Consider the following 224,321-nt stretch of genomic DNA (forward strand, 5'->3'; position numbering starts at 1 on the left):
GCCCGACGGCGGGACCGCCCGAGGCCTGGTAGGTGGTCAGGAAGCGGGTCCACTCGTCGGGCGGGAGCAGACCGCAGGCGTACCAGGCGGCCGGGCGGGCCAGGTCCCAGGCCGCGGGGCCCGTCCCGAGGTCGTCGACGTCTATCAGCAGCCAGGGCCCGTCCGGCGCGGGATGCCGGACGAGTTGGCCGAGGTGCAGGTCGCCGTGGCAGAGGGTGCCGGTGTCCGGAAGGGGGCTCTCGCCGCGCGCCCACGCGGGGAGGGTGGCCCAGGCCCGCAGCACGGCACGGGCGGCGGAGCCCTGCGCCGTCGCGCGGAGCCCGGCGATCGCCCGGGCCGCCTTCACGGGACCCCGCATCGCGGGCAGGGGGACGGGAGGCGGGGTGCGGTGGAGGCGGGCGAGCAGGGTGGCGGCGGCCTCCCAGGGGGCGGCGTCGGGGTCGTCGGGGTCGACCGGGCTGCCGTAGGGCCAGAAGGTCACCGGCCTGCCGTGCAGGGCGACCGGCGCCGGGACGAGGGGGGCGAGCAGTACGCCGGGGATCCGGGCGGCCGTGGTGAGGCGGGCGGCGAGTGCGGCGGGGTCGGTGCCCGGGGCGTGCGCCTTTGCCACGGTGCCGTCGTGCCGGACGACCGTGGCGTCGGCCCGGTCGGCGAGGGTGACCACCGTCCCGCAGGCGCAGGCCTCGGCGTGCGGGTGAGCCGCGGCCCTGGCCCGGGCGGCCAGGTCGGGCAGGAGGGAGGTGGTCACGGGCGGCTTTCCTCGGGATCGGGGCGGGTGCTGGGAGGGTACGTCGGCGGAGAGCGGGGGTGTGTCGGGGGGGGCAGGCCCCGGGAGTGCAGGGGATGCAGGGGGTGCTGGTGCCGGGTGCGGGCGCCGGGGGTGGTGCTGCCGGGGCAGCGCCGCCGGGGGACGGAACGGTGGCGCAAGGGCTGGAGCGATGGCGCAGGGCCCGGAGCTATGGCGCGTGGAGGTGGAGCGGTGGCGCATGTGCGTGGCGCTTGGAGGAGGAGACGTCGGCACCGCGCAGCGGACGGGTGGTGACGCGTCAGGGAGGCGGACGGTGACACGTCAGGCGGCGGGCAGGGGTGGGGAGTCGCCGGCCGGGTGAGGTGTGACGGGGTCGTCGGGGCCGGCGGCTCGCGGCGAAATGGCCGCCCGCGCAACGGTCCTGCGGTGGGCGGCATGGCCCGACCGCACCCCCTCGTACCGCCGGAGGGAAAAGCAATGCCGGCGCAGCTCCCCAGCTGCGCCGGCATTTGTGCCGTCCGCCGCACCCCCGTCCCCACGGGGTTATGGGTGGATGTCCCCGCCCGGACCGCTCTTCCGGGCCTGGGGTCGCCTCTCAGCGCCCCAGCATCACGCCCACGGACGACGCCTGTGTGGCCACTGTCTCCCAGCCGTCGAAGACGACGAGGAGCAGGACCGCCAGAGGAAGGGCCATGGCCGTTGCCACCAGGGGGTGGCGGCGGCCCGTGCGGCGCGGGCGGAACGCGGCGTGCGCCCTGCGTCCCTGCTCGCGGATCAGTGTCCGCGGTGCCGTGTAGGCCATGGTCCCTCTCCTGACCGTTCAGTTGTCGTTGACAGCGGCGAGTGCCTGACCTCGGGGGACGAGTGCTGCACCCGCCGCTTGACCTCCAATTTAGGTGCGCGGCGGTTGCCGGGCGTCATGCCTTCGTACCGATTGGCGGGCCTCCCGGAGGATGAGCCCTGGGACGGGGTGTACTCCCCTGGGTGGAGAAGAGGACCTAGGTCTCGGGGTCTTCCCGGAGGGGGCGCCCGGTGTGTCCGGTGTTTTCCGAGCTGTCCTCCCGGGGCACCGGCTGCTCGACCAGGGCCAGCACCCGGTTCGCCATGAACCGCGCCGTACGGACCACGACGCCGGTTCGCGTGACTTCGCTCACTTCGACGACACCTCGGCGTACCGCCGTCTCCACCCGGCGGCCCGCCCTGCTCGCCACCACCTCGTACGTTCGTGTCGTGTCCCCGGCGTCCACGACTATCTCCACACGGTCACCCTTCATGGACCCAATCCCCCTTCTGCGACAGGTGGTTGGAAGCATGGACGGCTCAAAGGCGCGTCGACGGCACGCTCCCTGACCACCCCTCAAGTCTCGCACCCGACACTGACAATCCGTCCGGCCGAGAGGGCGCGGCCTCTGCGCGCAGACGGCCACGGAAACGTAAGCTGTGCCACGTCACACGGACCGGGCAGCGGGGATGAACATGGCGATGATGCGCCTGAGGCGCGAGGACCCGCGCGTCGTCGGCTCGTTCAGGCTCCACCGACGCCTCGGCGCGGGCGGGATGGGCGTCGTCTACCTGGGCTCCGACAAGAAGGGCCAGCGGGTCGCCCTGAAGGTGATCCGGCCCGATCTGGCGGAGGATCAGGAGTTCCGTTCCCGCTTCGCCCGTGAGGTCTCCGCCGCGCGGCGGATCCGCGGCGGATGCACCGCGCGGCTGGTCGCGGCCGACCTGGAGGCGGAGCGTCCGTGGTTCGCCACGCAGTACGTACCGGGCCCCTCCCTGCACGACAAGGTCGCCGACGAGGGGGCGCTCGGCGCCGCCGACGTCGCCGCGGTCGGGGCGGCCCTGTCGGAGGGTCTGGTCGCGGTGCACGAGGCCGGGGTCGTCCACCGGGACCTGAAGCCGTCCAACATCCTCCTCTCCCCCAAGGGCCCCCGGATCATCGACTTCGGGATCGCCTGGGCCACCGGCGCCTCCACGCTCACCCACGTCGGCACGGCCGTCGGCTCGCCCGGCTTCCTCGCGCCCGAGCAGGTGCGCGGCGCCACCGTCACGCCCGCCACCGACGTGTTCTCGCTCGGCGCCACCCTGGCGTACGCCTCGACGGGAGACTCACCCTTCGGGCACGGCAGTTCCGAGGTGATGCTGTACCGCGTCGTCCACGAGGAGCCCCAGCTGCACGGCGTGCCGGACGCGCTCGCCCCCCTCGTGCGGGCCTGTCTGGCGAAGGACCCCGAGGAGCGGCCCAGCACCCTGGAGCTGTCGCTGCGGCTCAAGGAGATCGCCGCCCGCGAGGCGCAGGGCCTGATCGAGGGACGTCCGCCGGCGCCGCGCAGCGGCGAGGCGGACCGGCCCACCGGACGGCTCGCCGACACCTACCCGGACCGCGCGCCGCGCCGCCAGCAGCAGGGCGGGCCGGTGACTCCGGCACCCCGGGGCACGGGCGGTACGCGGGGCCCCGTGCCGGGGCGGGGCACGCCGCAGTCCCGCGGCGGCGCCCCCTCCCGCAACGGCGCTTCCCCGTCTCGCTCCGGAGCCCGGCCCACGCCCGCCTCGCGGAACACCCCGGCGCGCAACACCACCCGTTCCGGCAGCGGCAGTCGTACGGCACCGCGCGGCGGCGCCGGTCGTCCGGCGCGGCCCACCGGGACCGGGCGGCGGCCGGCCAATCCGCGGCTGCTGCGGCAGCGGCTGTTCGTGTTCGTGGTCGTCACGCTGCTCGTCGCGCTGGGCATCGGCATCGTGCAGGGGTGCCAGGCGTCGACGCGGGGGCTCGGCGACGAGCGGGGCGGCACGGGCCAGGAGCAGGTGCAGTCCGGTCACCTGTCGCCGGCGGGCGGGGCGGTGCTCGCCGGGCGTCACGAGCAGGCGTCCGAGGGGTCCCCGTAGGCGTGCCGCGCGTGCCGTGAGCCCGCCGCCGCCCCGCAGGGAGGGGGCCCGCTACTGCGGGGGGCGGCCCGTCGCGACCGCGTAGAACGCGACGGCGGCGGCCGCGCCCACGTTGAGGGAGTCGACCCCGTGGGACATCGGGATGCGCACCCACTCGTCGGCGGCCACCAGGGCCTGGGTGGACAGGCCGTCGCCCTCCGCGCCCAGCATCAGGGCGACGCGGTCCATCCGGTGCGGGGCGGCCTCGTCGAGCGCCCTGGCCTTCTCGTCGGGGGTCAGGGCGAGCAGCGAGAAGCCCGCCTCGCGGACCGACTCCAGGCTCTTGGGCCAGCTGTCCAGCCTGGCGTACGGCACGGAGAAGACGGCGCCCATGGAGACCTTGACGCTACGGCGGTACAGGGGGTCGGCGCAGTCCGGCGACAACAGGACCGCGTCCATCCCGAGCGCGGCGGCCGAGCGGAAGATGGCACCGATGTTGGTGTGGTCGTTGACCGACTCCATGACGACGACCCGGCGGGCGGACCGGAGCAGTTCGGCGGCCGTGGGCAAGGGCTTGCGCTGCATCGAGGCGAGGGCGCCGCGGTGCACGTGGTAGCCGGTGACGCGTTCGGCGAGTTCCGGGCTGACCGCGTAGACGGGGGCGGGGAGTTCGTCGATGACGTCGCGCATGACGTCGACCCACTTGGCGGACAGCAGCATCGAGCGCATCTCGTAGCCCGCGTCCTTCGCGCGGCGGATGACCTTCTCGCCCTCGGCGATGAAGAGGCCTTCGGCGGGTTCGCGCTTGCGGCGCAGTTCGACGTCGGTCAGGCCCGTGTAGTCGCGCAGGCGCGGGTCGTCGGGGTCCTCGACGGTGATGAGATCGGCCACAGAGTGATACTGCCTTGTCGTGCGTACGGTGCCAACGGCTCGGAACGGGTTGGGTTACCCGGGGTTACGCGGGGGTCCGCGGGCCGACGCCGACGACCTCGCCGACGACGATCACGGCCGGCGGCCTGACCTCCTGCTCACGCACGGCCTCGGCGACGGTCGCGAGCGTCGCGTCGACGCGGCGCTGGGCGGCCGTCGTGCCTTCCTGGACCAGGGCGACGGGGGTGCCGGCCGGCTTGCCGTGCGCCATGAGGGTCTCGGCGATGCTGCCGATCTTGTCGACGCCCATCAGGATCACCAGCGTGCCGGTGAGCTTGGCGAGGGACGCCCAGTCGACCAGGGAGCGCGCGTCGTCAGGGGCGACATGACCACTGACCACGGTGAACTCGTGTGCGACCCCCCGGTGGGTGACCGGGATGCCGGCCGCGCCGGGGACCGAGATGGAGCTGGAGATGCCGGGGACGACCGTGCACGGGATGCCGGCCTCGGCGAGCGCCTGGGCCTCTTCCATGCCCCGGCCGAAGACGAACGGGTCGCCGCCCTTGAGGCGTACGACGGACTTGCCCTGCTTGGCGTGCTCGATCAGGGCGTTGTTGATGGCCTCCTGGGCCATGTAGCGGCCGTAGGGGATCTTCGCCGCGTCGATCACCTCGACGTGCGGGGGCAGTTCGGCGAGGAGGTCGCGGGGGCCGAGGCGGTCGGCGATGACGACGTCGGCCTCGGCGAGCAGGCGGCGGCCGCGCACGGTGATCAGGTCCGGGTCTCCCGGGCCGCCGCCGACCAGGGCGACCCCGGCGGTGCGGGTGCGGTGGTGCGGGGCGACGAGAGTGCCGTCGCGCAGGCCCTCGACGACCGCGTCGCGGATGGCTGCGGTGTGCCGGGGGTCGCGTGACCTGGTGTCCGTGGTGAGGACGGCGACGGTGACGCCTTCGCTGTGGCCGGTGGCCGGGGTCCAGGCGGTGGCGGCGTCTGCGTCGTCGGAGCGAACGCACCAGACGCGGTGGCGTTCGGCCTCGGCCGAGGCGTGGGTGTTCGCCTCGTGGTCGCTGGTGGCGATCAGGGCGTACCAGGCGTCGGCCAGGTCCCCCTCGGCGTAGGGCCGCCGCTCCCAGGTGATCTCGCCCGTGTCCGCCATGGCCTCGACCGAGGGCGTCGCGGCCGGGGAGACGAGGAGGACGTCCGCGCCTGCCGCGATCAGGGCGGGCAGGCGGCGCTGGGCGACCTGGCCGCCACCGAGGACGACCACACGGCGGCCGGCGAGGCGGAGGCCTACGGGGTAGGCGGGGTGTTCGGCCATGAGGGTACGGCTCCTCGTGCGGGCGTGCGATGGGCGCTACGGCTCCGGAGCTGCCCTGACGTGCGGATTTTAGAGTGCGTTCAGCGTACGACGGGGGCCGGGTGGGGGCTACGGTGCGCCCACCCGGCTCTTCCTGCCCAGGGTGCCTACTTCTCGGTCACACCCGCCGAGTCGAACGTCGCCACCTCGTGCATCGCCCTGGCGGTGCTCTGGACCAGCGGCAGGGCCAGCAGCGCGCCCGTGCCCTCGCCGAGACGGAGGTCGAGGTCGACCAGGGGACGCAGGCCCAGCTTGTTCAGCGCGGCCACATGGCCGGGCTCGGCGCTGCGGTGGCCGGCGATGCAGGCCGCGAGGACCTCCGGGGCGATGGCGCGGGCGACCAGGGCCGCGGCGCCGGCGCTGACGCCGTCCAGGATCACCGGCGTCCGCAGGGACGCGCCGCCGAGGAGGAGGCCGACGATGGCGGCGTGTTCGAGGCCGCCGATCGCCGCGAGGACGCCGATGGGGTCGGCCGGGTCCGGCTGGTGCAGTTCGATGGCGCGGCGGACGACCTCGGTCTTGCGGGCCAGGGTCTCGTCGTTGATGCCGGTGCCCCGGCCGGTGACCTCCGCCGGGTCCGCGCCCGTGAAGACGGAGATCAGGGCGGCGGACGCGGTGGTGTTGGCGATGCCCATCTCACCGGTGAGCAGGGCCTTGTTGCCCGCCGCCACCAGGTCGCGGGCCGTCTCGATACCCACCTCGATGGCCTGCCTGGCCTCCTCGCGGGTCATCGCGGGGCCGGTGGTCAGGTCGCCGGTGCCCGGGCGGATCTTGCGCGGCAGCAGGCCCGGCGTGGACGGGAGCTCCGCGGCGACACCCACGTCCACGATGCAGACCTCGGCGCCCACCTGGCTCGCGAACGCGTTGCAGACCGCTCCCCCGCCGAGGAAGTTGGCCACCATCTGGGCGGTGACCTCCTGCGGCCAGGGGGTCACGCCCTGGGCGTGCACACCGTGGTCGCCCGCGAAGATCGCGACGGCCGCGGGCTCCGGGATGGGCGGCGGGCACTGCCGGGACAGGCCGGACAGCTGGGCGGAGATGATCTCCAGCATGCCGAGCGCCCCGGCCGGCTTGGTCATCCGCTTCTGCCGCTCCCACGCCTCGCCGAGGGCCTTGGCGTCCAGCGGCCGGATCTGGGCGACGGTCTCGGCGAGCAGGTCGTGCGGCTCCTCGCCCGGCAGGGCCCGGCGGCCGTACGTCTCCTCGTGGACGACCCAGGACAGCGGGCGGCGCTTGGACCAGCCCGCCTGCATCAGCTCGGGCTCCTCCGGGAACTCGTCGACGTACCCGACGCAGAGGTAGGCGACGACCTCCAGGTGCTCGGGCAGGCCCAGCGTCCGGACCATCTCGCGCTCGTCGAAGAAGCTGACCCAGCCGACACCGAGGCCCTCGGCGCGGGCGGCCAGCCAGAGGTTCTCGACCGCGAGCGCGGAGGAGTACGGGGCCATCTGCGGCTGGGTGTGGCGGCCGAGGGTGTGCCGGCCGCCGCGGGTCGGGTCGGCGGTGACGACGATGTTCACCGGGGTGTCGAGGATGGCCTCGATCTTCAGTTCCTTGAACTGCTTCGCCCTGCCCTTCGGGAGGGACTTGGCGTAGGCCTCGCGCTGGCGCATGGCCAGTTCGTGCATCGTGCGCCGGGTCTCGGCGGACCGGATGACGACGAAGTCCCAGGGCTGGGAGTGTCCGACCGAGGGCGCGGTGTGGGCGGCCTCCAGGACGCGCAGCAGCACCTCGTGCGGGATGGGATCGGAGCGGAACCCGTTGCGGATGTCGCGCCGTTCGCGCATGACCTTCAGGACGGCCTCGCGCTCGGCGTCGTCGTAGGCGGGCGCGGCGGGGCCGCTGGGCTGCTGTGCTTCTGCCACGAGGGCCGTGCTCATTTCGTGCGGGTCGTGCGGGTCGTTCGGGCCCTGCGGGCCCTGCGGGTGCAGGGGGGCGAGCAGTTCCCGCTGGTCCTCCTGGTCGGCCGCCCGGGTGTCCAGGTCGTCCGCGCTCTGCACCAGTTGTACGGGGTCGGGGCCCGGGGCTGGGTCGGCCTCGCGGGGCCCGGGGACCATGACCAGGCCCTCCGGCTGAGCGGCGGACTCCGGCTGTACGGCGGGCTCCGGCTGAGCGGCGGGCTCCGGCGCCTGCTCCTGGGCGGGGAGGACGATGGGGTGCGGCGGGGTGGGCGCGAGGTGCGGGGTCGTCGGCACGGTGCCCTCGACCGGGACGAACTGACCGAGCGAGTGATCGGGCCGCTGCTGCTCGGGGACGGCGCCGGGCGCGATGTCCTGCGGCGGCGCGAGCGGCGTGCCGGGGTCGGCCTCGGAGGCGGCGCCCTCCGGGTACGGGACAGGCTGGGCCTCCGCCGCCTCGTCCGCGGCGACGGGCTGCTCCACGGAGGCGAGGGCGGCGGCCGGTACGACCGGCTCGGCGACGGCCTGCGGCTCCGGGGCCTGGGCCAGGTCGGGCGCCAAGGGACCCGCCTCGGGCGCGGGCACGGTCCCGGTCGTCCCCGCGTCCTGGGCCTGCGCCACCACGTGCTCCGGCTGTCCCACGGACTCCGGGGCGGGCGCGGGCGGGGCGGCCGGGGCTTCCTCGGCGGCGTCGGCGAACGGCTGCTGCGGGGCTTCGGGAAGCTGCTCGGGCTCGGGAGCGGACAAGGGCTCGGCGAGCGGCGCAGCCTCCTCCGCGACCGGGGCGCTCGGCGGCTCGCCGGCGTCCGGGACGAACGGCTGCTCTTCGGGGCCGGCGCCCTGCTGCGCCGGAACGGCCGCCTCCGTGCCCGCGTCGGGGCCGAGGGCCGGTGCGACGACGTCCTCCGCCTCGGCGGTGGCGGGCTCGCCGTGAACCGGCGTGCCGGGCGCGCCCGTCTCCGCGGCGATGCGCGCCATCGCGGCCTGCGCCGCCCCGAGGGGCTCGGACGCGGCATGCACCGGCGCCTCGGCGGGCGCGGAAGCCTCCGCCTGGGCAGGCGCGGGTGTGTTGCCCGGCGCGTGCGCCTCGCCGTGCGGGTGGGCGCCGGCCGTCGACTGCGCGTGTGCCACGGCCTGCGCGTACACCTCGGCCTGCTGCAGCTCGCTCGGGGCCTGCGGTTCGCCCTGGTCCTGCGGCTCGGTCAGGACCGGCGTCTGTGCCAGCGGCTCACCCACGGCCTGGGCGTGCGCGTGCTCGTACACGTGCCCCGCCGGGACGGCGACCGGAACAACCGTTTCCGCAGGGGCGCCCTCCGCGCCCACCGGCGGCTGCGGCGCGGCGTGCCGGGCGGCGTCCTCCCAGGGCGTGGCGGTCTGCGACACCGCGCCCTGGCGCGGCGTCTCCCGCACGGGCGGGACGTCCAGGTACTCGGGTCCGATGGTGGGCGGCCCCATCTGCCGGACCGGCGCGCCGGCCGGGCCGCGGTCGGCGAGGGAGCGGACCGGGCTCGCGGAGGCGTCGGGGATGGGCGGGCCCAGGTGCAGCGGACGGCGCGGTGCGGGGGTGGGCGCCGGTGCCTGTGCGGCGGGCGCAGGGCCCGGCAGGCGTACACCGTTCAGGTCGACCGAGCCGCTGTCACGGCCGGACATCTCGTGCGCGCCGGGTTCGTGGACGGCCTCGACCACCGGCTCGGGCGCGGGCGGGGCCACCTCGTTCCCCCAGGCCCCCTGCGCGCCCGGCAGCAGCAGGTCCTCCTCCTCGGCGGATGCCTCGGAGACGTAGGCGTACGCGCCGGGAACGGAGACGCCCGGCTGCTGCGCCGGGCCTGCGTTCTCCGGCAGCCCCTCGCCCGGGACCTGGCCGGTGTCGGTCATGCGTAACCCCTCGCCCATCGGTTGATGCTCCTACGTCCAGCTCACCCGGAACGGCGCACCGACCGCCCCGCCGTGAAGAACGAGCGCGCGTGCCCAGCGGCACGAACGACCCGCCGGAAAAGGCGACAAAGCCATTCAGTGGCATTGTCGCGGCCGTTCCACCGCCGCGTCAGCCTCATTCGCGACGGCCCGCTGTGGACTGCGCCACGTTGCGCGTCCTCGGGTTCTGCCGTACCACACCCACCCCAAAACGAGCATGTTTTCCGGACATTGACCGACGAAGCGCCGGGCGTCCGAGTGCGGTACAACGATCGGCCAGCCTACCGCGCGCAGTACGACAAACGGATCACGGGGCGCGATCCGGCAGAACTCCGGTGAGCAGGAACGCGACGCTCCGCTCCTTCTCCGTCCAGGACCGGGTGTCGAGTTCCACCGACTGCAGGAGGGCGCACTCGACCTCGTAGCCGTGCTCGGCGAGGTCACGGCCGATGATCTCGGCCGCGTCACGCGTGGCGGCGTGGGTGACGATGCGCTGGGGGCGCCGGTCGGCGACCGCGGAGACCACGGCCGCTCCCCCGCCGCCGACCCGCACGACGTCGGGTTCGGGCAGGTTCTCCAGGACGTGCGGGGCGGTGCCGTGGACGATCTGGAGCTGGACCGCGAAACGGCGCGCGGCGGCGTCGGTGCGGCCGCAGGCCCCGCGGTCCCGGTCGACGGCGATGACCGCGGCGCCGGCGCGGGCGGCCTCGGTGGCGAAGGCGCCGCTGCCGCAGCCGATGTCCCACACGAGGTCGCCGACGCGAGGTCCGAGGCGGGCTAGTTGGGCCGCGCGCAGCGGTTCGCTCTCGCCCTCCCCGAGGGCACCGTCGTACGCCTCGGGCGGCAGCGTCCAGCCACGGGGGCCCGCGCCGGGCTCACGGCCGGCGATCCAGCCGCCGCCCTCCTGGGCCGCGGCGGGGCCGCCGATGACGATGACGACGTTGGGGTCGCGCCAGGTGTGGTCGGCGGCCTTGTCGGAGGTGACGACGGTGACCTGCTCGCGGGCGGTGCCCAGTTCCTCGCAGATGACGAACGTGCGGTGGATGCCGTCGAGGAGCAGACCGAGCTCGGCGGGACCGGCGCCTGGTGAGGTGAGGACCGCGACCTTGGGGTGGGCGCGGCACACGTTCACCGCGCGTCGCAGGGTGCGGGGGTGGGCGACGACCACCTGGGCATCGTCCCAGGGCATGCCCGCGCGGGCGAAGGCGGCGGCCACGGAGGAGACCGCGGGGACGACCTCGACCTCCAGGCCGAACTCGGGGGCCCGCAGCGTACGGACGACTCCGAAGAAGCCGGGGTCGCCGTCGGCGATGACCACGGCGGTGCCGCGATGGGCGGCGATCCGGCGGGCGGCGAGGGCGACGCTGCCGAGCCTGATGCGCTCGGCTCCTGGCGGCACCTCGGGCAACGCCAGGTGGTGTCCGGCACCTGCCACGAGGGTGGCGGCGCCCAGGGCTCCGCGTGCCGCGGCGGTCAGTGGAGAGCCGTCCCAGCCGATCACCGTGACCCGGTCGGCCATCGTCGTCAGTCTCCTGGAGTTTCGCGCAGGTCGTCGGGGGCAGCCCGCGGGCGGGCTCCGTGAGAGTACCTGGTGACGTCCGGGGGCGCTCGGGCGCCTTCCCCGCGCGCTCGGTTCCCGGCTCAGTTCCAGTCGGAGTAGGACGTGAATCCGCCGGTGTCCGCCAGCTGCTCGCCCGCCCCCTCAAGGTCCTCGGGCAGCAGGCTCCAGACGATGTAGTCGGTGCGTACTTCGGTCCAGCCGCCGTCGTCGGTGCGGGTGCGCGCTATGCAGGCGCCGCGCAGGACGCCCTCGCTGATGCAGCCGATCTTCTGGGCTACCTGCTGGGAGGCGGTGTTGTCGGCCGCCGTGCGCAGCTCGATGCGCTCGAACTTCTGGTCGTGGAAGAGCCACCCGGCGGTGGCGAGCGCCGCCTCGGAGGCGTAGCCCTCGCCGCGGGCCCAGGGCGCGACGACGTACGACAGCTCGGTGGAGCGCACGTGCCAGTTGGTGCGGGTCAGCTGGATCAGGCCGACCAGGCGCTGGGTGAGGAACTCGGTGACGGCGAGGGCGACGCCGCGTCCGCGGGCCCGCTCGGCGGGGGCCTGCTGGGTGATCCAGGCGCGCGCGCCGTCCTCGGTGAAGGGCAGCCGCACATCGGTCCAGGCGAGCACCTGCTCGTCGTTCATCATCTCGGCGAGGGCGGGTACGTCGTCCTCGTCGAGCGGACGCAGCACCAACCGCTCCGTGCTGATGGAGATGCTGGGGAAGGTGCTCGTCATGACGTCGCTCCATAACCTTCGAACCGTCAGGGACTGCTGAACTGCCCAGCATGCAGCATGAAAGCACTCAACCACACACCCGGGGTCCACTCCGTGTGAGGGAGTGAATCCCGGGTGCGCACGAGGGGAGGCGTGGCTCAGAAGGAGGCGATGACCGAGCCGGCGTACTCCTTCTCGATGAACTTCTTGACCTCGGGGGAGGTGAGGAGCTTCGCGAGCTTACGCACCCGCGGGTCGTCCTCGTTGCCCTCCTTGACGACGAGGAGGTTGACGTTCGGGTTGTTGTCCGGGGACTCCAGGACGAGGGCGTCCTGGGCCGGCTTGAGGTCCGCCTCCAGGGCGTAGTTGCCGTTGATCACGGCCGCGTCGACGTCCTTCAGGGCGCGGGGCGTCAGGGCCGCCTCCAGCTCCTTGAACTTGAGGTTCTTCGGGTTCTCGGTGATGTCGGCGGTGGTGGCCGAGGTGCCGACGCCGTCCTTGAGGGTGAGCAGTCCGTTGGCGGCGAGCAGCTGGAGGGCGCGCGCCTCGGTGACGGTGTCGTTGGGGACGGCGATGGTCGCGCCGTTCTTCAGGCCGCCGACCTTGTCGGTCTTCTCGGAGTACAGGCCGAGCGGTTCGAGGTGCACCGAGGCGACGGACACCAGGTGGGTGCCGTTCTTCTTGTTGAAGTCCTCGAGGTAGGGCGCGGTCTGGAAGTAGTTGGCGCCCACGGAGCCGTCCTCCGTCGCCGTGTTCGGCGTGACGTAGTCGGTGAACTCCTTGACCTCGAGGTCCAGCCCGGCCTTCTCGGCCAGGTTGTCCTTGACGTAGTTGAGGACCTGGGCGTGCGGGACGGGCGTCGCGGCGACGACCAGCGGTCCCGAGGTGTCGGACGCGGCGTCCTGGCCGGACCCGCAGGCGGTGAGCCCGAAGGTGAGGGCTCCGGCGGCGAGTGCGGCGGCGGTGATCTTGGCGGTGTTACGCACGAAAAGTGCCTTTCCTTAAGGGTGGTGCGACCCCGCGGTGGTGTGCGGGGGGTTCTTGGGGGGGTCAGGCGACCCTGTCCACGTCGGCCGTGGCCGGCTCCTTCGCCTTCAGCAGGCGCAGCCTCGGTGCGGGGCCGGAGCGGGCGCCGCGGTGGTGCAGGGAGCGGGCCGCGTGGTCGCCGGCGAACTGGATGAGCGAGATGACGACGGCGAGGACCGCCACCGTGATCCACATCAGTCCGGTCTCGAAGCGCTGGTAGCCGTAGCGGACGGCGAGGTCGCCGAGCCCGCCGCCGCCGACGGTGCCGGCCATGGCCGAGTAGCCGATGAGGGCGATGACCGTGGTCGTCGTGGAGGCGATCAGGGACGGCAGGGCCTCGGGGACGAGGACCTTGCGGACGATGGTCCAGTTGTTGCCGCCCATCGACTGGACGGCCTCGACCAGTCCGTGGTCCACCTCGCGGACGGCCGTCTCGACGAGGCGGGCGAAGAAGGGGATGCCGCCGATGGCGAGCGGCACGATGGCGGCCCCGCTGCCGATGGTGGTGCCGGTGACCCAGCGGGTGAAGCTCATCAGCGCCACCATCAGGATGATGAAGGGCAGGGAGCGGCCGACGTTCACGATCTGCCCGATGACCTTGTTCAGGACGGTGCTCTGCAGCAGGCCGCCCTTGTCGGTGAGGACGAGCAGGACGCCGATCGGCAGGCCGAGGACGACGGCGATCAGGGTGGACCAGCCGACCATGATCAGCGTCTCGGTACAGGCCTGCTCCAGCAGCGGCCGCATCTCGGACCAGGTCACTTGGCACCTTCCTTCACCAGCAGGGGCGCGTCGTCCGAGACACCCACCACGTCGATCTGCAGGCCCTGTTCCCGCAGGAACCCGATCGGTACGACGTTGTCCTCGTAGCGGCCGGGCAGTTCGATGCGCATCCGGCCGACCTGGAGGCCGCCGACGGTGTCGATCGCGGCGCCCAGGATGGAGATGTCGATGTTGTAGGTGCGGGCCAGCTGGGAGATGACCGGCTGCGTGGCCGACTCACCGTGGAAGGTGACGTCGAGCACGGTGCGGTCGTCGGCGGAGGCCTCGCCGCCCACCGGGAAGAGCGCGGAGGCCAGTTCCGAGCCCGGGGTGGCCAGCAGCTCGCTGACGGTGCCGGACTCGACGATGCGGCCCCTCTCCATCAGCGCGGCCGAGTCGCAGACGCTCTTGACGACGTCCATCTCGTGCGTGATGAGCAGGACGGTCAGGCCGAGCTGCTGGTTGAGGTCGCGCAGCAGCTTGAGGATCGAGCGGGTGGTCTCGGGGTCGAGGGCGCTGGTGGCCTCGTCGGAGAGCAGCACCTTCGGGTCGCCGGCCAGGGCGCGGGCGATGCCGACGCGCTGCTTCTGACCGCCGGAGAGCTGGGCCGGGTAGGCCTTCGCCTTGTCGGCGAGGCCGACCAGGTCGAGCAGTTCGAGCGCCTTGCGGGAACGTTCCTTCCCCGACTTTCCGAGGATCTCCAGCGGCAGCTCGACGTTGTCCTGGACGGTCCGGGAGGACAACAGGTTGAAGTGCTGGAAGACCATCCCGATGTGGCTGCGCGCCCGGCGCAGTTCCCGTCCCGCGCGCGGACCGCGCCCGGCGAGCGCCGTGAGGTCCTGGCCGGCGACGGTGACCGTGCCGGAGGTGGGGCGCTCCAGGAGGTTGACGCAGCGGATCAGTGAGGACTTGCCGGCGCCGGACTGACCGATGACGCCGTAGACCTCGCCCTCGCGGACGTGCAGGTCGACGCCGTCCAGGGCGGTGACCTCGCGGCCGCGTGAGCGGTAGACCTTGGTGAGGCCCGATGTGGTGATCACGTGGGATTCCGTCACTGTCGAGTACGCGGGCGTGGGTGTGCCCTGGTACGGGAGGGAAGAGGTGCGCGGGGCAAGGGGTCACGTACGGCCGAGGAGGTACGGACATGCCACGGCGGCTCGCTTCGGGGCGCGAGGCTCAGGGGGTGCGGGGGCCCTCTAGAAGGCGCACATTCGACGACACATACAGCCGGCGCCGGGCGTGCGGGTCGCCTCGGTCGCAGGGATGCGGCTGTTCGTCGTGGTCATGCGATCAGTAAAGCAGACGTACGGAGGCAATCAGGAACCGCTGTCCGCATTGCGGACAGCGGTGGACAGCGCTCAGTCCCGGGCCGAGATCTCCACGCCGTCGGCGGTGACCAGCACGGACAGGGCCGACAGGTCCTCGACCACCAGGTCCGCGGTCAGCTCGTGGGCGGGGTGGGTTGTGGCCAAGGCCACGGTGGCCATCCCGGCGGCGCGGCCGGCGCGCAGTCCGGCGGGGGCGTCCTCGAACACGACGCAGGCGGCCGGGTCGACACCCAGCGCGCGGGCGCCGAGCAGATAGGGCTGCGGGTCGGGCTTGCCGCGGGTGACGTCGTCGGCGGCGATCAGCGTCTTGGGCAGGATGCCGACGGCGTCGAGACGGGCCTCGGCCAGCCGGCGGGTGGCCGAGGTGACGACGGCCCAGCGGTCGGCGGGCAGGGCGGTGAGGAGGTCGTGGGTGCCGGGGAGCAGACGTACCCCGCCATGGGGCACGTCCTCCACCTCCAGCGCCTCGATCCGCGCGACGGCCTCCGGCACGGTCTCGGGCGGCAGCAGGTCGGCGGCTATCTCGGCCGCGGTGCGGCCATGCAGTTCGATCCGCGCGAAGCGCTCGGCGGTGATGCCGTACTCCCCCGCCCAGCGGGTCCAGCAGCGGCGGACGGATTCGAGGGAGGAGACGAGGGTGCCGTCGTTGTCGAACAGGAGGGCTTGTGCGCGGATCTTCATGCCCTCGACCCTACGGGGCAGCCCGGGGGCGGCCGCATCAGGCCTTTTGGCCCGTAATAGGGTCGCCCCATGCTTGATGCCCTGACGGTGGCGACCGCGGTCGCCGCGCTGCTGCTCGGCGCGTGGTGCGGCTGGGCCGCGTACCGCGACCAGCCGACGAAGGACTGGCACTTCATCGGGATGGCCGTGGTCTCGGTGCTGGCGCTGGCGCAGTTGGTGATCGGCATCGTGCAGCTGGCGCGCGGCGAGGAGCCGGCCCAGGGGACGACGATCTTCGTGGCGTATCTGCTGGGCGCCTTCGCCTGCATCCCGGCCGCCGGGTTCATGTCGCTGGCCGAGCGGTCGAAGTGGGGTTCGGTGACGGTCGCCGCGGGTGGCGTGGTGCTCGCCGTGCTGGAGGTGCGGCTCTATGACATCTGGGGAGGCTGAGGTGGCCACGAGGGCCAGGACGCGGCTGATCAGCGGACCCGGGGTGCTGCTGGTGTGGCTGTACGGCGTGATGGTCGTGGGCGCCGTGTCGCGCTCCGCGTACCAGATCGCCACGGAGTTCGACCGGGCGCCGCTCGCCTACTCGCTGTCGGCGCTGGCCGGCGTGGTGTACGGGTTCATCACCTACACGCTGGTGCGCGGCGGGGAGACGGCCCGCCGGGCGGCGCAGGTCTGCTGCGCCGCCGAGCTGGTGGGCGTGCTGGTCGTCGGCACCTGGACGCTGGTGGATCCCGGCGCCTTCCCGGACGCGACCGTGTGGTCCGACTTCGGCATGGGCTATCTGTTCATCCCGGTGCTGTTGCCGGTCTCGGCGCTGTGGTGGCTGCGGAAGGCACGGAGGGTTCAGGCCGTCGCCACGTAGGCGCCCGCCTGCTTCTCCAGGACGATCATGGGTACGCCGTCGGTGCCCTGCGACGTGCCCACCGTCTCGTAGCCGACCTTGCGGTACAGGCGGAGGTTGCCCTCGCTGCGGTGGCCGGTGTGCAGGCGGAACTTCTTGGCGCCACGCTGCTCCGCGAGGGCCGACTCGGCCGCGCCCAGCAGGCGGGCGCCGATGCCGTGCCCCTGGAGGCGGGGGTGGACGCAGAGGCGGCCGATGGCGGCGGCGCCGTCGTCGGTGACCGCGCCGCGCACCGAGCCGATCACCTCGTCGCCGAGCCGGGCCACGAAGACGCAGTCCTCGGCGACCTCCTGACGGACCGAATCAAGCGTCTGGACGAGCGGGTCGATGCGGTAGTTGCCGTAGAGCGCCGCTTCGCTCTGGAAGCACAGGTACTGCAGCTTGAAGATCTGCTCGACGTCCTGGTCGGTCGCCTCGGAGATGATCACGCTCATGCCCATGTGTGCACGCCTCCCGCTCACCTGTTGCCTATTGTCCCCCACTCCTATCCCCGTGCCCGGTGGGCCGCAACCTCCGCCGCAAGCAATCGCCGCAGACATCCCAGACATCTGGAACGTTCCGGCCCGAGACTCCCCTGTGAGATACCCAACTCCCCCGCGATCTCCCGGTATGTGAGGTCCTTGGGGGACATCAGCGCCTCCAGCAGGGCCGGGCACCTGCCGGGCAGTCTGCGCACCGCGGCGCGCAGGGCGCGGGCACGGCAGGCGTCGAGGGCGCGCCGCTCCGGGGTGGCCTCGGCCTCGTCGGCGGGCTCGGTCTCGTACGGACGTTCGCGTCGGTTCGTACGGCGGGAGCGGCGGGCCTCGGAGCGGACGGCGCGGCGCAGCCAGCGCTCGGGGTCGAGGGGCGGGCCGCCGGAGTCGAGGTGTTCCAGCAGGCGGAGCCAGACCGCCTGTTCCAGGTCGCCCGGCTCGGCGCCGGTGGCGTGCGCCTCGGCCGAGGCCTCGGCGGCGAGCAGGGGGCGCAGCGCGGTGAGCAGATCGTGCGTCATATGCGGCACGACGCGGCCGCCCGGGCGGTGGGTTGCCCGGGCGGCCGGCTGTCACCCCGAGCGGGGTGGGGCGGCTCAGCCGTTGACGAAGTCCTCGCGGGCCAGCACGCCGGTGTCGGGCTGGTCGGTGAAGATGCCGTCGATGCCGGTGGCGAAGTACGCCTTGTAGGCGCCGAAGACGTCGCCGTAGGCGTCCGCGTCGGTGCCCTCGCGGAAGTCCGCGGGCAGGAACGGGTTCTCGTTGCGCATCGTGTAGGGGTGCAGCTTGAGGCCCACCTTGTGGGCGTCGGCGACGAGGGTGGTCGGCCGGGTCAGGTTGCCCGCGGCGTCCCGCGGGATGACCAGGTCGAGGGTCGGGCCGATGCCCTGTGCGTAGGAGGCGATCTCCCGCAGGCCGGCCGGCTTGATCAGGTCGGCGACGGTGCGCGGGTCACCGGTCTCCACGAAGTCCCAGGGACGGGTGGTGGCGCCGGACAGCAGCACGACGAGCGGGTTGTCGACCAGCTTGTGCAGGCGCTGGACGCTGGTGGGCTCGAAGGACTGGAGGATGACCGGCGAGTTCCAGCGGTCCCTGCGGTACTTGCGCAGCACCTTGGCGACCCGGTCCTCCAGGGACAGGCCCAGCTTGCGGAAGTAGGTGGGGTGCTTGAGCTCGGGGTAGATCCAGACCTCCTTGCCCCGCTTGCGGGCCTGCTCGTCCTGCCAGCGGAGCACCTCCTCGAAGGTGGGGATCTCCCAGCGGCCGTCGTAGAGGGTGTTGTGCGGGCGGTTGGCCGGGATGCGCTCGGTGGCGCGCAGGGTCTTCAGCTCGGCGAGGGTGAAGTCCTCGGTGAACCAGCCGGTGGTGGAGACGCCGTCCAGCATCTTCGTGGTCCTGCGGTCGGCGAACTCACGGTGGTCGGCGACGTCCGTGGTGCCGCCGATCTCGGGCTCGTGACGGCAGACGAGGTGACCGTCCTTGGTGGGGACCAGGTCGCCGGCCTCGACGATGTCGGCGCCCATGTCCAGGGCCAGCTGGTACGAGCCGAGCGTGTGCTCGGGGCGGTAACCGCTGGCACCACGGTGGCCGACGATCGTCGGCACCGGCAGGCTCTTCATTCCTCGGCCTCCATGACGCGCATCGGCTCTCGCCGTGCCCGACAGACCGAGGACGGCTCCACCCGCGCCGAGCATTGCGGCACCGAGAAGCGCCCGCCGCCCCGTGGGTGCCTGCTCCCGCTCGTTCGACTCCTGCGTTGCCATCAGCGGCCTCCTTGCCGTGAACGTCGATGGTGCTGGCCGATCGTAGGGGTGTCGACGTGTCAGCCGGGAGGCTGTATTTCGAACGCGTGGATGACTACGGATGTCGTATGAGGACCGTATGTTCGGCCGAGGTGACGAGGCGTCGGCTTCGGCGGCGTGCGCGGGGGTAGCCGGTCGGTAGCGGCCTCCACGCGATGTCGGTCACATCGTCGCCGCCGGGTTACGCGTAGGCTGCGACACGCCACCGCAGGTGAACGCACGTCAACAGTGCGTAAGACCTCGGTGAACCCGATGTCCCCGATGTGCTTTTGCCCGGGGGCCGCGAGTATCGTCCTCACCTGCACAGACTCATACAGAAACCGTTGACCCCGGAGGGCCCGTTGTCCCGCTTCGCGCTCATCAAGGCAGTGCTCGGTCCGATCATGCGCCTGATGTTCCGCCCTCGGGTGGAGGGCGTGGAGCACATCCCGGGCGACGGCCCGGTGATCCTGGCCGGCAACCACCTCACGTTCATCGACTCGATGATCCTGCCGCTCGTCTGCGACCGTCAGGTCTTCTTCATCGGCAAGGACGAGTACGTCACCGGGAAGGGCCTCAAGGGCCGGCTGATGGCCTGGTTCTTCACCGGCGTCGGGATGATCCCGGTCGACCGCGACGGCGGCAAGGGCGGGGTCGCGGCGCTGATGACCGGGCGCCGGATCCTGGAGGAGGGCAGGGTCTTCGGCATCTACCCCGAGGGCACCCGCTCCCCCGACGGCCGTCTGTACCGGGGCCGGACCGGCATCGCGCGGCTCACGCTGATGACGGGGGCTCCGGTCGTCCCGTTCGCGATGATCGGGACGGACCGGATCCAGCCCGGCGGGTCCGGGTTCCCCCGTCCGGCGCGGGTGACGGTGCGCTTCGGTGAGGCGCTGGAGTTCTCGCGCTACGACGGGATGGACCGGGACCGGTATGTGCTGCGGGCGGTGACGGACTCCGTGATGACGGAGGTCATGCGGTTGTCGGGGCAGGAGTATGTGGACATGTACGCCACGAAGGCCAAGCAGGCGGCGTAGCTCCGCTGGTGGGGCCGGGGGGTCGTGGGGGTGCGGTTCGGTTGTTCGGGTGCGGGTGCGTGAGGGCTGGTCGCGCAGTTCCCCGCGCCCCCGGGGGTGAGGTTGTCGGCGGCGATTTGAGGCTCGGGGCGGGGCGTCCGGGGCGCCGCTGCGGGTGCGTGGGGGCTTGTCGCGCAGTTCCCCGCGCCCCTGGGGCGGGGGCGCGGGCGGCGTGCTGAGGCTCGGGTGTTTACGTGGGGTGGTGGGGGTCTTCCAGGGTTTGGTGGCGGAGGAGGAACCAGGCTGCTCCCGCTGCTGCGAGGAGGACCAGGGCGCCTATGCCCGAGGCCAGGGTCAGGCCCTCGACGAAGGACTGGCGGGCCGCTTCCAGCAGGGTGTCGGCCGTGGGGGCCGGGAGGCCCGCCGCCGCCTCGACTGCTCCGCCCAGTGACTCGTGGGCGGCCTCCGGGGTGCCCGGCGGCGCGGTGAAGCCCTTGTAGACGCCGGTCACGATCGAGCCGAGCAGGGCGATGCCGAGGGCGGCGCCGAGTTCGTACGCGGTCTCGGAGACGGCCGACGCGGCGCCCGCCTGCTCCTTGGGCACGGACGCGAGGATCACGTCGGCGGTCACCGTGAACGAGAACCCGGCGCCGACACCGACGACCAGCAGCGCCGTGCCGAGCAGCGGATAGCCGGTGTGCTGGCCGATCAGGGTCAGCGCGCCCAGCGCGAGGCCGACGGCGGCGAGTCCGCCCGCGACCACGGCCCGCACCGAGTACCGCCGTGCCGCCCGCCCGGCGACCAGACCGGCCGCCACCGCGCCGATCGCGGCGGGCAGTTCGGCGAGCCCGGCCTCGAACGGCCTCCTGCCCTGCACCAGTTGCAGGTACTGCGAGAGGAAGAAGACCAGGCCGGACATGCCGAGGATGGTCAGCAGGTCGGCGAGCACCGCGCCGCTGAAGCCGCGGTTGCGGAACAGGCGCATGTCCAGCAGCGGGGCCGGCAGGGTGAACTGGCGCCGGACGAAACCGCGGAGCGCGGCGGCGCCCAGCAGGCCCGCGGCGACGGTCTGCCAGCCGAACCCGTGCGTCGCGGCCTCCTTGACCGCGTACACCACGGCGATCATGCCGACCAGCGACAGCAGGACGCTGGGCAGGTCCCAGGGGCCCGGGCTGGAGTTCTTGGACTCGGGCAGCAGCTTGATGCCGACGAGGACGAGGACCGCCATCACGGGCAGGTTGATCAGGAAGACGGACCCCCACCAGAAGTGCTCCAGCAGGAAACCGCCGACGATCGGGCCGACCGCCGTACCCGCCGACGCGGTGGCGCCCCAGATGCCGATGGCGAGGCTGCGCTCGCGCGGGTCGTGGAAGAGGTTGCGGATGAGGGCGAGCGTGGCCGGCATCAGGGTCGCGCCCGCGACACCGAGCAGGGCCCGGGCCAGGATCAGCATCTCGGGCGTGGTCGCGTAGGCGTTGAGCACCGACACCGCGCCGAACGCCGTGGCGCCGATCAGCAGGATCCGCTTGCGGCCGATGCGGTCGCCGAGGCTGCCCATGGAGACGAGCAGACCGGCGATCACGAAGGAGTAGACGTCACCGATCCACAGCAGCTGGGTGCCGGACGGGGCGAGGTCCTCGGATATGTAGGGCGTCGCGAGGCCGAGCACGGTGGCGTCGACGGCCACCAGCAGCACGGCGAGCACGAGCACGGACAGCGCGAGCCAGCGGCCGGGGCGCCTCACCGCCCCGTCCGGGTTCGCCGGCCGCAGGGTGCTGGTCATGATTCCTCTCTCCGGGTGGCGCCGCCGAGCAGCAGCTCGACGATCATGTTCTGGAAGTCGTTCGCGGCCACCCTGCCGTCGTGGACGGACCAGGCGGCGGCGGCGATCAGGCCGTAGAGGGCCTCGGTGAGCCAGGTGGGGGTCAGGTCGATACGGAACTCGCCGGCGTCCTGGCCGCGCCGGAACAGTGCCGAGATCCGGGCGTCGAGCCGGTCCCAGCCCGCGTTCTGCTCGTCCCCTTCGAACAGCTGGTTCTCCGTGTAGAGGAAGGCGACGAGTCCGGCCGCGGGTTCGATCTCCCGCACCAGCCGGCGTACCGCCTCGCTCGCGCTGCCCTCGTCGAGCCGGGCCGCCTCCAGGGCGCTCTCGCACTCCGCGAGGCCGAGCGCCTCCAGCGCCCGGACGAGCGCGTCGCGCCCGGCGAACTGACGGTGCAGCGTGGCCCGGCTGATCCCGGCGGCCTTGGCGACCTCGTCCATGGTCGCGGTGGATTTGCGGGTCAGCAGGGCTGCGGCGGTCCGCAGGACGTGCTCTCGATCGACGGCCATGAGACAACGATAACCCATGTGAGACATTCTTGTCTCATTCTGGGCATGCGTGCCTCATAGGCAGGGTCGAGCGCAGGTGCGCCGTGCGGTCCTCAGTGCCAGGGCAGCTGCCCGCGCTGCTCCCAGTACACGCGCGGGTCCTCGGCCAGGACGGCGAGCCGGGCCAGCTGGTCCTCGTCGAGGTCCACGACGGAGGCGTGCAGGTTGGAGGCGAGCTGGCCGGTGGTCGCGGCGCCGGAGAGGACGACGCCCGCCCAGGGGCGGGCGAGGATCAGCGCGAGGGCGACGGCGTCGCAGCCGAGGCCCGTCTCCGCGGCCACGGCCTTCAACCCTCCCGGCGCGTAGGGCTCCGCGAGCCGCCCGTTGGCCATGCCCTCCTTGACGATCACCGTGAGGCCCGCCTCGTGCGCCTCGGCGAGGGCATGGGCGGCCGAGGTCTCCAGGACGTTGAACGTGGACTGGACCGTACGGAAGAGGGGCTCGCCGTCGACCGTCACCGCGAGCGCCGCCCGGATCGCCTCGGCCTGCGCGGGGCCGCTGGTGGAGAAGCCGATGGTCACGCCCTGGGCGGCGGCCTCGGCGAGCGCGGCGTGCAGTTGCTTGTCGGTGAGGGCGGGGCTGTCCGGGGTCACCGAGTGGATCTGGTAGAGGTCGAGCCGGTCGCCGAGCAGTTCGGCGCTCTCGGCGCGCTGGCGCTCGAAGGCGGCGAGGCTGTGGTCCTTGACCTCGTGCCGCTCGGCGTCGGTGGACCAGCCCGCGGTGTAGGTGTAGCCCCATTTGCTGCCGACCACGACGTCGTCGGCCTCGGGGTGGGCGTTCAGCCAGCCGGCGAGGAACTCCTCGGAGCGGCCGTAGGAGCGGGCGGCGTCGAAGTAGCGCACGCCCTGGGCGTAGGCGGCGTCGAGGAGCTCGTGGGTGCGGGCGCGCAGTGCCTCGACACCGCGGTCCTCGCCGAGGTCCCGCTCCCGGCCGAGGTTGATGTAGCCGGGGCGGCCGACGGCGGCGAGACCCAGTCCGATGTGGCAGGTGGGGGTCGTCGCTGCGGCCAGGCGGGCGAAGGGCATCGCGGGCTCCGTTCGGTCGGCTCCGGTACGGCCTGCGACCAACGTAACCCGCGACGACCTTCGCCCCCGAGAGGCCGGGGCGTCGCCCTACCGCTTGTTCCTGGCCGCCGCCCACGCGTGCTGGCCCGCCACGTCCGCCTTCACCTCGGCCAGCTGGATCGCGACCGCGCCGGGAGCCGTACCGCCGCGGCCGTCGCGGGAGGCGAGGGCGCCGGGGACGTCGAGGACCGTGCGGACCTCGGGCGTGAGGTGGGCGGAGATCTTCGCGAACTGCTCGTCGGTCAGCTCGTCCAGCTCCTTGCCCTCGGCCTCGGCCGCCTTCACGCACTCGCCGGCCACCTCGTGGGCGACCCGGAAGGGCACACCCTGCTTGACCAGCCACTCCGCGATGTCCGTGGCCAGCGAGAAGCCGGCCGGCGCCAGCTCCTCCATGCGCTCGCGGTGCACGGTGAGGGTGGCCATCATGCCGGTGAAGGCGGGCAGCAGGACCTCCAGCTGGTCGATGGAGTCGAAGACCGGCTCCTTGTCCTCCTGGAGGTCGCGGTTGTACGCGAGCGGCAGCGCCTTGAGGGTGGCCATCAGGCCGGTCAGGTTGCCGATCAGACGCCCGGACTTGCCGCGTGCCAGCTCCGCGATGTCCGGGTTCTTCTTCTGCGGCATGATCGACGAACCGGTGGAGAAGGCGTCGTGCAGCGTCACGAAGGAGAACTCCTTCGTGTTCCAGATGATGACCTCCTCGGCGATCCGGGAGAGGTTCACCCCGATCATCGCCGTGATGAACGCGAACTCGGCCGCGAAGTCGCGGGAGGCCGTGCCGTCGATGGAGTTGGCGGCGCTGCCGTGCTCGAAGCCGAGGTCCTTCGCGACCGCCTCGGGGTCCAGGCCGAGGCTGCTGCCCGCGAGGGCGCCCGAGCCGTACGGCGACACGGCCGTCCGCTCGTCCCACTGGCGCAGGCGCTCGGCGTCCCGGGACAGGGACTGCGCGTGCGCGAGGACGTGGTGGGCGAAGAGCACCGGCTGGGCGTGCTGGAGGTGGGTGCGGCCGGGCATGGCGACGTCCGGGTGGGCCTCGGCGAGGCCGGTCAGGGCGTCCTGGAGGTCGGCGATCAGGCCGCCGATCGTGCGTGCGTGGTCGCGCAGGTACATCCGGAAGAGCGTCGCCACCTGGTCGTTCCGTGACCGGCCGGCACGCAGCTTGCCACCGAGGTCGGGGCCGAGGCGCTCCAGCAGGCCCCGCTCCAGGGCGGTGTGGACGTCCTCGTCGGCGACGGTGCCGACGAAGTCGCCCGCGGCCACGTCCGCCTCGAGCCGGTCGAGTCCGTCGAGCATCCGGCCCAGCTCGTCGGCGGTGAGCAGGCCCGCCTTGTGGAGCACTCGCGCGTGCGCGCGCGATCCGGCGATGTCGTAGGGCGCGAGCCGCCAGTCGAAGTGGACGGACGCGGACAGCTTCGCCAGGGCCTCGGCGGGACCGTCGGCGAAACGGCCGCCCCAGAGCCGTACGTCACCGCTGTTGCTGCTCACTTGCGTTGCTCCTCGGAGGTTTCTGTGTGGCACGGGCGTCGCTGTGCCGCCGCCTCCCCACCCTTGCAGGTGGGGAGGCGGCTGTCAGGCTGATGCGTGCGAGGTGACCCGAAGGCCTGATGCGCTCAGGTGAGGTCGCGCTTGGCGGCGATCTTCGACGACAGGCTGTAGATGTCGATGAAGCCCTTGGCCGCGGACTGGTCGAAGGTGTCGCCCGTGTCGTAGGTGGCGAGGTTGAAGTCGTACAGCGAGGCCTCGGAGCGCCGGCCGGTGACGACCGCGCGGCCGCCGTGCAGGGTCATCCGGACGTCGCCGGTGACGTGCTGGTTGGCCTCGTCGATGAAGCCGTCCAGGGCGCGCTTGAGCGGCGAGAACCACAGGCCGTCGTAGACCAGCTCGCCCCAGCGCTGCTCGACCTGCCGCTTGTAGCGGGCCAGCTCGCGCTCGACGGTGACGTTCTCCAGCTCCTGGTGCGCGGTGATCAGCGCGATCGCGCCGGGGGCCTCGTACACCTCGCGCGACTTGATGCCGACCAGGCGGTCCTCGACCATGTCGATCCGGCCGATGCCCTGGGCGCCGGCGCGCTCGTTGAGCTGCTGGATGGCCTGGAGGACGGTGACCGGCTTGCCGTCGACGGCGACCGGGACGCCCTCCTTGAAGGTGACGACCACCTCGTCGGCGTCACGCGGGGTCGCCGGGTTCTGGGTGTACTCGTAGATGTCCTCGATCGGGGCGTTCCAGATGTCCTCCAGGAAGCCCGTCTCGACGGCGCGGCCGAAGACGTTCTGGTCGATCGAGTACGGCGACTTCTTGGTGGTCGCGATCGGGAGGTTCTTCTCCTCGCAGAACGCGATGGCCTTGTCGCGGGTCATCGCGTAGTCCCGGACCGGGGCGATGCACTTCAGGTCGGGGGCGAGGGCGACGATGCCGGCCTCGAAGCGGACCTGGTCGTTGCCCTTGCCGGTGCAGCCGTGGGCGACCGTGGTGGCGCCGTGCTTCTGGGCGGCGGCGACGAGGTGCTTGACGATCGTGGGCCGGGAGAGGGCGGATACCAGCGGGTAGCGGTCCATGTAGAGGGCGTTGGCCTTGATCGCCGGGAGGCAGTACTCCTCGGCGAACTCGTCCTTGGCGTCCGCGACCTCGGCCTCGACGGCACCGCACGCCAGGGCGCGCTTGCGGATGACGTCCAGGTCCTCGCCGCCCTGGCCGACGTCCACGGCAACGGCGATGACCTCGGCGCCGGTCTCCTCGGCGATCCAGCCGATGGCGACGGAGGTGTCCAGACCGCCTGAGTAGGCGAGTACGACGCGCTCGGTCACGGGTTTCTCCTCACACTGCATTCGCTGACATGCATGAGTATGCAGCAGTCTGCATGTTTCGTCAATCTCCGGCATCGGGGACGGGTGGGCCCGCCCCGGCTGAACGGGAGGCGTCGCCCCCTCGTACTCCTCACCGCGTCCGGACCGCCACCAGGTGGCGGGACGGCGTGGTGGCCGCCCCGTGGGAGCGCCGGCCGGGGCGGCCACGGAGCGAGTTCCGGAAACCGTTAGGCAGGCGAACGAACATTGCCGATAATCACCTCATGGGAAAGAGCTACGAGCGCATCGACGGCAGGCTCCGTACGTTCATCGAGGAGCAGCCCCTCTTCTTCACCGCGACCGCCCCGCTCTCCGGCGAGGGCACGGTCAACCTCTCCCCCAAGGGACTCAAGGGCTCCTTCGTGGTGCTCGACGAACTCACCGTCGCCTACCTCGACTTCGCGGGCTCCAACGCGGAGACGGTCGCGCATCTGCGGGAGAACGGGCGGATCACCCTCATGTGGTGCGCCTTCCAGGGCCCGCCGAACATCGTCCGGGTGCACGGGCGCGGCGAGCCCGTCTTCCGTGACGACGACCGCTTCGGGGAACTGCTCGCCCACTTCCCGGACATCGACCCGGGCGCGCACGGGCTGCGCGCGATCGTCGTCGTGACGGCGGAACTGGTCCGCGACAGCTGCGGCTTCGCGGTGCCGCTGATGACGTACGACGGCGATCGCGAGCTGCACGGCCGGCGCTTCGCGCGCGAGGACACCGCCTCGCTGAGCGCCTACTTTGCGGGCAAGGATTACATCGCCACGAGCATCGACGGCCTGCCGGGGGTGCCCCTGCCGCTGGCTCCCGTGACGCACGAGGACCGTCCCGTCTGAGGGTGCGCGGCCCGAACGGACCATCCGAACTGCCGGGTTCCAAGGCCGCCGTTAGCGTCGAGGGCATGCGTCCCGCCCTCGCCCCCACCGTCTCCGTCACCGTCTCCGTCCTCGTCTGCGCCTCCCTCCTCGGCGCCGCCCGCGCGCCGCAGGGCACGCTGCCCGACCGGATGGCCGACACCGGTCCCGGCACTCAGCTGATCACCGCGGTCGCGCCGGGCGCGTCCTCCACGACGGGCACGGTGACGTGGTGGGACCGGCGGGACGGGCACTGGGTGAGCGCCGGTTCGGCGCCGGCCCGCTTCGGGGCGAACGGGCTGGTCGAGGGGGCGGCGCGCAAGCAGGGGACGAACACCACGCCCACGGGGCTGTTCACCCTGCCGTACGCCTTCGGCATCGCGGCGGCGCCCGCCGGCACGACGTACACGTACCGGCCCGTGCGGCGGGACTCATGGTGGTGCCAGGACAACGACTCCACCTCCTACAACCGCTGGACCGAGCCCCGCCCCGCCGACTGCCGGGCGCAGGAGGCCGAGCACCTGGTGGCCTACGGACCGCTGTACGCACACGCGCTGGTCGTCGGCTTCAACTACCCCAAGCCGGTGCGCGGGCGCGGCGCCGGCATCTTTTTGCACGTCAGGGGCGCGGGGCCGACGGCGGGTTGTGTGGCGGTGCCCGAGGACGCCATGCGCCGGATCCTGCTGTGGGCGAAGGCCCGCGGCAGGCCGCACATCGCGGTGGGCACGGAGAGCGGACCCACCGCGATCACCCGGTACTGACTGAACACACGGCCGCCACCGCACGTATCTCTGGGCCAAGGGACCACGACGAACCGTTGCCCCCGTCCCCGGAGGAACCGTGACCACCACGCTGTCAGGCGGCCGTGCCGCCCGGCGTCAGACCATGCGCCGCATCCGCCCGCGCCGCTCCCCCGCCGTCCCGCTGCTGCTCGCCGTGGGGGTCGGTGCCGCCGCGGTGCTGTGGCTGTGGTGGCGGAACACCCCGGCCGTCGCCGACACCACGGGGCGGATCCTCAACGCCGGCCGGATCACCGGGCTGCTCGCCGGGTATCTGATGGCGCTGGTGGTGCTCCAGATGGCGCGGGTTCCCGCGCTGGAGCGGCGGGTGGGCTCCGACCGGGTGGCGCGCTGGCACGCGATGACCGGCCGGTACACCCTGAGCCTGGTCATCGCCCATGTGTTCCTCATCATGTGGGGGTACGCCCTCCAGGCCGGCAAGACCCTCGGTGACGTCGTCCAGCAGACCGTCGACTCCGTCAACCAGCTGCCGGACATGGGCAAGGCCGCCATCGGCACCGGACTGCTGCTGCTCATCGGCCTCGTCTCGATCGGCCCGGTCCGCCGCCTCATGCCGTACGACACCTGGTACCACGTCCATCTGATGACGTACGCCGCGGTGTACCTGACGTTCTGGCACCAGATCAGCACCGGCAACGACTTCGCCGTCGAACCCCTCGCGAAGACCTTCTGGTACGGGCTGTACGGCGCGGTCACCGCGTTGGTGGTGTGGTTCCGGGTCATCACCCCGGTCCGGCTGAACATGCGGCACCGGATGCGTGTCGAGGCGGTCGTCGAGGAGACGCCCGGCATCGTGTCGGTGCTGATCAGCGGGCGGAAACTGCACCGGATGGGGGCGGAGGCGGGGCAGTTCTTCCGGTGGCGGTTCCGGGCGCCGGGCATGCGGTTCAGCTCCCATCCGTACTCGCTGTCGGCGGCGCCCCGCCCCGACATGCTGCGGATCACCGTGAAGGCGATCGGGGACCACAGCGCGCGGCTGCGCGAACTGGAGCCCGGCACCCGGGTGTGGGCCGAGGGACCCTACGGCGCGCTGACCGCGCAGCGCCGCAGCCGCGGCAAGGTGCTGCTGGTCGCGGGCGGCGTCGGGATCACGCCGATGCGGGCGCTGTTCGAGACGCTGCCGGGCGCCGCCGGTGACATCACGCTGCTGTACCGGGCCAACAGCACCCAGGACCTGGCCCTGTGGGACGAGCTGGCGAAGATCGCCAACGAGCGGGGCGCCCGTCTCATGTACGCGGTCAACAGCCCGGACGGCGAGCGGCCGGACATCTCGGCGGAGTCGCTCGAGCGGAAGATCCCGGACATCGAGCGCCACGACGTCTTCCTGTGCGGGCCCCCCGGCTTCGCGCAGACCGTGTACGAGGCACTGCGCGGCGCGGGGGTCCCCGCCCGCCGTATCCATCACGAGTCGTTCGAGATGTGAGCGACGGGTCATCAGGAGACCGGCAACCATGAAGAAGAGCCACCCCGTCCGGCGTGCCGTGCTCGCCACCGCCGCCACCGTGTCCGGCATCGTGCTGCTGCTGTCGCTGAAGCCGGCGAGCGATCCCGGCTCCGCCGCGGCGGCGCTGCCCCAGCAGCCGCCGGGCGCGGCGGCCCCCCAGGGCGGAGCGCAGGCCGCGGGCACCGCCACGGTCACCGGGGCCGTGGCCCGGACGCAGTACGGGCCCGTGCAGGTGCGGCTGACCGTGAGCAACGGGAAGGTCACCCTGGCCGAGGCGGTGCAGGCGCCCAGCGGCGGGCAGAGCACCCAGGTCACCGCCGACGCCGTGCCCCGGCTCAACCAGGCCGCCGTGACCGCGCAGAGCGCGCAGATCGACGCGGTGTCCGGGGCCACGTACACGAGCGCGGGCTACAAGGAGTCCCTCCAGTCGGCGCTGGACAAGGTGCCGGCGAGCGGCGGCCCGGGCGGGCAGGGATCCGGCCAGGAGCAGGCCGCGCGGACGGTCACCGGGGCCGTGGCCCGGACGCAGTACGGGCCCGTACAGGTCCGGATCACCGTCAGCGGCGGGAAGATCACGCAGGCCGAGGCGGTCCAGGCGCCCAGCGGCGGGCAGAGCACCCAGGTCACCGCCGACGCCGTGCCCCGGCTCAACCAGGCCGCCGTCGCGGCGGGCGGCGCCGACATCGACGCCGTCTCCGGGGCCACGTACACCAGCGGCGGCTACCGGCAGTCGCTGCAGTCGGCGCTGGACCAGGCCGGTGGCTGAGCCGGTGACGGAGCGCGCCCCGGCTCCCGCCGCGCTGCGCCGGGCGGAGGAGGTGATGGGGACCGTCTTCTCCTTCGACGTCCGCGGCGGGGATCCGCGCACCGTGCGCTCGGCCCTCGACGTGGCCGTCGCGGGGCTGCACCGGGTCGACGCGGTGTTCAGCACCTACCGCGAGGACAGCCAGATATCCCGGCTCGGGCGTGCGGAGACGACCGTCGCGGAGTGCGACCCCGAGGTCGCCGAGGTGCTGGAACTGGCCGCCGAGGCGGAACGGGTCAGCGAGGGATGGTTCAGCGCGAGGTTCGAGGGCCGGCTGGACCCGACCGGGATCGTCAAGGGCTGGGCCGTGGAACGGGCGGCGCGGCTGCTGGCGGCGGCCGGGGCGAGCGGGGTCAGCGTCAACGGCGGAGGGGACGTGCAGTTGCTCGGCGTGCCCGGCGCGGAGCGGCCCTGGCGGGTGGGGGTCTCCGATCCGCTGCGTCCCGGCGGGCTGGCGGCCGTCGTCTCCGCGGCCGGCGCCCGCGAACTGGCCGTCGCGACGTCCGGCACCGCCGAACGCGGCGCGCACATCGTGGACCCGCGCACCGGCAGGTCGGCGGTGACCGACCTGCTCGCGGTGACGGTCGTCGCCCCCTGCCTGACCTGGGCGGACTGCTGGGCGACGGCCGCCTTCGCGAGGGGCGCACGCGACGGCCTGGCCTGGCTGGAGTCCCTGCCGGACGTGGAGGCGCTGCTGATCACGGCGGGCGACGAGGTGTGGTGCACGGGCGGCCTGGCCGGCTGGCTGGGGTGAGCACGGCAGTCGGACGGGAGGGCCCGGACCGGTGCTAGGCCCGGGCGCCGACCAGCCAGCAGGCCGCGGTGAAGCCGGCCTCTCCCGCGTCCACGTACGGGGCGAAGGCCGTGCGGAGCGTCTCGACCACCTGTGACCTGGTCGGCTCCTCCACCTGGTGGAGGACCCGGCCCACGGGGCCGAGCAGCGTGAAGTACCGCTCCAGGTCCTGCTCCGGCATCGCGCACCGGACGTCGAGCGGTGCGACGGTTACCTCCGTCCAGCCGCTCTCGTCGAGGATGCCGCGCACCCGCTCGGCCCGCGCGAAGGCGAACTGGCCCGGCCCTTCCGGGTCACGGGGCGGCAGGTCGGGCAGCAGCGGCGCGGCCGCCCGCTCGGCCGTCGTCATGAAGGGGTTGTCCTCGGGACCCCGCCAGACGACGAGCCGCAGCTCCGCCCCCGGCCGTGCGGCGCGCCGCAGATGGGTGAAGGCGCCGACGAAGTCCTCGAAGAACATCACGCCGAACCGGGAGAGGACCACGTCGAAGCCGTCCGGCGCGAAGGCGTGTGTCGCGGCGTCGGCGTGGAGGAAGCGGACCGGCACGCCCTCCCGCTCGGCGCGCGCCCGGGCCGCCTCGATCATCGGCTCGGCGACGTCGACGCCGACGCAGGCGCCCTCCGCGCCGGCCCGGCGCGCCGCCGCGACGGTCGTCGCGCCCGTGCCGCAGCCGACGTCGAGGACGCGCGCCCCGGGGCCGACCGGCTCGGCGAGCACCGCCTCGAACGGCTTGAACAGCACGTCCATCAGGTCCTGTGCCGCGACCCAGTTGCGCCCGGCGGTCCCGCTCCACAGTGCCTTCAGTGCCTGCGCGTCGCGGCCTTCGGCGGTCATGGCCTCTCCCCTCGCTCGCTGTCGACCTGCGCTTGCCGTCGACATGTCCTGCGCGTACGGTGCCAGTTCAAGTCGGCTTGAGGTCAAGGTCATGGCGGATCCGGACATCGCGGAAGTGGCGCGGCGCTCCGGCGTACCCGCCTCGACCCTGCGTTTCTACGAGGAGAAGGGCCTGATCTCCTCCACCGGGCGACGGGCCGGCCGGCGGGTCTTCGATCCCGGGGTGCTGCGGCGGCTGGCGCTGATCGCGATGGGCCGCGCCGCCGGTTTCTCGCTCGACGAGATCGCGCTGATGTTCGCGCCCGACGGACGGCCCCGACTCGACCGGCCGACGCTGCTGGCGAAGGCCGACGAGCTGGACGACACGATCCGGCGGCTCACGGCGATGCGGGACGGACTGCGGCACGCGGCGGCCTGCCCCGCGCCGAGCCACATGGAGTGCCCGACCTTCCGCCGCCTGCTGAGGGCGGCGGAGTCGGGGGCGGCGAGCGTGCCGCGGGCCCGGCTCAGTGGGCGTTCTGCGCCAGCCGCAGCAGATGGTCGGCGAGCGCCTGCCCCCCGTCCGGCTGACGGCTGATCAGCAGCAGCGTGTCGTCACCGGCGATCGTGCCCAGGATGTCGTGCAGTTCGGCCTGGTCGATCGCCGAGGCGAGGAACTGGGCCGCGCCCGGCGGGGTGCGCAGGACCACGAGGTTGGCGGACGCCTCGGCGGAGATGAGCAGTTCCTGGGAGAGCCGACGCATCCGCTCCTCCTTCGCCGACCCTCCCAGCGGGGCGCGCGGGGTGCGGAAGCCGCCCTCGCTGGGCACCGCGTAGATCAGGTCGCCGTCCGTGTTGCGGATCTTCACCGCGTTCAGCTCGTCCAGGTCGCGGGAGAGCGTCGCCTGAGTGACGGTCAGCCCGTCGTCGGCGAGCAGCTTCGCCAGCTGGCTCTGGGAGCGCACCGGTTGCCGGTTGAGGATGTCCACGATCCGGCGATGGCGTGCGGTGCGGGTCTGCGGCACCGCAGGCCCGTTGAGTCCCGCGTGCCCGTTGTCCTGCGCCTGGCTCATCGTCGTCTCATTCTCCGGCTCGTCCGTCCCCGTGACTTGCGTCGAGGACACCGGGCAGCGCCCGGAGCAGCGCCTCCACCTCGTCGTCGCCGAGGTTCAGCGGCGGCATCAGCCGTACGACGTCGGGGGCGGGCGCGTTCACCAGGAGACCGGCGTCCTGGGCCGCCTGCTGGACCTGCGGCGCGAGCGGCTTGGTGAGCACGATACCCAGGAGGAGCCCCGCACCCCGGACATGGTCGATCAATCCATGGTTCAGGGACTCGATTCCTTCCCGCAACCTCTCGCTCTGCCGCTTGACGTTCTCCAGCAGCCCCTCGCTCGCGATGGTGTCGAGCACGGCGAGTCCGGCGGCGCAGGCGACGGGGTTGCCGCCGAAGGTCGTGCCGTGGTGGCCGGGCCGGAGCAGCTCGGCGGTCCGGCCGAAGGCCACCGTGGCGCCCAGCGGCAGGCCGCCGCCTAGGCCCTTCGCGAGCGTGACGACGTCCGGCAGGACGCCCTCGTGCGCCTGGTACTCGAACCAGTGGCCGGTCCGTCCCACGCCGGTCTGCACCTCGTCGAGCACCAGCAGCGAGCCGGTGGCGGCGGTGATCGCGCGGGCCGCCTTCAGATAGCCGGCGGGCGGGACCACGACGCCGTTCTCGCCCTGGACGGGCTCGATGACGACGAGTGCCGTCCGGTCGGTGACCGCGGCGGCCAGCGCCTGCGCGTCGCCGTACGGGACGTGGGTGACGTCACCGGGCAGCGGCAGGAACGGGGTCTGCTTGGCGGGCTGGCCGGTCAGCGCGAGGGCGCCCATGGTGCGGCCGTGGAAGCCGCCCTCGGTGGCGACCATATGGGTCCGGCCGGTCAGTCGGCCGATCTTGAAGGCGCCTTCGTTGGCCTCGGCGCCGGAGTTGCAGAAGTAGACCTTGCCGTCCCGGCCGAACAGCTGGAGGAGGCGCTCGGCGAGCGCCACGGGCGGCTCGGCGACGAACAGGTTGGAGACGTGTCCGAGGGACGCGATCTGCCTGCTGACCGCCTCGACGACGGCGGGGTGCGCGTGCCCGAGCGCGTTGACCGCGATGCCGCCGACGAAGTCGAGGTACTCCTTGCCGTCGGCGTCCCACAGCCGCGCGCCCGCGCCGCGCACCAGCGGCAGCCGGGGGGTGCCGTAGTTGTCCATGAGCGCGTCCCGCCAGCGCTCGGTCAGTTCCTGGTTGGCACTCATTCGGCGTCCCCCTCTGGCGCGTCCGGCACGACCATCGTGCCGATGCCCTCGTCGGTGAAGATCTCCAGCAGGATCGAGTGCTGGACCCGGCCGTCGATGACACGGGCGGTGGTGACGCCGTGGCGCACCGCGTGCAGGCAGCCCTCCATCTTCGGCACCATGCCGGACGACAGCTCCGGCAGCAGTTTCTCCAGCTGGGAGGCGGTGAGGCGGCTGATCACCTCGTCGCTGTGCGGCCAGTCCTCGTAGAGGCCCTCGACGTCGGTGAGGACCATGAGGGTCTCGGCGCCCAGCGCAGCAGCGAGTGCCGCAGCCGCCGTATCAGCATTGACGTTGTAGACATGTCCGTCGTCCTCGGAACGGGCGATCGACGACACGACCGGGATCCGGCCGTCCGCGAGCAGTGCCTCGATCGCGCCCGTGTCGATCGCGGTGATCTCGCCGACCCGCCCGATGTCGACGAGCTCGCCGTCGATCCGGGGCCGGTGCTTGGTGGCCGTCATGGTGTGGGCGTCCTCGCCGGTGATGCCGACGGCCAGCGGCCCGTGCTGGTTGAGCAGCCCGACCAGCTCGCGCTGCACCTGCCCGGCCAGCACCATGCGGACGACGTCCATGGCGTCCTCGGTGGTGACGCGCAGGCCCGCCTTGAACTCGCTGACGATGCCGTGCCGGTCGAGGGCGGCGCTGATCTGCGGGCCGCCGCCGTGCACGACGACCGGCTTGAGGCCGGCGTGGTGCAGGAACACGACGTCCTGGGCGAACGCGGCCTTCAGCTCCTCGTCGACCATGGCGTTGCCGCCGAACTTGATGACGACGGTCCTGCCGTTGTGGCGGACCAGCCAGGGCAGCGCCTCGATGAGGATCTGGGCCTTGGGGAGCGCGGTGTGCTTGCGCGCGGGTGGGTTGCTCATGAGGAGTAGGCGCTGTTCTCGTGGACGTAGTCGGCGGTGAGGTCGTTGGTCCAGATCGTGGCGGTCTCGGAGCCGGCGGCGAGGTCGGCGACGATGTGCACCTCGCGGTAGCGCATGTCGACCTTCTCGCGGTCCTCGCCGACACCGCCGTTCTTGCAGACCCAGACGCCGTTGATGGCGACGTTCAGCCGGTCGGGCTCGAAGGCGGCGGACGTGGTGCCGATCGCGGACAGGACGCGCCCCCAGTTGGGGTCCTCGCCGTGGATCGCGCACTTGAGGAGGTTGTTGCGGGCGATCGAGCGGCCCACCTCGACGGCGTCGTCCTCCGTCGCGGCGCCCACCACCTCGACCTTGATGTCCTTGCTGGCGCCCTCGGCGTCGCGGATCAACTGCTGGCCGAGGTCGTCGCAGACCTGCCGTACCGCCTCGGCGAACTCCTCCTGGGCGGGGGTGACGCCGGAGGCGCCGGAGGACAGGAGCAGGACGGTGTCGTTGGTCGACATGCAGCCGTCGGAGTCGACCCGGTCGAAGGTGACCCGGGTGGCCGCGCGCAGCGCCTCGTCGAGGGCCGCGCCGTCCATCTCGGCGTCCGTGGTGAGGACGACGAGCATGGTGGCGAGGCCCGGGGCGAGCATGCCCGCGCCCTTGGCCATGCCGCCGACGGTCCAGCCGTCCTTGGTGACGACGGACGTCTTGTGGACGGTGTCGGTGGTCTTGATGGCGATGGCGGCCTTCTCGCCGCCGTGCTCGGAGAGCTGGGCGGCGGCCGCCTCGACGCCGGGAAGCAGCTTGTCCATCGGGAGCAGTACGCCGATGAGGCCGGTGGAGCAGACGGCGACCTCGATCGCGCCCCTGCCGAGCACCTCGGCAACCTTCTCGGCGGTGGTGTGCGTGTCCTGGAAGCCCTTCGGTCCGGTGCAGGCGTTGGCGCCCCCGGAGTTGAGGACGACGACGGACACCTGGCCGCTGTTCAGGACCTGCTCGGACCAGAGCACGGGCGCGGCCTTGACCCGGTTGGAGGTGAAGACGCCCGCGGCGGCGCGGCTGGGTCCGTCGTTGACCACGAGGGCCAGGTCCGGGTTGCCGTTCTCCTTGATCCCGGCGGCGATGCCGGCCGCGGTGAATCCCTTGGCTGCCGTGACACTCACTGCGTCTCCTCGTTCGCTTCGGCGGCGGCCGCCGCCGGCAGGTGCCGGCTCACGGTGCGACTCCGATCGTGGAAAGGCCCAGCGCCTCGGGGAGTCCGAGGGCGAGGTTCATGCTCTGGACGGCACCGCCCGCGGTGCCCTTGGTCAGGTTGTCGAGGGCGCTGATCGCGATGATCCGTCCGACGGCCTCGTCGTAGGCGACCTGCACCTGTACGGCGTTGGACGCGTGGACGGACGCCGTGGCGGGCCACTGCCCCTCGGGGAGCAGCCGGACGAAGGGCTCGTCGGCGAAGGCCTTCTCGTAGGCGGCCCGGACCGACTCCGCGGTGACGCCCGGCCTCGCGGCGGCGGTGCAGGTGGCGAGGATCCCGCGCGGCATCGGGGCGAGGGTCGGCGTGAAGGAGACGCGGACCCGTTCCCCGGCCGCCGCGCTGAGGTTCTGGATCATCTCGGGGGTGTGCCGGTGGCCGCCCCCGACGCCGTAGGGGGACATGGAGCCCATGACCTCGGAGCCGAGCAGATGGGGCTTGGGCGCCTTGCCCGCGCCGGAGGTGCCGGACGCGGCGACGATCACGGCCTCGGGCTCGGCGAGACCGGCGCCGTACGCCGGGAACAACGCGAGGGAGACGGCCGTGGGATAGCAACCGGGCACCGCGACACGCTTGGACCCCTCCAGCGCAGCGCGGGCACCCGGCAGTTCGGGAAGGCCGTATGGCCAGGTTCCGGCGTGCGGGGAGCCGTAGAACCGCTCCCAATCACCGGCGTCCTTCAGACGGAAGTCGGCACCCATGTCGACGACGAGGACCTCCGGGCCGAGCTGCTCGGCCACGGCGGCGGACTGCCCGTGCGGCAGCGCGAGGAACACCACGTCGTGGCCCGCGAGCGCCTCGGCCGACGTCTTGCTCAGCACCCGGTCGGCCAGCGGGGGCAGATGCGGCTGGAGTGCGCCGAGCCGCTGGCCGGCGTTCGCGTTGCCGGTCAGGGCACCGATCTCGATCTCGGGGTGGGTGAGGAGCAGACGCAGGAGTTCTCCGCCCGCGTATCCGCTCGCTCCGGCCACTGCCGCACGTACCGTCATGAACCCTCCTCCTGGATGGCATGACTATACGTTTCGTTGCACGTTTATGCAATCCCGGGTCGTGGCCCACACCATCGGACCGCAGGATCAAGCCACCCTCCCCCGCCGCCGGTGACCGCCAGGGGACGACCCGCCGAACCTTTGGAAAAGCCCCGGCCGCCGGGACGGCAGGATGGGAGGGTGCGCGGACGCGTGGGCGGGTCGCGGGAACGGACGGGAGCGGGCGGGATGGGCGAGTTCTGGCCGGTGCCGGAGGTACTGGCGTATCTGGCCGGGCGCTGGCAGGTCCGGCGGTCGGTGCGGGATCTCGCGAGCGGGGACGAGGGACGCTTCGAGGGCGCGACGGCGTTCGGCCCCCTGGAGGGCGGGGGCCTGCTGCACGAGGAGTCCGGCACCTTCGTCTGGCGGGGCGTGGCCCGGCCGGCCGAGCGCACCCTGCACTTCCTGCCCGGACCCGCGGCCGGGACGGCGGACGTCCGCTTCGCCGACGGCCGCCCCTTCCACCACCTCGACCTGACGACGGGCCGGTACGTCGCCGACCACCCGTGCTCGGCCGATCTGTACCGGGGCGAGTTCACGGCGCGGGACGAGGACGGCTGGCGCTCGGTGTGGCGGGTGCGGGGCCCGGCGAAGGACCTGGTGCTGACGACCCACTACACGCGCGTGGGCTGAGCCGGGCCGCTCTCCAGCCGCAGGTTCCAGCGCCCCGCGCGGCCCGTGACCGTGGTCGTGGACAGGGAGCAGACGTCGATGCTCCAGTACGTGGCGGGCGGCACCTTCAGCGCGTACACCAGCGCCGCGCGGATCACCGAGGGCTCCGCCACGGCGACGATCCGGCCGCCGTCGTCGACCGGCCGGGTGTCCAGCCAGTGGCCGACGCGCGCGATGAACGTCAGCAGCGCCTCACCGCCGTGCGGCGTGGAGCGCGGGTCGGCGAGCCAGGCGTCCACCGCCTCCGGCTCCCGGGCCATCGCCTCCCCGAGCGTGAGCCCCCGCCAGCGCCCCATGTCGCAGTCGCGCAGCGCGAGCTGCGCCAGCGGGGCGTAGCCGAGTGCCTCGCCGGTGGACCGGCTGCGGGGAGTGGGCGAGCAGTAGCGCAGCTCCGCCGCCGCGAGCGGCAGCAGGTCGCGCGCGACGCGCTGGACCTCGTCCCAGCCCGCCTGGTCCAGCGGCCGGTCGTCCTCGAAACGTTCCGCGAGCAGCGGGGCGCTGCGCGCGGCGGCGACGAACGTGACCCGAAGTGCCATGCGGGGATCGTGCGCCCGGAGAGTGGGCAGGTCAAGAGGCGTTACCTGGGGGTTATGGAGGCGTCGCGAAACAGCTCTTCCGCGGCGCCGGAAGCCCGGGACGAGACGGTACAACTCACGCGAAGTACAGCGCCATCCATTCCTCGGGCCGCTCCAATGGCGCGAATCCGGCCTTCTCGTACACGCCGTGCGCGTCCCGCGTCGCGAGCAGCACGCGGCGCACGCCGTACCCGCGCAGATGCTCGCGCAGGGCCTCGACGAGCGCCGTGCCGATGCCCTTGCCGCGCACCGACGGATCGACGTACACATCGCAGAGCCAGGCGAAGGTGGCCCGATCGGTGACGACCCGGGCGTAGGCCACCTGATCCCCCGAAACGATCTCGTACACACCGAAGTTCAACGATCCGGCGATGGCGCCGTCCTGCGCCTCCCGCGACCGCCCCCTCGCCCAGTAGGCGTCCCCCGACAGCCAGCGGTGCACCCGCTCGGCGTCGATCCGCCCGGTGTCGGCGGACAACTCGTATCCCTCGGCAAGATTCGGCACAGCGTCCATGCCGGGAGGCTCGCAGGTGACGGGAGCGCGGTCGAGGGATTTTCGGCGATCGCCGCTCACCCGCGGGAGGTGGCGGAACTCCCCTCGCGTGCGACGCTGCGCGCCCACAGCACCAGCGGGACCTGGAGGGGCAGGCGCGCCAGGGCCGCGTTGCGCAGCGGCGCGGGCCGGTGCCGCCAGTCCACCGCCATCTGGACGTTGGCGGGGAACACCCCGACGAAGAACGCCGCCGCGGCCCGTGCGGTGGCCTGCCGCGTCCTGGGCACCGCAAGCCCGGCGGCCAGGGCGAGCTCCACGGCGCCGCTCGCGTACGTCCACGCCCGCGGCGGGCCGGGGACCGCCCGGGGGACGATCGCGTCGAACCGGCGGGGGGCGACGAAATGCGCCACGCCGGCGGTCGCCAGCAGACCGGCGAGCATCAAGGGCGAACGCGTTGACCGGGCCACGGTGCCTCCTCGGGGTGACGTGGCCGCGATGTTACTGGACGGTAGGGGCGGGCTGTCCACTCCTGGCGGCACCGAGGGTCTCGTCACAGGCGGCCCGCAGCCGCCGTACCCCTTCGGTCACCTCCCCCGTCCCGGCCACCGCGGCGAAACTGAGGCGGACATGGCTCGCCGGGGGTTCGGCACTGAAGTAGGGGCGTCCGGGGGCGAGGGCCACCCCGGCGCGCAGGGCCGCCGCGGTGAAGGCGGACTCGTCCGTGCCGTCGGGAAGGCGGAGCCAGAGCTGGTAGCCCCCCGAGGGGATGTGCGGGAGCGCGAGCTCGGGCACGTGCAGGGCGAGCGCCGCCGTCATCGCGTCCCGGCGGGCCTTCAGCTCCGTCGAGACGGCGCGCAGATGGCGCGGCCAGGCGGGCGAGCCGACCAGTTCCAGCGCCGCCTCCTGCAGGGGTCTGGGCACGAAGAAGGTGTCGACCACCTGGATGGCCCGCAACCGCTCCAGCACGGGCCCGCGCGCCACCAGGGCGCCCACCCGGAAGCTCGGCGAGGTCACCTTCGTCAGCGAGTACACGTGCACGACCACACCGTCGGGGTCGTCGGCGGCCAGCGGGCGCGGCAGCGGCCCGGCGTCCGCGTGCACCAGCCGCCGCACGAAGTCGTCCTCGACCACGAACGCCCCGGCCTCGCGGGCGATGCGCAGCACCTCGGCGCGCCGCTGCGGGGCGAGCACCGCGCCGGTGGGGTTCTGGAAGAGCGGCTGGCAGATGAAGACCCGTGCCCCGGTGGCCCGGAACGCGTCGGCGAGCAGCGCCGGCCGTACGCCGTCCGCGTCCACCGGCACGGGCACCGGCCGCAGGCCCGCCGCTCGGGCGATCGCCAGCATGCCCGGGTAGGTCGGCGACTCCACGAGGACCGGGGCACCGGGCGGGGCCAGGGCGCGCAGGGCCGTCGTGAGCGCCGACTGGCCGCCCGAGGTGATCAGCACCTCGGCGGCGGTGACCGTGTCGCCGATGCTCCGCGCGAACCACTCGCGCAGCTCCGGCAGGCCCTCCAGCGGTGGCCGCCCCCAGGCGCCCGGCCGGCGGCCCGCGCGGGACAGCGCCGCCGCCATGGCCTTCTCGGGCTGGAGGGAGGGATGCAGATAGCCGCCGTTGAACTCGATCACTCCCGGCGGCGGCACCGCGAGCGAGACGGTGACCCCGGAGGCGTCGACGGTGCGCGGCACGAGCTCGGCGGCGGCGTCCGCGCTGAGCGCGACCTCCTGCCAGGAGGTGTCGGCCACGGGTGCGCTCCCGGCGCGCGGCCGCGCCCGGAAGGCGCCGGCGCCCGGCCGGGTGACGACCAGCCCTTCGGCGGCGAGCTGGGCGAGGGCCCGGGAGACGGTCACCGGACTCACCCGGAAGCGTTCGACGAGCGCCCGACTGGACGGGAGCTTTCCACCAGGTGAGTAGTGGTTGAGTTCCCGTCGCAGCCGATTCGCCAGGTCAGCGACGCTGCTACTCTGTTGCATGAAGACACAGGGTAGCGCTATCGCACCGAGCGGGATAGCAGTCAGCGGCCGGCCGAAGGCCTCTCTCGGCACCCTGCAGGCCGCGCTCGGCGTCACCGCCTTCTCCCTCACCTTCCCGGCCACCGCGTGGGGCCTCGAAGGCTTCGGGCCCTGGTCGCTGGTCGCCGTGCGGAGCGTGCTCGCGGCACTGATCGCGGGTGTGTGTCTGCTGGCCCTGCGTGTTCCGCTGCCCGCGCGGCAGCACTGGGCGGGCCTCGCGGTCGTCGCCGGCGGGGTCGTCGTCGGCTTCCCGCTGCTCACCACGCTCGCCCTGCGGACGTCGACCACCGCGCACGCCGCGGTCGTCGTGGGCCTGTTGCCGCTGACGACCGCGCTGATGTCCGCCCTGCGCATGGGCACACGCCCGTCCCGGACCTTCTGGGCGGCCGCGCTCGCGGGCGCGGCCGCGGTGCTCGCGTTCACGGTCCAGCAGAGCGGCGGCGCCCTGTCGACCGCCGACCTCTACCTCTTCGGGGCCCTGCTGGTGTGCGCCGCCGGCTACACCGAGGGCGGGCGGCTGGCACGCGTGATGCCGGGCTGGCAGGTGATCGGCTGGGCGCTGGCCCTGTGCCTGCCGCTGACCGTGCCGGCCGCGGTGCTGGCCCTGTCGCACGAGCCCGTGCAGCTCACCTTCCACAGCGTGGCCGGCGTGCTGTGGGTCGCGGCGGGCTCGCAGTTCCTGGGCCTGGTCGTCTGGTACCGGGGCATGGCGGCGATCGGCGTCCCGAGGGCCAGCCAGTTGCAGTTGGCCCAGCCGCTGCTCACACTGGTGTGGTCGGTGCTGCTGCTGGGCGAGCACCTGACTGTGGCGGCCCCGTTGACGGCCGCGGCCGTGCTCGTCTGCATCGCCGTCACGCAACGGGCGTGAGGCCGAGCGGCGTTCGCACCGGTACCGGCCGGGGCCGTCCGCCGTAGACTCGACGTCGAGGACCGCTGCTCCCGCATATCGTGAGGAGGCCCCAGATGCGCGCAATCGTGGGCGACCAGCTTGTCCAGCACGGCAGGGTGGTCGGACAGCACGACAAGGTCGGCGAGATCGTCGAAGTGCTCGGCCAGAAGGGCGAACCCCCGTACCGCGTCCGCTTCCAGGACGGGCACGAGGGCCTGTGCTCACCGGGACCCGACACCGAGATCCGGCACCGCGAGACCACCACCGGGCGGTGATTCAGCGCGGGGGCGCCGCCCGCTGCTGGTAGTGGTCGGCGACCACCCGCGCCATGGCCCCGTGCGCGTCCTGGGACACCTCCCGGGCGGCGAAGTAGACGTGCCCGCGCACCTCCGGACGGGCGCGGGCGAGCGTCAGGTGCCGGGACAGCTCCGCCGGGTCCCGCCAGCTCGCCGCCTGCGCCGGATCACCGGCCTTGTACAGCGCCTCCCCCACGTACAGCTGCGTCTTGGTGCCCCGCGCCACCTCCGCCCACCAGGGGACGAGCTTGGCGTAGTCGGCCGCGGCGTTGCCGATGTGCCAGTACAGCTGCGGGCAGATGTAGTCGATCCAGTTCTCCCGGACCCACTTGCGGGTGTCCGCGTAGATGTCGTCGTACGACTGCAGCGCCCTCGTGTCCGAACCGCGCGGGTCGGTGGAGGCGTTGCGCCACACCCCGAACGGGCTGATCCCGAACCGGGTGCCGGGGCGGATCTGCTGGATGCGGGTGGCGGTGTCGCGCACCAGCCGGTCGACGTTGTCGCGCCGCCAGGCCGCGCGGCTCGGGAAGGCGCCTCCGTGGGCGTCGTAGGCGTCGTCGTCGTCGAAGGTCTGGCCGGCGATCGGGTACGGATAGAAGTAGTCGTCGAAGTGGACGGCGTCGACCGGATAGCGCGCCACCGCGTCCAGCATCGCGTCCCGCACGAACGTCCGGACCTCGGGCAGCCCGGGGTTGTAGTAGAGCTTCCCGCCGTGGCGCACCACCCAGTCGGGGTGCCGCCGGGCCGGGTGGGAGGCGACGAGACGGCTCGGATCGGAGTGCGTCGCGATCCGCAGCGGGTTGAACCAGGCGTGCAGTTCCAGCCCCCGGGCGTGCGCCTCGGCGACCGCGGTGCCGAGCGGGTCCCAGCCGGGGTCGCGGCCCTGGGTGCCGGTCAGGTACTGCGACCACGGTTCGTGCGGCGAGGGCCACAGCGCGTCGGCCGTCGGCCGCACCTGGAGGATGACGGTGTTCAGCCGGCGCCGGGCCGCCGCGTCGAGGTGGGCGAGCAGCTCGGCCCGCTGCACGGCGGCGGACAGGCCGGTGCGCGACGGCCAGTCGCGGTTGCCCACGGTGGCCACCCACACGCCCCGCATCTCCGATGTGGCGCGGGGCCGCCGCGCGGGGGCAGCGCCCGCGTCGCCCGCCGTTGCCAGCGTCGACAGCGCGGCCAGTGCGAAGGCCCGGCGTGACAGCCGTCCCATGGACAACACCCCTGTACTCTGCGGATCAACTCGGTCACGGATCGTCTCCGCGGCACAGCATGCCCCCACCCGTGCGATCGATCATCGATACTTACGGGTAACGTGCACGAACGGAGCAGGCACCGAACCGGGAGGACCTGCCGAGTCAGCGAAGGGGACGATGTGACGGGCATCCCAGCGGGCGACATCACGCGCGTCGGAGTCGTGGGCTGCGGCCAGATGGGCGCGGGTATCGCCGAGGTGTGCGCCCGCGCCGGACTGGACGTGAAGGTCGCCGAGACCACCGGCGAGGCCCTGGAGATCGGCCGTACCCGGCTGTTCAACTCCCTGTCCAAGGCGGCCGAGCGCGGCAAGATCAGCGAGGAGGAGCGGGACGCCACGCAGGCGCGCCTGAGCTTCACCACCGACCTCGGCGAGTTCGCCGACCGTGACCTCGTCATCGAGGCAGTGGTCGAGAACGAGCAGGTCAAGACGGAGATCTTCCAGGTGCTCGACCAGGTGGTGACCCGTCCGGACGCCATCCTCGCCTCGAACACCTCGTCCATCCCGCTGGTCAAGCTGGCGGTCGCCACCTCACGCCCGGACCAGGTCGTCGGCATCCACTTCTTCAACCCGGCGCCGGTGCAGCAGCTGGTCGAGCTGATCCCGGCGCTCACCACCGCCGAGGGCACGCTCTCTCGCGCCCAGCTGTTCACCGAGAAGACGCTGGGCAAGCACAGCATCCGCGCCCAGGACCGCTCCGGCTTCGTGGTCAACGCGCTGCTGATCCCCTACCTGCTCTCCGCGATCCGGATGTTCGAGTCGGGCATCGCCAGCCGCGAGGACATCGACAACGGCATGGAGATGGGCTGCGCCCACCCGATGGGCCCGCTGAAGCTGTCCGACCTCATCGGGCTGGACACGGTGGCCTCCGTGGCGCAGAGCATGTACGAGGAGTACAAGGAGCCGCTGTACGCCGCTCCGCCGCTGCTGCAGCGGATGGTCGACGCGGGCCGGCTGGGCCGCAAGAGCGGCTCCGGCTTCTACACCTACGGCTGATTACGGTCGGTAGGTTTTCGGCCAGGCGCGGGCCCGGCACCGGTTCTCCGGTGCCGGGCCCGCGGCATTCACACACCGTGTGCACGCCGGGCACGCATATGCCCCGCGCACACGCTCCCCACGTGCCCACCAGGCGAGTTGACTCATGTTGCGCATGCAAGGGATGTGATTCGACTACGGAAAGGAGCGGTCCGTGACCGCCGATCCGGAGCATTCCGTCGTCCACGGTGAACTCGCAGAGTTACGGCGCCGACTAGACGTGGCGTACGCACGGGTCGAGGGCGGGCTGGCGTTGCTCAGCCACCGCACCGAGGAGACGACCAAGGAACTGGACGAGCTGAACACCCGCCTCGTCACCCTGGAACACGCCCGCTGGCCCCTGCCGTCGGTCGCGGCCGTCACGGCCGTGGGCGCCCTGGTCGTGTCCCTCTGGCAGGCACTGGGGCGGTAGTCAGGTCAGGGCAGGGCGTCCTGACCCAGCCGGAGATGGTGCAGCATCAGCAGCGCGGCCGCCATGTTGGCGGCCGGGACCTCGCCGCGGGCCACCAGGTCGGGGACGACCTTGAGGGGGACCCACTCCCTGCGGTCCGACTCGAAGTCGTCCACCGGGTGCCCGACGTACTCGCCCTCGTCGGCCCAGTAGATGTGGTGCCGGGCGTCGGTGAGGCCGTTGGACGGCTCCACACTCATCAGGTGCCGCAGGGGTCCCGGCCGCCAGCCGGTCTCCTCCTCCAGTTCCCGGGCGGCCGCCCGCGCGACGTCCTCGCCGTCCTCCACGACGCCGGCGGCCAGTTCGAACCCCCAGCTGTCGGTGATGAAGCGGTGACGCCACAGGAGCAGGACCTCGTTCGCCTCGTTCACCACCGTGGCCACGGCGACCGGCCGCATCCGTATCAGGAAGTGGTCGAGGTGCCGGCCGTCCGGCAGCTCCACATCGGCGAGGTTGACGCTGAACCAGCGGTTTTCATAGACAGTTTGTTCGTTCTGTTTCGTCCACTGCACGGTTCTGCCACCTTCCATCGAGTAAGTGGCAATATCGCAGCAGGGACCGCGGAGCAGGGATCAGTAGGGCCTACAGCGGTACACGCAGGGCGCCGTCGATGAGTTCGGCGGCCTCGGCCGCGCCCGTGCCGCCGCTGCGCGCCAGATGCTCGCGCACCGCACGGAGTCTGTCGCGCAGCCGCTGGGACTCCATGCCGCGGGCCTGCTCCGCCATCTGCACCGCGGTGGCCACCGCCTTCTCGGCGTTGCCCTGGCGCAGTTCGACGGTGCTGAGCATGGCGAGCCGGTGCACCCGGCCCCGGTCGTGGGCCGGGGTGTCCACGGCGGCCGCGGCGTGCTCGCCCGCGGCGGCCAGTTCGCCGAGGCTGAGCAGCGCCTCCGCCACCTGGACGTTGACCAGGCCCGGCTGGACATAGCCGGTCTCGTCGGGTTCGTGGCCGCGCCGGATGCGTTCGGCGGCCTGCTCGGCCCGCCGGATGCAGGACAGGGCGTTCGTACCGTCGCCGAGGTGGGCGTACGCCTTCGCCTGCATCGCGTGCAGGTCGGAGGCGAGGGCCGGGGTGATCTGCTTGCCGGCGGCGCGCAGCGCGGCCTCGGCGAAGGCGACGGCCTGGCGGTGCTCCCGCATGAACAGCGACTGGTTGACCAGCAGCGCGATCACATAGGCGCCGAGCCCCCGGTCGCCACTGGCCTTGGCGAGCCGCAGTGCCTGATGGAAGTAGCGCTGGGCGAGCCCGTGCGCGTCGGAGTCGTACGCGCAGATCCCGGCGATCGCCACCAAGCCACCCGTGGCGCGGTGGAGTTGGCGGCCGGTGGCGTCGGTGTAGCCGCCGCGCAGCAGCGGGGCCGCCTCGGCGTTCAGGAAGCCGACGATCCTGGCGCGGGTCGCTATGCCACCGGCCTTGCGGTACATCTGCTCGTAGTGGGCGCGGGCGGCGCGCAGCATGTCGAGGTCGGCGGGGGTGACCCGGTGCCGCCCGCCGCGCGAGACGTCCACGTCCTCCGGAGGGTTCTCCCACTCCCACACCGGCATCACCGCGGGCGTCCCGGTCACGGCCGGTGCGCCGAGGACGTGCGGCCGCTGCTGCTCGTCGGAGCGCCACAGGGCGGTGGCCCGCTCGACGAACCCGGACAGCGAGGTGGCGTGCGGGGTCGCCTCCTGACCGGGGACACCGAGGCCGATGTCGTCGAGGGTGACCGGGCGGTGCAGCCGGGCGGCGAGCACCTCGCAGATCAGGTCGGGCACCTGGCCGCGTGGCCGCTGCCCCTTCAACCAGCGGGCCACGGCGGTGTGTTCGTAGCGCAGCGCCAGCCCACGGGCGCGGCCGGCCTGGTTCACATGGGCCGCGAGACCGGCGTGCGAGATCCCCGCCTCGTCCAGGATCGCGTCGAGCAGAGTGTTGGGCTGCATGGGAGGCCCCCGGGTGATTCGGTGCCGACAGCGTAGTGAATCCGCCTTCACACGGGGTGTGAACGGAGTACGCGCATCCGCGGGGTGCGCGCGCTGTTGCGGAGGGTTTCCGACCGGTTGACTGAAATGCCTCGAAAGAGGCCGGCCGGGCCGCCGGCTCCCCCTCGTACAGTGCGGCGGCCCTGCCGGGGGCCTAGGGGCCCTAGGGGTGCGGGGTGGTCGCGTGCGCGGTTTCCCGTGCACCTGAAGGGCGTTCGACGTCGCGTTCGTTGAGGAGTGTCAGGAGGGCCACGTCGTCGGGAGGGTTGCCGCTGGTGTGGCGTAGCAGGCGTCGGAACACGGTGCCGAGGACGGCCTGCGGTGCGAGCGTGCCGTCGCGGGCGGCCTCGGTCAGGACGTCCGCCAGCGGGAAGAACCGGCCGTGCCCGTCCCGGGCGTCCTCGGCCCCGTCGGTGAAGAGGAACAGCGCCTCGCCCGGGCGGAGTTCGCCGTGCCGTACGGCGGGCAGGTCGGCCGGCAGCGGGAACGGACCGAGCGGCGGCAGGGGTTCGGCCCGCGCCAGCGGTTCGGCGCCCGTCTCGCGCAGCCGGTACGGCCATGGATGCCCGCAGTTGAGCGCCCGCACCGCGCCGTCCGTGCCGATCTCCAGCAGCAGGACGGTCACGAACTCCTCGGCCTGCTCGATGCGGGGACGCCCGCGCAGATGCCGGGCCAGCGCACGGTCCAGCCGGTGCAGGACCCGGCCGAGTTCGGGCTCGTCGTGCACGGCCTCCCGGAAGCTGCCGAGCACGGCGGCGGCCGTCCCGAGCGCCTCCAGCCCGTGTCCGCGTACGTCGCCCATCACGACCCGCACCCCGTGCTCGGTGGCGATCACCTCGTACAGATCGCCGCCGACGGACGAACCGCGCTCGGCGGACAGCTGGGCGGCGGCGACGCCCAGCCCGTCGACGCGCGGGGGCAGTGGCCGTAACAGCGCGCTCTGGGCGGCGCGCGCGACCCGGCGCGCCTGCTTCAGCTCCCGCAGCAGCAGCCGGCAGACATGGAGGACGAGGCCCGTACCGACGGCGAAGAACACGGCGCTGGTGACGATCCGCGCGCCGAGGGAGCTCTGCCGGGCGAGCGGACAGGTCAGGTTGTACGTGATCGCCATGGCACCCCACACCGTGGGCAGCCCCAGGGCCCTGATACGGATCATGCGGGTGGCCTCCCATGCAGGCCGTGACAGCGCAGACCGACCCCGAAAGGCCGGTCCGATTCTGTCGCCGCACGACCCGGTAGGACCAGATCACCGGGACTTCCCACTCGAACGAGTGAGGTGGCCGTGCGGCCTCGAGGCGATGCCGGAAACCACGCGGCCGGCCACGGGAGCACCCGTGGCCGGCCGGTGGAACACCGTCCCGCTAGCTCATCCGCGCAGCACGGCCCCGGTGCGCTCCGCGGCCAGCGCCACCGCCGCGTCCCGCGCCGCCGACGCCTCGTCGACGGTCAGCGTCCGGTCCCCGGCCCGGAAGCGCAGCGCGTAGGCCAGCGACTTCCGGTCCGCGCCGAGCTGCTCGGCGTTCTCGTACACGTCGAACAGCCGGATGGACTCCAGCAGTTCACCGGCGCCCTCGCGCAGCGCGGCCTCGACGTCCGCGTGCGCGACCGTCTGCTCGACGACCAGCGCGACGTCCTGCGTGGCCACCGGGAAGGAGGAGATGCCCGGCGCCTGCGGGGTGTCGTCCCCGGCCCGCTCCAGGGCGTCCAGGTCCAGCTCCATCGCGCAGGTGCGCGCGGGCAGGCCCAGCGCCTTCAGGACCCGGGGGTGCAGCTCTCCGGCGTGCCCGACGACCCGCTCGGCGCCGTCGACGGTGATCACGAGCTCGGCGCAGCGGCCCGGGTGCCACGGCCCGTACCGGCCGCCGCGCACGACGAGTTCGGCGCCGGCCTCACGGGCGACCGTGCGCGCCGCCTCGACCGCGTCGGCCCAGTCGCCCGGACGGCCCTTGCCCCACCAGCCGGCCTGCTCGCGGGCGCCCGCGAGGACGACGGCGACATGGCGCGGCTGCTCGGGCAGCACGGCGTCGAGCGCCGCGATCTCCTCGTCGGTGGGACGACGGTCGACCGGCAGATGGGCGGCGGAACCGCTGCGCTCCGCGCGCGGCAGGAAGACCAGGCCGGTCTCGAACAGCGCGAGGTCGTGCGAGCCCCGGCCGTCGTTGCGGCGCAGCGCGCCGAGCAGGCCCGGCAGCAGCGACGTACGAAGCGCGGGCTCCTCGTCGTTGAGCGGGTTGACCAGCTTGACCACGCGGCGGGCGGGGTCGTCGGCGTCGAGTCCGAGCTGGTCGAAGACCTGGTCGCCGACGAACGGGTAGTTCGGCGCCTCGACGTAGCCGGCCCCGGCCAGCGCCCGGCCGACCCGGCGGTGCAGCCGCTGCCGGTGCGTCAGACCGCGGCCCGAGGTGGGCCTCGGCAGCGTGGAGGGCAGGTTCTCGTAGCCCTCCAGGCGGATGACCTCCTCGGCGAGGTCGTTCTGCTCCAGGAGGTCGGGCCGCCAGGACGGCACGGTGACGATCAGCTCGTCCTGCCCGTACACGTCGCAGCCGACCTGCTGCAGGCGCCGCACGACCGTCTCGCGGCCGTAGGCGACGCCCGCGACCTTGTCCGGGTGGTCGGCGGCGACGGTGATGGTGTGCGGCGCGGACGGGGCCATGATCTCGGTGACCCCGGCCTCGGCGGTGCCGCCCGCGAGCAGCACCAGCAGATCGACCGTGCGCTGCGCGGCCGCGGACGCCGCCTGCGGGTCGACGCCGCGCTCGAAGCGGCGGGACGCCTCGGAGGACAGCTTGTGGCGGCGGGCGGTGCGGGCGACGGAGACCTCGTCGAAGTGCGCGGCCTCGATCACGACGTCGGTCGTGCCGCCTTCGGCGTCCTCGTGGTCCGCGTGGTCGGCGATCTCCGTGTCGGCGCCGCCCATGACGCCCGCGAGCCCGATGGGGCCACGGTCGTCGGTGATCACCAGGTCCTCGGCGTGCAGCTTCCGCTCCACCCCGTCGAGGGTGACGATCTTCTCGCCCTCGGCCGCCCGGCGGACGCCGATGGTGCCCTGGACCAGCGCGCGGTCGTAGGCGTGCAGCGGCTGGCCGAGCTCCATCATCACGTAGTTGGTGACGTCGACGGCGAGCGAGATCGGCCGCATGCCGACCTTCTGCAGCCGGCGCCGGAGCCAGATCGGGGAGCGGGCCTCGGGGCGCAGCCCGGACACCGTGCGGGCGGTGAAGCGGTCGCAGCCCATCGGCTCCGAGACCTTCACCGGGTAGCCGTAGGCGTTGGGCGCGGGCACGTCGAGCAGGGCCGGGTCGCGCAGCGGCAGGCCGTAGGCGATGGCGGCCTCGCGGGCGACACCGCGCAGGGACAGGCAGTCGCCGCGGTTGGCGGTGACGGCGATGTCCAGCACCTCGTCGACCAGCTCCAGCAGCTCGATCGCGTCCTTGCCGACCTCGGTCTCGGGCGGCAGCACGATGATGCCCTTGGTGCCGTCGTCGCCCATGCCCAGCTCGTCGCTGGAGCAGATCATGCCGTGCGAGGTCTTGCCGTAGGTCTGGCGCGCGGAGATCGAGAAGCCCCCGGGCAGGGTGGCGCCGGGCAGCACCACGACGACCTTGTCGCCGACGGCGAAGTTGCGGGCGCCGCAGACGATCTCCTGGGGCTCACCGCTGCCGTTGGCCGAGCCGACGTCGACGGTGCAGAAGCGGATCGGCTTCTTGAAGCCCTCCAGCTCCTCGACGGTCAGCACCTGGCCGACGACCAGGGGGCCCTTGAGGCCTTCGCCGAGCTGCTCGACGGTCTCGACCTCCAGTCCGGCCGAAATGAGCTTGGCCTGCACGTCACGACCGGTCTCCGTCTCCGGCAGGTCGACGTACTCCCGCAGCCAAGAAAGCGGGACCCGCATCAGATCTCCATCCCGAACGGCCGGGTGAACCGGACGTCACCCTCGACCATGTCTCGCATGTCCTCGACGTTGTGGCGGAACATCAGCATCCGCTCGATGCCGAACCCGAAGGCGAAGCCGCTGTACTTCTCCGGGTCGACGCCGCAGGCCTTGAGCACCCGCGGATTGACCATGCCGCAGCCGCCCAGCTCGATCCAGCCCTCGCTGGAGCAGGTGCGGCAGGGCCGGTCCGGGTTGCCGACGGACTCGCCGCGGCAGACGTAGCACACCATGTCCATCTCGGCGGACGGCTCGGTGAACGGGAAGAAGTTCGGCCGCAGCCGGGTCTTCATGCCCTCGCCGAACAGCGACTGCACCATGTGGTCGAGGGTGCCCTTGAGGTCGGCCATGGTCAGGCCCTCGTCGACGGCGAGCAGCTCGACCTGGTGGAAGACCGGGGTGTGCGTGGCGTCCAGCTCGTCGGTGCGGTAGACGCGACCGGGGCAGATCACGTACACCGGCAGGTCGCGCTCCAGCAGGGAGCGGATCTGCACCGGCGAGGTGTGGGTGCGCAGCACGACACCGGACTCGGAGCCGCCGTCCTCGCCCTGCACGAAGAAGGTGTCGGCCTCACCGCGCGCCGGGTGGTCCGGGCCGATGTTGAGGGCGTCGAAGTTGAACCACTCGGCCTCGGCCTGCGGGCCCTCGGCGACCTCGTAGCCCATGGCGACGAAGACGTCCTCGATGCGCTCGGAGAGCGTGGTCAGGGGGTGCCGGGCGCCGGCCGGCACGCGGTCGTGGGGGAGCGTGACGTCCACGGCCTCCTCGACCAGCACCCGGGCGTCCCGCTCGGCCTCCAGTTCGCTCTGGCGCGTGGCCAGGGCCTTGTTGACCGCGCCCCGTGCCTGGCCCACCAGCTTGCCGGCGGCGGCCTTGGCGTGCGGGGGCAGGGCGCCGATCTCGCGGTTGGCCAGCGCCAGCGGGGAGGTGCCGCCGGTGTGGGCGACCTTGGCCTCCTGGAGCGCGTCGAGGGAGTCCGCGGCGGCGAAGGCGGCGAGCGCCTCGTCCCGCATGCGCTCGATCTCTTCCGGTTTCAACGCCTCGACCTCGACAGGGTCGTACGACTTATTCGGTGCCGACATCTCTTCCCGTGCTTCCGATTGGCTGGCTGAAGTCCCCGTCACCGACCGGACGGGCCGTCCGTGGGACACAAAGGTGCCAAAGGCCGAGTCTAACGGGGTGGGGGTGTACGCATGCGCCCGTGGCCGTCAGGCGAGATACGCCGGCGCCGCCACGGGCAACGTAAATCGGAACTCGGCGCCGCCGTCGGTGGCGCGTCCGACCGTGATGGTGCCGCCGTGGGCCTCGACGATGCCCTTGACGATGTACAGCCCAAGGCCCGTGCCGCCGCGCTTGCTGCCCCGCCAGAAGCGGGTGAAGACGCGGTTCATGGACTCCTCCGGGATGCCGGTGCCCTCGTCGCTCACGGTGACCGACGTGCCGGCGTCCTCTCCTTCGCGCGGGGACGCGGTGGGCGTGATGTCGATGGTGACGGTTCCCTCGCCGTGCCGCACCGCATTTTCGATGAGGTTGCTGAGCACCTGGTCGATCTTGTCGGGGTCGGCCCACAGCGCGGGCAGCGGTTGCTCCAGGCGCAGCAGGAACCGGTCGGCGCTCAGGCCCGCCGCGACGTACGCCTGGATGTGCCGGCCGACGGCGGCGCCGATGTCGACGGGCTGGCGGCGCACCTCCAGGCGGCCCGAGTCGATCCGGGAGATGTCGAGCAGTTCGGCGATGAGCCGGGTGACGCGGTCGGCGTCGGCGTCGACGGTCTCCAGCATCAGCCGCTTCTGGTCGTCGGTGAACCTCTCCCACTTGGCCAGCAGCGTGGCCGTGAACCCCTTGACGGAGGTGAGCGGCGAGCGCAGTTCGTGGGCGACGGTGGCGATCAGCTCGGCATGGCTGCGCTCGGTGCGGCGGCGGGCCTCGGTGTCCCGCAGGGAGACGACGACCCGGCGTACGGGTCCGGTGGGTACGTCGCGGACGTAGCGCGCCGAGACGAGCACCTCCCGGCCGCCCGGCAGCAGCAGGTTCCGCTCGGGCTGCCGGACCCGGGTGGCGAGGCCGCCGTAGGGGTCGGTCAGCTGCCACCAGCGCCGGCCCTCCAGGTCCTCCAGGGGCAGCGCCTTGTCGAGCGGCTGTCCGAGGGCGTCGGCGCCGCGGACGGCGGTGACGCGTTCGGCGGCGGCGTTGAAGCAGATCACGTGCCCGTTCTCGTCGGCGACGACGAGTCCTTCGGGCAGGTCGTCGGGGTGGATGCCGGGCTCGGCGAAATCACGGTCCCGGGACGCGGGCGGACGTCGCGCGTCCCGTCCCCCCGGAGCGCTGCTCGTGCCGACGCTCATCCGCGTACCCCACCTCTCAGACGGTGCAGGAGGCCCCCGAGCTGGTCACCCTACTAGCTCTTGGTGACGCTGCGGCAGCCTCCGGGGGCACGCTGTGCACGGGCCGACGCATACAGGCATACGGCCGCCGCGGTCGCGAGGTTCAGGCTCTCGGCCTTCCCGTGGATCGGGACGCGCACGACGGCGTCCGCGAGGGCGCGGGTCTCCTCCGGCAGGCCCCAGGCCTCGTTGCCGAAGACCCAGGCGGTGGGGCCGCCCATCGTGCCCTTGTCGAGCTCGTCGTCGAGGTCGTCCTGCCCGGCCCCGTCGGCGGCGAGGATGCGCACCCCGGCGTCCTTCAGCCCGGCGACGGCCCGCTCGACGGGCACCCCCACGGCGACCGGCAGATGGAACAGCGACCCGACGGAGGCACGCACCGCCTTGGGGTTGTACAGGTCCACGGAGGCGTCGGTCAGCACGACGGCCTCGGCGCCGGCGGCGTCCGCGCAGCGCAGCACGGTCCCGGCGTTGCCCGGGTCCCGCACGTGGGCGAGGACCGCCACGAGCCGGGGCCGGGCGGCGAGGATCTCCTCGAAAGGCGTGTCCAGGAACCGGCAGACACCGACCAGCCCTTGCGGCGTCACGGTCGTGGAGATGTCGGCGATGACCTCCTCGGAGGCCAGATGGACCCGGGCGCCGGTGTCGCGGGCACCGCCGATGATGTCGGCGTAGCGCTCGGCGGCCTCGACGGTCGCGAACAGCTCCACGAGGGTTTCCGGTTGCGCTCCCGCCTCCCGCACGGCCTGCGGCCCCTCCGCGAGGAACAGCTGCTCCTTGCCCCGGAAGTTCCGCTTGGCCAGCCGCCGCGCGGCCAGGACCCGGGGGGAACGGGGGGAGATCAGCTCGGGGCTGACGGGCGACATCTCGGCTCACCTTCACAACGGCTACTCGGCCGCGGCGGTGCCCCACCACGACGGCCCGGTCCGGGGGTGCCGGACCGGGCGCTGGTCACAAGAGAACGGACCCGCAGGGAGAACCCACGGGTCCGTCACGTCACGTCGGCTCGGGCCGGCGCAGCCTCACGCGGCCTTCGGCGCGTTGACGTCCGCCGGCAGCGCCTTCTGCGCGACCTCGACGAGCGCGGCGAACGCGGTGGCGTCGTTCACGGCGAGCTCGGCCAGGATCTTGCGGTCGACCTCGACGTTCGCGGCCTTCAGACCCTGGATGAAGCGGTTGTACGTGATGCCGTTGGCGCGGGCAGCGGCGTTGATGCGCTGGATCCACAGCTGGCGGAAGTCACCCTTGCGCTTCTTGCGGTCGTTGTAGTTGTAGACCAGCGAGTGGGTGACCTGCTCCTTGGCCTTGCGGTACAGGCGCGAGCGCTGACCGCGGTAGCCGGAGGCCTGCTCGAGGATCGCCCGGCGCTTCTTGTGGGCGTTGACTGCCCGCTTGACGCGTGCCACTTTTTAACTCCTTGTAGCGGGGCCGTGGTGGTCCTCACACGGCCCGGAATCGATGGGGTCCCGGTCCAGACGTACGGCGCTCAGTGGCGCCCGTACGTCACTTGCCGAGAAGCTTCTTGATCTTCGCGGCGTCGCCCGGGGCCATCTCGGCGTTGCCGGTGAGGCGACGCGTCACGCGGGACGACTTGTGCTCGAGCAGGTGGCGCTTGCCGGCGCGCTCACGGAGCACCTTGCCGGAGCCGGTGATCTTGAAGCGCTTGCTGGCACCGCTGTGCGTCTTGTTCTTCGGCATAGCGCCGTTCTCTCCTCGTCGGTGGCGCTCCGGTGCCCGGTCGCGAAAACCGGGCACGGTGGAGCGTCGCTCTTGTTTCGGTTGCATCCTGGGGACGTGGGTCCCCGGGGGTCACGCCTCGGCGGGAGCCTCGGCCGGGGCCTCGGCCGAAGCCTCGGCGTCCGCAGCGTTCTGCGACTTGCCGGGGTTGGCCTTCGCTTCGGCCTTGCGGGCCTCCTGCGCCTGGCGAGCCTCGGCCATCGCCTCGGTCTTCTTCTTGTGCGGACCGAGAACCATGATCATGTTTCGGCCGTCCTGCTTCGGGTTCGACTCGACGAAACCGAGGTCCTGGACGTCCTCCGCGAGCCGCTGCAGCAGCCGGTAGCCGAGCTCCGGCCGGGACTGCTCACGGCCACGGAACATGATCGTGATCTTGACCTTGTCGCCCTGCTTGAGGAACCGGACGACGTGACCCTTCTTGGTGTCATAGTCGTGCGGGTCGATCTTCGGCCGGAGCTTCATCTCCTTGATGACCGTGTGCGCCTGGTTCTTGCGCGCCTCACGTGCCTTCATGGCCGACTCGTACTTGAACTTCCCGTAGTCCATGAGCTTGCACACGGGCGGACGGGCGTTCGCCGCGACCTCGACCAGGTCCAGGTCGTACTCCTGCGCAAGCTCCAGTGCCTTAGCGAGCGGGACGATGCCCACCTGCTCGCCACTGGGACCGACAAGTCGCACCTCGGGAACGCGAATCCGGTCGTTGATGCGGGGCTCGGCGCTGATGGATCCTCCTCGGTAGCACCACGCGACGGTCTGGCGGACAGCCGCGTAACGTCTTTGATCGTTAGACCTAACCGCGCCGAAGCACAAAAAATGCCCCGGACGATCACAGGCGGGGGCTCCTCGAACAACCGGAGCGACCGCCGCGGTGACCGCGGGGCGCACTTTCGGGCGGGTGCCGTCACAAAGGACGGGACCGCCTGACCGGTGACCCGCCGCCCGGGCAGGGCGGTCAGGTGGGAGTTCGAAGCCTCCACTTGTGGGTCGGGCTCGTGGTGCGGTGAGGCATACGTGTCCGACCGGTCGTTCCACCAGGCTAGCAGTCCTGGCCGGAATCGGCTAACCGAGGCCGACTGGGGCTGTTTCTCCCCGTGCACCTATGGTGAACGGCATGAGTGAAGAGACGCCCGACTTCAACGCCATGACCCGCGACATCGCCGAGGTCCCCGCGGTCGAGGTGATCGTGACGGTCGCCGTCAACCTGATGAGCGCGGCCGCGGTGAAGCTCGGCCTGACGGAGGACGGCGAGAAGCACAAGGACCTCGACGAGGCCCGCAAGCTCATCCACGCCCTCGCCGGGCTGCTGGACGGGAGCGCGACGGAGATCAGCTCGTTCCACGCGGCCCCGCTGCGGGACGGTCTGAAGTCGCTCCAGCTGGCGTTCCGCGAGGCGTCCGTCGTGCCCGACGAGCCCGGTCAGGGCCCGGGCGAGAAGTACACGGGCCCGGTCTACAGCTGAACCCGGCGCTCGGCGAAGTCACCCGCGCGCGTACCGCCGCTCACCCGCGCACGTACAGGGGCTCGCCCGGTGGTGTGGTCCCGGCCGGCAGCAGTGCCAGGTCGAGGCCGCGCACCAGGCGGGCCCTCAGCGTCTCGTCGGCGGCCATCCGCCGCGCCACCGAGCGGGCGGCCTCGGCCGGAGCGGCGGCCGGATCGAGGACGAGGGCCAGGGTGCCGTCCGCCTGACCGGGGCCCAGGTGGGCGCGGAGCACGGCGGGCTCGGCGGCGACGGCGTCCCGCACCGCCGCGACGACCGCGGGGTCGGTGAGGGGGTCCGTGCTCGTGCGTCCCTCGGCCAGCGCGAGCAGCGCGGGGCCGGTCAGTTCGAACGGCACGGGCCCGGCCAGGTCCAGCACCACCGTGTCCGCCCTCTCGTGCGCGGCGGCCTGGAGGGCCTGGTGCAGCGGTACGGCCACGGGGCGGGCCTGCGCGTCCCAGCGGGCCAGCGCCTCGGTGGACGTGAAGGCGGGCAGGGCGGTGCGGCCGCCGGCCTTCAGCGTCGGTACGGCCATGTCGCTGGTCTTCTCGCGGCGCAGTCCGTTCTCGTCCTCCTCGACCTCTCCGAGCACGGCGACCACGGGGACGAGCAGCCGGGCGCCCTTCAGCGCGGCCAGCACGGGTCCCACGGCGGTGCGGTCCTCGGCCCAGGCGGCGAGCGCGGCGCTCAGCGCGGGGTCGGCGGAGCCGTCGTCGTCGGAGAAGCCGGGGTCGGGAATGTTCTTGTTCGCCACGGTCACCGACCCTATCGGGGTGAGCCGGACGGCGGCGCGGCGCCCACCATGGAGGTATGGACCCTCCCCCGGGCCGTCGCGTCCTGGTCGGCGCCCTCGCCGCCGCGGTCGTCGCGCTGGGCGCCACGGCCGCGGACCCGGTGCGGGGGACGGCGTGGGCGCTCCCCGGGGCGCGGACATTGTCGTCGGCCGTGGCGCCGTCGGCGTCACCGAGGGCGAGCGGGGAGACAGCGGTGGACGGTGGGGCGTGGCCGACGGCGGATCGTGACGCCGCGCTGGCCCGGGCGATGGAGTCCGTACGGGTCGAGGCAGGGGCCGGGGTGTCGGTGGCGGTGGCGGATGAGGGCTCCGGCCGCAGTGCGGCGTACGGGAGCGGGTCCTTCGGCACCGCCAGCATCGTCAAGGTGAACATCCTGGCGGCGCTGCTGCTCCAGGCGCAGGACGCCGGGCGGGAGCTGTCGGCGAGGGAGAAGTCCTGTGCCGGCGCGATGATCGAGCGCAGCGACAACGACTCCGCGTCGGACCTGTGGCGCGCCATCGGCGCGGCACGGGGACTGGACGCCGCGAACGAGCGCTTCGGACTGACCGGGACCCGGGGCGACCGCAAGTTCGAGTGGGGGCTGACCAGTACCACGGCGACCGACCAACTCATCCTGTTGCGGCGGGTGTTCACGGCTGACTCGGAGCTGGGCGAGGCCTCGCGGGCGTATGTACGGGAGCTGATGGGCCGGGTGACGCGCGATCAGCGGTGGGGGGTGTCGGCGGCCGGGAGCGGATCCGGCTGGGCCCTCAAGAACGGCTGGCTGCCGCACAAGGAGACCGGGCGCTGGGACGTCAACAGCATCGGCCGGGTGACGGTCGCCGGGCGTCCCTTCCTGGTGGCCGTGCTCTCGGACGGCAACACGACCAAGGAGCGGGGCGTCGCGCTGGTGGAGGCGGTGGCGCGGGCGGCCGTATCGGTGTTCACCGGGCCCGCACCGGCGTCGCTCCGCTGAGCGCTCGCCAGGACCGCGAAGACCTACAGGTCAGAAGGCGTCGTACTCACGGCGGGCACGCCAGAGCACCACGGCCGAGACCAGGAGGAGGGGGCGTCTCACGGTGGAGGCGGTGGCGCGGGCGGGCGTGTAGGTGTTCACCGGGACCCCGCCGGCGTCGCTCCGCTGAGCGCGCGCCAGGGCCGCGAAGACCCACGGGTCAGAAGGCGTCGTACTCACGGCGGGCGCGCCAGAGGACCACGGCCGAGACCAGGAGGACGCCTCCCACGCTGCCGGCGAGGGGTCCGGCCCAGCCCGCGGTGTCGTCCTCGGGGCCGGCGGTGTCCGGGCCGGGGCCGAAGTACTTCTCCCCGTGCGACGCCGAGCGCAGGCCTTCCGGGTCCAGACGGCCGGCCTCCTCGATGGCGGCGGCCGGGTCGACGAAGCCGAAGCCCCGGGAGTCGTCACGGCCGTCCGCGGGGGCGTCCCGGGCGGTGTCCTCCAGGAGCCGCTTGATCTGAGCCGGGGTCAGGCCGGGGTGCGCCGCCCTGACCAGGGCTGCGGCGCCGGAGACGAAGGCGGCGGCGGCACTGGTGCCCCAGCCCTCGTAGTACTTGCGGTCCGGATCGGCGATGACGACGTCCACGCCGGGGGCGCTGACGGTGGCGTACCAGCGGCGGGTGGAGAAGGAGGCGCGGGTGCCCAGGCGGTCGACGGCGGTCGCGGCGATCACACCGGGGTAGGCGGCCGGATAGGAGATGTGGTCGCCCTTCTCGCCGCCGTTGCCGGCCGAGGCGACGACGACGGAGCCCTTCCTCAGGGCGTACTGGACCGCCTCGTCCTCGGCGGGTTCGGGGTGCGCGGAGGCCGAGTCGTCGCCGAGGGAGAGGTTGATGACGTCGGCTCCCTGGTCGGCGGCCCAGCGGATGCCGTCGGCGAGGGCGTTGCCGCGGGTCTTGCGGGCCTTGGCGCGGGCCGGGTCGTCGTCCTCCAGGATCACGCGGACGGGCAGGATCCTGGCCTCCGGTGCGATGCCCATGACGCCGTCGCCGTTGCCGTCGCCATGGCCGTGACCGGCGATGATGCCCGCCATGGCGGTGCCGTGCCGGGCCCAGGCCTCGTCCCCGCGGCCGGCGCCGAAGCCGACCATGTCCTTGGTGGCCAGCACGTTGCCCGCGAGGTCGGGATGGTCGCCGTCGACGCCGGTGTCCAGGACCGCGACGGTGATGCCGGCGCCCTTGGTGGTCCGCCAGGCGTCCTCGGTGTGCATGGCCTCCAGCGCCCACTGCTGACCGCGGATGCCGTCCGCGTGCGCGGCGGTGGGCGGGACCAGGGCGACGGAGGTGGCGAGGAGCACGCCGAGCAGTCCCGCCCCGCGGGTCCTGGGGTTCATGACGACCGCTCCGGTGACGACGTGACGGATTTGCGCAGGCCGCGCTCGACCCGGTCGGCGAGGCCCTTCGCCTCGTGGCCGAGGCCCGCCTGGGCGACGGCGCTGGTGGCACCGGAGCGCGTCGCGTCGGCGGCGGCCTCGGGCTCGTCGACGGTCCGGGCGTCGGCCCAGCCGGAGACGGCGTACACGACGACCGGGGCGTCGGTGAGCACCGACACCGTCCAGGAGGCCCGCTGCTCGTCGCCGAAGCCCGCGGCGACCGTGTCCCGCGCGGCGTACGGGCGGGGCATCAGGTCGCTGCGGCGGTCCAGGCGGTCCTTGTCGAAGCGGGTCTCCAGCGCGCGCATGGTGGCGGCGTCGGCCTTGGTGAAGAGCAGGCCGACGGTGGTGACGTAGCTCTGGGTGGCGTCGGTGTAGGTGGCGCGCAGCAGGCGCTCGCAGCCGGCCGGGGCGAGGGCCTTGCCCAGCAGCGGGTCGAGGGCGCCGGCGCAGTCGTCGTCCGGGGCGACAGCGATCCGTGTCCAGAGCCGGTCGGCTCCGCCGGGTCCCGCGCCGCGGCCCTGCACGGTGGGCGGGAACAGCTGGTCGACGGGCACGCTGTGCCAGAGGCTTCCGGCGGCCGCGTAGGTGCCCCGCTCGCCGCTGTCCCCGGAGTCGTCGGCCAGCCAACTCCCGGCCACGGCACCCCCGATGAGCCCGGCGCCGAGGACGAAGCAGACGGCTGCCGCGACGGTGCGCCGCCGGACGAGCGAGCCGGGCCGGGCGCCCCGCGCGCGGTCGTCGAACGCCTCCGGCTCACCGAGGCCGACGACGGGCCGCCGATGCCCGGTGGCGTGCCCGGCGCTCCAGGAGTGGACGGGGTTCGGGGTCACGGGCGCGGGGCCGCTCTCCGGCAGGACGGGGCGCAGCCGCCGGGTGGTCTCCACGGGGCCGGCTTCGGGCGCCGCGGCGGGGCGGTGCCCTGGACGGGGCGGGGCCTCGGGAAACCGGGCGTCGGACGCCCGGACGGGGCGCTGGCCTGGACGGGGCGGGGCGTCCGGGAGGCGGGCGTCGGACGCCGCGGCCGGACGGGGCGGGGCCTCAGGGAACCGTGCGTCGGACGCCGCGGCCGGGCGGTGCCCCGGACGGGGCGGGGCCTCGGGAAACCGTGCATCGGACGCCCCGACGGGGCGCTGGCCTGGACGGGGCGGGGCGTCCGGGAGGCGGGCGTCGGACGCCGCGGCCGGACGGGGCGGGGCCTCAGGGAACCGGGCGTCGGACGCCGCGGCCGGGCGGTGACCTGGACGGGGCGGGGCCTCGGGGAGCCGAGAATCGGACGCCGCGGCCGGGCGTTGGCCTGGACGGGGCGGGGCCTCGGGAAACCGGGCTTCCGACGCCGCGGCCGGACGGGGCGGGGCGTCGGGGAAGCGGGCGGAGGCCGGCGGTGGGGGCGGCGTCAGGGGACCGTCGCCCCGGCTCCCCGGAACCCGGGGACCGGCGCCCCTGCCGTCCGGCGACGACGGCGAGCCGTCGCCCGGGAAGGCGGAGCCGGGCCGGGACCCGGGGTGCGGCGCGGAGGGGGCCTTCGCGGGGCGTTCCGCGGCGGCGCCGGACGGTCTCGGGGGGTGGGGCGGGCGGGGCGGGACCGGAGCGTGCTGCGCTTCCGTGCTCATGCGGCCCCCGTTTCGTCGTGCCCGTGCCCGTCTCCCCGTACGCGGGCCGCCCCGTCAAGTCGCAGGCATACCCGCGCGGACGGTCCGGCATCCCGGCGTGGCGGCGGGCGGAGTCGTTCCTCCCTGCGTCCGCGTCACTCTACGGGTTGGCCCGGCCGATGCGGGAACCAGTCCGCGAGGCCGGGGCATCTGCCCGGAACATCCCCCTACCCTGCGGTAATCCTGTCTGGCAGGCTTCGTTCATGACTGTGCGTGCCGCCGACCGGGCCCGTTACGACCGGGCCACCGCCGCTCTCGACGCCCCTGTCGCGATCGTGGACCTGGACGCCTTCGACGCCAACGCGGACGACATGGTCCGCCGCGCGGGCGGGAAGCCGATCCGGATCGCCAGCAAGTCCGTGCGCTGCCGTGCCCTGCTCGAACGTGTGCTGGCCAGGGACGGTTTCGCCGGGGTCATGTCGTTCACGCTCGCCGAGTCCCTGTGGCTGGCCCGCTCCGGGTACGAGGACGTCCTGCTCGCCTACCCGTCCGCCGACCGCGCCGGTTTCGCCGAACTCGCCGCCGACCCCAAGCTCGCCGCCGCCGTCACCGTGATGGTCGACGACCCCGCCCAGCTGGCCTTCATCGACGAAGCACGCGACGGGGGCGGTGAAGTCGTGCGGGTCTGCCTGGAGTTGGACACCTCGTTGAGACTGCTCGGCGGGCGGGTGCGCGTCGGCGCCCGCCGCTCTCCGCTGCACTCCCCCGCCGACGTGGCCGACCTGGCCCGGCTGGTGGCCCGGCGGCCGGGATTCGAGGTCGTGGGGATCATGGCGTACGAGGGGCACATCGCAGGCGTGGGGGACGCCGTGGCAGGGCGTCCGGTGCGCTCGCGGGCGGTGCGGCTGATGCAGGCCGCCGCCCGGCGGGAGCTGGCCGAGCGGCGCGCGGCCGTGGTGCGCGCGGTGCGGGCCGTGGTGCCGGGTCTTGAGTTCGTCAACGGCGGTGGCACGGGCAGTGTGCAGCACACCGCCGCCGAGGACGCGGTGACCGAGATCGGCGCCGGTTCGGGGCTGTACGTACCGCGCCTGTTCGACAACTACACGTCGTTCAGCGGCCGTCCGGCGGCGCTGTTCGCCCTGCCCGTGGTGCGCAGGCCCGGCGTGGGCGTGGTGACGGTCCTCGGTGGCGGCTATCCGGCGTCCGGGGCGGCCGGCGTGGACCGGCTGCCGGTCCCGTATCTGCCGGAGGGCCTTCGCTACGACCCCCAGGAGGGCGCCGGGGAGGTGCAGACGCCGCTGCTCGGTTCACCGGCCGACGACCTGCTGATCGGCGACAAGGTGTGGTTCCGGCACGCGAAGGCCGGCGAGATGTGCGAGCGGTTCGACACGCTGCACCTGGTGGAGGGTGACCGGGTCACGGCGACCGTGCCGACGTACCGGGGCGAGGGCCGAACGTTCCTGTGACGGTCAGCCCGGCGGGCTGATCCCGGCGCCCACCCCGCCGCCGGTCTCCGCGTCGCCGACGGGCCTGATCCCGTCGGTGATCCGGTCCATGTCGGCGGGTGGCGGCCCGTCCGGGCCCGCGTCGAACACGTAGCGCACCACGACCGAGGCCTCCGTGCCCACACTGGACTGGAAGGCGAGGGACTGGACGTAGCCGCCGGGCCCGTCGGCGGTGACGACCCGCCAGCGGACGAGGTGTCCGGCGCGGCCCGCGACCGCCACCGGCTCCGACTTGACCACCCGGTGCGACTCGATGCCGCCGAAGGGGCGCCGGCCGAGGACGTCACGGTCGTACGCCTCGTCGGCCGCGTCCGCGATGTCCGCCTCGGCGAGCGCCTTGGGGGACGTGCCCTCGCTGCCGGCGGCCGTGCGGGAGAAGACCAGGCCGCGCCGGCACAGTCCCTCGTCGCCCGGGCAGTCGTACGTCCCGTCGGTGGTCATCATGACGTGGTCGAGGCTGATGTTCTCCGGGCGGACCCAGCCGTCGAGCAACGGCAGGCTGATGCCGTTGAGTTCGTCGACCACGACGTCCGGGTCCTCCGCCGGGGACTCCGGGGCCGGCGACTCCGGGGCCGGGGTGGCCGGCGCCGTGGCGGTGGTGCCGGGGGGCGCGGTGACCGCCCGCGGGCCGCCGCCCTTGGCCTCGCCGTCCCCGCCCGTGCCGTAGACCACGGCGGCGGTGACCGCGGCGGCGGCCAGGAGCAGCCCGGCAGCGGCCAGGGCCACGCCCCTGCGCCGGGGGGAGGTGGCGCCGCCGACCGGGGACGGCGGGCCGGGGGGCTCGTGCGGGCGCAGGTGCCCGGTCCAGGCCGTGCCGTCCCACCAGCGCTCGGCGTGCGGGGCCGACGGGTCGGGGTACCAGCCGGGCGGGGGTGACATGCTCACCCCGGCACTGTAGGCGGACGGCTACAGCGGTGTGACGTACGCCCCCGAGATCCCGCCGTCCACCAGGAAGTCCGTGGCGTTGACGAAGGAGGAGTCGTCGCTGGCCAGGAACGCGACGGCGGCGGCGATCTCGTCGGCCTCGGCGAACCGGCCGAGCGGGATGTGCACGAGGCGCCGTGCGGCGCGCTCCGGGTCCTTGGCGAACAGTTCCTGGAGCAGCGGGGTGTTGACCGGGCCGGGGCAGAGCGCGTTGACGCGGATGCCCTCGCGGGCGAACTGCACGCCGAGTTCACGGGACATCGCGAGGACGCCGCCCTTGGACGCGGTGTACGAGATCTGCGAGGTGGCGGCGCCCATCCGGGCCACGAAGGACGCGGTGTTGATGATGGAGCCCTTGCCCTGGCGGCGCATGTAGGGGATGGCGGCCTTGCAGCACAGGTAGACGGAGGTGAGGTTGACCTCCTGGACGCGCTTCCAGGCCTCCAGGCCGGTCTCCAGGATGGAGTCGTCGTCGGGCGGCGAGATCCCGGCGTTGTTGAAGGCGACATCGACGCTGCCGTAGGTGTCGTACGCCGTCTTGAACAGCGCCTCGACCTGCTCGGGGTCGGTGACGTCGACGTTCACGTAGATCCCGCCGACCTCCTCGGCGGCCGCCTTGCCGCGGGCCTCGTCGACGTCGCCGCAGACGACGTGCGCGCCCTCGGAGGCGAGCCGTCGGGTGGCGGCCAGACCGATGCCGCTGCCGGCTCCGGTGACGACGGCGGTGCGGCCGACCAGCCGGCGGCAGATGCTTTCCTCGGGCGATGCGCTCACTGTGCGGGGCCTTCCGTGCGGGAGTGCGTGCTGATGAAGACGTTCTTGGTCTCGGTGAAGGCGGCGAGCGCGTCCGGTCCGAGTTCGCGGCCGATGCCGGACTGCTTGAAGCCGCCGAACGGGGTCCAGTAGCGCACGCTGGAATGCGAGTTGACCGACAGGTTGCCCGCCCGTACGGCCGCCGAGACACGCAGGGCGCGGCCGACGTCCCGGGTCCAGATGGAGCCGGCGAGGCCGTAGTCGGTGGCGTTGGCGAGGCGGACGGCGTCGGCCTCGTCGTCGAAGGGCAGGACCACGGCGACGGGGCCGAAGACCTCCTCGACGGCCACGCGCGCCTCGGGGTCGACGCCGGTCAGGACGGTGGGCGGGAACCAGAAGCCGGGGCCCTCGGGCGCCTTGCCGCGGATGCCTGGCGCGTCCGGGTCGACGTAGGAGCGGACGCGGTCCAGCTGGGTCCGGGAGATGAGCGGGCCCATGTCCGTGGCCGCGTCGGACGGGTCGCCGACCCTGACCGCCTCGACGGCGGGGGCGAGCAGCTCCAGGAACCGGTCGTAGGCGGTGCGCTGGACGAGGATGCGGGTGCGGGCGCAGCAGTCCTGGCCGGAGTTGTCGAGGAAGGACATGGGGGCGGCGGCCGCGGCGGCCTCCAGGTCGGCGTCGGCGAAGACGATGTTGGGGCTCTTGCCGCCGAGTTCGAGGGTGACGCGCTTGAGCCGGGCCGCCCCCTTGGCCAGCACCTGCTTGCCCACCGCCGTCGACCCGGTGAAAACGATCTTGGCGACGCCGGGGTGCTCGACGAGGGCGTCGCCCGCGACCGGTCCGTGGCCGGGGAGCACCTGGAACAGGCCCTCGGGCAGGCCCGACGCCAGGGCGAGTTCGGCCAGCCGCAGGGCGGTCAGCGGGGTCGTCTCCGCGGGCTTGAGGATCACCGCGTTGCCCGCCGCGAGGGCCGGCGCGGTGCCCCAGGCCGCGATCGGCATCGGGAAGTTCCAGGGCGCGATGACGCCGACCACGCCGAGCGGTTCGAGGATCGTGACGTCGAGGCCGCCCGCGACCGGGATCTGACGCCCGGTCAGTCGTTCCACTCCTCCGGCGGCGTAGTCGAGCAGGTCGCGGACGTTGCCGGCCTCCCAGCGGGCGTTGCCGATCACATGACCGGCCTCGCGTACCTCCAACTGGGCCAGTTCCTCCCGGTGTTCGTCCACCGCGACGGCGAACCTGCGCAGCAGGCGGGCGCGGTCGCCCGGGGCCAGCGCGGCCCATCGGGTCTGGGCCCGGCCGGCCCGTACGACCGCGGCGTCCACGTCCTGCGGGGTGGCGGCGGGGACGGAGGCGAGGACCTCCTCGGTCGCGGGGTCGAGTACGTCGAGCAGTCGGGACACCTGATGCCTCACAGACGTTCGAAGGAGCGGCGCAGCTCCCAGTCGGTCACCGCGGCGTCGAAGGCCTCCAGTTCGACGCGCGCCATGTTGCGGTAGTGGGAGACCACCTCGTCGCCGAAGGCGGCCTGGGCGATCGGGCTGTTCTCCCACAGCTCGGCCGCCTCGCGCAGGGTGGTCGGCACCTGCGCGAAACCGGCGGTGTAGGCGTTGCCGGGGCAGGCCTCGGGCAGCTCCAGTTTCCGCTCGACGCCGTACAGCCCCGCCGCCACCATTCCCGCCACCGCGAGGTAGGGGTTGACGTCGCCGCCGGGCAGCCGGTTCTCGAAGCGCAGTGCGGCCCCGTGGCCGACGACCCGCAGCGCGCAGGTGCGGTTGTCGTGGCCCCAGGCGACGGCGGTCGGGGCGAAGGACCCCGGCTGGAACCGCTTGTAGGAGTTGATGTGCGGCGCGTAGAGCAGCGAGAAGTCCCGCAGCGCGGCCAGCTGCCCGGCGAGGAAGTGCCGCATGAGCTCGGACATCCCGTCGTCGCCGGGCATGACGGTGCGGCCCTGCTCGTCGGCGAGCGAGAGATGGATGTGGCAGGAGTTGCCCTCGCGCTCGTTGTACTTGGCCATGAAGGTGAGGGACACGCCCTCCTGGGCGGCGATCTCCTTGGCGCCGGTCTTGTAGATCGCGTGCTGGTCGCAGGTGACCAGGGCCTCGTCGTAGCGGAAGACGATCTCGTGCTGACCGGGGTTGCACTCGCCCTTGGCGGACTCGACGGTCATGCCGGCGCCGGTCATCTCGTTGCGGATGCGGCGCAGCAGGGGCTCGATGCGGCCGGTGCCGAGGACCGAGTAGTCGATGTTGTACTGGTTGGCCGGGGTGAGCCCGCGGTAGCCGGCGTCCCAGGCCTGCTCGTAGGTGTCCTGGAAGACGATGAACTCCAGCTCGGTGCCGGCCCGCGCGCTCAGGCCGAGCTCGGCGAGGCGGTCCAGCTGGCGGCGCAGGATCTGCCGGGGCGCGGCCACCACCGGGGAGCCGTCGGCCCAGGCGAGGTCGGCCATCAGCATGACGGTGGCCTCGTTCCACGGGACGCGGCGCAGGGTGCCGAGGTCGGGGTGGAGGGCGAAGTCGCCGTAGCCGCGGTCCCATGAGGACATCGCGTAGCCGTCGACGGTGTTCATCTCGATGTCGACGGCGAGGAGGTAGTTGCAGCCCTCCGTGCCGTGCTCCAGCACCTCGTCGAGGAAGAAGCGGGCGGCGAACCGCTTGCCCTGCAGGCGCCCCTGCATGTCCGGGAAGGCCAGGACGACGGTGTCGATCTCACCGCCCGCGACGAGGGCGTGCAGCTCCTCGACGCCGAGCGGGGGTGTGCGGTCTGCCACGGGAGGTCCTCCTCGGTGCGTCTTCCGTCGTCCGCCGGCTGCTGTGCGCTTCTGCCGACCGGGTCGGGAGCCATAAGGTATTGCCGAGAACCTTTGCTTGGGAAGGGGGCACGGCGAGATGGCGCTGGATCCGGTGAATCCCGGCGGCGGCGCCGGGGACCGGTTGGCACCGGTGCTCCGGCCCGTGCGGGCGGGCAACGGCTTCGAGGAGGCGCTGGAGCAGATCCTGCAGGTCCTGCGGCTCGGACTGGTGCCCGGCGGTGAGCGGCTGCCCGCCGAGCGGGAGCTGGCCGAGCGGCTCGGGATCAGCCGGGTGACGCTGCGCGAGGTGCTGAAGGTGCTCCAGGACCAGGGCCTGGTGGAGGCGCGGCGGGGGCGGTACGGCGGAACGTTCGTGCTGCCGCGCGCGGACGCCGGCGGCGAGGACGAGCTGCGGCGGCGGGTGGCCGGGGTCGACATCGAGGACGTGCTGCGCTTCCGCGAGGTGCTGGAGGTGGGTGCGGCCGGGCTGTGCGCCGCGCACGGGCTCGCGGACCGGCAGGCGCGGCGGCTGCGCCAGGCGCTGACGGCGACGCGGGAGGCTCCGCTCGCCGACTACCGGCGGCTGGACACCCTGCTGCACCTCACGCTCGCCGAGTTGTCGGGGTCCTTGACGCTGACCGCGCAGTACGCGGCGGTCCGGGCCACGGTCAACGACCTCCTGGACTGCATCCCGCTGCTGGTGCGCAACCTGGAGCACTCGCAGCGCCAGCACGCCGCCGTGGTGGAGGCGGTGCTCGACGGGGACGCCGACGCGGCGCGGGAGATCATGCGGGAGCACTGCGGGGGGACGGCGGCGCTGTTGCGCGGGTTCCTGACCTGATCCGGCAGCGGTGCGCTCCCGGCCGCGTTCACCACGGATTGACGCAGGGGTCTTGCTTTCCCCGGCCCGCCGCACAAAGGTATGCAACCACTCCATTGAGCCGGCGGCCGGTGAGCGGTCGCGGCGCCGCCACCGACCCGTCCTCCGTGTCCGCCGCCCCCTGGGGAGTCGTCCCATGCCCGTGGATCCCGCAACACCGCCCGCCGCCCCCGAGACGGACGACTACCTGGAACGCCGGGCGCTGCGCCGCGGCAGCGCCGGCTGGCTGCTGCTGACCGGCCTCGGCGTCGCCTACGTCGTCTCCGGCGACTACTCCGGATGGAACTTCGGCCTGGCCGAGGGCGGCTTCGGCGGACTGGCCGTCGCCATGCTGCTCATGGGCGCGATGTACACCTGCATGGTCTTCGCGCTGGCCGAGCTCTCCTCGATCCTCCCCACGGCGGGCGGCGGCTACGGCTTCGCCCGCCGCGCCCTCGGCCCCTGGGGCGGCTTCCTGACCGGTACGGCGATCCTCATCGAGTACATCCTGGCGCCCGCCGCCATCGTCATCTTCATCGGCGACTACGTCGAGTCGCTCGGCCTGTTCGGCCTGGAGTCCGGCTGGCCCCTGTACCTGGTCTGCTTCGCGATCTTCCTCGGCATCCACCTGTGGGGCGTGGGCGAGGCCCTGCGCTTCAGCTTCGTCGTCACGGGCATCGCGGTGGCCGCGCTGGTCGTGTTCGCGGTGGCGGCCCTGCCCTCCTTCGACTTCTCCTCGCTGGACGACATCCCGGTGGACTCCGCGGCGCTCGGCGCGAGCTCGTGGCTGCCGATGGGGCTGCTGGGCATCTGGGCGGCGTTCCCGTTCGGCATGTGGTTCTTCCTGGGCGTCGAGGGCGTGCCGCTGGCCGCCGAGGAGACCAGGGACCCCGCCCGTACGCTGCCGAAGGCGATCCGCTGGTCCATGGGCATCCTGGTGGTCCTCGCCGTGGTCACCTTCTTCGCGGCGGCCGGCGCACGCGGTTCGGCGGCGGTCCAGGACGCCGGCAACCCGCTGGTCGAGGCGCTCCAGCCGGACGGCGAGGCGACGGCGCTCAGCCGGGTCGTCAACTACGCCGGTCTGGCGGGCCTGGTGGCCTCGTTCTTCTCGCTGATCTACGCCGGCTCGCGCCAGCTGTTCGCGCTCTCCCGCGCCGGCTACCTGCCACGGTTCCTGTCCCTGACCAGCGGCCGCAAGGCCCCCTACCTGGGACTGCTGGTGCCGGGGGCGATCGGCTTCGGCCTGGCCGCCGGCACGGGCGACGGCGCCCGGCTGCTGAACGTCGCGGTCTTCGGCGCCACGATCAGCTACGCGCTGATGTCCCTGTCGCACATCGTGCTGCGCCGCCGGGAGCCGGGCCTGCCACGGCCGTACCGCACGCCGGGCGGTGTGCTGACGTCCTCCGTGGCCCTGGTCCTGGCCTGCGCGGCGCTGGTGGCCACGTTCCTGGTCGACGTCACCGCGGCGTTCATCGCGCTCGGCGTGTACGTCGTGGCCGTGGCGTACTTCGGCCTCTACAGCCGAAAGCGGCTGGTCGCGAAGGCGCCGGAGGAGGAGTTCGCGGCGCTGGCGGCGGCCGAGGCAGAGTTGGTCCGGGACTGAACATCACCGGTTCCACGCGACACCGGTTGCGCGAAGCGAGGGAGCACAGGGTGGCCAGACCGCTGATCGGCGTCAGCACCTATCTGGAGACGGGAGCGCGCTGGGGCGTGTGGGAGCTGGACGCGGCACTGCTGCCGGCCGGGTATCCGCGGCTGGTGCAGCGGGCGGGCGGCCTCGCGGCGATGCTGTCGCCGGACGCCCCGGAGCACGCGGCGGCGGCGATCGCGCGGGTCGACGGCCTGGTGATCGCGGGCGGCCCGGACGTCGATCCGGACCGCTACGGCGCCGTACGCGACCCGCGCACCGGACCGCCCGCGCGCGAGCGTGACACCTGGGAACTCGCCCTGATCGGCGCCGCGCTGGCGGCCCGGGTGCCGCTGCTGGGCGTCTGCCGGGGCATGCAACTGCTCAACGTCGCCCTGGGCGGGACCCTGGTCCAGCATCTCGACGGGCACGCGGAGCTGGTGGGCGTCTTCGGCGGGCACCCCGTCAAGCCGGTCCCCGGCACGCGGTACGCCGCTCTCGTCGCGGAGGAGACGACCGTGCCGACGTACCACCACCAGTCCGTGGACCGGCTGGGGAAGGGCCTGGTGCCCTGCGCGCACGCGGCGGACGGGACGGTGGAGGCCGTCGAGATGCCCGGCGACCACTGGGTGCTGGGGGTGCAGTGGCATCCGGAGATGGGGGAGGATCCGCGGGTGATGCGGGGCCTGGTGGAGGCGGCCGCCCGGCCCGCCTGACCCGGGGCCGGGCGCACGGGAGCCCCGGTCACCTGGCCTTGGGTGACTTGCGCGTCAGCCCCAGCAGTTCGCGCGCCGGTCCCGCCGGGCGGTGGCCCGTGCGCCATACCGCCCGCAGCTCGCGCCGCAGGGGGACGTCCACGGGGACGTTCACCAGGCGCCGGGTCGCCAGTTCCTCGCCGACCGCCAGTTCGCTCAGCACCGCCGGTCCCGCACCGCCGACCGCCGACGCCTTGACGGCCGTGGTGGAGGACAGCTCGATCAGGGGGCGGGCCAGGCCGCCCAGGGCCACGTCCAGGACCTGGCGGGTGCCCGAGCCCTTCTCCCGCAGGACCAGCGGCGTCGCCGCCAGTTCGTGCGCCGGCAGCGGGCGGCGGCGCCGGGCCCACGGGTGACCGGGCGCCGTCACGACGACGAGGTGGTCGTGGGCGACGACCACGGAGTCCAGCCCCGCCGGGACCGTCAGGCCCTCCACGAAGCCCAGGTCGGCCTCGTCGGCCAGGAGCCGCTGCGCGACGGCCGCCGAGTTCCCCGCGAGGAGCGAGACCGCCGTGTCGGGGCGCCCGGCGCGCAACGCCAGCAGCCAGCCCGGCAGCAGGTACTCGGCGATCGTCATGCTGGCCGCGACCCGCAGCCGCGAGTCCCGCCGGTCCCGCAGCGCCTGCGCCCCCGCGTCGAAGGCCTCCGCCGCCTCGACGACCCGCCGCGCCCAGTCCGTCACCAGCACACCGGCGTCGGTGAGGCGGGAACCACGCGGCGAGCGGTCCACCAGGGCCACGCCCAACTGCCGCTCCATGGACCGGATCCGGCTGCTCGCGGCCGGCTGCGTGATGCCGACCTCGCGGGCCGCGGCGCCCAGACTCCCGAGCCGCGCCACGGCGAGCAGCAGTTCCAGTGCCCCGAGATCCGGCACCCGGTGCGCCAGCGAACCCGCCCCCGGCGGCGTCCGTCCGTTTCCCTGCCCCTCAGCCCTGCTCATAACCCCACCTTATGTCCCCATAGAGACGTGGTCCCTGGTGCCGGTCGCCGACCGGCGCGACGGTGGAGGCATGATCACCGCCGCCCGTCCCGTGCCGCGCCCCACCGGGCGTGCCCTCGCCGTCCGTCACCTCGGACCGAACTGGTACGCCGCCGTCATGGGCACCGCCGTCGTCGCCACCGCCGGCGCCGCGCTCCCCGTACGGCTGCCGGGCCTGCGCACCCTCTGCGCGGGCTTCTGGGCGCTGTCCGTGGTGCTGCTGGCGGCCCTGCTCGTCGGGCGCGCCCTGCACTGGACGCACCACCGCGACCAGGCGCGCGCCCACCTGCGGGACCCGGCGACGGCGCCCTTCTACGGCTGCCTGGCGATGGCCCTGCTGGCCGTCGGCGGCGCCACGGTCGTCGTGGGCCGGGACTGGATCGGCACCGGGGCCGCGGTGGCACTGGACGCCGTGCTGTTCACGGCCGGGACGGTGTGCGCGGCGGCGGTCGCCGTCACGGTGCCGTACCTGATGGCCGTGCACGGCCGGCTCGACCGGCGGCAGGCGACGCCCGTGTGGCTGCTGCCGCTGGTGGCGCCCATGGTGTCGGCGGCCATGGGGCCGCTGCTCGTGCCGCACCTGCCGGCCGGGCAGATACGCGAGGCGCTGCTGTGGACCTGCGTGGCGATGTTCGGGCTGAGTCTGCTCGCCACGCTGCTGACGCTGCCGGTGGTCTTCGCCCGCCTGGTCACCACCGGGCCGCTGCCGCTCGCCCTCACCCCGACGTTCTTCCTGGTGCTGGGCCCGCTGGGGCAGTCCACGACCGCCGTCGGCAACCTCGCGGACGCCGCGCCGTTCGGCGCCCACGTCCCCGTCGTGGCCTACGGCGTGCCGGTGACGGGCCTCGCGCTGCTGTGGGCCGTGGCGGCGGCCGCGCTGGTGCTGCGGGCCCGCCGGCGCGGCATGCGCTTCGCCATGACGTGGTGGGCGTTCACGTTCCCGGTCGGCACCTGCGTCACCGGCGCCGAGGCCCTCGGCCGGCACACCGGCGCACCCGCCTTCGACCAGCTCGCCATCGGTCTGTACGTCGTCCTGGTCGCCGCCTGGACCGCCGTCGCCGTGCGCACGGCACGGGGGCTGCTCAGCCGCGAGCTGCTCGCAGGACCTCGCCCAGCACCCGTGGCGCCTCGGCCAGCGACGGTCCGTACCACGTCAGGTGCCGTCCGCTGACAAGGGCGCAGGGCAGCCCCTCGAAGGCCTCCGGGCCGTCGTCGGCGGTGAAGCGGTAGGGCTCGTCCGGCAGGACGACCACGTCGGGAGCGGTGGCGCGCAGGGCGTCCAGGGGGACCTTCGGGTAGCGGTCCGCGTGGTCCGCGTACCGGTGGTCGACGCCCAGGCGGGCCAGGACGTCGCCGGCGAAGGTGGCGCGGCCCAGGACCATCCAGGGCCGGCGCCAGATCGGTACCACGGCCGTCCGCCGCGCCTTCGGGACCGGGTGCCGCGCCCAGGCCGCCTCCGCGTCCCGCAGCCAGCCCGGGCGCGCCGGGGCACCGCAGGCGTCCAGCACCCGGGACAGCTCACGGAAGGCCTGCGGCACGTCGCGCACCTCGGTCACCAGCACGTCGACGCCGGCCGCGCGCAGGGCGTCGAGGTCGGGGGCGCGGTTCTCCTCCTCGTTGGCGATCACCAGGTCGGGGGCGAGCGTCAGGATCCGGTCGACCTCGGGGTTCTTGGTGCCACCGACACGGGTGACGGCCAGGTCCGCCGGGTGGGTGCACCAGTCGGTGGCGCCGACCAGGACGCCGGGGGCCGACACCGCCACGGCCTCCGTCAGGGAAGGCACCAGCGAGACGGCGCGCACGGCTAGCGGTGCCGGTCCTGGACGGCCTCGACGTGCTCGGCGACGGCGACCACCAGCACCCGGGTGTCCGGCACGGTCGCCCGCCAGCGGTGCCGCACTCCCCCGGTGAGGTACAGGGTGTCGCCTCGGCCGAGGCGGTACGCGCGGCCCTCCGCCTCGATCTCGACGGCGCCGTCGGCGACGTACATCAACTGGTCGTTGCGGTACTGGATTTCCCGGCCGGCCTCGTGGTCGCCGGTGAACTCCGAGGCGTGCATCTGGTGGTGGCCGCGCACCAGGGAGCGCACCTGCGGGTAGAGCCCCTGGTCGGAGGTGTCGGCGCGCACCACGTCGACACTGCACGCGGGGTCCGCGGCGGCGAGGAGTTCGACGGCGGTGGTGCGCAGGGCGTCGGCGACCTTCTCCAGCGAGCTCTGGCTGGGCCGCGCCCGGTCGTTCTCGACCTGGCTCAGAAAGGGGACCGACAGGCCGCTGCGCTCGGCCACGACGGCGAGAGTGAGCTCCAGGGCACGACGACGGCGCCGTACGGCCGCGCCCACCCGAAGGGGCTGCTCTTTGTGGTCGCCCATCGCTCCGGCTCCCTCCTTCGCTCGTCGGCCGGTCGTACGCCGCTGTCCGGGCGCACTCCTTTGTGATGAGTTCTCTGCACCCTACGCATGGTCGGCAAACCGTTTCATGCGGCCGTCACATCGCCGTCACGCAGCGTGGCCCGGGACCCTGCAATTCGCGCCACCGGACCGGCCTCGCGGCGTCGCCCGCCACGGCCTCGTGCCGCACGGCGAACGCCCTGTCCAGCGGGCCGGCCGCCGCCGTGCGCCGCGGGACCGCGTCGTCATGACCGCGACCCCGACGGTCGATCAGTACGAGCCTCCCGCTGTTCGGTTCAATGCGCGACCGGTCACCGATGTTCCCGCCGCCCGCCTGAGCCGACAAGGGGGCCGGCGGCCTCGCAAGTCGCGCCGGGTGCGGCGAAGTTGACGCGCGGGCTCTGGTGGTGGCGTAGCGCTGCGTGGTTGTCCGGATCCTTTTCGTGCGCCCCGGTGCACCCCGAGTGCCCGCGACACCACGAGGGGTGGGCGCGAGCGTCCACACACCCGCGCGTGCGTGTACGTCGCTGCCCACCCCTCGCCCCGGCGGCCGGAACGGTCAGGTCACCCGGCCGCCTGGCTCTTGCCCTCGCCCACGGGCGCCCACTTGTCCACCAGGCCGGGGTTCTGCTTCAGCCAGGTGCGCACGGCCTCCTGCTCCTGCCCCTTGCCCGACTTCTGGATCTGCGCCTCCAGACCGGTGAGCTGCTGCTCCGTCATGGAGAAGTTCCGCAGCCAGGCGCCGACCTCGGGGTTGTCGCCGGCGAAGCCCTTGCGGGAGAGGGTGTGCACGCCGTCGCCCTTGCCCCAGGCGCCCTTGGGGTCCTTGAGCTTCTTCAGGTCGTAGTCGCTGTAGGCCCAGTGCGGCGACCAGAGCGTGACGACGATCGGCTGCTTCTTGGCGTACGCCCGCTCGAGCTCGGCGAGCATCGCCGGGGTGGAGCCGTCGACGACCTCGTACGAGTCCTGCAGTCCGTAGGCGCCCAGCACCTTGTCCTTGAGCATGCCCATCATCCCGGCGCTCGGCTCGATGCCGACGATCCTGCCGTCGACGTCGGAGGCGTGGTCCTTCAGGTCCTCCAGGGAGTTCACGTCCTTCATGTAGGACGGGACGGTCAGCTCCAGCGAGGTGGGGCCGAACCAGGAGCCGAGGTCGTCGAGCTGCTTGCCGTACTTCTTCCAGTACTCGGCGTGCGTGGTGGGCAGCCACGAGTCGGTCTGGAAGTCGACCTGGCCGGTGGCGAGGCCGGTGTAGAGGGGGCCCGCCGTGTACTGCGTGGTGGTGACGTCGAAGCCGCGCCGCTCCAGGAGCTCCTTCCACAGGAACGTCGAGGCGATGCCCTCGTCCCACGGGATGTAGCCCAGCTTGAGCTCCCTGCCCTTGCCGACGTCCGTGGCGGAGGCCTGGGCGGTGCCCGCGGGGGTGGCGAAGACGCCCATGCCGCCGGCGACCAGGGCGAGGACGACCACGCCGACGACCGCGACGACCGGGCGGGGGCGGTGGTCCCACACCCGGCGGTCGCCCGCGAGGCGGGCCCGGGCGGCGGCACGGCGGCCGAGCGGGGAGATCTGCTCGCCGAGCGCGCCCGTGATCCGGTCCAGGTAGATGGCGAGGACGACGATGCCGAGGCCCGCCTCGAAGCCGAGGCCGATGTCGAGCTGGCCGATCGCCTCGTTGACCGCGCCGCCGAGACCGCCGGTGCCGACCATGCCGGCGATGACGACCATGGACAGGCCGAGCATGATGACCTGGTTGACGCCCGCCATGAGGGTCGGCAGGGCGAGCGGCAGCTGTACCCGCAGCAGGGTCTCGCGCGGCGTGGTGCCGAAGGCCTCGGCGGCCTCGACGAGTTCGGCGTCGACCTGGCGGATGCCCAGCTCGGTCATCCGGACACCGGGCGCGAGGGCGAAGATCAGCGTGGCCACCACGCCGGCCGGCACGCCCATGCCGAAGAACAGGATCGCCGGGATCAGCAGCACCATCGACGGCATCGTCTGGAGCAGGTCCAGGACGGGCCGTACGAAGGCGCTCACGGTCCTGGAGCGGGCGGCCCAGATGCCGAGGGGTATCGAGATCACCAGCGCGATCACGGTCGCCACGATCACCAGCGACAGGGTCGACATGGCCTGTTCCCACAGGTCCAGCGAGTCGATCAGGGCGAAGCCCGCGAAGGCCAGGAGGCCGCCGAGCAGGCCGCGCAGCCACCAGGCGAGCACCGCGAGGATGCCGGCCAGGAGCAGCGGCTGCGGGGCGGTGAGGACGTCGCTGATGACGTCGTACATGCCCTCGACGAGGGCCTTGACGGCGTCGAAGAGCCAGGAGAGGTGGTTGACGAGCCAGGCGACCCCGGAGTCGACCCAGTCGCCGAGACGCAGCCTAGGCATCGGCGGTCACCGCCTTGGCGCGCGGGCTGCCGCAGGACACGGGGGGTGTGCCCCGTTCGTCGCCGAGGAAGCCGACCAGGCGCTGCTTCGGCACCACTCCGACGAGCTCGTGCTCGGGCCCGAGCACGGCGACGGGGTGCGTCAGCCGGGCGCTGATCGCGCAGAGCTCGCTGAAGGGGGTGTCGGGCGTCGCGGTCTCGCAGCCGCAGTCGGCCTCGTCACCGCGGACCTCGGCGTCCATGACGGCCCCCGCGGTCAGCACCCGGGAGCGGTCGACGTCCTGGATGAAGGAGGCGACGTAGTCGTTCGCGGGGCGCAGCAGGATGTCCTCGGCGGTGCCGGTCTGCACGATCCGGCCGTCGCGCATGACGGCGATCCGGTCGCCGAGGCGCATGGCCTCGTTCAGGTCGTGGGTGATGAAGACGATGGTCTTCCTCAGCGTGCGCTGAAGCTCCAGCAGCTGGTCCTGCATGTCGCGGCGGATCAGCGGGTCCAGCGCGCTGAAGGACTCGTCCATCAGCAGCACGTCGGCGTCGGTGGCGAGCGCGCGGGCGAGGCCCACGCGCTGCTGCATGCCGCCGGACAGCTCGTCGGGCCAGGACCCGGCCCAGCCGTCCAGGCCGCACAGGGCCAGCGCCTCGCCGGCGCGGCGCTCGCGCTCGGCGCGGGGCACGCCCTGCACCGCCAGGCCGTAGGCGGCGTTCTCCAGGACGCTGCGGTGCGGGAACAGCGCGAAGTGCTGGAAGACCATGCTGATCTTCTTCGCCCGGACCTCGCGCAGCTCGCGGTCGCCGAGCGCCGTCAGGTCCTGGCCGTCGAAGGCGACCGTCCCCGCGGTCGGCTCCAGCAGCCCGTTGAGCATGCGCAGCAGCGTGGACTTGCCGGACCCGGACAGGCCCATCACGACGAAGATCTCGCCCGGTTCCACGGTGAAGGACGCGTCGATCACGGCGGCCGTGGCGCCGTCGGCCCGCAACTCCTCCCGGTCGGCTCCCGCGCGGAGCCTTTCCACCGCCTCGTCCGGTCGTCTGCCGAACACCTTGTGGAGATGCTGGGCCTCAAGCCTGGCTGACACGCGTACCTCTCGTCTCGACGGCAAGGATCGGAGACGAAGGGCCGTAGGGCCGCAAACGGTTGAACATGCAACCGGGCTCGCTCCGAGGCGGCGCCTGCCCAGAGGCACCCGAGGCAAACACGACCGTGATCCGGCTCACAGAACGATCACGGCTGCCACGCCCCGGCCATGACCGGGTGGCTGTCGGTGGGGTACGGCATGATGCGGGACGTGACCGGACGACTGATGCTCCTCGACACCGCCTCGCTCTACTTCCGCGCCTACTTCGGCGTCCCGGACTCCGTGAAGGCACCGGACGGCACCCCGGTGAACGCCGTGCGCGGACTGCTCGACTTCATCGAGCGCCTGGTCAGGGACCACCGGCCCACGCACCTGGTGGCGTGCATGGACGCCGACTGGCGCCCGCAGTGGCGGGTCGACCTCATCCCCTCGTACAAGGCGCACCGGGTCGCCGAGGAGCACGAGGGCGGCCCGGACGAGGAGCAGGTGCCGGACACGCTGTCACCGCAGGTGCCGGTCATCGAGGCGGTCCTGGACGCCCTCGGGATCGCGCGGGTGGGCGTCGCAGGCTACGAGGCGGACGACGTCATCGGCACGTACACCGCGCGGGCCGCCGGCCCGGTCGACATCGTGACCGGCGACCGCGACCTGTACCAGCTGGTGGACGACGCGCGCGGCGTGCGCGTGCTGTACCCGCTGAAGGGGGTGGGCACCCTCCAGCTCACGGACGAGGCGTGGCTGCGCGAGAAGTACGGCGTCGCGGGCAGTGGGTACGCCGACCTCGCCCTGCTGCGCGGCGACCCCAGCGACGGCCTGCCGGGCGTGCCGGGCATCGGCGAGAAGACGGCGGCCAAGCTGCTCGCCGAGTTCGGCGACCTGGCCGGCATCCTGGCCGCGGTCGACGACCGGAAGGCCAGGCTCACTCCCACCCAGCGCAAGCGGCTGGACGAGTCGCGGCCCTACCTCTCGGTGGCGCCGACGGTCGTGCGGGTCGCCGCCGACGTGCCGCTGCCGGACGTCGACACGGCCGTGCCGCGCGCCCCGCGCGATCCGGCGGCGCTGGAGACGCTGTCGGAGCGCTGGGGACTGGGCGGCGCGCTGCGCCGCCTCCTGACCACGCTCGAATCGTGACAATCCCGGCGAGTCGGACTCCTACACTGGAACACCTGAGGACGCACTTGAACAGCTGAGAGGCGTCCGCGGGGCGGGGATGCTAGCTTAGGTAAGCCTAAGTTATCGGATCAGGGAGGCCGTCATGGCAGATCGTCCGGCCCGCCAGCCGCGCAAGGCCCACTCCGCGCAGGTCGTCCGCACCGAACGGCTGACCCCGCACATGCAGCGAGTGGTGCTCGGCGGCGACGGTCTCGCCGAGTTCGAGGCTGCCACCTGTACCGATCACTATGTGAAGCTGCTCTTCCCGACCGGGGGCGCCGTCTATCCGGAGCCCTTCGACCTGCAGCGGATCCGTGAGGAGTTCCCCCGCGACCAGTGGCCGGTCACCCGGACGTACACCGTGCGGTGCTGGGACCCCGAACTGCGCGAACTGACCCTGGACTTCGTGCTCCACGGCGACGAGGGCCTGGCCGGACCGTGGGCGATGCGCGCCCGGCCCGGCGATACCCTGCGCTTCCTCGGCCCCGGCGGCGCCTACGCCCCGGACCTGAGCGCCGACTGGCATCTGCTGGCCGGTGACGAGAGCGCGCTGCCCGCGATCGCCGCCGCCCTGGAGTCGCTCCCCGACGGCGCCGACGTACGGGCCTTCGTGGAGATCTCCGGGCCCGAGGAGGAGCAGAAGATCGACTCGGACGTGGAGGTCGTCTGGCTGCACCGCGGCGAACGGCCCGTGGGCGAACTCCTGGTCGACGCGGTACGGACGCTGGACTGCCCCGAGGGCCGGATGCACGCCTTCGTGCACGGCGAGGCGGCCTTCGTGAAGGAGCTGCGCGCCCTGCTGCGGCTGGAGCGCCAGGTGCCGCGCGAGGACCTGTCCATCTCCGGCTACTGGCGCCTCGGGCACAACGAGGACGGCTGGCAGGCCTCGAAGCGCGAGTGGAACGCCCGGATCGAGGCGGAGCAGGAGACCGGAGCGACGGTCTCGGCCGCGTAGGCACGCGTTCGGGCGACGGCACACGTCGACGTCCGCGGAGCCTCCCGCCCAGACCTCGTCCTCGCCCCGGCGCCTAGGCTGAGCGGCTATGACACGCAGGACCCGCATTCCCCCCTCCCCGCTGCCGCAGCGCGACGGGGTGGACCCGGTACGGGTGCGGCTGCCCTTCGAGGGGACGTGGGCGACCGTCCGGGAGCATCTGGTGGAGCGGCTCACGGGCGCCGGGGCCGGAGCCGTGGACGCGATGTTCGCGGCCGGGCTGATCGTCGGGGCGGACGGCACGGCGGTGGCGCCGGACGCCGGGTACGAGCCCGGGATGTTCGTGTGGTTCCACCGCGAACTGCCCGCCGAGGTGCGGGTGCCGTTCCCCCTGGAGGTCGCCTACCGCGACGAGCACGTCGTCGTCGCCGACAAGCCGCACTTCCTCGCCACCACCCCGCGCGGCAGCCATGTCACCGAGACCGCGCTCGCCCGGCTCCGCCGCGAGCTGGACATCCCTACGCTCAGCGCCGCGCACCGGCTGGACCGCCTCACGGCCGGGCTCGTGCTCTTCACCGTGCGGCCCGCGGAACGGGGCGCCTACCAGGGCCTGTTCCAGCACCGGCAGGTACGCAAGGTGTACGAGGCGGTGGCGCCGTACGATCCGGCCCTCGCACTGCCGCGAACCGTACGCAGCCGGATCGTGAAGGAGCGCGGGACGCTGACCGCCCGCGAGGTCGAGGGCGAGCCGAACGCGGTGAGCCGGGTCGAGCTGATCGGGCACCGCGCGGGCCTCGGCCGGTACCGGCTGGTGCCCGGCACCGGGCAGACGCATCAACTGCGGGTGCACATGAACGCGTTGGGCGTCCCGATCCTCGGTGATCCGCTGTATCCGGTGGTGAGGGACCCCGTGCCGGCCGGTGACTTCCGGCGCCCGCTGCAACTGCTGGCGCGGGAGCTGGAGTTCACCGACCCGGTCACGGGGCTGACGCACGCCTTCCGGAGCGGGCGGACCCTGACGGCCTGGACCGGAGATCCGGAGTGGGCCGGTCAGTAGCCGCGCCACCAGCGCAGGAACCGCTGCCAGGCGCCCATCCTGCGGGGGCCCGCCGGTTCCGCGACGGGCGCGGCAGGCGACGGCCGGCCCGGCATCCCGGACGCGGCGGCCGCCGGGTACGGGGGTACCGCCGGCTGCGCGGCGGCTGCCGCCGGGACGACGCCGGGGGCCGGGTCGGGGGCGGCGGTGCCGAGCTGCCACTCGGCGCGCGGGCGGTGCACGGGTTCCATCCCCGGCTTCTCCATCACGTCCTGGCGCGGCGAGGGTTCGAACCGCACCGGAAGCTCCACCAGATGGCGTGAGGAGATCGACTCGGCCCAGTGCAGGTCCTCCTCGTCGCAGTCGAGTTCGACGTCCGGCATCCGCATCAGCAGCGCGTCGACACCGATGTCGGCGATGGCACGGCCGATGTCCTGGCCGGGGCACTCGTGCGGGCCGCCGCCGAAGGCGAGGTGGGAGCGGTTGCCCTGCATGTTGGCGGTCAGGTCGGGCCGCACCCGCGGATCGACGTTGCCCGGGGCCGGGGCGAACAGCAGCCCGTCGCCCTTGCGGATCCGCTGCCCGCCCAGCTCGGTCTCCTGCTTGGCGAAGTAGGCGAAGACCGCGCTGAACGGCGGCTCGTCCCACAGCGACTGCTCGACCGCCTCGGGCACGGTCATCTGCCCGCCGTTGAGCTGGGCGCGGAAGCGCGGGTCGGTGAGCACCGTGCGCAGCACGTTGGCCAGGAGGTTGGCGGTGGCCTCGTAGGCGGCGATCAGGACGACCCGCAGGTGTTCGCGCACCTCGTCGTCGGTGAGGCCGGCCGGGTGGGTGACGAGGTGGCTGGTGAAGTCGTCCTCGGGCTGGGCGCGCCGCTGGGCGGCGAGCCGGCCGAGGGCGTCGACGATGTACTGGTTGCTGGCGATCGCGGTCTCGGTGCCCTTGAGCATGTCGCGCGCGGCGTGCACGATCCGGTCGCCGTACTCGTCGGGCATGCCGAGGATCTCGCACATCACGGCCATCGGCAGGTGGTCGGCGTACTGGCCCACCAGGTCGGCCTCCCCCACCTCGCAGAACCGGTTGACGAGGATCTGCGTGTAGCGGGTGATGTGCCGGCGCAGGCTGCGGAAGTCGATGGTGGAGACGGCGCCGGTGACCGCGCCGCGCAGCCTGAGGTGCTCGTCGCCCTCGGCGTGCGAGCAGATGGGCTGCCAGGCGATGTGCGGCATGAGCGGGTGGTCGGGCTTGACCATGCCCTCCAGCAGCGGGCTCCAGATGCGGCTGTCGCGGGTGAACTGGGTGGGCGAGCGCACCATGTGCAGGTTCTCGGCGTGGCCGAGGACCACCCACATCGGTACGTCGTCGTGGAGGAGGACCGGCGCCACCGCACCGTGCTCGGCGCGGAGCCGCTCGTACAGGGCACCCAGGTCACGCGCGTCGGGGCCGTAGAGCCGGTGCAGCCCGCCGGGGCCGAGGTTGTGCGCGGGGCAGCCCGGGGGCGGGCTGATGCCGAGGTCGTCCGTGTCTGTCGTGGAGTGGGATTCAGGCGTCACAGCGAGTCGCTTTCGGGAACTGTGGGGGGGCCGTTGTCTGGGGGGTGGGGCTGCGGCGGCGCGGGCGGGTCAGGTGAGCTGGCCCGTCATGGCGAGGGAGTGCAGGAACCGCATCAGCGTCATGAGGACCTCCTTGCTGGAGGCACGGCGGCGGGCGTCGCAGTCCAGGATCGGGATCTCCTCCGACAGGTCGAGGGCCGCGCGCAGCTCGGGGAGCGGGTAACGGGGGCCGTCCGGGAAGGTGTTGACGGCGACCACGAAGGGCACGCCGCACTCCTCCAGCCGGCCCATGACGTCGAAACTGACCTCCAGCCGACGGGTGTCCACCAGGACCACCGCCCCCAGCGCGCCCTCGAACAGCCCGTTCCACAGGAACCAGAAGCGTTCCTGACCGGGTGTGCCGAAGAGGTACAGCACCAGTTGGTCCGTGATGCTGATGCGGCCGAAGTCCATCGCCACGGTGGTGGCGGTCTTGGAGTCGGAGCCGTAGTTGTCGTCGACGCCGACGCCGGCCTGCGTCATGGTCTCCTCGGTGGTCAGCGGTTTGATCTCGCTGACCGAGCCGACCATGGTGGTCTTGCCGACCCCGAAGCCGCCCACGATGACGATCTTCACCGCGGCCTGCGCCGTGTGCGGCAGATGGTCCTCGGCGCGCGGGCCGGGGATGGTCTCAGAGTTTTTGAAGTCCATGCATCACCGCTTCGAGGATGGAACGGTCGGGCAGCGCCTGGCGGACGACCGGGGCGCGTGCCTGTACGAGTTCGGCCGTCAGCATCTGGGTGAGCAGCACGGTGATCACGCTGAACGGCAGACTGAGGTAGGCCGACAACTCGGCCACGGAGAGCGGGGCGGAGCACAGCCGCAGGACGGCCGCCTGCTCCGGGCTGGTGGACGGCTTCGGCTCGGCGCGCGCCACGATCAACGTGACCAGGTCGAGCTCCGCGCGGTCGCCGTCCACCTCGCCGATCACGAACAGGCGCTCGGGGTTGGAGGGCTTGCCGTCCTTGCCCTCCGGGCCGTCCGTGCCGTCGTCGCCCGCGGCGCCGTCCCGGAGGGCCGGCTGCGGTCGCGGTGGGGGTTCCTGACTCGGGGAGCGCCGCTTGCGTTTCGGGGGAGTCATACGGCCTTCCCGTTGCGCCTCGGCGGACTGGTCAGGTGGGGACCGATCCGGTCGACCAGGTCACGCATCTGGGCGCTCATCAGACCCGGCTCGGCGACGATGTTGGACAGCACCGCGAGATAGGCGTTGGGCCCCGCGGCCATCAGGTAGAAGTAGCCGCCGTTGACCTCGATGAGGACCATGCGCATCTGGCCGTCGCTCGTCGGGATCTCGTCGGCCACGGCGCTCGCGAGGCTCTGCAGTCCGGCACAGGCCGCGGCGACCCGGTCGGCGGTGTCGGGATCGCCGCCGTGCCGGGCGATGCGCAGTCCGTCGGCGGAGAGCACCACGATCATCTGGATGCCCGGTACGCCTTTGGCGAGGTCCTGGAGCATCCAGTCGAAGTTCGCTCGGTACGCCATCAGTTGGAGTCCCTCTCGTCGTCGGCCTGGGCACGGGCCGGCTCGTCGGTCGGCTGGGTGGACGAGGCCGGCGTGGGTCGCTTGAGCCCCTCCATGAACGCCTCGACCCACATTCCGGGCGGGGGCTGGTCCTTGTTCTCGGGCTTGGGCTCGGGGGTGCCCCAGACCGGCCGGGGTTCCCGTCCCTCCCGCTCGGCGGCCTCGCGTTCCTCGCGCTCGGCGGCGTACTGCTCGGCGATGCGCTGGCTGAGCGGGGTCTTCATCCGGCTGCGGCGCTGCGGCAGGCCGCCCGCGGTCCACTCGGTGACGACCGGGACGTCGTCCTCCATGGAGACCGAGGCGGGGATCTTCGGGCTGGTCGGGCGGCGCCGCTTGGGGGGCCGCTTGGGACCCTCCAGCGCGTCGGGCGAGACGTTGGGCACGGAGGTGGCGCCGATGCCGTGGGCGAGTCCGACACCGGGCTCGTCGGTCAGCATGTTGCTCGGCACGATGACCACGGCCCGCACCCCGCCGTAGGCCGAGGAGCGCAGCGCGACCTGCATGTTGTACGTCCGGCACAGCCGGCCCACGACGGCGAGGCCGAGGCGCGGGGCGTCACCGAGGTCCTGGAGGTCGACGCCGGCCTTGGCGCGCTCCAGCATGCCCTCGATGCGCTCGCGGGCCTCCTCGCTGAAGCTGACGCCGGCGTCCTCGATCTCGATGGCGATACCGGTCTGCACCTGGACCGCGGTGACGTGCACGTCGGTGTGCGGCGGCGAGTAGCGGGTGGCGTTGTCGAAGAGCTCGGCGCAGGCGTGGATGACCGGCTCGACGTGGATGCCCTTGACGCTGATGCGGCAGATGTTGTCGAGCTTGATGCGCCGGTACTCCAGGATGCGCGACATCGCGCCGCGCAGCGTGCTGTACAGCGACACCGGCAGGGGCCACTGCCGGCCGGGGCGGCCGCCGCCGAGCACGGAGATGGAGTCGGCGAGGCGGCCGATCAGCGCGTTGCCGTGGTCGATGCGCAGCAGGTCGTCGAAGACCTCGGGGTTGCGGCCGTGGTCCTCCTCCATCTCCCGGAGTTCGTTGGCCTGCTGGTGGACGATCGCCTGGACGCGCCGGGCGACGCTCACGAACGAGGCGGCCGCGGAGTCGCGCAGGGCCTCCTCGTGGTCGACGATGCGCATCAGCTTCTTCAAGAGCCGGCGCTGCGGGTCGGGCATCTCCCGGAAGACCGGGTCGACGAGGCTCAGCTGGCGGATCACCTCGACGGCGGTGACACCGCCGGCCATCCGCCGCAGGGCGGTCGGCACGGCCTCCTCGCCGAAGCGGACCCAGTCGTCGTGATGGTCGGCGATCTGCCGCTCCAGCGACGCGCGGTGACGGGCGTGCTCGGCCTGCGCGTCCCGCAGCGCGCGTCCGCGGCGCACCGCCTCGGCCGCCGCGGCGATCACGAGGAGCGTGGCGACGGTGCCGCACAGGGCGACCGCGGTCCGGGCCGAGTCGGTCACGAGCGCGACGGCGGCTCCGGTCGCCGCGGCCATCAGTATCGCCGGGAGCAACAGCACGCGCGCGTAGGGAAGTTCACGCCGTGCGGGTGGGGATTGAACACTCACCATGTGGGCCCTCTGAAAGCAGTCGGCGGGGAGTCGGGGGAGCTTGTGGGGGTATGCGTCATGGGACTGTTGGGATCATCAGGATTTTTGGGAACAGGCGCACGAATACACCGCAACTCGGTGCGCTGCGGGCGAGCCTAGTCCGACCGGATCATCGCCGTGTCATATTCAGCAAGCACCTGAAACGGGGCATGCAACAGGAGTACGCTCGGCCCCATTTGGACGCTGAGATCACATTCGAACACGTTGCGTAACGGTGTTCGGGCATACGAAACCCACTCACCGTGATGAGTGAAGTGAGCTGGACCGGCCCCGTCCGACCGCCTCAAGCGGACGGCGCGGGGAGCCGGGCGACCCGCCCCGCCACGCCCCGCGCCCGCCCGGTACTACGTCATCCCGCCCGGTGCTCCGTCATCCCACCGACGAGTAGGCGACCACACCCCGGAGCAACCCCTCGACGGCCTTGCGCGCGTTCTTCACCACGGTCGAGCCCTGCGGCGCCGCCGCACTGATCTGCCCCAGCACGTCGATGACCTGCTTGCACCAGCGCACGAAGTCGCCCGCCGGCATCTCCGCCTCGCGCAGCACCTCGTCGAGCCCCTTGCCCGAGGCCCACATGTACGCGGCCCAGGCGAAGCCGAGGTCGGGCTCACGCTGCCCGACCCCCTCGGTCTGCGTGATCCGGAAGTCCTCCTCCAGCGCGTCCAGCCGTCCCCAGATGCGCACCATCTCACCGAGCGCGGCCTTGGCCTTGCCCGAGGGCAGCTTGGGCGCCATCGCGTCGTCCCCGGCCCGCGCCTCGAACACCAACGCCGAGACGCACCCGGCGAGTTCCGCCGGTGAAAGCCCTTCCCAGACCCCCTCGCGCAGACATTCGCTGGCAAGCAGGTCCAGCTCGCCGTAGAGCCGGGCCAGCCGCTTGCCGTGCTCGGTGACCTCGTCACCGCGCAGGTAGTCCAGCTCGGTCAGCAGCGCGACGATCCGGTCGAACGTCCGGGCGATGGTGTTCGTACGCCCCTCGATGCGCCGCTCCAGCTGCGAGGTGTCCCGCATCAGCCGGTGGTAGCGCTCGGCCCAACGGGCGTGGTCCTCACGGTCGTTGCACCCGTGGCACGGGTGGGCCCGCAGCGCCGTCCGCAGCCGTGCGATCTCCCGGTCGTCCGCCGCCTGCGAACGCCGCTTGCGCTGCCGCTCCGGCGCGATGTGCCCAGCCTTGCTGCGCAGCGCCGACGCCAGATCCCGCCGGGACTGCGGCGAGCGCGGGTTGAAGGACTTCGGGATCCGCATCCGCTCCAGCGCCTCGACCGGAACCGGGAAGTCGATCGACGCCAGCCTCTTGACCTGCCGCTCCGCCGTCAGCACGAGGGGCCGCGGCCCGTCGTGGGACTCGAAGCCCCGGTGGCCGTTGGACCGGCCGGCCGGCAGCCCCGGATCCAGCACCAGCGCGAGCCCGGCGTACTTCCCGGTCGGCACGTGGATGACATCGCCCGGCCGCAGCTTCTCCAGCGCGACGGCCGCCTCGGCCCGCCGCTCCGTCACGCCCTGACGCGCCAGCTCGGTCTCGCGGTCCTTCAGTTCGCGCCGCAGCCGCGCGTACTCCTCGAAGTCGCCGAGGTGGCAGGTCATCGACTCCTTGTAGCCTTCGAGACCTTCCTCGTTGCGCTGCACCTGACGCGAGATGCCGACGACCGACTTGTCGGCCTGGAACTGCGCGAACGAGGTCTCCAGCAGCTCCCGCGAGCGATGCCGCCCGAACTGCTCGACCAGGTTGACCGCCATGTTGTACGACGGCTTGAAACTGGACTTCAGCGGATACGTGCGCGTCCCGGCCAGCCCCGCGAGGTGGTCGGGGTTCATCCCGCGCTGCCACAGCACCACGGCGTGACCCTCGACGTCGATGCCGCGCCGCCCCGCACGCCCCGTCAACTGCGTGTACTCGCCCGGGGTGATGTCGGCGTGCTGCTCGCCGTTCCACTTGACGAGCTTCTCCAGGACCACGGACCGCGCGGGCATGTTGATGCCGAGGGCCAGCGTCTCGGTGGCGAAGACCGCCTTCACCAGCCCGCGCACGAACAGCTCCTCGACGACCTCCTTGAACGTCGGCAGCATGCCCGCGTGGTGGGCGGCGATGCCGCGCTCCAGGCCCTCCAGCCACTCGTAGTACCCGAGCACGTGCAGGTCCTCGGCCGGGATCGAGGAGGTGCGCTCCTCCACCAGCGCCCGGACCTGCTCCCGGGCCTCCTCGTCGTTCAGCCGCAACCCTGCGTGCAGGCACTGCTGGACGGCGGCCTCGCACGCGGCGCGGCTGAAGATGAACGTGATGGCGGGCAGCAGCCCTTCGCTGTCGAGCCGTTCTATGACCTCCGGGCGGCTCGGCGTCCAGATCCGCGACCGCTGCCGGCGCTCCCGCTCCCGGTCGGCATCGCGCATCGCGCGGCCCCGCCTGCGGTCCTGGTACGACGGCCTGCTCGCCTCCATGCGCGCCATGCGCGTGAGGTCGGGATTGACGGCCCTGCGGTGGCCCTCGCCCTCCTCGAACAGGTCGTACATCCGGCGCCCGGCCAGCACGTGCTGGAACAGCGGCACCGGCCGGTGCTCGGAGACGATCACCTCGGTGTCGCCGCGGACGGTGTCGAGCCAGTCGCCGAACTCCTCGGCGTTGGAGACGGTCGCGGACAGTGACACCAGCGTCACGGACTCGGGAAGGTGGATGATCACCTCTTCCCATACGGCGCCCCGGAACCTGTCGGAGAGGTAGTGCACCTCGTCCATCACCACATGGCCGAGGCCGAGCAGTGTCTGCGAGCCGGCGTAGAGCATGTTCCGCAGCACCTCGGTGGTCATCACGACCACCGGGGCGTCGGAGTTGACGCTGTTGTCGCCGGTGAGCAGGCCGACCTTGTCGGCGCCGTAGCGCCGGGACAGGTCGTTGTACTTCTGGTTCGACAGCGCCTTGATGGGCGTCGTGTAGAAGCATTTCTTGCCCTGCTGGAGAGCGAGGTGCACGGCGAACTCGCCGACGATCGTCTTGCCCGAGCCGGTGGGCGCCGCCACCAGCACGCCCTTCCCCGCTTCGAGTGCCTCGCAGGCCTCGATCTGGAAGGGGTCGAGGCCGAAGTCGTACATCTCGCGGAAGGACGCGAGCGCTGTGGCCTGCTCGGCGGCGCGCCGACGCGCCGCCACGTACCGCTCGGCCGGGGAGAGGTCCTCAGTCATCGTGCTTTCGAGCGTACCGGCCCGCACTGACAACAGGACGATCATTATCCGGATCCGCTGCGGTGAGTACGGTGATCCGCCCAGCTCAGCGCCCCACGACGCGCACCGCTCCCGGCACGCACCGCACGCTCAGCGGCAGCGGTCCGAGCGGCTCCCCGTCGGCGTAGCCGGTGATCCGGTCCGCCGCGAGCTCGACCCGCGCCGCCCGGTGGACGGTGACCTTGGGATGGTCGACGTGCCGCCCCCGGTACACCGTCGGGAACACCCGCAGCAGGGTGCGGCGGGTGCAGTCGCCTACCACCGTGATGTCGAAGAGCCCGTCGGTGGGATCCGCGTCGGGGCAGATCCGCATGCCACCCCCGTACGACGGCCCGTTCCCGACCGCCACGAGCGTCGCCTCGATCTCCCGGACCTCGCCGCCGTCCAGCGTCAGCCGGTACGGGAACGGGCGGAACGCGGCCAGTTCGGCGATCATCGCGAGGTCGTAGGTGAACCGCCCGGCCCGCAGCCGCATCCGGTTGCCGCGGTCGTTGACCCGCGAGTCGAAGCCGGAGGCGAGGACGGTGCCGAACCAGCGCTCGCCGACCCGTCCGAGGTCGATGTCCCGCACCCCGCCGTCCTTCAGGCCCTCGGCGATCACCCGGCCGGCGCCGGCCGGGTCGCGCAGCGGCAGGCCGAGGGCGCGGGCGAAGTCGTTGCCCGTTCCGACGGGGACCAGACCGAGCGGGGTGTCCGTGCCGGCGACGGCCTGGAGGGCGAGATGGGCCATGCCGTCTCCCCCGACGGCCACCAGCGCGCCCGTGCCGTCCGCGACGGCGGCACGGGCGCGTGCCAGGGCGTCGTCGGCGTCCCGTCCGGTGACCGCGCGCACCGTGAACCCGGCCGCGCGCAGAGCGGAAGCGGCCGGGTGCGCCGCGTGGGCGCCCCGGCCGCGGCCCGCGGTGGGGTTGACGAGGAGGGTGATGTCGTCGCTGGTCACCCCGTGACCCTACGAGTCAGGCGGCGATCCGCGGATCACGCCGTCATAACCGTTGGCTCAGGTCACGTCGTCGTATCCGTTGATCCGGTCCTTGCCCGGCTGCTCGGGCAGGGCGCGGCTCGCGCCGACGGTCTCGACCTCGCCGATCTCCTCGGGGGTGAGGTCCAGTTCGGAGGCCTCGTCGTCGTCGGGCCCCAGCGCCTCGCGGCGGCGCCTGCGCCGGTCGTTGATCAGGGAGACGGCCACCGCGCCGAAGTACAGGATCCAGATCGGCCCGGCCAGCGCCAGCATGGTGAGCGGGTCGGTGCTGGGCGTGGCGATCGCGGCGAACACCGTGATGCCCATGATCATCGCCCGCCACCAGCCCAGCATCCGCTTGCCGGAGATGGCGCCGCTGAAGTTGAGCATGACCAGCAGCAGCGGCAGCTCGAAGGAGAGACCGAAGACGATCACCATGCGGGTGACGAGGTCCAGCAGGTCGTCGAGCGGCAGCAGGTTGTCGACGCCGAACGGGGTGAACTCGATCAGCACGTTGGCGGTGGTGGGCAGCACCTTGTAGGCGAAGAACGCGCCACAGAGGAACAGCGGTGCACCCGTGCCGACGAACGCGTACGCGTACTTCTTCTCGTGCCGGTGCAGTCCCGGGGCGATGAAGGCCCACAGCTGGTAGAGCCAGACCGGCGAGGCCAGTACGACGCCTGCCATCAGGGAGACCTTCAGGGCCAGGGTGAACGGCGCGAGCAGACCGTTGATCGTGATCTGCGCGCAGGGCTCCGTGTTCTTGGCGTTGTCGGCGGACGCCCTGGCCAGCTCCTCGAACGACTGGGAGCAACCCACCGAGTCGAGGATCGGCTCGGTGAAGAAGTTGATGATGTCGTTGTAGAAGAAGGCGGCGACGACCGTGACACCGACGATCGCCAGCAGGGCCTTCGCGAGCCGGTTGCGGAGCTCACGCAGGTGCTCCGCGAGGGGCATCCGCCCCTCGGGATCCTTCTCCTTGTCGCGGGCAGGCTTCAGCAACCCACATTCCCATCTCGTGCGGCAGGCCGGGGGGTCACCGGCCCTGCGTCAGCGCTTGGTCGTGTCCGTCGGCTCGTTGACCGGGCGGGAGCTGGACACGTCGCCGGGCGAGGCCTGGATGATGCGCTGAGACGGGGCGGCCTGCTGCTCGTCGGTGTGCGGCGGGTCGGCGGGGGCGGAGGACTTGCTGTCGTCCTTCATCGCCTTGGCCTCGCTCTTCAGGATCCGCGCCGACTTGCCGAGCGAGCGAGCCATGTCCGGAAGCTTCTTCGCGCCGAACAGCAGGATGATGACGACGAGGATGAGAATGATCTCGGGGGCTCCGAGCCTTCCGAACATAAGTCTTTACCTTCTCACCGAGGCGGGCGGGTGGGTGCTGTCCGACCGGTCGGACAGGAGAATCCGAACGACCGTGCTGGCAGCGATCGTAACGCTCAGGGGTGAACGTGAAGCAATCCCTGTGCGTACTCCCGGTCCACGGCCCGGGCCTCGTTTTCCGGGCCGCGATCAGCAGCGTACCTTCCGCGTGGGGGAAGTTGACAGGGCGAAGCGGCCCAAACGGACACCAAGCACCGGATTCACGGGCCGGGTCCGGCCAGGTCAGCGGCCGCTCACAGGGTGTCGACGGACCGTGCCGTGTGGGCCGCGGCCTGCTCCAGCTCCTCCGCGGCGCGGTTGATACGGCGCGCGGAGTCCGCGACCTGCCTGCCCAGGCGCTGGGCCTCCAGGAAGACCCGGACGGCGAGCACGCCGAGAACGGCGATTCCCAGGAAACCCACGGCTACCGCGAACATCGGCCAGAACATGCCCCTGAGCCTAGGGCCTCGTCCACGGTCGGACGCGCACGGGGTGCGCCGACACCGCTACAGCGCGGAGTGCAGCCGCAGGGTCCGGACCCCGCCGCCGGTGAGCAGCTCCACCACCCGCTCCCCCGCCGGCTTGCGCACCGAGGCGCCGCAGTCGGGGCAGGTGAACGAGTAGAACGTCGTACGGCTGGTGGCGCCGATGGCCAGCCGCAGGGCACCCGCGGCCAGCTCGAAGCGGCCCCGGCAGTCCGGGCAGCCGGCTCTGAACACCACGGGAGCCACGCCTCTCATCCCCGCGAACGCGGACGCCACCGTCATCTCCCGCACCCCGGCCGCCGGCTCGCTCAAAGTCCCTGCTCCTGACTGTCGTGTGCCGCGTCGTCCGGATCTCCGCCCGCCGGAAGGGCCGGCTCGATCCCGTCGTCGTACGCCGCCAGCGCCTCGCGGGCCGCCTGCCGGGCGCTGTCGGCCAGCTCCGGCGGCGCCACGATCCGGCCGTCCCGACCGAGCCGCAGGGCGAGGCGGCGCAGCGACGCCGGGTCGGGCGTGCGCAGGGTGATACGCAGTCCGCCGTCCGCCAGCTCGTCCGCGGTGTCGTGCGGGTAGTACTCGGCCACCCAGCGGCCGCCGGGGCCGACCTCGACGACGACCTCCGGGTCCTCGGCGGCGGGCTGCACGAGCCCCTCCGACAGGTCCCGCAGCTCGATCTCGGGCGGTGCGGAGGGCTCGTCGAGGACCTTGATCTCGGCGACCCGGTCGAGCCGGAAGGTGCGACGCGCCTCCGAGCGGTAGCACCAGCCCTCGACATAGGTGTGGCCGACACTGACCAGGCGGATCGGGTCGACCTCACGCTCGGTGACCTCGTCGCGGGCCGGTGAGTAGTAGCGGATCCACAACCTGCGGCGCTCCGAGATCGCCCGGTCGACGTCGGCGAAGACCCCGCCCTCGGACTCGAAGGTCACCGACAGCCGGGAGCTGGCTCCGGCCGCCTCGCCGGCCGAGGCCTCCACCTTGGCGGTGGCGCGCAGCAGCGCCTGCCGGTCGCTCTCGCGCAGGCCGGGCAGGGTGGACACGGCCCGGGCGGCGACCAGCAGGGCGGTCGCCTCGTCGGCGGCGAGACGCAGCGGCTCGGCCGCGTCGGCGCCGAGGGCGGCCGGGTTGTGCCACCAGATGCGCTCGCCGTCGGTGTCGATGTCGAGCAGGTCCCCGCCGCGGAAGCTGGTGCCGCACATGGGCAGCAGGTCGAGGTCGGAGACCAGCTCGTCCTCGGTGATCCCGAAGGCGCGGGCGACGTCCTCGACCCGGGCTCCGGGACGCTCTCTGAGGTAGGTCACCAGGGAGAGCATCCGCCGGGTCTGGTCGATGGCGTTCGTGGGCCTCGTCGGTTTGCCGGCCACAGTCCTCTTCCGCTCCCCCTCAGCCCTTGGCCACGGCACGCAGCCGGTCCACCACGTCGGCCCGCAGCTCCGCGGGCTCGATGACCACCACGTCCGGTCCGAACTCGACCAGCCAGGCGTCCAGTCCGTGCCCGTACGGAATCTCCAACTCGTCCCAGCCGTCGCCGAGTTCCCGCACGGCGGTCGCCTTCGCCCGCAGCGGGTACCCGGCGCCGGAGCGCAGCCGGATCCGGGCGCTGCGGTCGGCCGTCTCACCGGCCCATCCGGCGACGGTCTCGCGCACGGTGACGACGTCCGGGACCGGCGCGGTGTAGCGGCCCGCACGGGCGCGCACCCTGCCGGTGATCCGGGAGAGCCGGAAGACCCGCTCGGCGCCGCGCTCCCGGTCCCAGCCGGCGAGGTACCAGTGGCCGCGCCAGCACTCCAGTGCCCACGGTTCGACCTGCCGGGCCTCGGGGTGGGCGGCGTTCGCCTTGCGGTACTCGAAGACGACGGGGCGGCGGTCACGGCAGGCCAGCATCAGCGGCTCGAAGGCGGCCTCGTGCACGGGGATGCGCGGCTCCAGGGCGCCGTGCGCCTCGTAGGGGTCGACGTCCTCGGGCAGACCGGCGGCGCGCAGCTTCTGCAGGGCGCCGCTGGCCGCGCCGGCCAGCCGGGCCTGCTGCCAGACCTTGGCGGCCAGGCCCAGGGCGGCGGCCTCCTCGGCGTCCAGGGTGATGGGCGGGAGGCGGTTGCTGTCGCGGCGGGCCAGGTAGCCGACCTCGCCGTCGAGGTTCTCCACGGTCTCGATGACCAGGCCGAGCTCGCGCAGGTCGTCCTTGTCCCGCTCGAACATCCGGTTGAAGGAGTCGTCGCTGCCCGCTTCGAGATAGGCCTCGATGGATTCTCGAAGCTCACGCTTGCTGAGCGGCCGGCGCGTCCCCAGCAGACACAGCGCCAGGTTCATCAGCCGCTCGGCCTTGGCAATGGCCATCGACGCCCTTCCCTAAGGTGCTTCCGATCGTTGACCGTACCGCTCCGCGGGGCCGTGGCAAAAGCCGAGGCCCATGCCCGGACAGGCATGGGCCCCAGGTGATCGACTCCGGTCGGTCCTGCTCAGACGCCGAGCAGGTCGACCACGAAGATCAGGGTCTCACCGGGCTTGATGGCCGGGGTCGGGCTCTGGTCGCCGTAGGCGAGGTGGGCCGGGATGGTCAGCTGGCGGCGGCCGCCGACCTTCATGCCCTGCACGCCCTGGTCCCAGCCGGCGATGACGCGGCCGCCGCCCAGCGGGAAGCGGAACGGCGTACCGCGGTTCCAGCTGGCGTCGAACTCCTCGCCCGTGCTGAAGGCGACACCGACGTAGTGCACGCTGACCGTCTGGCCGGCCTGCGCAACGGGGCCGTCGCCTTCCCAGATGTCCTTGATCTCGAGGTCCGCCGGGGGCTCGCCGCCCGGGAAGTCGATCTCGGGCTTGTCGATGCTCACGTCTTCAGCTCCTGCTCGTGTGTGGAAAGGCGAACACGCACAGTCTTGCATTCCCGGCGATCACATGGCCGCGAGGATGTCCACCGAGAAGACCAGCGTCGAGTCCTTCTCGATGCCGCTGCCCTGCGGCGGGTTGTCGCCGTACCCGAGCTCCGGCGGGACGACGACGAGGACCCGGCTGCCGACCTTCTTGCCGGTCAGGCCCTGCGACCAGCCCTTGACGACCTGCTGGAGCGAGAAGGAGGTCAGCGCCTTGCGGCTGTACGACGAGTCGAACTCCTTGCCGGTGTCCCAGAGCACGCCCTTGTACTGGACGAGGACGGTGCTGTCGGCGCTCAGCTCCTCGCCGTCGCCCTCGATGACGTAGGTCGCCACCAGCTCGGTCGGCGCGTCGGTCTTGGGGATCTCGATGGAGGGGGCCTTGCCGTCGGTGTTGGTACCGACCTTGGGCAGGTCCGCGTCGTCCTGCGCGACGTCGGTGCCCTTGGCGGAGCTGCTCGCGTTGTACGTGTCCTCGATGTCGATGACGAACACGAGCGTGTCGGTGCCCTTGATGCCCGCCTGCGGGTTGCCCTGCTCGCCGTACCCCCAGGCGGGGGGCACGGCCATCTGGACGCGGCTGCCGGTCTTCTTGCCCGCCAGCCCGTAGCGCCAGCCGTCGATGATGCTGCCCTGGGAGAGCTGGATGAGCAGCGGCGTCTTGCGGTCGTAGGAGTTGTCGAAGACCTTCGCGGTGGACCAGACCTGGCCCAGGTAGTTGGCCACGAGGTAGTCGTTCTCCGCGACGGTGCGGCCACCGCCCGCGATCACGGTCTTCACGGCGAGGTCCTTCGACGGCTCGCCGCTGCCCTTGGCCACCGTGGGCTTCTCGCCGAACTTCGCGCCCGCGGTGATCGCCGGCAGCGGGCCGTCGACGATCTTCGGTGACGGCGCGGCGGAGGGCGAGGCCGGGTCCGAGGGCGACGCGGTGTCGCTGGCCTTGCCGGAGTCGGACCCTTCGTCGCCGCAGGCGGCGAGTGTGGCGAGTCCAGCGGGAACGGCGATGAGCAATGAGCGTCGGCGCACGGTGGGGGCCTCGTAATCGGTCGATCTTGTTGATGGCGTGCGCGCAACTCTACGGTGTGAGAAGGGCGCCGTACGGGAAACGTACGGCGCCCGTGTGGCGTTCCGGCTTCACTCGGAACACATGGCTCACATACCGGCGATCAGCTTCTCCACCCGGTCGTCCACCGAACGGAACGGGTCCTTGCACAACACGGTCCGCTGGGCCTGGTCGTTGAGCTTGAGGTGCACCCAGTCGACGGTGAAGTCCCGGCGCTGTTCCTGGGCCCGCCGGATGAAGTCGCCGCGCAGCCGGGCCCGAGTGGTCTGCGGCGGGACCGACTTGCCTTCGAAGATCTTCAAATCGTTGCAGATCCGGGCGGCTTGGCCCTTTTTCTCCAGCAGGTAGTAGAGGCCACGACGGCGGTGGATGTCGTGATAGGCGAGGTCTATCTGGGCGACCCGCGGATTCGACATGGTCATGTTGTGCTTTGCCCGGTACCGCTCGATGAGCTTGTACTTCATGACCCAGTCGATCTCGGTGCCGATCCGGTCCAGGTCCTCGGCCTCGATCGCGTCGAGCGTACGGCCCCAGAGCTCAAGCACCTGTTCGACGACGCCGGTGCGGATGCCGCGGCGCTCGCAGAAGTCGACGGCCTTCTCGAAGTACTCGCGCTGCACCTCCAGCGCCGAGGCCTCCCGGCCGCTGGCCAGCCGCACCTTGCGCCGGCCCGTTATGTCGTGGCTGACCTCGCGGATCGCCCGGATGGGGTTCTCCAGGGTGAGGTCGCGCATCACCGTGCCCGCCTCGATCATGCGCAGTACCAGGTCGGTGGCGCCGACCTTGAGCAGCATGGTCGTCTCGGACATGTTCGAGTCGCCGACGATGACGTGCAGCCGGCGGTAGCGCTCGGCGTCCGCGTGCGGTTCGTCGCGGGTGTTGATGATGGGCCGGGAGCGGGTCGTCGCCGACGAGACGCCCTCCCAGATGTGCTCGGCGCGCTGGCTGACGCAGTACACGGCCCCGCGCGGCGTCTGCAGCACCTTGCCGGCGCCGCACAGCAGCTGCCGGGTGACGAGGAACGGGATGAGGATGTCCGCCAGCCGGGAGAACTCCCCGTGGCGGGCCACCAGATAGTTCTCGTGGCAGCCGTAGGAGTTGCCGGCGGAGTCGGTGTTGTTCTTGAAGAGGTAGACGTCGCCCGCGATTCCTTCCTCGTGCAGGCGTCGTTCGGCGTCCACCAGCAGTCCTTCGAGAATGCGCTCGCCGGCCTTGTCGTGGGTGACCAGCTCGATCACGTTGTCACATTCGGGTGTCGCGTATTCCGGATGTGATCCCACGTCGAGATAGAGGCGGGCGCCGTTCCGCAGAAAGACATTGCTGCTGCGGCCCCATGACACGACACGGCGGAAGAGGTACCGCGCCACCTCGTCAGGCGACAGACGGCGCTGTCCCCTGAACGTGCACGTGACGCCGTACTCGTTCTCCAGCCCGAAAATGCGGCGGTCCATGACTGAACATTACGCCCGATCCCCTGAACTGAAACGGGGTTCGGCAGCACGATTTGGATCATTTTCCGATGAAGCCGCAACGACCGCCGTCCGGGCGGGAGCTGCGAGGACCCGCCCCGTGGCCAGCAGAACCAGCAACGACACGGCTCCCGCCGCGCCCGGCACGGCGAAGCCCCACAGCGCCCCGCCCCGCTCGACGACGGGCCCGGCCAGCCCCGTTCCGACCGAGGCGCCCACGGTGAACGTCGTCACAAGCCAGGAGAAAGCCTCGGTGACGGTCCCGCGCGGGGCGTGCCGGTCGACGATGACGAAGGCGCACGCGATGGCCGGTGCCAGGAAGACGCCGGCCAGCCCGGACAGGGCCGCCATCGCGACCGGGCCCGGCATCAGCGTCAGGGGCAGGTAACAGACCGCCAGAAGACCCACCAGGACCCGCAGTCGCCGTTCGGGGGAACCGGGCCACTCCCGCGCCCCGTAGCCGATCCCGCCGACCAGCGCGCCGAGCCCCAGGGCCGCCATCAGCGCGCCGTACACCGCGTCCCCGCCCCGGCCGTCCGCGTAGGACACCGCGGCGACCGTGATGGAGCCCAGTGCCACGCCGACGAACAGGAACGCGGCCAGCAGGACCAGCAGCCCCGGCGAGCGCAGCGCGCCCAGCCAGTGCGCCTCGCGCGGCGCCGACCGCCAGGCGCGTGAGGGCGGCGACAGCACCACGGAGAGCGCGCCGAGGACGCCCAGGACGTTCAGCACCAGCAGCGCGGCCTGTGCCGACCACAGGGACACGCAGAGCGTCACCAGCAGCGGTCCGACCGTGAACATGACTTCCTGGGCCACCGCGTCCATGGCGTACGCCTTGTGGACCTGGTCCTCGCGGTGCAGCACGGAGGGCCACAGCGCGCGCAGACCGCCCTCCAGGGGCGGTGTGAAGAGCCCGGAGGCGGCGACGGCCGCGTAGGAGAGCGCGGGCGCCCCGGTGCCGCTGAAGGCGAAGGCGGCCATGGCGAGCGCCGAGAGCAGTGCGGCGGGCAGCTGGATCCGGGGCTGGCCGTGCAGGTCGACCAGCCGCCCCAGCAGGGGCTGGCCCACCGCGTTGGCGACGCCGTACACGGCCGCGAGGGCGCCGGCCAGGCTGTAGGACCCGCCCTCGGCACGGATGAACAGCACGATCGCGATCGCGGCGGTGGCGTTCGGCAGTCGGCCCACGAGCGTGCCGGTCAGCAGTCTCGCGGCGTGTTTCGCCTTGAGGATCTCCCCGTATCCCGCGGCCATGACCCCGCCCTCCGCCGAAGTGTTACGTATAACGTCCACTTCCATACGTACCATGTGCGCTGTTCACCCGTCCAGGCGAGGCCCGGACCCCACGCGTTCGAAGGAGCAGGCCGAGTGGCACGAGCCGGCACCCGCCCCACGAGCCGGGACGTCGCCGAGGCCGCCGGTGTCTCGCAGGCCGCGGTCTCGCTGGTGCTGGGCGAGAAGTGGCGCGGCCGCGTCTCCGAGGCGACGGCGCAGCGGGTCCGGGAGGCCGCCCGCGACCTGGGCTACCGCCCCAACCTCGCCGCCCGCAACCTGCGCCTCGGCCACACCCGCACGGTCCTGCTGGTCGTCCCCGCCCTCACCACCGAGTTCTTCGCCGGCGTCTACACCGGGGCCGCCCGCGTCGCCGCCGAGCACGGCTTCGGCCTGGTGCTCTACCCCTCCCCCGAGGGCGTCGGGCCCGCCCGCGACCCCTTCGCGTCCGCCCAGGCCGCCCTGGACGGCGTCATCGCCTCCTCCATGGCGGCCGACGCCCTCACCGCCCTCCGCGGCGACCAGTTGCCCCTGGTGATGCTCGACAGCGACCCGGCGGGCAGCCTCGGCGCGGCCACGGTCAACCTCGACATCGCCGACGGTGTCCGCCAGGTCACCGAGCACCTGCTGGGCCTCGGCCACCGGCACTTCCTGCACCTGGCGGCCGACGTGCCGTCCTGGACCTTCGAGGTCCGCGCCCGGGAGCTCGCCGAGCGGGTCGCGGCCGTCCCCGGGACCACCCTGGGCACGGCCCGCGCGCCCATCTCCATCGACGACGCCCTGGGCGCCGCCGAGGCCGCGCTCAGGAGCCGCCGGGCCACCGCGGTCGTCTGCGACGACGACAAGCTGGCCGCGGGCGCCTACAAGGCCGTACGGCGGCTCGGTCTGCGCGTCCCCGACGACGTCTCCGTCACCGGCCTGGACGACCTCGCCCTGGCCACCGCGATCGACCCGGAGCTGACGACCGTGCGCCTGGACGCCGAGCTGTTCGGGGAACGGGGCATGCGGGCCATGCTGGCGGTCCTGGAGGGCCGGGAGCCCGAGGGCGGGGACATCCCCGTCGAACTGGTCGTACGGGGCTCCACGGCGCCGCCACCGGCGCGCTGAACGCCGGATGCCCCGGTCGCTTGCGACCGGGGCATCCGTCACGGGAGTCGGGCGGGCGACGGGGCCGCCGGCGCACTACTCGTCCTCGCCCGCCTCGTCCTCGGCCTCCGCGGCCGACGAGGCGCCGCCGGCCTCCAGCAGCCGGCCGAGCTGCCGGCCGGTGATCCGGCGGAACTTGCGCTGCTGCGGGCGCGTACGGTCCAGCACCGCCACCTCCAGGCGCTCGGCGGGGATCTCCCGCTGGCTGCCGTTGGTGTCACGGGACAGGGCCTGCACGGCCAGCTCGAGCGCCTCGGCGAGGGTCATGCCGTCCTGGTGGCGCTGGTCCAGGTAACCGCTGATCTGCTCGGCGTTGCCGCCCACCGCGACCGAGCCGTGCTCGTCCACGATGGAGCCGTCGTGCGGCAGCCGGTAGATCTGGTCGCCCTCGGGCGTCTCGCCGACCTCGGCGACGACCAGCTCCACCTCGTACGGCTTCTCGGCCGCGCTGGAGAAGATCGTGCCCAGCGTCTGCGCGTAGACGTTGGCCAGGCCGCGGGCGGTCACGTCGTCGCGGTCGTAGGTGTAGCCGCGCAGGTCGGCGTAGCGGACGCCGCCGATGCGCAGGTTCTCGTACTCGTTGTACTTGCCGGCGGCGGCGAAGCCGATCCGGTCGTAGATCTCGCTGAACTTGTGCAGCGCGCGGGACGGGTTCTCGCCGACGAAGACGATGCCGTCGGCGTACTGCAGCACGACCAGGCTGCGGCCCCGGGCGATGCCCTTGCGGGCGTACTCCGCCCGGTCGGCCATGGCCTGCTGAGGTGAGACATAGAACGGCGTCGACACCGGTTATCCGTCCCTTTCTGTCGAAGTCACTGGACCACCCTCGGACACCACGGGCCGCCGGCTACAGCAGCGCGGCCCGCGGGCCGTCGGGCTGCTCCATCCGGCGCTCCAGGATCGAGCGGGCGATCGCGGAGCCCTCGTCCTCGGTGAGCCGGCGGAAGCCGTCCTCGGTGATCACGGTGACGATCGGGTAGATCCGGCGGGCGACATCGGGACCACCGGTCGCCGAGTCGTCGTCTGCCGCGTCGTAGAGGGCCTGGACCACGAGGGTCGTGGCCTGCTCCTCGGTCAGGTCCTCGCGGTAGAGCTTCTTCATGGCGCCGCGCGCGAAGATCGAGCCGGAGCCCGTGGCCGCGAAGCCCTGCTCCTCGGAGCGGCCGCCCGTGACGTCGTAGGAGAAGATGCGGCCCTTGTCGCGGTCGACGTCGTAGCCGGCGAAGAGCGGCACCACGGCCAGGCCCTGCATGGCCATGCCGAGGTTGGAACGGATCATGGTCGACAGCCGGTTCGCCTTGCCCTCCAGGGACAGCTGGGCGCCCTCGACCTTCTCGAAGTGCTCCAGCTCCAGCTGGAAGAGCTTGACCATCTCGACGGCGAGACCGGCCGTGCCCGCGATGCCGACGGCCGAGTACTCGTCCGCCGGGAAGACCTTCTCGATGTCGCGCTGCGCGATGACGTTGCCCATGGTGGCGCGGCGGTCACCGGCCAGGACGACACCGCCCGGGAACGTCACCGCCACGATCGTGGTGCCGTGCGGCGCCTCGATCACACCCTGGGTGGGTGGCAGTTGCCGCTTGCCGGGCAGCAGCTCCGGCTGGTGCTCGGCCAGGAAGTCCATGAAGGAGGAGGATCCAGGCGTCAGGAAGGCAGCTGGTAGACGCCCGGTGCTACGAGTGTTGGCTTCCACGCGTTTCCTTCCAAGTAGTCAGCAGGTATCGCAGTTGATGCAAGGTACGCCACGGACCCTACCCGGCTCACGGCAGTGATCCACATGAACGGCGGAAGCCTTCCGGCAGATCCCGGGGAGGCCACGCGCGGCTCGGACTCACCGGGCCGCGCGCAGCGCCACGTCTGCCGGGTGCCGAACAACCACACCCCCGCCGACCTTCGATCCGAAGGACGAGTGGGCTACTGCCCACCCTTTTGCACGAAGGACCGCACGAAGTCCTCTGCGTTCTCCTCCAGGACGTCGTCGATCTCGTCGAGTACCGAGTCCACGTCGTCCGAGAGCTTCTCGTGTCGCTCCTTGAGGTCCTCCGAAGCCTGCGCCTCGGTCGCCTGCTCCTCGACCTCCTCGGTGGAGCGCGTCGCCTTCTGCTGTCCGCCGCCGGTGTCCTTGGTCGCCATAACCCTCACCCCGCTCGGTTCGCCCGAATGTTCGGCATCGCTGCCGATCGGTCATGATCAGACCCTACAAGCCGGGTCCGACAATGGCCCCGCAGTTTCTGCAACGTACGGGGGCCACCTCGATGATTCCCGGGCGCCGGGATTTCCACCCTTGCGCCCGGACCCGCCCGAGTACCCGCTCAGCCGCCGCTGAGGACCTTGACCAGGTCTTCCGCGGTGCGGCAGCGGTCCAGGAGCTCCTTGACGTGATTACGCGTTCCGCGAAGCGGTTCCAGGGTTGGAACCCGCTGCAGAGAGTCCCTGCCGGGCAGGTCGAAGATCACCGAGTCCCAGGAGGCCGCGGCCACGTCGTCGGCGTACTGCTCCAGGCAGCGCCCGCGGAAGTAGGCCCGGGTGTCCTCCGGCGGCTTGGACTTCGCCCGCTCGACGTCCTCCTCGGTCAGCAGCCGCTTGATCCGGCCGCGCGAGACCAGACGGTTGTACAGGCCCTTGTCTGGGCGTACGTCCGCGTACTGGAGGTCGACCAGGTGCAGCCGGGCGGCGTCCCAGTCGAGGCTGTCACGGCGCCGGTAGCCCTCCATCAGCTCCCGCTTGGCGACCCAGTCCAGCTCGCCGGACAGGCTCATCGGATCGTGCTCCAGCCGGTTGAGGGTGTCCTCCCAGCGCTGCAGGACGTCCTTGGTCTGCTCGTCGGCGTCGGCCCCGAAGCGCTCCTCGACGTACTTGCGGGACAGCTCGTAGTACTCCATCTGCAACTGGACCGCGGTCAGCGTCCGGCCGCTGCGGAGCGTGACGAGGCGCTGGAGCGAGGGGTCGTGGGAGACCTGGTGCAGGGTGCGTACCGGCTGGTCGACGGCCAGGTCGACGGCGATGAAGCCGTCCTCGATCATGGACAGCACGAGGGCCGTGGTGCCCAGCTTGAGGTAGGTCGAGATCTCCGACAGGTTCGCGTCACCGATGATCACGTGCAGCCGGCGGTACTTCTCCGCGTCGGCGTGCGGCTCGTCGCGCGTGTTGATGATCGGGCGCTTGAGCGTGGTCTCCAGGCCGACCTCGACCTCGAAGTAGTCCGCGCGCTGGCTCAGCTGGAAGCCGTGCTCGTGCCCGTCCTGGCCGATGCCGACGCGGCCCGCTCCGGCGAAGACCTGGCGGGAGACGAAGAAGGGCGTCAGGTGGCGCACGATGTCCGAGAAGGGGGTCTCCCGCTTCATCAGGTAGTTCTCGTGCGTGCCGTAGGAGGCGCCCTTGTTGTCGGTGTTGTTCTTGTAGAGGTGGATCTGCTGGGCGCCGGGCAGCTGGGCGGCCCGCTCGGCGGCCTCCGCCATGATCCGCTCACCGGCCTTGTCCCAGAGCACGGCGTCGCGGGGGTTGGTCACCTCGGGAGCGCTGTACTCGGGGTGTGCGTGGTCCACGTAGAGACGCGCCCCGTTGGTCAGGATGACGTTGGCGAGGCCGATGTCCTCGTCGGTGAGCTGGCTGGAGTCGGCGGCCTCACGGGCGAGGTCGAAGCCCCGTGCGTCGCGCAGCGGATTCTCCTCCTCGAAGTCCCAGCGGGCCCGGCGGGCCCGGTGCATCGCCGCCGCGTAGGCGTTGACGATCTGGGACGAGGTGAGCATGGCATTGGCGTTGGGGTGGCCGGGGACGGAGATTCCGTACTCCGTCTCGATGCCCATTACTCGCCGTACGGTCATGCGGCCCTCCTTGCCCGGCGGTGCCCTCGGTCGTGGACGCCGCTCAGATACCGCTGGCGCTCGGCTGCGTGTGCGGTGCCCGTCCCCGCACTGCGCGATCCGGCGGTACGGAAGAGCCTAGAACGCCTTTGCGCTGGTGGGGAGATCATTTGCGTCATTGCTGTGCTCCAGCCGTGGCCCGAAAAACAGTCGGCTGCGGGTACCCGCTGAGGGCACCCGCAGCCGCCCTGCCTTTTACAGGTACTGACCGGTGTTCGCCACCGTGTCGATGGAGCGTCCGGTGTCCGCGCCCTGCTTTCCGGTGATGAGCGTACGGATGTACACGATCCGTTCGCCCTTCTTGCCGGAGATGCGGGCCCAGTCGTCCGGGTTCGTGGTGTTGGGCAGGTCCTCGTTCTCCTTGAACTCGTCCACGCAGGCCTGGAGGAGATGGGAGACGCGCAGGCCCTTCTGGTTGTGCTCCAGGAAGTCCTTGATCGCCATCTTCTTGGCCCGGCCGACGATGTTCTCGATCATGGCGCCGGAATTGAAGTCCTTGAAATACAGGACTTCCTTGTCGCCATTGGCGTACGTCACCTCGAGGAAGCGGTTCTCCTCGGATTCGGCGTACATGTGTTCCACCGCGGTCTGGATCATGCTCTGGACCGTCATGGACTTGTCGTTGCCGTGCTCGGTCACGTCGTCGGAGTGCAGCGGGAGGCGCTCGGTGAGGTACTTGCCGAAGATGTCCTTGGCCGCCTCGGCGTCCGGACGCTCGATCTTGATCTTCACGTCGAGCCGGCCGGGGCGCAGGATCGCGGGGTCGATCATGTCCTCACGGTTGGAGGCACCGATCACGACCACGTTCTGCAGGCCCTCCACACCGTCGATCTCGGCGAGCAGCTGCGGGACGATGGTGTTCTCCACGTCCGAGCTGACACCGGAGCCGCGGGTACGGAAGAGGGACTCCATCTCGTCGAAGAAGACGATGACGGGGGTGCCCTCGCTGGCCTTCTCCCGGGCCCGCTGGAAGACGAGGCGGATCTGCCGCTCCGTCTCACCGACGTACTTGTTCAGCAGCTCGGGGCCCTTGATGTTCAGGAAGAAGCTCTTGCCGGCGGCCTGGCCGGTGACCTCGGCGACCTTCTTGGCCAGCGAGTTGGCGACGGCCTTGGCGATGAGCGTCTTGCCGCATCCGGGCGGCCCGTAGAGCAGCACGCCCTTGGGCGGGCGCAGTTCGTGCTCCTTGAACAGGTCCGGGTAGAGGTACGGCAGCTCGACCGCGTCGCGGATGGCCTCGATCTGGCCGCCGAGACCGCCGATCTGCTCGTAGCCGATGTCGGGGACCTCTTCGAGGACGAGCTCCTCGACCTCGCTCTTGGGAACGATCTCGTAGACGTAGCCGGATCGGGGTTCGAGCAGCAGGGCGTCGCCGGGGCGGATGGTGACGTCCAGCAGCGGCTCGGCGAGCCGTACCACCCGTTCCTCGTCGGTGTGCCCGAGCACCAGGGCGCGCTCGCCGTCCTCCAGGATCTCCTTGAGGGTGACGATGTCCCCGACACGCTCGTACTCCATGGCCTCGACCACGTTGAGCGCCTCGTTGAGCATTACTTCCTGGCCGCGCCGCAGGTCCTCGAGGTCGACGCTGGGGCTGACGTTCACGCGGAGCTTGCGGCCCCCCGTGAAGATGTCGGCCGTGCCGTCCTCGATCGCCTGCAGGAAGACTCCGAAGCCGGCCGGCGGCTGGGCCAGCCGGTCGACCTCTTCCTTGAGGGCCACGATCTGGTCACGGGCCTCACGGAGCGTGTTGGCGAGTCGCTCGTTCTGCGCGGACACGCCGGCCAGGTTGGTCTGCAGCTCGACGATCCGCTCTTCGAGAATCCTCGTGTGCCGCGGAGAGTCGGCGAGCTTGCGTCGCAGGACGGCGATCTCCTGCTCAAGGTAGGCAATCTGCCCGGCCGGGTCGTCGGACCCGCGTCCCGGGCGGATGCCGCGGTTCATGTCGTCGTCGTGGGCTGCCACGGTCCTCACCTCCTCCAAGGGGAGCTGGACGCTTCCAGACCCTACCTGGGTGGGTGTCGATTGAAACCCCTAGATCACAAAGACTGTCGGGGTGTGTCCGATCTTCACCCTTGCGCTCTCCCTCACGCCAGGGGAATACCCAGCGAACGGGATACGAAAGCGAGCGAAGGTAGGGTCGAAGCGTTCAACACCCGTCAGAGCTGGCCGGATTCCCGTACGGCCGGGTGGGCAATCGGCAGGAGAGGTGACCGTGCAGCAGGAGGCCGGAGTCGACGGCGAGGCACTCGAGGTCTGGATCGACCAGGATCTCTGTACCGGCGACGGCATCTGCGCCCAGTACGCGCCGGAGGTGTTCGAGCTGGACATCGACGGCCTGGCCTATGTGAAGGGCGAGGGCGACGAGCTGTTGCAGGCCCGGGGGGCCACAACGCCCGTACCGCTGCCGCTCCTCACGGATGTGATCGACTCGGCGAAGGAGTGTCCGGGCGACTGCATCCATGTGCGACGGGTTTCGGACAGGGTCGAGGTCTACGGCCCGGACGCACAGTGACTGGATCCTTACGCCCCGTGATGACTGTCTGATTTCTCACACGGCTCGGTTGCGTGCGTCAGACGCTGCGGGCGTCGGCCGGTGACGAGCGGACGAACGCCCCGTTGCGCCACTGCCACTTCGCCGCCTCCGTCACGTCCGGACAGCAGGTCGGGACGTCCGTGGAGGAGTAGCCGAGCAGCGTCGCGAGGACGGCTCCGTCCCGGACGGCGAAGTCGCGGACGGTGGTGCGGTCCTTGGGGTCGACGAGCGTGGCAACCACCCGGGGGCCGGTCGCGCCGTCGCCGTGGGTGAGGACGTACACGCCGTCGGGGGGTGTGCTGATGCCCGCGTCGCAGTGCACCACGGCGACCGTTTCCGGCCGCCCGTCGCCGTCGAGGTCCCCGGACGCCTTCCTCTCCACCACGGCCTTCACGGGCCCGCATTCGAGGGGGAAGCCGACGCCCTCGGTGGCGGGCGGCGCGGCGGCCGGCCGCGCGGGGCGGCCCGGCGCCTGTGCGGCGGTCGCCGAGTCCGGCGGCAGCAGCGACGACAGGGCGACGACACCGGCGACGGCGGTCGCGGTGGCGACCCAGTGGATGGGCCGGGTGTGCGTGTGTGCCAGTTCCGGAACGGCGGGTTGCTGCACGAGGAGTGTCTCCTGTGAGGGCTGTGCCGGTGGGGGTGGCCAGCATGGTGCCACACGTCACAGTGCGGGGGAACGGCGGGGGTCGGCCCTTGTGAGGTGGGCGTCTTCCGGTGCGTCAACGTGTCGGCGCCGTGGCCGCGTTCCCTGCGGTGTGCGGGAACTCGGCCACGGCGCCGACACGTTGTACGCGGAACAGCCGCCTCAGCGGCCCATGCCTCCATCGGCGTTGGGGCCGGAGTAGTCCTCGCCGTAGGCGCCCTTGGCGGGGCGGCGGCGGCGCATGGGCGGCTCGACGCCGTCTGCCAGGCGACGGGCGGTGAGGAGGAAGCCGGTGTGGCCGATCATCCGGTGGTCCGGGCGGACGGCGAGACCCTCGACGTGCCAGTTGCGGATCATCGTCTCCCAGGAGGTCGGCTCGTTGAAGGAGCCGACCTCACGGATGGACTCGACGGTCCGGGCGAGCTGCGTGGTGGTCGCGACGTAGCAGCACAGGATGCCGCCGGGGACGAGCGCCTTGGAGACGGCCTCCAGGCACTCCCACGGGGCGAGCATGTCGAGGATGACGCGGTCGACGTCGGTGTCCGACAGGTTGTCCTGGAGGTCGCCGACGGTGAGCTGCCAGGCCGGGTGCGGGCCGCCGAAGTAGCGCTCCACGTTGGCCTGGGCGATCTCGGCGAAGTCCGCGCGGCGCTCGTAGCTGTGCAGCATGCCCTGGTCGCCGATGGCCCGCAGCAGGAAGCTGCTGAGCGACCCCGAGCCGACGCCGGCCTCCACGACGCGCGCGCCGGGGAAGATGTCGGCGAAGGAGAGGATCTGCCCCGCGTCCTTGGGATAGACGACGGCTGCCCCACGGGGCATGGACAGGACGTAGTCGGGGAGCAGGGGGCGCAGCGCGAGGTAGGCGACGTTTCCGGTGGTGCGGACAACGCTGCCCTCGGGAGCGCCGATCAGTTCGTCGTGCGGGAAGGAACCCTTGTGGGTGTGGAAGTTCTTCCCGGCCTCGAGCGTGAACGTGTAGTGGCGGCCCTTGGGGTCGGTCAGCTGAACCTGGTCCCCGACCTTGAAGGGCCCGCGCCTGCGGGCGGCACCGGTCGGTTCGGACATGTGAACAGCCTACCGGCGATTGCGGGGGCCGCCGACCACTAGGAGGGCCTGGCCATGGCCTTGACGAAGGCCCGCTCGACGTCCGCCGCGGACAGCACGCCGTAGATCTCTCCGGTGTCCTCGACCACCAGGTACTCGGTGGCGGGGGTGGCCCGGAGCACCTCCAGGAGGTCCTCGCCGGCCAGTTCGGCGGAGACCCGCATGCCGTCGGTGATGTCCTGGGCGAGGCCGCTCACCGCGACCCAGGGGCGGCGGTGTTCGGGGACGCCGACGATGGCGGCCTCGCGGACCAGCGAGACGGGGTCGCCGTCGGCGTCGACGACGACCAGGGCGCGGGCGCCCGCGGCGTTGGCACGCCGCAGCGCCTCCGAGAGGGGGGTGTCGCTCTCGACCGGCACCGCGCGGCGGGTGAGCGCGCGGGCGCGCAGCTCCGGGAGGTGCTCGCGCAGCCGGGCGACGCGCAGGCTGTTGCCCGCGCCGGTCCAGATGATCGCGGCGAGGATGGCGGCCAGCAGGGCGTCCATCACGGTGTCCATGCCGACGTTGTCCACGGCGTCGCGGCCGAGCGCGCCGGACTGGGTGAGCAGCGGGAGCCCGATCAGCACGGAGACGGCGAGGGCGCGGCCGACCCAGGCGGCGGCGACGGTGCCGCTCATCGGCCTGCCGGTGATCTTCCAGACGACGGCGCGGAGCATCCGGCCGCCGTCGAGCGGGAGGCCGGGCAGGAGGTTGAAGGCGGCCACGATGAGGTTGGAGATCATCAGACCGGCCAGCAGGACGCCGGGCACCGTGCCGGGCTCGACCGGCTGCAGGGCCAGGTAGAAGAGGCCGGCCAGCACGAGGGACAGGAGCGGTCCCACGAAGGCGAGGACGAACTCCCGGCCCGGTGTCTCGGCCTCCTTCTCGATCTCGGAGACCCCGCCGAAGAACTGGAGCTGGATGCGGCGCACCGGCAGTTTGTAGCGCAGGGCCGCCACCGTGTGGGCCAGCTCGTGCACGAGCACGGAGGCGTAGAAGGCGACGGCGAAGAAGAGGGAGACCAGATAGCGGGCGGCGCCCAGCTCGGGCAGCACACGCTCCAGCTGCCCGCCGAACACCCAGGTGATCAGGGCGGCCACCAGGAACCAGCTGGGCGCGACGTACACCGGCACCCCGAACGGGCGTCCCATCAGCAGGCCGCCCCGGGGTTCGGGGGCGCGCTGGGGTGCGGGGCCCTTGCCGGGGGCGGAGTGGGCGAGGGTGCGGTGGGCCTCGTGGGGGTGGGAGGCGCCGTGCTGCTCGTGACGCCCGCCGGTGGTGCGGTCGTCGCCTCCGTGGGCGTCGGGGCCGTGGGTGTCGTCCGGCCGGTCCGGCCGGTCGTCGCCGGTGCCGGCCTGCGGGGCTCGGCCCGCGGGGTCCGGCTCGGCGCCGGCGGGCCCGGGCCCGGGATCGTCAGGGCGTGGGGAGTCCGTGGCCGGGGTCGCACGGTCCGGCTGGTGCCGGTGCGCCTCGTCGGTGCCCGGCCGCGGCTGCCCGCTCCCGCCGCTCTCGTCCACGGTGTCCCCTCGTTCGCAGCGTCTCCCGCACCTGCCGGGCGGAAGGGTCTCGGGTCGATGGTATGCGTCCGTCGGGGCACGTTCCGCCCCGGCACCCCCTCTGTTTTCCCCGTCGTCGCCCCGTCATGACCGGAGGCCGGGTCACTGTCGGTGGCGGGCCGTATCGTCTGTGGACATGGACACCAGCACCGAGGGCGCGCAGCAGCGGCCCCCATCCGGCGGGAGCGCCGAGGCGGCCACGGATCCGGATCCGTCCGTCGTGGTCGAGCCTACGGCCGACGGCCCGACGGCGGCGGTCGAGGCGACGGCGACCGAGGCGACGGCGGCCGAGACGGCCACCGCGGTCACCGGGACCGTCGCCATGGCGCCTACCTCCCTGTCCCCCTCACGTGCCGGCGACTTCATGCAGTGCCCGCTGCTGTACCGGTTCCGGGTGATCGACCGGCTGCCCGAGAAGCCCAGCGCGGCGGCGACCCGGGGCACCCTCGTCCACTCGGTCCTGGAGCGCCTCTTCGACGCCCCCGCGGCGGAGCGCACCCCGCCGCGCGCCAAGGCGCTCGTCCCCGGCCAGTGGCAGCGGCTGCGCGAGAGCAGGCCGGAGGTCGAGGAGCTGTTCGCCGACGATCCGCAGGGCGAGCGGCTGGCCGGCTGGCTGACGGAGGCGGAGCAGCTCGTCGAGCGCTGGTTCACGCTGGAGGACCCGACGCGGCTGGAGCCCGCGGAGCGGGAGCTGTTCGTCGAGACGGAGCTGGACTCGGGACTGCGGCTGCGCGGGATCATCGACCGGGTCGACGTGGCGCCGACCGGCGAGGTCCGGATCGTGGACTACAAGACGGGCAAGGCGCCCCGGGCCGAGTACGCCGAGGGCGCCCTGTTCCAGATGAAGTTCTACGCGCTGGTCGTCTGGCGGCTGAAGCAGGTGATCCCGCGCCGGCTCCAGCTCGTCTACCTCGGCAGCGGTGACGTGCTGACCTACGACCCGGTCCGTGCCGACCTGGAGCGGGTGGAGCGCAAGCTGCTCGCGCTGTGGGAGGCGATCCGTGCGGCCACCGAGACCGGCGACTGGCGGCCCCGCCCGACCAAGCTGTGCGGCTGGTGCGACCACCAGGCCCACTGTCCGGAGTTCGGCGGCACTCCCCCGCCCTATCCCCTGCCGGTGCGCCCCGCCGTCGGCGACGTCCTGCCCGGCCCGGCGAGGGCGCCGGAATCCCCCGCGGTGGAGCAGGGCAGAATGGGGCCGGACTAGCGAAGGAGACTTACGTGGCCATCCGCGTCCTACTGGTCGACGACCAGCCGCTGCTGCGTACGGGCTTCCGGATGATCCTGGAGGCCGAACAGGACATCGCGGTCGTCGGCGAGGCCGGAGACGGCCTGCAGGCACTCGACCAGGTGCGGGCGCTGCAGCCCGACGTGGTCCTGATGGACATCCGCATGCCGCGCATGGACGGCGTGGAGGCGACCCGGCAGATCACCGGCCCCGGCCGGGACGGCCCGGCGAAGGTGCTGGTGCTGACCACCTTCGACCTCGACGAGTACGTGGTGGAGGCCCTGCGGGCCGGCGCCAGCGGCTTCCTGCTCAAGGACGCCCCCGCGAACGAACTGGTGCAGGCGATCCGGGTGGTCGCGGCCGGTGAGGCGATGCTCGCCCCGAGCATCACGCGCCGTCTGCTCGACAAGTACGCCACGCATCTGCCGTCCGGCGAGGAGCCGGTGCCCGACACCCTGGGCACGCTCACCGATCGCGAGGTGGAGGTGCTGAAGCTGGTCGCGCGCGGTCTGTCGAACGCCGAGATCGCGGCCGACCTGTTCGTCAGCGAGACCACGGTCAAGACGCACGTGGGCCATGTCCTGACCAAGCTGGGGCTGCGCGACCGGGTGCAGGCCGCGGTGTACGCCTACGAGAGCGGTCTGGTGCGTCCCGGCGCCCAGTGACCCGAGCGCGCACACGGCACTACGCCGAGGGCGCCCGCCTCCCTGGGGAGACGGGCGCCCTCGGCGTTCGGCGTGCGGGGGGCCTCAGCCCTTGCTGATCTCCCAGAAGCGGAAGACGGTCGAGGCGTCGAGGCAGTACTCCAGGCCGTAGACCTCCTCGCGGACGACCGCGTACTGCTTGGCCTGCCAGACCGGCAGCAGCGGGACGTCCTCGGCGACCAGGTCCTGGAGCTCGCCGTACTCGTCGTCGGTGGCGGCGCGGTCGCTCTGCGCGGCCGTGCGCGGGATGAGCGAGCCGGTGATCGTGTCGTTGCTGTAGTTGTTCGCCAGCACGTTGCCCTCGCCGAAGAACGGGGCGGTGAAGTTGTCGGCGTCCGGGTAGTCGGGCACCCAGCCCTTGACGTACACGCCGTACTTGCCGTCGGCGATGTCCTTCTCGTACTGGTCGAACGCGACCGACTTCACGTCGGCGGCGAACAGCCCGCTGCCGTTGAGCTGGGCCGCGATGGCCTCCAGCTCCTCGTCGGTGGCGGGGCCGTAGCGGGACGGGGTGGACCACAGGGTGATCTTCACCTTGTCGGTGATCCCGTCGGCGCGCAGCGCGGCCTCGGCCTTGGCCTTGGAGGGCCGGGCACCGTAGGTGTCGAAGAAGGCGGTGTTGTGGCCCGCGATCCCGGCCGGGATGATCGAGTACAGCGGGGTCGCGGTGCCCTGGTAGACGTCCTCCATGAGGGCCTCGCGGTCGATCAGGTGGGCGATGGCCTGGCGGACGCCGAGCCTTCCGGCGACCGGGTCGTCCATGTTGAAGACCAGGTGCTGGACCTCGGCGCTGCTGCCCTCGATGACCTTGACGCCGGAGTCGGAGTCGGCCTGCTCGACGTCGGCGATGTCGTTCGCGCTCAGACCTCGGTAGGCGATGTCGACGTCCTCGGACTGCAGCGCCTTCTTCAGCGCGCCGCGGTCGCCGTGGAAGAACTTCAGGGTGACGCCGGCGTTCTGCACCTCGGCGGTGCCCTGGTAGTTCTCGTTGACCGAGAAGACGGCCTCGTTCTCGCTGAAGGAGTCGAGCTTGTACGGGCCGGAGCCGACGGCCTGGCCGTCCGTGCGCAGCGTGCCGGCGTCGTACTCCCGGTGGTCCACGATCGAGCCGGCGCCGGAGGCGATCTTGCTCGGGAAGGTGGCGTCGGCGACCTTCAGGCGGAAGACGACGGTGTTCTTGTCCGGCGTCTCGACCGTGTCGAGCATCGGGAACATGATGGCCGGGCCGGCCTCGTCGTTGACCTTCAGCATGCGGTCGAAGGAGAACTTGACGTCCTTCGAGGTGAGCGGGTCACCGTTGCTGAACTTCAGGCCGTCCTTCAGCGTGCACTGGTAGACCTTCGCCGAGCTGTCGGTGAAGTTGCACGACTCGGCCAGCTCCGGCTCGGGCTCGGTGCCGCCCTTGGGGAAGCTGAGCAGGGACTGGAAGACGTTGTTGAACAACAGCCAGGAGCCTGGGTCGTAACCGGACGCCGGGTCGGTGGCGAGGACGTCGTCCGACATCCCGACGACCACGTTGGAGCCGTTCTCCCCGGAGTCGCCGGACTCGGCACCGCATCCGGTCAGCAGTCCGGTGGCCAGACCGGCGACGATCGGCAGGACCGGCCACTGGTTGCGTATGTTCACGTGCTTGCCTTACGTCGTTCTTGAAGTACCCCGGGCCGCCTGCCGGCACCCGGTCGTGCTCGGAGGTGTCAGCCGCTCACACCGCGGCCGAGCTCCCACAGCTGGAGAGTGGCCGAGGAGTTGAGCGCGTAGGAGACGCCGGTGACGTCGTCGCGTGCCGCCACGTACTGCTTGCCCTGCCACAGGGGCAGCAGGGGCACGTCCTCGGCAACGATGTCCTGGATCCGGTTCAGGCTGTCGGCGGCGGCCAGACGGTCGGCCTCGCCCCGGGACTCGGGGATCAGGCTCTCGCGGATCTCGTTGTTGGCGTACGGCGACTTGAGGAAGTTGTCCTTGTCGAGGAACGGCGCGATGTAGCTGTCGGGGTCCGGGAAGTCCGGGAACCAGCCCATCCCGAAGACGTCGTACTCGCCGTTGCGCTCGGCCGGCACGAAGGTGTCCCAGGGGGCGCCCTCGATCGCGACCTGGAACAGGCCGCTGCCGTTGAGCTGCCTGCGCAGCTCCTCGAACTCCTTCTTGGTGGCCGAGCCGTAGTGGTCGGTCGTGTAGTGCAGGGTCAGCTTCACCGGCGTGTCGACGTCGGCCTCCTCCAGCAGCCCCTTGGCCTTGGCGACGCTGGGGTCGCCGTACTTGTTGAAGAAGGCGTTGGAGTGGCCGGTGATGGAGGCCGGGACCAGCGAGTACAGCGGGTCGGCCTGGGAGCCGTAGACCGCGGAGACGAGCTCGTCGCGGTTGAGGAGCTGTGCCATGGCCTGCCGGACGGCCTTGGTCTTGACCGTCGGGGCCTCGGTGTTGAAGGCCAGGTAGCGGATCTCCAGGCCGGGCATCTCGACGAGGTCGACGTCGCCGTCGGCGACCGCCAGCTTCTCGATCTGCTCCGGCGTCATGGAGCGGGTCATGACGTCGATGTCACCGCCCTCCAGGGCGGCTCCCATGGCCTCGGCGTCCTCGTACGAGACCATGTCGACCTCGTTGTTCTGGACCTTCAGCGCGCCCTTGTAGTTCGGGTTCCTGGTGAACACCGCCCGGACCAGCTCGCCGTCCTTCTCCTCGCCCTCGAGCACGTAGGGGCCGGAGCCGTCCACCTCGAAGCCGTCGCGCAGCTTGTTCTTCTCGTAGTTGTCGGGGTTCACGATGCCCGCGACCGGGGTCGACAACTTGTACGGGAAGGTGGCGTCGGCGGTCTTCAGGTGGAAGATGACCTCCTTGTCGCCCTTGACCTCGACGGTGTCCACGGTGGACAGCAGGGCGAAGACACCACTGTCGGCCTTGATGGCGAGGGCCCGGTCGATGGAGAACTTCACATCGGCGGCCGTGATGGCGTCGCCGTTGGAGAACTTGAGGTCCGAGCGCAGCTTGCAGGCGTAGCGCTCGTTGCCGTTGTCGGTGAACCCACAGCTCTCGGCGGCCTCCGGAACGGGAGCGCCCTCGCCGCGCGGCTGGACCATCAGGGTCTGCACGGTCTGACGGAGCACGTTCCAGGTGCCCACGTCGTACGCGTACGCCGGGTCGAGCGGTGCGGGGGCGTCCTTGGAGGCGATGAACCGGTCGGTGGTGCCCACGACGATCGAGCCACCACCGTCACTGCCCCCGTCGGACCCACCGCACGCGGCAAGCGCGGGAGCAAGCAGTCCGACCACGGCCGGCAGCACCAAGGTCTTGCGGTTCATGCTCGGGATTCTCCACAGCTGTCAGGTCCGTGTACGCGGCATGCAGGGGTGTGGCAGCCGGTCACGGGGACGGGGGTGAGGTTCTCGCGATGAGATTAGTGCGCCCTCATGACGGGGCCGTCGGCCACCGGAGTTGAGCGTCCATCACGCTGCGAAACCGGGCGCGGACGCACCGAAAACCCGACTGGGGAAGGATTCGTGCAGCATCCCATGAATCAGGACACAAAGGCGGGGCAACCGCCCCGTTATGGGCTCCGGCTGCACATACGTGCCACCCTGTCGACCCCTGTTGACGTGGGGAACGTCACACTGGCAACTGGGAGCGTGCCCACGGAATTCAGCCATCCGCACCGCGCGAATTCCCCGCCCGTGCCGTGCTGTTCGCCCGGTGTGCGGGCCCCGGACGCCGCCTCGGGCGCCCGGCCGCGTGCGCGTCGTCAGTTGAGCAGGCTGCGCAGGAAGGTGAGGTCGACCTCTTCGAGCGAGCGCACCACGGTGCGCCGCGCGGCCGGGGCGATCGGCGCCACCGAGGGGACGGCGACCACATGGCAGCCCGCCGCCTCGGCCGCGGCCACACCGGTCGCGGTGTCCTCGACGACCGCGCATCTGGCCGGATCGGCACCGAGCCCGGCCGCGGCGAACAGATACGGGTCCGGGTGCGGCTTGGTGCGCGCGACCTCGTCGCCCGCCACCGTGAGGGCGAAGTACTCCGTTCCGAGGATGCCGAGGACGCGGTCGATGATGCGGCGGTGGGAGGCCGAGACCAGGGCCGTCGGGATCTCGTGCAGGGCCAGCTCGCCCAGCAGGCGCGCGGCTCCCGGCATCAGCGGCAGCGCCCGGTCGATGCGGTCCTCGAAGCCCTCGTTGAGCAGCACGGTGAGCTCGGCGAGGGTGATGTCGGCGCCGGTCGCCTCGATCAGGAACCCCGCGCTGCGGGTCATCGGACCGCCGACCACCACCTGGCGCCAGGCGTCGTCGAGGGTGTGCCCGAGGCCGGCGAAGACCTCGCGCTCCACGTCCCACCAGAAGCCCTCGGTGTCCACCAGGGTGCCGTCCATGTCGAGGAGCACGGCCTGCAGCGCGGAGCCTTCGGCCGTACGGGTGCCGATAGCGGGGACGGTCGTCGTCATCCGGCGTACCTCCTGGAGGGACGAGCAGGCCGGTTCCCGGGTAGGGAACCGGCCTACTGTGGACCGACCAGTGTACGACTAATCCGATCAGCGCGCGGTGTGGCAGGTCACGGCGTCGTGCCCGGTCACCGTGCGTTGAAGTACTTCGCCTCCGGGTGGTGGATCACGATGGCGTCCGTGGACTGCTCGGGGTGCAGCTGGAACTCCTCCGAGAGCTGCACACCGATCCGCTCCGGCTCCAGCAGGGCCGCGATCTTCGCCCGGTCCTCCAGGTCGGGGCAGGCACCGTAGCCCAGCGAGAAGCGGGCGCCGCGGTACTTCAGCGCGAACATGTCCTCGATATCGGCCGGGTCCTCGCCGGCGTAGCCGAGTTCGGCACGCACGCGCGCGTGCCAGTACTCGGCGAGCGCCTCGGCCAACTGCACGGACAGTCCGTGGAGTTCCAGGTAGTCACGGTAGGAGTCGGACGCGAAGAGACGGGCGGTCTCCTCGCCGATCCGCGAGCCGACGGTGACGACCTGGAGCCCGACGACGTCGGTCTCACCGGACTCCTCCGGGCGGAAGAAGTCCGCCAGGCAGAGCCGGCGGCCGCGGCGCTGGCGCGGGAAGGTGAAGCGGGTGCGCTCGTTGCCGGCGTCGTCGAGGATGATCAGGTCGTCGTCCTTGGAGACGCAGGGGAAGTAGCCGTAGACGACGGCCGCCTCCAGCAGGTTCTCCGTCTGGAGCCGGTCCAGCAGCCCGCGCAGCCGGGGCCGGCCCTCGGTCTCGACCAGTTCCTCGTACGAGGGTCCCTCGCCGGTGCGGGCCTGCTTCAGGCCCCACTGGCCCTTGAAGAGCGCGCCCTCGTCGAGCCAGGACGCGTACTCCTTGAGCTGGATGCCCTTGATCACCCGGGTGCCCCGGAACGGCGGCTCGGGGATCGGGTTGTCGGTGGCGACGTCGGAGCGGACGTGGCCCTCCTCCGGGCGCTCCTCCACCTCGACGGCGGCCGCCGCCCGTACCCGCCGCTGGCGCAGCTCCGGCAGCTTCGCGCCCGGCAGGCCGCGCTTGACGCCGATCAGCGCGTCCATCAGGCGCAGGCCCTCGAAGGCGTCCCGGGCGTAGCGGACCTCGCCCTCGTAGACCTCGTGCAGGTCCTGCTCGACGTACGCCCGGGTGAGCGCGGCGCCGCCGAGGATGACCGGGTAGCTGGCGGCCAGGCCCCGGGCGTTGAGCTCCTCCAGGTTCTCCTTCATGATCACGGTGGACTTCACCAGGAGGCCCGACATGCCGATGACGTCGGCGCGGTGCTCCTCGGCGGCTTCCAGGATCGCGGAGACCGGCTGCTTGATGCCCAGGTTGACGACGTTGTAGCCGTTGTTGGACAGGATGATGTCGACCAGGTTCTTGCCGATGTCGTGCACGTCCCCGCGCACGGTGGCCAGCACGATCGTGCCCTTGCCGTCGTCGTCGGTCTTCTCCATGTGCGGCTCCAGATAGGCCACCGCGGTCTTCATCACCTCGGCGGACTGGAGCACGAACGGCAGCTGCATCTGGCCGGAGCCGAACAGCTCGCCGACGACCTTCATGCCCTCCAGGAGGGTGTCGTTGACGATGTCCAGGGCGGGCCGGTCCTGGAGGGCCGCGTCGAGGTCCTGCTCCAGGCCGTTGCGCTCGCCGTCGATGATGCGCCGCTGGAGGCGCTCCTCCAGGGGCAGGGCGGCCAGTTCCTCGGCCTTGCCCGCCTTCAGCGACTTCGCCGTGGCGCCCTCGAACAGCTCCATCAGCTTCTGCAGCGGGTCGTAGCCCTCGCTGCGGCGGTCGTGGATCAGGTCGAGGGCGGTGTTGACCTGCTCGTCGTCGAAGCGGGCGATCGGCAGGATCTTCGAGGCGTGCACGATCGCCGAGTCCAGGCCCGCCTTGACGCACTCGTCGAGGAAGACGGAGTTGAGCAGGATGCGGGCGGCCGGGTTGAGGCCGAAGGAGATGTTCGACAGGCCCAGCGTGGTCTGCACGGCGGGGTGGCGGCGCTTGAGCTCGCGGATCGCCTCGATGGTGGCGACACCGTCCCCCCGCGACTCCTCCTGGCCGGTGCAGATCGTGAAGGTGAGGCAGTCGATGAGGATGTCCTCCTCGCGGATGCCCCAGTTGCCGGTCAGATCGTCGATGATCCGTTCGGCGATGCCGACCTTCTTCTCGACCGTGCGGGCCTGGCCCTCCTCGTCGATGGTCAGCGCGATCAGCGCGGCGCCGTGCTCCTGGGCCAGCCGGGTGACCTTGGCGAAGCGGGACTCGGGGCCGTCGCCGTCCTCGTAGTTGACGGAGTTGATCACCGCGCGGCCGCCGAGCTTCTCCAGGCCCGCCCGGATGACGTCGACCTCGGTGGAGTCGAGGACGATCGGCAGGGTGGAGGCGGTGGCGAAGCGGCCGGCCAGCTCCTCCATGTCGGCGACGCCGTCCCGGCCGACGTAGTCCACGCACAGGTCGAGCAGGTGCGCGCCCTCGCGGATCTGCTCGCGGGCCATCTCCACGCAGTCGTCCCAGCGGGCGTCCAGCATGGCCTCGCGGAACTTCTTCGAGCCGTTGGCGTTGGTGCGCTCGCCGATCGCCAGGTACGAGGTGTCCTGGCGGAACGGGACCGACTGGTAGAGGGAGGCGGCGCCCGGCTCCGGGCGGGGGGCGCGCTCGCCGGGGGCGAGGTCGCGGACCCGCTCGACGACCTGGCGCAGGTGCTCCGGCGTCGTGCCGCAGCAGCCGCCGACCAGGGAGAGGCCGTAGTCGCGGACGAAGTTCTCCTGGGCGTCGGCCAGCTCCGGCGCGGTCAGCGGGTAGTGGGCCCCGGCCGAGGTCAGCACGGGCAGGCCGGCGTTGGGCATGCAGGACAGGCGGACGCGCGAGTGCCGGGCGAGGAAGCGCAGGTGCTCGCTCATCTCGGCCGGGCCGGTCGCGCAGTTCAGGCCGATCATGTCGATGCCGAGCGGCTCCAGCGCGGTCAGCGCCGCGCCGATCTCGGAGCCGAGCAGCATGGTGCCGGTGGTCTCGACGGTCACCGAGACGATCAGGGGCACGTCGTACCCGGCCGTCTCCATGGCCCGGCGGGCGGCGACGACCGACGCCTTGGTCTGGAGCAGGTCCTGGGTGGTCTCGACGAGGAGGGCGTCGGCGCCGCCCGCGAGCAGGCCCTCGGCGTTGCGCTGATAGGCGTCGCGGATCGCGGCGAAGGTGGTGTGGCCGAGGGTGGGCAGCTTGGTGCCGGGGCCCATCGAGCCGAGCACCCAGCGCTGCTGTCCGGTGCGCAGCGTGTAGTCGTCGGCCGTCTCGCGGGCGATGCGCGCGCCCGCCTCGGACAGCTCGACGATCCGGTCGGCGATCTCGTACTCGCCGAGGGCGGAGAGGTTGGCGCCGAAGGTGTTGGTCTCGACGCAGTCGACACCCACGTCGAAGTACTCGGCGTGCACCGAGCGGACGATGTCCGGGCGGGTGACGTTCAGCACCTCGTTGCAGCCTTCGAGGTTCTGAAAGTCCTCCAGTGTGGGGTCCTGCGCCTGGAGCATGGTGCCCATCGCTCCGTCGGCCACCACCACACGGGTGGCGAGTGCCTCACGGAGGGCGGACGCACGGGTCCGGCTGTCGGTGACGGGGGTCTGCGGCGACGAGGCCATGTAAGGGGCTCCCTGGAATGCGACGGCTGTCGGCTTTGCGCCTTCCCGGGATGCTCCGGTGGAACGTCCCGTGGGAGGGCGCACGCGGCCAGCGTAGCCGGGACCGGGCGCCTAGGGTCAGGGGCGTCCACGGGACGGACCGGCGTGGCGTCCCCGCCGGCTCCGGTGTACCGGCGACAGGACAACTGTCGACCGCCCATTGGCGGGAGGTCGGCATGGACCGGTAGTGTTCGGCATTGCCGAACAGTGGACATTGCCGTACGGCGGCAGCGACGTCGCAGCTCGACGGTCGAAGGGGACGGAGGCAGGACGGCGATGGCACGGAACATCCAGTCGCTCGAACGGGCGGCCGCGATGCTGCGCCTGCTCGCGGGCGGTGAACGGCGGCTGGGCCTGTCGGACATCGCCTCGGCGCTGGGTCTCGCCAAGGGCACGGCCCACGGCATCCTGCGCACCCTCCAGCAGGAGGGCTTCGTCGAGCAGGACGACGCCTCCGGCCGCTACCAGCTGGGCGCCGAGCTGCTGCGGCTGGGCACCACCTACCTCGACGTGCACGAACTGCGCGCGCGTGCGCTGGTGTGGACGGACGACCTGGCCCGCTCCAGCGGCGAGAGCGTCTACCTGGGGGTGCTGCACCAGCAGGGCGTGCTGATCGTGCACCACGTCTTCCGGCCCGACGACAGCCGGCAGGTGCTGGAGATCGGCGCCATGCAGCCGCTGCACTCCACCGCCCTGGGCAAGGTCCTGTCGGCCTACGACCCGGTCGCGCACAGCGAGGCGCTGGAATCCGACCGCAAGGCCTTCACGGATCGCACGGTGTGCGACCTCAGCGCCTTCGAGCACGTCCTGGACCTCACCCGCGCGCGGGGGTACGCCGCGGACGTCGAGGAGACCTGGGAGGGCGTCGCGTCCGTCGCCGCGCCCATCCACGACCGGCGGCGCATGCCCGTCGGCGCGGTCGGCATCACCGGCGCCGTGGAGCGGCTGGGCCGGGACGGGGAGCTGCGGCCCGAGCTGATCGCCGCCGTGCGGGACTGCGCCCGCGCGGTCTCGCGCGATCTGGGCGCCGGCCGGTTCTGACCGCCATGGGGCACTGACCAGCACATACGCGATATCGCGCAGGACAGACCGGGACGCCGGGAGGCGTTCCGGCTGCCGGTCTGCCCAAAACAGAACATATTGGTCATAGATCGACCTACCGTGTCGATGGGTTCATAACTCAACACAACCCACCACCATCGCGCTTTCGTCAGGAGACCTCTTGACGGCGCGTAACGCCGAGGCAAGACTCCCGTCCATCGGTCGGCATTGTCGAACACCTACCGGCAATACGCGTTAGAGTGTGATGACGCCAAGGGCCGACGGACCCCGGAAGGGACGCGGGGTTCAACTCCCCTGGACAGGACAAAGGAGTCGCGGGTGTCCAGCTCCGACATCTTCATCGGCGAGACCATAGGTACCGCCATACTCATCCTCCTCGGCGGAGGCGTCGTCGCCGCCGTGGTGCTCAAGGCCTCCAAGGCCCGAAACGCCGGCTGGCTCGCGATCGCCTTCGGGTGGGGTTTCGCGGTCATGACGGCCGTCTACATCTCCGCGCCGCTGTCGGGCGCCCACCTCAATCCGGCCGTCACCCTCGGCCTCGCCATCGCCAACGACGACTGGGCGAACGTCTGGGTCTACTGGGGCGGTCAGCTGCTCGGCGCCATGATCGGCGCGGCCCTCGTCTGGATCGCCTACTACGGCCAGTTCCACGCGCACCTCACCGACAGCGAGATCGTCGGCTCGACGGACGCGGGCGACGCCAAGGCGGTGGAGGCCCGGGAGAAGGGCGCCGGCCCGGTCCTCGGCATCTTCTCCACCGGACCGGAGATCCGGAACGTGGCGATGAACCTCGCCACCGAGATCATCGGCACGTTCGTGCTGGTCATCGCCATCCTCACGCAGGGTCTCAACGACGCGGGCAACGGTCTTGGCACCCTCGGCGGTCTGCTCGTCGCCCTCGTCGTGGTCGGCATCGGCCTCTCGCTCGGCGGCCCGACCGGTTACGCCATCAACCCGGCACGTGACCTCGGTCCGCGCATCGTGCACGCCCTGCTGCCCCTGCCCAACAAGGGCGGTTCCGACTGGAGCTACGCCTGGATCCCGGTGGTCGGCCCGCTGATCGGCGGTGCGGCGGCCGCGGGCCTCTACAACCTCGCCTTCGTCTAGAGCGGGTCGCCCTCGCAGCGGCCACTCCCCCGGCCGCAGGAACCACGCCGTACACAGCCCCAGACACACGGACCTCCAGGAGCACACAGTGACCGACGCCCACACGGCCGGCCCCTTCATCGCAGCCATCGACCAGGGCACGACCTCCAGCCGCTGCATCGTCTTCGACCGGGACGGACGGATCGTCTCCGTCGACCAGAAGGAGCACGAGCAGATCTTCCCCAAGCCGGGCTGGGTCGAGCACGACGCCACCGAGATCTGGACCAACGTCCAGGAGGTCGTCGCCGGAGCCGTCGAGAAGGCCGGCATCACCCGCGACGACATCAAGGCCATCGGCATCACCAACCAGCGCGAGACCACCGTGCTGTGGGACAAGAACACCGGTGAGCCCGTCCACAACGCCATCGTCTGGCAGGACACCCGCACCGACGCCCTGTGCCGGGAGCTCGGCCGCAACGTCGGCCAGGACCGTTTCCGCCGCGAGACGGGCCTCCCCCTCGCCTCCTACTTCGCCGGCCCCAAGGCCCGCTGGCTGCTCGACAACGTCGAGGGCCTCAAGGAGCGCGCCGAGGCCGGCGACATCCTCTTCGGCACCATGGACACCTGGGTCATCTGGAACCTGACCGGCGGCGTCAACGGCGGCCACCACGTCACGGACGTCACCAACGCCTCGCGCACCCTGCTCATGAACCTGCACACCATGCAGTGGGACGAGAAGATCGCCGAGTCCATCGGCGTCCCGGTGGCGATGCTGCCGGAGATCCGCTCCTCCGCCGAGGTCTACGGCGAGATCACCGGCGGCAAGCTGGGCGACCTGCTCGGCGGCATCCCGGTCGCCTCGGCGCTGGGCGACCAGCAGGCGGCCCTGTTCGGGCAGACCTGTTTCTCCGAGGGCGAGACCAAGTCGACGTACGGCACCGGCACCTTCATGGTGATGAACACCGGTGACAAGATCATCAACTCCTACAGCGGCCTGCTGACCACCGTCGGGTACCAGATCGGCGACCAGAAGCCGGTCTACGCCCTCGAGGGCTCCATCGCGGTCACCGGTGCGCTGGTGCAGTGGATGCGCGACCAGATGGGCCTGATCTCCACGGCCGCCGAGATCGAGACGCTCGCGCTGACCGTCGAGGACAACGGCGGCGCCTACTTCGTCCCGGCCTTCTCCGGCCTGTTCGCCCCGTACTGGCGCTCCGACGCCCGCGGTGTGATCGCCGGCCTGACCCGGTACGTCACCAAGGCACACCTCGCGCGTGCCGTGCTGGAGGCCACCGCCTGGCAGACGCGGGAGATCGCCGACGCCATGACGAAGGACTCCGGCGTGGAGCTGACGGCCCTCAAGGTCGACGGCGGCATGACCTCCAACAACCTGCTGATGCAGACGCTCTCGGACTTCGTGGACGCCCCCGTGGTGCGCCCGATGGTCGCGGAGACGACCTGCCTCGGCGCCGCCTACGCCGCCGGTCTCGCCGTCGGCTTCTGGAACAGCACCGACGACCTGCGCGCCAACTGGCGCCGGGCCGCCGAGTGGACCCCCCGCATGGACGCGGCCGACCGCGACCGTGAGTACAAGAACTGGCTCAAGGCCGTCGAGCGGACCATGGGCTGGCTCGACGAAGACGAGAGCTGATCCGACGAGCGCCGACGCACCGTCGGCCGACGAGGAGTAAGAACCCCACATGACCAGCCAGTCCACCCTGCAGTCCGTGCCTGCCCTGGGTACGCACCCGGCCTCCGGCTCGAACCCGAGCCGCGCCGAGACCCGGGAGCAGCTCTCCAAGGCGTCGTACGACCTTCTCGTGATCGGCGGCGGCATCCTGGGCATCTCCACCGCCTGGCACGCCGCGCAGTCCGGCCTCAGGGTGGCCCTGGTCGACGCCGGCGACTTCGCCGGAGCCACCTCCTCCGCCTCCTCCAAGCTGCTCCACGGCGGTCTGCGCTACCTGCAGACCGGCGCGGTGAAGCTGGTGGCGGAGAACCATTTCGAGCGCCGTGCGGTCTCCCGCCAGGTGGCCCCCCACCTGGCGAACCCGCTCACCTTCTACCTCCCCGTGTACAAGGGCGGCCCGCACGGCGCCGCGAAGCTCGGCGCGGGTGTGTTCGCGTACTCGATGCTGTCCGCCTTCGGCGACGGTGTCGGCCACCTGCTCTCCCCCGCCAAGGCGCAGGCGGACGTGCCCGAGCTGCGCACCGAGAACCTCAAGGCCGTGGCCGTGTACGGCGACGACCAGATGAACGACGCCCGCATGGCGCTGATGACGGTCCGCGCGGCCGTCGAGTCGGGCGCCGTCGTCCTCAACCACGCCGAGGTCACCGGCCTGCGCTTCACCCAGGGCCGGGTGACCGGCGCCGAGCTGCGCGACCGCCTCTCCGGCGACGAGTTCGGCGTCGACGCCCGCCTGGTACTGAACGCGACCGGTCCCTGGGTGGACCACCTGCGCCGGATGGAGAACCCGAATGCCGCCCCGTCGATCCGTCTGTCGAAGGGCGCGCATCTGGTCCTGAAGCGCACCGCCCCCTGGAAGGCCGCGCTCGCCACCCCGATCGACAAGTACCGCATCACCTTCGCCCTCCCCTGGGAGGACATGCTGCTGCTGGGCACCACCGACGAGATGTACGACGGCGACCCGGCGGACGTCTCGGTCACCGAGCGGGACATATCCCAGATCCTGGACGAGGCGGCCTTCTCCATCCGCGACCAGCAGCTCGACCGGGACCTCATCACCTACGCCTTCGCGGGTCTGCGGGTGCTGCCGGGCGGCCCCGGCGACACCGCCAAGGCCAAGCGCGAGACGGTGGTCACCGAGGGGCGCGGCGGGATGCTGTCGGTGGCGGGCGGCAAGTGGACGACCTTCCGCCACATCGGCCGCACGATCATGAAGAAGCTGGAGTCACTGCCCGGACACCCGCTCGGCGAGGACTTCGAGCCGATCTCCTCGCTGCCGAAGAAGCTGCCGCTGCCGGGCGTCGCCAACCCGCGCGCGGTCGCCCACCGGCTCCTGGTCGACGGCCCGGCCCCCGGCCCGCGGATGGCGGCCGACACCGCCAGGCACCTGGCCACGCACTACGGTTCGCTGGCCTTCGACATCGCCCGTATCGCCAACGACGACCCGGAGCTCGCCCGGCGGGTGCACCCGGACGCGCCGGAGATCTGGGCGCAGGTCGTCTGGGCCCGCGACCACGAGTGGGCGCAGACCGCCGACGACGTGCTGCGCCGCCGTACGACCCTGACGATCCGCGGCCTCGCCACCGACGACGTCCGCGCGAAGGTCCAGGGCCTGCTCGACAAGAAGTAGCCGCTGCGACGCAGGGGGCGGCTCCCCGCCGAGGGAGCCGCCCCCTGCGCGTGCCCGTCGCGGGAAGCCGCGGAGCGGGCCGTCGCCGCTGGTGAGGCCGCATAATGTGGCGAAGACCTCGGAGGTCTGGGCGACAGGGAGGCCGGCCATGGCAGTGACGGACGAGGCGATCGAGAAGATCAAGGGCATGATCGTCTCGGGCGCGCTGCGGCCCGGCGACCGGCTGCCCAAGGAGAGCGAGCTCGCCGCCGACCTGGGCCTGTCGCGCAACTCGCTGCGGGAGGCCGTACGCGCGCTGTCGCTGATCCGGATCCTGGACGTGCGCCAGGGCGACGGCACCTACGTGACCAGCCTGGACCCCCAACTGCTGCTGGAGGCGCTGAGCTTCGTCGTCGACTTCCACCGCGACGACACGGTGCTGGAGTTCCTCGCCGTGCGGCGCATCCTGGAGCCGGCCGCGACGGCGATGGCGGCCGCGCGCATCGGCGAGCGGGAACTGGACGTGCTCACCGCCCAGTTGGACGCGCTCGGCGGTGCGCCCTCGGTCGAGGAACTCGTCGCCTGCGATCTGGAGTTCCACCGCAGCATCGTGCAGGCGTCGGGCAACTCGGTGCTGTGCTCCCTGCTCGACGGCCTGTCCGGGCCCACCACCCGGGCCCGGATCTGGCGTGGCCTGACCCAGCGCGACGCGGTCAGCCGCACCCTGCACGAGCACCGGGCGATCCTCGCCGCGCTGCGCGACCGGGACGCGGAGGCGGCCCGCTCCTGGGCCACGGTGCACATCGCGAGCGTGGAGCAGTGGCTGCGCGATTCGCTGTGAGCACAGGTGTACGAAAGGGGAACAGCTCGGATGAATCGTGGGGTGTCCGGGGCAGGTGAACGGGGCAGTGATCCGTTCACTCCCCCGTGCAAGGGGGCTGCGGGCGCCCCCGCCGCACGCCGTAAGGTTGGGACGTCAGGCGAGGGCACGTCGGAAGGAGGCGCTGGGTGATCGAGCTCGAGGGGGTTCCCGAGCTGATCGACCCGGTCATGGTGGCCGCGTTCGAGGGCTGGAACGATGCCGGCGACGCCGCCTCCACCGCGGTCGCGCATCTGGAGAGGGAGTGGAAGGGCGAGGTGTTCGCGGCGCTCGACGCCGAGGACTACTACGACTTCCAGGTGAACCGGCCCACGGTGTGGATGGACGCCGGTGTGCGCAAGATCACCTGGCCGACGACCAGACTGTCGGTGGTCCGGGTCGGCGGCGAGAAGCCCCGCGACCTGGTCCTGGTCCGCGGCATCGAACCGTCCATGCGGTGGCGCTCGTTCTGCAACGAGCTGCTCGGCTTCGCGCACGAGCTGGGCGTGGAGCTGGTGGTGATCCTGGGCGCCCTGCTCGGTGACACCCCGCACACGCGTCCGGTCCCGATCAGCGGGACCACGTCCGACGCGGACCTGGCGCAGCGCATGAACCTGGAGGAGACCAAGTACGAGGGCCCCACGGGCATCGTCGGCGTCCTCCAGGAGGCGTGCACGCACGCGGGCGTGCCGGCGGTCTCGCTCTGGGCGGCCGTACCGCACTACGTCTCGCAACCGCCCAACCCGAAGGCCACGCTCGCCCTGCTCAACCGCCTGGAGGACCTGATCGACGTGCGCATCCCACTGGGCGAGCTGCCCGAGGACGCGCGGGCCTGGCAGGTGGGGGTGGACCAGCTCGCCGCCGAGGACAGCGAGGTCGCGGAGTACGTGCAGACGCTGGAGGAGGCCCGCGACACCGCGGAGCTGCCGGAGGCGTCGGGCGAGGCGATCGCCCGGGAGTTCGAGCGGTATCTGCGGCGCCGGGACGGCGGCGGCACCCCGCCCGGCGGACACGCCACGGACGGCGGGGACGGCCCTCCGTACCTGCGGGACAAGCGCCCGCCGCGGCCGAGCAACGAGGACGACGACTCGTCCGACGAGTGAGCACGACGGACTGAGTACGACGGACTAGTACGCCGCACCGAGCACGACCGGGTGCGCACGACGGTGGGCCGCCGCCTCCGCGGGGAGGCGGCGGCCCACCGTCGTCGCTACAGCGCCACGCCGAGCAGCGCGTCCACCGCACGGGAGACGACGCCGGGGGCGCCCGGGTCCGTGCCGCCCCGTTCCTGCTGCTCGGCCGCCCAGCGGTCGACGGCGGCCAGCGCGGCCGGGGAGTCCAGGTCGTCGGCGAGGGCCTCGCGCAGCTCCTCCACGAGCCGGTCCCCGTCCGGCCCGTCGGGCCGGGAGACGGCGGCACGCCAGCGGCCGAGCCGCTCCACGGCGTCCTGGAGCACCTGGTCGGTCCACTCCCAGTCGGTCCGGTAGTGGTGGGCGAGCAGCGAGAGCCGGATGGCGGCGGGGTCGACGCCGTCCCGGCGCAGCTGGGAGACGAAGACGAGGTTGCCCTTGGACTTGGACATCTTCTCGCCGTCCAGGGCGACCATCCCGGCGTGCACGTACGCCTTGGCCATGGGGAACTCGCCGGTCAGCACCTGGGCGTGCGAGGCGCCCATCTCGTGGTGCGGGAAGGCGAGGTCGGAGCCGCCGCCCTGGACGTCGAAGCCCATCCCGAGGTGGTCGAGGGCGATGGCGACGCACTCGATGTGCCAGCCGGGCCGGCCACGGCCCAGCGAGCCGCCGTCCCAGCTCGGCTCGCCCTCGCGGGCCGCCATCCAGAGCATCGGGTCGACGGGGTCCTTCTTGCCCGGGCGCTCCGGGTCGCCGCCCCGCTCGGCGCAGAGCAGCCGCATCGCCGCGGCGTCCAGGTGGGACACCTCACCGAAGTGCGGGTCGGCGTCGACGGAGAAGTAGATGTCGCCGTCGAGTTCGTAGGCGGCGCCCATGTCGCGCAGCCGTTCCACCAGCGGCACGATGCCGGGTATCGCCTCGACGGCACCGATGTAGTGGCGCGGGGGCAGCATCCGCAGGGCGGTCATGTCCTCGCGGAACAGCGTGGTCTCGCGCTCGGCCAGGGCGGCCCAGTCGAGGCCGTCACGGTCGGCGCGCTGCAGGAGTGGGTCGTCGACGTCCGTCACGTTCTGGACGTAGTGGACCTGCCGCTTCGTGTCGAGCCACACGCGCTGCACGAGGTCGAACGCGTTGTAGGTCGCCGCGTGACCCATGTGGGTCGCGTCGTACGGCGTGATGCCGCAGACGTAGATACGGGCGACGGGGCCGGGAGCGAGGGTCACGAGGCCCCCGGTCGCGGTGTCGTGGATCCTCAGGTCGCGGCCCTTGCCAGGCAGGGCGGGGACCTCGGAAGCGGGCCAGGCATGCATGTCCTGAGCCTAACCGGACTGAAGTTCCGTATACGAACCGGACCAGGCCGGATGGCCGGTAAGGCCCTCTTGCGCGATCTCCCGGGTTGTGCGGTGGGCGCCGCGGCCGGGCCTTCACACGGGCGGCCACGGGATCGCCGGCCACTGCCCGTTCGGCTCCGGGTGCACCCCGGTGGCCAGCAGTGCGGCGACCCGCGCGCGGGTGGCCTCGATCTCGGCGCCGGTGATCAGCGCGCCCAGCCGCTCGGCGAGCGCCCCGCCCTCCTTCAGCTCTCCCTCGAGCCTCCGCAGCACCTCCACGGCCTCGGCGGTGAGCGGCTCGCCCGCCCAGCCCCACAGGAGCGTGCGCAGCTTGTTCTCGACGTTGAAGGTGACCCCGTGGTCGATGCCGTACAACTGCCCGCCGGAGGTCGGGAGCAGGTGGCCGCCCTTGCGGTCGGCGTTGTTGATCACGGCGTCGAGCACGGCGAGCCGTCGCAGCCGCTCGTCGTCGGCGTGCACGAGCAGCGCCGTCTTCCCGTCGCCGACCTCGGCGAACCCGATCGCCTTCCAGCCCGGTGCGGGCTCCTCGGCGTCGACCAGGGCGAGCAGTTCGGCGTCCGGCAGTGCCTCGACCCACAACTGGCACATGCCCTCGCCGTACGGCCCGTCGCGCAGCACCGTCGGCGGGACCAGGCCCCAGCCGGTGGCCTCGGACAGGACGTACGCGGCGACCTCGCGCCCGGCGAGGGTCCCGTCGGGGAAGTCCCACAGGGGACGCTCCCCCGCCACCGGCTTGTAGACGCAGGTCGCCTCCTGCCCGTCGAGCGTGAGGGTGCAGTACAGCGCCGCGTTGGAGGCTTCACGGATGCGTCCGCGCACCGTCAGCTCACCGGTGGTGAGCAGTTCCTCGGAGGTCAGGCTCCGCGGCGGTATCCGTTCTGGCGCGGGCATACGTGTCCTTCCGGGTCGAGCGGCAGACTGCACAGCGGGCACGGCGGCCGGCCGGCGTTGACGACGTCGAGGGCGCGCTTGGCGAAGGCGCGGGCCTGCGCGCCGGTGAGGCGGACCCGCAGCATCGGGGGCCCGTTCTCCTCGTCCTGAAGGAGCCGCTCCTCGGCCTCGGCGAGGTCCTCGTCGGTGTCGGCGTCGAGCTCCACCAGCGCCTGCGCCTCGACGATCATGCGCTGCTCGTCGCCGTCCCAGGCGAGAGCCATCGTGCCGACGCGGAACTCCTCCTCGATGGGGGTCTCCAGCGGGGCGCTGTCGGCGACCTCGCTGGGTGCCATGGCCGGTACCGCGGCGCTTCCGCCGCTGCGCCGCACCACCTCGTCGAGCAGTTCGTCCATGCGCTCGGCGAGCGCTGCGACCTGTGTCTTCTCCAGGGCCACGCTGGTCACCCGGGGGCCGGCGGTGGCTTGGAGGAAGAAGGTACGGCGCCCGGGCAGTCCGACCGTGCCGGCCACGAAGCGCTCCGGGGGGTCGTAGAGGAACACCTGACGGGACACGTCCTGTCTCCATTGATCGTGGGTCGACATCGACTTCGTTGACCGACCGGCCGCCGTGCGGACGCTCGGCTGCGGACAAGTGCGGCGTTACTGCGACCGCTTCACCCTACTGCGGCCGACGATCACGGTGCGCCCGCACCGCCTCCCACCGGTGCGTCCCCGCCCGCGGGCTCCTCGCGGGGCGCCAGCGACGCGAAGTCGCCGGTGTCTCCGAGGCGTACGAGAAACGGCCTGAGACGGGTGTAACGGATCGCGGTGATGGAACACGGTTCTACGGAGATCCGCTGGAAGAGGTCGAGATGAAGTCCGAGTGCGTCGGCGACGAGAGACTTGATGACGTCCCCGTGCGAACACATGAGGTACACGGCGTCGGCGCCGTGATCGCGCTCCACGCGCGCGTTCCACTCCCGCACCGCCTCGGCGGCGCGGTGCTGCATCTGCCGCATCGACTCGCCGCCCGGGAACGCGGCCGCCGTCGGGTGGGCCTGGACCACCTCCATCAACGGCTCGTCCTTGAGTTCGGCGAGCTTGCGTCCGGACCAGTCGCCGTAGTCGCACTCCCCGATCCGCTCGTCGGTGTGGACGCGCAGCCCGGGGCGGGCGTCGAGCAGCGGCCGGACGGTCTCCTCGCACCGCTGCAGCGGGCTGGTGACGATCTCGCAGAGGGGCAGTTCGGCGAGCCGGCCGGGCAGTGCGGCGGCCTGCGCGGTGCCGCGCTCGTCGAGGGCGATGCCGGGGGTCCGGCCGGCGAGCAGTCCCTCGGTGTTGGCGGTGGAACGTCCGTGCCGGACGAGGATCAGCGTGGGCATGCGGCCCAGGGTAGGCGCAGGTCCGGGTGCGACGTCCCGGCGGCGACGGGAGAATACGCTCCGTGATCGTCGACTGTGCCATCTACCGTGACGGACACCGGACGGAGGGACCCGAGGACCTGTCGGACGCCCTCGCCGAGGCGCGATCGGTCGGCGGATTCGTCTGGATCGGTCTGCACGAGCCGAGCGAGCGGGAGTTCTCGCTGGTCACCGAGGAGTTCGCGCTGCATCCGCTGTCCGTGGAGGACGCCCTGAAGGCGCACCAGCGGCCCAAGCTGGAGGTGTACGACGACTCCCTGTTCATGGTCCTCAAGCCGGTGGTCTACGAGCCCGAGAGCGACGCGGTCTCCACCGGCGAGGTCATGATCTTCATCGGGGACGGCTTCGTGGTGACCGTCCGTCACGGCGTGGGCTCTCCGCTGGCCGCCGTGCGCCGTCGGCTGGAACAGGAGCCGGAACTGCTCGCCAAGGGCCCCACCTCGGTGCTGTACGCCATCGCCGACGCGACCGTGGACCACTATCTGGAGGTGTCGGCCGAACTGCAGACCGACCTGGAGGAGCTGGAGTCGGAGGTCTTCTCGCCGGACAGCGGCGGCTCGCGGTACTCGGCGTCGCGGATCTACGGCTTCAAGCGGCAGATCATGGAGTTCCGCCGGGCCACCGGGCCGTTGACCGTGCCGCTGAACCGGCTGGCGGCGGTGGGCACCCTGGGGAGTGCCGTGCCGTTCGTCGACGCGAAGGCGCGGCCGTTCTTCCGTGACGTGAACGACCACCTCACGCGCGTGAACGAGTCGGTGGAGGGCCTGGACCGGCTGGTGTCGGACGTCCTGTCGGCGCATCTGGCGCAGATGAGCGTCCGGCAGAACGACGACATGCGGAAGATCTCCGCCTGGGCGGCCATGGCCGCGATCCCGACGATGATCGCCGGGATCTACGGGATGAACTTCGAGCACATGCCGGAGCTGCACTGGGTGTGGGCCTATCCGGCGGTGATCGCGGTCATGGCCGTCCTGGAGGTCCTCCTCTACCGGACGTTCAAGCAGCGGGGCTGGATGTGAGGGCCGGGACGTCAGGCGAACTCGGGGGTGCTCGTGGCCGGGCCGCCGAGGGCGTCGCGGCGTTCCGGCATCCTCAGGCTCACCATCCGCCGCCAGCCGCCGAGCCGCTCGTACCCGTACACGGCGTGGATGCCGAACGCGAGCAAGGCGGCCTTGGGGCGGGACCAGCCGAGGATGCGGCCCATGTGGGCCATGACCGCGAGGCTGACGTCCCGGTAGACGCGGATCTCCGCGAGCGCGCTCACGCGCAGGACGTGCTGGATCTCCCGGCCGTGCCCGGCGGCCGCGAGGCGCAGCAGTTCCTCGTGGGTGTAGGCGAGGTGGTTGTCCTCGTCCTGGGAGATCATCCGGACCGCCCTGCCGAGCACCGGGTGGTCCGTGAAGTGCTTCCCGAGCATCATCATCTGTTCCGCGGCGCGCTGTTCGGTGACCCGGCTGTGGGCGAGGTAGGTGATGATGTCCCGCACGGTGAGCGGCCGGTCCGCCTTGAGCTTCTCGTGGGCGAGGCCGATGCCCTGCTTCTCCAGCAGCATCGTGTAGTCGGTCTCGGGCGGGACCTCGACGGGTTCGAGGCCGCGCTTCCTCAGCAGCGCGTTGAAGATCCGCCCGTGCTTGTCCTCGTCCGCGCCGTGGCGGGTGATCTTGGGAGCGAGGGCGCGCTCGCTCGCGGGCACGAGCGCGGCGATACGGGCGTTCTCCCAGCCGCCCTGCGCCTCACCGCTGGCCGCGATGGAGCAGAACAGCCGGAACGACTGGTCGTGGTCGAGGATCTCCTGGAACAGACTCTTGGCCGACAGCATCTGAGAGCACCTCTCTGCAGAATTCCGCAAAGAACGAGTCAAATGCCCACGAGGGCCCACGGCAACAGCTGTGCGGGACAACTCCGCCGAAAGACGGACCGACGACCGCGCGTCGGGAGCGTAACCGGGCGCGGGCGAACGCGTTGTTCTCCGTGACGGCCGTGGCGGGGAAGACCCCCGAGCCCCCACCACGGCCGTAGGGAATTCCTCGGCGGCGTACGGCCGCCCTACGCGAGTCCGGCCCGCTCCAGCGCCTCGGAACCCGCCCGCAGCGAGGTGAGCCGCTCCTCCAGCGTGAAGCCCGCGGGCGCCAGCGACAGCGTCGTGACGCCGGCCGCCGCGTACGCCTTCATCCGGTCGGCGATGCGCTCCACGGAGCCGAGCAGCGTGGTCCGGTCGATCAGCTCGTGCGGTACGGCGGCCGCGGCGCCCTGCTTGTCGCCGGAGAGGTACTTCTCCTGGATCTCGGCGGCCGCCTGCTCGTAGCCCATGCGACGGGCGAGCTGGTTGTAGAAGTTCTGCTTGGGGCTGCCCATGCCGCCGACGTACAGGGCGGTGTAGGGACGGAACGTGTCGGCGAGGGCGCTCACGTCCTTGTCGTCGCCGACGGCGAGGGGCAGCGTCGGGCAGACGTCGAAGCCGTCCATCGTCTTCCCGGCCTTCTCACGCCCCGCGCGCAGGTGCCTGATCGCGGTGTCCTCCAGATGGTCGGCGGACGGGAAGATCAGCAGGGCGCCGTCGGCGATCTCACCGGTCTGCTCGAGGTTCTTGGGGCCGATCGCGGCGATGTACAGCGGGATGTGCTCGCGCTGCGGGTGGACGGTGAGCTTGATCGGCTTGCCGGGGCCACCGGGCAGGGGCAGGGTCCAGTGCTCGCCGTCGTAGCTGAGACGTTCGCGGGTCATGGCCTTGCGGACGATCTCGACGTACTCGCGCGTGCGGGCCAGCGGCTTGTCGAACTTGACGCCGTACCAGCCCTCGGAGACCTGCGGGCCGGAGACGCCGAGGCCGAGGCGGAAGCGGCCGCCGGACAGCGAGTCGAGGGTCGCGGCGGTCATCGCGGTCATCGCGGGCTGGCGCGCCGGGATCTGGAAGATGGCCGAGCCGACGTCGATGCGCTCCGTCTGGGCCGCGACCCAGCTGAGCACGGTGGCGGCGTCGGAGCCGTACGCCTCCGCGGCCCAGCAGACGGCGTATCCGAGGCGGTCGGCCTCCTGGGCCACGGCGAGGTTGTCCGCGTCCATTCCGGCGCCCCAGTAGCCGAGGTTGATCCCGAGCTGCATGGCCTTCCCCTTACTCATCAGTAACGTCCCTTGTGGCCTCGACACTAGCGTGGGGCACGGTGATCGCCCAGGGCACGGGTGGCCGCGCGGGCGCGCCGGTCGGGAACTCGGGCCCGGATCATGTGAATCGGTTGTCCACAGGCAACCCACGGCACCAGTTCTGGCCAGTAATCTCGGCGGACATGGAGCAGAGGCATCTCGGCCGTACCGGCCTGCGTGTGTCCCGGATCGGACTCGGCACCCTGACCTGGGGGCGGGACACCGACGAACATGATGCCGCGGACCTGCTGAAGACGTTCTGGGAGGCCGGCGGGACCCTCGTCGACACCGCGGACGTATACGGGAACGGTGAGTCGGAGTACCTGCTCGGCCGGCTCATGGAAGGACTCGTGCCGCGCCGGGACCTGGTGCTGTCGACCAAGGCGGGGAGCGTGCCGGACCCGGACCGGCGGTTCGACGGGTCGCGGGGCCATCTGCTGGCCGCGCTGGACGCCTCGCTCGCCCGGCTCGGCACGGACTACGTCGACGTGTGGCACATCCACGCCTTCGACCCGCAGACCCCGCTGGAGGAGACGCTCCAGGCGCTGGACCTGGCGGTGAGCAGCGGCCGGGTCCGCTACGCGGGCGTCTCCAACTTCTGCGGCTGGCAGCTGGCCAAGGCGGGAACCTGGCAGCTGGCCGCGCCCGGGACCCGGACCCGGCTGGCGAGCACGCAGATGGAGTACTCGCTGCTCCAGCGCGGCGTCGAGCGGGAGGTGCTGCCGGCCGCCCTCGACCTCGGCATCGGGATGCTGCCGTCGTCACCGCTGGGGCGCGGGGTGCTGACCGGCAAGTACCGGGGCAACGCGCTGCCGCCGGACTCCCGGGGCGCCTCGGACCATCTGTCGCCGTTCGTCGAGCCGTATCTCGACGACACCGCGAGCCGCATCGTGGACGCCGTGTCGACGGCGGCGGACGGGCTGGCGGTCACGCCGCTCCAGGTGGCCCTCGCCTGGGTGCGGGACAGACCGGGGGTGGCGGCGCCGGTCGTCGGCGCGCGCACCGCGCAGCAGCTCACGGCGGCGTTGTCAGTGGAGGCCCTTAGTCTTCCTGACGAGATCTGCCGGGCGCTCGACGACGTGTCGGCGCCCGTGCACCGCTATCCCGATCACGACTGGAGCACGCTGTGAGCACGGAGCCGGAGACCGCCGGGGACGCCGAGGGCACCGAGCCGAGGAAGCCCGACGCCACGGAGACCGGAGCCACCGAGGGCGCGGGAGCGGAGGCCGGCGCCGCGGACGCGGGGACCGGTGAGGCGGCGGCCGGCGACGCCGAGGCCGGGCGGACCGGCGGCGGGCACTCGGAGGCCGAGGCGGAGCTGGCGGCCCAGCGGGTGGAGCGGGAGCGGATCGCGCGGCGCAAGGCCGAGAAGCAGGCACCCGTGGACGCCGGTGCGAAGCTCAGCGGTCAGGCGGCCGAACTGCTCGCGGCGGTACGCGCGGTGGAGAGCGGGGCGAAGCCGCCCGCGACGGTGTTCGAGGAGCCGCAGGCCCGGCGGCAGGCCCCCGAGCCGGTACGGCGGACGCAGCCCGTGGCGCCCGTGGCCGTGGGCGTGCCCGCGCCCGAGGCCGTCGAGGGGGTGCGGCGCGTACTGGGCGAGGGGGGTGCTCCCGAAGCGCTCGCCGCGCAGGTCGCGTCGGTCCTCGGTGAGGGGGCGGACGAGCGGTTGCGCGCCGATCCCTGGCAGTTGCTGCGCGTCGGCGGGGTGCGTCCCGAGCAGGCCGACGGTTTCGCGCGGGCCCTGCTGGGGCCGGAGTGCGGGCCCGGCGACGAGCGGCGCGGGCGCGCGGTCACCGTGTGGCTCCTGGAGCAGGCGGCGCTCGCCGGGCACACCGCGCTGGAGATGCCCGCGCTGACCGCCGCGCTCACCCAGCGCGGGGTGCCGGACCCCGCGCAGGCCGTGCAGGGCGCGCTCGCCGAGGGGGACGCCCTGGCCTTCCAGGACGGGCTGGACGAGGACGAGACCGACGACGCGGCCGAGGACGAGGGCGCGGCCGGGAACGAGACCGCCGCGGACGGGGACGCGGAGCGTCCCGTCCGGGTCCTGGTCGGGCTGGAGCGGTACGCGCTCGCCGAGGAGAGCCTGGCCGACGGTCTGGCCCGGTTGATCAACTCCGTGCCCAAGGAGGACGGTTCGCGCGAGGCGTGGGAGCGGGCGGCCGGCGGTGCGCGGGGCGCCGCGGCCGAGCTGATCCGGGCCGTGGCCGGGCACGGGCTGGTGCTGCACACCGGCGGGGAGGCGTCCCGGAGCGAGGTCGCGGACCTCGTGCGGGCGGCGCGGGGGCTCGGCCTGCGCGTCTGGACCGCCGCGCACGGCCCCGTCGGCCGCGATCGGTTCGCGGCGCTGCTGGAGGGGGCCGAGGCCGGTGTGACGACCGTCGCGGGGCTGTCGGCCGGGACGGAGGGGCCGGGACGGGACGCCGACGGCGCGCTCGACCTCGATCTGCTCGTCGTCCTCGACGCGCCGCAGCTCGACGTGGAGGCGGCGGCGCTGCTGGTCGAGTCGCTGCCGGACGGGGCCCGCCTGGTGCTCGCCGGGGATCCCGGGGTGCTGTGGTCGACCGGCCCCGGACGGGTCTTCGCGGATCTGCTGGCGGTGCGCGGCTGTCCCTCCGTCGCCTCACGGCAGCCGGATCCCGGGCCGCTCGGGGAACTGGTCTCGGGCATCGGCGTGGGTGAGCTGCTCGCCGTCGAGGCGCCCGGCAAGGAGGTCGTGATCGTTCCGGTGCGGGACGCGGGCGAGGCGGTGCACCGGACGGTGCAGCTCGTCGCCGACTCGGTGCCGCGGGCGATCGGCGTGCCCCCGGAGCAGACGGTGGTCCTCACGCCCGGGCACGGGGGCGCCGCGGGGACGCGGGCGCTGAACGTCGCGCTGAAGGAACGCCTCAACCCCGGCCCCGGGCGCTTCGGCGGCTTCGACCCCGGGGACCGTGTCGCCTACTCCCCCGCGCCGGGCCGTACGCTCCCGGGCCAAGTCGTCGGGGCCGACGCCGAGGGACTGCACCTGTCGTGCGCCGGGGACGCCGTGGTCGTACCGCAGGAGCGGGTGGAGCAGTCCGTACGGCACGGCTGGGCCCTGACCGCGCACCAGGCGGTGGGGACGCGCTGGCCGGCGGTGGTCGCGGTGCTGCCCGGCGACGCCGCCCAGGCCCTGAGCCGCCCGTGGGTGTACACGGCGTTCGGCCGCGCGGAACGCCATCTGTCCGTGGTCCACGGAGTCGACCAGGCCCTGCCGAGGGCGGTCGCGGAGGTCCTGCCCAGACCCCGGACGACCCGCCTGGCCGAACTGCTTCAGGCACAGGTCCCGGCGGAGGGCTGACGAGCCGCGGCGGCCCTCCGCACGCGGCCGTGGGCGGCATGACATGAAGCGGCGGCCACGGGGAGGCACCCCGCGGCCGCCGCTCGCCGTCTGCCGCGCGGCCCCTCAGCGGCGGTCCGCGTCCAGGGGTTCCAGGTCCTCGTCCTCGTCCAGGTCCAGCTCGTCCTCGAGAACCTCGAGATCCTCGGGATCGTCCGGGTCGTCGGGCTCGTCGTCGTCGAAGACCGCGCTGACGTCGAAGCGGCACACCACGCTCTGCGGGTCGACGCCCTCGAACGGGGCCTCCAGCCACTCGCCGGGTTCCGCGGGCTCGTCCGCCGCCGTCACCCAGAGCGTGGAGTCACCCTCCTCCAGGCCGAACTCCTTGTGCCGGGAGGCGATCTCGTCCGGCTCGAACTCCCCGAAGAGGATGCCCAGCGCCCCGTGGATCGTGCTCGCGGCCTCCGCGTCCGTGCTGTCCTCGTCCGCCGCCTCGATCCGCTCGGCCTGCGCCAGCAGTCGCTGCGGCTCCGCCACCGCGTAGTCGCGGCGGATCAGCACACTCAAGGCGTTGGGTTCCTCGGGCCCCGTGTACGGCGGCAGCGTGTCCTCCGCGCCGGGGATCTCGAAGGGCGTGACCTCGTCGTAGCGGTCGTAGAGCAGCTCGTCGTACGCCTCCGCGGCAGCGGCCAGCTCGTTGAACGCCTCGTAGACGGCAGGGTCGTCCTCCCCCGACCTGCGTTCGACCGCCGCGAGATGACGGTCGAGCGCGGTCTTGACCGCCTCGGCGGCGGCGCGTACCTCGGCAGCGGTGGGCTGCGCAGCATCAGACATAGGGCAGACGCTATCCGTACCGGGCCGTTGCCCGCACAATAGATGCGATGCCGGAATACGAATTTGTCGACGTGTACGTGCCGCGCGGGGTCTCCCGCAAGGACGCCACACGCCTGCTGACGGACCATGCCGAGTACGGGAACTGGGAGTTGCACCGCCTGAGCCTGATGCGCGACGGCAGCCGCAGGGTGCGGCTGCGCCGCCGGATCATCCGCCAGGTACGGGCCACGTGGTGAGCTGAGGCGGCCGCCCGGACGTGACGGAGCGGGCCCCGCCTGCCGCGGGGCCCGCTCCGTCCGCTACGCCGCGGCGCGCGCCCTGCGGTAGAGCACGGCGCCCGCCAGCAGCGCCCCCGCGCTCAGCGAGGCGGCCGCGCCCATCGGCAGGCCGCTTCCGGTCTGCGCGAGCTGGGAGTCGCGGCCGAGCTGGGTGACGGCCGCGCCCTCGGCACGGTCGCCGTCCCGGGAACCGGTGTGGTCCCCGGTGCCCAAGCCGTCGTCCCTGGTGCCCGAGTCGGCGTCGACGCCGCGGTCGGGTCCGGTGCCGCCGTCGCCCGGCGAACCGGGGCCGCCGGGGTTACCGGGGTTGCCGGGGTTCCCAGGGTTACCGGGATCGTCCGGCGTCCCCGGCGGCGTGGTGTGGCCGGCGCCGTCCTGGGCGCAGTCGCCGCCCACGGCCGCGTTGCCGACGCCGACGACGCTGACGCTGTTGCCGCAGACGTTGACCGGCACGTGCACCGGCACTTGGACGTGGTTGCCGGAGCCGACGCCCGGGGAGCCCTCGCTGTGCCCGTCCGCCTGCGCCCCGCCGCCGGAGGAGCCGTGGTGGCCGGAGCCGCCGTGGTCGTCGCCGTAGCCGCCCGGCGTCCCGTGGCCCCCGCCCTCGGCGCACGAGTTGCCGACCGCCGGATTGAGGATGCCGACCACGCTGATGGTGTTGCCGCAGACGTTGACCGGTACGTGCACCGGCACCTGCACCGTGTTGCCGGACAGCACGCCCGGCGAGTTCGCGCTGGATCCGCTCGCGCCCGAGTCGGCGTGGGCGTGGCCGCTCGCGGCGGCGATCACGCCGGTGGCCGCCGCCACGGTCATCAGTCCCTTGCGGGTGCCCTGTCGCATTGCTGAATTCCTGCCTTCCCCCTGTGGACCTACGTGAAAAGACCGGTCGGTCCCGGAGCGCATGGCGCGCGCTCCGGGACCGACGGCGTGGACGAACCTAGAAAGGCAGCGTCACTTGTTGATGCAGGTGTTGCCGAAGGCGGGGTTCAGCACGCCGATCACCGAGATCGTGTTGCCGCAGACGTTCACGGGGACGTGCACGGGAACCTGAATCACGTTGCCGGACAGAACGCCCGGGGAACCCACGGCGGCACCCTGGGCACCCGAGTCGGCGACGGCGAGGCCCGCGCCCGCGAGAACCAGGCCACCGGTGGCAGCCGCAGCGGCGACGACCTTCTTGATCATTATTCCTCCTTGTTGGCAATGCGATCCCAAGTAGCTGATCGCATCACCAGTAACGAGGAGGAACTAATAGGGCTACGACCTGATGAGCGCATTCACCCTGGAAGGTCACGGCGGGCACACACGGGCGAATACTGAAGTGTCGTTTCAGTGGGCCATTTCAGGACGCGTCGATGAACCTGTCGAGCACCCGCACCCCGAACTTCAGCCCGTCCACCGGCACCCGCTCGTCGACGCCGTGGAACATCCCGGCGAAGTCCAGCTCCGGCGGCAGCTTCAGCGGCGCGAAGCCGAAGCAGCGGATGCCGAGGTCGTCGAAGGACTTGGCGTCGGTGCCGCCGGAGAGCATGTAGGGCACGGCCCGCGCGATCGGGTCCTCGGCGCTGAGCGCGCTCTGCATGGCGTCGACGAGGCTGCCGTCGAAGTCCGTCTCCAGCGCCTTGTCGGCGTGCACGTCCTCGCGCCGCACCCGGGGTCCGAGCAGCCGGTCGAGGTCGGCGAGGAACTCCTCCTCGTGCCCGGGCAGGAACCGCCCGTCGATGTGCGCGGTGGCCTGTCCCGGGATGACGTTGACCTTGTAGCCGGCGCCGAGCATGGTGGGCGCGGCCGAGTTGCGCAGGGTGGCGCCGATCATCTTGGCGATGCCGCCGAGCGTGGCGAGGGTCTCGTCCATGTTCTCGGGGTCGAGCTCGACCCCGAGGGCGTCGGAGAGCTCGTCGAGGAAGGACCGCACGGTCTTGGTGACCCGCACCGGCCAGGTGTGCCGGCCGAGCCGCCCGACGGCCTCGCACAGCTCGGTGATCGCGTTGTCGGTGTTGGTCATGGAGCCGTGCCCGGCCGTGCCGTCCACGGTGAGCCGCATCCAGTGCATGCCCTTCTGGGCGGTCTCGACGAGGTAGAGCCGCAGCTGCTCGTTGACGGTGAAGGAGAACCCGCCGACCTCGCCGATCCCCTCGCTCACGCCCTCGAACAGCTCGGGGTGCTTGTCGACCAGGTGGCGGGCGCCCCAGGTGCCGCCGGCCTCCTCGTCGGCGAGGAAGGCCAGCACGATGTCGCGCGGGGGCTTGCGCCCGCTGCGCAGCCGGTCGCGGACGACCGCGAGGGTCATCGCGTCCATGTCCTTCATGTCGACGGCCCCGCGGCCCCACACGCAGCCGTCCGCGATCTCGCCCGAGAAGGGGTGGTGGGTCCAGTCCGCCGCGTTGGCCGGAACCACGTCGAGGTGGCCGTGGATGAGGAGCGCGGGCCGGGACGGGTCCTCGCCCTCGATCCGGGCCACCGTGGAGGCCCGGCCCTTGTGGGACTCGATGATCCGTGGTGCGAGGCCCACCTCGGCGAGCTTGCCGGCGACGTACTCGGCCGCCTCGCGCTCACCCGGCCCCGAGTGGTCGCCGTAGTTGCTGGTGTCGATCTGGATCAGCTCGCGGCAGAGGTCGACGACCTCGTCCTCGCCGGTGACGCCTTCGGCCGTGCCCGTGTCGCTCACGCCGCTTCCTTCCGCAGTCGCCGCTGGTGGTCCCTCTCATCCTCCCCCGAGCCCGCTTCCTCCCCAAGACCGCTCCCGGCCCGTCACAGGCCGTTCACGGCGCTCGGGGCCCGCTCGGGGGTGTGATCAGCCACCCCCGAAAGCCTGGTAATGTTTACGTCGTCGCCGCGGGGGCAACCCAGCGCGACAGACACCTTGTCCGGGTGGCGGAATGGCAGACGCGCTAGCTTGAGGTGCTAGTGCCCTTTATCGGGCGTGGGGGTTCAAGTCCCCCCTCGGACACCAGCTCAGACCCCTGTTCACCAGGGGTCTTCTGCTTTTCCGGGACGGCCCGCCCGGCGCTGTGTGGGCCATCTCTCCCCGGCCTTGAGGATCCCGAGGTCAAGGCCCCCGGCACCCCGTGCCGAGCGGCCCCAACGGCCCCTCCAGGTGGCCGCGGGAAAACGACGAACTTACCGTCGTACTAAAATTTCCGGCTTGTTACGGAGCTGGAGCCGGACAACCCCAGGCAGACCTGCGGGCCCGCCAGCGCCCCGGAGGCTTCCGGGATGGAGACGCGAGGACCCGATGGCAGCCATACACGAGAGCAGTGCTCTCGGCCTGCTCGACGAAGAGATCCGCGAACGGTTCGGTGACAGGGCACGTTTCTCCGGGGGGCCGGCCGCCTCTTCGCGCACGCTCGTGGACGTCTTCGAGGCGTCCGTCCGCGCGTATCCCGACGAACTCGCCCTGGACGACGGGGCGGTCCGGCTCACCTATCGGGCGCTCGCCGTCGAGGTGGAGCGGCTGCGGGTGCGGCTCGCCGCGGCGGGGGTGGGGCTCGGGGACCGGGTGGGGGTGCGCGTCCCGTCGGGGACCAACGACCTGTACGTCGCGATTCTCGCCGTGCTCGCGGCCGGCGCCGCCTATGTGCCGGTGGATGCCGAGGACCCGGACGAGCGGGCCGAGCTGGTGTTCGGGGAGGCGGGGGTACGGGCCGTCGTCGGGGCCGGGCACCAGCTGAGCGCCGAGGCGGCGGTGGCCGGCGTGCCCGCCGGACGGCCCGGGGCCGAGCACGACGCCTGGATCATCTTCACCTCCGGGTCCACCGGCAGGCCCAAGGGTGTCGCCGTCAGCCACCGCAGCGCCGCCGCGTTCGTGGACGCCGAGGCCGCGCTCTTCCTTACCGAGGAGCCGATCGGACCCGGGGACCGGGTCATGGCGGGGCTGTCGGTCGCGTTCGACGCCTCCTGCGAGGAGATGTGGCTGGCCTGGCGGTACGGCGCCTGTCTGGTGCCGGTGCCGCGGGCGCAGGTGCGCAGCGGGGCCGATCTGGGGCCCTGGCTGGTCGAGCAGGAGATCACGGTCGTGTCGACCGTGCCCACGCTTGCCGCGCTGTGGGAGCCGGAGACGCTCAACGACGTGCGGCTGCTCATCTTCGGCGGTGAGGCGTGTCCGCCCGAGCTGGCCCAGCGGCTGGTGACCGAGGGCCGCGAGGTCTGGAACACGTACGGGCCGACCGAGGCGACCGTCGTGGCCTGTGCGTCGCTGATGGGCGGCGAGGGTCCGGTGCGGATCGGGCTGCCGCTGCGGGGCTGGGAGCTGGCCGTCGTGGACGAGGCCGGGGAGCCGGTCGCGATGGGGGCGAGCGGTCAGCTGGTGATCGGGGGTGTCGGCCTCGCCCGGTACCTGGACGCCGAGAAGGACGCGGAGAAGTACGCGCCGCTGCGCTCGCTGGGCTGGGAGCGGGCCTACCGCAGCGGTGACCTGGTGCGGGCCGAGCCCGAGGGGCTGGTCTTCCTCGGGCGGGCCGACGAGCAGATCAAGCTCGGCGGGCGGCGGATCGAACTGGGCGAGGTGGACGCCGCGTTGCAGGCGCTGCCCGGCGTCGCCGGTGCCGCCGCCGCCGTACGGACCGCGCGCAGCGGCAACCAGCTGCTGGTCGGCTATGTCGTCACCCAGGAGGGCTGGGACGCGGGGGCGGCGGTGGAGCGGCTGCGGGCCGAGCTGCCGGCCGCGCTGGTGCCGCTGCTCGCGCCGGTCGCCGAGCTGCCGACCCGCACGTCCGGGAAGGTGGACCGGAACGCCCTGCCCTGGCCCCTCGAGGGGGTCGGGACGGGTGCCGAGGCCGAACGGCTCCACGGCACCGAGGCCTGGCTCGCCGAGCAGTGGACCGCGGTGCTGGGGATTCCTGTCACCGCCGCCACCGACGACTTCTTCGCGATCGGCGGGGGCAGTCTGGCCGCCGCCCAGCTGACCACCCGGTTGCGCACCCGCTACCCGGACGCCGCCGTCCTCGACATCTACCAGCGGCCCACGCTGCGCAAGCTCGCCCGGCGGCTCACGGAGTCGGCGCGGGACGAGGGTGCGCGGCGCACGGTCGCCCCGGTGCCCCGGCGTGCCCAGGTGGTGCAGCTGCTCGCCCTGGTGCCGCTGTTCGCGCTGACCGGACTGCGGTGGACGGTCGTGCTGGCGGCCCTCGGGAACGTGCTGGGCGGGTACGCCTGGTTGCCGACCGCACCCTGGTGGGCCGTCGGCCTCCTGGCGGCGCTGCTGTTCACGCCGCCGGGACGGCTCGCCCTCGCCGCCGGTGGAGCCCGGCTCCTGCTGCGCGGCCTGCGGCCGGGCACGTATCCGCGCGGCGGCGGCGTGCACGTGCGGCTGTGGGCGGCGGAGCGGCTCGCCGAGGCCGCCGGGGCGACCTCGCTGACCGGCGCGTGGCTGGAGCGGTACGCGCGGGCGCTGGGTGCCAGGGTCGGGCAGGACGTCGATCTGCACTCGCTGCCGCCGGTCACCGGCATGCTCAAGCTGGGCCGGGGCGCGGCCGTCGAGTCCGAGGTCGATCTGTCGGGGTACTGGCTGGACGGGGACCGGCTGGAGATCGGGCCGGTGAAGGTGGGCGCGCACGCCGTGGTCGGTACGCGCAGCACGCTCCTGCCGGGGGCGCGGGTCGGCAAGCGGGCCGAGGTGGCCCCGGGGTCGGCCGTCGCGGGGCAGGTTCCCACCGGGCAGCGGTGGGCCGGGTCCCCCGCGGTCAAGCTCGGCAAGGCCAAGCGCAACTGGCCGAAGGAGCGGCCGGCGCGCGGGCTGTTCTGGCGGGTGATGTACGGGGCCTCCGGTCTGGCGCTGTCGGCCCTGCCGGTGCTGGCCGCGGGGGCCGCGTTCCTGGTGGCGAGCCGGTTCGTCGCGCCGGGTGAGGGGCTCGCGGGGGCCCTCGGGGGTGGCGCGCTCGCGCTGGTGCCGGCGACGCTCGCCTACGGGGCGGCGTACGCGCTGGCGATCCTCGTCGGGGTGCGGCTGCTGAGCCTGGGGCTGCGGGAGGGGACGTATCCGACGCACAGCCGGGCCGGTTGGCAGGCGTGGACCGTCACGCAGCTCATGGACCGGGCCCGGGACACGCTCTTCCCGCTGTACGCCGGGCTGGTGACGCCGGTGTGGCTGCGGCTGCTGGGGATGCGGATCGGACGCGGGGCCGAGGTCTCCACCGTGCTCGCGCTGCCCGGCCTGACGACGGTGGGCGAGGGGGCGTTCCTCGCCGACGACACACTCACCGCGCCCTACGAGCTCGGCGGCGGCTGGATGCGGATCGGGCGCGCGGAGATCGGGCGGCGGGCGTTCCTCGGCAACTCCGGGATGACCGCGCCGGGTCGCAGCGTGCCGGACGGCGGGCTGGTCGGGGTGCTCTCGGCCACGCCGAAGAAGGCGAAGAAGGGCAGCTCCTATCTGGGGCTGCCCCCGGTGAAGCTGCCGCGCAGCGCCGCCGACGGCGACCAGAGCCGGACGTACGATCCGCCGGCCCGGTTGCTGTGGGCGCGGGCGCTGGTGGAGCTGTGCCGGCTCGTGCCGGTGTTCTGCTCGGCGGGGTTCGCCCTGCTGACGGTGGCCGCGCTGTGCGCGCTGGGCGGCTGGGCGTGGCCGCTGGGCGGGGTCGTGCTGCTCGCGGTGGGGGTGCTCGCGGGTGCCGGGTCCGTGGTGGCCAAGTGGGTGCTCGTGGGGCGGCACCGCGCCGCGGAGCATCCGCTGTGGAGCGGGTTCGTGTGGCGCAACGAGCTGGCGGACACCTTCGTCGAGGTGCTGGCCGTGCCGTGGCTGGCCGGCGCGGTACCGGGTACTCCGGTGATGACCGCCTGGCTGCGCGCCCTGGGTGCGCGGATCGGGCGGGGCACATGGGTGGAGAGCTACTGGCTGCCGGAGGCGGACTTGGTGACCCTGGAGGACGCGAGCACCGTGAATCGGGGCTGTGTACTGCAGACACACCTCTTCCACGACCGGATCTTGCGGACGGATACTGTGGTTCTCCGTGAGGGCGCGACGCTCGGCCCTGGCGGGATCGTCCTGCCCGGCAGCACCGTGGGGGCCCGCACGACACTGGGTCCCGCGTCGCTCGTGATGGCGGCGGAGTCCGTCCCCGACGACACCCGGTGGCTGGGCAACCCGATCGAGGCATGGCGCCGCTAGCGCCCCCCGCCGCGGCGGGGGACGAGGGCGGTCGTACGAGCACGGCGCAGGGAGCAGACGCGGCAGTGGCGGTTCAGCAGGCGGCGGGTCCGGACCCGTACTTTCCGGCCAACGGCGATCACCGGTACCGGGTGCACCGCTACGAACTGGCGCTGGACTACCGGCCGGGGCCCAACCGGCTGTCGGGCACGGCGCGGATCAACGCCATCGCGGGGCGGGCCGCGCTCGCCGAGTTCCAGCTCAACCTGGCCGACTTCAAGATCGGGCGGGTGCGGGTGGACGGCCGGCAGGCGCACTACACGCATCGGGGCGGCCGGCTGCGGGTGCGGCCGGGCAAGGCGGTGCGGGCCGGGGCGGCCTTCACCGTCGAGGTGCACTGGTCGGGCAATCCCCGTCCGGTGAACAGCCCCTGGGGCGGGATCGGCTGGGAGGAACTGGTCGACGGGGCGCTGGTGGCGAGTCAGCCGGTCGGGGCGCCGTCGTGGTACCCGTGCAACGACCGGCCGGCCGACAAGGCGTCGTACCAGATCTCGGTCACCACGCCGTCCTCGTACACGGTGGTCGCCGGTGGGCGGCTGCTGACCCGGACGACGAAGGCCTCCACGACGACCTGGGTCTACGAGCAGCCCGCGCCGACGCCGAGCTATCTGGTGGGGCTGGCCATCGGGAAGTACCGGACGGTGCTGCTGGGCGACCCCGGCCCGGGCGGCGTGCCGCAGCACGGGCACATCCCCGCGCAGCTGCTGCCGGAGTTCTCGCGGGACTTCGCCCGGCAGCCGGCCATGATGGAGCTCTTCCAGGAGCTCTTCGGGCCCTACCCGTTCGAGGAGTACGCCGTCGTCGTGACGGAGGAGGAGCTCGACGTGCCGGTGGAGGCGCAGGGGCTGTCGCTCTTCGGCGCCAACCACGTGGACGGCGCGCGGGGCTGGGAGCGGCTGATAGCGCACGAACTGGCGCACCAGTGGTTCGGCAACAGCGTGTCCCTCGCCGACTGGCGGCACATCTGGCTGAACGAGGGGTTCGCCAAGTACGCCGAGTGGCTGTGGTCGGAGCGCTCGGGCGGACCCACCGCGCAGCAGCTCGCCGCCACCGCCCACCGGCTGCTCTCGGGGCAGGCGCAGGATCTGAGGCTCGCCGACCCGGGACGCAAGTCGATGTTCGACGACCGGCTGTACCAGCGGGGTGGGCTCGTGGTGCACGCCGTACGGTGCGCGCTCGGCGACGAGGCCTTCTTCCGGATGCTGCGGGGCTGGACCGGACAGCATCGGGGCGGCGCGGTCAGCACGGCGGCGTTCACCGCCCACGCGGCCCGGTTCGCGTCCGGGCCGCTGGACGAATTGTTCCGGGTGTGGCTGCACGAGCGGGCGCTGCCGCCGTTGCCGGAGCAGGACGTACGGATTCCGGTCCGGCCGTCCTTCCCGCCGAGCGGGGCCTGAGCCCGGCCGGCGGGCGTGCGGCTCCGCGCCCGGGAGCGCGGAGCCGGGGCCCGCTCAGGTGTTCGGCACCTTCAGCCTGTCCCAGCTGGACTTGCCCGGGATGCCGTCCGCGTCCTTGCCCTTGAAGCCCAGCTTCTGCTGCCAGGCCTGGTAGGAACGGCGGTCGGCCTCCGTCCATTCGGGGCTCGGCCCCTCCTGGTAGCGGTCGCAGCCCTCGGCGACCAGCCGGCGGCCCATCGCGGTGATGACCGGGGACTTCTGGCCGACGTGGAAGAAGCCGCTGCCGGGGAAGGGTTCGTACCTGGGCTTCGGCTGGGGCCGCGGCCCGGGGTCCGGCGGCTGGGGACGGCCGCCGAGCCGGTCGGCGATCCGTTCGCGCATGCCGTCCATCGTGAATCCGCGCGGGTCCACCTTGCCGGGCTGCCACTCCTTGTGGCCGATGACCGAGCGTTCCGACCAGCCGTGGTGGCGGCAGATCGCTGCCGACACCTTCTCGATGGCCTCCTTCTGCGCTTGTGGCCACGGGTCCTTGCCGTTGCCGAGGTTGACGCACTCGAAGCCGTAGAAGTGCCGGTTGCCGTCGGTGTCGGCCTCGTTGTCGGCCGGCAGCCTCGACTCGTCGATCACCGCGCGCAGGACGTCGCCGTCGCCGAGGCCCGCGTGGTTGGCGCGGCCGTTGCCGACGAGGTGGACATGGCCCTGCTTGTCGATGACGCCGTGGCAGAGCGGGCCGGGAAGGCCGGAGTAGCCGTCGTAGCAGATGTCGACGGAGGCGGCCGTCCCGGAGGTGACGGTGTGGTGGATCATCACGCCGTTGACCGGACCCCAGGGTCCCTTGCTGTTGCGGTTGTGGTTGCGCCAGTTGCGTACCTCATGGACCGTCAGGCCCTCGGCGCGGAGAATCTCCACCATCTTGGACGCGCTCAGTGGCTTGGCCATCAGTTGTCTCCTTCCGCGGCTGCGTCCGCCTCCGCTGTGGTCTGCGACCGGCTCTCGGCCGCCTGCTCCTCATGGCGGGCCCGCTCCTCGGCCGCGAGTGCCGCCTCGTCGGCGGCGGGCATGTCGGCGGCCAGCGGCCCGAAGGCGAGCCGCAGGTCGACGGCGCCGTGCTCGCCCTTGACCAGGGCCAGGGGCGCGAAGTGGCGGGCGATGCCGGCGGGCGCCTCGAGCAGCGGGCGGCGGGCCGGGTCGGTGGGCCACTCGACGCCGCCGGTGGCGGTGCGGGCGGGGACGATCCAGTGGTCGCCGGTGCGGTAGGTGCCGCCCGCGGCGAAGTAGACCTCCACGCCGTCCTCCAGGGGCAGCCATTCCCCCTCGACGACGGGCACGCCGCCCCCGCGCAGGTCGGTGGTGCGGCCCTTGCGCCGCGGGCCCGTCCGATGGTCCCAGCGGCGCAGGAACGGGTTCAGGTGCGGGAGCCGGCCGACGCCCGGCGCGGGTTCGGCAAAGAGGCGGACGCGGCGGCCGGGCAGGTCCAGTTCCTCCACCCGCAGCAGGGGCGAGGCCTCCAGGCGGGAGGCCTGGGCGGTGTCGACCAGCTCCACGTGGTCGCCGACGTCGAGGTCCAGCTTCTCGTCGTGTCCGAGGGTGGCCAACCGCACCCAGGTGCCGTCCAGTTCGTCGACCGGGAAGACCACCGAGCCGTTCTCGCGGGACCACTTGAAGGTGGCGTCCGGCGCCTCGCCGCCGGTGTGCACCTCGATACGGTAGAGCTGGTTCTCCGTCCCCCGGTACCGGGCGTCGGGCCGGACCAGGCAGGGGTCCTCGTCGGCGTGGTCGGGCCGCTCGGCGCGGGCGGCGAGCCGGGCCGAGGGCGCGGACTCACGCCGCGCCCAGCGGGCGAACGCGGCTTGGACGGCCTCCTTGGACGGATCGGGCTCCTCGATCTCCAGCGCGGCCAGCGACAGCGGCAGCACCTGCCAGACCACCTTGAGGCGGGCCGCGGTGTCGGGCATGGCCGCGCCCAGCGCGACCTCGCGCAGCGCCGGGTCCTCGGCGGCGGTGACCGAGCGCTCCCAGACGTGCAGGTAGACCACGAACGGCGACTGCGCGGGCGAGGGCAGGCGGTCGCCGGGCCTCTCCGGGTCGCGGTGTCCGTCGGGCTGGTCCCAGTACGTCCAGTGGCCGGGCGGCTCCGGGGCCTCCCGGTCGTGCTCGTCCGGGACCGGGACGCCGGGCGCCGGGCGGTCGGCCTCGCACAGGATGCCGTCGACGTAGTAGCGGCCGCCGTGGATGTGCAGGGTGTCCAGGTCGTGCCGGCCGCCGACGTACTCGACACGGAAGCCGGCTGCGTCGCGCGGGCCGCCGTGCGGGCCGATCAGGTCGGCGGCGAGGGTGCGCGCGCGGTGGAGCTGGATCGCCGTCTGCTCGTTGGTGTCGGCGTCGAGCTGCACCCGGCCCTGCTGGGCGAGGACCGCGGAGTAGCGCCGTTCCGGTCGGAACGTGTGGCGGGAGAGGTCAGCGTGCATGAAGGGGGTCCCCCTGGTTCAGGTTGGTGCGGTTCACGTCACGAAGATGAGCCCGGCGTCCGTGCCCGCCGGGGTGTACTCGGCGAGGCGGGCGCGCAGGCCGTCCTCGCGCTGCGGCCGGTAGAGGTCGTGGAAGGCGCCCGGCTCCGCGCCGTCGTCCGCGCCGCGCCGGATCTCCTCGGCGCAGGCGTCGGCGAGCAGCGCGTACCAGGGCGTCCCGTAGCGCTGGGAGACGAACAGCGGCCGTGCCCCGCCGGGCGAGTCGGGCAGGCAGCGGTACCTGCGGGGGGTGCGCGACCCGGCCGGGACGTACGAGTGGCGCAGGCAGCCGACGCCGCGTCGGGCCACGTGCAGTCGCCCCGTGAAGAGCGAGTTCTCGGCGACGCGGACGGCGTGGGTGTGGATCTCGCCGATGACGGTGGTGCGGTGCAGATGGAGCACCGCGTGGGCGTGGCGGCAGTCCGGGGCGGACAGGGCCTCGCGGTCGTCGGCGGTGGCGTCCAGGACGCTGTCGCGCAGATGGATGTCGAGGGGCTCCTCTCCGGCCTCGTCGCCGATGACCTCGATGGTGCCGAGGACGCTGTGCTCGACCTGGAGGCAGGCCGTCGTGCGCTCCAGGACGATGCTGGGCTCCTCGGGCGAGTGCGGATCGCACTCGGGTTCCAGCGACCATCCGGGGACGAGGGTGGAGTGCCGCAGGACGACGGCGCCGACGGGGCCGGTGACGTGGATGCCACGGCCGGCGACGAGCAGGCCGTCGAGCACGACGCGGGGGCGCTCGTGCGGGGCGCAGTCGTCGGACACGGCGCGGATGTTGAGGGCGTCGGGGCGGTTGCTGTACCAGTCGAGCAGGCGCACGACCGGGCGGGTGCCCTCGGCGGCGCGCAGTTCGAGGCGGTCGCCGGGGTCGAGGTCGAGGTCGAGCTGTTCCTGGTAGGCGCCGCTGTGCGTGATCTCGATGATGCCCTCGGGGCCGGTGCGGTCCGCCCGCCGGTCGTCCCGCCAGGCCCGGTAGGCGTCCATGATCCGCCGGTGGGGCTGTCCGGGCCCGACCCGGTAGAACGTCGCGTCGGGACGCGGGCCCCGGTCGTCCCGGGCGTACTCGCCGCCGCCCATGTCCGCGCCGGCGGCGTGGTGGTAGTCCACCCAGACGCCCTGGCGCGGAGCGGTGCGGGAGCCGAAGGCGATACGGCCCAGCTCCGGGTCGACCGCCACCTGGCCGCGCCGGGGGCGGTAACGCCAGTCGGACAGGTCGGCGACGACGACGTCGGACGGCGGCACGGGCCGGTCCTCGCCGTCGCGCCGGATGACGAAGCTCTTGCCGGGGCCGTAGTGGTCCAGCAGCCGGTCGTGGAGCTGACGGCGCCGGATGAACGCCGGGACGTTGTCGGCGGTGGCGATGTGGGTGGGCGACGGCTCCGGGAACGGCTTGGTGACCAGCGGGGTGTCGTTGCCGAGGATCGAGAAGGTGTAGAGGTTGCGGGCGCGGTCGACGCAGTACGCCGGGGACGACGTCAGCGAGTGCGCCTTCAGCCGCCAGACGAACAGCGCCACGCCGGCCGGGGTCAGCCCGCCCTGGCGCCGGCCGGAGTTCGCCCGGCGGACGTCGGCGGTGCGGGCCGTGCCGTCGAACGGGCCACCCGCCAGGTCCAGGGCCGCGCCGTCGCGCAGGTCGGCGAGGCGGCCGCGGCCGGCGCGGTGGGTGCCGGTGTCCCCGTACAGCTTCACGGGCTGTGTGTGGGCCACCAGCCGGGACAGTTCCACCGCGCGCGCCGGCCACCCGGCGACCCGCCCGGAGACCTCCTCCAGCAGGTGCAGGGTGCCCTTGCGGCGGCGGCCCGCGACCGTCGCGGCCACGTCGGCCCGCGGCGCGATGGCCTCGGCGAGCGCGGCGCGTCCGCCGTCGTGCAGGCCGGTGGTGAGGACGCGTTCGTAGCCGGGCAGGGTGCGGTAGCCGACCAGGTCGCCCAGATAGGGCAGCGCCCAGGGCGCCGCCGTCTCCACGAACAGGTCCTCGTAGCCCTGTGCCACGGAGTCGCGGACGCGGTCGAGTTGCTCGGTGACGACGGCGAGCAGCGCGCGCAGCGGCTCGCCCTCCTCGGCGTCGCGCAGCCGGTGCCGGCGGGGCAGCAGCGCGGCGAGCGCGTCCGGATCGCGGGAGCTGTCGAACGGGACGTCCCGGGACATCACTTGACCTCCGTCAGAATCAGGGTGTCGGCGGCGCGCGGCGACAGCAGGGCGAGCTGGGCCGGGCGGATGCCGCGGAAGACGTACACCGAACGGCCCTTGGGCAGGCGCCGGGTGTCGGTGATGTCGGGGTTGAGACGCAGCAGTTCGGCGAGCGGCACGCCGTGGCGGGCGCAGATCGAGGTGAGGGTCTCGCCCTCGTCGGCGCGGACGGTGTGGAGCTTCTCGTCGTACCTGGCCGGGTGCGCCCGTACCCGCGGCTCGGGCGTGCCGGGGCGGGCGGCCAGTTGCTCGGGGGTGGCCGAGGCGGACAGGCCGGTGAAGACGTCGACGTCCACGAAGTCGACGCCGGGCACGCCGTGGGCGGTCGCGAGCACCTCGGAGAGGCGGGCGGGCCGTCCCAGTTCCCTGCCCTCGAAGCCGAGCCGTCCCAGCAGTGCCCGGCGCAGGCGGGGCTCGACGACCTCCCAGGCGTGGTCCGGGGCGAGTCCGACCTTGGCGCCGATCAGCAGCAGGACCGGTTCGCGGACGTCCACACGGACGGGGAGATGCGGGTCGCCGTACTCGGTCAGGGCGGCGCGCAGGGCGCGCAGCGTGTCGGAGTCGTCGGCGATCGGCACGTCGTCCGTGCCGGCGACCGTGACGTGCAGCACGCGCCGCCTGCCGTCGAAGAGTTCGACGGCCGCCGCCCGGCCGATGCCGGCGCGGGAGCGGGCGAAGTCCTCGTAGTCGCCGGCCGAGACCAGCCGGTCCAGGGCGGAGACGGCGAGCGGGACGGTACGGCGGGTCAGGCCCGGCCCGTCGGCGTCCGAACCGCCCGTCGCGGGCAGCGGGTTGGTGACCGCGGAGACGCCGAGGGGACGCGTGAGCGCCTGGGTGACACGCCCGGCGGGCAGGTTGGCGGCCCTGCCGGTGCCGAAGCGGTAGCGGACGCGGACGTTCTCGTGGCCGGTGGGCAGCCGGGCGCCGCTCGCGCCGTCGCCGAAGGTCACCGTGGTGCGGCCGTCGGCGGTGCTGCCGGTGATGTGGACGCGCTCGCGCGGGCCGCGCCCGGCGAGGCTGTCGACCTGGTGCCAGAGCACGCCGTCCACCCGGACCTCCAGGACGGGCCTGGCACCCAGCGGGCTGGTGTCGGCGAGCCAGGTGAGCGGGGACTGCCAGAGCGCGAACGTCTGGTTCACCCGGTCGGAGTCGCCGCTGCCGATGGCCTCCTCGCGGCTCTCGCCGTGGGTGGCCTCCACGACGTTGCCGAGGATCCGGACGGTGTCGCGCCGGTAGCGGTGGGCGAGCCGGGCGGTCAGGGTGAGCCGGGTGTGCACGTGGTCGCCGGGGAGCCGGGGGTCGACGGCCGGTTCCGCGGTCGCGATCACGGCCACCTCGGTGGCGGGGACGCCGGGCACGTCGGAGCGCTCGCCGGTGACCATCAGGGTGCGGCCGGGACGCAGTCCGTCGTGCAGCCCGGCCAGTTCGATCTCGTCGCCGTGCACGTCCTCGCCGAGCGGTTCGTCGGCCAGGAGCAGCGGCTCGCCCGCCGCGTGCACGGTGGTGTCGCGGATGTGCGAGAGCAGCACGTCGAACTCGTCCAGCCACGGGTCGGCCAGGGTGAGTTCGGTGCCGCGGCCGGTGATGCCGTAGTTGGTGTACGCCGCCGTGCGCGCGGCCACGACCTGCGTGGTGACGAAGGCGAGCGCGGCGTCGCCGGGCACGCCGTCCGGGGCGCCCTTGGCGGGGCGCCGGATCGCCACCCAGCTGCCGGGCGTGATGCCGGTGTGCACGGTGTCGAGCTGGAGCACCTTGCGGTTGAGGGGCTCGGGCTTGCCCGCGACGACCACCTCGATGCCGGGCTCGGTGCTGCCCACGGTGTAGCGGACGCCGATCTCGTACTCGCCGTGCGTGAACTGCTCCGCCGTGCCCGGGCGCAGGGCGATCTGCTCGGAGGTGCCGTTGTTCACGCCGACGTGGACCAGGCCGTCCGCGTCCGGCCGGGACACGAACAGCGTGCGCTCGGGCAGGCCGGAGTGCAGCCGGACGGTGACGCCGGGGTCCTGGGAGTCGGTGGGGCGCCGGTTGAGCCAGCTGAGGTCGCGGTCCTGGCCGCTGCGGGTGGACAGCTCGACCTGGCCGGGGCCCAGCGGGAAGGTGAGCGGCTGGGACACCGGGAGGTTCTCGGCGCGCTGGTCCGAGCCGGGGCCCTCGACGTACTGGAACTCCGCCCGGACCGGCACCCTGCCCGCCGGGTCGTGGACGACGCGGACGGTGACCAGCACGGCCCCGGTCAGCGGCCAGTCGGCGGTGCGGATGACCCGGCCGCGGTCGTCCTGGACGGGCTTGAGCGGGGCGGTGGCGCCGAAGGGGGCCGCGGTGACGCGCAGGGCGAGCAGTTCGCGCAGGAGTTGCGGGGCGCCGGGTGCGGCGGCCGTGCGCCAGGCCGGGTAGAGGGCTCCGAGGCGAGGGTCGAGGACGGTCAGCAGGCGGGCCGGGTCGGTGGCGGGGCGCGGGACGCGGGCCGTGGTCCGCCCGGGCGCGGGGCGCAGGGCGGGGAGTACGGAGGCCAGCGTCTGCAGGGCGGTGCGCCGGGGGTCGGGCGCCGCGGAGGGGGACTCGGGGTGGTCCTCGGCGCGGCGGGGGCCGGTTTCCGTCGCCCGGGGCCCGGCGTGGCGGGAGGCGGGCGGCGTCGGGGCCTCGGTGGGGCCGGTCGACCGCGCCGGGGCCAGTTCCCGGGCCCGCTCGGCGAGTTCCGCGAGCACCGCCTCCAACTGCTCGCACCACGCGGCCACGTCCTCGTACGGCGTCGCCAGCACCTGGGCCTCGCCCAGCCGTTCGACCGGCTCGGCCAGGCGTGCCGCGAGCCGTTCGGGGGTGCTCACGGTGTCCAGGTCGGCCCGCAGCGGGGCGAGGACCTGGTCCTCGACGTCCTCGATCAGCCTGCTGACCGGGCGCGGGTTGGGCACCTCGGGGGTCGGCGGCTCGTCCCCGCGCTCGCCCGGGGCGGCCGGCACGGCGGTCCAGCGGCGCACCTCGTCGACGAGTTCCCGCAGCGTCGGCGGGGCCGACCGGGGCAGGGAGATCGCGGTGACGTCGTCCTCGCGGTCGACTCGGGCCCTGGCCACCGGCAGCAGCTTCCGCTCCCCGCCCGCCCGTTCACCGAAGACGAACAGCAACTGGTCGCCGGCCCGCAGCGAGTGGGCGGTGCCCTGGACGAACAGCTCCGAGCGGCGTTCCAGGTCCGCGGGGGTGACGAGGGTGGGGCGCCGACGGCGCACCTGGAGCTCGTTCCAGTCCCAGCGGGCCGTCAGGTCGCGCCCGGTCTCGAACGTCAGCGACTCCTCGGTGGCCGAGGCCGGCACGCTGTGGCTGCGGGCGCCGCGCGGGACGAGGACGGGCACCGTCTCGGCACGCGGGTCGCGTTCGAGGGTGTACGCCAGATGCGTGGAGGCGGCGACACCGGGGCGCGGCCGGTGACCGACCAGGCGGCCCAGCAGCACGAGGGAGCGGTGCTCGTTCGCGGTGCGGACGTAGGCCTCGTCGGCGATCCGCTCGGAGTGGAAGGTGAGCAGGTCGCCGAGGACCGCGGCGGCGTCGAGCAGACCGATCGCCGGGTCGTCCGGGGTGCGTACCGTCAGGCCGCGCAGCGCCGGGTACGCGGGGGAGGCGAGGCGGTCGCGCAGCGCGGCGAGGAAGGAGCCGTACTCGCCGACGCGGTGGTCGAGCGCGGTGCGGCCCGGCGGGTTGTGCGGCGCGGCCGGCGCGAGACGTTCGTCGTGGCCGCCGCGGGCGCGGCCGCAGGAGCAGTGGTCGTCACCGGTCGCGGGGACCGGGGTCCCCGCGGCCGTCGGGTTCTCGTGGCCCGCGTACGTCATCGGTCGCCTCCCAGGGAGATCGCCAGGCGGCCGTTCTCCGGCCGGTCGGGGTCGTTGTCGCAGGTGGCGATCTCCAGCCGGCCGAGCCGCAGCACGCCGTCCTCCCTCTCTCCCCGGTCCTGCTCGAACAGCCGCCGCAGCCGCGTCACGTGCGCGCTCTCGACGCCGGGGACGGCCGCGGCGACGGCGACCAGCCGGCTCAGCCGGACCGGTCCGCCGAAGGTCAGGGCGTCCGGGTGGAAGAAGCCGCCGCGGCCGGCGCCGAGCACGCGGTACAGCTCGGCGAGGATCTGCCCGTGCTGGTGGCCGGGCGCGGCGCACACGGTCAGGGCGATGTCGAGCGGCACCCGGCGCGCGGGTCCGACGACGAGGTCGTGGCCGATGCGCCGGTACGGCTCCAGGTCCTGCTCCACGGTCCTCAGCAGTCGCTGCGACGGGGCGGCGTCGCCGTACGCGTCGATCGCGAGGTGCGCCTCCTGGACGCTGCCGGTCCAGCGCAGCTCGGCGGCGGCGCGCTGCACGCCGGGCAGGGCGCAGGCGAGTGCGGCGTAGTCGTCGGCGGTGACCGCGCGCAGCCGGGTGCGGCGCAGGTCGAGCGGGGCCAGCTGGCGCACCTGCTCGACGGGTTCGGGTGCGGTGCCGCCGGTGGCGGGCAGCGGGTTGCGGACCGCGGCGGCGGGCGGGGCCTCGCAGTCGTCGGTGACGACCAGGTGGTTGATGGCCTCCGCGCCGACGTTGCCCTCCGTGCCCCCGCCGAGGCGGTAGTGGACGTGCAGGCGGGCGCCGGGGGTGGGGCGGGCGCCGTGCCGGCCGTCCCCGAAGCGCAGGGCCAGGCGGCCGTCGTCCTCCAGCTCGCCCACGAAGTGGCGCTCGCGCGGGCCGGAGGCGAGCAGGTCGCGCCGGGGCCGCCAGTCGCCCTCGGGGCCTTCGAGGCGTACGGCGGGCAGGGCGCGGCGCGGGTCCTGGGCGAGGGACGCGGCGGCCGGTCCCCGCAGCACGGGCTCGTCGGGGTGCAGGCCCTCGGCGTACGCCGGGCCCCAGCTGTGCGCGATCTCCCAGGCGACGGGACCGCCGAGGACGGTGCCCGCGTGGGCGCGGGCGGCGAGGACCTCGACGCGCCGGAGCTTGGCGTCGAGCAACTGGTCGCTGCGGTGCAGCAGTTCCCGCAGGGCGCGGACCGGGTGCAGGCGGAGTTCGAGGCGCTCCAGCACCTTGAGGCCGTAGAGGACGGCCAGTTCGGAGATCTCCCGGTCGCCGAGTCCGTCACGGTCGCGGGCGCTGCGCCACAGCTCCACGAGCCGCTGCCGGACCCGTCCCGGGATCGCCGCGATCCGCTCCGCCTGCCCGGCGGCCACGGTCGCGGGCTCGGGGAACGGCACGGTCTGGGCGACGGGCGCGTGCCCGAGGACCGGCCGGAAGCGGGGCCGGATGCCGGGGTACGCGGTCTGCGCGAGCAGGGTCCGCAGCGCCGCGGCCTGGGCGTACGCCGTCCCGGGCACGACCCTCTCGTGCCGCTGGCCGGCGCTTTCCAGCCCGAGGCCGGCGCGGGTGGTGGCGGCGAGTCCGACGACGTCGAACAGTGCGCGTACGTCTTCGGCGCCGAGGGCGTCGCCCGCCTCCGTGCGGTCCGTCAGGGCCTCGATGAGCCGTGCGGGCGCGTTGCCCTCGGAGCGGTCGGCGCAGCCGCAGGCCAGCGAAGAGCAAGGCCCGGGAGGGTCGCAGGGGGCGGTGACGGCCGGCTCGGGCGGCACGGTGACCGTCTCCGGGGCGGGCAGGGTGCGGCCGTGGTCGACGAGGACGACGTTGCCGCGGGCGAGGGTGACGTCCTCGACCGGCAGGCAGTCCCGGCCGGCGCGGACGGTGAGGCGGAACGGGCGGCGCAGGGCGTCCTCGACGGCCCAGGTGACCTCCAGGACCGGCTGGTCCTCGATGCGGTCGACGGCCGGGGTGACGGAGGTCAGGCGGACCGCCTGGCGGTGGCCCGGGTCGGCGTCGCCGGGGGTGCCGGTGCGCGCGCCCCGCACCTCCTCCAGCAGGAGCAGATCGCCCGGCCGCAGGTCGAGCCGGCGGTCCCGGCAGGTCTCCGGGTCGGTCCAGGCGTCGCGCAGGGTCGCCGAGGTGGCGCCCTCGGGCAGGGCGCAGACCTCGCCGCCCCACGTCCACAGCCGGATCGCGTTGTGCGCGACCCTCAGCTGGAGCGGGTCGGCGCCGACGACGGGCTCGAACACCTCGACGGAGCCTCGCTCGTCGAGGTCGGCCAGGTCCCCTTCCTCAATGACGGTGCCCGGCTCGGGGCGGTCGTGCGGGTCGAGGGTGCGGACGTCGACGGAGGCGAAACGGAACGTGCCGGGGGCGAGCGTGCGGTCACCGGTGGTCTCGACGGTGACGTACGCCCGGGCGGTGCAGCCGTCGTGCATGGCGTAGTCGATGAGGCGGACGTGGCGCCGTACGGAGACCCGGCGGCGGGCGGTGTCCAGGTACGCCTCGGTGGCGACCGCGTCCTGCTGGTGGCTGATCTGGTCGCCGGTGTGGGCGAGCAGTTCGACCAGGGTCGTGCCGAGGTCGGCGGGGCTGCGTTCACGCCAGTCGGGCGTGGTGAGCGCGAGCCGGTCGAGCAGGAGCTTGCGGATGGTGTCGTAGTCGCGGGCGGTGTAGTCGACGACCGGCGCCTCGGGGAAGTCCGGCCGCTCGTCGTGCCCGTCGGCGCAGTCGAACGGGGTCGGGCCGTCGGGCCGGAACACGAACGTCGCGCCGTGGTAGCGCTGGTCGAAACCGCGGAAGGGTTCCGTGCCGGGGCGGCCGTAGGGGTCGGTCTCGACCAGGGACAGGCGGTAGCGGGAGGTGTCGCCGGTGCGGTCGAGGGTGACGTGGAGCCGGTCGTCGAGCTCCGGGTCGTCCTCGCGTTCGACGGCGACGTCGAGCGCGGTGATGCCGGTGACGCGGCGGCCGCCGTCGATACGGACGTTCTCGGGTGTCAGGCCGTGCGGGGCCTTGCCGAGGAAGGTGACGGTGAGCAGCAGCCCGTCGTCGTCGGCCTCCACGGCGTCGATGCCGTTGAGCTGCGCGGCGCGCACCTTGGCCCGGCGGGGTGAGGTCGTCCCGGTCATGCGGTGGCCCTCCCCTCGAACACGTCCTCGCGCCGGGCGCCGGTGGCGCGCACGACGTAGGCGAGGTGGACGCGGACCACGTGGTCCTCGCTGATCACGTCGAGGGCCTCGACGTCGATGAGGTCACCGAGCCAGCGCTGGAGGGAGGCGTGCACGGAGAGTTCCAGGGTGTGGATCAGCTCGGGGCTGTTGGGGGCGAAGACCAGGTCGAGCAGGCCGCAGCCGAAGTCGGGGCGCATGACGCGTTCGCCGGGGCTGGTGAAGAGGAGTTGCTCGATCAGGTCGTGGACGTGCTCGGCCGGGGTGGCGTGGGCGGTGCGGCCGCGGCGGTCGGGGCGGAAGGGGAAGGCGATGTCGGTGCGGGGGCGGACGCTCATCGGGCGGCTCGTCAGGGATCGGGGGGCGGGCGGGGGGCTCTGCGGCCGCACGGGGCCGGACGTCGAACCGACGTGACGGGTCATCGGACGCCTCCCCTGGGCCGGGTCGGGGTGGGGGCCGGGCGACGGCTCGGGATGAGGGTCGGCCGACGGCTCGGGGTGCCTGCCGACGGCCGGATCGAGGCATCGACTGCCGGGCGGATCGGGGCGTCGCCTGTGGGGACGCTCCTCGGGGCGGCCGGGTGGCGGCTCGGAGCGTCGGCCGTGGCGACGTTCGTCGCGAGGACCGGGCGGCGGCTCGGGGCGCCCGGTGCCGGGCGGATCGGGGCGGCTGCCGGCGCGGCTGCCGGGAGGTGGGATGGGGTGGGGCTCATCGGAGCGTGACCTTTCGCTGCACGGCCTGGACGACGGGTGGTCCCTGGGGGACGAACGCCGCCGTGAAGCACTCGGCCGTGGAGGTGTCGAGCAGTACCGGCGTGCCGTCGACGGTGACGCCGGTGTCGGAGCCGGTCCAGCGGACCGCGACACAGGGCATGGGCACCTGGTCGACGGTGTGCGGGCAGCCGGTGACGACGTAGCTGTGCGCGGCGGTCGCCGCCGGCACCCCGTCGATGAACACGGTTGTCCCGGATGTGGTCGCGGCGGTGGCTCGGCCGCCGTGCGGACAGCTGATCACGGCGGCCGCGCCGAGCAGCCCCCCGGATGTCCCGGTCACTTCGCATCTCCCCCGTCTTCTGCTAACGCTTCGAGAGCACGGTCAACTGGCCCTCGTTGATGGTCACTTCACGTCCCCGCAGCACCACCTGCGCACCCGCGCCGGTCGCGATGACCACGGCCTCCTCGGTGATGCGGATGTACGCGCCGCCCTTGGCCTGCAGGAGGATCCCCTCCTCGGCACCGGGCGTGTCACTCATGACGAGCTTGTGCGCCAGCGGCGTCTGGACGACGACCGGCTTGTTCGGCACGTCGGCCCGCAGCTCGCGGCGGGCGTCGGGCGGCAGTTCCTCGGCCGCGCCCCACCAGCACCCGGTCCACACCGGGAAGCTCGGGTCCCCCTGCTCGAACTCCACCCACACACCCGTGCCGGGCGGCGGTACGACGAACTGCCCCGACTCGGGCCCGGTGAACGGCAGGCAGGGCAGCGCCCACGTCGACGGCTCGTCGCCGAGGACGTCCGGGACCTCGACGGTGATGCGGCCGATGCGCAGCGGGTCGTTGTTGTCCACGACCCGGCCGCGGTACTTGCCGAGGTAGCGATTGCTGGGTGCCGCCATGCTGAGGTGCTCCTGAGGGGTGTTAGGGCCTGACGTGGTCGCTGCGCGCTTCGAGGCCCTCGCGGGAGAGCGTGAAGTTCTGCTGGAAGGAGCCCGGCCGCAGGTTGTGCGTCACGGACTTGACGAAGTAGTCGCCGTCGTACGCCCGCCCCGCGCCGCGTACGCCGACGAGCTGACGGGGCTGGAGGATGTAGCCGTGCCGGTTGACGTCGAGCGAGCCGGAGCCGGAGACGACGTCGGCCGAGATCGCGGCCCGCGCGAGCAACTCCGCCTCGGCCTGCCCGCGTTGCTGCTTGGCGGTGCCGGCCAGGGTCCGCCGCTTCAGGGCCGGCGTGGGCCGCCTGCCCAGGGGCGGGCGGAGCGGGCTGATCGGCGGCTGCGGGAGCAGGGTGGACAGCCGGGTCCCCGGGTCCTGCCAGCGGGCCTGGGGCTCCTCGCGGGCCGTGCCGTCGTAGGCGAACGTCAGCTGGTCGACGGTGGAGTCGGCGTCCAGGTTCACGCTGAGGGCGTGCTGGCGGATGCCGAGGCGCACCTCGGGTCCCCAGCGTGCCGAGGAGCGGCCGGGGGTGGGGCCGGGTTCGAGGTAGAAGGTGTACCCGTTGGCGCGGGCCAGCTCGGTGACGTACTGCAGGTCGGTGCCGGTCTGGTAGTGCACCCGCAGGTCCTGGTGCGGGGGCTGGGCCACCTTCTCCGTGTAGACGTCGGGCCGGATGCCGTAGTCGGAGTACCGGCGCAGGATGGCCAGCACCCGCTCGGAGGGCGGCAGGTTGGGGTACCGGGCGGTGCGCTCCTCCAGGTCCATCAGAAGCGTGAGGTCCTCGCCGGTGACGGTGAGGGTGGAGTGGCCGGGCTGGTTGCTGGCGCCGACCTCCTGCCGTACGACCAGTCCGTCGAAGAGGACCTCGGTGGTGCCCCTGACGGTGACGGTGACGACCAGCCGGGTCTTGGGGTCGAAGAAGCCCTCGGGGAGCAGACGCCGGCTGATGACGCCGTTCTTGGTCATGTCGAAGGCCAGCTGGAAGCCGCTGCGCTCCCCCGCCGTCGCGGTGATCTGCGCGGACAGCAGGGCCTGGGTGACCTCGGCCGGGACGGGCCGGACGAGTTGCGGCCCCATCTGGAGCGTGACGTGGACGGGGCCCTGCCCCACGGGCAGGTCAAACACGTCGCTCCCCCCGCGGGGTCCCGTCGTCGAGCGGGATGTCGACGACCCGGCCGGCCTCGGCGGTCAGCTCCCTCGGGTCGAGCACGGGATTGGCGTCGGCGATCTGCCACCACTGGCCGGGGTCGCCGAAGTAGCGCTGCGCGAGCAGGTCGGGGCGGTCGCCGGCGGCGACGGTGTGCTCCCGGGTCGGCCGGTCGCCGTCCAGCGGGGGCAGCAACCGCCGCTTGGTGTAGCGCACTTCCGTGCCGTCGGGCCCCCGGTGGACCCCGATCTCCGCGTCGTGGTAGCGGCTGGTCCGGGGGTAGGGGTGGGCGCCCGGTATGGAGTCGAAGGCGTTCTCGTAGGGCTCGATGCCGGTCATGGTGGGTTCAGCTCCTTCCGCTCAGTACGCCGGTGCCGCTGAGGCCGAGGGCGCCGGGGCCGCCGCTGCGGGCGGCGGCGGCCAGCCGCTCCTTCTGCGCGAGGTGCGCCATGTACAGGTCCGCGCCGCGGTGCCCGGCGGGCAGGTCGCTGACGGTGAGGATCTTCATGCCGACGGCGAGCGAGGCCCGGATGGGGTTGAGGTTCACGTCGAAGGCGGACTCGTTGATGGACAGCTCCGTCAGGCGCACGGGCATGACCCGCTTGCTGCCCCAGGTGAACAGGGTCAGCGGCATCTCGATCGGGCTGATCTCGATGGTGCCCTGCTCCGCCAGCCGGCTCGCCGCGCGCAGTTGCCCGGTGGTCGGCTGCACGAGCATCTCCAGCGCCGCCAGCTGCGGATGGATGCCGTCGGGCGCGGCGATCTCCAACTGGTCGGTGGCGTCGATCTCGGCGGTGAACTTCCAGGTCTCCTGGGCGGGGCCCTTCAGCCGGAGCGCCTCGTTCCGGTCCCCGTTCCCGGTCCCCCCGCCCCCGGCGTCCCCACCGTCCCCGGCGGACTGCGGAGCGACGCTCCGCTCCAGGGTGTCCGGATTGAACTGCAGCACGATGACGCGCTGGGGCGCACCGGTGTCGGGGTTCACCACCACCAGGCCCGAGCGGATGGGTTTGGGGATGTCTGCGTAGCGGGTCACCGGCGGGCCTCCAGACGGTCACGCAGGTCGCTGTAATCGTGTTCCGGAAAGAGCTCGGGAAAGATCTCCAGCATCCGCTCCAGATACCGGACGGTGTTCCGGAAACCACTGCCGCCCAAGGAGATGTCGGTGAAGAGGTACTGCCATCCGTAGGTGCCCTTCGTGAGCAACAGGGCATCGAGGTACTGGCAGTAGGTGACGTCCATCTTCAGAAGACCCGGCGGATACGGATCGACGCCGATGTCGGCGATGTCCTGGTACCAGATCTCCAGCGGGGTGGTCCGCGGCTGCATCCGGATGTAGGACATCATTCCCGCCCCGGAACGGGGTGTGCGGTCGAAGCTGCGCAGTTCCGACAGGAAGCCCCGCTGGAAGTCGGTGGCGTCCGGCAGCGGCGACGGCCCTTCGGGCTGCTCGAACACATCATAGAAATGCAGGATGCGGAATTCACCGTAGAGCTCCGGAAGACCGTCCGTCGTCTCCCACTGCGCACCGAGATCGGTGAAGCGCAACGCGCAGGTCATGAGGTCGTCGTCGAGCCGGACCTCGTCCCAGTCCTCGTTGTGCTCGTACAGCGGAAGCAATTCCTCGACGGGCTCCGCGAGCTGAGCGAGGTCGCCGCACCGGGCGTTCAGTCGTGGGCTGTCACGGATCGCCGTGAGCGATGCGGCGTGCCGCTCTTCGTCGGCGGTCAGATGCGTCATGGACGTAGGCCTTTCCTGGGCGGTGCCTCTTGGTCAGAAGGTGAAGAACCCTTGGTTGAAGCGATCCTCTATGTCCTTCATGTTCTTCTCCAACGAGTAAAGGCCCTTCCCGCTGTCCGATCGGAACTTCGACAGCTTGTCGCGCATGTCGTTGATGTCGTGGAAAGCCTTGGTGCCGGGCGCGGCCCTTTCCCGCACCTTCATGACGGCTTGAATGAAAAGATTCGTCGGCCTGCCGAGCGCGCGCTTCACATCCTCTCGGGAATCCCTGTTGATGTTCACCGGGTTGAGGTCCTTGGCGGCCGATGACGGCGGCGGATTGAAAGTCTTCGTGGCCGTCCGCGTGGCAGGCAGCTTCATCCAGTCGGACCGGTTCCTGCCGCTGCCGGCGCCCCGCTTGCGGTACAGGCCCCACTCGACCTCGATCTTCTGCGGGAAGCCCTTCGGGTACTGCCCGTACGGATACTGCGGATTCACGGAGACGGGGCCGTCGTAGCGCGTCAGAAGAGTGCGATACCACCCCGGGATCGGCGGCTCGTCCTCGTTCTTCTCGCCGAACGCCTGGGCCGCGAACTTCTCGATCGTGTGGTAGAAGCCCGCGTTGTCGTCGTTCCTGGCCGGTACGAAGTTGGACGTCTTGGCCGGTCCGCCCACCTCACGCGGTATGAGGTGCATCCGGTCCCACTGCGGAGGGTTGCTGGTGTGCTTGTAGAGGTTCTCCAGATAGGGGAACCCGTAGGTGAACTGCTGGCTCGGCGGCCTTCCGAACGCCCGCGCGTACTCGGGGTTGATGTACCGCGCGTTGGTGTCCGGTCCGGGCGCCACGCCGTTCTCCGGTGTCGGGACGACCTCGGGGCGCGGGAGGTCCCATTTGTTGAGGTAGTCGTTGAGCTCCTGCGGGAAGCCCTCGATCACCCTCTCCTCGGGGTTCAGCTTCGCCCTGACCTCGAACGCGGTACGGCTGGGCTGCTGACGCTCCAGCGACTGCAGCCGGTACCACCTGCGCAGCGCCACGAGCGTGGCCTGGTGCGCGGGGCGTGGCAGGCCGGGACGGAGCAGCCGGGTGAGGATGGCCCTGATCCTGGCAACGGCCTTGGTCAGACGCTGCTGCTTCGGGCCGCTCCGCTTCTCCTCCTCGGTTCTCCTGTTCTCCTTGTCCTGCCGGGACTTCGGTCGCCTGCCGTCCCTCCTGTCGCGCTTGTCGCGTGTCGAGCCGGGCTTCCTGCCGTCGTCACGTGACTTCGGCCTGCGTCCGTCGTCGTCCCTCCTCGGTGCACGCCTCTCACGGTCCCGGCCGGATCCTCGCCGTGCGGGGGTGTCGCCGCTCCTGTCCCGCCCGGGCGAGTCCCGGTCCGGCTCGGCGGCGCCCTTCGGTTCGGTCGAGTTCCTGGGTTTGACCGGGTCCTTGGGCGCGTTCGGGTCCTTCGGCCTGGTCGTGTCCCGGGAGGTGGCGTCCGCAGCGTCCCTGTCGTCGTTCCTGGGCCTGGCGGGTTCCTTCCCGTCGCCCTTCGGCCGCTGACCCGTGTCCTTCGGCCTGTCCGGGGCGCTGCCGTCGGCTCCTTCGGGCCGCGCCGCGGGCTCGGGCTTCGGCCGGGGACGGGGTTCCGGCTTCGGTGCGGGCTTCGCGGCCGGAGTGGGTGCGCTGTCCGGCTTCCGCTCCTCCTGCCCCGACGCGCCGTCCCTGCCCTTCGGCGCCTTGGTGTCGGCGGGCGGCTTGGGCCTGCCCTGCGTGGCCTCGCCCGACTTCGGCTTCGTCGAGGTCGCGGGCGCGGTCCGGGACGGGGTTTCCGTGCCGGGCCTGTTCCTGACGGGTACCTGCTTCGGCGGGACCTCCCCGTCCGAGCCGGCCGCGCCAGGCCTGCCGCCGCCCGGCCTGCCCCTGCCGAGTCGTTCCGCCACGCTCTTGAGGCGGCGGCCCACCTTGGCGACGTACTTGCCTATGCCGGACAGGAGGGCCTCGTAGGCCAGTTCGAGGAGGGCCACGATGCCGGCCGCGACCGCCTTCGCGAAGAGGATGCCCGCGCCGCCGGAGCGGACGGCCTTGAGCCAGTCGAGGACCGCGCCGAACGCGCGCAGGATCTCGCCGAGGGCACCGATGGCCGTGCGCAGGGCGTCGATGACCGCCATCACCCAGCCGGCGCCGGGGATCAGCTTGGCGATGACCTTGGTGACGACGATCTCACCGATGATCACGGGGAGTTGCGGGACGATCGCGTCCCAGGTCTCCTTGACGATCCGTTCGAGGGTGATGCCGCCCTTGATCAGCTTGTCGAGGACTGCCCGCGGGATGCCCAGGATCTCCTCGATCTTGGACTGGAACCACTCCCTGACCGCCGACTTCACCTCCCGGAAGAGGTGGTTCTTCGCGCCGTCCACCGCGGAGTTCTTCGCGCCGCCCAGCCAGCCGCCCGGGTCCGAGAGGAAGTCGACCGCGATCAGCATGAAGTCGCCCAGCGCGCTCAGCAGCCCCGCCGCGAAGTCCATGATCGCCTTCACCGCGGCCACGACGGCCTGGACCGCGGCCAACAGCATCCTCTTCAGCAGGTCCAGGATGCCGCTGAGCAGCTTGCCGACGGCGTCGAGAAGGTCCGAGATCGCCTGCTTCAGCGCCTGCGCCAGGCGGTTGACCAGCGCGATCGCCGCCGCGATCAGATCGGTGATGAACTTGCGGACACGGCGGGCCAGTTCGACGACGGCGCGGACCATCGCCTTCGCGAACTCGATCAGGTCCGTGATGAACTTCTTGATCGCCTCGACGATCCCCTTGCGGGCCTCGTCGATCCAGCGCTCCACCGTCTCCTTGAACGTGCGGATGAAGCCGACGACGGCGTCCCGCGCCGCCCGGATCACCCGGACGATCGCGTTCTTGATCTCGATGACCTTCTGCTTGATCCAGTCGAAGGCCTTCGTGATCCAGTTGCCGGACTCCTGGACGGAGTCGTCCTTCTTCCGCTCCGCCTCCCGTTCCGCCTGCTCGCCCTCGTCCTTGATCTTCTTGTCGCTGCCCTCCTTCTCCTTCTCGACGTCGTCGTCGGTCTTCTTCTCCCGGTCCTCGACGTCCTTGCGGACCTGCTCGCGCCGTTCGCTCTTCTTGTCGCCGAGGCCCCGCAGCTCCTCGTCCTGCTGCGCACGCCAGTCCTCGCGCCGGGCGCCGACCTCGCCCCTCGCCTTCTCGCGCTCGTCCGCCTGCGTCCGCGTGTTCGCCGCGATCTCGGCGTCCACCTGCTGCCTGTGCCTGGCCTGAGCGCCCCGGAAGTCGCGGTCCTTGGCCTGCCGGCCCTCCGAGACGCCCTTCTGCCCGTCCGCGAACGCCGCCTGGAGCTGCGGCCCGCGATCGTGCTCCGCCACCTCGGACGCCGCCTCGGCCGGCACGGCACCGCCGGCGCCCGTCGCGCCGACGCCCTCACCGCCGCCGCCCCCGGCACCCGGCACCCGGGCCGTGAGCCGCTCCGCGGGCGCGTCCGGATAGACCTGGTCCTCGCCCATCGCACGGCCCGCGTCGTCCCGCGCCGTGGCCACGGTCTGCCGGCCCTTGGCGTCGACGTGCCCGCTCTGCTCCCCGGCCTTCCCGTCGGCCGCGCCCTGCATCTGCACGCCGGGGGCGTTGCCCGCCTGCGCCTGCTTGAGGGCCTCGTCCTTCGTCGGCAGCCCGGCGAACTTGGCCGCCAGTTCCTGCGCGTCCACCTCGAATCCGAGCCAGCTCGCCACCTTGCCGATGCCGAAGCCCAGCGCCATCTTGAAGGTGTCCCAGCCGCCCGGCTCCTCGGCCTCCTCCGCCTCGATCCGGCCCTCGGGTGCCTTCGCCCCGGTGACCTCGGCGTCCTCGCGTTCCGGTTCCTGGGCCTGCTGGGCCGGGTCCTGCGAGTACTGCGCCGGGGCGTCCGTCCTCGGCTTGCCCTGGAGGGTCCGGGGGGCGCCGGCCGGTCGTTCCATCGAGGGGGGCGCCGCCGCCAGCGTCCGGCGCTCGTCCCCGACCGAGCGGTCGACCGCGCCGCCCACCCCGCCCATGGCCTGAAGTGCCTTGTGCGGCTTGAGCCCGGCCGCGGAGGCCAGACCGGCTTCGGGGGAGACTCCGGAGAGGTCCGGTGCCGGCGCGGAGTCCTTCCTCCCCTTGCCGCGCCCGGCCGCGGCCCGGCCGCCGCCTCCGGCCCCTCCCCCGCCTCCGCCCGTCCGTGCCGGTGCGGGCCCCCCGGCGGCGGGCCCGCTCTCCGGGGCCCCCTTCGGGGCGGCGGACGCGGCGCCGGGTGCGGTCAAAGGTGCGGGTGCGGGGGACTCGCCACGGCCGGCGGGAGAGGCGGCGGGTTCGGCGGGGGTGTGCGACGCCGTGCGGGTCTCGGGTTCGGTACGTGGTGACGGGCCTGGTGCGGTACGCGCCTCAGGTCCCGGTTCGGTACGCGAAGCCGGTCCCGGTTCGGGACGTGCCGGCGGTTCCGTACGGGCCTCCTGAGCCGCCGGCGCAGGCGTAGCCGTACCCGCGGCGGATCCCGCCTCGGCCTCGGACTGCGCCGACCGGCCTCCCGCCGCCTGCGGGGACTCCTTCTCCGGAGCCGCCGGCGCGTTGTCGCCCGCCGCTGCGGTGCCCTTCTCCTCCTTGGCGGCGGACTCCCTGGCCTCGCCGCCGCCCTCGGACTTCGACTCCGCCCTGTTCGGCGCCTCCTGCACGGTGGTCTGGGCCGCGACCGGTCCCGCCTTGGGATCGTCGCCGTTCTTGGGGTCCCTGGCGCCGGTGGTGGGAACGGTCGGGGGCAGGGCGGTCCGCTCGACGGCGAGGGCGTCCGGCGCTCCCGTGCCCTGCGGGCCGCCCTCGGTCTCCGGGGCCGGGGATCCGGCGTCCCCCGCCGTAACGGTCTCCTCCTCCGGCTCCGCCTCCGCCGCCGCGTCCTCGGCGTCCTCCGCCTCCCGCTCGGCCCGCACCTGGTCGGCCCTGGTGGGCGGCGGTGCGGGGAAGAAGGGCAGGGAGGGGGACGCGGACGACGACGGGTCCAGCTCGTCGGCGGTCGGCACGCCGGAGACGTCCAGGTCGTCCTTCGGCAGGAAGTCCTCGGGCTGGAGCTTCACGTCCCAGGCGCTCGGTTCCCCCGCCCCGGCGTCGACCTCGGACTCGCTCCCGGCGTCGAGCGGCTCTTCGCCGGTCTCCTCCTCCAGGCCTTCGACGTCCTGGTTGCGCCGGCCGTCGAGGGTGCTGAGCGCGCCGGGCAGCCGGGTGTCCTTGCCGGACGCCTTCGGGGAACCGGTCGGCTGCCGTTGACCGCGCTTGTCCTGCGGCCTGACCTGTCCGCCCGCGACGGCGGCCTCGGCGGCACCGGGGCGGTTGCGTGCGGCCGACTCCTCCGCGCTCGCGGCCGGCGTCTCCTGCCGCTCGGTCGCCTCCTGACCTCCGGAGTCCTGCTCCTTGCCTCCGGGGTCCTGCTCCTTGCCGTAAGCGCCCTTCGCCCCGCCGCCGGCCTCCTGCTCCCCGCCGGTCCGCTGCTCCTCCTGACCGGACCCGGTCCGTCCCTCCCCGTCCTGCTGCCCCTGCCCCTGCCCCTGCCCCTGCCCCTGCTGATCCTGCTCCTGCTCCCGGGAACCCCTTGGGGAATCCTCCTGGCCGGGCGCCGTCTCCGGCTCCCGCTCCGGCGTCCGCCGGTCGCGCGCGGCCCGGTCCTCGCGGTCCCGTTCGGCCCGCACCTCCTCGGCGAGGTCCGGCGTGAGGGCGGGCGCCTCGTGGGCGTCCCGTTCCAGGCCGTCGTCGGCGAAGTCGTCGTACGCCTCGATCTCGTCGACGAGGTCGAGCACCCGGTCCTGCTCGGAACCGAGCAGCCTGCTCTCCAGGCGTATCAGGACTCCGTCGAGCAACTCCCCCGGCAGTCGCGCGAGTTGCTTGCGGGTGCGCTGGGACAGGTCCTCCGGGTCGCTGCGCAGCGACCGGATCACCGAGTTCGTGAGCCGGTCGAGGAGGGTCGCCGGGTCGACGGCCTCGGCGCGGCTGCGGTCGGCGTCGACGGTGGCGTAGCGCAGCCAGCCCGGGGTGGCCCGGCCCTCCTCGACCTCGGGGGCCTCCAGGCCGCGTACGACGTCCTGTGCCGCCGACTCCGCCTCCCGTTCGACGGCCTGCTGGGGCAGGCTGACGGCGCCGGGTTCGCGTCCGGCGCGCAGGGCGCCGAGGCCGTGCGGGTTCTGCACGGTGTGCAGCAACTCGTGGGCGAGCAGTCGGCGGCCCTCGTCCGTGCCGGGTTTGAAGGCCCCCTCGCGGAAGAAGACGTCCTGGCCGACCGCGACCGCGTCCGCGCCGAGCATTTCGGTCAGCTGCCCGGCGTCGCGGCCGGTGTGCAGCCGGACCCGGCCCAGGTCGTGACCGAGCCGCTCCTCCAGTTCGCGGCGTACGCCGGGGTCGAGGGGCTGACCGGCGCCGCTGACGATGTTCTTGGGCTCGGGCGCACGGGACGTGGCGGCCCGTTCCCTGCGCTTGCGGCGCCGCTGCTCGGCCGACTGCTCGGATGAGGTCCCTGGCGTGCGGGAGTCGCTCACCGCGTCACCTCCCCGCGGCCGCTCAGCCCGTGGTGGACCGCGCGCGCCAGTTCCTGTCCGAGGCGGCGGGCGGTGAGGCCGGCGGGCAGGGGCGGCAGCCCGGACACGGCGTCCAGGGTGACCGGGCCGTCCGTGGCCAGCGGCACGCCGCGTTCCCTCACCAGCCGGGTCAGCTCGTGCGCGAACTCCGCGCGGACCCGCTCCGCGTCCACGCGGAAGCCCTCCAGGGCGAGTTCGCCGATCTCCACGCGGATCGTCGAGGGCTCGCTTCCCGCACGCCCCTTCGGCGAAGGTCCTCCGGTCACACCCATCCCCGGACCTCCGTCGGCGTCAGGGACCGCTCCAGCTTCAGGTACTCGGTGCGGGCCGCCGCGAGCATGTGCCGCATCTGGAGGCGGTCGTCCTCCTCGGCGGCCAGGAACGCCCCGGACAGGGCGATGTTGCGGATCGAGCCGCCCGCGACCGTGAGCTGGGCGAGCAGCTCGCAGTCGATGTCCTTCACCGGTGCCTGCGGCGGCAGCACGCGGCGCCAGATCTCCGCGCGCTCGTGCTCGGCGGGGAAGGGGAAGTCGACGACGAAGCGGATGCGCCGCAGGAAGGCGGTGTCCAGTGCCTTCTTCATGTTGGTGGTGAGGACCGCCAGGCCGCGGTAGGCCTCCATCCGCATCAGCAGATAGCTGACTTCGAGGTTGGCGTACCGGTCGTGGCTGTCCTTGACCTCGCTGCGCTTGCCGAACAGCGCGTCCGCCTCGTCGAAGAGGAGCAGCGCGCCACCGCGTTCGGCCGCGTCGAAGACCCGGCGCAGGTTCTTCTCGGTCTCGCCGATGTACTTGCTGACCACCTGGGACAGGTCGATGACGAACAGGTCGAGGCCCAGTTCCCCGGCCATGACCTCGGCGGCAAGCGTCTTGCCGGTGCCCGAGCCTCCGGCGAACAGGGCGGTCACGCCGAGTCCCCGGCGCAGGGTGCCCGCGAAGCCCCACTCCTGGTGGACGGTGGGCCGCTGCCGTACGTGCGCGACGATCTCGCGCAGCACGGCCACCTGCCGCTCGTGCAGCACCAGGTCGTCCCAGCCGGCCTGCGGTTCGACGCGCCGGCCCAGCTCGTCCATCCCGATCCGGGCCTCCCGCATCCCGGCCCGCCAGGCGAGTCCCGCGGCGTCCAGGTCGTCCTCGCGGGGGAGGTCGCGCACCACCGTGGCGGCGGCGGACCGGACGACGTGCGGCGGAAGCTGGAACTGGGCGACCAGGGAGCGCAGTTCGCGTTCCTCCAGGTCGGTCTCCGCGAACGCCTCGGACCACAGGGCGAGTTGCTCGTCGTCGTCGAGCCGCGGGACCGTCACACGCGCGCCGTGCGGGCGGTCGGAGCGCAGCGGGTCCTCGCTGGAGACCACCACGGGCACGGCCGCCCCGGCCAGGAACGCCTCCAGGGCCGCCCGCTGCTCGCGGTCCAGGTCGCCCACCTCGACGAGGAGCGCGGCGGGCAGCAGGATCGCCTCGCGCTGCCACAGCCGGGCCAGCCGGTCCCGTGCGGCGGGGTCGGTGGGCAGGTCCTCGGCGCTCGTCGTGTACAGACCGAGCCCGCACCGGCCGGCGGCGGCCGCCGCGATGTCGGCCCGGCTGCGCGGGTCCCCGCCGGTCACCTCGACCAGGGGCGGTACGTCCGCTCCCGCCGTCGTCCAGCCCTCGGCGACCCGGTGCGCGGTCAGGTCGTAGGACGGCGGCAGCCGGTCCGGGGCGGGGGCGCGCCGCAACTGGCCGTGCAGCCGGGCGTCCAGGTAGGGCGAGCCCAGCAGGAAGTGCAGGATGCGTTCGTCCAGCCGGAGCCGGGACGTGGTGAGCCGGGTCTCGTCGTCGAGTTCGGCGATCCGCCAGCGTCGCAGGGGGGCCACCGGCGTGAGCGCGCTCCAGTGCGGCGCGTCGAGGGCCGCGAGCGCGAGGCCGAACGTGGGGTGGGCGCGCTCCGGATCACCGCCGGCGGCGGCACAGCGGGCGGCGGTGGTGGGCTCCAGTTCCTGGGCGGCGGTGAGCAGAACGAGGTCGCGCTCGAAGGAGGTCAGTCCGAAGCAGGCGACGAGTGCGTCGAGGGGTGCGGCGGACTGCCGTACGGGATCGAGGGAGCCGGCGGCCGCCGGTTCGGCGTCGGTGTCGGCGTTCGCGGCGTGGCTCGCCTCCGGCCGGGCGGCGCGCGCCGCGTGGGCGTCCACGCGGGCCAGGACGCGGCGGATCTCCGCCATGAGCACGGCGGCGTCATCGCCGGTGGCCGCCGTCCCGTGCGTCCCCATGTCCTCACCTGCCCCCGTGGTTCCCATGCCGCCTCAGTGCTCCGTCCTGTCCGTGCGCCGGGCCTTCGTGTCCGTCTCGGCCTTCCCGGCCCCGTCCGCCGCCTCGGCCTTCTCGGTGTTGTCCGTGTTGTCCGTCTTGTTCGTCTTCTCCGTCTTGCCGGAGCCGCTCGGCTCCCCGGCGGGGGCGGCGCCGCCCGCCCGGCCCCGGGTGGTCTGCCGCCGTGTGCGGGCCGGTGCCTTGGCGACCGCCTTCTCCGGCGCCTTCGAGCGCGCCGCGGACTTCGCGGGCGCCTTCGCGGGCGCCTTCGCGGCCTTCTTGGCGGGCTGCGGCGTCCCGTCCTTTGGCGTCGCGGTCCCGGCCGCGTCCCCCTTACCGCCCCCGGGCTCCGGCGCACCCGGCGCAGCGAACGGCAGCACCCGTACGTCCGCCCGCTCCACCGGCGGGCGCGGCACCGGGATCTCCCGTCCGTCGATGAGGACCAGCGACGCCTGGTAGACCACGGACAGCGCGTACGGCGTCTGGTGGAGCATCCCCCACAGCTTCGACGTCTCGTCGATGTCCATCACCGTCGGCGTGAACCGCACCCGCTGCGCCGACTCGCCGAGGTCGCTGGCCGCCAGATGGGCCTTCTCGCGGGCGAGTTCGATGATGTCCTTCGGCAGGATCGGGATCTCGTGCAGCGTGCGCACCACGGAGCCGATCAGCCGCTGCCCGACGAGTTCGTTCTCGTCGCCGTAGGCGCTGATCAGGTAGTGCAGGTCGAGCGCGGCGGCGGGTCGCCTGACGAGGGTGCCGTCGCCCGCGCGGGTCGGCAGGTCGTTGTTGCGCTGCGAGACGTTGGGCGTCACCTGGTACAGGAAGACCGAGATGGTGGGCTGGTCCAGGGTGGGCTCCGCGGGCGGCCTGCGCGCCTCGACCTTGACCGCCATGTCGGTCTCGGGCCCGATGTTGGTCTCGATCAGCAGGGCGAGGGCCTGGGTCACATGGGCGATGGCAAGTGCGTTGCTCATGGCGTGAGTTCCTCGGTCCCTGTCGTCCTGATGCCTGCCGTGCCGCTCATTCGCGCCCCCGGGCCAGATACTCGGCGAGGCTCACCGTCGTCCCCGGCCGGCGGTTCACCGGCGGGCGTTGCCGGTTGCCGTCGGACGGCCCCGGTGCCGCCGTCACTTCCAGCCTCCCGATCTGCACCTGCACCACCTGCTCGGGTGTCCGCCCCGCCCTCCGTGCGGCCGCCTGCCGTACGACGTCCCGGGCCGCCGCCGTGTCCGCGGCGCGGGGCCGCGCGAAGGCCGGCGGGGTGGGGCGGGCGGTGTCCGCGCCCCGGGGCACGGGCCCGGACGCCTCGGCCCGGCGCTCGGCCGGTTCCGGTCGCCCGGACAGGCGCCGCCCGGCGTCCGGCACCGGCCGGGGCCCGCTGACCGGCGGTGCGGCGGGACGCAGCAGCGGCAGCTCGGCCAGGCCGGGCCGTACCGCGCTCGGCGCCGTCCCACCGGTGAGGCGTTCGGTGTGTACGACGGTCCGCTCCCGCTCCGGGTGCGGGCGCGCGGCCTCGGCGGCGGGGCCGGGCCGCGGGACGCCGGCGCGGAGCGTGGCCGACGGCGCCGCGGTGGGCGGCAGCGGGCCGGTGTCCGCGTCGTCGTCCCGGGTCCGGTCCCGTACCGCCTCGACGCGTTCGAACGGGCCGGGCAGCCGGGGCTGCACCCGCACCACTCCCGGACGCGGACCGGCGGCGGCCGGGGCGTGCCGGGCGATCAGCCGGTCGAGGAAGTCGGCGGCGCCGGTACCTTCGGCCGGGGAGCCGGGCAGGGCACCGGATTCCCCGGAGCCGGACGTGGAGTCAGACATCGGCGCACAACTCCAGGTAGTAGCGGCGCCGCAGCGGGCTGAGCGCCAGGATCTCCGGCTCGCTCCAGCCGTAGGCCGTCGCGAGCAGATGGACGTCGAGCAGCAGGTCCCGCGCCCAGGAGTCCAGTTCGGTCCACAGGTACGAGGCGATGTCCAGCTCCGCCCGTGTGGCGTCCCCGCACTCGGGGCAGGCCACGTCGAGCGTCATGTCGGCAGCCGGGTCGGCGGCCTCGGCCGCCTCGGCGATCCGGCGCCGCACGGGCTCGGGCAGGTCGTCTGCGGTGGCCGCCGTACCCTCGTGCGCCGCCGCCACCAGGCACCGTGCCAGCAGCGCGGCGCGCGGGTCCGCGGCGCGCGCGGCCGCGGCCAGGTCGGCGATCCCGGGCAGCCGGAACTCGGCCTCCCAGCCGTCCTGCGCGACGCGCACCACGGACTCCCCGCGGCCGCTCACCGACCGGGCGAACTCCCCGGCGTCCAGGTCGAACTCCATGTCCTCGCCGCACGCCGCGCAGTCCAGCCGTACCTGCATGCGCTCGCCGAACAGCGCCCGGCGCAGCGCGAACAGGTCCGTCTCCCGCTCCCCCACCGGGAGCGCGGGCAGTGCCCGGGCGTCGAGGTCCGGGCGCGCGGTGCGGTGCAGCAGCAGCGCGCGCCCGGCGGGTGCCTCGGCGAGCCCCGCCTCCCAGGTGGCCAGCAGGCCGGCCGCCCCCGTGATCGCCATGACCGCGAACTCTCTCTGGGTCAGGCCGGGTTGAGGAAGGAGGGCTCGGTGGGCTCGGGCACCTCGTAGTCCCGCTCCCAGCCCTCGCACTCCAGCTTCAGCGACTGGATGGCCACCGCGTTGGCGTTGGCGTCCAGCTCACCGAGCACCTGGTACTCGCTGGGCCAGGTCCGGTACAGCTTGTGCGAGACGGCGACCTGGCCGGCCTCGTTCAGCACCTGGATGACGATGTCCTTGCGGAAGTCCGCGAGGGACACCTCGGAGCCGAGACCGGCGCCGACCTGCCAGACCTTGTTGGCCCAGCGGTCGAACTCGGGATCGTGGGTCACCCCGCGCTCCAGGGTGATGCCCTCGAACTCGGAGCGTCCCGGCGACTTGCGCGGGGAGGAGGGGTCGCCGCCGTGCCGGTGCTTGACGACCTCGGTGGTCCGCTTCAGTGGACTGATCTTGCTGATGCCCGCGACCGTCCGACCGTCCCACAGGACCAGGAACTTGAAGTTCTTGTACGGGTCGAAACGATGGGCGTTGACCGTGAACTCAGCCATCGGAGAATGTCCTCGGTATTCCTGGGGCCGCGACTAGAGCGCGAACTGCCCGGACGTCTGCTGGATCCTGACGATCACGAACTCGGCCGGCCGGACCGGCGCGATGCCCACCAGGACGTTGACGACGCCGTTCGCGACGTCCTCGGCGGTGGTGGTCTCGTGGTCGCACTTGACGAAGTAGGCCTCGCGCGGGGTGCTGCCCTTGAAGGCGCCCTGGCGGAAGAGGGTGTGCAGGTACGAGGAGGCGCTGAGCCTGATCTGCTGCCACAGCGACTCGTCGTTGGGCTCGAACACGACCCACTGCAGGCCCCGTTGCAGGCTCTCCTCCACGTGCAGCGCGAGCCGCCGCACCGGCACGTACTTCCACTCGCTGTCGAGGGCGTCCGAGCCGTGCAGCGTGCGCGCCCCCCAGACCAGCGGGCCGGTGAGCGGGAAGGTGCGCAGGCAGTTGACGCCGAGCGGGTTGAGCAGGCCGCTCTCGCGGTCGGTGAGGTCGACGGTGAGCGAGTGCACGCCCACCAGCCGGGCCTCGGTGCCGGCCGGGGCCTTCCACACGCCGCGCTCGGCGTCGGTGCGCGCGATGACGCCGGCGACCGCGCCGGACGGCGGGAAGGCGCGCAGCCGCCCGGTGAGCGGGTCGGTGAGCTGGATGTGCGGGAAGTACAGGCCCGCGTGGTCGCCGCGCACGGCGTCGAAGGCGGCGACGCCGGCCCGTGCCGTGTCGACGTTCAGCCAGGTGCCCGGCGCGTCGACGAGGAGGAAGATCCGCCGTTCCTGGCACAGCCGCTGGGCCGCCGAGACGACGGTGAGCATGTCCTCGGTCTTCTCGTACGAGGCCAGCTCGGGCAGCGAGAGCAGGTTGACGTCGGCCACCTGCCGCAGGGCGTGGATGCCGGTCTTGTCGCCCTCGGAACCGATGAGGTCGCGCGGACCGGGGGCCGCGCCGTCCTCGCCGCCCTCCAGCGGGAACACCGGCGGGTTGACGGAGGCCTCCAGGCCCAGGTCGTTGGCGCACTCGCCGAGGAAGCGCACGACGTCCTCGGGGTCGGTGGACCCGGCGACGACCTGGACGCGGCGGCCGAAGGCGGTGACCTCGGCGCCGGCGAAGGCGTGCCTGCCGGGCGCGTCGGGCAGCGCCCGCAGCTTGCGCTCCAGCAGGAGCGCCAACTCGGCGACGCTGCACGGGGTCTCGCCGTCGCAGTCGGGGTCGTGGAGCCGGAACTCGCGCTCGACGTCGCCGATCTTGACGGTGAGGTCGACCTCCAGGTTCGGCAGCTCGTCGCCGAACGGCTTGGAGACGGTGCCGGACGGGTCGGGGCGGCCCTCGCCGACGGCCTCGACGCGGATGAGGCGGGAGCCGGCGTTGATCACGGTCGGCGCGTGGCGGCCGTGGCCGGGGTCCATGGACAGGCCGGTGAAGCTCTCGCGGGCCTCGCCCTTGGCGTCGTGAACCCGCAGGTTGAAGGTCTCGCCGGGGTGCGGGGTGTCGTGGTCGACGGCCACGCGCAGGCCGTTGCCCCAGACGCCGTGCTCCTTGGCGTGGACCTCCAGGACGCGGCTCTCGCTGTGGCCCTCGGTGGACTCCAGGACGACGCAGGCGGCCTTGCCGCTGCCGGCCTTGGCGACCCGGACGATCACGGCGACACCGCCGCCGTTCGCGAAGAACTGGTGCACCGCGTAGGCGAGGGCGCTCTGCGAGCCGAGCCCTCCGAAGCGGCGCTCGAACTCCGTGAAGCCGGTGACGCGCACCGGTTCGTTCAGCGGACCGCGCCGGGTGTGACCGACGAAAGCGGTCACCGACGTGGTCACGGCGGAGATGGTGCGGGTGCTGCTGGGAAGCTCTTCGACGTAGACGCCGGGATACGTCGGCCGGGTGGGGCCCACTGCATGCGTCGGCATTCCCCCTCCAATCCCTTCTCGGGCACGAACGAAGGCACCAAGAGATGACAGAGGGAGACATTCCGGAGTCGTTCCGGATCGGCGCGCAAGGACGCCGCCCCCATGGGCGGCGGTGGTACGCGCACCGCATCAGTCCCCCGTCGGCACCCCGGGCGGTCGGTCACCCAGGGCAAGCACATGCTTGTGACTCCTGATGCTCAGGTGCTCAACCCACCTTGAAGAATGGGGAGTTGTGGGAACAAGGCGGGTTCACGCCAGGCCTGTGGGAGTTTCCATGAAGGGCGGCGAACACGACTCGCACACGATGTGCGCGTGTCGGGGCAGGTGATGCACACAATCCCCACACGCCGTGGTGCAGCACAATGGAGCGCATGTCCCGACGCACCGGCCGTTCCCGCGGTCCACACCACGCCGCACCGGTACACCACCCGGAATGTCCGTGCGGTCTTGCGGAGACATTCGAGATGTGCTGTGGCCGATTCCTTCGGGGTGAGGCCGCGGCACCGACCGCCGAGGCGCTGATGCGCTCGCGCTACACCGCTTTCGTCCGGGGTGACGAGGGGTACCTGCTGCGGACCTGGCACCCGCGCACCCGCCCGGCCCGGCTCGGCCTCGACGCCGGGACGCGGTGGACGGGGCTGGAGGTCCTGGCGACGAGCGAGGGGTCGGCGTTCCACGGCACGGGCACCGTGACCTTCCGGGCGTCCTTCCGGGGCGGCGCGCTGCACGAGCGCAGCCGCTTCGAGCGGGTCGACGGCGCCTGGGTGTACCTCGACGGGGAGTTCCTCGACTGAGCCGGCGCCTCGCGCTACGGGGCGAGGATGTCCAGCTCCTGGAGCGCTCCGACCGTGATCTCCCGGGTCAGCTCCTGCGCGCGCACCGCGTCGCCCGCCCGTACCGCCTCGGCGACCTGGACGTGCAGGGTGACGGCGGCCGGGTCGGGGTCCTCGAACATCACGTCGTGATGGGTACGGCCGGCCAGCACCTCGGCGACGACATCACCGAGGCGGGCGAACATCTCGTTGCCCGAGGCGTTCAGGATCACCCGGTGGAAGGCCACGTCGTGGATCAGATAGCCCTCCAGCTGGTGCCCGCGTGAGTGGGCGACCATGCCGAGGGCGCACTCGGTGAGCTCGGCGCACTGCTCGGCGGTGGCGTGGCGGGCGGCCAGCCCGGCGGCGACCGGTTCGACGGCGGAGCGCAGCACGGTGAGGGACCGGAGCTGGTGGGGGCGGTCGGCGCCGGCCAGCCGCCAGCGGATGACCTGCGGGTCGTAGACGTTCCACTCGGACCTGGCGCGGACCGTGACGCCCACCCGGCGGCGGGACTCGACGAGATGCATCGACTCCAGCACCCGCACGGCCTCGCGCATCACCGAGCGTGAGACGTCGAACCGCTGCGCCAGCTCGTCGGTGCGCAACACGCTGCCCGGGGGGTACTCGCCCGCCGTGATCTCGGGGCCGAGGGTGTCCAGTACACGGCCGTGCAGCCCCCGGCCCATCGTGCTCATGCACTCAGCGTACGGGGCGGATCACGCGTTTAAAAAGTCAGACTTATTCATCACAGACTCTTGAATTCGTCGTACCTAATGGGTTTCATTTGGCCGACGTCGGATGCGACGTCGTATGTCGAGGAAGACAGCGAGGCAGTCATGCGTACCCCCCACGTCGTCGTGGTGATGGGCGTCGCGGGCACGGGCAAGACCACGATCGGTCCGCTGCTCGCCGCCCGGCTCGGCGTCCCCTACGCCGAGGGCGACGACTTCCACCCGCCGGCCAACATCGCCAAGATGACGGCCGGTACCCCGCTCGACGACGCGGACCGGTGGCCGTGGCTGGACGCCATCGGCGCCTGGGCCCACGAGCGGTCCGGGCTGGGCGGGGTGGTCAGCAGCTCGGCGCTGAAACGGTCCTACCGCGACCGGCTCCGGGCCGCCGCGCCCGGGATCGTGTTCGTGCACCTCACGGGTGACCGGGAGCTGATCGAGGACCGGATGGCGCACCGGCAGGGCCACTTCATGCCGACCGCGCTGCTGGACTCCCAGTTCGCCACGCTCGAGCCGCTCCAGGCGGACGAGGCGGGAGTCGCGGTCGACGTCTCCGGTACCCCGGAGGACATCACCGCACGCGCGGTGGCCGCGCTGGACGCCCTCGACCCGACGTCGCCCGCGGCGCCGTAACACCCCCTCCCCCATCCCCCCATCCCCCCCATCCCCCCATCCCCGTATCTGCAAGGGAACCCCCCGTGACCAGACTCAGCGTCGAGATGCTGGCGGCGGACCCCGTCGAGCCGATCACCTCGGCGGGACACGCCCAACTGGGCATCGCGGTACTGGCGGGCATCGCCGTCATCGTCGTGCTCATCACCAAGTTCAAGCTGCACGCCTTCCTGGCGCTGACCATCGGGTCACTGGCGCTCGGAGCCTTCGCCGGCGCGCCCCTCGACAAGGTCATCACCACCTTCACCACCGGCCTGGGCACCACCGTCGCCGGCGTGGGCGTGCTGATCGCGCTGGGCGCGATCCTCGGCAAGATGCTCGCCGACTCCGGCGGCGCGGACGAGATCGTCGACACGATCCTCGCGAAGGCGAGCGGACGCTCGATGCCCTGGGCGATGGTGCTCATCGCCTCGGTGATCGGCCTCCCGCTCTTCTTCGAGGTCGGCGTCGTGCTGCTGATCCCGGTCGTCCTCATGGTCGCCAAGCGCGGCAACTACTCGCTGATGCGGATCGGCATCCCGGCGCTCGCGGGCCTGTCCGTGATGCACGGCCTGGTGCCCCCGCACCCCGGTCCGCTGGTCGCGATCGACGCGCTCAAGGCCGACCTCGGCGTGACGCTGGCGCTCGGTGTGCTGGTCGCCATCCCGACCGTGATCATCGCCGGACCGCTGTTCTCCCGGTACGCCGCCCGCTGGGTGGACGTCCCGGCGCCGGAGCGCATGATCCCGCAGCGGCCGTCCGAGGAGCTCGCCAAGCGCCCCGGATTCGGCGCCACGCTGCTCACGATCATGCTGCCGGTCATCCTGATGCTCTCCAAGGCGCTCGTCGACATCGTGATCGACGACCCCGAGAACACCACCCAGCGGATCTTCGACGTCGTCGGCTCCCCGCTGATCGCGCTGCTCGCCTCCGTCCTGCTGGGCATCTTCACGCTGCTGCGCCCCGCCGGGTTCGCCAAGGAGCGCGTCTCCGGGCTGGTGGAGAAGGGGCTCGCGCCCATCGCGGGCATCCTGCTGATCGTCGGTGCGGGCGGTGGCTTCAAGCAGACGCTGATCGACACCGGTGTCGGGCAGATGGTCCTGGACATCTCCAAGGACTGGTCGATCCCGGCGCTGCTGCTGGCCTGGCTGATCGCGGTGGCGATTCGGCTCGCGACCGGTTCGGCGACCGTGGCGACCGTCTCGGCGGCCGGTCTGGTCGCGCCGCTCGCGGTCGGCATGTCGACCGGGGAAACGGCCCTGCTGGTGCTCGCCATCGGCGCCGGTTCGCTTTTCTTCAGCCATGTCAACGACGCCGGCTTCTGGCTGGTGAAGGAGTACTTCGGGCTGACCGTCGGCCAGACGGTCAAGACCTGGTCGGTGATGGAGACCATCATCTCGGTGGTCGCGGGCGCCCTCGTCCTCCTGTTGTCCCTCTTCATATAGGCCTTCATAGAGGCGTACGACTAGGCCTTCATAGAGGCGTACGACTTCAGAGAGGCATACGACGATGACGGCACACCCTCTCTTCGACATCGGCGGCCGGATCGCCCTGGTCACCGGCTCCAGCCGGGGCATCGGGCACGCGCTGGCCCGCGGCCTGCTGGAGGCCGGGTGCACGGTCGTGCTGAACGGCCGCGACCCGGACCGGCTGGCCCGGGCGGCGGACGGTCTGCCCGGCGACGTCCGCACGGCGGCGTTCGACGTCACGGACGGTCCCTCGGTGGCCGCCGGGATCGCCGAGGTCGAGGAGCGGGTGGGCCCGCTCGACATCCTGGTCAACAACGCGGGCATGCAACTGCGCGCCCCGCTCCTCGAGTTCACGGACGCGGACTGGCACCGCATCCTGGACACCAACCTCACCAGCGCGTTCCTGGTCGGCCGCGAGGCGGCCCGGCGGATGACGGAACGCGGCCACGGCAAGATCATCAACATCTGCTCGCTCCAGAGCGAGGTGGCCCGCCCCGGCATCGCGCCCTACGCGGCCACCAAGGGCGCGCTGAAGATGCTCACCAAGGGCATGTGCGCCGACTGGGGCCCGCACGGCGTCCAGGTCAACGGCCTGGGCCCCGGCTACATCGCGACGGAGCTGACCCGGCCCCTCGTCGAGGACGAGGGGTTCAGCTCGTGGGTGCGCCGGCGTACCCCCGCCGGACGCTGGGGACGCACGGAGGACCTCGTCGGCGGCGTGCTCTTCCTCGCCTCGCCGGCGGCCGACTTCGTCGGCGGACAGGTGCTGTACGTCGACGGCGGCATGACCAGCGTGCTGTGACAGCTGTGAGAGGGGAACGCGGATGCTCGGTTGTGTGATCCACGGTCGGGGCGATCTCCGGGTCGAGGAGCTGGCCGCGCCCGAGGCCGGACCCGGCGACGTCCTCGTGGCGGTCAGGTACGGCGGGGTCTGCGGCTCCGACCTGCACTACTGGCGGCACGGCGGGGTCGGCGACTTCCGGCTGCGCGAACCCATGGTGCTCGGGCACGAGGTGGTCGGGACCGTGGTCTCCTACGGCGCCGGAGGGTCGGGCCCGCCGCCCGGCACCCTGGTCGCGGTGCATCCGGCCACCCCGTGCGGCACGTGCCCGGAGTGCCGGGACGGCCGCCGCAACGTCTGCCGGGACACCCGCTACCTGGGCAGCGCCGCCCGCATGCCGCACGTGCAGGGCGGCTTCGCCGGCCTCCTCGGGGTCCCCGCGGAACAGGCGCGGCCCCTGCCGCCCGGACTCGGGCCGCGTCAGGCCGCCCTCGCCGAGCCGCTGTCCGTCGCCCTGCACGCGGTGCGCCGGGCGGGCGACGTGGCCGGCAGGCATGTGCTCGTGACCGGTGCCGGGCCCATCGGCACCCTGGTGGTCGCCGCCGCCCGGGCGGCCGGGGCCGCCCACGTCACGGTGACCGACCTGCTGCCGGCGGCCCTGGCGTACGCGCGTACCGCCGGCGCCGGGACGGTCGTACGGGCGGACGATCCGGGCGATCCCGGGTGGCCGGCCGAGGCCGACGTGGCGATCGAGGCGTCCGGCGTGGCCGCGGGTCTGGACACCTGCCTGCGGCTCGTGCGGCGCGGCGGAGTCGTGGTGCAGCTGGGCATGCTGCCGCCGGGGCGCACGCCGATCGCCGGGAACCTGGTGGTGAGCCGGGAGATCGAACTGCGCGGGTCGTTCCGGTTCGACGTGGAGTTCGACGACGCCCTGGCGCTGCTGGCGGCGGAACCCTCCCTGGACGGGCTGATCAGCGCGGTGGTGCCGGTGCGGGAGGCGGAGTCGGCGTTCGCGCTGGCGGCCGAGCGGGGCCGGTCCTGCAAGGTGCTGCTGGACTTCGCCCCGGACGCCGGCGCGACTCCTGGTCCCTCAGTCCCCTGAGTGACGCCACAGGGAGTGCTCACGCTCCGCCCACTCCCGGCCCACCTCGCCGGTGCGCATCCCGCGCCGGGCCTCGGGGTCCGCGAGCGCCATGCCGATGTGGCCGGCGAGCACGATGCCGAGGGTGAGGGCCAGCCAGTCGTGGACGAAGGTCGCGCCGGTCCGCCAGACCAGCGGGGTGAGGTGGGTGAACCACATGATCAGACCGGTGCCCAGCATCACCAGCGTCGCCCCGGCGATCCAGGCGGCGTAGACCTTCTGCCCGGCGTTGAACTTCCCCGCCGGACGTGCCGAGTGCCGCTTGTCCCGGCGCAGCGCGGCCCGCAGCCAGACCCCGTCGTGCGGGCCGAAGCGGTTCAGCAGGCGCAGGTCGGAGCGGAAGGCCCGGGAGGCGAGGCCCAGCAGGACGGGCACCGGCAGGACGAGGCCCGCCCACTGGTGGATCGTGACGACGAGTGCGCGGCGCCCGACGAGCTGCGCGAGTTCGGGGACGTACAGGCAGGCCGCCGTCAGCACGCACACCCCCATCAGGGCGGCGGACGTGCGGTGCACCCACCGCTCGGCCCGGCTGAACCGGTGGACGCGGGTGGCGCGGGCGGGCGCGTCAGCTCGTAGGCTCATCGTCGCGTCCGTTCGAGCGGCCGACCCAGGCGTCGATGTCGTAGCCGCGCTCCTCCCAGTACCCGGGCTGCACGTCCTCTGTGACGGTGATGCCGGAGAGCCATTTCGCCGACTTGTAGAAGTACATCGGCGCGGCGTAGAGGCGGACCGGGCCGCCATGGGCGTGGCTGAGGTCCTCGTCGCGCATCCGCAGGGCGACCAGGACGTCGGCGCGGCGTGCCTGGCCGAGCGTGAGGCTCTCCGAGTAGGTGCCGTCGAAGCAGGTGAAGCGGATCGCCTTCGCGGTGGGGCGCACGCCGGCCGCGTCCAGCAGCCGGGACAGCCGGACGCCCTCGAAGGGGGTGTCCGGGACCCGCCAGCCGGTGACGCACTGCACGTCCCGGATCAGCCGGGTCTGCGGCAGGGCGCGCAGCTCGGGGAGTGTGTAGGTGCGCGGCCGGTCGACCAGGCCGTCGACGGTGAGGCGGTAGGTGGTGGCGTCCTTGCGCGGGACGGAGGCGGCGACGGAGTAGTAGCGGAAGCCGCCGCCGTTCGGGAGCAGGCCGGTCAGGCCGGTGGGGTCCTTGTCGGCGGCGCTGCCGAGGAAGGACTCCAGTCCGCGTTGCAGGTTGGGCGCGGCGATCACGCCGAGGGCGCCCAGGCCGAGGGTGCCGAGCAGCACACGGCGGCCTATCGGCCGGCCCTCCTGCTCGGGTTGTCCGGAGTTCACCCGTCCATTCGAGCACCGCGACGGGTGAACGGGCCAGCGATCGCACCGCCCGTCAGAATTCCGTAACCACACGATCCCGCCACCGAACCCCGAGCCCGACCGCGTCCAGGTGCCCGCACCGAACGTCACCGTGCCCGGCCGACGTGACGCTCCGGGACGCGAGACCCGCCACGACACCGACGGGCGCCGCGCCCCGACGGCCGGGACCGAACAGGCCCGCCGGGCGCCGGACCCACGAGACCCGCCAGAGCCCGAGACCCTACGGCCCGCGACCTGCGTGTACCGCGGCCCGCGGCCCGCGACCGGCACAGGTGTCCCGACGGCCACGGACCCGCAAGATCCGCCGGGCGTGAAGCCCGCTTCACCCCCACACCACCCGCACCCCGCCCGGGACGGGCGCGGGCGTCGCCCGGTGCGTCAGGTCATGCCGAGGGTGCGTTCGCGGGCCTGTCGGAACGCGGTGGCGGGGTCGCGTGACGGATAGGACCAGGGCTGGGGCGTCACGTGGTCGCCGATCCGCTCCAGAAGGGCGGCGGCCTCGGCGGCGCGCCCCACGCAGCACGTGGCGTGGGCCAGATAGTTGAGGTCGACCAGCCGGCGGGGGTGGCCGTCGTGCTCCCACTCCAGCCACCAGTCGTAGGCGGCTTCCAGGGTGCGCCGGGCCGGCCGTCCGCTCCAGTGCGCCGAGTCCGCCGGATCGGCGGCCTCGAACCCACCGGTGGCCAGGACCCGGTAGCGCTCGGCGTGCGCGACGACGGGCAGCACGGCGAGCGGCGAGTCGGCCGGCGCCCGCTCGGCGGCCCGGTGGGCGAAGTCGTACACCTCGTGCAGGGGGTCGGGCCCGGCCTCGGCACGGCGCTCCGCGAGCCGGGCGACCATGAGGTGGTGGGCGTGGTGGTGGTCGGCGTGCCGCGCCCGGACCTCCTCGAAGATCCGCACCATCTCCCGCCGGCCGCCCAGCGTCCGCTCCAGCATGAGCAGGCCCAGCCAGGGGGTCGGGTCGGCGGGGGCGAGCGCCGCGGCCCGGTGGCAGGCCTCGCGGGCCCGGCACGGCCCGTCCTTGCCGCGCAAGGCACGCCGCACCTCGGCCAGGGCGAGGAGGGTCGCGGCGTCGGCCGAGGCCGGTTCGGCGAGCAGCCACGTCGCGGCCCAGGCCGCGCTGTACGGTTCGAGCGCCAGGACCGTGATCCGGTGTCCACGCCGGTCCCAGTCGTCGCCGGTGCGCGCGAGCAGGGAACGGGCGGCCTGCCAGCGGCCCTGGGCCAGCGCGGCCCGTGCGGCGCCGAGCTCGGTGTCGTCGAGGGCCGCGTCGAAGGCCAGGTCCGCGGGCCCATGGGTAGGGCCGGGGGGTGGCGGCGGTAAGGACAACGCGGAACTTTCCTCGGGCTACGGCGCCGGTAGTCGGCCGAACTCGGACAGCCAACCCATAGCCAAGGCCTGTCGTCAAGCTTTGCCGGGCCGCCGCGGGCGCCAACCGCACGTCCCGCCGGGAGAGTTGACGCAGCGCAGAAGCGAGTGGATCATCCGCGGGCCAGGGTCTTGTGACGTACGTCATAGCGCCACGGCGACGGGCCCCTGACGATGGCACGAACGTCACGCCACCGTTCCGGCCCCACGCCGGCCGCCGTGACCCGACGCGACCGCCTTGAGGCGGTGCGCCGCACCGCCTCCGCCGCGGTCCCCCACCCCCCATGACGATCATCGAGGTAGGCAGCTTGTCGGTCCTGGTTCTGGTACTCGCCGTGAGCGCCGCCTGCTGCCTGGGCTTCGGCTTCGTCCTGCAGCAGAACGCGGCCCAGCACGCGCCCCGCGCCGACTTCCTCTCCCCCCGGCTGCTGCTGGACCTGATGAGGGTGCCGAGCTGGCTGGGCGGCATCGCGCTGATGGTTGCCGGCATGGGCCTCGGCGCCGCCGCGCTCGGTCAGGGGCAGCTCTCCCTGGTGGAGCCGCTGCTCGCGACCAACCTCCTCTTCGCCCTCGGCCTGTCCCGCCGCCGTACGGGGCGGCCGCTGGGCCGTCAGGGCTGGGCGGGCCTGGCACTGCTCGCGGGTGGCGTGATCACGTTCATCGTGGCCGGTGAGCCGCGTCCCGGAGCCGCCGTGGCCGATCCGCAGCGGATGTGGATGATCGTCGGCGCGATGGTGGGTCTCGCGATCCTGCTGACCGTGCGCGCCAAGCGCTCCCGGATGAGCTCGGCCCCGGTCCTGCTGGCCATGGCGGCCGGCCTGCTCTACGGCGTGCAGGACGCCCTGACGCGGGTCAGCGGCGACCGCTTCGCCGCGACCGGCCTGGGCGGGCTCCTCACCTCCTGGCAGCCGTACGCCGTGCTGCTGATCGGCGTCACCGGGCTGATCCTGGTGCAGAGCGCGTTCGAGACCGGGTCGCTGTGCAAGTCGCTGCCCGCCCTCACCGCCGCCCAGCCGCTCGCCGGCATCCTCTGCGGCGTCGGCTTCCTCGGTGACCGGCTGCACATGGACACCGGCGCGCTCGCCTGGCAGGCGTCGGGGCTCGCCGCCGTGGTGACGGGCATCGTGCTGCTCGGCATGCACCCGGCGATGCCGCGGGGCGCCGTGGTCCGGGCCGCCGTGCCGGTACCCGCGCTCCAGGGCGCCGCGACGCGCTGATCCACCGGGCCCCGGGGGCTGCTTGGATGGCCCCATGAGCGCTGCTGACGAGATCCTCGACGTCGTCGACGAGCACGACCACGTGATCGGGCAGGCCCCTCGCGGGGAGGTGTACGGGCGCGGTCTGCGCCACCGGTGCGTGTTCGTCCAGGCCCGGGACGCCGAGGGCCGGGTGTTCGTGCACCGCCGCACCGCGACGAAGCTGGTCTTCCCCTCCCTGCACGACATGTTCGTCGGCGGCGTGGTCGGGGCGGGCGAGTCCTACGACGACGCGGCGCTGCGCGAGGCGGAGGAGGAACTCGGCGTGCGCGGCCTGCCCCGCCCCACGTACCTCTTCAAGTTCCTGTACGCCGACGGCGCCGGCCTGAGCTGGTGGTCCGCGGTGTACGAGGTCCGCTGCGACCTGCCGGTCAGCCCGCAGGCCGAGGAGGTCGCCTGGCACGACTTCCTGCCCGAGGAAGAGGTACGGCGGCGGCTGGACGAGTGGGAGTGGGTGCCGGACGGTCTGGCGGCGTACCGCCGGCTGGAGGCGCACCGGCGCTGACGGCGTCCGGCGCGGCGATCCGGATAGGGTCGTGCGTGTGATCGAACTCGTGCGAAACGTCCGGCTCTGGTTCGGGCCCCGGCGGATCCGGGAGGAGGGCGACACGCCCGACTACCGGTTCTCGCTGGCGAACGAGCGTACGTTCCTGGCCTGGCTGCGCACCGCGCTCGCGCTGATCGGTGGCGGGTTCGCGGTGGACCAGTTCCTGCCGGACCTCCGTTGGGGCTGGCGGGTGGGGCTGGCGCTGGCCCTGCTCGGGGCGGGCGTGCTGTGCTCCCTGCGGGCGGTGAACCACTGGATGCGCTGCGAGCGCGCGATGCGCCGGGGCGAGGACCTGCCGGAGTCCCGCTTCCCGGCGCTGCTGAGCGTGGTCGTCGCCGTGGTGGCGCTGGCGATGGTCGTCGTGGTGCTCGCGGGATGGGACGGATGAGTGCCGCCGAAGCCGTGGAGCGGGACCCCGGACTCCAGCCGGAGCGGACCCGTCTCGCGTGGCGGCGCACGACGCTCTCCGCCACGGTCGCGGCGGTCCTCGCGGGCCGCTCGGCCCTGCACGAGGGCCCCTCGGCCTCCCGCGTGATCGTCTGCGCCCTGTGCTGCGCCCTGTGGCTCGGCCTCCTCCTGATCGCCCACGTCCGCATCCGCACCCTCACCGCCTCGGGCCACCCCCCGGCCCTCACCCCCCGGCACGCCGGCGCCGCCACCCTCTGCACCGTCGCCCTCGCCGCCTGCGCCTCGGCACTGCTCTTCTGACCCACCGCGACCGCCTCCGGCCCCAAAGGCCCTCAGAAGCGCTCGTGCGGGGAACTCGTGCGCCACGAAGGTACGGATGCCCGGATATACCCGATTTCCGTGGCAGCCTTTCGGTCGTCCACCACCCGCACCCGAAGGTGAGCGCCATGACCACCCTGCACGAGGAACACTCCGCCCACCCGCACACCCACGGCCCCGCCTGCGGGCACGACGAGGTCCCGCACGGCGACCACATCGACTACGCGCACGACGGCCATCTGCACCGCGCCCACGACGGCCACTGGGACGAGTGCGAGCCCGCGGGGCACCACGCCCACACCGGCCACGACCATCAGCACGGCGAGAACTGCGGCCATCTGCGCGTGCAGCACGGCGACCACGTGGACTACCTCCACGACGGCCACCGGCACGCCGAGCACGACGGGCACTGGGACGACCACTGAGACCGGCCGCCCGGCGCGCGACGCCCCACCGACAGCTCCCCGCCTCCCGCGCGGGGAGCTGTCGGCCTATCGTGGCGCCGATCACGTTGGCCCGGCGCTCTGGACGGCATACCGACCGGTCGGCATCATTGGACGCGTCACGTTCACACGTCCGTAGGAGCGACGATGGCTTCCGACCACCCGCCAGGCCTCGATCCCGTCCGGCTGCGGGGCCTGCTCGACCGTGAGCGGCCCGGTCTGGTGCGCGGCCCGCTGACCGGCCGGCTGATCGAGGGCGGACGGTCGAACCTCACCTACGCGGTCTCCGACGGCGAGTCCCGGTGGGTCGTGCGGCGCCCCCCGCTCGGCCACGTCCTCGCCACCGCGCACGACATGAGGCGCGAGCACCGGGTGATCAGCGCCCTCGGGCCGACGCACGTGCCGGTGCCGCGGACGCTGCTGCTGTGCGAGGACGAGGAGGTCCTCGGGGCGCCCTTCTACGTCATGGAGTTCGTGCCCGGCACGCCGTACCGCACCGCCGACCAGCTCGCCCCGCTCGGTCCCGAGCGCACCCGCGAGGTGGTCCTCTCCCTGGTGGACACCCTGGTCGAGCTGCACGCGGTGGATCCCGAGGAGGTCGGCCTCGGCGACTTCGGCCGTCCCGAGGGGTTCCTGGACCGCCAGCTGCGCCGCTGGGGCAAGCAGCTGGACGCCTCACGCAACCGCGACCTCGCCGGCATCGACGAGCTGCACGCGGCGCTCGGCCGTGCCCTGCCCGCCTCCCCCGCCCCGGCCGTGGTGCACGGCGACTTCCGCCTCGACAACGTCCTGGTGGGCGCCGACGACCGGATCAACGCGGTCCTCGACTGGGAGATGTCCACGCTCGGCGACCCGCTGACCGACCTCGGGCTGCTGGTGATGTACAGCATGCCGCTCGGCATGCCGAAGTCCCCGGTCTCCACCACCGCCGAGGCCCCAGGGCACCCGAGCCCGGCCGAGCTGATCGAGCGGTACGCGGCCCGCTCCGGCCGCGACGTCTGCGCCGTCGCCTGGTACACGGCGTTCGCCTGGTTCAAGCTCGCCGTGATCCTGGAGGGCATCCACTACCGCTACACCCTGGGCCAGACCGTCGGCCGCGGCTTCGACCGCATCGGCGACCTCGTCCCCGTCTTCATCGAGCACGGTCTCACCACACTTCAGGAAGGCTGACCGGCATGGACTTCGCGTTCGACGCCCGCACCGAGGAACTGCGCGCCAGGCTGCTCGCCTTCATGGACGAGCACGTGTACCCGGCCGAGGCCGTGGCCGAGGAGCAGCGGGCCGCGCTCGCCTCCCCGTGGGACACCCCGGCGGTCGTCGGGGAGCTGAAGGCCGAGGCACGCCGCCAGGGCCTGTGGAACCTCTTCCTGCCCGACGCCGAGCACGGCGCCGGGCTCACCAACCTGCAGTACGCCCCGCTGGCCGAGATCACCGGCCGCTCCCCGCACCTGGCGCCCACGGCGACGAACTGCGCCGCGCCGGACACCGGGAACATGGAGGTGCTCGCCCAGTTCGGCGACGACGCGCAGAAGAAGCAGTGGCTCGAACCGCTGCTCGCCGGGGAGATCCGGTCGGCGTTCGCGATGACCGAGCCCGATGTGGCCTCCTCGGACGCCACGAACATCACCACCCGCATCGAGCGGGACGGCGACGAGTACGTCGTGACCGGCCGCAAGTGGTACATCTCCGGGGCGATGAACCCGGACTGCAAGATCTTCATCGTGATGGGCAAGACCGACCCGGACGGGCCGGACATACGCCGCCAGCAGTCCATGGTCCTGGTCCCGCGCGACACCCCGGGAGTGCGGGTCGAGCGGGCGATGCGGGTCTTCGGCTACGAGGACCACTCCCACGGCGGCCACGCCGAGGTGATCTTCGACCACGCGCGCGTGCCGGTGTCGCACCTCGTCGGCGAGGAGGGCGGCGGCTTCGCCATCGCCCAGGCCCGGCTCGGTCCCGGCCGGATCCACCACTGCATGCGGCTGATCGGCATCGCGGAGCGGGCGATCGAGCTGATGTGCCGGCGCGCGGTGGCGCGCGAGGCGTTCGGCAAGCCGCTGGCCGCGCAGGGCGTGGTGCACAACTGGATCGCGGACGCCCGGGTGGCCGTCGAGCAGCTGCGCCTGCTGGTCCTGAAGACCGCCTGGATGATGGACACGGTCGGCAACAGGGGTGCCCACACCGAGATCCAGGCCATCAAGATCGCCACGCCGCGCACGGTCGTCGGCATCCTCGACAAGGCGATCCAGCTGCACGGCGCGGGCGGTGTCAGCCAGGACTTCCCGCTGGCCGAGCTGTACGCGAGCGCGCGCACGCTGATGATCGCGGACGGCCCGGACGAGGTGCACCAGCGCTCGCTGGCGCGGCGGGAGCTGAAGAAGTACCTCTGAGCCGGGGCTCGGGGGCGGAGCGCCGTCGGTGATCCGCCCCCGGCACGGACCGCGCTACGGCCGGAGCGCCCGCAGCAGCAGGTCGGCCAGGTGGTCGGCGACCTGCTGGGGGCTCATCGGCCCGTCGGGGCGGTACCAGGTGGACAGATGGTGGACGGACCCGAAGTGGTAGTCCACCACCAGGTCGGCCGGCGTCGCCGTGGAGAAGACGCCCTCCCGCTGCCCCTCCTCGATCAGCGCGCGGAACCGCTCGTGGTAGCGGCGGCGCTCGGCGCGGACCTGCTTGTTCTTCTCCGGGCTCAGATGGTGCATGGACCGGAAGAAGATCGACGCGTCGTCGAGGTTCTCGATGGTCGTCACCACGACGTCGGCGGCGGCGTCGCGCACCCGCTTCTCGACCGGCTCGTCGGCGTCCGCCAGCGCGTCCAGGCGCTCCTGCTGGACGCGCAGCACGCGCGCGTACACCTCGTGCAGCAGATCGTCCTTGGAGCCGAAGTAGTGGTACAGGGCTCCCTTGGTGACGCCCGCGGCCTCTACGATCTCCTGCACCGAGGTGCGGTCGTAGCCCTGCTCGGCGAAGAGCCGGGTGGCGGCGGCCAGCAGCCGCTGCGGCACGGGCGTCCCGTCCGTGTCCGTCGTCCTGGGCACTGCCGCCACCTGCCTTCCGTGATGTCCTACTGACTTTCTCGCGAACGGGATCGCAACTCCCGACGGAGGATCTTCCCACTCGCCGTCTTCGGCAAGTCCGGCAGGATCTCCACCTGCCGCGGGTACTTGTAGGCGGCCAGTCTCTCCCTGCAGTACCGCGCGAGTTCGTCCGGGTCCGGCGCGGCCCCCGGACGGAGGCTGATGTAGGCCTTGACGGTCTCTCCCCGGTACCCGTCGGGCACCCCGACGACGGCGGCCTCGCGCACCGCCGGATGGGTGTAGAGCACGTCCTCGACCTCGCGGGGCCAGACCTTGAAACCGGACGCGTTGATCATGTCCTTCTTGCGGTCGACCACGTACAGCCAGCCGTCGGCGTCCATGAACCCGATGTCCCCGGTGCGCAGCTCACCGCCGGGGAACGTCTCGTCGGTGGCGTCGGGCCGCCGCCAGTAGCCGGGCACGACCTGCGGACCCCGTACGACGATCTCACCCTGCTCCCCGAGCGGCACCTCCGCGCCCTGCTCGTCGACGATCCGCACGACGCCGTCGGGGCCGGGCACGCCCACCGCCAGCGTCCCCGAGGCCGGGTCCACGGGCGCCTCCCGGCCGGGCGGCACGGCGGCGCACGGGGCGGTGCACTCGGTGAGCCCGTACCCGTTGCGGATGTACGGCCCGAAGCCGGCCCGGAACTTCTCCACCAGCGCGGGCGGCAGCGGCGCGCCGCCGGAGGAGATGATCCGGAACGACGAGAAGTGGTCGCGGGTGACCGAGGGGTGGGCGGCGAGCGCCATGAAGGCGGTCGCCGGACCGACCGTGTAGTGCGGCCGGTGCTCGGCGAACGCGTCGAGGACGACGCCCGCCTCGAAGCGGTACGCGAGGACCAGCGTGCCCGCGCTGTTCAGGCACGCGCCGAGCTGGCAGACCATCCCGGTGATGTGGAAGAGCGGCGCCGTCGCGAAGTACACCGGTGCCTCGGGCAGCCCCAGCCCGGTCCGCTGCCGCTCGGCGTTGTACATGATGTTGCGGTGCGTGTTGGTGGCCCCCTTGGGGGTGCCGCTGGTACCGGAGGTGTAGCTGATCAGCGCGATGTCGTCCGGGGCCGGCAGGCGCCCCTCCGGCGCCTTGCCGCCGGCCCGCGCGACGGCGGTCAGGTCGTCGGTGTCCCCGGCCGGCGCGACCCGCTCGAAGGTCAGCACGCGCGCGTCGCCCCGCGTCTGGAAGTCGAGCTCGCACGCGGTGAGCACGACGCGCACCGGCGAGTCGGCCGCGGTCTCGCGCAGATACGACTCCCAGGCCCGGTCGGAGCAGATCAGTGCGGCGACCTCGCCGTCCCGCAGGACGTGCCCGACCTCGCCCGCCTTGTACATGGGGTTGACCGGCACGACCACCGCGCCCGCCTTCCAGGCGCCCAGCACGGCGAGCACGAAGTGCGGCGAGTTCTGCAGCAGCACGGCGACCCGGTCGCCGCGCGCGACGCCCCGCTCCGCGAGGTGCCCGGCGACGGAGTCGCTCAGCTCGTCCACCTCGCGGAAGCCGAGCCGTCCGTCGAAGTAGGCGAGGAAGGTCCGCTCCGGTGCCTCGCCCGTGACCCGGCGCAGGGCGTGCACCAGGGAGTCGTCGGGGCTGACGGGCGCCCGCTGGGCCTCGTCGAGCAGCGCCAGCCAGGGCTTGGCGGCGTAGGGGGAGCCGGTCACAGGGCCGCCTCCCACTTCTGCTGGATGTGGTTCATGCTGGTCAGCCAGCGGTCCGGCCGGGCGGCCCGGGCCTCGTAGTACGCGGCGACCTCGGGGTGCGGCAGGATCAGGAATCGGTCCTCCTCGATCCCCTCGAACAGCGCGTCCGCGACGTCCGCCGGCTCGATCGCGGTCGGCACCAGCACCAGGTCGCCGGCGCTGCCGGTGGCGGCCAGCATGTCGGTGCGCACGCCCTGCGGGCAGATGGCGTGCACCTTGACCCCTCGGTGGCGGTAGGTGAGGGACAGCCATTCGGCGAAGGCGTAGGCGCCGTGCTTGGTGACGCTGTAGGGAGCGGCGCCGATCATGGTGAGCAGTCCGGCGGCGGACACGGTGGACACGAATCGCCCCCCGCCGCGCTCCAGCCAGTCGGGCAGCAGCGCGTGGGCGGCGCGCACGTGCGCCATCACGTTGACGTCCCAGGCCAGTTGCCAGACCTCCTCGGGGGCCGCCTCGGATCCGCCGGAGCCGACTCCGGCGTTGGCGCAGTAGACGTCCACGGCGCCGCCGAGGGCGTCCTTGGCCTCGGCCACGATCGCCGAGGCGTCGCCCGGGAGGGCGATGCCGCCGATCTCGTCGGCGACGGCCTTGGCCTTGTCGGCGTCGAGGTCGTTGACCACGACCCGGCCGCCCTCGGCGGCGAACCGGCGGGCCAGCGCGGCCCCGATCCCGCCTCCTGCGCCGGTGACGACCACTCCGGCACCCTGCACGGCTCCCACCATCGGTTCGGCTCCTTCGACGCGCCTCGGCTCTGCCCCCGCGCCGGCCAGACTAACCGGTCGGTATGTCGTGGCGGAAGGGCGACGCGTAGGCCGAAGTCCGGCCCGGTTCGTTCCCGTGGGCGGCGGGTGCGCGCTAGCGTGCGTGAGCATGACACCCGCCGCGATCACGGAGGCCCTTCGCATGAAGCTGTCCAGACGCAGCCTGCTCGCCACCACCACCGCAGCGGTCGCGGCCTCGGGTGCCCCGGCGGCGGCCGCACCCCCCGCAGGCGGCGACCGCCGGATGCGAACGGGGTTCGAGCGCCTCGCCGCCGCCGGCTACGACCTCCTCGACGGCGACCGCGTCGGCATCGTCACCAACCCGACCGGCGTCACCAGGGACGTACGCCACATCGTCGACGTGATGCACGCCGACGACCGGGTGGACGTCACCGCCGTCTTCGGCCCGGAGCACGGTTTCCGCGGCACCGCGCAGGCCGGCGGCTCCGAGGGCCGCTACGACGACCCGGCGACCGGCCTGCCCGTCTACGACACCTACCAGAAGAGCGGTCAGCCGCTGGCCGACATCTTCACGGCCTCCGGCGTGGACACCGTCGTCTTCGACATCCAGGACGTGGGCGCGCGCTTCTACACGTACATCTGGACCCTGTACGACTGCATGGAGTCCGCCCGCCTCGCGGGCAAGCGCGTCGTCGTGCTGGACCGGCCGAACCCGGTGACCGGGGTGTCGGCCGAAGGGCCGGTGCTGCACAAGGAGTTCGCCACTTTCGTCGGGCGGCAGCCGATCTCGCAGTCGCACGGCATGACGGTCGCGGAACTGGCGCTGCTGTTCAACGAGGAGTTCCTGACCTCGCCGGTGCCCCTGGACACCGTCCGCATGAGCGGGTGGCGGCGGTCTGACTTCTACGACGCCTCCGGGCTGCCGTGGGTGCCGCCCAGCCCCAACATGCCGACGCCCGAGACCGCCGTGGTCTACGCGGGCACCTGTCTGTTCGAGGGCACGAACCTCTCCGAGGGCCGGGGCACCACCCGCCCCTTCGAACTGCTCGGGGCGGAGGGCGTCGACCGCTCCTGGGCGGCCGCCGTGAACGAACTCGGCCTGCCGGGCGTGCACTTCCGCGAGGCGTACTTCGCGCCGACCTTCTCCAAGTTCCAGGGCCGCACCGTCGGCGGCGTACAGCTGCACGTGCACGACCGGGCGGCGTTCGACCCCGTGCGCACCGGGATCGCCCTGCTGATCACCGCCAAGCGGACCTGGAGCGGATTCGCCTGGCGCTCGGACAACTGGATCGACAAGCTCACCGGCTCCACGCTCGTCCGCACCATGATCGACGCCGGGGCGGACACGGACGACGTGGTGGCGGGCTGGGAACAGGAGCTGACGGCGTTCCGGAAGACCAGGCGGGAGTACCTCCTGTACCGCTGAACCGCGCGCGGTGTCACACCCGCACCTGTGCCACCAGGCAGACGTCACGGCCCTCGGGGCAAAGCGAGGACAAAAGACCGGCAATCAGGACGCATACGGAAGCCGTCTTCAGGAACCCGTGGGATCTGCGGCGAGTTCTCAGTCTGTCGGGCGCGCCACCGCTTCGCGCGGGGCGCGACGACCGTCCGGGAGTGGCCGTCGTCACGCGGAGGAGAACGGATGGAGCCGAATCGCCGGTCGATACGTCTATTCGGCGACGTCCGTACGACGACGCCGAAGTGACCGAAGTACAGGTGCAGGTGTGACGGAGGTGCAGGGCGATGGCCGGTTTCCGGAGTCTGGCGAGACAGGTACGCGACCCTCGATGCGATCTGGCGCTACGGCGCTATTCGCTGCGCAAGTGCCTTGAGCGGTTCGCCCCCTACGGGCACAGGGCGACCTGGGACCACTTGTGCAACCGGGCCGGCTTCGGCCCGGAGGACCGTTCTCCCGACCCTGCGCGGCTCGTGGCCGCGTTGGAGGAGTTGGAGGCGGCCCGCGCGGTGTGGCTGGCCTACGAGGTCGATTTCGCCGAGCGCCGCAAGAAGGAGAAGCACGACGGGCTGCGCCGGCCGGGCACGGTGGACGACTGGCACCGGCTGACCTGGGGCGGTTTCGGTGTCGCCTGGTGCGACGACCCCGAGGTGCACCCGGCCGAGCCGCTGGCCGAGGTGTTGCGGCAGATCATCGCCGCGCTGGAGCGCGAGCCCGGATCGGCGTGCCCCGTCTGTGACGGGGAGCGCCTGCGCTGGAAGTACGACCTGGATCACGAGCCCTCGTCGGGCCCGGTCTGCACGGACTGCGGCATTCTCGTCCCGCGGCCCGTGCTCACGCCCGAGGCCCTGGCGTACGCGAGGCGCGAACGACTGCTGATGTCCGCCTGAGGACGCCGCGCGTGCCACGGCCACGGGGGAACGGCGAGTGCGCGGCGCGGCGGCTGCCGTCCGCCGCGGACCGGCCGGGGGTGCGAAGGGGATGCCGCACTCCCGGTACCGGTGACCCGGCCGCGGCGGATGCCGGCGGACGGCTCGGCACCCGCGGGGACGGGTGGCGTGCGGCACCATCGAGGCATGGTGAACGTGCAGGTCTGTCTCAACGGGACGCGTGCGGCCACGGACGGCACGAGGGTGCCGTTGACGCCCGAGGCGATGGCCGAGGACGCCGCGCGGGCCGTCGCGGCCGGGGCGGTGGACGTCCATGTCCACCCCAAGACCCCGTGCGGACACGACTCCGTGTCCCCTCGCGTGGTGGCCGCGACGCTTCAGGCGCTGCGCGGGCGGGTGCGGGTGCCGGTCGGGGTGACCACCGGCGCCTGGGCCGAGCCCGACCCGGCGGCCCGTCTGGAGCGCGTGCGCGGCTGGACCGTGCTGCCCGACCACGCGTCGGTCAACTGGCACGAGCCCGGCGCCGAGGAACTGGCCGCCGCGTTGCTCGACGCGGGGGTGGGCGTCGAGGCGGGCATCTGGTCCGGGACGGACGGCGCGGCAGGGTTCGCGCGCTCGCCGCTCGGGCCGAGGGTGCTGCGGGTGCTCGCGGAGGTGACGGATCCTTCGCCGGTGACGGCCGAGGACGGCGCGCGGGCGCTGCTGGCCGAGCTGGGCTCCGCGCACGGCCGCCCGGTGCTGCTGCACGGCACGGACGAGGGCGCGTGGCCCGTGCTGCGGCTGGCGGGCCGGCTGGGGCTCGCGACCCGCGTCGGCATGGAGGACGTGCTGGTCCTGCCGGACGGTCAGCCGGCCGACTCCAACGCGCGGTTGGTGACCGAGGCGCTGCGGGAGTACGCGCAAGCAGCGGACGCTAGCAGCCGGTAAACCGATCGCACCAGTGCTTTCGGATGCGGAGAGTTGGGGGCGATGAGACACCGCTGAGGACCGAGGAGTCCCCCATGTCGACGCTGCGCGTCACCGCCGAAGTGCTGACCGTCCATGAGCATCCGAACGCGGACGCGCTCGACCTGGCGCAGGTGGGCCTGTACCGGGCCGTCGTCGCCAAGGGCGCCTACCGCACCGGTGATGCCGCGCTCTACATCCCCGAGCAGGCCGTGCTGCCGGCCGGCCTGATCGAGGAGCTGGGGCTGACCGGGCGGCTGGCGGGCGGCAGGTCGGACCGGGTCAAGGCGGTGCGGCTGCGCGGTGAGCTGTCGCAGGGCATCGTGTGCCGCCCGAGGGCGCTGGCGGACGTCGACCTCGCGGCCGCGGCGGCCGAGGGCACGGACTTCGCGGAGCGGCTCGGCATCACCAAGTGGGTGCCGCCGGTGCCGCCCATGATGAACGGCGAGGTCGAGTCGGCGCCCGAGCTGCTGCCCTGGGTCGACATCGAGAACGTCCAGCGCCACCCGGACATCTTCACGCCGGGCGAGCCCGTCGTGCTGACGGAGAAGCTGCACGGTACGGCGTGCCTGGTGACCTATGTGGCCGGCGAGGACCGGGTGTACGTCTCCTCCAAGGGCTTCGGGTCGAAGTCGCTGGCGCTGAAGGAGGACCCGCGCAACCTGTACTGGCGCGCGGTGCACGGGCACGGCGTCGCCGGTGCCGCGGCACGGCTGGCGAAGCGGCTCGGGGCGCGACGGGTCGGGATCTTCGGCGAGGTGTACGGCGCGGGGGTGCAGGACCTGACCTATGGCGCGGACGGGCGGCGCGACACCCTGGGGTACGCCGTGTTCGACGTGTCCGCCGAGATCGACGGGCAGGTGCGCTGGCTGGACGCGGAGCAACTGCTCGACGGCGAGCTGCCGTTGGTGCCGCGCCTGTTCGCCGGGCCGTACGACATCGCGCGTGTGCTCGCGTTCGCCTCGGGCCGCGAGACGGTGTCCGGACGGGATCTGCACCTGCGCGAGGGCGTGGTCGTCCGCCCGGCGACGGAACGCCACAGCCCGGTGACCGGCGGCCGGGCGATCGCCAAGGCGGTGAGCCCGGCGTACCTGACCCGGAAGGGCGGAACCGAGTACGAGTGAGCGACAGGCGGGGTGCGCGAGAGCGGCCCCGCCTGTGGGCCGTCCGTCGCCAGGGCCTGTTGCGAAAGTGGCGTCTGCCGCGCGACGCCCGGTGCGTCCTCTCGTCGCACCGCCCGAAAGCCCGAGTACGCCCAGTACGAGGCGCTTCCGGACGGCATGCCGAGAGGACGCACCGGACCCCGCGCGGCCGTCCTCCGGGCGACGACGCCACTTTCACCACGAGGGCCCCTAGCAGCACTCCCCCGGCTCCGGGTGCAGGTCCCGCTCCCGATCCTGTTCGTGCTCCCGCTTCCGTGGGGCCCGTAGCCGTGCTCCGGCCGGGCCTTCCACCAGGAGGCGGGAGCCGGAGAGGTGTTCGCCGGAGATGTCGTCGGGGTTGGACAGGACGCAGGTGGCCAGGGAGAGGCAGCCGCAGCCGATGCAGTCCGTGAGGTGGTCGCGGAGCCGGTTGAGCTGCTTGATCCGCTGGTCCAGCTCGGAGCGCCAGGCCTCGGACAGACGGGCCCAGTCGTCCCGGGTCGGCGTGCGCTCCTCGGGCAGTTCGGCGAGCGCCTCGCGGATCGTGGCCAGCGGGATGCCGACCCGCTGGGCGGCGCGGACGAAGGCGACGCGGCGCAGCGTGTCCCGGGTGTAGCGGCGCTGGTTTCCCGCGGTGCGGCGGCTGCTGATCAGCCCCTTCGCCTCGTAGAAGTGCAGGGCGGAGACGGCGGCTCCGCTGCGCGCGGCGAGCTGGCCGACCGTGAGCTCGTGGATCTTCTCCGGAATCTGGGGCACCTCTCGAACCCTACCCAGTCACCGACGGCCCGGGTCCGTTGACAGCGGCCCGGGACGGCACCATGCTAAGCAGTTGCTTAGACATTGCAGTCGCCACGCGAGAGGCCGGGACATGGCAGAGCCGAGGATCTTCACGTCACCCGACGAGCTGAAGGCGGCGGTGGGCGAGCAACTGGGGTACACCGACTGGCTGGAGGTCGACCAGAAGCGGATCGACCTGTTCGCCGAGGCCACCGGCGACCACCAGTGGATCCACGTCGACCCGGAGAAGGCCGCCTCCGGCCCCTTCGGCACGACGATCGCGCACGGCTACCTCACGCTCTCCCTGCTGCCGCTCTTCGGCCCGCAGCTGATCGGCGTCGAGGGCGTGAAGATGGGCGTCAACTACGGGACGAACAAGGTCCGTTTCCCCGCCCCCGTCCCGGTCGGCTCCCGGCTGCGGGCCACCGCGAAGATCACCGGAGTCGAGGACGTGGCCGGCGGCATCCAGGTCAGCGTCGCCTTCAGCGTGGAGCGCGAGGGCGGGGACAAGCCGGTGTGCGTGGCCGAGTCGGTGTCGCGGTACTACCTCTGAGCCGCGGCCGCCCGCTCCGCGGAAGCTACCGCGCGGTCGGCGCCTTGCCCGCACCCACCATCCGCAGCACGAGGTCGGCGTAGAGCGCGCCGACCTCGTCGGGCGTCCAGGGCCCGTCGATGTTGAACCAGCGCGCCACGTCGATGCAGAGCGACAGCACCGCGAGGGTCGTGCCCTGCACGTCGAGCACCTCGAACTCGCCCGCGGCCACGCCGTCCTCGATGACGCCGCGCACCTCGGCGTCGCACTGCCGGCGCAGCGCGACGATCTCGGCGCGGGCCTCGGGGCCCAGCGAGTCCAGTTCGTACTGGACCACGCGCGCGGTGGTGCGCCCCCCGGCGTGCCAGCGCACGAAGGAGCTCACCGCGTCGGCGAGCCGCTCGCTCGCGGTGCCCTCGCGGTGCGCCGCGGTGCGCAGGATGTCGAGGGCCCGCTCGTGGCCGATCCTGCTGATGCGGTGCAGCAGCTCTTCCTTGGTCTTGTAGTGGATGTAGAGCGCGGCCGGGCTCATCCCGGCGCGGCCCGCGATGTCGCGGGTCGTCGTGGCGTGGTAGCCACGCTCGGCGAAGGCCTCCACGGCGGCGATCAGCAGTCGCCGGGCCGCCTCGGGGGTGACCTCGGCCCATGGCTGCGTCTCGCCGCCGGCCTTCTCCTCCGCCGTAGTCATCGCCCGTTCGCCCCTCTCGCCGACCAGAGGCACCACCATACCGCCGAAGCTGAGCGGGCGCTTAGCGAGGCCCCTCCGGGCGCCCGGACCCGCCGGGCGCTCAGAGCTTCTCGAACGGGTCGTGCTCGGCGAGCAGCTTCTCCAGCCGGGCCTGGTCCACCCGGCTCACGATCTGCCCGGCCTCCTGCCGGTCCCGGATGACCTTGGCGAGCGTGAAGGCGGACGTGACGAGGTAGAGGACGGCGATGGCGAGGAAGGCCCGCACCCACGGGTCGGCATCCATCCGGAAGATGCCGACGGCGGTGGCGCCGAGGGCGACCGCGAACGACGCGACGGCCTGCCCGTAGAAGGCGGCCGTGCTCTGCTGCTGCACCGGTGTGTCAGTCATGAGGTACAGGGTCGGCGGATGTGGCGCCCACCACATCCGCCGAAGTACTCAGAAGGTACTCAGAACGCGGAGACCCCCGTGAGCGCCCGCCCGATGAGCAGCTTCTGGATCTGGCTCGTGCCCTCGTAGAGGGTCATCACGCGGGCGTCGCGCAGCAGTTTGCCCGCCGGGTACTCGTCGATGTAGCCGTAGCCGCCGTGGACCTGGAGGGCGTTGTTGGCCGCGCGCACGGCCGCCTCCGAGGCGAAGAGCTTGGCCTTGGAGGCCTCGGTGGCGAAGGGGAGCCCGCGGTCGATCAGGTCGGCGACCCGCCAGGTGAGCAGCCGGGCGGCGTCGACGTCCACCGCGATGTCGCTGATCAGCTCCTGGACGAGCTGGTGATGGGCGATGGACCGGCCGAACTGCTCGCGCTCCCCCGCGTGGCGGACCGCCGCGTCGAGTGCGGCCTGGGCGATGCCGACGCATCCGGCCGCGACCGACATCCGCCCCTTCGCCAGGGCGGACATGGCCACGGAGAAGCCCTTGCCCTCGGGGCCCAGCATCGCGGAGGCGGGCACCCGCACGTCCTCCAGGACCAGTTCGGCGGTGGCCTGGCCGCGCAGGCCGAGCTTGCCGTGGAGGGTGCGGCGGGTCAGTCCGGGCGCGTCCGCCGGCACCAGGAACGCGGAGACACCCTTGTGACCGGGCGCGTCCGTGGACCGGGCGAAGAGCAGCACGACGTCGGCCCAGGTGCCGTTGGTGATGAACATCTTGGTGCCGTTGATGACGTAGTCCCCGCCGTCACGGACCGCGCGGGTGGTCAGGTTGCCGGCGTCGGAGCCGGTGCCCGGCTCGGTGAGGCCGAAGCAGCCGACGTACGCGCCGGAGGTGAGTCCAGGCAGCCAGCGCCGCTTCTGGTCCTCGTCGCCCCAGGCCGCGACGGTCTTGGCGACCAGGCCGAGGGAGACGGAGACGATGCCGCGCACGGAGGAGTCACCGCGGCCGAGTTCCTCGGTGACCAGGCAGTAGGTGAGATGGTCGCCGCCGCTGCCGCCGTACTCCTCGTCCACCGTCAGGCCGAGGAAGCCGACCTTGCCGAGCTTCTCGACGATCCCCCGGTCGACTTCTTCGGCGCGGTCCCAGGCGATGACGTGGGGGGCGATCTCGCGGTCCACGAAGTCCCGGGCGAGCCGCCGTACGGCGGTCTGCTCCTCGCTCAGTTCCAGGTTCATGACACGTCACCCCACAGGAAAGGCACACCTTGAAAGTCGTGCTTTAAATTAGCACTGCTAGTTTCTGGCTCAGCCCTACTATGTGCGCCATGGCCCGACCGCGCAAGCCCCTGCTCAGCACCGACCGGATCGTGGACGCGGCCCGGGCGCTCGTGGACACGGAGGGCCTCGCGGCCGTCTCGACCCGGCGGCTCGCCGCGGAGCTCGGAGTGAGCGGGCCCTCGCTCTACAACCACTTCCGCACCAAGGACGAGATCCTGGAGGCGGTCGCCGACTCGGTGAGCGCGCAAGTCGATCTGTCGATGTTCGAGGACGGAAGGGACTGGCGGACCGCGCTGCACGACTGGGCGGTCTCCTACCGGGCCGCGCTGCGCGCGCATCCGAACATCGTGCCCGTGCTGGCCCGGGGTCCCGGCCGCCGCCCGGCCGCGCTGCGGCTCGCCGACGCCGTCTACGGCGCGATGGTCGAGGCCGGCTGGCCGCCGGCGCAGGCCACGTCCATCGGCGCGCTGATGCGGTACTTCATCATGGGTTCCGCGCTCGGCTCGTTCGCCGGGGGCTTCGTGACCGACGAGAGCGCCTACGACCCGGCCGACTACCCCCATCTCGGGCAGGCGCACCTCCTCGCCGAGCGGCAGGAGAAGATCGACGAGCGGGCCTTCGAGACGGGGCTGGGCGCGCTGCTGGAGGGGCTGGCGCAGCAGTACGCCCAGGTCGCGCGGCTCGGGTAGGCATACTTCGGTGCCCGCCGAAAGGTGCGTGCCCCATGCTGGGTGGCATGACCTCCAAGGACTCCAGGGCACCCGCGCTCGCGCGGCTCGCCGGGCTGCTGGCCGACGAGACGCGGGCCGCCTGTCTGCTGGCGCTGCTCGACGGGCGGGCGTGGACCGCCGGTGAGCTGGCGCGGCACGCGGGGGTGGCCGCGTCGACGGCGAGCGAGCATCTCGGCAAGCTGGTCGCGGGCGGGGTGCTGGTGGAGGCGCGGCAGGGGCGGCACCGCTACGTCCGGCTGGCCGACGCGCGCACCGCGCAACTGGTGGAGGACCTCGCCGCCCAGGTCGCGCCGGGCACCTTGCCGCGGCGGCCGGGCGGGCTGCGCGCGGCGAGCGCCGGTTCCGCCATGGCGCGCGGGCGCACCTGCTACGACCATCTCGCCGGGCGGCTCGGCATCACGCTCACCGACGCGCTGACGGCGCGCGGCCTGCTGCGGGCGACGAGTGCGGTGCGGCAGGGGTCCGACGGCGGGACGTCTCCCCCGCCGCAGGCCAAGGATCCGCTCACCGCCGGGCACGACCACCACGACGGACGGGCCCCGGGGGCGGGGGGTCGGCGGGACACCGGTTTCGCGCTCACGGACGCGGGCGAGCGGTGGTTCGCGCGGACGGGTATCTCCCTGGACCACACCGGGCGCCGTCCGCTGGCCCGCGCCTGCCTGGACTGGACCGAGCGCCGGCCTCATCTCGCGGGCGTCGCGGGCGCGGCCCTGTGCCGGCACGCCCTGGACGCGGGCTGGTGCGTGCGCATCGGCTCGGAGCGGGCGGTCAAGGTGACACCGGCAGGCGAGCGTGCGCTGTCCGAACTGCTCGGCGTCGACGCGGACGCGCTGCTCTGAGCATCCCGCACGCGCCACCGCGCACCTCGGCCCGTTCCCCGTCCGAAATCCGCGAGCCCGCAGCACCCTCCCCCTTCTAGCCTCGGAGCATGATGAACGTCGCCCCTCGTACCCAGCTGCTGGCCGCCGGCGCCGCCACCGTCACGGTGGTGCTCTGGGCCTCCGCCTTCGTCTCGATCCGCAGCGCGGGAGCCGCGTACTCACCGGGCGCGCTGGCGCTCGGGCGGCTGCTCGCAGGAGCCCTCGTGCTGGGGGCGGTCCTTCTCGTCAGGGGGGAGGGCCGGCCCCCGCGGGAGGCCTGGCGCGGCATCGCGATATCGGGCGTGCTGTGGTTCGGCTTCTACATGGTCGCCCTCAACTGGGGCGAACAGCAGGTCGATGCCGGCACGGCGGCCCTGGTCGTGAACGTCGGGCCGATCCTCATCGCCCTGCTCGGCGCCCGGCTCCTCGGCGACCCCATGCCGCCGCGCCTGCTGGCCGGGATGGCGGTGTCGTTCGCCGGAGCGGTGACCGTGGGGCTGTCGATGTCCGGCGAGGGCGGCTCCTCGGTGCTCGGGGTGGTCCTGTGCCTGCTGGCCGCGATCGCGTACGCGGGCGGGGTCGTGGCCCAGAAGCCGGCCCTCGGCCGTGCGAGCGTGCTACAGGTGACGACCTACGGATGCCTGGTCGGCGCGGTGTGCTGCCTGCCGTTCTCCTGGCAGCTGGTGACGGAGGCCGCCCACGCCCCGGTCACGGCCACCCTCAACATGGTGTACCTGGGCGTCTTCCCGACCGCGCTGGCCTTCACCACCTGGGCGTACGCGCTGTCCCGTACGACCGCCAGCCGCATGGGCGCGACGACCTACGCCGTCCCCGCCCTGGTCGTGCTGATGTCGTGGCTGGCGCTGGGCGAGGTGCCGGGGCTGCTGACGATGGCGGGCGGCGCGCTGTGCCTGGCCGGTGTGGCGGTGTCGCGGTCCCGGCCGCGGTCCGCGGCGCCGGGGAGCGCACCGGCGTCGCGGACCGAGCGGACGGCCTCGAAGTCAGCGTGAACGCGCCCGGTCCGCCAGCACCTTGATGGACAGCAGCGCGATCACGGCGAGGCCGATGATGTAGGCGGACACCGCCATCGACGTGCCGGTCGCCTCCAGCAGCAGCACCATGACGAACGGCGCGAGACCGCCACCGGCGACCGCCGCGATCTGGTAGCCGAGGGAGGCGCCCGTGTAGCGCATCTCGGGCGTGAACAGCTCGGCGAACAGGGCGGCCTGGGGGCCGTACATGATGCTGAGGAAGCAGCTGGCGACGAAGGTGCCGACCGCCAGCCACAGCAGTGAACCGGTGTCGATCAGCAGGAACAGGGGGAGGGCCCACAGCCCGATGCCCACCGCGCCGAGTGCGTAGATCCTGATGCGGCCGACACGGTCGGAGAGCGCGGCCGAGGCGGGGATCAGGACGAGCTGGGTGAGGCTGACGCAGAGCGAGACGGTGAGCACCGCGCCGCGCCGCATGTCGAGTTCGCGGGTGGTGTAGTCGAGGACGCCGGTGATCAGGATGTAGAACGTCGCGGTGTTCACTGCGAAGGAGCCGCCGGCGAGCAGGACGGTGCCGAGGTGGTGGCGCAGGATCGTGCGCAGCGGGCTGTTCTGCTCGGACTCCTCCCGTGCGGCCAAGGCCTTCTCCGCGTCCCGGAACTCGGGGGTCTCCTCGACGCGGGTGTGGATGTACCAGGCGAGCGCGAGCACGAGGACGCCGACCAGGAACGGCAGGCGCCAGCCCCAGGACTCGAACGCCTGCTCCGAGGTGAGGGCGCCGGCCAGCAGGAACACGCTGTTGGCGGTCACCACGCCGATGGGGACGCCGAGTTGGACGACGCTGCCGTAGACGCCGCGCTTCCCCTCGGGGGCGTACTCCGTGGCCAGCAGCATCGCGCCGCCCCACTGGGCGCCGACCGCGACACCCTGCGCCACCCGCAGGAGGACCAGGAGGACCGGCGCGGCGACACCGATCGTCTCGTACGTCGGCAGCAGGCCGATGCCGGTGGTGGCGACGCCCATCAGCGTGAGCGCGAGGACCAGCATCGGCTTGCGGCCGCGCTTGTCGCCGAGATGACCGGCGACGACGCCCCCGAGCGGGCGGGCCAGGAACCCGACGGCGAAGGTGGCGAAGGCGGCGAGCACACCGGCGGTGGAGCTGCCGGAGGGGAAGTACAGGTCGCCGAGTATCAGGGCGGCGGCGATGCCGAAGACGAAGTAGTCGTACCACTCGACGGCCGAGGCGAGAGCGGCCGCCGTGGCGACCCGGCGGCGGTTGCCCGTGGGGCGGGCGGTGGTGGGGGTGGGGTGAGCGGAGGGGGGCGTGTCCATGCGTGCACACTCCGGTGGGTGCGGGGGGACGTGGGGGACGTGGGGGACGTTCCGGGGAACGTACTGACCGGACGGTATGGGGTCAACGGTCGTGCGTGAAGGTACCGGGGAGACAAGAGGGACCCGGGTGGTCCCCGGGTCCCCTGTGGCGGAACTGCTCGACGCACCGCGTCAGAAGCGCGTCAGAAGATCACCAGCGCCCGGCCGCCCTTGCCCGCCAGCATGTTCTCGAACGCGGCCGGGATGCCGTCCAGGGCGATCCGTTCCGTCACGAGGGCCGACAGGTCCAGCCGCCCCGCGCGGATGTGCTCGGCCAGGACCGGCAGGTCCCGTTCCGGGTCGCAGTTGCCGTAGACGCAGCCGGACAGGGTGCGGCCCCAGTGGAAGATCTCCAGGGCGTTGAAGGTGACCTGCTGGTCCTTGCCGCCGATGCCGACCACCGTGGTGCGCCCGCCGCGCCGGGTCGACTCCCAGGCCGTGCGGATGGTGACCGCCCGGCCCACGCACTCCACCGCCACGTCGACGCCCTGCTTGCCGGTCAGCGCGCGGATCTCGCGGGCCGTGGTGTCGGAGGCGACGACGTAGTCGGTGGCGCCGGCCGCGCGGGCCAGTTCCTCCTTCGCCGGCGAGACGTCCACCGCGACGATCCGGGACGCGCCCGCGATCCGCGCCGCCTGGAGGGCCGCCAGGCCCACCCCGCCGACGCCGAACACCGCGACCGTCTCACCGGGCCGGACCTGGGCCGAGTGGTGCACGGCGCCGTAGCCCGTGAGGACCGCGCAGCCCAGCAGCGCCGCGTCGGTCAGGGGCACCCCGGCCGGCGCGGGCAGCGCGCAGGACGTCGGTACCACCGTCTCCTCGGCGAACGCGGCCACGTTCAGCCCGGGGTGCAAGGCGGCACCGTCGGACGTCCGGTGGGCGTGGACGGCGGCGGAACCGTTCAGGGCGTTGGCGCACAGCCACACCTCCCCCCGCGCGCAGGCGGGGCAGTCGCCGCACGACGGAGCCCAGTTGAGGACCACGCCGTCGCCCGGTGCGAGCTGGTCGACCCCTTCGCCGACGGCGACCACCGTTCCCGCGCCCTCGTGGCCGAGCACGGCCGGGACCGGGACGCGCATGGTGCCGTCGGAGAGGGACAGGTCGGAGTGGCACACCCCGGCGGCGGCCAGGCGGACCCGGATCTGGCCCGGTCCTGGAGCGGGGAGGTCGATCTCCGTGACCTCCAGCGGGGCCCCGACGGCCGGAAGGACGGCGGCACGCACAGCCATGACAGTGAACTCCTCTAGAACTGGAGGGACTTGGTCTGGAGGTACTCGGTCAGGCCGTGCACGCCGAGTTCACGGCCGACGCCCGAGCGCTTGTAGCCGCCGAAGGGCGCGAGCGGGTTGAAGCGGCCGCCGTTGATGTCGACCTGGCCCGTCTCCATCCGGCGCGCGAAGGCCACCGCCTCCGCCTCCTCGCCCGCCCAGACCGCGCCGGCGAGCCCGTACACCGTGCCGTTGGCGATCCGCAGGGCGTCCGCCTCGTCCTCGTACCGCAGGATCGACAGGACCGGCCCGAAGATCTCCTCCTGGGCGATGGCCATCTCCGGCGTGACGTCGGCGAAGACGGTCGGGCTGACGAAGTAGCCGCGCTCCCGCGGGGCCTGCGTGCCGCCCGCGACCAGGCGGGCGCCCTCGGCGACGCCCTTGTCGATGTATCCGCGCACGCGGTCGCGCTGCCGGGCGCTGACGAGGGGACCGATGCGCTCGCCGTACTTGGCGGCCGCGGCGACGGCCAGTTCGACGGCGGCGGTGTACTGCGAGGTGTGCACGAGCATCCGGGTCCACGCGCTGCACGTCTGCCCGGAGTTGGACATCACGTTGGCCACACCGACGCCGACCGCCCTGGCCAGGTCGGCGCTCGGCAGGATGACGTTGGCGGACTTGCCGCCGAGTTCGAGGGCGACCTTCTTGACGGCGGCGCCCGCCGTGGCGGCGATCTTGCTGCCGACCGCCGTGGAGCCGGTGAAGGAGACCAGGTCGACGCCCGGGTGCTCGGCGAGTGCCTGCCCGGCCACCGGGCCGAGGCCGGTCACGAGGTTGAACACGCCGGCCGGGACGCCCGCCTCGTGCACCGCCTCCGCGAAGGCCTGGGCGGTCAGCGGGGTGTCCTCGGCAGGCTTGAGGACGACGGTGCAGCCCGCGGCGAGAGCCGGGGCGACCTTGGCGACGATCTGGTGCAGGGGGTAGTTCCAGGGGGTGATCGCGCCCACCACGCCGACGGGCTCCTGGTAGACGGTCGAGTTGCCGACCTTCTCCTCGAACGCGTAGGTCGCGGCCAGTCCGGCGTACGAGCCCGCGACGGCGATCGGGGCGCCCATGTGGACCGCCTGCGAGAAGGGCAGGGGCGAGCCGAGCTCGGCGGTGATCGTCTCCGCGATCTCCTCCTTGCGGGCGACCAGTTCGTCGCGCAGGGCGGCCAGGCGCGCGGCGCGGTCGGCGGGTGGCGTGGCCGACCAGCCCGGCAGCGCGGCGCGGGCGGCCCGCACGGCCCGGTCCACGTCCTCGGCGGTGCCGGCCGGGACCTGGCCGACGACCTCCTCGTCGGCCGGGTTCACCACCTCGATCACGTCCTGGCCTGCGGCGGGGCGCCAGGCACCGTCGATGTACATCCCGTCCCGGGCCTTCATGGCCTACCTCCCGAACAGCGGCGTCGTCGGCACCCAAACTAGCGGCGATAGTTTTTCGGCGCCAGGCCCGGCGGGGAGGGTACGACGGCGCCGCCGAGTGCTCAGAAGTCGACCCGCACCTGATCGTCCACGCGGCCGACCGACTCCTGGCCGAAGGCCTTCTCGTAGTCCCGGCGGATCTCCTCGACCTTGCGGTCCCTGAGCGCCGCCTCGCCCGCCGGGTACAGCAGGATCAGCTCGTAGGACCGCTCCTTCGCGACGGTGCCGCTCGCGTCGCGCCACTGCCCGTATCCGCTCTGCACGGTCAGGCCGTCGGGGAAGTCCGGGGTCACCTCCTTGTCGACGAAGGCCGTGAACTGCCGTTCGGTGACGGCCGGTCCGCCGTCGGGCCGCGCCGTGCCGAAGAGGAGCCGCGTCTCGGTGTAGGCCGCGCCGCGCACCGGGGTGGAGGCGGCAGGGGCCTCCTCGTCGAAGGCGGCGTAGGCGGCCGGCGCCCCGAGGGCGAGCAGGGCGGCGCCGGCCGCGACGGAGATCCGGGCACGAGTGAGCTGAACAGTCATGCCCCTTCCCTTACCGCCCCCGGCGGACCGCACCACGGTGCCCACGCCGCGGACCGACCAGGGCACGGGCCGCACGGAAGCACGAAGGGCGCGCACGAAGAAGGGGGCGCGTACGTCAACGCCCCTGACACCCCCGGCGTCCAATCCGCGCCGCGGAAGCCCGGTCTCCCGTCGCGCCCACACACCGGTGCAACGCCCCGCACGGCCCGGAGCGGGGCGGGCAACCGGACCGCAACGGCCGCTCCGCACCGCAGGACCGGGCGCCACCCAGCGCACCCACCGCTGTCGGGCCGCAACTCCCGCCCCGCGCCGCAGGACCGGCGGCACCCACCGCACGCGCGACTGCCGCACCGCAGACGCCGACGACACGCAGCCGACGACACGACCGCCGCACCTCGCCGCAGCAGACTGCGTCACGCAGCCCACGCACCCCGCCGCACCCCGGTCGTCCCCATAGCCGACATCCCGGCCGGGCCGGCCGCGAGCGACCCCTCGGCGCAGCCCACGCACCCCCGCCGCAGCACCGCGGTCGTCCCCATAGCCGACATCCCGGCCGGGCCGAGCGCGACAGCCCGGCGCAGCCCACGCACCCCCGCAGCACCCCGGTCGCCCCCGTAGCCGACATCCCAGCCGGCCGCGAGCGACCCCTCGGCGCAGCCCACGCACCCCCGCAGCACCGCGGTCGTGCCCATAGCCGACATCCCGGCCGGGCCGAGCGCGACGGCCCGGCGCAGCCCACGCACCCCCGCCGCACCCCGGTCGCCCCCATAGCCGACATCCCAGCCGGGCCGAGCGCGACAGCCCGCCGCAGCCCACGCACCCCCGCCGCACCGCGGTCGTCCCCGTGGGCGGTGTGCCGGCCGGGCCGCGTGCCTCGGGGAAAATCGTTCACGAACCGCTCTTCTCCCGGCCTCGTGCGGTCGGGTGGGCGGACGTCGGTCGGTCGGACGGTGTCGCGTCGCGCGGCGGGCGGGTCGGTGAGCGCATCGCAACTCCCGCCGACAGCAGCAGCAGACCGCCGAGCATCACGAACGGGGCCGCCACCCCCGCCACCCCCGCGATCAGACCCGCCGTCGCCGGGGCCGCGACCTGGCCCAGGCGGTTGCCCGTGAGGCGCAGCGCGAGGGCGGTGGAGCGGGCGTCGGGCGGGGCGGCCTGGACCACCGTCGTCATGGACAGCGGCTGCCCGACCCCGAGGCAGAAGCCCAGCGCCGCGAGGACCGGTGCCAGCGCCCACACCGGCACCGGCAGCGCGATCGCGGCGCACAGCAGCGCCGCCAGCAGACAGCTCAGGGTGAGCAGCAGGGTGCGGCCCAGCTTCAGCAGCGGGGTCAGCACGAGCCGGCACGCGATGGTCGCCGCCGCACGCAGACCGAGCAGCAGACCGACCACCGAGGGCGCGATGCCCCGGTGTTCGCCGACCACCGGCAGGTAGGCGGTGAGGACGTCGGTCGCGGAGAGCACGGAGAGACTGATCAGGATGCCCGCGGGGACGCCCCGGGCCCGCAGGATGCCCCGCACCGGGACGCGTTCGCCGCCTGCCGCACGGGACCCGTGCGGCGTACGGCGCTGCTCTGTGCGCCACAGCGACGTGCACGCCACCGCGGCGACCGCGCCCGCGACGAGCAGGGCGAGCGCGCTGCTGCCCGCCATGTCGTGGCCGCCGATCAGGGCGCCGGCCGCGACGGGTCCGACCAGTTGTCCGAGAGAGGCGCCGATGGTGAAGTGCCCGAAGTTGCGGTCCTGTTCGTGCGGCGCGGACTGGCGGGCGACCAGCGACTGGGCGCCGATGACGAAGCCGAGGTGCCCGAGGCCCATCACTCCGCTCCAGATCGCCATCCCCCACAGGGAGTCGACGAGGCCGCTGAGCGCGCAGCCGCCGGATATCAGGACGACACCGGCGGGCAGCAGGGGCGCGCAGCGGCCGTGGTCGGTACGGCGGCCCAGCGGCACCGCGGCGAACAGCGGGAGCAGGGCGTACACCCCCGCGATCACTCCGATCGCCCGTTCGTCGGCGCCGAGCGCGAGGGCCCGGTAGGAGACGGCGGGCCGGGCCATCGACACCGCCGCCTGCGCGAAGCTGAAGGCGATGACGAGGCGGAGCAGCCAGCCGCGGTTCCCAGCGGGCCCCATGGTCGTGTACCTCCGGGCTGATGTCGTCGGGTCGGTTACGTCAGATGATGCCGAACAGGATTCCGGCGCCCAGGATCACCAGGCACGTCATGGCCGCGTACTTCACGACGAACCGCGTGTGGTCGCCGAACTCGACCTTCGCCATGCCGACCAGCACGTACACGGCCGGCACCAGCGGGCTCGACATGTGCAGCGGCTGCCCGACCAGCGCGGCGCGGGCCATCTCCACCGGCGTCACCCCGTGCGCCGCGCCGGCCTCGGCGAGGACCGGCAGGACACCGAAGTAGAAGCCGTCGTTGGACATGAAGTAGGTGAGCGGGAGACTCAGCACGCCGGTGACCAGGGCCATGTGCGGGCCCATGCTGCCGGGGATGATGTCGACCAGCCAGGTGGCCATGCCGTCGACCATCCCGGTGCCCTGGAGGACGCCGGTGAAGACGGCGGCGGCGAAGACCATGCCGGAGACGTTGAGGACGTTGTCGGCGTGCGCGGCGAGCCGGGCCTTCTGGTCCGGGATGTTCGGGAAGTTGACGGTGAGCGCGAGGGCGGCGCCGATCAGGAACAGCACCGGGATCGGCAGCAGCTCCATGATCATGGCGGTGAGCAGGCCCGCCGTGAGCAGCGCGTTGAACCAGAGCAGCTTCGGACGCAGGGTGGCGCGGTCGGGGTCCAGGCCCTGGAAGTCGTCGTCGCCGGGGTTCTCGGCGTCGGTGCCGGAGCCGGAGCCGACGGTGTCCCGCCCGGCGCCCGCACCGGAGGCGCCGGAGCCACCGGCCGCACCGGCGCCGCCCGAGCCCACGAGCACGGTCTCCTTCTCCTCCTCCAGCACCTCGTCCAGCGTCAGCACGCCGAGCCGGCGGCGCTCGCGCAGACCGAGGACGTACGAGAGGGCGACGACGAAGACCAGACCGACGGCGAGGGCCGGGATCATGGGTACGAAGATGTCGCCGGCGTCCAGCTTCAGGGCGGTGGCGGCGCGGGCGGTCGGGCCGCCCCACGGCAGGGTGTTCATCACGCCGTTGGCGGTCGCCGCGACACCGGTCATCACGACCAGGCTCATCTTCAGCCGCTTGTAGAGCGGGTACATCGCCGAAACGGTGATCATGAACGTGGTCGAGCCGTCGCCGTCCAGCGACACGATCGCGGCGAGCAGCGCCGTCCCGACGACGATGCGCATCGGGTCGGCCTTGCAGAACTTGAGGATGCCCCGGACGATCGGGTCGAAGAGACCGACGTCGATCATCACCCCGAAGTAGACGATCGCGAACATGAGCATCGCCGCGGTGGGGGCGAGGCTGGAGACTCCGTCGATGACGTAGTCGCCGAGGTGGGCGCCCTTGCCCACGACCACACAGAAGAGCGCGGGGATGAGCACGAGCGCCGCGATCGGCGACATCTTCTTCAGCATGATCAGGACCAGGAAGGTCGCGATCATGGCGAAGCCGAGGATGGTCAGCATGAATGGATACCTAACGTTCGCCCTTGAACTCCCACCAGGGCCGGCGGTTCGACGACGTTAGGTCCCGCCAAACGGCGTTAACAAGACGTTGACGTGCGAGCAATAAGCGCAAAACTCCTGGTCACAGCTTTGCTCAGGTCAGCGCGGTGATCGTTTCGGTCACCGGCGCGAGCTCCACGGGCACGCCGTTGAGGACCGCGTTGCCAGAGAGCGGGTCGAGCCGGCTGCCGTCGAGGAGCTGGTTGACGTTGACGCCGGGGTCGGTGGCGGCGTGCGCGAGACGGGTGCCGGGGCGGTCGTGGCCCCAGCCGTGCGGGAGGCTGACCACGCCGGGCCGTACGCCGTCGGTGACCTCGGCGGGGGCCGTGACCTCTCCCCCGGCGCCCTTCACCCGGACCGGCGCCCCGTCGCGCACGCCGAGCCGGTCGGCGTCCTCGGGGTGGATCTGCAGGGTGCAGCGGTTGGTGCCGCCGGTCAGTGCGGGGACGTTGTGCATCCAGCTGTTGTTGGACCGCAGATGGCGGCGTCCGACGAGCACGAGGCCGGCGGCGCGCTCCGTCATGGCCCGGCGCAGCCGCGGCAGGTCGCCGGCGAGGGGCGCCGGCAGCAGCTCCACCTTGCCGCTCTTCGTCTTCAGCGGCTGCGGCAGCCGGGGGCGCAGCGGCCCGAGGTCGATGCCGTGCGGATGCGCGAGCAGTTCGGCCAGGCCCAGCCCGCCGGGACGTGCGCCGAAGCCTTCGCCGTACGGGCCGAGACGCAGCATCATGTCGAGTCGCCGCTCGGGGCCGTTGTCGCCGTGGAGCCGGGCGGCGAGTTCGCGCGGGTCCTGGCCGTGCACCGGTGAGTGGGGGTCGGTGACGGCCTTGCCGAGGGTCTGCTCGACGACCATCGCGTCGACGGCGCCGGGGTCGGCGCCGTGCATGCCGGAGACGGCCAGCACGAGCCGGGCGAGAATCTCGGTCTCGGCCATCCGGCCCGGCTCCAGCGGGACGGCGGGGCGGGTGTAGCGGACCTGGTTGCGCACGGCGAGGGAGTTGAAGGCGAAGTCGTGGTGGGCGCTCTGGGACGGCGGGGGCGGCGGCAGCACGACGTGGGCGTGGCGGGAGGTCTCGTTGAGGTAGGGGTCGACGCCGACCATGAAGTCCAGCGAGTCGAGGGCCTTGTCGAGCCGGTCGCCGTCGGGCGCGGACAGCACCGGATTGGCGGCGATCGCGATCAGTGCCCGCACCGGCTCGCCCTCGTCGGTGGCGGTGTCGATCTCCTCGGCGAGCGCGGAGAGCGGCATCTCGCCCTTCGCCTCGGGGTGCCCGCTCACCCGGGACCGCCAGCGCCCGAGCGCGAAGCCCCGGCCGGGTCCTGCCGGGCGGGGTGTGCGGTCGGTGGCGGCCTGCGGGAAGAGGGCGCCGCCCGGCCGGTCGAGGTTGCCGGTGAGGATGTTGAGGACGTCGACGAGCCAGCTGGCGAGCGTGCCGTGCGGGACCGTGCAGCTGCCGATGCGTCCGTAGACGGCGGCGGTGGGGGCGGCGGCCAGTTCCCGGGCGAGGGCGCGGGTGACGGCGGGCTCGACGTCGCAGGCACCGGCGACGGCCTCGGGGGTGAAGTCCCGCATCGCTTCCCGGAGTTCGGCGAGTCCCTCGACATGCGGGGCGAGGTCGCCGAGCGCGACCAGGTCCTCCTCGAAGAGGACGTGCGCCATCGCGGCGAGCAGCAGCGCGTCCGCGCCGGGCCGGATGGCGATGTGACGGTCGGCGAGCCTGGCGGTGCGGGTGCGGCGCGGGTCGATCACGGTCAGCGTGCCGCCGCGCGCCTTGAGCGCCTTGAGCTTGCCGGGGAAGTCGGGCGCGGTGCACAGACTCCCGTTGGACTCCAGGGGGTTGGCGCCGATCAGCAGGAGGTGGGCGGTGTGGTCGAGGTCGGGCACGGGGATCGCGTTCGCGTCGCCGTACAGGAGCCCGCTGGAGACGTGCTTGGGCATCTGGTCGACCGTGGAGGCGGTGAAGACGCTGCGGGTGCCGAGGGCGCCGAGCAGGACCGGCGGGTAGAGCGCGCCGGCCATGGTGTGCACGTTGGGGTTGCCGAGGACGACGCCGACGGAGTGCGCCCCGTACCGCTCGACGACCGGGCGGATCCCGGCGGCCACGGCGTCGAACGCCTCCTGCCAACTGGCCTCGCGCAGCTCGCCGTCCCGGCGCACGAGCGGCCCGCGCAGCCGGTCGGGGTCGCCGTCGACGGCTCCGAAGGAGGCACCCTTGGGACAGATGAACCCCTCGCTGAAGACGTCGTCGCGGTCCCCGCGGGCGCCGGTGACCCGGGTCCCCTCGATGGTGAGCGTCAGCCCGCAGGTGGCCTCGCACAGGGGGCAGATTCGCAGGGCGGTGCGGGACATGGGTCCTCCCGGGTCGGACGACGACGGCGACGCACGGACGCGATGAGCATACCGACCGGTTGGCATGTCGGGGACCCCCTCTACGAGAGCCCTTGTGCGGGAGCCGTCAGTCCAGCACCCCTCCCAGGTAGGCCCGCAGCATCGCCCGCATCTCCGCGACGATGTCCTCGTCCCCCTCCGGATCCACCCGGAACGCCAGTTGCACCAGGGCGTCCGCGGTCTCCACGGCGATCAGGAAGGTGCGCCGCAGTTCCGCGTCCGGTTCGCGGGTGAGATGGCCGCCGAGGAGCTCGGTGAGCCGGTCCGCCACACGGTGGTTGGGCTCGGTCTGGCGGCTGCCGACCGGGATCTGGTTGCCGAAGTCCACGAGGGAGAAGCCGGGCGCGGTGCGCTTCATGAGGAGGTACTCGTCCAGCACGGCGTCCATGGCGGCCCGCCAGTCGCCCCTCTCCGCGCCCTCCAGGCGCGCGGTGACCCGCTCGGCGTAACGGTCCAGGTTGCGCTGGGCGAGCGCGTGGGCCATCTGCCTCTTGTTGCCGAAGAAGCGGTAGACGGAGCCGATGGGCACGCCGGCCCGCTGGGCCACGGCGCGGGTGCTCAGGTCGTCGTAGCCGACCTCGTCGAGGAGGTCGGCGCAGGCGTCGAGGATGCGGGTCAGCCGTTCGGCACTGCGCCGCTGGACGGGCGCACGACGGAGCGTGGTCGGTTGGGGCACGGGCTTCATGATGCCGTTCCGCCGGGATCCGGTGAACCTCCGCCTCCGGTCCGCCCGTTCACTCCCGGCGCACCTGTGGTGGCCGTCGGCTCGCTGCCCGAGGCGGTGATGTCGGCCGTGCACTCGACGGGCTCGCCGTCGACCGCCCACACGGTGCCGTCGTCGGCGTACAGCCGCGCGGTCACCTGGTGCGTGCCGCGCGGGACGAGCGTCGCGGCCAGCCGGTGCTCGGGGTCGCGCAGTTCGGCCACCGGGCGGCCGTCCACGAAGAGGCGCGCGACGCCCCGGCCGGGGACCGCCCGGGGCGCCGTACCGGCCGGCGAGAAGCCGAAGTCGCGCAGGCGCAGACGCACGTCCCACCCGGCGCCGGAGGCGTCGGGCTGCACCTCTATGCCGATCTCGGGCGCGTCCTGCGCGCGCACCTCGCGGTAGGGGCGTCCGGCCTCGTCGGTGTCGTCGAGCAGCCGGCCCGCCGCCGGCGGCGAGTCCCCGTTCTTCGGCTCCCCGGCATCGCTCGTGCCGCAGCCCGCGGCCGCGACCACCATCAGGGCACAGACCGCGAGCGCGGCACGGGATCGGCGCGTCCACGACATGCGGGCGAGCGTAGAACACCGGTACGACGCCCCGAATCCCCCTGGAGTCTGGTTCTCGGCCGTCCTCCGTCGTCCGCCGAGAGGAGGGCGCACGTCCCCCTTGCGCCGGAGCAACCGCAATCCTACGGTGAACCATAGGAATCGGCGTGCAAGGGAGCAGCGATCATGAGCGATGGGGGTACCTCCCGCGCGAGCGTGTTCGAGCGTGGGGAAGCGCGGAAGACCGCCGAAGGGCTGGGCCACCTGTCCGGCTTCGGCAACGAGCACAGCTCACAGGCCCTTCCGGGCGCACTGCCCGAGGGCCGCAACTCACCCCAGCGCGCCCCCCTCGGCCTGTACGCGGAGCAGCTCAGCGGCACGGCGTTCACCGAGCCCCGCGCCCACAACCGCCGCTCGTGGCTCTACCGCATCCGTCCCTCGGCCGCGCACCCGGCGTTCACCCGCACCGACAACGGCGGCCTGCGCTCGGCCCCCTTCACCGAGACCGTCCCGGACCCCAACCGGCTGCGCTGGAACCCGCTGCCCGAACCGCCGCCCGGCACCGACTTCCTGGCGGGCCTGTGGACCCTCGGCGGCAACGGCGACGTCACCCAGCGCACCGGCATGGCCGTGCACCTCTACCACGCCACCGCCGACATGGACCGCGTCCTCAGCGACGCGGACGGCGAGCTGCTGATCGTGCCGGAGCGCGGCGGGCTGCTGCTGCGCACGGAGTTCGGGCTGCTGGCGGTGGAGCCCGGCCATGTCGCGTTGATCCCGCGCGGGGTCCGCTTCCGCGTGGAGCTCCTCGACGACGTCGCCCGCGGCTACGTCTGCGAGAACTACGGCGCCCCCTTCCGCCTTCCCGACCTCGGCCCGATCGGCGCCAACGGCCTCGCCAACCCCCGGGACTTCCGGGCGCCGGTGGCCGCGTACGAGGACGTCGAGGGCCCGGTGGAGGTGGTCAACAAGTTCTGCGGCAACCTCTGGACGGCGACGTACGACCACTCGCCGCTCGACGTGGTCGCCTGGCACGGCAACCATGTGCCCTACGTCTACGACCTGCGCCGCTTCAATGTGATCGGCACCATCTCCTACGACCACCCGGACCCGTCGATCTTCACGGTGCTCACCTCGCCGTCCGACACCCCCGGGCTCGCGGGCGTCGACTTCGTGGTCTTCGCGCCGCGCTGGCTGGTGGGTGAGGACACGTTCCGGCCGCCGTACTTCCACCGGAACGTGATGAGCGAGTACATGGGACTCGTCGAGGGCGCGTACGACGCGAAGGCCGAGGGCTTCGTGCCGGGCGGCGGCTCGCTGCACAACATGATGTCGGCGCACGGCCCGGACCGGGAGACGTTCGACCGGGCGAGCGCGGCCGAGCTGCGGCCCCAGCGGATCGACGACGGACTGGCGTTCATGTTCGAGACGCGCTGGCCGATGACCCTGACACCGCAGGCGGAGCACGCGGACCACCTGCAACAGCGCTACGACGACGTGTGGCAGGGCATGGAGCGGCACTTCCGCCCCTTGCACTGACCGGACCCTGCCGGTACGGATGGCCCCGTGACCTCCTTCGCCCCGGACTCGATCGTCCTGAACCGCAAGCTGCCGCTCTGGTACCAGGTCTCGCAGTCGCTGCGCGCCTCGATACTCGGCCGCTCGCCCCGGGATCCGCTGCGCCTGCCGACCGAGGAGCAGCTCGCGGGGCACTACGGCGTGAGCGTGCTGACCATGCGGCAGGCGCTGAAGGAACTGGAGGACGAGGGCCTGATCAGCCGGCACCGCAGGCGCGGCACCTTCATCGAGCCCAGCGCGCGGCGGGGCGCCCCGGTGCGGCTGCTGGGCTCGGTGGACGCGATCGTGGCCCAGCAGTCCGGCATGACCGCCGAGTTGCTGGACCACGGCCGCACGCCGGTGCCCGCGGAACTCGCCGAGTACTTCCCCGACCTCGGCGAGGTGGCGACGTACCACCGGCTGCGCAGCGACGAGAAGACGGGCGAGCCGACCAACCACGCCCACAACTACGTCCGCCCCGAGGTGGCCGCCCGGATCGACCTGGACGATCTGGGCCGCTGGCCGATGACCAAGGTGCTGCGGGACGTGGTCGGGGCGGACATCAGCCGCATCACGGACACGGTGGAGGCCCGGCTCGCGGACCCCGAGACGGCACGGCTGCTCAACGTGCCGCTGCTCAGCCCGATCCTGCACTACACCGGCGTGACGTACGACGCGGACGGGCGGGTGCTGGACGTCGCCGTCATCCACTACCGGGGCGACCGCTTCTCCTTCACGGTGACGCTGGACGCCACCTGACCCATGCGCCGGGGGGCCGACGTACGATGCCCAGCGTGACGCACGACGACGCTCCGCTGCTCGCGGACCTCATGCCGTGGTCCGTCGCACCGCCGCGCATCGGCCGGGGGTGGCCGACGGCCCCCGACCCGTCCTCACTGACGGCACGCTGGGACGCCCTGATGAAAGCCGAGGGCGCCGACCGCGAGGCCCTCTTCCAGCCGTCGCGCTCCCGCACCCTGCACTCGGCGGTCGGGCAGCTGCCGGGCCGCCCCACCGGCACGGAGAGGCTGCTGCGCGCCCAGGGGCCCTGCCCGGAGCCGGTGCGGGTGCTGCCGGCGCCCTTCGACGAGCAGTGGCTCATCCCGGACCACCGGCTGATCGACGTGGCCCGGCCGGAGTTGTGGCGGGTGGCCGACGAGCGGCAGGTCTTCGTGGTCGAGAACCCCGAGGGCGCCCCCCACCTGCTGGCCACCTCCTTGCTCCCGCTGCTCCGCCCCGGCCGGGTACGGCCCCTGTACCGCCGCCCCGGCGGCGCCGAGCCGAACCTGGCCCCGGGCCTGCTGGAGCATCTGGCCGTCCGCCTCGGCGAGGCCCCCGACCCGGTCGACGTCCTGGCGTGGATCCTGGGCGCGGTACGGGCGGACCTCACGGTCCCCCTCACCACGGACCCCGCGCTCTGGTCGCGGGGCGTGGCGAGGGGCCGCCGCATGCTCTGGCTGCTGCGCCGCGACGGCGACCGCCCCAAACTGCCCGGCGGCCGCCGCCCCTACGTCCGCGCCCCGCTGCCCGCTCGGCCGCGCGCGCTCCACTACGACCGCGACGAGGAGGCCCTGTACCTGGACGAGGGCCGCGTCTCCCCCGTGCCGTCCGAGGCCTGGGACTTCGAGGCGGGCGGGGTCCGCGTCCTGGAGCAGTGGTTCGCGGCCCGGACGGCCGAGGGCGAGCCCGGCACCCTCCTCGCGATCCGCCCGGCGACCTGGCCCCAGACGTGGACCTCAAAGCTGCTGGAGCTGATCACGGTCCTCACCCTGCTGGCCGAACTGCCCTCCCTGGAGACGGAGTCGACCCTCACCGCGACCGAGCTGCACAACGCGGGCGTCCTGCCGGTCCCGGCCCCGGCCCGCCGTCCCGCCTCGGTCCTGGACCACCACGAGGAGGGTCCGGAGGGCCAGTTCGCCCTGCTCTAGGGCCGGTCTGACAATTCGCGTCGTCGCCCGGAGGCCGGCCGGACGGCGTCAGGCGCGTGCTCTCGGTGCGCCGAGAGTGCGTGCATGGCGCCGTCCGGCAGACGGGAATTGTCAGACAGGCCCCAGCGCGGTGAGAAGGCCGGCGCCCGCTGACAGGAGGGGTGCGTCCGGGACATGATCCACCTCATGGACCGTCTCCCCCTGCCCCTGGAGGGCATCACCGTCGTCGCCGTCGAGCAGGCGGTCGCCGCACCCTTCGCCACCCGGCAGCTCGCCGACCTCGGTGCCCGGGTCGTCAAGGTCGAACGGGTCGACGGCGGCGACTTCGCCCGCGGCTACGACACCGCGGCTCGCGGCCTCGCCTCCCACTTCGTCTGGTGCAACCACGGCAAGGAGTCCATCGCGCTGGACCTGAAGGACCCGCGCGGACTGGACGCCGTACGGCGGCTGGTGGCGGAGGCGGACGTGTTCGTGCAGAACCTCGCGCACGGAGCGGCGGCGCGCCTCGGGCTCGACGCGGCCACCTTGTGCGCCGCGCACCCGCGGCTGATCGCCGTGGACATCTCCGGATACGGGGCGTCGGGGCCGTACGCGGACAAACGGGCGTACGACATGCTCGTGCAGTGCGAGGCCGGGCTGGTGTCCGTGACGGGGACGCCCGGGCAGCCCGTCAAGGCGGGGATCCCGGCGGCGGACATCGCGGCGGCCATGTACGCCTTCTCGGGCGTGCTGGCGGCGCTGGTGCGGCGCGGCACCACCGGGCGGGGCGGGCCGGTGGAGGTGTCGATGCTGGAGGCGCTCACCGAGTGGATGGGGCACCCGCTGCACCATTCGATGCACGACGGCGCACCACCGGCGCGCACGGGTCTCGCGCACGCCGTCATCGCCCCCTACGACGCCTATGCCACGGCGGACGGCGGGCGGGTGCTGCTGTCGGTGCAGAACGACCGGGAGTGGCGGCGGCTCGCCGAACAGGTTCTCGGCCGACCGGAGTTGGGGAGCGATCCGGAGTTCGCGACGAACGCGGCGCGGGTGGCGCACCGGGAACGCACGGACGCGCAGGTCGCGCGGGCCCTGGCGACGCTGACCGCCGACCAGGCACAGGACCTGCTGGAGGCCGCGGGGATCGCGTGCGCCCGGCTGCGGGACGTACGGGAGGTGGCGGAGCATCCGCAGCTGGCGGCCCGGGAGCGGTGGCGGGAGGTGGGTTCGCCCGCCGGGCCGCTCAGGGCGCCGCTGCCCCCGATCACCTGGCCGGGTGGGGAGCCGGCGCGGAGCGGGGACGTACCCGCGCTCGGACAGCACACCGAAGCTTTGCTGCGTGCCGTGGGGATGACGGACGGCGAGATCGCAGCGCTGCGCCGGGACGGTGTGGCCGCCTGAGCGCGGGCCCTCGAAGAATGCGTCGGGGGACGACCGTGCGGGTCAGTGGCCGCCGAACAGCGAACGGCGCAGGCGACGCAGGGGGGCGAAGAGCGAGACCCGACGCACCCGCGACACCCGGTCGCTGCGCTCGTGCGCGGTGTCACGTGCGGTTATCTCACGCATCAGCGAGGTCGCCTCGGCCGCCTCACGCTGCGGGACGGCGGGGCCGGCCAGCACCGAGAGATGGCGGTCGAGGCGCGAACTGGTCGCGCTGCTCCCGCAGGTGATCGCAGGGACCCTTGCCCTGCTGCGCACTGTTATCTGTTCCATGTCACTCCCCACCCGTACGAGTCCACCCGGCCCGGGCAGGGTAACCCTATCTCCCCCTTGGGGCACGCGTGTATCGCGGTCACAGGATTCACCTTCCCCGTAAGGGCGTTGACCATCCCTCTTCGATCACCCTCCGAATCCAACCGATTCCAGGGCGAGTTGGACAACCGGCTGAGTGGTGGGCCGGAGCGACCCCCCGTCGGGCTCGACGGTCACAGCGAGTGACGTCGCCCCTCTGTCCAGGCCGTTCGCCACGAAGGGCGTGTCGCCGTCCAGGAGACCGAGGGAGCGTGGTGGCGCCTGGGGGCGCATGACCCACAGTTGATGCACGCGGTCGTCCGGCAGGGTGTCGTACCCGTTCAGGGTGACGACCGCGCGCCCCTCCGATGCGGAGGCGATCACTCCGATCGTTCGTCCCTCGGCATCCCGTCCGGTGGCCGCACGGGCGTCCGGAGCGGCCAGGACGTGGGCGATCTCACGTGATCTGTCCCGCTCGGCGGCCAGTTGCTCACCGGTCCGGTTCGCCTGGACGGCGAACAGCGCGGCGACGACCAGCGCGGCGGCGGCGGTCGCGGTGGCGAAGGGGACGAACAGGGGGCGCGTCCGGGGCGCGCGGGCGCGTGCCGGTGGCGGCTGCGCGCCCCACACGTGCGGAGGCAGCACGGCCTCGCGCGCGCGGGGCGGCTCCTGCGGGGTCGTGCGCACGGCGGCCAGCACCCGCTCGCGCAGTGCCGCCGGAGCGGGGGCGGCCGTGGACCAGGCGAGCCGCACCGCGTCCTCGGACAGCTCCCGAACCTCGCGCGCACAGCGCTCGCAGGACGCGAGGTGCTTCTCGAAGCGCGCGCGTTCGTCCGGTTCCAGGGCGTCGAGCGCGTACGGCGCGGCGAGGCCGTGCAGGTCGGCGCGGCCGCGCAGCCGGTCGAGCAGGCTCATGCCGTACCCCCTCGGCCCTCGGGGAGCGGACGGTTCAGAAAGCTCACGCGACTCCTCCGAGGCACTCGCGCAGCCGGGTCAGTCCGTCGCGCATCCGGGTCTTGACCGTGCCGAGCGGCAACGAGAGCCGTTGCGCCACTTCACGGTAGGTGTAGCCGTCGTAGTAGGCGAGGGTGACGGACTCCCGCTGGAGCGCGGTGAGCCGGTTCAGGCACCGGCGCACCCACTCGCGTTCGAGCCCCGCCTCCACCTCCTCGGCGACCTGGTCGAAGGGGGGCGTCCCGGAGCGCATCGCCTCGCGCTGCTCCCGTTCGCCGGCCGCGCGGGCGCTGCGCACCCGGTCCACGGCACGGCGGTGGGCGAGCGTGAGGATCCAGGACAGGGCACTGCCGCGGGCGGGGTCGAAGCGTGCGGCGGACCGCCACAGTTCGAGCAGGACCTCCTGGGCCACCTCCTCGGACTGTGCCGCGTCCCGCACCACTCGCCTGACCAGCCCGAACACGGGCCCGGACACCAGTGCGTAGAGCTCCTCGAACGCCACCTGGTCCCCGCCCGCGACGCGGATCAGCAGTCTGTCCGCCTCCACGCGCTCCCCCTTTCCGCGGCCTCCGTGACCGCACCCCGGCCGCCCCGTCACACCAGACATTCGCAACGCACGCACCTCCGGATGGGGTTACGGATCAGCGCGCGGAAAACGCGGGTCGGGCGGCCGGGAAAAGAATTTCGCGTCCGACCAATCCGGTCCACCCCCGGTCCCGAATCCCCGGCATCAGGCAAGTCGGCACGGAGGACGGACGGCATGACAGCAATCTCCAAGCGCGGCGCGGGACTCCGGAGCGTCGCCACCCTCGTCTGTGGTGCGCTGGCCGCCGGGGGGCTCGCGGCCGCCGGCGTGACCACGCTGGAACCGGGGGCGGCCGCCGCCTCCAGTCACCGCGAGGCCCCGCTCATATCGGGGACCCCGCAGTACGACAACACCGACGTGTACGCGTTCGTGAGCCCGGACAAGCCGGACACCACGACGATCATCGCGAACTGGATCCCGTTCGAGGAGCCGGCCGGCGGACCGAACTTCTTCACGTTCGCCGAGGACGCCCAGTACGACCTGCACGTCGACAACGACGGTGACGGACAGGGCGAGCTGCTGTTCCGCTACACCTTCCGCACGCACGTCAAGAACAAGAAGACGTTCCTCTACAACACCGGTCCCGTCGAGACCCTGGACGACAAGGACCTCAACGTCACGCAGACCTACGACGTCGAGCTGCTGCGGCTGAAGAAGCAGCGGCTGCTGTCCCGCACGAAGATCGCGGACGACGTCCCGGTCGCGCCGTCGAACGTCGGCAAGGCGTCCATGCCCGACTACGCGGGGCTGCGCAAGGCGGCGGTGCACGAACTCGCGGGCGGCTCCACGACGTTCGCCGGTCAGGCCGACGATCCGTTCTTCCTCGACCTGCGGGTCTTCGACCTGCTCTACGGCGGGGACCTCTCCGAGGTCGGCAACGACACGCTCAAGGGCTACAACGTCAACTCCATCGCCCTCCAGGTGCCCAACCACCTGATCCAGGAGTCCGCCCGGCAGCCCGTCGTCGGTATCTGGTCGACGACCCAGCGCAAGAACGCCCAAGGGCACTTCCGGCAGGTCTCGCGCCTCGGCAACCCGCTGGTCAACGAGGTCGTCAACCCGATCGAGGACAAGGACACCTTCAACGCGTCCGGTCCCTGGGACGACGCCCAGTTCCTGGAGAACGTCACCCAGCCCGAACTGCCCAAGCTGATCGAGGCGATCTACAAGATCCCGGCGCCCGCCGAGCCGCGCGACGACCTGGTGGACGTCTTCCTCAAGGGTGTGAAGGACCTCAACCAGCCGCCCCATGTGACGCCGTCCGAGATGCTGCGCCTGAACACGTCCGTCAAGCCCACCGCCGCACCGAAGCGGCTCGGCGTGCTGGACGGCGACAACGCGGGCTTCCCCAACGGCCGCCGTCTCACGGACGACGTGATCGACGCCTCCCTCCAGGTCGTCGAGGGTGAACTGCTCGGTGCCAAGAACGATCTGGGCGACGCCGTGGACAAGAACGACAAGGAGTTCGAGAAGGCCTTCCCGTACGTGGCCCTGCCGACGGAGGGCTCGCGTGGCCCGCTCGCCAAGGGCACCTCGGGCGGCAACGACGTGCGCAGCCAGATCGGTGACGCGCTCCAGCCCGCCGGCTCGGACGACACGACCCTGATCGCCGCCTCCGCGGGCGCGGGCGCCGGCGGAATCCTGCTGATCGGCGCCGCCCTGCTGTGGTGGCGCCGGATGCGGGGCCGCGCGTACTGACGCCCCACCGAACGGCGCGGCCCGCACCCCACGGCGCGGGCCGCGCCTCCCCGCAGACGTCCCACGACCCGCCCGCACCCGAGGAGAGGCATGGTCCCGCGCCCCACCGACGAAGAGCCGCCCGCCGAGACCGCCCCCGGCCCGCCCCCCGAGAAGCCCACCCCCCCGGCCCCGTCCCACACCCCGGCCCCGTCCCACACCCCGGCCCTGTCCGACACCTCGGGCCTGTCCGACGCCCCGGAGACGTCCGACGTTCCGGGCCTGTCCGACACCCCGGCCCCGTCCGACACCCCGGGCCTGTCCGACGCCGCCTGTCCCGACGGCACCCGGGCCGGCGAGATCCCGCCGGGCAGCACGCCGGTTGGCGGCACGCCGCGCGACGACAACCAGTCCGACGACGTCCCGCCGGGCAGCGTCCCGGCCGGGGGCACCCCCTCCAGCAAGACCGCATCCGACGACTCCCCGTCCGACGTCACCCCGGTCGGCGACACCCGATCCGACGTCACCCCGGCCGAGGACACCCGGACCCGCACCGCCCCGACCGACCAGACCCCATCCGACGGCACCCCGGCTGACACGACCCGGACCCACGCCGCCCCATCCGACGACACCGAATCCGACGCCACCCCGTCCCCCAACACCCCGCCCGGCGGGACCGCATCCGGCGGTGGGCCCTCCGCGGCGGGCGACGACCCGCGGGTCGTCGCGGTGCGGCGGGTCGCGGCGGCCGGGCGGCGGCGGGCCCGGCTCGCCGGGTGCGTAGTCCTGCTGGCCGTGGCGCTCACCGGAGCGTCCATCGCGATCGGCCACACCCGCGCCGCCGACGAACCGGCCCTGTCGAGAACGGGCAGCGGGGTCTCCCCCGCCGCACTGCTCGGTGGCGGCGACCTCGACGCGACCGTCACCGGACTTCAGGCCCATCTCAGGGACCAGCCCCGCGACTTCGGCGCCTGGGCGACCCTCGGGCTCGGCTACGTCGAGCAGGCCAGGGTCGACGGCGACCCCTCGCGCTACCCGCAGGCCGACAAGGCGCTGGACCGCTCGCTCGGCCTGCGCCC

202 protein-coding genes, 1 tRNA gene and 1 pseudogene (2 of these 204 only partly in view) are annotated in these 224,321 nt (G+C 72.7%); 68 read left to right on the forward strand and 136 right to left on the reverse strand.

Going from position 1 to position 224,321, the window contains the following annotated elements:
• The 3 genes from ACIP2X_RS27830 to ACIP2X_RS27840 all read right to left on the reverse strand — a co-directional run.
• Nucleotides 1-748, reverse strand: the 5' portion of a protein-coding gene (locus tag ACIP2X_RS27830) for a phosphotransferase family protein (RefSeq protein WP_401677571.1). It extends 188 nt beyond the left edge of the window; only the first 748 of its 936 coding nucleotides appear in the window; its start codon is at nt 746-748; its stop codon lies beyond the left edge, outside the window.
• A 595-nt stretch (nt 749-1,343) separates the two neighbouring features.
• Nucleotides 1,344-1,550: a hypothetical protein gene (locus tag ACIP2X_RS27835; protein ID WP_189699657.1), complete on the reverse strand. Its 207-nt coding sequence runs from the start codon at nt 1,548-1,550 to the stop codon at nt 1,344-1,346.
• Nucleotides 1,551-1,746: 196 nt separating this feature from the next.
• Nucleotides 1,747-2,022, reverse strand: coding sequence for a hypothetical protein (locus tag ACIP2X_RS27840; protein WP_385385564.1), 276 nt, complete (start codon nt 2,020-2,022; stop codon nt 1,747-1,749).
• Nucleotides 2,023-2,218: 196 nt separating this feature from the next.
• Here ACIP2X_RS27840 and ACIP2X_RS27845 point away from each other — a divergent pair, with 196 nt between their 5' ends.
• Nucleotides 2,219-3,634: a protein kinase gene (locus ACIP2X_RS27845; protein ID WP_401678298.1), complete on the forward strand. Its 1,416-nt coding sequence runs from the start codon at nt 2,219-2,221 to the stop codon at nt 3,632-3,634.
• 51 nt (nt 3,635-3,685) lie between these two features.
• Here ACIP2X_RS27845 and ACIP2X_RS27850 read toward each other — a convergent pair whose 3' ends face one another.
• The 9 genes from ACIP2X_RS27850 to ACIP2X_RS27890 form a co-directional block, all read right to left on the reverse strand.
• Nucleotides 3,686-4,504: a TrmH family RNA methyltransferase gene (locus ACIP2X_RS27850; RefSeq protein WP_401677575.1), complete on the reverse strand. Its 819-nt coding sequence runs from the start codon at nt 4,502-4,504 to the stop codon at nt 3,686-3,688.
• Between the two features lie 64 nt (nt 4,505-4,568).
• Entirely contained in the window at nt 4,569-5,801 is a 1,233-nt protein-coding gene (gene cobA, locus ACIP2X_RS27855) for a uroporphyrinogen-III C-methyltransferase (RefSeq protein WP_401677578.1), read from the reverse strand.
• Between the two features lie 146 nt (nt 5,802-5,947).
• The gene (gene cobT, locus ACIP2X_RS27860) at nt 5,948-9,613 is read right to left on the reverse strand and encodes a nicotinate-nucleotide--dimethylbenzimidazole phosphoribosyltransferase (RefSeq protein ID WP_401677581.1); all 3,666 of its coding nucleotides are present in this window, start codon (nt 9,611-9,613) and stop codon (nt 5,948-5,950) included.
• 346 nt (nt 9,614-9,959) lie between these two features.
• Nucleotides 9,960-11,171, reverse strand: coding sequence for a precorrin-6y C5,15-methyltransferase (decarboxylating) subunit CbiE (cbiE, locus tag ACIP2X_RS27865; RefSeq protein WP_401677584.1), 1,212 nt, complete (start codon nt 11,169-11,171; stop codon nt 9,960-9,962).
• Nucleotides 11,172-11,293: 122 nt separating this feature from the next.
• On the reverse strand, nt 11,294-11,932 hold the full coding sequence (locus ACIP2X_RS27870) for a GNAT family N-acetyltransferase (RefSeq protein ID WP_401677587.1): 639 nt from the start codon (nt 11,930-11,932) through the stop codon (nt 11,294-11,296).
• A gap of 137 nt (nt 11,933-12,069) precedes the next feature.
• Nucleotides 12,070-12,897, reverse strand: a complete 828-nt coding sequence (locus ACIP2X_RS27875) for a MetQ/NlpA family ABC transporter substrate-binding protein (RefSeq protein ID WP_401677590.1) — start codon at nt 12,895-12,897, stop codon at nt 12,070-12,072.
• A gap of 64 nt (nt 12,898-12,961) precedes the next feature.
• Entirely contained in the window at nt 12,962-13,699 is a 738-nt protein-coding gene (locus ACIP2X_RS27880; RefSeq protein WP_401677593.1) for a methionine ABC transporter permease, read from the reverse strand.
• Complete coding sequence (locus ACIP2X_RS27885; protein ID WP_401677597.1) at nt 13,696-14,739, reverse strand: methionine ABC transporter ATP-binding protein; 1,044 nt, start codon at nt 14,737-14,739, stop codon at nt 13,696-13,698. The genes ACIP2X_RS27880 and ACIP2X_RS27885 overlap by 4 nt, the downstream gene beginning before the upstream one ends.
• 318 nt (nt 14,740-15,057) lie before the next feature.
• Entirely contained in the window at nt 15,058-15,708 is a 651-nt protein-coding gene (locus ACIP2X_RS27890; protein ID WP_401677600.1) for an HAD family hydrolase, read from the reverse strand.
• 69 nt (nt 15,709-15,777) lie between these two features.
• On the opposite strand from ACIP2X_RS27890, the gene ACIP2X_RS27895 reads away from it, so the two are divergent.
• Nucleotides 15,778-16,137 carry a hypothetical protein gene (locus ACIP2X_RS27895; RefSeq protein WP_401677603.1) on the forward strand — a complete coding sequence of 120 codons (360 nt, stop codon included), beginning with the start codon at nt 15,778-15,780 and terminating at the stop codon, nt 16,135-16,137.
• On the forward strand, nt 16,118-16,558 hold the full coding sequence (locus tag ACIP2X_RS27900; protein ID WP_401677606.1) for a hypothetical protein: 441 nt from the start codon (nt 16,118-16,120) through the stop codon (nt 16,556-16,558). Before ACIP2X_RS27895 ends, ACIP2X_RS27900 begins: the two co-directional genes overlap by 20 nt.
• On the opposite strand, the gene ACIP2X_RS27905 is transcribed toward ACIP2X_RS27900, so the two are convergent.
• The 3 genes from ACIP2X_RS27905 to ACIP2X_RS27915 form a co-directional block, all read right to left on the reverse strand.
• Nucleotides 16,540-17,037: a GNAT family N-acetyltransferase gene (locus ACIP2X_RS27905; protein WP_401677610.1), complete on the reverse strand. Its 498-nt coding sequence runs from the start codon at nt 17,035-17,037 to the stop codon at nt 16,540-16,542. The two genes, ACIP2X_RS27900 and ACIP2X_RS27905, sit on opposite strands and share 19 nt — an antisense overlap.
• Before the next feature lie 44 nt (nt 17,038-17,081).
• Complete coding sequence (locus ACIP2X_RS27910) at nt 17,082-17,588, reverse strand: RNA polymerase sigma factor (RefSeq protein ID WP_401677613.1); 507 nt, start codon at nt 17,586-17,588, stop codon at nt 17,082-17,084.
• A gap of 75 nt (nt 17,589-17,663) precedes the next feature.
• Nucleotides 17,664-18,830 carry a glycerophosphodiester phosphodiesterase gene (locus tag ACIP2X_RS27915; protein ID WP_401677616.1) on the reverse strand — a complete coding sequence of 389 codons (1,167 nt, stop codon included), beginning with the start codon at nt 18,828-18,830 and terminating at the stop codon, nt 17,664-17,666.
• A gap of 380 nt (nt 18,831-19,210) precedes the next feature.
• On the opposite strand from ACIP2X_RS27915, the gene ACIP2X_RS27920 reads away from it, so the two are divergent.
• Complete coding sequence (locus ACIP2X_RS27920; RefSeq protein ID WP_401677619.1) at nt 19,211-19,885, forward strand: lysophospholipid acyltransferase family protein; 675 nt, start codon at nt 19,211-19,213, stop codon at nt 19,883-19,885.
• A 229-nt stretch (nt 19,886-20,114) separates the two neighbouring features.
• Here the strand turns inward: ACIP2X_RS27920 and ACIP2X_RS27925 are convergent, their stop codons facing one another.
• The 5 genes from ACIP2X_RS27925 to ACIP2X_RS27945 form a co-directional block, all read right to left on the reverse strand.
• Nucleotides 20,115-21,647: an MFS transporter gene (locus ACIP2X_RS27925; protein WP_401677622.1), complete on the reverse strand. Its 1,533-nt coding sequence runs from the start codon at nt 21,645-21,647 to the stop codon at nt 20,115-20,117.
• Nucleotides 21,644-22,195, reverse strand: coding sequence for a TetR/AcrR family transcriptional regulator (locus ACIP2X_RS27930; RefSeq protein WP_401677625.1), 552 nt, complete (start codon nt 22,193-22,195; stop codon nt 21,644-21,646). Before ACIP2X_RS27930 ends, ACIP2X_RS27925 begins: the two co-directional genes overlap by 4 nt.
• Before the next feature lie 92 nt (nt 22,196-22,287).
• Nucleotides 22,288-23,259 carry an aldo/keto reductase gene (locus tag ACIP2X_RS27935; protein WP_401677628.1) on the reverse strand — a complete coding sequence of 324 codons (972 nt, stop codon included), beginning with the start codon at nt 23,257-23,259 and terminating at the stop codon, nt 22,288-22,290.
• 87 nt (nt 23,260-23,346) lie between these two features.
• Nucleotides 23,347-24,780 (reverse strand): argininosuccinate lyase, encoded by a 1,434-nt coding sequence (argH, locus tag ACIP2X_RS27940; protein ID WP_401677631.1) that lies wholly within the window; start codon nt 24,778-24,780, stop codon nt 23,347-23,349.
• Nucleotides 24,781-24,905: 125 nt separating this feature from the next.
• Nucleotides 24,906-26,099, reverse strand: coding sequence for an argininosuccinate synthase (locus ACIP2X_RS27945; protein WP_401677634.1), 1,194 nt, complete (start codon nt 26,097-26,099; stop codon nt 24,906-24,908).
• Nucleotides 26,100-26,362: 263 nt separating this feature from the next.
• On the opposite strand from ACIP2X_RS27945, the gene ACIP2X_RS27950 reads away from it, so the two are divergent.
• From ACIP2X_RS27950 to ACIP2X_RS27970, 5 genes are all read left to right on the forward strand, one after another.
• Nucleotides 26,363-26,965 (forward strand): pyridoxamine 5'-phosphate oxidase family protein, encoded by a 603-nt coding sequence (locus tag ACIP2X_RS27950; protein WP_401677637.1) that lies wholly within the window; start codon nt 26,363-26,365, stop codon nt 26,963-26,965.
• Between the two features lie 65 nt (nt 26,966-27,030).
• Nucleotides 27,031-27,744 carry a L,D-transpeptidase gene (locus ACIP2X_RS27955; RefSeq protein ID WP_401677640.1) on the forward strand — a complete coding sequence of 238 codons (714 nt, stop codon included), beginning with the start codon at nt 27,031-27,033 and terminating at the stop codon, nt 27,742-27,744.
• A gap of 79 nt (nt 27,745-27,823) precedes the next feature.
• Nucleotides 27,824-29,206 carry a ferric reductase-like transmembrane domain-containing protein gene (locus ACIP2X_RS27960; RefSeq protein ID WP_401677643.1) on the forward strand — a complete coding sequence of 461 codons (1,383 nt, stop codon included), beginning with the start codon at nt 27,824-27,826 and terminating at the stop codon, nt 29,204-29,206.
• 28 nt (nt 29,207-29,234) lie between these two features.
• On the forward strand, nt 29,235-29,993 hold the full coding sequence (locus tag ACIP2X_RS27965; RefSeq protein ID WP_401677645.1) for an FMN-binding protein: 759 nt from the start codon (nt 29,235-29,237) through the stop codon (nt 29,991-29,993).
• On the forward strand, nt 29,986-30,786 hold the full coding sequence (locus tag ACIP2X_RS27970; protein ID WP_401677649.1) for an FAD:protein FMN transferase: 801 nt from the start codon (nt 29,986-29,988) through the stop codon (nt 30,784-30,786). The genes ACIP2X_RS27965 and ACIP2X_RS27970 overlap by 8 nt, the downstream gene beginning before the upstream one ends.
• A 34-nt stretch (nt 30,787-30,820) precedes the next feature.
• Here ACIP2X_RS27970 and ACIP2X_RS27975 read toward each other — a convergent pair whose 3' ends face one another.
• Nucleotides 30,821-31,657 (reverse strand): class I SAM-dependent methyltransferase, encoded by an 837-nt coding sequence (locus tag ACIP2X_RS27975; RefSeq protein ID WP_401677652.1) that lies wholly within the window; start codon nt 31,655-31,657, stop codon nt 30,821-30,823.
• 91 nt (nt 31,658-31,748) lie between these two features.
• On the opposite strand from ACIP2X_RS27975, the gene ACIP2X_RS27980 reads away from it, so the two are divergent.
• The gene (locus ACIP2X_RS27980) at nt 31,749-32,234 is read left to right on the forward strand and encodes a helix-turn-helix domain-containing protein (protein WP_401677655.1); all 486 of its coding nucleotides are present in this window, start codon (nt 31,749-31,751) and stop codon (nt 32,232-32,234) included.
• Here the strand turns inward: ACIP2X_RS27980 and ACIP2X_RS27985 are convergent.
• Genes ACIP2X_RS27985 through argC form a run of 5 tightly spaced genes read right to left on the reverse strand, consistent with a single transcriptional unit; the run spans nt 32,164 to nt 37,053 of the window.
• The gene (locus ACIP2X_RS27985) at nt 32,164-32,709 is read right to left on the reverse strand and encodes an arginine repressor (protein WP_401677658.1); all 546 of its coding nucleotides are present in this window, start codon (nt 32,707-32,709) and stop codon (nt 32,164-32,166) included. The two genes, ACIP2X_RS27980 and ACIP2X_RS27985, sit on opposite strands and share 71 nt — an antisense overlap.
• 7 nt (nt 32,710-32,716) lie before the next feature.
• A complete protein-coding gene (locus tag ACIP2X_RS27990) occupies nt 32,717-33,916 on the reverse strand; it encodes an acetylornithine transaminase (RefSeq protein WP_401677661.1) in 1,200 nt (399 codons plus the stop codon).
• The gene (gene argB / locus ACIP2X_RS27995; RefSeq protein WP_401677664.1) at nt 33,913-34,827 is read right to left on the reverse strand and encodes an acetylglutamate kinase; all 915 of its coding nucleotides are present in this window, start codon (nt 34,825-34,827) and stop codon (nt 33,913-33,915) included. The genes ACIP2X_RS27990 and argB overlap by 4 nt, the downstream gene beginning before the upstream one ends.
• Nucleotides 34,824-35,975 carry a bifunctional glutamate N-acetyltransferase/amino-acid acetyltransferase ArgJ gene (gene argJ / locus ACIP2X_RS28000; RefSeq protein ID WP_401677667.1) on the reverse strand — a complete coding sequence of 384 codons (1,152 nt, stop codon included), beginning with the start codon at nt 35,973-35,975 and terminating at the stop codon, nt 34,824-34,826. The genes argB and argJ overlap by 4 nt, the downstream gene beginning before the upstream one ends.
• Nucleotides 35,976-36,024: 49 nt before the next feature.
• Nucleotides 36,025-37,053, reverse strand: a complete 1,029-nt coding sequence (argC, locus tag ACIP2X_RS28005; RefSeq protein WP_401677670.1) for an N-acetyl-gamma-glutamyl-phosphate reductase — start codon at nt 37,051-37,053, stop codon at nt 36,025-36,027.
• A gap of 228 nt (nt 37,054-37,281) precedes the next feature.
• Here argC and ACIP2X_RS28010 point away from each other — a divergent pair, with 228 nt between their 5' ends.
• The gene (locus tag ACIP2X_RS28010) at nt 37,282-37,725 is read left to right on the forward strand and encodes a DUF6314 family protein (RefSeq protein ID WP_401677673.1); all 444 of its coding nucleotides are present in this window, start codon (nt 37,282-37,284) and stop codon (nt 37,723-37,725) included.
• Here the strand turns inward: ACIP2X_RS28010 and ACIP2X_RS28015 are convergent.
• From ACIP2X_RS28015 to ACIP2X_RS28030, 4 genes are all read right to left on the reverse strand, one after another.
• The gene (locus ACIP2X_RS28015; protein WP_401677675.1) at nt 37,707-38,300 is read right to left on the reverse strand and encodes a histidine phosphatase family protein; all 594 of its coding nucleotides are present in this window, start codon (nt 38,298-38,300) and stop codon (nt 37,707-37,709) included. The genes ACIP2X_RS28010 and ACIP2X_RS28015 overlap by 19 nt on opposite strands.
• Nucleotides 38,301-38,415: 115 nt before the next feature.
• Nucleotides 38,416-38,853, reverse strand: a complete 438-nt coding sequence (locus ACIP2X_RS28020) for a GNAT family N-acetyltransferase (protein ID WP_401677678.1) — start codon at nt 38,851-38,853, stop codon at nt 38,416-38,418.
• A 56-nt stretch (nt 38,854-38,909) separates the two neighbouring features.
• Nucleotides 38,910-39,299, reverse strand: coding sequence for a hypothetical protein (locus ACIP2X_RS28025; protein WP_401677680.1), 390 nt, complete (start codon nt 39,297-39,299; stop codon nt 38,910-38,912).
• A 31-nt stretch (nt 39,300-39,330) separates the two neighbouring features.
• Nucleotides 39,331-40,803 carry a PLP-dependent aminotransferase family protein gene (locus ACIP2X_RS28030; RefSeq protein WP_401677683.1) on the reverse strand — a complete coding sequence of 491 codons (1,473 nt, stop codon included), beginning with the start codon at nt 40,801-40,803 and terminating at the stop codon, nt 39,331-39,333.
• Between ACIP2X_RS28030 and ACIP2X_RS28035 the strand changes: the two genes are divergently transcribed.
• Nucleotides 40,802-41,710, forward strand: coding sequence for a DMT family transporter (locus ACIP2X_RS28035; RefSeq protein ID WP_401677686.1), 909 nt, complete (start codon nt 40,802-40,804; stop codon nt 41,708-41,710). The two genes, ACIP2X_RS28030 and ACIP2X_RS28035, sit on opposite strands and share 2 nt — an antisense overlap.
• Nucleotides 41,711-41,805: 95 nt before the next feature.
• Entirely contained in the window at nt 41,806-42,006 is a 201-nt protein-coding gene (locus tag ACIP2X_RS28040; protein ID WP_365451345.1) for a DUF1918 domain-containing protein, read from the forward strand.
• 1 nt (nt 42,007) lies between these two features.
• Here ACIP2X_RS28040 and ACIP2X_RS28045 read toward each other — a convergent pair whose 3' ends face one another.
• Nucleotides 42,008-43,231, reverse strand: a complete 1,224-nt coding sequence (locus ACIP2X_RS28045) for a glycoside hydrolase family 10 protein (RefSeq protein ID WP_401677690.1) — start codon at nt 43,229-43,231, stop codon at nt 42,008-42,010.
• Nucleotides 43,232-43,393: 162 nt separating this feature from the next.
• Between ACIP2X_RS28045 and ACIP2X_RS28050 the strand changes: the two genes are divergently transcribed.
• A complete protein-coding gene (locus tag ACIP2X_RS28050) occupies nt 43,394-44,269 on the forward strand; it encodes a 3-hydroxybutyryl-CoA dehydrogenase (protein ID WP_401677693.1) in 876 nt (291 codons plus the stop codon).
• Between the two features lie 193 nt (nt 44,270-44,462).
• Nucleotides 44,463-44,720, forward strand: a complete 258-nt coding sequence (locus tag ACIP2X_RS28055; protein WP_189699615.1) for a hypothetical protein — start codon at nt 44,463-44,465, stop codon at nt 44,718-44,720.
• 5 nt (nt 44,721-44,725) lie between these two features.
• Here the strand turns inward: ACIP2X_RS28055 and ACIP2X_RS28060 are convergent, their stop codons facing one another.
• The 10 genes from ACIP2X_RS28060 to infC all read right to left on the reverse strand — a co-directional run bounded on the left by ACIP2X_RS28060 (nt 44,726) and on the right by infC (nt 55,493).
• Nucleotides 44,726-45,271, reverse strand: coding sequence for an NUDIX hydrolase (locus ACIP2X_RS28060; RefSeq protein WP_401677696.1), 546 nt, complete (start codon nt 45,269-45,271; stop codon nt 44,726-44,728).
• Between the two features lie 70 nt (nt 45,272-45,341).
• Nucleotides 45,342-46,682, reverse strand: a complete 1,341-nt coding sequence (locus ACIP2X_RS28065; protein WP_401677699.1) for a transcriptional regulator — start codon at nt 46,680-46,682, stop codon at nt 45,342-45,344.
• A gap of 202 nt (nt 46,683-46,884) precedes the next feature.
• Entirely contained in the window at nt 46,885-47,877 is a 993-nt protein-coding gene (locus tag ACIP2X_RS28070) for a PP2C family protein-serine/threonine phosphatase (RefSeq protein ID WP_401677702.1), read from the reverse strand.
• 210 nt (nt 47,878-48,087) lie between these two features.
• A complete protein-coding gene (gene pheT, locus ACIP2X_RS28075) occupies nt 48,088-50,613 on the reverse strand; it encodes a phenylalanine--tRNA ligase subunit beta (RefSeq protein WP_401677704.1) in 2,526 nt (841 codons plus the stop codon).
• Complete coding sequence (gene pheS, locus ACIP2X_RS28080; protein WP_401677708.1) at nt 50,613-51,734, reverse strand: phenylalanine--tRNA ligase subunit alpha; 1,122 nt, start codon at nt 51,732-51,734, stop codon at nt 50,613-50,615. Before pheS ends, pheT begins: the two co-directional genes overlap by 1 nt.
• Nucleotides 51,735-51,860: 126 nt before the next feature.
• A complete protein-coding gene (locus ACIP2X_RS28085; protein WP_401677711.1) occupies nt 51,861-52,997 on the reverse strand; it encodes an ATP-binding protein in 1,137 nt (378 codons plus the stop codon).
• A gap of 53 nt (nt 52,998-53,050) precedes the next feature.
• Nucleotides 53,051-53,899 carry a TrmH family RNA methyltransferase gene (locus ACIP2X_RS28090; protein ID WP_401677714.1) on the reverse strand — a complete coding sequence of 283 codons (849 nt, stop codon included), beginning with the start codon at nt 53,897-53,899 and terminating at the stop codon, nt 53,051-53,053.
• A 156-nt stretch (nt 53,900-54,055) separates the two neighbouring features.
• The gene (gene rplT, locus ACIP2X_RS28095; RefSeq protein ID WP_004933571.1) at nt 54,056-54,439 is read right to left on the reverse strand and encodes a 50S ribosomal protein L20; all 384 of its coding nucleotides are present in this window, start codon (nt 54,437-54,439) and stop codon (nt 54,056-54,058) included.
• A gap of 97 nt (nt 54,440-54,536) precedes the next feature.
• The gene (gene rpmI / locus ACIP2X_RS28100) at nt 54,537-54,731 is read right to left on the reverse strand and encodes a 50S ribosomal protein L35 (protein ID WP_006607578.1); all 195 of its coding nucleotides are present in this window, start codon (nt 54,729-54,731) and stop codon (nt 54,537-54,539) included.
• A gap of 111 nt (nt 54,732-54,842) precedes the next feature.
• On the reverse strand, nt 54,843-55,493 hold the full coding sequence (gene infC, locus ACIP2X_RS28105) for a translation initiation factor IF-3 (RefSeq protein ID WP_401678300.1): 651 nt from the start codon (nt 55,491-55,493) through the stop codon (nt 54,843-54,845).
• 388 nt (nt 55,494-55,881) lie between these two features.
• On the opposite strand from infC, the gene ACIP2X_RS28110 reads away from it, so the two are divergent.
• Nucleotides 55,882-56,229: a DUF1844 domain-containing protein gene (locus ACIP2X_RS28110; RefSeq protein WP_401677718.1), complete on the forward strand. Its 348-nt coding sequence runs from the start codon at nt 55,882-55,884 to the stop codon at nt 56,227-56,229.
• Between the two features lie 40 nt (nt 56,230-56,269).
• Here the strand turns inward: ACIP2X_RS28110 and ACIP2X_RS28115 are convergent, their stop codons facing one another.
• The gene (locus tag ACIP2X_RS28115) at nt 56,270-57,001 is read right to left on the reverse strand and encodes an SseB family protein (protein ID WP_401677721.1); all 732 of its coding nucleotides are present in this window, start codon (nt 56,999-57,001) and stop codon (nt 56,270-56,272) included.
• 56 nt (nt 57,002-57,057) lie between these two features.
• On the opposite strand from ACIP2X_RS28115, the gene ACIP2X_RS28120 reads away from it, so the two are divergent.
• Nucleotides 57,058-57,996, forward strand: coding sequence for a serine hydrolase (locus ACIP2X_RS28120; protein ID WP_401677724.1), 939 nt, complete (start codon nt 57,058-57,060; stop codon nt 57,994-57,996).
• Nucleotides 57,997-58,195: 199 nt separating this feature from the next.
• Here ACIP2X_RS28120 and mycP read toward each other — a convergent pair whose 3' ends face one another.
• Nucleotides 58,196-59,368 carry a type VII secretion-associated serine protease mycosin gene (mycP, locus tag ACIP2X_RS28125; protein ID WP_401677727.1) on the reverse strand — a complete coding sequence of 391 codons (1,173 nt, stop codon included), beginning with the start codon at nt 59,366-59,368 and terminating at the stop codon, nt 58,196-58,198.
• Complete coding sequence (locus tag ACIP2X_RS28130; protein WP_401677729.1) at nt 59,365-60,294, reverse strand: hypothetical protein; 930 nt, start codon at nt 60,292-60,294, stop codon at nt 59,365-59,367. Before ACIP2X_RS28130 ends, mycP begins: the two co-directional genes overlap by 4 nt.
• Before the next feature lie 968 nt (nt 60,295-61,262).
• On the opposite strand from ACIP2X_RS28130, the gene ACIP2X_RS28135 reads away from it, so the two are divergent.
• Nucleotides 61,263-62,465 (forward strand): amino acid deaminase/aldolase, encoded by a 1,203-nt coding sequence (locus ACIP2X_RS28135; RefSeq protein WP_401677732.1) that lies wholly within the window; start codon nt 61,263-61,265, stop codon nt 62,463-62,465.
• A 3-nt stretch (nt 62,466-62,468) separates the two neighbouring features.
• Here ACIP2X_RS28135 and ACIP2X_RS28140 read toward each other — a convergent pair whose 3' ends face one another.
• The 4 genes from ACIP2X_RS28140 to ACIP2X_RS28155 are packed head-to-tail and all read right to left on the reverse strand — an operon-like array spanning nt 62,469 to nt 66,951.
• Complete coding sequence (locus ACIP2X_RS28140; protein ID WP_401678303.1) at nt 62,469-63,383, reverse strand: DUF2510 domain-containing protein; 915 nt, start codon at nt 63,381-63,383, stop codon at nt 62,469-62,471.
• Between the two features lie 27 nt (nt 63,384-63,410).
• The gene (locus tag ACIP2X_RS28145; protein ID WP_401677734.1) at nt 63,411-64,202 is read right to left on the reverse strand and encodes a 3-oxoacyl-ACP reductase; all 792 of its coding nucleotides are present in this window, start codon (nt 64,200-64,202) and stop codon (nt 63,411-63,413) included.
• Nucleotides 64,199-65,584, reverse strand: a complete 1,386-nt coding sequence (locus ACIP2X_RS28150) for an aldehyde dehydrogenase family protein (protein ID WP_401677737.1) — start codon at nt 65,582-65,584, stop codon at nt 64,199-64,201. The genes ACIP2X_RS28145 and ACIP2X_RS28150 overlap by 4 nt, the downstream gene beginning before the upstream one ends.
• 8 nt (nt 65,585-65,592) lie before the next feature.
• The gene (locus ACIP2X_RS28155; protein WP_401677740.1) at nt 65,593-66,951 is read right to left on the reverse strand and encodes a glutamine synthetase family protein; all 1,359 of its coding nucleotides are present in this window, start codon (nt 66,949-66,951) and stop codon (nt 65,593-65,595) included.
• A 118-nt stretch (nt 66,952-67,069) separates the two neighbouring features.
• Here ACIP2X_RS28155 and ACIP2X_RS28160 point away from each other — a divergent pair, with 118 nt between their 5' ends.
• The 3 genes from ACIP2X_RS28160 to ACIP2X_RS28170 all read left to right on the forward strand — a co-directional run bounded on the left by ACIP2X_RS28160 (nt 67,070) and on the right by ACIP2X_RS28170 (nt 70,174).
• Nucleotides 67,070-67,813, forward strand: coding sequence for a FadR/GntR family transcriptional regulator (locus ACIP2X_RS28160; RefSeq protein ID WP_401677743.1), 744 nt, complete (start codon nt 67,070-67,072; stop codon nt 67,811-67,813).
• Nucleotides 67,814-67,988: 175 nt separating this feature from the next.
• Nucleotides 67,989-69,434, forward strand: coding sequence for an ethanolamine permease (gene eat, locus ACIP2X_RS28165; protein WP_401677746.1), 1,446 nt, complete (start codon nt 67,989-67,991; stop codon nt 69,432-69,434).
• Between the two features lie 50 nt (nt 69,435-69,484).
• Nucleotides 69,485-70,174, forward strand: coding sequence for a gamma-glutamyl-gamma-aminobutyrate hydrolase family protein (locus tag ACIP2X_RS28170; RefSeq protein ID WP_401677748.1), 690 nt, complete (start codon nt 69,485-69,487; stop codon nt 70,172-70,174).
• 28 nt (nt 70,175-70,202) lie between these two features.
• Here the strand turns inward: ACIP2X_RS28170 and ACIP2X_RS28175 are convergent, their stop codons facing one another.
• Complete coding sequence (locus ACIP2X_RS28175; RefSeq protein WP_401677751.1) at nt 70,203-71,153, reverse strand: LysR family transcriptional regulator; 951 nt, start codon at nt 71,151-71,153, stop codon at nt 70,203-70,205.
• A gap of 70 nt (nt 71,154-71,223) precedes the next feature.
• Here ACIP2X_RS28175 and ACIP2X_RS28180 point away from each other — a divergent pair, with 70 nt between their 5' ends.
• On the forward strand, nt 71,224-72,363 hold the full coding sequence (locus ACIP2X_RS28180; RefSeq protein WP_401677754.1) for a TDT family transporter: 1,140 nt from the start codon (nt 71,224-71,226) through the stop codon (nt 72,361-72,363).
• Here ACIP2X_RS28180 and ACIP2X_RS28185 read toward each other — a convergent pair.
• From ACIP2X_RS28185 to ACIP2X_RS28200, 4 genes are all read right to left on the reverse strand, one after another.
• Nucleotides 72,275-72,994, reverse strand: a complete 720-nt coding sequence (locus tag ACIP2X_RS28185; RefSeq protein ID WP_401677757.1) for a helical backbone metal receptor — start codon at nt 72,992-72,994, stop codon at nt 72,275-72,277. The genes ACIP2X_RS28180 and ACIP2X_RS28185 overlap by 89 nt on opposite strands.
• Nucleotides 72,995-72,996: 2 nt before the next feature.
• Entirely contained in the window at nt 72,997-73,563 is a 567-nt protein-coding gene (locus tag ACIP2X_RS28190; protein ID WP_401677759.1) for a helix-turn-helix domain-containing protein, read from the reverse strand.
• 582 nt (nt 73,564-74,145) lie between these two features.
• Complete coding sequence (locus ACIP2X_RS28195) at nt 74,146-75,966, reverse strand: ABC transporter permease/substrate binding protein (RefSeq protein ID WP_401677762.1); 1,821 nt, start codon at nt 75,964-75,966, stop codon at nt 74,146-74,148.
• Nucleotides 75,959-77,041: a glycine betaine/L-proline ABC transporter ATP-binding protein gene (locus tag ACIP2X_RS28200; protein ID WP_401677765.1), complete on the reverse strand. Its 1,083-nt coding sequence runs from the start codon at nt 77,039-77,041 to the stop codon at nt 75,959-75,961. Before ACIP2X_RS28200 ends, ACIP2X_RS28195 begins: the two co-directional genes overlap by 8 nt.
• A gap of 168 nt (nt 77,042-77,209) precedes the next feature.
• On the opposite strand from ACIP2X_RS28200, the gene ACIP2X_RS28205 reads away from it, so the two are divergent.
• From ACIP2X_RS28205 to ACIP2X_RS28215, 3 genes are all read left to right on the forward strand, one after another.
• Entirely contained in the window at nt 77,210-78,172 is a 963-nt protein-coding gene (locus ACIP2X_RS28205) for a 5'-3' exonuclease H3TH domain-containing protein (RefSeq protein WP_401677768.1), read from the forward strand.
• 124 nt (nt 78,173-78,296) lie between these two features.
• Nucleotides 78,297-79,148: a siderophore-interacting protein gene (locus tag ACIP2X_RS28210; protein WP_401677771.1), complete on the forward strand. Its 852-nt coding sequence runs from the start codon at nt 78,297-78,299 to the stop codon at nt 79,146-79,148.
• 88 nt (nt 79,149-79,236) lie between these two features.
• Nucleotides 79,237-80,184: an RluA family pseudouridine synthase gene (locus ACIP2X_RS28215; protein ID WP_401677774.1), complete on the forward strand. Its 948-nt coding sequence runs from the start codon at nt 79,237-79,239 to the stop codon at nt 80,182-80,184.
• Here ACIP2X_RS28215 and ACIP2X_RS28220 read toward each other — a convergent pair.
• From ACIP2X_RS28220 to ACIP2X_RS28300, 17 genes are all read right to left on the reverse strand, one after another.
• The gene (locus ACIP2X_RS28220; protein WP_401677777.1) at nt 80,178-81,716 is read right to left on the reverse strand and encodes a cytochrome P450; all 1,539 of its coding nucleotides are present in this window, start codon (nt 81,714-81,716) and stop codon (nt 80,178-80,180) included. The genes ACIP2X_RS28215 and ACIP2X_RS28220 overlap by 7 nt on opposite strands.
• Before the next feature lie 69 nt (nt 81,717-81,785).
• Nucleotides 81,786-82,406 carry a GTP-binding protein gene (locus ACIP2X_RS28225; protein ID WP_401677780.1) on the reverse strand — a complete coding sequence of 207 codons (621 nt, stop codon included), beginning with the start codon at nt 82,404-82,406 and terminating at the stop codon, nt 81,786-81,788.
• Complete coding sequence (locus tag ACIP2X_RS28230; protein ID WP_401677782.1) at nt 82,387-82,836, reverse strand: DUF742 domain-containing protein; 450 nt, start codon at nt 82,834-82,836, stop codon at nt 82,387-82,389. The genes ACIP2X_RS28225 and ACIP2X_RS28230 overlap by 20 nt, the downstream gene beginning before the upstream one ends.
• Complete coding sequence (locus ACIP2X_RS28235; RefSeq protein ID WP_189699588.1) at nt 82,833-83,240, reverse strand: roadblock/LC7 domain-containing protein; 408 nt, start codon at nt 83,238-83,240, stop codon at nt 82,833-82,835. Before ACIP2X_RS28235 ends, ACIP2X_RS28230 begins: the two co-directional genes overlap by 4 nt.
• Nucleotides 83,237-84,838: a sensor histidine kinase gene (locus ACIP2X_RS28240; RefSeq protein ID WP_401677785.1), complete on the reverse strand. Its 1,602-nt coding sequence runs from the start codon at nt 84,836-84,838 to the stop codon at nt 83,237-83,239. The genes ACIP2X_RS28235 and ACIP2X_RS28240 overlap by 4 nt, the downstream gene beginning before the upstream one ends.
• Before the next feature lie 408 nt (nt 84,839-85,246).
• Nucleotides 85,247-88,096, reverse strand: coding sequence for a DEAD/DEAH box helicase (locus ACIP2X_RS28245; protein WP_401677788.1), 2,850 nt, complete (start codon nt 88,094-88,096; stop codon nt 85,247-85,249).
• Nucleotides 88,097-88,136: 40 nt separating this feature from the next.
• Complete coding sequence (locus ACIP2X_RS28250; protein ID WP_401677791.1) at nt 88,137-89,030, reverse strand: diacylglycerol kinase; 894 nt, start codon at nt 89,028-89,030, stop codon at nt 88,137-88,139.
• Nucleotides 89,031-89,087: 57 nt separating this feature from the next.
• A complete protein-coding gene (gene tatC / locus ACIP2X_RS28255) occupies nt 89,088-90,050 on the reverse strand; it encodes a twin-arginine translocase subunit TatC (protein WP_401677793.1) in 963 nt (320 codons plus the stop codon).
• 48 nt (nt 90,051-90,098) lie between these two features.
• Nucleotides 90,099-90,389: a Sec-independent protein translocase subunit TatA gene (tatA, locus tag ACIP2X_RS28260; RefSeq protein ID WP_401677796.1), complete on the reverse strand. Its 291-nt coding sequence runs from the start codon at nt 90,387-90,389 to the stop codon at nt 90,099-90,101.
• 272 nt (nt 90,390-90,661) lie between these two features.
• Nucleotides 90,662-90,856 (reverse strand): hypothetical protein, encoded by a 195-nt coding sequence (locus ACIP2X_RS28265; RefSeq protein ID WP_401677799.1) that lies wholly within the window; start codon nt 90,854-90,856, stop codon nt 90,662-90,664.
• 57 nt (nt 90,857-90,913) lie between these two features.
• Nucleotides 90,914-91,174 carry a hypothetical protein gene (locus tag ACIP2X_RS28270; protein ID WP_401678307.1) on the reverse strand — a complete coding sequence of 87 codons (261 nt, stop codon included), beginning with the start codon at nt 91,172-91,174 and terminating at the stop codon, nt 90,914-90,916.
• A gap of 26 nt (nt 91,175-91,200) precedes the next feature.
• The gene (locus ACIP2X_RS28275) at nt 91,201-92,253 is read right to left on the reverse strand and encodes a helix-turn-helix transcriptional regulator (RefSeq protein ID WP_401677801.1); all 1,053 of its coding nucleotides are present in this window, start codon (nt 92,251-92,253) and stop codon (nt 91,201-91,203) included.
• A gap of 19 nt (nt 92,254-92,272) precedes the next feature.
• The gene (locus ACIP2X_RS28280; RefSeq protein ID WP_401677803.1) at nt 92,273-93,226 is read right to left on the reverse strand and encodes a helix-turn-helix transcriptional regulator; all 954 of its coding nucleotides are present in this window, start codon (nt 93,224-93,226) and stop codon (nt 92,273-92,275) included.
• Between the two features lie 122 nt (nt 93,227-93,348).
• A complete protein-coding gene (locus tag ACIP2X_RS28285) occupies nt 93,349-93,720 on the reverse strand; it encodes an FKBP-type peptidyl-prolyl cis-trans isomerase (RefSeq protein WP_401677806.1) in 372 nt (123 codons plus the stop codon).
• Between the two features lie 60 nt (nt 93,721-93,780).
• Nucleotides 93,781-94,785: an FKBP-type peptidyl-prolyl cis-trans isomerase gene (locus ACIP2X_RS28290; protein ID WP_401677809.1), complete on the reverse strand. Its 1,005-nt coding sequence runs from the start codon at nt 94,783-94,785 to the stop codon at nt 93,781-93,783.
• A gap of 126 nt (nt 94,786-94,911) precedes the next feature.
• Nucleotides 94,912-96,273 carry a Pup--protein ligase gene (pafA, locus tag ACIP2X_RS28295; protein ID WP_401677812.1) on the reverse strand — a complete coding sequence of 454 codons (1,362 nt, stop codon included), beginning with the start codon at nt 96,271-96,273 and terminating at the stop codon, nt 94,912-94,914.
• 9 nt (nt 96,274-96,282) lie between these two features.
• Entirely contained in the window at nt 96,283-97,542 is a 1,260-nt protein-coding gene (locus ACIP2X_RS28300) for an MFS transporter (protein ID WP_401677815.1), read from the reverse strand.
• A 114-nt stretch (nt 97,543-97,656) separates the two neighbouring features.
• Here ACIP2X_RS28300 and ACIP2X_RS28305 point away from each other — a divergent pair, with 114 nt between their 5' ends.
• Nucleotides 97,657-98,667 (forward strand): LacI family DNA-binding transcriptional regulator, encoded by a 1,011-nt coding sequence (locus ACIP2X_RS28305; RefSeq protein WP_401677818.1) that lies wholly within the window; start codon nt 97,657-97,659, stop codon nt 98,665-98,667.
• A gap of 75 nt (nt 98,668-98,742) precedes the next feature.
• Here ACIP2X_RS28305 and prcA read toward each other — a convergent pair whose 3' ends face one another.
• The 6 genes and pseudogenes from prcA to arc form a co-directional block, all read right to left on the reverse strand.
• Nucleotides 98,743-99,492, reverse strand: a complete 750-nt coding sequence (prcA, locus tag ACIP2X_RS28310; RefSeq protein WP_401677820.1) for a proteasome subunit alpha — start codon at nt 99,490-99,492, stop codon at nt 98,743-98,745.
• A 61-nt stretch (nt 99,493-99,553) separates the two neighbouring features.
• Nucleotides 99,554-100,399, reverse strand: a complete 846-nt coding sequence (gene prcB / locus ACIP2X_RS28315) for a proteasome subunit beta (protein WP_401677823.1) — start codon at nt 100,397-100,399, stop codon at nt 99,554-99,556.
• Nucleotides 100,351-100,537: pseudogene (locus ACIP2X_RS28320) on the reverse strand (endonuclease domain-containing protein); the annotation flags it as partial. The pseudogene ACIP2X_RS28320 and the gene prcB, both read right to left, overlap by 49 nt.
• Nucleotides 100,538-100,620: 83 nt before the next feature.
• On the reverse strand, nt 100,621-100,839 hold the full coding sequence (locus ACIP2X_RS28325) for a ubiquitin-like protein Pup (protein WP_393102727.1): 219 nt from the start codon (nt 100,837-100,839) through the stop codon (nt 100,621-100,623).
• Nucleotides 100,840-101,018: 179 nt separating this feature from the next.
• Nucleotides 101,019-102,530 (reverse strand): depupylase/deamidase Dop, encoded by a 1,512-nt coding sequence (gene dop, locus ACIP2X_RS28330; protein ID WP_401677828.1) that lies wholly within the window; start codon nt 102,528-102,530, stop codon nt 101,019-101,021.
• 234 nt (nt 102,531-102,764) lie between these two features.
• Nucleotides 102,765-104,531 (reverse strand): proteasome ATPase, encoded by a 1,767-nt coding sequence (gene arc / locus ACIP2X_RS28335; RefSeq protein WP_401677831.1) that lies wholly within the window; start codon nt 104,529-104,531, stop codon nt 102,765-102,767.
• 244 nt (nt 104,532-104,775) lie between these two features.
• Between arc and ACIP2X_RS28340 the strand changes: the two genes are divergently transcribed.
• Nucleotides 104,776-105,081, forward strand: a complete 306-nt coding sequence (locus ACIP2X_RS28340; protein ID WP_401677834.1) for a ferredoxin — start codon at nt 104,776-104,778, stop codon at nt 105,079-105,081.
• A 58-nt stretch (nt 105,082-105,139) separates the two neighbouring features.
• Here the strand turns inward: ACIP2X_RS28340 and ACIP2X_RS28345 are convergent, their stop codons facing one another.
• The 3 genes from ACIP2X_RS28345 to ACIP2X_RS28355 form a co-directional block, all read right to left on the reverse strand.
• Nucleotides 105,140-105,709, reverse strand: a complete 570-nt coding sequence (locus ACIP2X_RS28345; protein WP_401677836.1) for a hypothetical protein — start codon at nt 105,707-105,709, stop codon at nt 105,140-105,142.
• A 201-nt stretch (nt 105,710-105,910) separates the two neighbouring features.
• The gene (locus ACIP2X_RS28350; RefSeq protein WP_401677838.1) at nt 105,911-106,813 is read right to left on the reverse strand and encodes a tRNA (adenine-N1)-methyltransferase; all 903 of its coding nucleotides are present in this window, start codon (nt 106,811-106,813) and stop codon (nt 105,911-105,913) included.
• A 38-nt stretch (nt 106,814-106,851) separates the two neighbouring features.
• On the reverse strand, nt 106,852-108,348 hold the full coding sequence (locus ACIP2X_RS28355) for a site-2 protease family protein (protein ID WP_401677841.1): 1,497 nt from the start codon (nt 108,346-108,348) through the stop codon (nt 106,852-106,854).
• 175 nt (nt 108,349-108,523) lie between these two features.
• Here ACIP2X_RS28355 and ACIP2X_RS28360 point away from each other — a divergent pair, with 175 nt between their 5' ends.
• On the forward strand, nt 108,524-109,594 hold the full coding sequence (locus ACIP2X_RS28360; protein WP_401677844.1) for a RecB family exonuclease: 1,071 nt from the start codon (nt 108,524-108,526) through the stop codon (nt 109,592-109,594).
• Nucleotides 109,595-109,608: 14 nt separating this feature from the next.
• A complete protein-coding gene (locus ACIP2X_RS28365; protein WP_201840033.1) occupies nt 109,609-110,280 on the forward strand; it encodes a response regulator transcription factor in 672 nt (223 codons plus the stop codon).
• 84 nt (nt 110,281-110,364) lie between these two features.
• Here the strand turns inward: ACIP2X_RS28365 and ACIP2X_RS28370 are convergent, their stop codons facing one another.
• From ACIP2X_RS28370 to metH, 4 genes are all read right to left on the reverse strand, one after another.
• Nucleotides 110,365-111,945, reverse strand: coding sequence for an ABC transporter substrate-binding protein (locus ACIP2X_RS28370; RefSeq protein ID WP_401677848.1), 1,581 nt, complete (start codon nt 111,943-111,945; stop codon nt 110,365-110,367).
• Between the two features lie 68 nt (nt 111,946-112,013).
• The gene (locus ACIP2X_RS28375; protein ID WP_401677851.1) at nt 112,014-113,615 is read right to left on the reverse strand and encodes an ABC transporter substrate-binding protein; all 1,602 of its coding nucleotides are present in this window, start codon (nt 113,613-113,615) and stop codon (nt 112,014-112,016) included.
• Between the two features lie 437 nt (nt 113,616-114,052).
• Nucleotides 114,053-114,745: an HAD family hydrolase gene (locus ACIP2X_RS28380; RefSeq protein WP_401677853.1), complete on the reverse strand. Its 693-nt coding sequence runs from the start codon at nt 114,743-114,745 to the stop codon at nt 114,053-114,055.
• 125 nt (nt 114,746-114,870) lie between these two features.
• Nucleotides 114,871-118,386, reverse strand: coding sequence for a methionine synthase (metH, locus tag ACIP2X_RS28385; protein WP_401677856.1), 3,516 nt, complete (start codon nt 118,384-118,386; stop codon nt 114,871-114,873).
• 315 nt (nt 118,387-118,701) lie between these two features.
• Here metH and ACIP2X_RS28390 point away from each other — a divergent pair, with 315 nt between their 5' ends.
• From ACIP2X_RS28390 to ACIP2X_RS28415, 6 genes are all read left to right on the forward strand, one after another.
• The gene (locus ACIP2X_RS28390) at nt 118,702-119,466 is read left to right on the forward strand and encodes an IclR family transcriptional regulator (protein ID WP_401677859.1); all 765 of its coding nucleotides are present in this window, start codon (nt 118,702-118,704) and stop codon (nt 119,464-119,466) included.
• A 339-nt stretch (nt 119,467-119,805) separates the two neighbouring features.
• Nucleotides 119,806-120,594, forward strand: coding sequence for an MIP/aquaporin family protein (locus ACIP2X_RS28395; RefSeq protein WP_401677862.1), 789 nt, complete (start codon nt 119,806-119,808; stop codon nt 120,592-120,594).
• Nucleotides 120,595-120,682: 88 nt separating this feature from the next.
• Complete coding sequence (gene glpK / locus ACIP2X_RS28400; protein WP_401677865.1) at nt 120,683-122,224, forward strand: glycerol kinase GlpK; 1,542 nt, start codon at nt 120,683-120,685, stop codon at nt 122,222-122,224.
• A 49-nt stretch (nt 122,225-122,273) separates the two neighbouring features.
• Entirely contained in the window at nt 122,274-123,890 is a 1,617-nt protein-coding gene (locus ACIP2X_RS28405) for an FAD-dependent oxidoreductase (RefSeq protein WP_401677866.1), read from the forward strand.
• Between the two features lie 148 nt (nt 123,891-124,038).
• On the forward strand, nt 124,039-124,710 hold the full coding sequence (locus tag ACIP2X_RS28410) for a FadR/GntR family transcriptional regulator (RefSeq protein WP_401677869.1): 672 nt from the start codon (nt 124,039-124,041) through the stop codon (nt 124,708-124,710).
• A gap of 167 nt (nt 124,711-124,877) precedes the next feature.
• On the forward strand, nt 124,878-125,831 hold the full coding sequence (locus ACIP2X_RS28415; RefSeq protein ID WP_401677872.1) for a PAC2 family protein: 954 nt from the start codon (nt 124,878-124,880) through the stop codon (nt 125,829-125,831).
• Nucleotides 125,832-125,938: 107 nt separating this feature from the next.
• Here ACIP2X_RS28415 and mshC read toward each other — a convergent pair whose 3' ends face one another.
• The 4 genes from mshC to ACIP2X_RS28435 form a co-directional block, all read right to left on the reverse strand.
• Nucleotides 125,939-127,168, reverse strand: coding sequence for a cysteine--1-D-myo-inosityl 2-amino-2-deoxy-alpha-D-glucopyranoside ligase (gene mshC, locus ACIP2X_RS28420; RefSeq protein WP_401677875.1), 1,230 nt, complete (start codon nt 127,166-127,168; stop codon nt 125,939-125,941).
• Between the two features lie 114 nt (nt 127,169-127,282).
• A complete protein-coding gene (locus ACIP2X_RS28425) occupies nt 127,283-128,101 on the reverse strand; it encodes an SCO1664 family protein (RefSeq protein ID WP_401677878.1) in 819 nt (272 codons plus the stop codon).
• Complete coding sequence (locus ACIP2X_RS28430; protein WP_401677881.1) at nt 128,065-128,655, reverse strand: DUF3090 domain-containing protein; 591 nt, start codon at nt 128,653-128,655, stop codon at nt 128,065-128,067. The genes ACIP2X_RS28425 and ACIP2X_RS28430 overlap by 37 nt, the downstream gene beginning before the upstream one ends.
• A gap of 122 nt (nt 128,656-128,777) precedes the next feature.
• Nucleotides 128,778-129,464: a histidine phosphatase family protein gene (locus ACIP2X_RS28435; RefSeq protein ID WP_401677884.1), complete on the reverse strand. Its 687-nt coding sequence runs from the start codon at nt 129,462-129,464 to the stop codon at nt 128,778-128,780.
• Between the two features lie 62 nt (nt 129,465-129,526).
• Between ACIP2X_RS28435 and corA the strand changes: the two genes are divergently transcribed.
• On the forward strand, nt 129,527-130,522 hold the full coding sequence (gene corA / locus ACIP2X_RS28440; RefSeq protein ID WP_401677886.1) for a magnesium/cobalt transporter CorA: 996 nt from the start codon (nt 129,527-129,529) through the stop codon (nt 130,520-130,522).
• Nucleotides 130,523-130,533: 11 nt separating this feature from the next.
• On the opposite strand, the gene ACIP2X_RS28445 is transcribed toward corA, so the two are convergent.
• Complete coding sequence (locus tag ACIP2X_RS28445) at nt 130,534-131,322, reverse strand: ferritin-like domain-containing protein (protein WP_401677889.1); 789 nt, start codon at nt 131,320-131,322, stop codon at nt 130,534-130,536.
• 227 nt (nt 131,323-131,549) lie between these two features.
• A complete protein-coding gene (locus ACIP2X_RS28450) occupies nt 131,550-132,605 on the reverse strand; it encodes an LLM class F420-dependent oxidoreductase (protein ID WP_401678310.1) in 1,056 nt (351 codons plus the stop codon).
• A gap of 182 nt (nt 132,606-132,787) precedes the next feature.
• On the opposite strand from ACIP2X_RS28450, the gene ACIP2X_RS28455 reads away from it, so the two are divergent.
• Complete coding sequence (locus tag ACIP2X_RS28455; RefSeq protein WP_401677892.1) at nt 132,788-133,774, forward strand: aldo/keto reductase; 987 nt, start codon at nt 132,788-132,790, stop codon at nt 133,772-133,774.
• Nucleotides 133,771-135,963, forward strand: coding sequence for a helix-hairpin-helix domain-containing protein (locus ACIP2X_RS28460; protein ID WP_401677895.1), 2,193 nt, complete (start codon nt 133,771-133,773; stop codon nt 135,961-135,963). Before ACIP2X_RS28455 ends, ACIP2X_RS28460 begins: the two co-directional genes overlap by 4 nt.
• 105 nt (nt 135,964-136,068) lie before the next feature.
• On the opposite strand, the gene ACIP2X_RS28465 is transcribed toward ACIP2X_RS28460, so the two are convergent.
• Nucleotides 136,069-136,776, reverse strand: coding sequence for a hypothetical protein (locus ACIP2X_RS28465; protein ID WP_401677898.1), 708 nt, complete (start codon nt 136,774-136,776; stop codon nt 136,069-136,071).
• 47 nt (nt 136,777-136,823) lie between these two features.
• Here ACIP2X_RS28465 and ACIP2X_RS28470 point away from each other — a divergent pair, with 47 nt between their 5' ends.
• Entirely contained in the window at nt 136,824-137,012 is a 189-nt protein-coding gene (locus ACIP2X_RS28470) for a DUF5703 family protein (RefSeq protein WP_401677901.1), read from the forward strand.
• A 63-nt stretch (nt 137,013-137,075) separates the two neighbouring features.
• On the opposite strand, the gene ACIP2X_RS28475 is transcribed toward ACIP2X_RS28470, so the two are convergent.
• The 3 genes from ACIP2X_RS28475 to ACIP2X_RS28485 all read right to left on the reverse strand — a co-directional run bounded on the left by ACIP2X_RS28475 (nt 137,076) and on the right by ACIP2X_RS28485 (nt 139,722).
• A complete protein-coding gene (locus ACIP2X_RS28475) occupies nt 137,076-137,894 on the reverse strand; it encodes a chaplin (protein ID WP_401677904.1) in 819 nt (272 codons plus the stop codon).
• Between the two features lie 111 nt (nt 137,895-138,005).
• Nucleotides 138,006-138,239: a chaplin ChpH gene (gene chpH, locus ACIP2X_RS28480; RefSeq protein ID WP_401677907.1), complete on the reverse strand. Its 234-nt coding sequence runs from the start codon at nt 138,237-138,239 to the stop codon at nt 138,006-138,008.
• A 157-nt stretch (nt 138,240-138,396) separates the two neighbouring features.
• Entirely contained in the window at nt 138,397-139,722 is a 1,326-nt protein-coding gene (locus tag ACIP2X_RS28485) for a M20/M25/M40 family metallo-hydrolase (protein WP_401677910.1), read from the reverse strand.
• A gap of 197 nt (nt 139,723-139,919) precedes the next feature.
• On the opposite strand from ACIP2X_RS28485, the gene ACIP2X_RS28490 reads away from it, so the two are divergent.
• The 3 genes from ACIP2X_RS28490 to ACIP2X_RS28500 all read left to right on the forward strand — a co-directional run bounded on the left by ACIP2X_RS28490 (nt 139,920) and on the right by ACIP2X_RS28500 (nt 145,595).
• Nucleotides 139,920-140,007, forward strand: a tRNA-Leu gene (locus ACIP2X_RS28490).
• A 282-nt stretch (nt 140,008-140,289) separates the two neighbouring features.
• Nucleotides 140,290-144,159, forward strand: coding sequence for a Pls/PosA family non-ribosomal peptide synthetase (locus tag ACIP2X_RS28495; RefSeq protein WP_401677912.1), 3,870 nt, complete (start codon nt 140,290-140,292; stop codon nt 144,157-144,159).
• A 65-nt stretch (nt 144,160-144,224) separates the two neighbouring features.
• On the forward strand, nt 144,225-145,595 hold the full coding sequence (locus ACIP2X_RS28500) for a M1 family metallopeptidase (RefSeq protein WP_401677915.1): 1,371 nt from the start codon (nt 144,225-144,227) through the stop codon (nt 145,593-145,595).
• Between the two features lie 54 nt (nt 145,596-145,649).
• On the opposite strand, the gene ACIP2X_RS28505 is transcribed toward ACIP2X_RS28500, so the two are convergent.
• The 20 genes from ACIP2X_RS28505 to ACIP2X_RS28600 all read right to left on the reverse strand — a co-directional run bounded on the left by ACIP2X_RS28505 (nt 145,650) and on the right by ACIP2X_RS28600 (nt 175,591).
• A complete protein-coding gene (locus tag ACIP2X_RS28505) occupies nt 145,650-146,534 on the reverse strand; it encodes a peptidoglycan-binding protein (RefSeq protein WP_401677918.1) in 885 nt (294 codons plus the stop codon).
• Entirely contained in the window at nt 146,534-148,063 is a 1,530-nt protein-coding gene (locus ACIP2X_RS28510) for a DUF6519 domain-containing protein (protein ID WP_401677921.1), read from the reverse strand. The genes ACIP2X_RS28505 and ACIP2X_RS28510 overlap by 1 nt, the downstream gene beginning before the upstream one ends.
• A 33-nt stretch (nt 148,064-148,096) precedes the next feature.
• Nucleotides 148,097-150,250 (reverse strand): hypothetical protein, encoded by a 2,154-nt coding sequence (locus ACIP2X_RS28515; protein ID WP_401677924.1) that lies wholly within the window; start codon nt 150,248-150,250, stop codon nt 148,097-148,099.
• Nucleotides 150,250-154,110, reverse strand: coding sequence for a putative baseplate assembly protein (locus ACIP2X_RS28520; RefSeq protein ID WP_401677926.1), 3,861 nt, complete (start codon nt 154,108-154,110; stop codon nt 150,250-150,252). Before ACIP2X_RS28520 ends, ACIP2X_RS28515 begins: the two co-directional genes overlap by 1 nt.
• Nucleotides 154,107-157,217 (reverse strand): putative baseplate assembly protein, encoded by a 3,111-nt coding sequence (locus tag ACIP2X_RS28525; protein WP_401677929.1) that lies wholly within the window; start codon nt 157,215-157,217, stop codon nt 154,107-154,109. Before ACIP2X_RS28525 ends, ACIP2X_RS28520 begins: the two co-directional genes overlap by 4 nt.
• Complete coding sequence (locus tag ACIP2X_RS28530; RefSeq protein ID WP_401677931.1) at nt 157,214-157,594, reverse strand: GPW/gp25 family protein; 381 nt, start codon at nt 157,592-157,594, stop codon at nt 157,214-157,216. The genes ACIP2X_RS28525 and ACIP2X_RS28530 overlap by 4 nt, the downstream gene beginning before the upstream one ends.
• A gap of 370 nt (nt 157,595-157,964) precedes the next feature.
• On the reverse strand, nt 157,965-158,309 hold the full coding sequence (locus ACIP2X_RS28535) for a hypothetical protein (protein ID WP_401677934.1): 345 nt from the start codon (nt 158,307-158,309) through the stop codon (nt 157,965-157,967).
• A 22-nt stretch (nt 158,310-158,331) separates the two neighbouring features.
• Complete coding sequence (locus tag ACIP2X_RS28540; RefSeq protein ID WP_401677937.1) at nt 158,332-158,868, reverse strand: phage baseplate assembly protein V; 537 nt, start codon at nt 158,866-158,868, stop codon at nt 158,332-158,334.
• Between the two features lie 22 nt (nt 158,869-158,890).
• A complete protein-coding gene (locus tag ACIP2X_RS28545) occupies nt 158,891-160,030 on the reverse strand; it encodes a hypothetical protein (RefSeq protein ID WP_401677939.1) in 1,140 nt (379 codons plus the stop codon).
• Entirely contained in the window at nt 160,023-160,391 is a 369-nt protein-coding gene (locus ACIP2X_RS28550) for a hypothetical protein (RefSeq protein ID WP_401677942.1), read from the reverse strand. The genes ACIP2X_RS28545 and ACIP2X_RS28550 overlap by 8 nt, the downstream gene beginning before the upstream one ends.
• 7 nt (nt 160,392-160,398) lie before the next feature.
• Complete coding sequence (locus ACIP2X_RS28555; RefSeq protein WP_401677945.1) at nt 160,399-161,085, reverse strand: hypothetical protein; 687 nt, start codon at nt 161,083-161,085, stop codon at nt 160,399-160,401.
• Nucleotides 161,082-161,789, reverse strand: coding sequence for a hypothetical protein (locus ACIP2X_RS28560; RefSeq protein WP_401677948.1), 708 nt, complete (start codon nt 161,787-161,789; stop codon nt 161,082-161,084). Before ACIP2X_RS28560 ends, ACIP2X_RS28555 begins: the two co-directional genes overlap by 4 nt.
• 33 nt (nt 161,790-161,822) lie before the next feature.
• The gene (locus ACIP2X_RS28565) at nt 161,823-168,296 is read right to left on the reverse strand and encodes a DUF4157 domain-containing protein (protein WP_401677951.1); all 6,474 of its coding nucleotides are present in this window, start codon (nt 168,294-168,296) and stop codon (nt 161,823-161,825) included.
• The gene (locus ACIP2X_RS28570; RefSeq protein ID WP_401677953.1) at nt 168,293-168,607 is read right to left on the reverse strand and encodes a hypothetical protein; all 315 of its coding nucleotides are present in this window, start codon (nt 168,605-168,607) and stop codon (nt 168,293-168,295) included. Before ACIP2X_RS28570 ends, ACIP2X_RS28565 begins: the two co-directional genes overlap by 4 nt.
• Nucleotides 168,598-170,580, reverse strand: coding sequence for an ATP-binding protein (locus ACIP2X_RS28575; RefSeq protein ID WP_401677956.1), 1,983 nt, complete (start codon nt 170,578-170,580; stop codon nt 168,598-168,600). Before ACIP2X_RS28575 ends, ACIP2X_RS28570 begins: the two co-directional genes overlap by 10 nt.
• Before the next feature lie 33 nt (nt 170,581-170,613).
• Nucleotides 170,614-171,591 (reverse strand): DUF4255 domain-containing protein, encoded by a 978-nt coding sequence (locus ACIP2X_RS28580; protein ID WP_401677959.1) that lies wholly within the window; start codon nt 171,589-171,591, stop codon nt 170,614-170,616.
• Nucleotides 171,592-171,637: 46 nt separating this feature from the next.
• A complete protein-coding gene (locus ACIP2X_RS28585; RefSeq protein ID WP_401677961.1) occupies nt 171,638-172,426 on the reverse strand; it encodes a hypothetical protein in 789 nt (262 codons plus the stop codon).
• A complete protein-coding gene (locus tag ACIP2X_RS28590) occupies nt 172,419-173,147 on the reverse strand; it encodes a hypothetical protein (protein ID WP_401677964.1) in 729 nt (242 codons plus the stop codon). Before ACIP2X_RS28590 ends, ACIP2X_RS28585 begins: the two co-directional genes overlap by 8 nt.
• Before the next feature lie 20 nt (nt 173,148-173,167).
• Entirely contained in the window at nt 173,168-173,692 is a 525-nt protein-coding gene (locus ACIP2X_RS28595) for a phage tail protein (RefSeq protein ID WP_141309194.1), read from the reverse strand.
• Between the two features lie 33 nt (nt 173,693-173,725).
• Nucleotides 173,726-175,591 carry a phage tail sheath subtilisin-like domain-containing protein gene (locus tag ACIP2X_RS28600; RefSeq protein ID WP_401677967.1) on the reverse strand — a complete coding sequence of 622 codons (1,866 nt, stop codon included), beginning with the start codon at nt 175,589-175,591 and terminating at the stop codon, nt 173,726-173,728.
• A gap of 371 nt (nt 175,592-175,962) precedes the next feature.
• Between ACIP2X_RS28600 and ACIP2X_RS28605 the strand changes: the two genes are divergently transcribed.
• The gene (locus ACIP2X_RS28605; RefSeq protein ID WP_401677970.1) at nt 175,963-176,385 is read left to right on the forward strand and encodes a YchJ family protein; all 423 of its coding nucleotides are present in this window, start codon (nt 175,963-175,965) and stop codon (nt 176,383-176,385) included.
• A gap of 14 nt (nt 176,386-176,399) precedes the next feature.
• Here ACIP2X_RS28605 and ACIP2X_RS28610 read toward each other — a convergent pair whose 3' ends face one another.
• The gene (locus tag ACIP2X_RS28610) at nt 176,400-177,101 is read right to left on the reverse strand and encodes a FadR/GntR family transcriptional regulator (protein WP_401677973.1); all 702 of its coding nucleotides are present in this window, start codon (nt 177,099-177,101) and stop codon (nt 176,400-176,402) included.
• A gap of 141 nt (nt 177,102-177,242) precedes the next feature.
• On the opposite strand from ACIP2X_RS28610, the gene ACIP2X_RS28615 reads away from it, so the two are divergent.
• From ACIP2X_RS28615 to ACIP2X_RS28630, 4 genes are all read left to right on the forward strand, one after another.
• The gene (locus ACIP2X_RS28615; RefSeq protein WP_401677976.1) at nt 177,243-177,770 is read left to right on the forward strand and encodes a gluconokinase; all 528 of its coding nucleotides are present in this window, start codon (nt 177,243-177,245) and stop codon (nt 177,768-177,770) included.
• Nucleotides 177,771-177,835: 65 nt separating this feature from the next.
• On the forward strand, nt 177,836-179,233 hold the full coding sequence (locus tag ACIP2X_RS28620; RefSeq protein WP_401677979.1) for a GntP family permease: 1,398 nt from the start codon (nt 177,836-177,838) through the stop codon (nt 179,231-179,233).
• A 64-nt stretch (nt 179,234-179,297) separates the two neighbouring features.
• On the forward strand, nt 179,298-180,059 hold the full coding sequence (locus ACIP2X_RS28625) for an SDR family oxidoreductase (RefSeq protein ID WP_401677982.1): 762 nt from the start codon (nt 179,298-179,300) through the stop codon (nt 180,057-180,059).
• A 22-nt stretch (nt 180,060-180,081) separates the two neighbouring features.
• The gene (locus ACIP2X_RS28630) at nt 180,082-181,140 is read left to right on the forward strand and encodes an L-idonate 5-dehydrogenase (protein ID WP_401677984.1); all 1,059 of its coding nucleotides are present in this window, start codon (nt 180,082-180,084) and stop codon (nt 181,138-181,140) included.
• Here the strand turns inward: ACIP2X_RS28630 and ACIP2X_RS28635 are convergent.
• The 3 genes from ACIP2X_RS28635 to ACIP2X_RS28645 form a co-directional block, all read right to left on the reverse strand.
• Nucleotides 181,129-181,761: a cytochrome b/b6 domain-containing protein gene (locus tag ACIP2X_RS28635; RefSeq protein ID WP_401677987.1), complete on the reverse strand. Its 633-nt coding sequence runs from the start codon at nt 181,759-181,761 to the stop codon at nt 181,129-181,131. The two genes, ACIP2X_RS28630 and ACIP2X_RS28635, sit on opposite strands and share 12 nt — an antisense overlap.
• Nucleotides 181,745-182,470 carry a molybdopterin-dependent oxidoreductase gene (locus tag ACIP2X_RS28640; protein WP_401677989.1) on the reverse strand — a complete coding sequence of 242 codons (726 nt, stop codon included), beginning with the start codon at nt 182,468-182,470 and terminating at the stop codon, nt 181,745-181,747. Before ACIP2X_RS28640 ends, ACIP2X_RS28635 begins: the two co-directional genes overlap by 17 nt.
• A gap of 417 nt (nt 182,471-182,887) precedes the next feature.
• Nucleotides 182,888-183,838, reverse strand: a complete 951-nt coding sequence (locus tag ACIP2X_RS28645) for a hypothetical protein (RefSeq protein ID WP_401677992.1) — start codon at nt 183,836-183,838, stop codon at nt 182,888-182,890.
• A 347-nt stretch (nt 183,839-184,185) separates the two neighbouring features.
• Here ACIP2X_RS28645 and ACIP2X_RS28650 point away from each other — a divergent pair, with 347 nt between their 5' ends.
• The 7 genes from ACIP2X_RS28650 to ACIP2X_RS28680 all read left to right on the forward strand — a co-directional run bounded on the left by ACIP2X_RS28650 (nt 184,186) and on the right by ACIP2X_RS28680 (nt 189,239).
• Nucleotides 184,186-185,094 carry a DMT family transporter gene (locus tag ACIP2X_RS28650; protein WP_401678313.1) on the forward strand — a complete coding sequence of 303 codons (909 nt, stop codon included), beginning with the start codon at nt 184,186-184,188 and terminating at the stop codon, nt 185,092-185,094.
• Between the two features lie 34 nt (nt 185,095-185,128).
• Nucleotides 185,129-185,638, forward strand: a complete 510-nt coding sequence (locus tag ACIP2X_RS28655; RefSeq protein WP_401677994.1) for an NUDIX hydrolase — start codon at nt 185,129-185,131, stop codon at nt 185,636-185,638.
• Between the two features lie 37 nt (nt 185,639-185,675).
• Nucleotides 185,676-186,068: a YidH family protein gene (locus tag ACIP2X_RS28660; protein WP_401677997.1), complete on the forward strand. Its 393-nt coding sequence runs from the start codon at nt 185,676-185,678 to the stop codon at nt 186,066-186,068.
• Nucleotides 186,065-186,388 carry a DUF202 domain-containing protein gene (locus tag ACIP2X_RS28665; protein WP_401678000.1) on the forward strand — a complete coding sequence of 108 codons (324 nt, stop codon included), beginning with the start codon at nt 186,065-186,067 and terminating at the stop codon, nt 186,386-186,388. Before ACIP2X_RS28660 ends, ACIP2X_RS28665 begins: the two co-directional genes overlap by 4 nt.
• A gap of 146 nt (nt 186,389-186,534) precedes the next feature.
• A complete protein-coding gene (locus ACIP2X_RS28670; protein WP_401678003.1) occupies nt 186,535-186,831 on the forward strand; it encodes a hypothetical protein in 297 nt (98 codons plus the stop codon).
• A 165-nt stretch (nt 186,832-186,996) separates the two neighbouring features.
• Nucleotides 186,997-188,019 (forward strand): phosphotransferase family protein, encoded by a 1,023-nt coding sequence (locus ACIP2X_RS28675; protein WP_401678006.1) that lies wholly within the window; start codon nt 186,997-186,999, stop codon nt 188,017-188,019.
• A 5-nt stretch (nt 188,020-188,024) separates the two neighbouring features.
• On the forward strand, nt 188,025-189,239 hold the full coding sequence (locus ACIP2X_RS28680) for an acyl-CoA dehydrogenase family protein (RefSeq protein ID WP_401678009.1): 1,215 nt from the start codon (nt 188,025-188,027) through the stop codon (nt 189,237-189,239).
• 54 nt (nt 189,240-189,293) lie between these two features.
• Here ACIP2X_RS28680 and ACIP2X_RS28685 read toward each other — a convergent pair whose 3' ends face one another.
• From ACIP2X_RS28685 to ACIP2X_RS28695, 3 genes are read right to left on the reverse strand one after another with little or no spacing between them, the layout of a single operon-like run.
• Complete coding sequence (locus ACIP2X_RS28685) at nt 189,294-189,887, reverse strand: TetR/AcrR family transcriptional regulator (protein WP_401678012.1); 594 nt, start codon at nt 189,885-189,887, stop codon at nt 189,294-189,296.
• Nucleotides 189,888-189,913: 26 nt separating this feature from the next.
• A complete protein-coding gene (locus ACIP2X_RS28690) occupies nt 189,914-191,581 on the reverse strand; it encodes a class I adenylate-forming enzyme family protein (RefSeq protein ID WP_401678015.1) in 1,668 nt (555 codons plus the stop codon).
• Nucleotides 191,578-192,342 (reverse strand): SDR family oxidoreductase, encoded by a 765-nt coding sequence (locus ACIP2X_RS28695; RefSeq protein WP_401678018.1) that lies wholly within the window; start codon nt 192,340-192,342, stop codon nt 191,578-191,580. The genes ACIP2X_RS28690 and ACIP2X_RS28695 overlap by 4 nt, the downstream gene beginning before the upstream one ends.
• A gap of 181 nt (nt 192,343-192,523) precedes the next feature.
• Between ACIP2X_RS28695 and ACIP2X_RS28700 the strand changes: the two genes are divergently transcribed.
• From ACIP2X_RS28700 to ACIP2X_RS28715, 4 genes are all read left to right on the forward strand, one after another.
• Nucleotides 192,524-193,768: an exo-beta-N-acetylmuramidase NamZ domain-containing protein gene (locus ACIP2X_RS28700; protein ID WP_401678021.1), complete on the forward strand. Its 1,245-nt coding sequence runs from the start codon at nt 192,524-192,526 to the stop codon at nt 193,766-193,768.
• Nucleotides 193,769-194,088: 320 nt separating this feature from the next.
• On the forward strand, nt 194,089-194,691 hold the full coding sequence (locus ACIP2X_RS28705) for a hypothetical protein (protein ID WP_401678024.1): 603 nt from the start codon (nt 194,089-194,091) through the stop codon (nt 194,689-194,691).
• A gap of 186 nt (nt 194,692-194,877) precedes the next feature.
• Nucleotides 194,878-195,618, forward strand: coding sequence for a 3-keto-5-aminohexanoate cleavage protein (locus ACIP2X_RS28710; RefSeq protein ID WP_401678027.1), 741 nt, complete (start codon nt 194,878-194,880; stop codon nt 195,616-195,618).
• A 74-nt stretch (nt 195,619-195,692) separates the two neighbouring features.
• Complete coding sequence (locus tag ACIP2X_RS28715) at nt 195,693-196,760, forward strand: RNA ligase (ATP) (RefSeq protein ID WP_401678030.1); 1,068 nt, start codon at nt 195,693-195,695, stop codon at nt 196,758-196,760.
• A 228-nt stretch (nt 196,761-196,988) separates the two neighbouring features.
• Here the strand turns inward: ACIP2X_RS28715 and soxR are convergent, their stop codons facing one another.
• The gene (gene soxR / locus ACIP2X_RS28720) at nt 196,989-197,534 is read right to left on the reverse strand and encodes a redox-sensitive transcriptional activator SoxR (protein WP_401678033.1); all 546 of its coding nucleotides are present in this window, start codon (nt 197,532-197,534) and stop codon (nt 196,989-196,991) included.
• A gap of 112 nt (nt 197,535-197,646) precedes the next feature.
• Between soxR and ACIP2X_RS28725 the strand changes: the two genes are divergently transcribed.
• Nucleotides 197,647-198,108, forward strand: coding sequence for a MaoC family dehydratase (locus tag ACIP2X_RS28725; RefSeq protein ID WP_401678036.1), 462 nt, complete (start codon nt 197,647-197,649; stop codon nt 198,106-198,108).
• Nucleotides 198,109-198,133: 25 nt separating this feature from the next.
• Here the strand turns inward: ACIP2X_RS28725 and ACIP2X_RS28730 are convergent, their stop codons facing one another.
• From ACIP2X_RS28730 to ACIP2X_RS28740, 3 genes are all read right to left on the reverse strand, one after another.
• Nucleotides 198,134-198,775, reverse strand: a complete 642-nt coding sequence (locus tag ACIP2X_RS28730; RefSeq protein WP_401678039.1) for a TetR/AcrR family transcriptional regulator — start codon at nt 198,773-198,775, stop codon at nt 198,134-198,136.
• Nucleotides 198,776-198,875: 100 nt separating this feature from the next.
• Nucleotides 198,876-199,163, reverse strand: a complete 288-nt coding sequence (locus ACIP2X_RS28735; protein WP_401678041.1) for a YiaA/YiaB family inner membrane protein — start codon at nt 199,161-199,163, stop codon at nt 198,876-198,878.
• A gap of 59 nt (nt 199,164-199,222) precedes the next feature.
• Nucleotides 199,223-200,374 carry an acyl-CoA dehydrogenase family protein gene (locus ACIP2X_RS28740; RefSeq protein WP_401678044.1) on the reverse strand — a complete coding sequence of 384 codons (1,152 nt, stop codon included), beginning with the start codon at nt 200,372-200,374 and terminating at the stop codon, nt 199,223-199,225.
• 89 nt (nt 200,375-200,463) lie between these two features.
• Between ACIP2X_RS28740 and ACIP2X_RS28745 the strand changes: the two genes are divergently transcribed.
• The 3 genes from ACIP2X_RS28745 to ACIP2X_RS28755 all read left to right on the forward strand — a co-directional run bounded on the left by ACIP2X_RS28745 (nt 200,464) and on the right by ACIP2X_RS28755 (nt 203,017).
• Nucleotides 200,464-201,105: a TetR/AcrR family transcriptional regulator gene (locus ACIP2X_RS28745; protein WP_401678047.1), complete on the forward strand. Its 642-nt coding sequence runs from the start codon at nt 200,464-200,466 to the stop codon at nt 201,103-201,105.
• 47 nt (nt 201,106-201,152) lie between these two features.
• Nucleotides 201,153-201,986, forward strand: coding sequence for an ArsR/SmtB family transcription factor (locus tag ACIP2X_RS28750; RefSeq protein ID WP_401678050.1), 834 nt, complete (start codon nt 201,153-201,155; stop codon nt 201,984-201,986).
• Between the two features lie 89 nt (nt 201,987-202,075).
• On the forward strand, nt 202,076-203,017 hold the full coding sequence (locus ACIP2X_RS28755; RefSeq protein ID WP_401678053.1) for a DMT family transporter: 942 nt from the start codon (nt 202,076-202,078) through the stop codon (nt 203,015-203,017).
• Here ACIP2X_RS28755 and ACIP2X_RS28760 read toward each other — a convergent pair.
• From ACIP2X_RS28760 to ACIP2X_RS28800, 9 genes are all read right to left on the reverse strand, one after another.
• Nucleotides 203,009-204,331 (reverse strand): MFS transporter, encoded by a 1,323-nt coding sequence (locus ACIP2X_RS28760; protein ID WP_401678056.1) that lies wholly within the window; start codon nt 204,329-204,331, stop codon nt 203,009-203,011. The two genes, ACIP2X_RS28755 and ACIP2X_RS28760, sit on opposite strands and share 9 nt — an antisense overlap.
• Before the next feature lie 182 nt (nt 204,332-204,513).
• Nucleotides 204,514-205,599: a Zn-dependent alcohol dehydrogenase gene (locus tag ACIP2X_RS28765; RefSeq protein ID WP_401678059.1), complete on the reverse strand. Its 1,086-nt coding sequence runs from the start codon at nt 205,597-205,599 to the stop codon at nt 204,514-204,516.
• A 14-nt stretch (nt 205,600-205,613) separates the two neighbouring features.
• Complete coding sequence (locus tag ACIP2X_RS28770) at nt 205,614-207,002, reverse strand: aldehyde dehydrogenase family protein (RefSeq protein ID WP_401678062.1); 1,389 nt, start codon at nt 207,000-207,002, stop codon at nt 205,614-205,616.
• A gap of 101 nt (nt 207,003-207,103) precedes the next feature.
• Entirely contained in the window at nt 207,104-207,562 is a 459-nt protein-coding gene (locus tag ACIP2X_RS28775; protein WP_401678065.1) for a DUF3574 domain-containing protein, read from the reverse strand.
• Nucleotides 207,563-208,450: 888 nt separating this feature from the next.
• On the reverse strand, nt 208,451-209,695 hold the full coding sequence (locus ACIP2X_RS28780) for an MFS transporter (protein WP_401678068.1): 1,245 nt from the start codon (nt 209,693-209,695) through the stop codon (nt 208,451-208,453).
• Nucleotides 209,696-209,735: 40 nt separating this feature from the next.
• Complete coding sequence (locus tag ACIP2X_RS28785; protein ID WP_401678070.1) at nt 209,736-211,154, reverse strand: CitMHS family transporter; 1,419 nt, start codon at nt 211,152-211,154, stop codon at nt 209,736-209,738.
• A 133-nt stretch (nt 211,155-211,287) separates the two neighbouring features.
• Complete coding sequence (locus ACIP2X_RS28790; protein WP_401678073.1) at nt 211,288-213,540, reverse strand: molybdopterin oxidoreductase family protein; 2,253 nt, start codon at nt 213,538-213,540, stop codon at nt 211,288-211,290.
• A gap of 106 nt (nt 213,541-213,646) precedes the next feature.
• Nucleotides 213,647-214,264 carry a TetR family transcriptional regulator gene (locus ACIP2X_RS28795; protein WP_401678076.1) on the reverse strand — a complete coding sequence of 206 codons (618 nt, stop codon included), beginning with the start codon at nt 214,262-214,264 and terminating at the stop codon, nt 213,647-213,649.
• Nucleotides 214,261-214,848: a hypothetical protein gene (locus ACIP2X_RS28800; RefSeq protein ID WP_401678079.1), complete on the reverse strand. Its 588-nt coding sequence runs from the start codon at nt 214,846-214,848 to the stop codon at nt 214,261-214,263. Before ACIP2X_RS28800 ends, ACIP2X_RS28795 begins: the two co-directional genes overlap by 4 nt.
• 165 nt (nt 214,849-215,013) lie before the next feature.
• On the opposite strand from ACIP2X_RS28800, the gene hmgA reads away from it, so the two are divergent.
• From hmgA to ACIP2X_RS28820, 4 genes are all read left to right on the forward strand, one after another.
• Nucleotides 215,014-216,366, forward strand: a complete 1,353-nt coding sequence (hmgA, locus tag ACIP2X_RS28805) for a homogentisate 1,2-dioxygenase (RefSeq protein ID WP_401678082.1) — start codon at nt 215,014-215,016, stop codon at nt 216,364-216,366.
• A gap of 27 nt (nt 216,367-216,393) precedes the next feature.
• The gene (locus tag ACIP2X_RS28810; RefSeq protein ID WP_401678085.1) at nt 216,394-217,143 is read left to right on the forward strand and encodes a GntR family transcriptional regulator; all 750 of its coding nucleotides are present in this window, start codon (nt 216,394-216,396) and stop codon (nt 217,141-217,143) included.
• A 26-nt stretch (nt 217,144-217,169) separates the two neighbouring features.
• Nucleotides 217,170-218,312, forward strand: coding sequence for a type ISP restriction/modification enzyme (locus ACIP2X_RS28815; RefSeq protein WP_401678088.1), 1,143 nt, complete (start codon nt 217,170-217,172; stop codon nt 218,310-218,312).
• 186 nt (nt 218,313-218,498) lie between these two features.
• Entirely contained in the window at nt 218,499-219,695 is a 1,197-nt protein-coding gene (locus ACIP2X_RS28820; RefSeq protein ID WP_401678090.1) for a CaiB/BaiF CoA transferase family protein, read from the forward strand.
• A gap of 42 nt (nt 219,696-219,737) precedes the next feature.
• Here ACIP2X_RS28820 and ACIP2X_RS28825 read toward each other — a convergent pair whose 3' ends face one another.
• The 3 genes from ACIP2X_RS28825 to ACIP2X_RS28835 all read right to left on the reverse strand — a co-directional run bounded on the left by ACIP2X_RS28825 (nt 219,738) and on the right by ACIP2X_RS28835 (nt 221,526).
• Complete coding sequence (locus tag ACIP2X_RS28825; RefSeq protein ID WP_401678093.1) at nt 219,738-220,007, reverse strand: hypothetical protein; 270 nt, start codon at nt 220,005-220,007, stop codon at nt 219,738-219,740.
• 126 nt (nt 220,008-220,133) lie between these two features.
• The gene (locus tag ACIP2X_RS28830; RefSeq protein ID WP_401678096.1) at nt 220,134-220,940 is read right to left on the reverse strand and encodes an anti-sigma factor domain-containing protein; all 807 of its coding nucleotides are present in this window, start codon (nt 220,938-220,940) and stop codon (nt 220,134-220,136) included.
• A 43-nt stretch (nt 220,941-220,983) separates the two neighbouring features.
• Nucleotides 220,984-221,526: a sigma-70 family RNA polymerase sigma factor gene (locus ACIP2X_RS28835; RefSeq protein ID WP_401678099.1), complete on the reverse strand. Its 543-nt coding sequence runs from the start codon at nt 221,524-221,526 to the stop codon at nt 220,984-220,986.
• Nucleotides 221,527-221,739: 213 nt separating this feature from the next.
• Here ACIP2X_RS28835 and ACIP2X_RS28840 point away from each other — a divergent pair, with 213 nt between their 5' ends.
• Nucleotides 221,740-223,263 (forward strand): DUF4331 domain-containing protein, encoded by a 1,524-nt coding sequence (locus ACIP2X_RS28840; RefSeq protein ID WP_401678102.1) that lies wholly within the window; start codon nt 221,740-221,742, stop codon nt 223,261-223,263.
• Between the two features lie 90 nt (nt 223,264-223,353).
• Nucleotides 223,354-224,321, forward strand: the beginning of a protein-coding gene (locus tag ACIP2X_RS28845) for a tetratricopeptide repeat protein (RefSeq protein WP_401678103.1). It continues 997 nt past the right edge of the window; the window shows 968 of its 1,965 coding nt (coding positions 1-968); its start codon is at nt 223,354-223,356; its stop codon lies off the right edge, out of view.

Source organism: Streptomyces sp. NPDC089424, assembly GCF_044749345.1.
In the GTDB taxonomy this organism is placed as follows: domain Bacteria; phylum Actinomycetota; class Actinomycetes; order Streptomycetales; family Streptomycetaceae; genus Streptomyces.

Excerpts from the sequence above, each read along its gene's own strand:
- ACIP2X_RS28755 (WP_401678053.1), top strand. The coding sequence starts at position 202,076 with ATGATGAACGTCGCCCCTCGTACCCAGCTGCTGGCCGCCGGCGCCGCC.
- ACIP2X_RS28515 (WP_401677924.1), bottom strand. The coding sequence starts at position 150,250 with ATGTCCCGGGACGTCCCGTTCGACAGCTCCCGCGATCCGGACGCGCTC.
- ACIP2X_RS27835 (WP_189699657.1), bottom strand. The coding sequence starts at position 1,550 with ATGGCCTACACGGCACCGCGGACACTGATCCGCGAGCAGGGACGCAGG.
- ACIP2X_RS28195 (WP_401677762.1), bottom strand. The coding sequence starts at position 75,966 with ATGCCTAGGCTGCGTCTCGGCGACTGGGTCGACTCCGGGGTCGCCTGG.
- ACIP2X_RS28135 (WP_401677732.1), top strand. The coding sequence starts at position 61,263 with ATGACTGTGCGTGCCGCCGACCGGGCCCGTTACGACCGGGCCACCGCC.
- ACIP2X_RS28785 (WP_401678070.1), bottom strand. The coding sequence starts at position 211,154 with ATGCTGACCATCCTCGGCTTCGCCATGATCGCGACCTTCCTGGTCCTG.
- ACIP2X_RS28765 (WP_401678059.1), bottom strand. The coding sequence starts at position 205,599 with ATGGCTGTGCGTGCCGCCGTCCTTCCGGCCGTCGGGGCCCCGCTGGAG.
- ACIP2X_RS28505 (WP_401677918.1), bottom strand. The coding sequence starts at position 146,534 with ATGGCCAAGCCACTGAGCGCGTCCAAGATGGTGGAGATTCTCCGCGCC.
- ACIP2X_RS27910 (WP_401677613.1), bottom strand. The coding sequence starts at position 17,588 with ATGACGCACGATCTGCTCACCGCGCTGCGCCCCCTGCTCGCCGCCGAG.
- argB (WP_401677664.1), bottom strand. The coding sequence starts at position 34,827 with ATGAGCAACCCACCCGCGCGCAAGCACACCGCGCTCCCCAAGGCCCAG.
- ACIP2X_RS28665 (WP_401678000.1), top strand. The coding sequence starts at position 186,065 with ATGAGTGCCGCCGAAGCCGTGGAGCGGGACCCCGGACTCCAGCCGGAG.
- ACIP2X_RS28410 (WP_401677869.1), top strand. The coding sequence starts at position 124,039 with ATGGCAGTGACGGACGAGGCGATCGAGAAGATCAAGGGCATGATCGTC.
- ACIP2X_RS28580 (WP_401677959.1), bottom strand. The coding sequence starts at position 171,591 with ATGAGCAACGCACTTGCCATCGCCCATGTGACCCAGGCCCTCGCCCTG.
- ACIP2X_RS27980 (WP_401677655.1), top strand. The coding sequence starts at position 31,749 with ATGGCGGATCCGGACATCGCGGAAGTGGCGCGGCGCTCCGGCGTACCC.
- ACIP2X_RS28270 (WP_401678307.1), bottom strand. The coding sequence starts at position 91,174 with ATGACGGTGGCGTCCGCGTTCGCGGGGATGAGAGGCGTGGCTCCCGTG.
- ACIP2X_RS28265 (WP_401677799.1), bottom strand. The coding sequence starts at position 90,856 with ATGTTCTGGCCGATGTTCGCGGTAGCCGTGGGTTTCCTGGGAATCGCC.
- ACIP2X_RS28750 (WP_401678050.1), top strand. The coding sequence starts at position 201,153 with ATGACCTCCAAGGACTCCAGGGCACCCGCGCTCGCGCGGCTCGCCGGG.
- ACIP2X_RS28040 (WP_365451345.1), top strand. The coding sequence starts at position 41,806 with ATGCGCGCAATCGTGGGCGACCAGCTTGTCCAGCACGGCAGGGTGGTC.
- ACIP2X_RS28475 (WP_401677904.1), bottom strand. The coding sequence starts at position 137,894 with ATGCGACAGGGCACCCGCAAGGGACTGATGACCGTGGCGGCGGCCACC.
- ACIP2X_RS28740 (WP_401678044.1), bottom strand. The coding sequence starts at position 200,374 with ATGAACCTGGAACTGAGCGAGGAGCAGACCGCCGTACGGCGGCTCGCC.
- ACIP2X_RS28700 (WP_401678021.1), top strand. The coding sequence starts at position 192,524 with ATGAAGCTGTCCAGACGCAGCCTGCTCGCCACCACCACCGCAGCGGTC.
- ACIP2X_RS27870 (WP_401677587.1), bottom strand. The coding sequence starts at position 11,932 with ATGACGAGCACCTTCCCCAGCATCTCCATCAGCACGGAGCGGTTGGTG.
- ACIP2X_RS28705 (WP_401678024.1), top strand. The coding sequence starts at position 194,089 with ATGGCCGGTTTCCGGAGTCTGGCGAGACAGGTACGCGACCCTCGATGC.
- ACIP2X_RS28635 (WP_401677987.1), bottom strand. The coding sequence starts at position 181,761 with ATGAGCCTACGAGCTGACGCGCCCGCCCGCGCCACCCGCGTCCACCGG.
- ACIP2X_RS28455 (WP_401677892.1), top strand. The coding sequence starts at position 132,788 with ATGGAGCAGAGGCATCTCGGCCGTACCGGCCTGCGTGTGTCCCGGATC.
- ACIP2X_RS27895 (WP_401677603.1), top strand. The coding sequence starts at position 15,778 with ATGCTTGATGCCCTGACGGTGGCGACCGCGGTCGCCGCGCTGCTGCTC.
- ACIP2X_RS28405 (WP_401677866.1), top strand. The coding sequence starts at position 122,274 with ATGACCAGCCAGTCCACCCTGCAGTCCGTGCCTGCCCTGGGTACGCAC.
- ACIP2X_RS28225 (WP_401677780.1), bottom strand. The coding sequence starts at position 82,406 with ATGGACTTCAAAAACTCTGAGACCATCCCCGGCCCGCGCGCCGAGGAC.
- ACIP2X_RS28770 (WP_401678062.1), bottom strand. The coding sequence starts at position 207,002 with ATGAAGGCCCGGGACGGGATGTACATCGACGGTGCCTGGCGCCCCGCC.
- ACIP2X_RS28570 (WP_401677953.1), bottom strand. The coding sequence starts at position 168,607 with ATGGGTGTGACCGGAGGACCTTCGCCGAAGGGGCGTGCGGGAAGCGAG.
- ACIP2X_RS28655 (WP_401677994.1), top strand. The coding sequence starts at position 185,129 with ATGAGCGCTGCTGACGAGATCCTCGACGTCGTCGACGAGCACGACCAC.
- ACIP2X_RS28525 (WP_401677929.1), bottom strand. The coding sequence starts at position 157,217 with ATGACCGGGACGACCTCACCCCGCCGGGCCAAGGTGCGCGCCGCGCAG.
- ACIP2X_RS28825 (WP_401678093.1), bottom strand. The coding sequence starts at position 220,007 with ATGGAACAGATAACAGTGCGCAGCAGGGCAAGGGTCCCTGCGATCACC.
- ACIP2X_RS28725 (WP_401678036.1), top strand. The coding sequence starts at position 197,647 with ATGGCAGAGCCGAGGATCTTCACGTCACCCGACGAGCTGAAGGCGGCG.
- mycP (WP_401677727.1), bottom strand. The coding sequence starts at position 59,368 with ATGAACCCCAGGACCCGCGGGGCGGGACTGCTCGGCGTGCTCCTCGCC.
- ACIP2X_RS28215 (WP_401677774.1), top strand. The coding sequence starts at position 79,237 with ATGACACGCAGGACCCGCATTCCCCCCTCCCCGCTGCCGCAGCGCGAC.
- ACIP2X_RS28375 (WP_401677851.1), bottom strand. The coding sequence starts at position 113,615 with ATGAACCGCAAGACCTTGGTGCTGCCGGCCGTGGTCGGACTGCTTGCT.
- mshC (WP_401677875.1), bottom strand. The coding sequence starts at position 127,168 with ATGCATGCCTGGCCCGCTTCCGAGGTCCCCGCCCTGCCTGGCAAGGGC.
- ACIP2X_RS28600 (WP_401677967.1), bottom strand. The coding sequence starts at position 175,591 with ATGCCGACGCATGCAGTGGGCCCCACCCGGCCGACGTATCCCGGCGTC.
- ACIP2X_RS28085 (WP_401677711.1), bottom strand. The coding sequence starts at position 52,997 with ATGAGCGTCGGCACGAGCAGCGCTCCGGGGGGACGGGACGCGCGACGT.
- ACIP2X_RS28820 (WP_401678090.1), top strand. The coding sequence starts at position 218,499 with ATGGACCGTCTCCCCCTGCCCCTGGAGGGCATCACCGTCGTCGCCGTC.
- ACIP2X_RS28520 (WP_401677926.1), bottom strand. The coding sequence starts at position 154,110 with ATGACGTACGCGGGCCACGAGAACCCGACGGCCGCGGGGACCCCGGTC.
- ACIP2X_RS28445 (WP_401677889.1), bottom strand. The coding sequence starts at position 131,322 with ATGCTGTCGGCCAAGAGTCTGTTCCAGGAGATCCTCGACCACGACCAG.
- ACIP2X_RS28175 (WP_401677751.1), bottom strand. The coding sequence starts at position 71,153 with ATGAGCAGGGCTGAGGGGCAGGGAAACGGACGGACGCCGCCGGGGGCG.
- ACIP2X_RS27950 (WP_401677637.1), top strand. The coding sequence starts at position 26,363 with ATGGGAAAGAGCTACGAGCGCATCGACGGCAGGCTCCGTACGTTCATC.
- ACIP2X_RS28540 (WP_401677937.1), bottom strand. The coding sequence starts at position 158,868 with ATGGCGGCACCCAGCAATCGCTACCTCGGCAAGTACCGCGGCCGGGTC.
- ACIP2X_RS28450 (WP_401678310.1), bottom strand. The coding sequence starts at position 132,605 with ATGCAGCTCGGGATCAACCTCGGCTACTGGGGCGCCGGAATGGACGCG.
- cobA (WP_401677578.1), bottom strand. The coding sequence starts at position 5,801 with ATGGCCGAACACCCCGCCTACCCCGTAGGCCTCCGCCTCGCCGGCCGC.
- ACIP2X_RS27985 (WP_401677658.1), bottom strand. The coding sequence starts at position 32,709 with ATGAGCCAGGCGCAGGACAACGGGCACGCGGGACTCAACGGGCCTGCG.
- ACIP2X_RS28465 (WP_401677898.1), bottom strand. The coding sequence starts at position 136,776 with ATGTCTGATGCTGCGCAGCCCACCGCTGCCGAGGTACGCGCCGCCGCC.
- ACIP2X_RS28360 (WP_401677844.1), top strand. The coding sequence starts at position 108,524 with ATGGACACCAGCACCGAGGGCGCGCAGCAGCGGCCCCCATCCGGCGGG.
- ACIP2X_RS28840 (WP_401678102.1), top strand. The coding sequence starts at position 221,740 with ATGACAGCAATCTCCAAGCGCGGCGCGGGACTCCGGAGCGTCGCCACC.
- ACIP2X_RS28560 (WP_401677948.1), bottom strand. The coding sequence starts at position 161,789 with ATGACGCATCTGACCGCCGACGAAGAGCGGCACGCCGCATCGCTCACG.
- ACIP2X_RS28190 (WP_401677759.1), bottom strand. The coding sequence starts at position 73,563 with ATGGGCGACCACAAAGAGCAGCCCCTTCGGGTGGGCGCGGCCGTACGG.
- ACIP2X_RS28435 (WP_401677884.1), bottom strand. The coding sequence starts at position 129,464 with ATGCCCACGCTGATCCTCGTCCGGCACGGACGTTCCACCGCCAACACC.
- ACIP2X_RS28010 (WP_401677673.1), top strand. The coding sequence starts at position 37,282 with ATGGGCGAGTTCTGGCCGGTGCCGGAGGTACTGGCGTATCTGGCCGGG.
- ACIP2X_RS28830 (WP_401678096.1), bottom strand. The coding sequence starts at position 220,940 with ATGAGCCTGCTCGACCGGCTGCGCGGCCGCGCCGACCTGCACGGCCTC.
- ACIP2X_RS28030 (WP_401677683.1), bottom strand. The coding sequence starts at position 40,803 with ATGCAACAGAGTAGCAGCGTCGCTGACCTGGCGAATCGGCTGCGACGG.
- ACIP2X_RS28210 (WP_401677771.1), top strand. The coding sequence starts at position 78,297 with ATGGCAGATCGTCCGGCCCGCCAGCCGCGCAAGGCCCACTCCGCGCAG.
- ACIP2X_RS28300 (WP_401677815.1), bottom strand. The coding sequence starts at position 97,542 with ATGGCCGCGGGATACGGGGAGATCCTCAAGGCGAAACACGCCGCGAGA.
- ACIP2X_RS27915 (WP_401677616.1), bottom strand. The coding sequence starts at position 18,830 with ATGGCAACGCAGGAGTCGAACGAGCGGGAGCAGGCACCCACGGGGCGG.
- ACIP2X_RS28715 (WP_401678030.1), top strand. The coding sequence starts at position 195,693 with ATGTCGACGCTGCGCGTCACCGCCGAAGTGCTGACCGTCCATGAGCAT.
- ACIP2X_RS28615 (WP_401677976.1), top strand. The coding sequence starts at position 177,243 with ATGCGTACCCCCCACGTCGTCGTGGTGATGGGCGTCGCGGGCACGGGC.
- ACIP2X_RS27900 (WP_401677606.1), top strand. The coding sequence starts at position 16,118 with ATGACATCTGGGGAGGCTGAGGTGGCCACGAGGGCCAGGACGCGGCTG.
- ACIP2X_RS28595 (WP_141309194.1), bottom strand. The coding sequence starts at position 173,692 with ATGGCTGAGTTCACGGTCAACGCCCATCGTTTCGACCCGTACAAGAAC.
- ACIP2X_RS28425 (WP_401677878.1), bottom strand. The coding sequence starts at position 128,101 with ATGCCCGCGCCAGAACGGATACCGCCGCGGAGCCTGACCTCCGAGGAA.
- cbiE (WP_401677584.1), bottom strand. The coding sequence starts at position 11,171 with ATGGCCGACCGGGTCACGGTGATCGGCTGGGACGGCTCTCCACTGACC.
- ACIP2X_RS27925 (WP_401677622.1), bottom strand. The coding sequence starts at position 21,647 with ATGACCAGCACCCTGCGGCCGGCGAACCCGGACGGGGCGGTGAGGCGC.
- ACIP2X_RS28035 (WP_401677686.1), top strand. The coding sequence starts at position 40,802 with ATGAAGACACAGGGTAGCGCTATCGCACCGAGCGGGATAGCAGTCAGC.
- ACIP2X_RS28495 (WP_401677912.1), top strand. The coding sequence starts at position 140,290 with ATGGCAGCCATACACGAGAGCAGTGCTCTCGGCCTGCTCGACGAAGAG.
- ACIP2X_RS27955 (WP_401677640.1), top strand. The coding sequence starts at position 27,031 with ATGCGTCCCGCCCTCGCCCCCACCGTCTCCGTCACCGTCTCCGTCCTC.
- argC (WP_401677670.1), bottom strand. The coding sequence starts at position 37,053 with ATGACGGTACGTGCGGCAGTGGCCGGAGCGAGCGGATACGCGGGCGGA.
- ACIP2X_RS28710 (WP_401678027.1), top strand. The coding sequence starts at position 194,878 with ATGGTGAACGTGCAGGTCTGTCTCAACGGGACGCGTGCGGCCACGGAC.
- ACIP2X_RS28140 (WP_401678303.1), bottom strand. The coding sequence starts at position 63,383 with ATGTCACCCCCGCCCGGCTGGTACCCCGACCCGTCGGCCCCGCACGCC.
- rpmI (WP_006607578.1), bottom strand. The coding sequence starts at position 54,731 with ATGCCGAAGAACAAGACGCACAGCGGTGCCAGCAAGCGCTTCAAGATC.
- tatA (WP_401677796.1), bottom strand. The coding sequence starts at position 90,389 with ATGTTCGGAAGGCTCGGAGCCCCCGAGATCATTCTCATCCTCGTCGTC.
- ACIP2X_RS28675 (WP_401678006.1), top strand. The coding sequence starts at position 186,997 with ATGGCTTCCGACCACCCGCCAGGCCTCGATCCCGTCCGGCTGCGGGGC.
- ACIP2X_RS28015 (WP_401677675.1), bottom strand. The coding sequence starts at position 38,300 with ATGGCACTTCGGGTCACGTTCGTCGCCGCCGCGCGCAGCGCCCCGCTG.
- pafA (WP_401677812.1), bottom strand. The coding sequence starts at position 96,273 with ATGGACCGCCGCATTTTCGGGCTGGAGAACGAGTACGGCGTCACGTGC.
- ACIP2X_RS28780 (WP_401678068.1), bottom strand. The coding sequence starts at position 209,695 with ATGGGGCCCGCTGGGAACCGCGGCTGGCTGCTCCGCCTCGTCATCGCC.
- ACIP2X_RS28280 (WP_401677803.1), bottom strand. The coding sequence starts at position 93,226 with ATGGCCATTGCCAAGGCCGAGCGGCTGATGAACCTGGCGCTGTGTCTG.
- pheT (WP_401677704.1), bottom strand. The coding sequence starts at position 50,613 with ATGCGGGTCCCGCTTTCTTGGCTGCGGGAGTACGTCGACCTGCCGGAG.
- ACIP2X_RS27930 (WP_401677625.1), bottom strand. The coding sequence starts at position 22,195 with ATGGCCGTCGATCGAGAGCACGTCCTGCGGACCGCCGCAGCCCTGCTG.
- ACIP2X_RS28760 (WP_401678056.1), bottom strand. The coding sequence starts at position 204,331 with ATGGACACGCCCCCCTCCGCTCACCCCACCCCCACCACCGCCCGCCCC.
- ACIP2X_RS27965 (WP_401677645.1), top strand. The coding sequence starts at position 29,235 with ATGAAGAAGAGCCACCCCGTCCGGCGTGCCGTGCTCGCCACCGCCGCC.
- metH (WP_401677856.1), bottom strand. The coding sequence starts at position 118,386 with ATGGCCTCGTCGCCGCAGACCCCCGTCACCGACAGCCGGACCCGTGCG.
- chpH (WP_401677907.1), bottom strand. The coding sequence starts at position 138,239 with ATGATCAAGAAGGTCGTCGCCGCTGCGGCTGCCACCGGTGGCCTGGTT.
- ACIP2X_RS28240 (WP_401677785.1), bottom strand. The coding sequence starts at position 84,838 with ATGGTGAGTGTTCAATCCCCACCCGCACGGCGTGAACTTCCCTACGCG.
- ACIP2X_RS28160 (WP_401677743.1), top strand. The coding sequence starts at position 67,070 with ATGGCGCTGGATCCGGTGAATCCCGGCGGCGGCGCCGGGGACCGGTTG.
- ACIP2X_RS28065 (WP_401677699.1), bottom strand. The coding sequence starts at position 46,682 with ATGCAGCCCAACACTCTGCTCGACGCGATCCTGGACGAGGCGGGGATC.
- ACIP2X_RS28680 (WP_401678009.1), top strand. The coding sequence starts at position 188,025 with ATGGACTTCGCGTTCGACGCCCGCACCGAGGAACTGCGCGCCAGGCTG.
- ACIP2X_RS27975 (WP_401677652.1), bottom strand. The coding sequence starts at position 31,657 with ATGACCGCCGAAGGCCGCGACGCGCAGGCACTGAAGGCACTGTGGAGC.
- dop (WP_401677828.1), bottom strand. The coding sequence starts at position 102,530 with ATGACCGTACGGCGAGTAATGGGCATCGAGACGGAGTACGGAATCTCC.
- ACIP2X_RS28775 (WP_401678065.1), bottom strand. The coding sequence starts at position 207,562 with ATGACTGTTCAGCTCACTCGTGCCCGGATCTCCGTCGCGGCCGGCGCC.
- ACIP2X_RS28530 (WP_401677931.1), bottom strand. The coding sequence starts at position 157,594 with ATGAGCGTCCGCCCCCGCACCGACATCGCCTTCCCCTTCCGCCCCGAC.
- ACIP2X_RS28045 (WP_401677690.1), bottom strand. The coding sequence starts at position 43,231 with ATGGGACGGCTGTCACGCCGGGCCTTCGCACTGGCCGCGCTGTCGACG.
- ACIP2X_RS28090 (WP_401677714.1), bottom strand. The coding sequence starts at position 53,899 with ATGTCGCCCGTCAGCCCCGAGCTGATCTCCCCCCGTTCCCCCCGGGTC.
- ACIP2X_RS28245 (WP_401677788.1), bottom strand. The coding sequence starts at position 88,096 with ATGATCGTCCTGTTGTCAGTGCGGGCCGGTACGCTCGAAAGCACGATG.
- ACIP2X_RS28230 (WP_401677782.1), bottom strand. The coding sequence starts at position 82,836 with ATGACTCCCCCGAAACGCAAGCGGCGCTCCCCGAGTCAGGAACCCCCA.
- ACIP2X_RS28630 (WP_401677984.1), top strand. The coding sequence starts at position 180,082 with ATGCTCGGTTGTGTGATCCACGGTCGGGGCGATCTCCGGGTCGAGGAG.
- ACIP2X_RS28110 (WP_401677718.1), top strand. The coding sequence starts at position 55,882 with ATGAGTGAAGAGACGCCCGACTTCAACGCCATGACCCGCGACATCGCC.
- ACIP2X_RS28670 (WP_401678003.1), top strand. The coding sequence starts at position 186,535 with ATGACCACCCTGCACGAGGAACACTCCGCCCACCCGCACACCCACGGC.
- ACIP2X_RS28325 (WP_393102727.1), bottom strand. The coding sequence starts at position 100,839 with ATGGCGACCAAGGACACCGGCGGCGGACAGCAGAAGGCGACGCGCTCC.
- ACIP2X_RS27890 (WP_401677600.1), bottom strand. The coding sequence starts at position 15,708 with ATGAAGATCCGCGCACAAGCCCTCCTGTTCGACAACGACGGCACCCTC.
- ACIP2X_RS28470 (WP_401677901.1), top strand. The coding sequence starts at position 136,824 with ATGCCGGAATACGAATTTGTCGACGTGTACGTGCCGCGCGGGGTCTCC.
- ACIP2X_RS28510 (WP_401677921.1), bottom strand. The coding sequence starts at position 148,063 with ATGCACGCTGACCTCTCCCGCCACACGTTCCGACCGGAACGGCGCTAC.
- ACIP2X_RS27840 (WP_385385564.1), bottom strand. The coding sequence starts at position 2,022 with ATGAAGGGTGACCGTGTGGAGATAGTCGTGGACGCCGGGGACACGACA.
- eat (WP_401677746.1), top strand. The coding sequence starts at position 67,989 with ATGCCCGTGGATCCCGCAACACCGCCCGCCGCCCCCGAGACGGACGAC.
- ACIP2X_RS28815 (WP_401678088.1), top strand. The coding sequence starts at position 217,170 with ATGCCCAGCGTGACGCACGACGACGCTCCGCTGCTCGCGGACCTCATG.
- ACIP2X_RS28120 (WP_401677724.1), top strand. The coding sequence starts at position 57,058 with ATGGACCCTCCCCCGGGCCGTCGCGTCCTGGTCGGCGCCCTCGCCGCC.
- ACIP2X_RS28610 (WP_401677973.1), bottom strand. The coding sequence starts at position 177,101 with ATGAGCACGATGGGCCGGGGGCTGCACGGCCGTGTACTGGACACCCTC.
- cobT (WP_401677581.1), bottom strand. The coding sequence starts at position 9,613 with ATGACCGACACCGGCCAGGTCCCGGGCGAGGGGCTGCCGGAGAACGCA.
- ACIP2X_RS27990 (WP_401677661.1), bottom strand. The coding sequence starts at position 33,916 with ATGAGTGCCAACCAGGAACTGACCGAGCGCTGGCGGGACGCGCTCATG.
- ACIP2X_RS28550 (WP_401677942.1), bottom strand. The coding sequence starts at position 160,391 with ATGACCGGCATCGAGCCCTACGAGAACGCCTTCGACTCCATACCGGGC.
- ACIP2X_RS28350 (WP_401677838.1), bottom strand. The coding sequence starts at position 106,813 with ATGTCCGAACCGACCGGTGCCGCCCGCAGGCGCGGGCCCTTCAAGGTC.
- ACIP2X_RS28585 (WP_401677961.1), bottom strand. The coding sequence starts at position 172,426 with ATGTCTGACTCCACGTCCGGCTCCGGGGAATCCGGTGCCCTGCCCGGC.
- ACIP2X_RS28730 (WP_401678039.1), bottom strand. The coding sequence starts at position 198,775 with ATGACTACGGCGGAGGAGAAGGCCGGCGGCGAGACGCAGCCATGGGCC.
- ACIP2X_RS28205 (WP_401677768.1), top strand. The coding sequence starts at position 77,210 with ATGACCGGGTGGCTGTCGGTGGGGTACGGCATGATGCGGGACGTGACC.
- ACIP2X_RS28695 (WP_401678018.1), bottom strand. The coding sequence starts at position 192,342 with ATGGTGGGAGCCGTGCAGGGTGCCGGAGTGGTCGTCACCGGCGCAGGA.
- ACIP2X_RS28180 (WP_401677754.1), top strand. The coding sequence starts at position 71,224 with ATGATCACCGCCGCCCGTCCCGTGCCGCGCCCCACCGGGCGTGCCCTC.
- pheS (WP_401677708.1), bottom strand. The coding sequence starts at position 51,734 with ATGTCGGCACCGAATAAGTCGTACGACCCTGTCGAGGTCGAGGCGTTG.
- ACIP2X_RS28020 (WP_401677678.1), bottom strand. The coding sequence starts at position 38,853 with ATGGACGCTGTGCCGAATCTTGCCGAGGGATACGAGTTGTCCGCCGAC.
- ACIP2X_RS28800 (WP_401678079.1), bottom strand. The coding sequence starts at position 214,848 with ATGTCGTGGACGCGCCGATCCCGTGCCGCGCTCGCGGTCTGTGCCCTG.
- ACIP2X_RS28605 (WP_401677970.1), top strand. The coding sequence starts at position 175,963 with ATGTCCCGACGCACCGGCCGTTCCCGCGGTCCACACCACGCCGCACCG.
- ACIP2X_RS28575 (WP_401677956.1), bottom strand. The coding sequence starts at position 170,580 with ATGGGGACGCACGGGACGGCGGCCACCGGCGATGACGCCGCCGTGCTC.
- ACIP2X_RS27935 (WP_401677628.1), bottom strand. The coding sequence starts at position 23,259 with ATGCCCTTCGCCCGCCTGGCCGCAGCGACGACCCCCACCTGCCACATC.
- ACIP2X_RS28390 (WP_401677859.1), top strand. The coding sequence starts at position 118,702 with ATGGCACGGAACATCCAGTCGCTCGAACGGGCGGCCGCGATGCTGCGC.
- ACIP2X_RS28590 (WP_401677964.1), bottom strand. The coding sequence starts at position 173,147 with ATGGCGATCACGGGGGCGGCCGGCCTGCTGGCCACCTGGGAGGCGGGG.
- ACIP2X_RS27905 (WP_401677610.1), bottom strand. The coding sequence starts at position 17,037 with ATGGGCATGAGCGTGATCATCTCCGAGGCGACCGACCAGGACGTCGAG.
- ACIP2X_RS27845 (WP_401678298.1), top strand. The coding sequence starts at position 2,219 with ATGAACATGGCGATGATGCGCCTGAGGCGCGAGGACCCGCGCGTCGTC.
- hmgA (WP_401678082.1), top strand. The coding sequence starts at position 215,014 with ATGAGCGATGGGGGTACCTCCCGCGCGAGCGTGTTCGAGCGTGGGGAA.
- ACIP2X_RS28745 (WP_401678047.1), top strand. The coding sequence starts at position 200,464 with ATGGCCCGACCGCGCAAGCCCCTGCTCAGCACCGACCGGATCGTGGAC.
- ACIP2X_RS28790 (WP_401678073.1), bottom strand. The coding sequence starts at position 213,540 with ATGTCCCGCACCGCCCTGCGAATCTGCCCCCTGTGCGAGGCCACCTGC.
- ACIP2X_RS28735 (WP_401678041.1), bottom strand. The coding sequence starts at position 199,163 with ATGACTGACACACCGGTGCAGCAGCAGAGCACGGCCGCCTTCTACGGG.
- ACIP2X_RS28070 (WP_401677702.1), bottom strand. The coding sequence starts at position 47,877 with ATGATCCGTATCAGGGCCCTGGGGCTGCCCACGGTGTGGGGTGCCATG.
- ACIP2X_RS28625 (WP_401677982.1), top strand. The coding sequence starts at position 179,298 with ATGACGGCACACCCTCTCTTCGACATCGGCGGCCGGATCGCCCTGGTC.
- ACIP2X_RS28795 (WP_401678076.1), bottom strand. The coding sequence starts at position 214,264 with ATGAAGCCCGTGCCCCAACCGACCACGCTCCGTCGTGCGCCCGTCCAG.
- ACIP2X_RS28380 (WP_401677853.1), bottom strand. The coding sequence starts at position 114,745 with ATGACGACGACCGTCCCCGCTATCGGCACCCGTACGGCCGAAGGCTCC.